205 protein-coding genes, 4 tRNA genes, 5 pseudogenes and 1 riboswitch (2 of these 215 only partly in view) are annotated in these 227,972 nt (G+C 72.5%); of the genes and pseudogenes, 122 read left to right on the forward strand and 92 right to left on the reverse strand.

Annotated features, from left to right (window positions below):
• Positions 1–50, reverse strand: partial view of a CCA tRNA nucleotidyltransferase gene (locus AB0K25_RS01710; protein WP_208565161.1) — the 5' end (the start) only. It extends 1,408 nt beyond the left edge of the window; the window shows 50 of its 1,458 coding nt (coding positions 1–50); it begins with the start codon at positions 48–50; its stop codon lies beyond the left edge, outside the window.
• Positions 51–175: 125 nt separating this feature from the next.
• Between AB0K25_RS01710 and murJ the strand changes: the two genes are divergently transcribed.
• From murJ to AB0K25_RS01745, 7 genes are all read left to right on the forward strand, one after another.
• Positions 176–1,927, forward strand: a complete 1,752-nt coding sequence (murJ, locus tag AB0K25_RS01715) for a murein biosynthesis integral membrane protein MurJ (RefSeq protein ID WP_357532674.1) — start codon at positions 176–178, stop codon at positions 1,925–1,927.
• Between the two features lie 448 nt (positions 1,928–2,375).
• Positions 2,376–3,971, forward strand: coding sequence for a protein kinase family protein (locus AB0K25_RS01720; RefSeq protein ID WP_219470485.1), 1,596 nt, complete (start codon positions 2,376–2,378; stop codon positions 3,969–3,971).
• 43 nt (positions 3,972–4,014) lie between these two features.
• Positions 4,015–4,812, forward strand: coding sequence for an RNA polymerase sigma factor SigM (gene sigM, locus AB0K25_RS01725; protein WP_219465383.1), 798 nt, complete (start codon positions 4,015–4,017; stop codon positions 4,810–4,812).
• On the forward strand, positions 4,809–5,801 hold the full coding sequence (locus AB0K25_RS01730) for a hypothetical protein (protein ID WP_219465384.1): 993 nt from the start codon (positions 4,809–4,811) through the stop codon (positions 5,799–5,801). The genes sigM and AB0K25_RS01730 overlap by 4 nt, the downstream gene beginning before the upstream one ends.
• A gap of 177 nt (positions 5,802–5,978) precedes the next feature.
• Complete coding sequence (gene trxB / locus AB0K25_RS01735) at positions 5,979–6,929, forward strand: thioredoxin-disulfide reductase (protein WP_357532680.1); 951 nt, start codon at positions 5,979–5,981, stop codon at positions 6,927–6,929.
• A 38-nt stretch (positions 6,930–6,967) separates the two neighbouring features.
• Positions 6,968–7,291, forward strand: a complete 324-nt coding sequence (gene trxA / locus AB0K25_RS01740) for a thioredoxin (protein ID WP_067310719.1) — start codon at positions 6,968–6,970, stop codon at positions 7,289–7,291.
• Positions 7,292–7,482: 191 nt separating this feature from the next.
• Positions 7,483–8,640 carry an N-acetylmuramoyl-L-alanine amidase gene (locus AB0K25_RS01745; protein WP_357532682.1) on the forward strand — a complete coding sequence of 386 codons (1,158 nt, stop codon included), beginning with the start codon at positions 7,483–7,485 and terminating at the stop codon, positions 8,638–8,640.
• Positions 8,641–8,681: 41 nt separating this feature from the next.
• On the opposite strand, the gene AB0K25_RS01750 is transcribed toward AB0K25_RS01745, so the two are convergent.
• Positions 8,682–9,350 carry a GNAT family N-acetyltransferase gene (locus AB0K25_RS01750; RefSeq protein ID WP_208565167.1) on the reverse strand — a complete coding sequence of 223 codons (669 nt, stop codon included), beginning with the start codon at positions 9,348–9,350 and terminating at the stop codon, positions 8,682–8,684.
• A 297-nt stretch (positions 9,351–9,647) separates the two neighbouring features.
• On the opposite strand from AB0K25_RS01750, the gene AB0K25_RS01755 reads away from it, so the two are divergent.
• Positions 9,648–10,955 (forward strand): PLP-dependent aminotransferase family protein, encoded by a 1,308-nt coding sequence (locus tag AB0K25_RS01755; protein ID WP_357018793.1) that lies wholly within the window; start codon positions 9,648–9,650, stop codon positions 10,953–10,955.
• A 37-nt stretch (positions 10,956–10,992) separates the two neighbouring features.
• Complete coding sequence (locus tag AB0K25_RS01760; protein WP_219470487.1) at positions 10,993–11,988, forward strand: D-alanine--D-alanine ligase; 996 nt, start codon at positions 10,993–10,995, stop codon at positions 11,986–11,988.
• A gap of 121 nt (positions 11,989–12,109) precedes the next feature.
• On the opposite strand, the gene AB0K25_RS01765 is transcribed toward AB0K25_RS01760, so the two are convergent.
• From AB0K25_RS01765 to rpmH, 9 genes are all read right to left on the reverse strand, one after another.
• On the reverse strand, positions 12,110–13,000 hold the full coding sequence (locus tag AB0K25_RS01765; protein WP_363818262.1) for a hypothetical protein: 891 nt from the start codon (positions 12,998–13,000) through the stop codon (positions 12,110–12,112).
• Positions 13,001–15,107: 2,107 nt separating this feature from the next.
• Positions 15,108–16,154: a ParB/RepB/Spo0J family partition protein gene (locus AB0K25_RS01770; RefSeq protein ID WP_219465387.1), complete on the reverse strand. Its 1,047-nt coding sequence runs from the start codon at positions 16,152–16,154 to the stop codon at positions 15,108–15,110.
• A 27-nt stretch (positions 16,155–16,181) separates the two neighbouring features.
• On the reverse strand, positions 16,182–17,537 hold the full coding sequence (locus AB0K25_RS01775; protein ID WP_363817797.1) for an AAA family ATPase: 1,356 nt from the start codon (positions 17,535–17,537) through the stop codon (positions 16,182–16,184).
• Between the two features lie 274 nt (positions 17,538–17,811).
• A complete protein-coding gene (gene rsmG / locus AB0K25_RS01780; RefSeq protein WP_363818265.1) occupies positions 17,812–18,513 on the reverse strand; it encodes a 16S rRNA (guanine(527)-N(7))-methyltransferase RsmG in 702 nt (233 codons plus the stop codon).
• Between the two features lie 190 nt (positions 18,514–18,703).
• Positions 18,704–19,282, reverse strand: coding sequence for a R3H domain-containing nucleic acid-binding protein (locus AB0K25_RS01785; protein ID WP_208565172.1), 579 nt, complete (start codon positions 19,280–19,282; stop codon positions 18,704–18,706).
• 215 nt (positions 19,283–19,497) lie between these two features.
• Positions 19,498–20,484 carry a membrane protein insertase YidC gene (gene yidC, locus AB0K25_RS01790; protein WP_219465389.1) on the reverse strand — a complete coding sequence of 329 codons (987 nt, stop codon included), beginning with the start codon at positions 20,482–20,484 and terminating at the stop codon, positions 19,498–19,500.
• A gap of 3 nt (positions 20,485–20,487) precedes the next feature.
• Entirely contained in the window at positions 20,488–20,727 is a 240-nt protein-coding gene (gene yidD, locus AB0K25_RS01795; RefSeq protein ID WP_204925644.1) for a membrane protein insertion efficiency factor YidD, read from the reverse strand.
• A 44-nt stretch (positions 20,728–20,771) separates the two neighbouring features.
• Complete coding sequence (gene rnpA, locus AB0K25_RS01800) at positions 20,772–21,203, reverse strand: ribonuclease P protein component (protein WP_219465390.1); 432 nt, start codon at positions 21,201–21,203, stop codon at positions 20,772–20,774.
• Positions 21,204–21,232: 29 nt separating this feature from the next.
• Positions 21,233–21,370, reverse strand: coding sequence for a 50S ribosomal protein L34 (gene rpmH, locus AB0K25_RS01805; protein WP_208565176.1), 138 nt, complete (start codon positions 21,368–21,370; stop codon positions 21,233–21,235).
• Positions 21,371–22,003: 633 nt separating this feature from the next.
• On the opposite strand from rpmH, the gene dnaA reads away from it, so the two are divergent.
• From dnaA to AB0K25_RS01830, 5 genes are all read left to right on the forward strand, one after another.
• Complete coding sequence (gene dnaA, locus AB0K25_RS01810) at positions 22,004–23,815, forward strand: chromosomal replication initiator protein DnaA (protein WP_357532688.1); 1,812 nt, start codon at positions 22,004–22,006, stop codon at positions 23,813–23,815.
• 784 nt (positions 23,816–24,599) lie between these two features.
• Positions 24,600–25,733 carry a DNA polymerase III subunit beta gene (dnaN, locus tag AB0K25_RS01815; protein ID WP_363817803.1) on the forward strand — a complete coding sequence of 378 codons (1,134 nt, stop codon included), beginning with the start codon at positions 24,600–24,602 and terminating at the stop codon, positions 25,731–25,733.
• Positions 25,734–25,774: 41 nt separating this feature from the next.
• Positions 25,775–26,647, forward strand: a complete 873-nt coding sequence (gene gnd, locus AB0K25_RS01820) for a phosphogluconate dehydrogenase (NAD(+)-dependent, decarboxylating) (protein WP_363817806.1) — start codon at positions 25,775–25,777, stop codon at positions 26,645–26,647.
• Between the two features lie 16 nt (positions 26,648–26,663).
• Complete coding sequence (recF, locus tag AB0K25_RS01825) at positions 26,664–27,797, forward strand: DNA replication/repair protein RecF (RefSeq protein ID WP_219465394.1); 1,134 nt, start codon at positions 26,664–26,666, stop codon at positions 27,795–27,797.
• A gap of 283 nt (positions 27,798–28,080) precedes the next feature.
• Positions 28,081–28,608, forward strand: coding sequence for a DciA family protein (locus AB0K25_RS01830; RefSeq protein WP_219465396.1), 528 nt, complete (start codon positions 28,081–28,083; stop codon positions 28,606–28,608).
• 10 nt (positions 28,609–28,618) lie between these two features.
• Here AB0K25_RS01830 and AB0K25_RS01835 read toward each other — a convergent pair whose 3' ends face one another.
• Positions 28,619–28,846, reverse strand: a complete 228-nt coding sequence (locus tag AB0K25_RS01835) for a hypothetical protein (protein ID WP_219465398.1) — start codon at positions 28,844–28,846, stop codon at positions 28,619–28,621.
• Positions 28,847–28,934: 88 nt separating this feature from the next.
• Here AB0K25_RS01835 and AB0K25_RS01840 point away from each other — a divergent pair, with 88 nt between their 5' ends.
• Positions 28,935–29,429: a MarR family transcriptional regulator gene (locus AB0K25_RS01840; RefSeq protein ID WP_208565182.1), complete on the forward strand. Its 495-nt coding sequence runs from the start codon at positions 28,935–28,937 to the stop codon at positions 29,427–29,429.
• Between the two features lie 52 nt (positions 29,430–29,481).
• Here AB0K25_RS01840 and AB0K25_RS01845 read toward each other — a convergent pair whose 3' ends face one another.
• Positions 29,482–30,066 (reverse strand): hypothetical protein, encoded by a 585-nt coding sequence (locus AB0K25_RS01845; RefSeq protein ID WP_219465400.1) that lies wholly within the window; start codon positions 30,064–30,066, stop codon positions 29,482–29,484.
• A 529-nt stretch (positions 30,067–30,595) separates the two neighbouring features.
• Between AB0K25_RS01845 and gyrB the strand changes: the two genes are divergently transcribed.
• The 6 genes from gyrB to AB0K25_RS01875 all read left to right on the forward strand — a co-directional run bounded on the left by gyrB (position 30,596) and on the right by AB0K25_RS01875 (position 38,010).
• On the forward strand, positions 30,596–32,542 hold the full coding sequence (gene gyrB / locus AB0K25_RS01850) for a DNA topoisomerase (ATP-hydrolyzing) subunit B (protein WP_219465402.1): 1,947 nt from the start codon (positions 30,596–30,598) through the stop codon (positions 32,540–32,542).
• A gap of 121 nt (positions 32,543–32,663) precedes the next feature.
• Positions 32,664–36,446, forward strand: coding sequence for an intein-containing DNA gyrase subunit A (gene gyrA / locus AB0K25_RS01855; protein ID WP_363817811.1), 3,783 nt, complete (start codon positions 32,664–32,666; stop codon positions 36,444–36,446).
• Positions 36,447–36,450: 4 nt separating this feature from the next.
• The gene (locus tag AB0K25_RS01860; protein ID WP_363817814.1) at positions 36,451–37,353 is read left to right on the forward strand and encodes a DUF3566 domain-containing protein; all 903 of its coding nucleotides are present in this window, start codon (positions 36,451–36,453) and stop codon (positions 37,351–37,353) included.
• Positions 37,354–37,640: 287 nt separating this feature from the next.
• Positions 37,641–37,714, forward strand: a tRNA-Ile gene (locus AB0K25_RS01865).
• Positions 37,715–37,763: 49 nt separating this feature from the next.
• Positions 37,764–37,892, forward strand: a complete 129-nt coding sequence (locus AB0K25_RS01870) for a DLW-39 family protein (protein ID WP_218108253.1) — start codon at positions 37,764–37,766, stop codon at positions 37,890–37,892.
• Positions 37,893–37,934: 42 nt separating this feature from the next.
• Positions 37,935–38,010 (forward strand) — tRNA-Ala (locus tag AB0K25_RS01875).
• A gap of 224 nt (positions 38,011–38,234) precedes the next feature.
• On the opposite strand, the gene AB0K25_RS01880 is transcribed toward AB0K25_RS01875, so the two are convergent.
• From AB0K25_RS01880 to AB0K25_RS01895, 4 genes are read right to left on the reverse strand one after another with little or no spacing between them, the layout of a single operon-like run.
• Positions 38,235–38,735, reverse strand: coding sequence for a hypothetical protein (locus AB0K25_RS01880; RefSeq protein ID WP_357532694.1), 501 nt, complete (start codon positions 38,733–38,735; stop codon positions 38,235–38,237).
• On the reverse strand, positions 38,732–39,322 hold the full coding sequence (locus AB0K25_RS01885; protein ID WP_357532696.1) for a CDP-alcohol phosphatidyltransferase family protein: 591 nt from the start codon (positions 39,320–39,322) through the stop codon (positions 38,732–38,734). Before AB0K25_RS01885 ends, AB0K25_RS01880 begins: the two co-directional genes overlap by 4 nt.
• Positions 39,319–39,543, reverse strand: a complete 225-nt coding sequence (locus AB0K25_RS01890) for a hypothetical protein (protein WP_219465406.1) — start codon at positions 39,541–39,543, stop codon at positions 39,319–39,321. Before AB0K25_RS01890 ends, AB0K25_RS01885 begins: the two co-directional genes overlap by 4 nt.
• Positions 39,544–39,885 (reverse strand): helix-turn-helix domain-containing protein, encoded by a 342-nt coding sequence (locus tag AB0K25_RS01895; RefSeq protein WP_219465407.1) that lies wholly within the window; start codon positions 39,883–39,885, stop codon positions 39,544–39,546. It lies immediately after the preceding gene.
• Between the two features lie 117 nt (positions 39,886–40,002).
• Between AB0K25_RS01895 and AB0K25_RS01900 the strand changes: the two genes are divergently transcribed.
• Entirely contained in the window at positions 40,003–40,338 is a 336-nt protein-coding gene (locus tag AB0K25_RS01900; RefSeq protein ID WP_363817819.1) for a DUF952 domain-containing protein, read from the forward strand.
• A gap of 237 nt (positions 40,339–40,575) precedes the next feature.
• Here the strand turns inward: AB0K25_RS01900 and AB0K25_RS01905 are convergent, their stop codons facing one another.
• Complete coding sequence (locus tag AB0K25_RS01905) at positions 40,576–41,337, reverse strand: HAD family hydrolase (protein ID WP_363817822.1); 762 nt, start codon at positions 41,335–41,337, stop codon at positions 40,576–40,578.
• 316 nt (positions 41,338–41,653) lie between these two features.
• On the opposite strand from AB0K25_RS01905, the gene AB0K25_RS01910 reads away from it, so the two are divergent.
• Complete coding sequence (locus AB0K25_RS01910) at positions 41,654–42,619, forward strand: L-threonylcarbamoyladenylate synthase (RefSeq protein ID WP_357533325.1); 966 nt, start codon at positions 41,654–41,656, stop codon at positions 42,617–42,619.
• 227 nt (positions 42,620–42,846) lie between these two features.
• Here AB0K25_RS01910 and AB0K25_RS01915 read toward each other — a convergent pair whose 3' ends face one another.
• Complete coding sequence (locus AB0K25_RS01915) at positions 42,847–47,250, reverse strand: HAD-IC family P-type ATPase (protein ID WP_363817825.1); 4,404 nt, start codon at positions 47,248–47,250, stop codon at positions 42,847–42,849.
• Positions 47,251–47,450: 200 nt separating this feature from the next.
• On the opposite strand from AB0K25_RS01915, the gene AB0K25_RS01920 reads away from it, so the two are divergent.
• The 6 genes from AB0K25_RS01920 to AB0K25_RS01945 all read left to right on the forward strand — a co-directional run bounded on the left by AB0K25_RS01920 (position 47,451) and on the right by AB0K25_RS01945 (position 51,672).
• A complete protein-coding gene (locus AB0K25_RS01920) occupies positions 47,451–47,711 on the forward strand; it encodes a hypothetical protein (protein WP_091249246.1) in 261 nt (86 codons plus the stop codon).
• 89 nt (positions 47,712–47,800) lie between these two features.
• Positions 47,801–49,171: an MFS transporter gene (locus AB0K25_RS01925; protein WP_357532702.1), complete on the forward strand. Its 1,371-nt coding sequence runs from the start codon at positions 47,801–47,803 to the stop codon at positions 49,169–49,171.
• Positions 49,172–49,221: 50 nt separating this feature from the next.
• A complete protein-coding gene (locus AB0K25_RS01930; protein ID WP_357532704.1) occupies positions 49,222–49,863 on the forward strand; it encodes a GAP family protein in 642 nt (213 codons plus the stop codon).
• 103 nt (positions 49,864–49,966) lie between these two features.
• Complete coding sequence (locus AB0K25_RS01935) at positions 49,967–50,773, forward strand: NAD(P)H-binding protein (protein WP_357532706.1); 807 nt, start codon at positions 49,967–49,969, stop codon at positions 50,771–50,773.
• 37 nt (positions 50,774–50,810) lie between these two features.
• Positions 50,811–51,005 (forward strand): hypothetical protein, encoded by a 195-nt coding sequence (locus AB0K25_RS01940; protein WP_208565192.1) that lies wholly within the window; start codon positions 50,811–50,813, stop codon positions 51,003–51,005.
• Positions 51,006–51,123: 118 nt separating this feature from the next.
• On the forward strand, positions 51,124–51,672 hold the full coding sequence (locus AB0K25_RS01945) for a YbaK/EbsC family protein (RefSeq protein WP_357016615.1): 549 nt from the start codon (positions 51,124–51,126) through the stop codon (positions 51,670–51,672).
• 124 nt (positions 51,673–51,796) lie between these two features.
• On the opposite strand, the gene AB0K25_RS01950 is transcribed toward AB0K25_RS01945, so the two are convergent.
• The 3 genes from AB0K25_RS01950 to AB0K25_RS01960 form a co-directional block, all read right to left on the reverse strand.
• Positions 51,797–52,429, reverse strand: coding sequence for a DsbA family oxidoreductase (locus AB0K25_RS01950; protein WP_357532708.1), 633 nt, complete (start codon positions 52,427–52,429; stop codon positions 51,797–51,799).
• A 20-nt stretch (positions 52,430–52,449) separates the two neighbouring features.
• Positions 52,450–52,875 (reverse strand): SufE family protein, encoded by a 426-nt coding sequence (locus tag AB0K25_RS01955; RefSeq protein WP_219465416.1) that lies wholly within the window; start codon positions 52,873–52,875, stop codon positions 52,450–52,452.
• A gap of 128 nt (positions 52,876–53,003) precedes the next feature.
• Positions 53,004–53,423 carry a CBS domain-containing protein gene (locus AB0K25_RS01960; protein WP_204958392.1) on the reverse strand — a complete coding sequence of 140 codons (420 nt, stop codon included), beginning with the start codon at positions 53,421–53,423 and terminating at the stop codon, positions 53,004–53,006.
• A 304-nt stretch (positions 53,424–53,727) separates the two neighbouring features.
• Between AB0K25_RS01960 and AB0K25_RS01965 the strand changes: the two genes are divergently transcribed.
• Positions 53,728–54,462: a class I SAM-dependent methyltransferase gene (locus AB0K25_RS01965; RefSeq protein ID WP_363817832.1), complete on the forward strand. Its 735-nt coding sequence runs from the start codon at positions 53,728–53,730 to the stop codon at positions 54,460–54,462.
• A 277-nt stretch (positions 54,463–54,739) separates the two neighbouring features.
• Here the strand turns inward: AB0K25_RS01965 and AB0K25_RS01970 are convergent, their stop codons facing one another.
• Both AB0K25_RS01970 and AB0K25_RS01975 read right to left on the reverse strand, forming a co-directional pair.
• Entirely contained in the window at positions 54,740–54,934 is a 195-nt protein-coding gene (locus AB0K25_RS01970; RefSeq protein WP_219465418.1) for a DUF397 domain-containing protein, read from the reverse strand.
• On the reverse strand, positions 54,925–55,728 hold the full coding sequence (locus tag AB0K25_RS01975; protein WP_219465419.1) for a helix-turn-helix transcriptional regulator: 804 nt from the start codon (positions 55,726–55,728) through the stop codon (positions 54,925–54,927). Before AB0K25_RS01975 ends, AB0K25_RS01970 begins: the two co-directional genes overlap by 10 nt.
• A 221-nt stretch (positions 55,729–55,949) precedes the next feature.
• Between AB0K25_RS01975 and AB0K25_RS01980 the strand changes: the two genes are divergently transcribed.
• From AB0K25_RS01980 to AB0K25_RS01995, 4 genes are all read left to right on the forward strand, one after another.
• On the forward strand, positions 55,950–56,294 hold the full coding sequence (locus AB0K25_RS01980) for a hypothetical protein (protein ID WP_208565200.1): 345 nt from the start codon (positions 55,950–55,952) through the stop codon (positions 56,292–56,294).
• A 141-nt stretch (positions 56,295–56,435) separates the two neighbouring features.
• Positions 56,436–57,206: an SGNH/GDSL hydrolase family protein gene (locus tag AB0K25_RS01985; RefSeq protein WP_219465420.1), complete on the forward strand. Its 771-nt coding sequence runs from the start codon at positions 56,436–56,438 to the stop codon at positions 57,204–57,206.
• Between the two features lie 2 nt (positions 57,207–57,208).
• The gene (locus AB0K25_RS01990) at positions 57,209–57,793 is read left to right on the forward strand and encodes a hypothetical protein (RefSeq protein WP_255597795.1); all 585 of its coding nucleotides are present in this window, start codon (positions 57,209–57,211) and stop codon (positions 57,791–57,793) included.
• A gap of 67 nt (positions 57,794–57,860) precedes the next feature.
• Positions 57,861–58,763, forward strand: coding sequence for a sulfurtransferase (locus tag AB0K25_RS01995; protein WP_219465422.1), 903 nt, complete (start codon positions 57,861–57,863; stop codon positions 58,761–58,763).
• A gap of 124 nt (positions 58,764–58,887) precedes the next feature.
• Here AB0K25_RS01995 and AB0K25_RS02000 read toward each other — a convergent pair whose 3' ends face one another.
• Positions 58,888–59,442 carry a TetR family transcriptional regulator gene (locus AB0K25_RS02000; RefSeq protein ID WP_219465423.1) on the reverse strand — a complete coding sequence of 185 codons (555 nt, stop codon included), beginning with the start codon at positions 59,440–59,442 and terminating at the stop codon, positions 58,888–58,890.
• 101 nt (positions 59,443–59,543) lie between these two features.
• Here AB0K25_RS02000 and AB0K25_RS02005 point away from each other — a divergent pair, with 101 nt between their 5' ends.
• A complete protein-coding gene (locus tag AB0K25_RS02005) occupies positions 59,544–60,722 on the forward strand; it encodes an FAD-dependent oxidoreductase (protein WP_363817839.1) in 1,179 nt (392 codons plus the stop codon).
• Between the two features lie 94 nt (positions 60,723–60,816).
• Complete coding sequence (locus AB0K25_RS02010; protein WP_219465425.1) at positions 60,817–62,448, forward strand: hypothetical protein; 1,632 nt, start codon at positions 60,817–60,819, stop codon at positions 62,446–62,448.
• Here the strand turns inward: AB0K25_RS02010 and AB0K25_RS02015 are convergent.
• Positions 62,420–62,842, reverse strand: a complete 423-nt coding sequence (locus AB0K25_RS02015) for a hypothetical protein (protein WP_219465426.1) — start codon at positions 62,840–62,842, stop codon at positions 62,420–62,422. The genes AB0K25_RS02010 and AB0K25_RS02015 overlap by 29 nt on opposite strands.
• Positions 62,843–62,991: 149 nt before the next feature.
• On the opposite strand from AB0K25_RS02015, the gene AB0K25_RS02020 reads away from it, so the two are divergent.
• On the forward strand, positions 62,992–63,606 hold the full coding sequence (locus tag AB0K25_RS02020; RefSeq protein ID WP_208565207.1) for a TetR/AcrR family transcriptional regulator: 615 nt from the start codon (positions 62,992–62,994) through the stop codon (positions 63,604–63,606).
• Positions 63,607–63,746: 140 nt separating this feature from the next.
• Complete coding sequence (locus AB0K25_RS02025) at positions 63,747–65,084, forward strand: biotin carboxylase N-terminal domain-containing protein (protein ID WP_219465427.1); 1,338 nt, start codon at positions 63,747–63,749, stop codon at positions 65,082–65,084.
• 35 nt (positions 65,085–65,119) lie between these two features.
• Here the strand turns inward: AB0K25_RS02025 and AB0K25_RS02030 are convergent, their stop codons facing one another.
• Positions 65,120–65,998 (reverse strand): hypothetical protein, encoded by an 879-nt coding sequence (locus AB0K25_RS02030; protein ID WP_357532722.1) that lies wholly within the window; start codon positions 65,996–65,998, stop codon positions 65,120–65,122.
• A gap of 470 nt (positions 65,999–66,468) precedes the next feature.
• On the opposite strand from AB0K25_RS02030, the gene AB0K25_RS02035 reads away from it, so the two are divergent.
• Both AB0K25_RS02035 and AB0K25_RS02040 read left to right on the forward strand, forming a co-directional pair.
• Entirely contained in the window at positions 66,469–66,603 is a 135-nt protein-coding gene (locus AB0K25_RS02035) for a hypothetical protein (RefSeq protein ID WP_255597796.1), read from the forward strand.
• A gap of 164 nt (positions 66,604–66,767) precedes the next feature.
• Entirely contained in the window at positions 66,768–67,676 is a 909-nt protein-coding gene (locus AB0K25_RS02040) for a hydroxymethylglutaryl-CoA lyase (RefSeq protein WP_219470496.1), read from the forward strand.
• A gap of 82 nt (positions 67,677–67,758) precedes the next feature.
• Here AB0K25_RS02040 and AB0K25_RS02045 read toward each other — a convergent pair whose 3' ends face one another.
• Positions 67,759–68,328, reverse strand: a complete 570-nt coding sequence (locus tag AB0K25_RS02045; protein ID WP_219465429.1) for a snapalysin family zinc-dependent metalloprotease — start codon at positions 68,326–68,328, stop codon at positions 67,759–67,761.
• Positions 68,329–68,533: 205 nt separating this feature from the next.
• Here AB0K25_RS02045 and AB0K25_RS02050 point away from each other — a divergent pair, with 205 nt between their 5' ends.
• The 3 genes from AB0K25_RS02050 (at position 68,534) to AB0K25_RS02060 (ending at position 74,132) form a co-directional block, all read left to right on the forward strand.
• Positions 68,534–70,066 (forward strand): acyl-CoA carboxylase subunit beta, encoded by a 1,533-nt coding sequence (locus AB0K25_RS02050; protein WP_219465431.1) that lies wholly within the window; start codon positions 68,534–68,536, stop codon positions 70,064–70,066.
• A 168-nt stretch (positions 70,067–70,234) separates the two neighbouring features.
• A complete protein-coding gene (locus tag AB0K25_RS02055) occupies positions 70,235–71,383 on the forward strand; it encodes an acyl-CoA dehydrogenase family protein (protein ID WP_357532725.1) in 1,149 nt (382 codons plus the stop codon).
• 124 nt (positions 71,384–71,507) lie between these two features.
• Positions 71,508–74,132: a helix-turn-helix domain-containing protein gene (locus AB0K25_RS02060; protein ID WP_219465434.1), complete on the forward strand. Its 2,625-nt coding sequence runs from the start codon at positions 71,508–71,510 to the stop codon at positions 74,130–74,132.
• 255 nt (positions 74,133–74,387) lie between these two features.
• Here the strand turns inward: AB0K25_RS02060 and AB0K25_RS02065 are convergent, their stop codons facing one another.
• Entirely contained in the window at positions 74,388–74,894 is a 507-nt protein-coding gene (locus AB0K25_RS02065; RefSeq protein ID WP_219465435.1) for a MarR family transcriptional regulator, read from the reverse strand.
• 101 nt (positions 74,895–74,995) lie between these two features.
• Here AB0K25_RS02065 and AB0K25_RS02070 point away from each other — a divergent pair, with 101 nt between their 5' ends.
• Both AB0K25_RS02070 and AB0K25_RS02075 read left to right on the forward strand, forming a co-directional pair.
• Entirely contained in the window at positions 74,996–75,574 is a 579-nt protein-coding gene (locus tag AB0K25_RS02070; protein WP_208565216.1) for a YceI family protein, read from the forward strand.
• Between the two features lie 237 nt (positions 75,575–75,811).
• Positions 75,812–77,290, forward strand: a complete 1,479-nt coding sequence (locus AB0K25_RS02075) for a glutamate--cysteine ligase (protein WP_219465436.1) — start codon at positions 75,812–75,814, stop codon at positions 77,288–77,290.
• A gap of 658 nt (positions 77,291–77,948) precedes the next feature.
• Here AB0K25_RS02075 and AB0K25_RS02080 read toward each other — a convergent pair.
• Positions 77,949–78,830 (reverse strand): annotated as a pseudogene (locus AB0K25_RS02080) (hypothetical protein); the annotation flags it as partial.
• Positions 78,831–78,942: 112 nt separating this feature from the next.
• Here AB0K25_RS02080 and AB0K25_RS02085 point away from each other — a divergent pair.
• Both AB0K25_RS02085 and AB0K25_RS02090 read left to right on the forward strand, forming a co-directional pair.
• Positions 78,943–79,620 carry a PASTA domain-containing protein gene (locus AB0K25_RS02085; RefSeq protein WP_363817848.1) on the forward strand — a complete coding sequence of 226 codons (678 nt, stop codon included), beginning with the start codon at positions 78,943–78,945 and terminating at the stop codon, positions 79,618–79,620.
• A gap of 142 nt (positions 79,621–79,762) precedes the next feature.
• Positions 79,763–80,497, forward strand: a complete 735-nt coding sequence (locus AB0K25_RS02090) for a PASTA domain-containing protein (RefSeq protein ID WP_219465439.1) — start codon at positions 79,763–79,765, stop codon at positions 80,495–80,497.
• 78 nt (positions 80,498–80,575) lie between these two features.
• Here the strand turns inward: AB0K25_RS02090 and AB0K25_RS02095 are convergent, their stop codons facing one another.
• Together AB0K25_RS02095 and AB0K25_RS02100 are read right to left on the reverse strand one after the other, a co-directional pair.
• On the reverse strand, positions 80,576–81,133 hold the full coding sequence (locus AB0K25_RS02095; protein WP_363818270.1) for a hypothetical protein: 558 nt from the start codon (positions 81,131–81,133) through the stop codon (positions 80,576–80,578).
• A 107-nt stretch (positions 81,134–81,240) separates the two neighbouring features.
• Complete coding sequence (locus AB0K25_RS02100; RefSeq protein WP_219465440.1) at positions 81,241–81,525, reverse strand: hypothetical protein; 285 nt, start codon at positions 81,523–81,525, stop codon at positions 81,241–81,243.
• 634 nt (positions 81,526–82,159) lie between these two features.
• On the opposite strand from AB0K25_RS02100, the gene AB0K25_RS02105 reads away from it, so the two are divergent.
• From AB0K25_RS02105 to AB0K25_RS02115, 3 genes are all read left to right on the forward strand, one after another.
• Positions 82,160–83,041 carry a helix-turn-helix transcriptional regulator gene (locus tag AB0K25_RS02105; RefSeq protein WP_219465443.1) on the forward strand — a complete coding sequence of 294 codons (882 nt, stop codon included), beginning with the start codon at positions 82,160–82,162 and terminating at the stop codon, positions 83,039–83,041.
• A complete protein-coding gene (locus AB0K25_RS02110; RefSeq protein ID WP_091253343.1) occupies positions 83,011–83,232 on the forward strand; it encodes a DUF397 domain-containing protein in 222 nt (73 codons plus the stop codon). The genes AB0K25_RS02105 and AB0K25_RS02110 overlap by 31 nt, the downstream gene beginning before the upstream one ends.
• Positions 83,233–83,386: 154 nt before the next feature.
• The gene (locus tag AB0K25_RS02115; RefSeq protein ID WP_219465444.1) at positions 83,387–83,782 is read left to right on the forward strand and encodes a hypothetical protein; all 396 of its coding nucleotides are present in this window, start codon (positions 83,387–83,389) and stop codon (positions 83,780–83,782) included.
• Here AB0K25_RS02115 and AB0K25_RS02120 read toward each other — a convergent pair.
• The 4 genes from AB0K25_RS02120 to AB0K25_RS02135 all read right to left on the reverse strand — a co-directional run bounded on the left by AB0K25_RS02120 (position 83,750) and on the right by AB0K25_RS02135 (position 86,603).
• Positions 83,750–84,370, reverse strand: coding sequence for a hypothetical protein (locus tag AB0K25_RS02120; RefSeq protein ID WP_255597800.1), 621 nt, complete (start codon positions 84,368–84,370; stop codon positions 83,750–83,752). The two genes, AB0K25_RS02115 and AB0K25_RS02120, sit on opposite strands and share 33 nt — an antisense overlap.
• 158 nt (positions 84,371–84,528) lie before the next feature.
• Complete coding sequence (locus tag AB0K25_RS02125; RefSeq protein ID WP_363817853.1) at positions 84,529–85,335, reverse strand: WecB/TagA/CpsF family glycosyltransferase; 807 nt, start codon at positions 85,333–85,335, stop codon at positions 84,529–84,531.
• Entirely contained in the window at positions 85,332–86,405 is a 1,074-nt protein-coding gene (locus AB0K25_RS02130) for an NAD-dependent epimerase/dehydratase family protein (protein WP_219465446.1), read from the reverse strand. The genes AB0K25_RS02125 and AB0K25_RS02130 overlap by 4 nt, the downstream gene beginning before the upstream one ends.
• A 112-nt stretch (positions 86,406–86,517) precedes the next feature.
• Positions 86,518–86,603 (reverse strand) — tRNA-Leu (locus tag AB0K25_RS02135).
• Between the two features lie 228 nt (positions 86,604–86,831).
• Here AB0K25_RS02135 and AB0K25_RS02140 point away from each other — a divergent pair.
• The 7 genes from AB0K25_RS02140 (at position 86,832) to pknB (ending at position 95,885) form a co-directional block, all read left to right on the forward strand.
• The gene (locus AB0K25_RS02140; RefSeq protein ID WP_208565226.1) at positions 86,832–87,629 is read left to right on the forward strand and encodes a DUF3662 and FHA domain-containing protein; all 798 of its coding nucleotides are present in this window, start codon (positions 86,832–86,834) and stop codon (positions 87,627–87,629) included.
• A gap of 6 nt (positions 87,630–87,635) precedes the next feature.
• A complete protein-coding gene (locus tag AB0K25_RS02145; protein WP_208565227.1) occupies positions 87,636–88,124 on the forward strand; it encodes an FHA domain-containing protein in 489 nt (162 codons plus the stop codon).
• Entirely contained in the window at positions 88,121–89,545 is a 1,425-nt protein-coding gene (locus AB0K25_RS02150; RefSeq protein WP_363817857.1) for a PP2C family serine/threonine-protein phosphatase, read from the forward strand. Before AB0K25_RS02145 ends, AB0K25_RS02150 begins: the two co-directional genes overlap by 4 nt.
• 92 nt (positions 89,546–89,637) lie before the next feature.
• The gene (locus tag AB0K25_RS02155; RefSeq protein WP_208565229.1) at positions 89,638–91,065 is read left to right on the forward strand and encodes an FtsW/RodA/SpoVE family cell cycle protein; all 1,428 of its coding nucleotides are present in this window, start codon (positions 89,638–89,640) and stop codon (positions 91,063–91,065) included.
• Positions 91,062–92,567 carry a penicillin-binding protein 2 gene (locus AB0K25_RS02160; protein ID WP_219465448.1) on the forward strand — a complete coding sequence of 502 codons (1,506 nt, stop codon included), beginning with the start codon at positions 91,062–91,064 and terminating at the stop codon, positions 92,565–92,567. The genes AB0K25_RS02155 and AB0K25_RS02160 overlap by 4 nt, the downstream gene beginning before the upstream one ends.
• 1 nt (position 92,568) lies before the next feature.
• A complete protein-coding gene (locus tag AB0K25_RS02165; RefSeq protein WP_219470500.1) occupies positions 92,569–94,080 on the forward strand; it encodes a serine/threonine-protein kinase in 1,512 nt (503 codons plus the stop codon).
• The gene (gene pknB, locus AB0K25_RS02170) at positions 94,077–95,885 is read left to right on the forward strand and encodes a Stk1 family PASTA domain-containing Ser/Thr kinase (RefSeq protein ID WP_363817860.1); all 1,809 of its coding nucleotides are present in this window, start codon (positions 94,077–94,079) and stop codon (positions 95,883–95,885) included. The genes AB0K25_RS02165 and pknB overlap by 4 nt, the downstream gene beginning before the upstream one ends.
• Before the next feature lie 118 nt (positions 95,886–96,003).
• On the opposite strand, the gene AB0K25_RS02175 is transcribed toward pknB, so the two are convergent.
• From AB0K25_RS02175 to AB0K25_RS02190, 4 genes and pseudogenes are all read right to left on the reverse strand, one after another.
• Positions 96,004–96,654, reverse strand: coding sequence for an aminodeoxychorismate/anthranilate synthase component II (locus AB0K25_RS02175; RefSeq protein ID WP_208565232.1), 651 nt, complete (start codon positions 96,652–96,654; stop codon positions 96,004–96,006).
• 4 nt (positions 96,655–96,658) lie between these two features.
• A complete protein-coding gene (locus AB0K25_RS02180; RefSeq protein WP_208565233.1) occupies positions 96,659–96,937 on the reverse strand; it encodes a hypothetical protein in 279 nt (92 codons plus the stop codon).
• A gap of 5 nt (positions 96,938–96,942) precedes the next feature.
• Positions 96,943–97,851: pseudogene (locus tag AB0K25_RS02185) on the reverse strand (class E sortase); the annotation flags it as partial.
• Between the two features lie 263 nt (positions 97,852–98,114).
• Positions 98,115–98,921 carry a DUF881 domain-containing protein gene (locus AB0K25_RS02190; RefSeq protein WP_208565235.1) on the reverse strand — a complete coding sequence of 269 codons (807 nt, stop codon included), beginning with the start codon at positions 98,919–98,921 and terminating at the stop codon, positions 98,115–98,117.
• A 229-nt stretch (positions 98,922–99,150) separates the two neighbouring features.
• Here AB0K25_RS02190 and AB0K25_RS02195 point away from each other — a divergent pair, with 229 nt between their 5' ends.
• Positions 99,151–99,414, forward strand: coding sequence for a cell division protein CrgA (locus AB0K25_RS02195; RefSeq protein ID WP_208565236.1), 264 nt, complete (start codon positions 99,151–99,153; stop codon positions 99,412–99,414).
• A 287-nt stretch (positions 99,415–99,701) separates the two neighbouring features.
• Complete coding sequence (locus AB0K25_RS02200) at positions 99,702–101,918, forward strand: (Fe-S)-binding protein (RefSeq protein ID WP_219465453.1); 2,217 nt, start codon at positions 99,702–99,704, stop codon at positions 101,916–101,918.
• A gap of 69 nt (positions 101,919–101,987) precedes the next feature.
• Here the strand turns inward: AB0K25_RS02200 and AB0K25_RS02205 are convergent, their stop codons facing one another.
• Entirely contained in the window at positions 101,988–102,668 is a 681-nt protein-coding gene (locus tag AB0K25_RS02205) for a GPP34 family phosphoprotein (RefSeq protein WP_255597803.1), read from the reverse strand.
• Between the two features lie 142 nt (positions 102,669–102,810).
• Between AB0K25_RS02205 and AB0K25_RS02210 the strand changes: the two genes are divergently transcribed.
• From AB0K25_RS02210 to AB0K25_RS02225, 4 genes are all read left to right on the forward strand, one after another.
• Positions 102,811–104,118, forward strand: coding sequence for a hemolysin family protein (locus AB0K25_RS02210; RefSeq protein WP_255598825.1), 1,308 nt, complete (start codon positions 102,811–102,813; stop codon positions 104,116–104,118).
• Entirely contained in the window at positions 104,111–105,115 is a 1,005-nt protein-coding gene (locus AB0K25_RS02215) for a hemolysin family protein (RefSeq protein WP_219465458.1), read from the forward strand. The genes AB0K25_RS02210 and AB0K25_RS02215 overlap by 8 nt, the downstream gene beginning before the upstream one ends.
• 177 nt (positions 105,116–105,292) lie before the next feature.
• Complete coding sequence (locus AB0K25_RS02220) at positions 105,293–106,291, forward strand: C40 family peptidase (protein WP_208565241.1); 999 nt, start codon at positions 105,293–105,295, stop codon at positions 106,289–106,291.
• A 156-nt stretch (positions 106,292–106,447) separates the two neighbouring features.
• Positions 106,448–106,584: riboswitch (cyclic di-AMP (ydaO/yuaA leader) on the forward strand.
• A 12-nt stretch (positions 106,585–106,596) separates the two neighbouring features.
• A complete protein-coding gene (locus tag AB0K25_RS02225) occupies positions 106,597–107,637 on the forward strand; it encodes an NlpC/P60 family protein (protein WP_357532738.1) in 1,041 nt (346 codons plus the stop codon).
• 51 nt (positions 107,638–107,688) lie between these two features.
• Here AB0K25_RS02225 and dcd read toward each other — a convergent pair whose 3' ends face one another.
• On the reverse strand, positions 107,689–108,267 hold the full coding sequence (gene dcd / locus AB0K25_RS02230) for a dCTP deaminase (RefSeq protein WP_208565243.1): 579 nt from the start codon (positions 108,265–108,267) through the stop codon (positions 107,689–107,691).
• 191 nt (positions 108,268–108,458) lie between these two features.
• Between dcd and AB0K25_RS02235 the strand changes: the two genes are divergently transcribed.
• The gene (locus tag AB0K25_RS02235; RefSeq protein ID WP_219465460.1) at positions 108,459–109,013 is read left to right on the forward strand and encodes a pyridoxamine 5'-phosphate oxidase family protein; all 555 of its coding nucleotides are present in this window, start codon (positions 108,459–108,461) and stop codon (positions 109,011–109,013) included.
• 69 nt (positions 109,014–109,082) lie between these two features.
• Here AB0K25_RS02235 and AB0K25_RS02240 read toward each other — a convergent pair whose 3' ends face one another.
• Entirely contained in the window at positions 109,083–110,117 is a 1,035-nt protein-coding gene (locus AB0K25_RS02240) for a zinc metalloprotease (protein WP_219465461.1), read from the reverse strand.
• Between the two features lie 234 nt (positions 110,118–110,351).
• On the opposite strand from AB0K25_RS02240, the gene AB0K25_RS02245 reads away from it, so the two are divergent.
• From AB0K25_RS02245 to AB0K25_RS02255, 3 genes are all read left to right on the forward strand, one after another.
• A tRNA-Gly gene (locus tag AB0K25_RS02245) sits at positions 110,352–110,425 on the forward strand.
• Positions 110,426–111,079: 654 nt separating this feature from the next.
• Positions 111,080–111,343 (forward strand): e9imm peptide, encoded by a 264-nt coding sequence (locus tag AB0K25_RS02250; RefSeq protein ID WP_219465474.1) that lies wholly within the window; start codon positions 111,080–111,082, stop codon positions 111,341–111,343.
• Between the two features lie 61 nt (positions 111,344–111,404).
• Positions 111,405–112,292, forward strand: coding sequence for an LLM class flavin-dependent oxidoreductase (locus AB0K25_RS02255; RefSeq protein ID WP_219465475.1), 888 nt, complete (start codon positions 111,405–111,407; stop codon positions 112,290–112,292).
• Between the two features lie 113 nt (positions 112,293–112,405).
• Here the strand turns inward: AB0K25_RS02255 and AB0K25_RS02260 are convergent, their stop codons facing one another.
• Positions 112,406–112,837, reverse strand: a complete 432-nt coding sequence (locus AB0K25_RS02260) for an ASCH domain-containing protein (RefSeq protein ID WP_219465476.1) — start codon at positions 112,835–112,837, stop codon at positions 112,406–112,408.
• Between the two features lie 164 nt (positions 112,838–113,001).
• The gene (locus AB0K25_RS02265; RefSeq protein WP_219465477.1) at positions 113,002–113,550 is read right to left on the reverse strand and encodes a phosphoribosyltransferase family protein; all 549 of its coding nucleotides are present in this window, start codon (positions 113,548–113,550) and stop codon (positions 113,002–113,004) included.
• Positions 113,551–113,769: 219 nt separating this feature from the next.
• Here AB0K25_RS02265 and AB0K25_RS02270 point away from each other — a divergent pair, with 219 nt between their 5' ends.
• The 4 genes from AB0K25_RS02270 to AB0K25_RS02285 all read left to right on the forward strand — a co-directional run bounded on the left by AB0K25_RS02270 (position 113,770) and on the right by AB0K25_RS02285 (position 118,156).
• Positions 113,770–114,414, forward strand: coding sequence for a septal ring lytic transglycosylase RlpA family protein (locus AB0K25_RS02270; RefSeq protein WP_363817873.1), 645 nt, complete (start codon positions 113,770–113,772; stop codon positions 114,412–114,414).
• Between the two features lie 87 nt (positions 114,415–114,501).
• A complete protein-coding gene (locus tag AB0K25_RS02275; RefSeq protein ID WP_219465479.1) occupies positions 114,502–115,629 on the forward strand; it encodes a PP2C family protein-serine/threonine phosphatase in 1,128 nt (375 codons plus the stop codon).
• Between the two features lie 117 nt (positions 115,630–115,746).
• The gene (locus tag AB0K25_RS02280) at positions 115,747–117,603 is read left to right on the forward strand and encodes an acyl-CoA dehydrogenase (protein ID WP_219470507.1); all 1,857 of its coding nucleotides are present in this window, start codon (positions 115,747–115,749) and stop codon (positions 117,601–117,603) included.
• Positions 117,604–117,886: 283 nt separating this feature from the next.
• Positions 117,887–118,156, forward strand: a complete 270-nt coding sequence (locus AB0K25_RS02285; protein ID WP_091253403.1) for a DUF6458 family protein — start codon at positions 117,887–117,889, stop codon at positions 118,154–118,156.
• An 89-nt stretch (positions 118,157–118,245) separates the two neighbouring features.
• Here the strand turns inward: AB0K25_RS02285 and AB0K25_RS02290 are convergent, their stop codons facing one another.
• Positions 118,246–118,782 carry a histidine phosphatase family protein gene (locus tag AB0K25_RS02290; protein ID WP_363817876.1) on the reverse strand — a complete coding sequence of 179 codons (537 nt, stop codon included), beginning with the start codon at positions 118,780–118,782 and terminating at the stop codon, positions 118,246–118,248.
• Positions 118,783–118,906: 124 nt separating this feature from the next.
• Here AB0K25_RS02290 and AB0K25_RS02295 point away from each other — a divergent pair, with 124 nt between their 5' ends.
• Positions 118,907–119,197 (forward strand): DUF6458 family protein, encoded by a 291-nt coding sequence (locus AB0K25_RS02295; protein WP_208565265.1) that lies wholly within the window; start codon positions 118,907–118,909, stop codon positions 119,195–119,197.
• Positions 119,198–119,326: 129 nt separating this feature from the next.
• Here the strand turns inward: AB0K25_RS02295 and AB0K25_RS02300 are convergent, their stop codons facing one another.
• Positions 119,327–120,004 (reverse strand): hemolysin III family protein, encoded by a 678-nt coding sequence (locus AB0K25_RS02300; protein ID WP_219465483.1) that lies wholly within the window; start codon positions 120,002–120,004, stop codon positions 119,327–119,329.
• A 107-nt stretch (positions 120,005–120,111) separates the two neighbouring features.
• On the opposite strand from AB0K25_RS02300, the gene AB0K25_RS02305 reads away from it, so the two are divergent.
• Genes AB0K25_RS02305 through AB0K25_RS02315 form a run of 3 tightly spaced genes read left to right on the forward strand, consistent with a single transcriptional unit; the run spans position 120,112 to position 122,459 of the window.
• Positions 120,112–120,723 carry an allophanate hydrolase subunit 1 gene (locus AB0K25_RS02305; protein WP_219465485.1) on the forward strand — a complete coding sequence of 204 codons (612 nt, stop codon included), beginning with the start codon at positions 120,112–120,114 and terminating at the stop codon, positions 120,721–120,723.
• Between the two features lie 31 nt (positions 120,724–120,754).
• Complete coding sequence (locus tag AB0K25_RS02310) at positions 120,755–121,726, forward strand: biotin-dependent carboxyltransferase family protein (protein WP_363817881.1); 972 nt, start codon at positions 120,755–120,757, stop codon at positions 121,724–121,726.
• Positions 121,710–122,459 (forward strand): 5-oxoprolinase subunit PxpA, encoded by a 750-nt coding sequence (locus AB0K25_RS02315; RefSeq protein WP_219465488.1) that lies wholly within the window; start codon positions 121,710–121,712, stop codon positions 122,457–122,459. The genes AB0K25_RS02310 and AB0K25_RS02315 overlap by 17 nt, the downstream gene beginning before the upstream one ends.
• A gap of 79 nt (positions 122,460–122,538) precedes the next feature.
• Here AB0K25_RS02315 and AB0K25_RS02320 read toward each other — a convergent pair whose 3' ends face one another.
• From AB0K25_RS02320 to AB0K25_RS02330, 3 genes are all read right to left on the reverse strand, one after another.
• Entirely contained in the window at positions 122,539–124,371 is a 1,833-nt protein-coding gene (locus AB0K25_RS02320) for an NHL domain-containing thioredoxin family protein (RefSeq protein ID WP_363817884.1), read from the reverse strand.
• A 68-nt stretch (positions 124,372–124,439) separates the two neighbouring features.
• A complete protein-coding gene (locus tag AB0K25_RS02325) occupies positions 124,440–124,694 on the reverse strand; it encodes a flavin reductase (RefSeq protein ID WP_357532755.1) in 255 nt (84 codons plus the stop codon).
• Positions 124,691–125,053 (reverse strand): hypothetical protein, encoded by a 363-nt coding sequence (locus AB0K25_RS02330; protein ID WP_357532757.1) that lies wholly within the window; start codon positions 125,051–125,053, stop codon positions 124,691–124,693. Before AB0K25_RS02330 ends, AB0K25_RS02325 begins: the two co-directional genes overlap by 4 nt.
• A gap of 430 nt (positions 125,054–125,483) precedes the next feature.
• Between AB0K25_RS02330 and AB0K25_RS02335 the strand changes: the two genes are divergently transcribed.
• Genes AB0K25_RS02335 through AB0K25_RS02345 form a run of 3 tightly spaced genes read left to right on the forward strand, consistent with a single transcriptional unit; the run spans position 125,484 to position 127,464 of the window.
• A complete protein-coding gene (locus AB0K25_RS02335; protein WP_357532759.1) occupies positions 125,484–126,281 on the forward strand; it encodes a helix-turn-helix transcriptional regulator in 798 nt (265 codons plus the stop codon).
• A complete protein-coding gene (locus tag AB0K25_RS02340; RefSeq protein WP_357532761.1) occupies positions 126,272–126,463 on the forward strand; it encodes a DUF397 domain-containing protein in 192 nt (63 codons plus the stop codon). Before AB0K25_RS02335 ends, AB0K25_RS02340 begins: the two co-directional genes overlap by 10 nt.
• 56 nt (positions 126,464–126,519) lie before the next feature.
• Positions 126,520–127,464, forward strand: a complete 945-nt coding sequence (locus AB0K25_RS02345; RefSeq protein ID WP_357532763.1) for an NAD-dependent epimerase/dehydratase family protein — start codon at positions 126,520–126,522, stop codon at positions 127,462–127,464.
• Between the two features lie 149 nt (positions 127,465–127,613).
• Here AB0K25_RS02345 and AB0K25_RS02350 read toward each other — a convergent pair whose 3' ends face one another.
• The 4 genes from AB0K25_RS02350 to AB0K25_RS02365 form a co-directional block, all read right to left on the reverse strand.
• Positions 127,614–131,909, reverse strand: a complete 4,296-nt coding sequence (locus AB0K25_RS02350) for a HEAT repeat domain-containing protein (protein ID WP_363817889.1) — start codon at positions 131,907–131,909, stop codon at positions 127,614–127,616.
• Positions 131,910–132,053: 144 nt separating this feature from the next.
• On the reverse strand, positions 132,054–132,407 hold the full coding sequence (locus AB0K25_RS02355; RefSeq protein WP_363817892.1) for a nitroreductase/quinone reductase family protein: 354 nt from the start codon (positions 132,405–132,407) through the stop codon (positions 132,054–132,056).
• 371 nt (positions 132,408–132,778) lie between these two features.
• On the reverse strand, positions 132,779–133,681 hold the full coding sequence (locus AB0K25_RS02360) for a hypothetical protein (protein WP_357532769.1): 903 nt from the start codon (positions 133,679–133,681) through the stop codon (positions 132,779–132,781).
• Between the two features lie 51 nt (positions 133,682–133,732).
• Positions 133,733–134,548, reverse strand: coding sequence for a hypothetical protein (locus AB0K25_RS02365; protein WP_357532771.1), 816 nt, complete (start codon positions 134,546–134,548; stop codon positions 133,733–133,735).
• A gap of 490 nt (positions 134,549–135,038) precedes the next feature.
• On the opposite strand from AB0K25_RS02365, the gene AB0K25_RS02370 reads away from it, so the two are divergent.
• Positions 135,039–135,875, forward strand: coding sequence for a DUF2690 domain-containing protein (locus AB0K25_RS02370; protein ID WP_363817896.1), 837 nt, complete (start codon positions 135,039–135,041; stop codon positions 135,873–135,875).
• A gap of 45 nt (positions 135,876–135,920) precedes the next feature.
• Here the strand turns inward: AB0K25_RS02370 and AB0K25_RS02375 are convergent, their stop codons facing one another.
• From AB0K25_RS02375 to pdhA, 6 genes are all read right to left on the reverse strand, one after another.
• Positions 135,921–136,133, reverse strand: coding sequence for a hypothetical protein (locus AB0K25_RS02375; protein WP_208565277.1), 213 nt, complete (start codon positions 136,131–136,133; stop codon positions 135,921–135,923).
• A gap of 111 nt (positions 136,134–136,244) precedes the next feature.
• Positions 136,245–139,121 carry a hypothetical protein gene (locus AB0K25_RS02380; RefSeq protein ID WP_363817899.1) on the reverse strand — a complete coding sequence of 959 codons (2,877 nt, stop codon included), beginning with the start codon at positions 139,119–139,121 and terminating at the stop codon, positions 136,245–136,247.
• A gap of 342 nt (positions 139,122–139,463) precedes the next feature.
• Positions 139,464–139,601 (reverse strand): hypothetical protein, encoded by a 138-nt coding sequence (locus tag AB0K25_RS02385; RefSeq protein ID WP_208565279.1) that lies wholly within the window; start codon positions 139,599–139,601, stop codon positions 139,464–139,466.
• Between the two features lie 220 nt (positions 139,602–139,821).
• Positions 139,822–141,318 carry a dihydrolipoamide acetyltransferase family protein gene (locus AB0K25_RS02390; protein WP_219470509.1) on the reverse strand — a complete coding sequence of 499 codons (1,497 nt, stop codon included), beginning with the start codon at positions 141,316–141,318 and terminating at the stop codon, positions 139,822–139,824.
• A 5-nt stretch (positions 141,319–141,323) separates the two neighbouring features.
• Positions 141,324–142,313: an alpha-ketoacid dehydrogenase subunit beta gene (locus tag AB0K25_RS02395; RefSeq protein WP_208565280.1), complete on the reverse strand. Its 990-nt coding sequence runs from the start codon at positions 142,311–142,313 to the stop codon at positions 141,324–141,326.
• Positions 142,313–143,491, reverse strand: coding sequence for a pyruvate dehydrogenase (acetyl-transferring) E1 component subunit alpha (gene pdhA / locus AB0K25_RS02400; RefSeq protein ID WP_363817904.1), 1,179 nt, complete (start codon positions 143,489–143,491; stop codon positions 142,313–142,315). Before pdhA ends, AB0K25_RS02395 begins: the two co-directional genes overlap by 1 nt.
• Before the next feature lie 562 nt (positions 143,492–144,053).
• Between pdhA and AB0K25_RS02405 the strand changes: the two genes are divergently transcribed.
• Together AB0K25_RS02405 and AB0K25_RS02410 are read left to right on the forward strand one after the other, a co-directional pair.
• Positions 144,054–145,067 (forward strand): hypothetical protein, encoded by a 1,014-nt coding sequence (locus AB0K25_RS02405; RefSeq protein WP_363817907.1) that lies wholly within the window; start codon positions 144,054–144,056, stop codon positions 145,065–145,067.
• A gap of 189 nt (positions 145,068–145,256) precedes the next feature.
• Positions 145,257–145,832, forward strand: coding sequence for a phosphatase PAP2 family protein (locus tag AB0K25_RS02410; RefSeq protein ID WP_363817910.1), 576 nt, complete (start codon positions 145,257–145,259; stop codon positions 145,830–145,832).
• 184 nt (positions 145,833–146,016) lie between these two features.
• Here the strand turns inward: AB0K25_RS02410 and AB0K25_RS02415 are convergent, their stop codons facing one another.
• Complete coding sequence (locus tag AB0K25_RS02415; protein WP_219465507.1) at positions 146,017–146,703, reverse strand: NUDIX domain-containing protein; 687 nt, start codon at positions 146,701–146,703, stop codon at positions 146,017–146,019.
• Between the two features lie 76 nt (positions 146,704–146,779).
• Between AB0K25_RS02415 and AB0K25_RS02420 the strand changes: the two genes are divergently transcribed.
• A complete protein-coding gene (locus AB0K25_RS02420) occupies positions 146,780–147,889 on the forward strand; it encodes an SPFH domain-containing protein (protein ID WP_357532782.1) in 1,110 nt (369 codons plus the stop codon).
• Positions 147,886–148,797 (forward strand): hypothetical protein, encoded by a 912-nt coding sequence (locus AB0K25_RS02425; protein ID WP_357532784.1) that lies wholly within the window; start codon positions 147,886–147,888, stop codon positions 148,795–148,797. Before AB0K25_RS02420 ends, AB0K25_RS02425 begins: the two co-directional genes overlap by 4 nt.
• Before the next feature lie 99 nt (positions 148,798–148,896).
• On the opposite strand, the gene AB0K25_RS02430 is transcribed toward AB0K25_RS02425, so the two are convergent.
• Genes AB0K25_RS02430 through AB0K25_RS02440 form a run of 3 tightly spaced genes read right to left on the reverse strand, consistent with a single transcriptional unit; the run spans position 148,897 to position 153,709 of the window.
• A complete protein-coding gene (locus AB0K25_RS02430; protein ID WP_219465514.1) occupies positions 148,897–150,123 on the reverse strand; it encodes a hypothetical protein in 1,227 nt (408 codons plus the stop codon).
• Between the two features lie 53 nt (positions 150,124–150,176).
• Positions 150,177–151,859, reverse strand: a complete 1,683-nt coding sequence (locus AB0K25_RS02435) for a GTPase (protein ID WP_363817915.1) — start codon at positions 151,857–151,859, stop codon at positions 150,177–150,179.
• Entirely contained in the window at positions 151,856–153,709 is a 1,854-nt protein-coding gene (locus AB0K25_RS02440) for an ABC transporter (RefSeq protein WP_357532789.1), read from the reverse strand. Before AB0K25_RS02440 ends, AB0K25_RS02435 begins: the two co-directional genes overlap by 4 nt.
• 208 nt (positions 153,710–153,917) lie before the next feature.
• Between AB0K25_RS02440 and dnaK the strand changes: the two genes are divergently transcribed.
• The 5 genes from dnaK (at position 153,918) to AB0K25_RS02465 (ending at position 158,663) form a co-directional block, all read left to right on the forward strand.
• Positions 153,918–155,795, forward strand: a complete 1,878-nt coding sequence (gene dnaK / locus AB0K25_RS02445) for a molecular chaperone DnaK (RefSeq protein ID WP_219465519.1) — start codon at positions 153,918–153,920, stop codon at positions 155,793–155,795.
• A 48-nt stretch (positions 155,796–155,843) separates the two neighbouring features.
• On the forward strand, positions 155,844–156,587 hold the full coding sequence (grpE, locus tag AB0K25_RS02450) for a nucleotide exchange factor GrpE (RefSeq protein ID WP_219465520.1): 744 nt from the start codon (positions 155,844–155,846) through the stop codon (positions 156,585–156,587).
• Positions 156,588–156,669: 82 nt separating this feature from the next.
• A complete protein-coding gene (dnaJ, locus tag AB0K25_RS02455) occupies positions 156,670–157,854 on the forward strand; it encodes a molecular chaperone DnaJ (RefSeq protein ID WP_219465523.1) in 1,185 nt (394 codons plus the stop codon).
• 29 nt (positions 157,855–157,883) lie between these two features.
• Positions 157,884–158,327: a MerR family transcriptional regulator gene (locus AB0K25_RS02460; RefSeq protein ID WP_219465524.1), complete on the forward strand. Its 444-nt coding sequence runs from the start codon at positions 157,884–157,886 to the stop codon at positions 158,325–158,327.
• Positions 158,328–158,453: 126 nt separating this feature from the next.
• The gene (locus AB0K25_RS02465) at positions 158,454–158,663 is read left to right on the forward strand and encodes a hypothetical protein (protein WP_219465525.1); all 210 of its coding nucleotides are present in this window, start codon (positions 158,454–158,456) and stop codon (positions 158,661–158,663) included.
• 76 nt (positions 158,664–158,739) lie between these two features.
• Here the strand turns inward: AB0K25_RS02465 and AB0K25_RS02470 are convergent, their stop codons facing one another.
• The 4 genes from AB0K25_RS02470 to AB0K25_RS02485 all read right to left on the reverse strand — a co-directional run bounded on the left by AB0K25_RS02470 (position 158,740) and on the right by AB0K25_RS02485 (position 161,416).
• Entirely contained in the window at positions 158,740–159,171 is a 432-nt protein-coding gene (locus tag AB0K25_RS02470; RefSeq protein ID WP_363817920.1) for a hypothetical protein, read from the reverse strand.
• A 173-nt stretch (positions 159,172–159,344) separates the two neighbouring features.
• A complete protein-coding gene (locus AB0K25_RS02475; protein ID WP_219465527.1) occupies positions 159,345–160,550 on the reverse strand; it encodes a cation:proton antiporter in 1,206 nt (401 codons plus the stop codon).
• A 5-nt stretch (positions 160,551–160,555) separates the two neighbouring features.
• Complete coding sequence (locus AB0K25_RS02480) at positions 160,556–161,056, reverse strand: TrkA C-terminal domain-containing protein (RefSeq protein ID WP_088641912.1); 501 nt, start codon at positions 161,054–161,056, stop codon at positions 160,556–160,558.
• Between the two features lie 129 nt (positions 161,057–161,185).
• Positions 161,186–161,416: a winged helix-turn-helix domain-containing protein gene (locus tag AB0K25_RS02485; protein WP_363817924.1), complete on the reverse strand. Its 231-nt coding sequence runs from the start codon at positions 161,414–161,416 to the stop codon at positions 161,186–161,188.
• A 542-nt stretch (positions 161,417–161,958) separates the two neighbouring features.
• Here AB0K25_RS02485 and AB0K25_RS02490 point away from each other — a divergent pair.
• The 16 genes and pseudogenes from AB0K25_RS02490 to AB0K25_RS02565 all read left to right on the forward strand — a co-directional run bounded on the left by AB0K25_RS02490 (position 161,959) and on the right by AB0K25_RS02565 (position 175,262).
• Positions 161,959–162,210: a hypothetical protein gene (locus tag AB0K25_RS02490; protein WP_363817927.1), complete on the forward strand. Its 252-nt coding sequence runs from the start codon at positions 161,959–161,961 to the stop codon at positions 162,208–162,210.
• Between the two features lie 191 nt (positions 162,211–162,401).
• Complete coding sequence (clpB, locus tag AB0K25_RS02495) at positions 162,402–164,993, forward strand: ATP-dependent chaperone ClpB (protein ID WP_219465531.1); 2,592 nt, start codon at positions 162,402–162,404, stop codon at positions 164,991–164,993.
• A gap of 361 nt (positions 164,994–165,354) precedes the next feature.
• Positions 165,355–165,759 (forward strand): hypothetical protein, encoded by a 405-nt coding sequence (locus AB0K25_RS02500; protein ID WP_219465533.1) that lies wholly within the window; start codon positions 165,355–165,357, stop codon positions 165,757–165,759.
• Positions 165,760–165,855: 96 nt separating this feature from the next.
• A complete protein-coding gene (locus AB0K25_RS02505; RefSeq protein ID WP_219465534.1) occupies positions 165,856–166,482 on the forward strand; it encodes a DUF4178 domain-containing protein in 627 nt (208 codons plus the stop codon).
• A 2-nt stretch (positions 166,483–166,484) separates the two neighbouring features.
• Positions 166,485–166,658: pseudogene (locus tag AB0K25_RS02510) on the forward strand (DUF2617 family protein); the annotation flags it as partial.
• A 177-nt stretch (positions 166,659–166,835) separates the two neighbouring features.
• A pseudogene (locus tag AB0K25_RS02515) lies at positions 166,836–167,192 on the forward strand (DUF2617 family protein); the annotation flags it as partial.
• Between the two features lie 114 nt (positions 167,193–167,306).
• Positions 167,307–167,732, forward strand: a complete 426-nt coding sequence (locus AB0K25_RS02520; RefSeq protein ID WP_208565302.1) for a DUF4247 domain-containing protein — start codon at positions 167,307–167,309, stop codon at positions 167,730–167,732.
• 40 nt (positions 167,733–167,772) lie between these two features.
• Positions 167,773–168,195, forward strand: a complete 423-nt coding sequence (locus tag AB0K25_RS02525; RefSeq protein ID WP_219465535.1) for a DUF350 domain-containing protein — start codon at positions 167,773–167,775, stop codon at positions 168,193–168,195.
• Positions 168,195–168,947: a hypothetical protein gene (locus tag AB0K25_RS02530; protein WP_357532798.1), complete on the forward strand. Its 753-nt coding sequence runs from the start codon at positions 168,195–168,197 to the stop codon at positions 168,945–168,947. Before AB0K25_RS02525 ends, AB0K25_RS02530 begins: the two co-directional genes overlap by 1 nt.
• Positions 168,944–170,521 carry a polyamine aminopropyltransferase gene (locus AB0K25_RS02535; RefSeq protein WP_363817933.1) on the forward strand — a complete coding sequence of 526 codons (1,578 nt, stop codon included), beginning with the start codon at positions 168,944–168,946 and terminating at the stop codon, positions 170,519–170,521. Before AB0K25_RS02530 ends, AB0K25_RS02535 begins: the two co-directional genes overlap by 4 nt.
• Positions 170,522–170,555: 34 nt before the next feature.
• Positions 170,556–171,539, forward strand: a complete 984-nt coding sequence (locus AB0K25_RS02540) for a hypothetical protein (protein WP_219470515.1) — start codon at positions 170,556–170,558, stop codon at positions 171,537–171,539.
• 153 nt (positions 171,540–171,692) lie between these two features.
• The gene (locus AB0K25_RS02545) at positions 171,693–172,571 is read left to right on the forward strand and encodes a hypothetical protein (protein WP_208565306.1); all 879 of its coding nucleotides are present in this window, start codon (positions 171,693–171,695) and stop codon (positions 172,569–172,571) included.
• 73 nt (positions 172,572–172,644) lie between these two features.
• Positions 172,645–173,301, forward strand: coding sequence for a hypothetical protein (locus AB0K25_RS02550; protein ID WP_363817936.1), 657 nt, complete (start codon positions 172,645–172,647; stop codon positions 173,299–173,301).
• A 9-nt stretch (positions 173,302–173,310) separates the two neighbouring features.
• Complete coding sequence (locus tag AB0K25_RS02555) at positions 173,311–174,120, forward strand: SDR family oxidoreductase (RefSeq protein ID WP_219465541.1); 810 nt, start codon at positions 173,311–173,313, stop codon at positions 174,118–174,120.
• 167 nt (positions 174,121–174,287) lie between these two features.
• The gene (gene pyrE / locus AB0K25_RS02560) at positions 174,288–174,827 is read left to right on the forward strand and encodes an orotate phosphoribosyltransferase (protein WP_091252187.1); all 540 of its coding nucleotides are present in this window, start codon (positions 174,288–174,290) and stop codon (positions 174,825–174,827) included.
• 57 nt (positions 174,828–174,884) lie between these two features.
• Positions 174,885–175,262 (forward strand): metalloregulator ArsR/SmtB family transcription factor, encoded by a 378-nt coding sequence (locus AB0K25_RS02565; protein WP_007454255.1) that lies wholly within the window; start codon positions 174,885–174,887, stop codon positions 175,260–175,262.
• 363 nt (positions 175,263–175,625) lie between these two features.
• Here AB0K25_RS02565 and AB0K25_RS02570 read toward each other — a convergent pair.
• The 7 genes and pseudogenes from AB0K25_RS02570 to AB0K25_RS02600 all read right to left on the reverse strand — a co-directional run.
• Positions 175,626–176,414 (reverse strand): annotated as a pseudogene (locus tag AB0K25_RS02570) (DedA family protein); the annotation flags it as partial.
• Positions 176,415–176,596: 182 nt separating this feature from the next.
• Positions 176,597–178,156 carry an LPXTG cell wall anchor domain-containing protein gene (locus AB0K25_RS02575; RefSeq protein WP_363817941.1) on the reverse strand — a complete coding sequence of 520 codons (1,560 nt, stop codon included), beginning with the start codon at positions 178,154–178,156 and terminating at the stop codon, positions 176,597–176,599.
• 253 nt (positions 178,157–178,409) lie between these two features.
• Positions 178,410–180,923: a polynucleotide kinase-phosphatase gene (locus tag AB0K25_RS02580; protein ID WP_363817944.1), complete on the reverse strand. Its 2,514-nt coding sequence runs from the start codon at positions 180,921–180,923 to the stop codon at positions 178,410–178,412.
• The gene (locus AB0K25_RS02585) at positions 180,920–182,359 is read right to left on the reverse strand and encodes a 3' terminal RNA ribose 2'-O-methyltransferase Hen1 (protein ID WP_363817947.1); all 1,440 of its coding nucleotides are present in this window, start codon (positions 182,357–182,359) and stop codon (positions 180,920–180,922) included. Before AB0K25_RS02585 ends, AB0K25_RS02580 begins: the two co-directional genes overlap by 4 nt.
• A gap of 265 nt (positions 182,360–182,624) precedes the next feature.
• The gene (locus tag AB0K25_RS02590; protein ID WP_363817950.1) at positions 182,625–184,223 is read right to left on the reverse strand and encodes an LPXTG cell wall anchor domain-containing protein; all 1,599 of its coding nucleotides are present in this window, start codon (positions 184,221–184,223) and stop codon (positions 182,625–182,627) included.
• Between the two features lie 199 nt (positions 184,224–184,422).
• Positions 184,423–185,970: an LPXTG cell wall anchor domain-containing protein gene (locus AB0K25_RS02595; RefSeq protein ID WP_219465548.1), complete on the reverse strand. Its 1,548-nt coding sequence runs from the start codon at positions 185,968–185,970 to the stop codon at positions 184,423–184,425.
• 103 nt (positions 185,971–186,073) lie between these two features.
• A complete protein-coding gene (locus AB0K25_RS02600) occupies positions 186,074–186,286 on the reverse strand; it encodes a hypothetical protein (protein WP_219465549.1) in 213 nt (70 codons plus the stop codon).
• Between the two features lie 124 nt (positions 186,287–186,410).
• Here AB0K25_RS02600 and AB0K25_RS02605 point away from each other — a divergent pair, with 124 nt between their 5' ends.
• Together AB0K25_RS02605 and fbaA are read left to right on the forward strand one after the other, a co-directional pair.
• Positions 186,411–186,794: a phage holin family protein gene (locus tag AB0K25_RS02605; protein WP_208565315.1), complete on the forward strand. Its 384-nt coding sequence runs from the start codon at positions 186,411–186,413 to the stop codon at positions 186,792–186,794.
• Positions 186,795–186,937: 143 nt separating this feature from the next.
• The gene (gene fbaA, locus AB0K25_RS02610) at positions 186,938–187,960 is read left to right on the forward strand and encodes a class II fructose-bisphosphate aldolase (RefSeq protein WP_208565316.1); all 1,023 of its coding nucleotides are present in this window, start codon (positions 186,938–186,940) and stop codon (positions 187,958–187,960) included.
• Between the two features lie 88 nt (positions 187,961–188,048).
• Here the strand turns inward: fbaA and AB0K25_RS02615 are convergent, their stop codons facing one another.
• A complete protein-coding gene (locus AB0K25_RS02615; protein WP_208565317.1) occupies positions 188,049–189,254 on the reverse strand; it encodes a hypothetical protein in 1,206 nt (401 codons plus the stop codon).
• Positions 189,255–189,650: 396 nt separating this feature from the next.
• On the opposite strand from AB0K25_RS02615, the gene AB0K25_RS02620 reads away from it, so the two are divergent.
• Positions 189,651–190,079, forward strand: coding sequence for a DUF3151 domain-containing protein (locus tag AB0K25_RS02620; RefSeq protein ID WP_219465550.1), 429 nt, complete (start codon positions 189,651–189,653; stop codon positions 190,077–190,079).
• 72 nt (positions 190,080–190,151) lie between these two features.
• Here AB0K25_RS02620 and AB0K25_RS02625 read toward each other — a convergent pair whose 3' ends face one another.
• The gene (locus AB0K25_RS02625) at positions 190,152–192,395 is read right to left on the reverse strand and encodes a chromosome partitioning protein (RefSeq protein WP_363817955.1); all 2,244 of its coding nucleotides are present in this window, start codon (positions 192,393–192,395) and stop codon (positions 190,152–190,154) included.
• Between the two features lie 76 nt (positions 192,396–192,471).
• The gene (locus AB0K25_RS02630) at positions 192,472–193,638 is read right to left on the reverse strand and encodes a hypothetical protein (RefSeq protein WP_363817958.1); all 1,167 of its coding nucleotides are present in this window, start codon (positions 193,636–193,638) and stop codon (positions 192,472–192,474) included.
• A gap of 123 nt (positions 193,639–193,761) precedes the next feature.
• Here AB0K25_RS02630 and AB0K25_RS02635 point away from each other — a divergent pair, with 123 nt between their 5' ends.
• The 3 genes from AB0K25_RS02635 to purD all read left to right on the forward strand — a co-directional run bounded on the left by AB0K25_RS02635 (position 193,762) and on the right by purD (position 197,771).
• Positions 193,762–195,051, forward strand: a complete 1,290-nt coding sequence (locus AB0K25_RS02635; protein ID WP_208565321.1) for an adenylosuccinate synthase — start codon at positions 193,762–193,764, stop codon at positions 195,049–195,051.
• Between the two features lie 196 nt (positions 195,052–195,247).
• Positions 195,248–196,192: a type IV toxin-antitoxin system AbiEi family antitoxin domain-containing protein gene (locus AB0K25_RS02640; protein ID WP_357532815.1), complete on the forward strand. Its 945-nt coding sequence runs from the start codon at positions 195,248–195,250 to the stop codon at positions 196,190–196,192.
• Positions 196,193–196,520: 328 nt separating this feature from the next.
• Positions 196,521–197,771, forward strand: coding sequence for a phosphoribosylamine--glycine ligase (gene purD / locus AB0K25_RS02645; RefSeq protein WP_219465558.1), 1,251 nt, complete (start codon positions 196,521–196,523; stop codon positions 197,769–197,771).
• A 234-nt stretch (positions 197,772–198,005) separates the two neighbouring features.
• Here the strand turns inward: purD and AB0K25_RS02650 are convergent, their stop codons facing one another.
• The 4 genes from AB0K25_RS02650 to AB0K25_RS02665 all read right to left on the reverse strand — a co-directional run bounded on the left by AB0K25_RS02650 (position 198,006) and on the right by AB0K25_RS02665 (position 202,779).
• Positions 198,006–199,196: a serine hydrolase domain-containing protein gene (locus AB0K25_RS02650; protein WP_363817962.1), complete on the reverse strand. Its 1,191-nt coding sequence runs from the start codon at positions 199,194–199,196 to the stop codon at positions 198,006–198,008.
• Between the two features lie 198 nt (positions 199,197–199,394).
• Complete coding sequence (locus AB0K25_RS02655) at positions 199,395–200,960, reverse strand: AMP-binding protein (protein WP_357532819.1); 1,566 nt, start codon at positions 200,958–200,960, stop codon at positions 199,395–199,397.
• A 149-nt stretch (positions 200,961–201,109) separates the two neighbouring features.
• Complete coding sequence (locus AB0K25_RS02660) at positions 201,110–202,324, reverse strand: acyl-CoA dehydrogenase family protein (protein ID WP_219465563.1); 1,215 nt, start codon at positions 202,322–202,324, stop codon at positions 201,110–201,112.
• Between the two features lie 2 nt (positions 202,325–202,326).
• On the reverse strand, positions 202,327–202,779 hold the full coding sequence (locus AB0K25_RS02665; RefSeq protein ID WP_208565327.1) for an SCP2 sterol-binding domain-containing protein: 453 nt from the start codon (positions 202,777–202,779) through the stop codon (positions 202,327–202,329).
• Positions 202,780–202,856: 77 nt separating this feature from the next.
• Here AB0K25_RS02665 and AB0K25_RS02670 point away from each other — a divergent pair, with 77 nt between their 5' ends.
• On the forward strand, positions 202,857–203,495 hold the full coding sequence (locus tag AB0K25_RS02670) for a TetR/AcrR family transcriptional regulator (protein ID WP_219465564.1): 639 nt from the start codon (positions 202,857–202,859) through the stop codon (positions 203,493–203,495).
• A gap of 159 nt (positions 203,496–203,654) precedes the next feature.
• On the opposite strand, the gene AB0K25_RS02675 is transcribed toward AB0K25_RS02670, so the two are convergent.
• The 7 genes from AB0K25_RS02675 to AB0K25_RS02705 all read right to left on the reverse strand — a co-directional run bounded on the left by AB0K25_RS02675 (position 203,655) and on the right by AB0K25_RS02705 (position 211,231).
• Positions 203,655–204,272, reverse strand: a complete 618-nt coding sequence (locus AB0K25_RS02675; protein WP_219465565.1) for a DedA family protein — start codon at positions 204,270–204,272, stop codon at positions 203,655–203,657.
• A 108-nt stretch (positions 204,273–204,380) separates the two neighbouring features.
• Positions 204,381–205,682: an adenylosuccinate synthetase gene (locus tag AB0K25_RS02680; RefSeq protein WP_363818276.1), complete on the reverse strand. Its 1,302-nt coding sequence runs from the start codon at positions 205,680–205,682 to the stop codon at positions 204,381–204,383.
• A gap of 80 nt (positions 205,683–205,762) precedes the next feature.
• On the reverse strand, positions 205,763–206,728 hold the full coding sequence (locus AB0K25_RS02685; protein WP_219465566.1) for a hypothetical protein: 966 nt from the start codon (positions 206,726–206,728) through the stop codon (positions 205,763–205,765).
• Between the two features lie 10 nt (positions 206,729–206,738).
• Positions 206,739–207,809: a serine/threonine protein kinase gene (locus tag AB0K25_RS02690; RefSeq protein WP_363817969.1), complete on the reverse strand. Its 1,071-nt coding sequence runs from the start codon at positions 207,807–207,809 to the stop codon at positions 206,739–206,741.
• Positions 207,806–208,558: an NUDIX domain-containing protein gene (locus AB0K25_RS02695; protein ID WP_208565336.1), complete on the reverse strand. Its 753-nt coding sequence runs from the start codon at positions 208,556–208,558 to the stop codon at positions 207,806–207,808. Before AB0K25_RS02695 ends, AB0K25_RS02690 begins: the two co-directional genes overlap by 4 nt.
• Before the next feature lie 82 nt (positions 208,559–208,640).
• Positions 208,641–209,720 (reverse strand): MaoC/PaaZ C-terminal domain-containing protein, encoded by a 1,080-nt coding sequence (locus tag AB0K25_RS02700; protein WP_357533333.1) that lies wholly within the window; start codon positions 209,718–209,720, stop codon positions 208,641–208,643.
• Positions 209,720–211,231 carry a 3-oxoacyl-ACP reductase gene (locus AB0K25_RS02705; RefSeq protein ID WP_363817972.1) on the reverse strand — a complete coding sequence of 504 codons (1,512 nt, stop codon included), beginning with the start codon at positions 211,229–211,231 and terminating at the stop codon, positions 209,720–209,722. The genes AB0K25_RS02700 and AB0K25_RS02705 overlap by 1 nt, the downstream gene beginning before the upstream one ends.
• A gap of 56 nt (positions 211,232–211,287) precedes the next feature.
• Here AB0K25_RS02705 and AB0K25_RS02710 point away from each other — a divergent pair, with 56 nt between their 5' ends.
• From AB0K25_RS02710 to purB, 3 genes are all read left to right on the forward strand, one after another.
• A complete protein-coding gene (locus tag AB0K25_RS02710) occupies positions 211,288–212,580 on the forward strand; it encodes an acetyl-CoA C-acetyltransferase (RefSeq protein WP_357532827.1) in 1,293 nt (430 codons plus the stop codon).
• Between the two features lie 154 nt (positions 212,581–212,734).
• Positions 212,735–213,352 (forward strand): hypothetical protein, encoded by a 618-nt coding sequence (locus AB0K25_RS02715; protein ID WP_363817975.1) that lies wholly within the window; start codon positions 212,735–212,737, stop codon positions 213,350–213,352.
• Positions 213,353–213,533: 181 nt separating this feature from the next.
• Complete coding sequence (gene purB / locus AB0K25_RS02720; protein WP_363817978.1) at positions 213,534–214,958, forward strand: adenylosuccinate lyase; 1,425 nt, start codon at positions 213,534–213,536, stop codon at positions 214,956–214,958.
• A 356-nt stretch (positions 214,959–215,314) separates the two neighbouring features.
• Here the strand turns inward: purB and AB0K25_RS02725 are convergent, their stop codons facing one another.
• Both AB0K25_RS02725 and AB0K25_RS02730 read right to left on the reverse strand, forming a co-directional pair.
• Positions 215,315–215,875, reverse strand: a complete 561-nt coding sequence (locus AB0K25_RS02725) for a YbjQ family protein (RefSeq protein WP_363818279.1) — start codon at positions 215,873–215,875, stop codon at positions 215,315–215,317.
• Positions 215,876–215,899: 24 nt separating this feature from the next.
• Positions 215,900–216,583, reverse strand: coding sequence for a DUF1986 domain-containing protein (locus AB0K25_RS02730; protein ID WP_219465576.1), 684 nt, complete (start codon positions 216,581–216,583; stop codon positions 215,900–215,902).
• A gap of 462 nt (positions 216,584–217,045) precedes the next feature.
• On the opposite strand from AB0K25_RS02730, the gene purS reads away from it, so the two are divergent.
• From purS to AB0K25_RS02750, 4 genes are all read left to right on the forward strand, one after another.
• On the forward strand, positions 217,046–217,306 hold the full coding sequence (purS, locus tag AB0K25_RS02735; RefSeq protein WP_208565347.1) for a phosphoribosylformylglycinamidine synthase subunit PurS: 261 nt from the start codon (positions 217,046–217,048) through the stop codon (positions 217,304–217,306).
• The gene (gene purQ, locus AB0K25_RS02740) at positions 217,303–217,986 is read left to right on the forward strand and encodes a phosphoribosylformylglycinamidine synthase subunit PurQ (protein ID WP_219465578.1); all 684 of its coding nucleotides are present in this window, start codon (positions 217,303–217,305) and stop codon (positions 217,984–217,986) included. The genes purS and purQ overlap by 4 nt, the downstream gene beginning before the upstream one ends.
• Positions 217,987–218,056: 70 nt before the next feature.
• Positions 218,057–220,915, forward strand: coding sequence for a phosphoribosylformylglycinamidine synthase subunit PurL (gene purL / locus AB0K25_RS02745; protein WP_363817983.1), 2,859 nt, complete (start codon positions 218,057–218,059; stop codon positions 220,913–220,915).
• A 4-nt stretch (positions 220,916–220,919) separates the two neighbouring features.
• Positions 220,920–221,675 carry a 2-phosphosulfolactate phosphatase gene (locus tag AB0K25_RS02750; RefSeq protein WP_363817986.1) on the forward strand — a complete coding sequence of 252 codons (756 nt, stop codon included), beginning with the start codon at positions 220,920–220,922 and terminating at the stop codon, positions 221,673–221,675.
• A gap of 229 nt (positions 221,676–221,904) precedes the next feature.
• Here AB0K25_RS02750 and AB0K25_RS02755 read toward each other — a convergent pair whose 3' ends face one another.
• The gene (locus AB0K25_RS02755; RefSeq protein ID WP_363817989.1) at positions 221,905–224,175 is read right to left on the reverse strand and encodes a carboxypeptidase regulatory-like domain-containing protein; all 2,271 of its coding nucleotides are present in this window, start codon (positions 224,173–224,175) and stop codon (positions 221,905–221,907) included.
• Positions 224,176–224,325: 150 nt separating this feature from the next.
• On the opposite strand from AB0K25_RS02755, the gene AB0K25_RS02760 reads away from it, so the two are divergent.
• The 4 genes from AB0K25_RS02760 to amcB all read left to right on the forward strand — a co-directional run.
• A complete protein-coding gene (locus AB0K25_RS02760; protein ID WP_363817992.1) occupies positions 224,326–224,679 on the forward strand; it encodes a sterol carrier family protein in 354 nt (117 codons plus the stop codon).
• A 167-nt stretch (positions 224,680–224,846) separates the two neighbouring features.
• Entirely contained in the window at positions 224,847–226,382 is a 1,536-nt protein-coding gene (purF, locus tag AB0K25_RS02765) for an amidophosphoribosyltransferase (RefSeq protein ID WP_204958527.1), read from the forward strand.
• 59 nt (positions 226,383–226,441) lie between these two features.
• Positions 226,442–227,596, forward strand: coding sequence for a phosphoribosylformylglycinamidine cyclo-ligase (gene purM, locus AB0K25_RS02770; protein ID WP_219465588.1), 1,155 nt, complete (start codon positions 226,442–226,444; stop codon positions 227,594–227,596).
• Between the two features lie 128 nt (positions 227,597–227,724).
• A protein-coding gene (gene amcB, locus AB0K25_RS02775; protein ID WP_219470523.1) for a cyclophane-forming radical SAM peptide maturase AmcB crosses the window boundary here: on the forward strand, positions 227,725–227,972 show its beginning. Its footprint extends 856 nt past the window's final position; 248 of the gene's 1,104 nt are visible here — the first part of the coding sequence; it begins with the start codon at positions 227,725–227,727; the stop codon falls past the right edge of the window.

Raw genomic sequence — 227,972 nt, forward strand, 5'->3', positions numbered from 1 at the left:
GTGGTCAGCTCACGGCGTTCGGCGGCGTGGGGTGTGGAGGCTTCGGACATGGGATCGCCAGCCTATCGGGCGGGGACGGGAACCGATCCGCCGGGCGCGGGTGTCGGGTCCGGGTTGACTATGGTCATGGCGTGCGGACCGGTACCGGCTCCGACGGATCCCCGGGAGGCTGGAGATGAGCGGCGGGCTCTACCGCAGCGCGAACGCCGCGCAGGGTGACGACGGGCTCCGGCCGTACGACGGGGCGACCTTCATCTCCGCCGAGCCGCTGAACCAGCCGGGGGTGGAGGCGACCGCGCCGCCGCAGGAGGTGGTCGCCGAGACCAGCGCCGCGGCGAACAGCGCGGTGATGGCGGTCGGCAGCCTGGTCAGCCGGGGCACCGGCTTCATCCGCAACCTGATGATCGGCGCCGCGCTGGGCAGCGCCGTCGGCGACGCGTTCACCACCGCCCAGTTCCTACCCAACCAGGTGTACGAGTTCCTGCTCGGCGGCGTGCTGACCAGCGTGCTGATCCCGGTGCTGGTACGCCGGCGCAAGGCCGACCCGGACCGGGGCGAGGCGTACGCCCAGCGACTGCTGACCCTCGCGGTGCTGGCCCTCGCGGTCACGGTCGTGCTGGCCCTGCTGCTGGCCTCGACCCTGACCACGCTCTACGCCGGCGGCAAGAACGCGGCGTACACGAGCCTGGTCACCAACCTGTCGTACCTGATGCTGCCGATGCTGTTCTTCACCGGCGTCAGCGCGTTGATCGCGGCGGTGCTGAACACCCGGGGGCACTTCGCCGCGCCGATGTGGGCGCCGATCCTCAACAACCTGGTCGTCATCGGCACCTTCGGCCTCTACATCGTGGTGTACGGCGCGCAGGCGCTGGGCCCGGAGGACATCGGCTGGGACCGGATCCTGCTGGTCGGCGGGGGCACCCTGCTCGGGGTGGCGGTGCAGGCGGCCGGGCTGCTGCCGGCGCTGCGCAAGGTGGGTTTCCGGTGGAAGCTGCGGTTCGACTTCCGGGAGTTGGGCCTGCGTGAGCTGGCCCGGCTCGGTGGCTGGATGTTCTGCTACGTCGCGGTCAACCAGCTCGGCCTGTTCGTGGTGGTCAACCTGCTCACCCGGGCCGCCGGTGGCGACGACAGCAACGCCGGCCTGCTGATCTACAACAACGTCTTCCTGTTGCTGATGATGGCGCACGGCATCATCGCCGTCTCGATCATCACGGCGCTGATGCCCCGGATGAGCGCCGCCGCCGCCGAGGGCCGGTTCGCCGACGTCACCGCCGATCTGTCCCGGGGCACCCGGATGGTGACGGCGGTGCTCGCCCCGATCGCGGTCTGTTACGCGGTGCTGGCCGGCCCGGTCTCCGTGGTGGTCTTCCGGTACGGCGCGTTCACCGGTGACAACGCGCTTGCCACCTCGCTGGTGCTGCTGGTCGCCGCGCTGGGCCTGGTGCCGTTCGCGATCAGCCAGCTGTTCACCTTCGCCTTCTACGCGTTGCCGGACACCCGCACCCCGGCGCTGGTCAACATCCCGGTGGTGATTCTGCGGGTGGCCGTGCAGATCGGGGTCTTCGTCACCTTCTCGGCCACCTTCGCGGCGGCCGGCATGATGCTCGGCAACGCCGTCTCGTACGTGGCGGCGGCGGTGCTCTCGGCGATGCTGCTGCGGCCCCGGGTGGGCCGGATCGGGCTGGGTCGGATCATGCGGACCGTGGGCAAGGTGCTGGTGGCGGCGCTCGGTGCGGCGCTGGTCGGCCTGCTGGTGGTCAACCTGCTCCCCGGTGACCCGGGCAACCTGAGCTGGACGGCGGCGGCGGTGCGGCTGGTCCTCGGCGGGGTGGTGATCGGCGGGACGTACCTGGGCCTGGCGATGGTGCTGCGGATCGGTGAGATCACCGAGGTGGTCGGGATGGTGCGCCGCCGGCTCGGCCGCTGATCCGCTGCCCGTACCGGGGCCGGGCGGACAGGGGACACGCAGGGTGAACGAGGATCACCAGCCTGGGGACACGCCTGTGGATAACTTGGTTAGTCCCCGCTCAGTCACCGTAAGGGCCTGTGGACAACCAACCGTACGGCTGAGCATGTGCGGCCGTTCGGGGGGAACCTGACGTACTGCCACCGGGTTGTCACCGGTGGGCCGGCCCGGGGGTCGGTGGCTTGCGGCCAGCGTCTAGATTGGCCAGTACATGTGCCAGCAACGCGGGCGAGAGTGGCGGTAACCGGACTAATCCCCTCATATGCGACGGCCCGTTGAGCGCGGCGGGAAGATGACATGTCGGGATGGCGGGCGGTCCGGGTAAGGTCGCTGTCGACGGACACGGCAGGTGGCCGACTCCCGCGTCGACGCCGCCGGCCGCTCCATCGACGGCGGATCGGGAAGCCACATGCCCAGCAGTTCGGGTCCATCGATCGACACGATCACCGAGGGAGGACGGGTGACCCAGGTCGGCGAGGGTCAGGAGGCGGAGGAAACCGCTCCTCCGGTCATGACCTTCGGTGCTCCCACAGCCGGTGAGATCCTCGCCGAGCGGTACGAGCTGGTCGAGCACATCAACAACGACAGCGCCGGGCGCCTGGTCTGGCGGGGCGTCGACGTCATCCTGCGCCGTCCCGTGGCCGTGGTGCTCCGCTACCCGGGAGGCGACTCCGCCACCGAGATGCTCCAGGCCGCCGTGGCGGCCAGCCGGGTCATCCACCCCAACCTGGTCGGCGTCTACGACGCCATCGACGAGGACGTCCGGGCCTACGTCGTCCGGGAGTGGGTCGACGGTCGGTCCCTGCGTGAGCTGGTCGCCGACGGCCCGTTGGATCCGGCCCGAGCCACCGCCATCGGCAACGCGGTCGCCAGCGCCATGGCCGCCGTGCACGCCACCGGAATGGTCCACGGCAACGTGCACCCCGGCACCGTGATGATCAGCGACGACGGCCGGGTGGTGCTGGCCGACGCCCGCACCGACGGCGACGACAGCCAGGAAGCCGACATCCGCGCGGTGGGCGGCATCCTCTACTTCGCCCTCACCGGGCACTGGCCGCACGCCGAGGCGCCGCTACGCGGTGCGACCGCCGGCCACGGCCGCGCCGCCATCCCGGACGCCGTCCGCGACGCCAGCGGCGCCATCGCCGCACCCCGGCAGGTCCGGGCCGGCGTGCCGGCGTACCTCGACGACCTGACCATGGACCTGCTCGACGCCGAGATCGCCCCGCCGTCGTCGGACGTGCTCTCGGCCGAGCTGGGCCGGCTCGACATCCCCGCCGAGGACCACTTCCTCGACCAGACCGGCACCATCCGGTTCACCGCCGACGGCGTCGAGGACCGCTCGCCGCTCGCCGCCGCAGGGGGTCGGAAGGTTGCCATCGGCATCGCCGGTCTGCTGGCGGTCGCCCTGATCGGCCTACTCATCGGCATCAACACGCTGGGTGGCGACGACGACCCGCAGACCGAGCCGGTGGCCCGCCCCTCCGCCAGCACCCCGGCCGGCGACGCCACCCCGGCCCCCGCCGTGCGCAAGCTGAACATCCAGGACATCCGGATCATCGACCCGGACAGCCGGCAACGCAACGAGCTGGGCGACGCCGAAAAGATGCTGGACGGCGACGAGGACAAGGGTTGGGAGACCGACACCTACTACTCGGCCAACTTCAGCAACTACAAGAAGGGCATGGGGGTCTGGATCGACCTCGGCGCCCTGCACACCGTCAAGTCGCTCACGGCCACCCTGTCGGACTCCGGCGTCTCCGCGGCGCTGTTCACCGGCACCGGCGACTTCCCGTCCAGCTCGCAGGGCGACAAGGACCTGGTCAAGGGATTCAAGACGCGGATCGGGCAGCCGTTCGAGCAGCACGACGGCACCAAGATGGCCTTCGACGGCTTCGACCCCGAGCAGAAATACCAGTACCTGCTCTTCTGGATCACCGAGCTGCCCTCCACCGAGCGGGGCTTCAAGCTGGGCGTCCAGGAGATCGCGGTCCAGGGATCGTGACCTGCCGGCCGCGACCCCGTCACCGCCTCCGCCGGGCGTGGTGATGGTCGGTCGCGGCGGGCACCCACCCGACCCGGCGACCGGCGGGCCGGCAGCGACCGGGGCACCGCAGCCCGAGGCCACCGACCTGGACCTGCTGCGTGCCCACGTCGCCGGTGACCGGGACGCCTTCACCGAACTCTTCCACCGGCACCGCGACCGGCTCTGGGCGGTGGCCCTGCGGACCACGGGTGACCGGGAGGAGGCGGCCGACGCCCTCCAGGACGCACTGCTGTCCGCCCACCGCGCCGCCGGCCGGTTCCGGGGCGACTCCGCCGTCACCACCTGGCTGCACCGGATCGTGGTCAACGCCTGCCTGGACCGGCTCCGCCGCCGGCAGGCCCACCCCACCGTCCCACTGCCCGACGGCAACCACACCGACGACGCCCGGGGCACCGGCGGCGTCGAGCCGGCGGCACCCGCCACCGACCACGACACCGCCCTGGTGGTACGCCAGGCGCTGGCCGGGTTGCCGGTCGAGCAGCGGGCCGCGCTGATCCTGGTGGACGTGCAGGGCTACCCGGTGGCCGAAGTCGCCCTGATCCTCGGGGTGGCCGAGGGCACGGTCAAGAGTCGCTGCGCCCGGGGCCGGGCCCGGCTCGCCCGGGTGCTCGGGCACCTGCGCGCAGGTGGGGACGAACCGTCGCCCCACCCGGCCGCCAGCTCAGCGACCACGCGGGGCGGGCACCTCCGGACGGGTCGGGACGTTTCCGACGTCACACCGGGGAACCGGCAGCCGACCGACGGCGTCCGATCGGGGTCGGGGCAGGCCCGGCGGGGCGCCATCCAGGAGGAGACGTGACGGGCCGGGAGTTCAGGGAGGTCGACCACGACCTGCTCGCCGACTATCTGGGCGGGGCACTGGACGGCACCCCGGAGCAGACCGTCGTCGCCCGACTCGTCGCCGAGGACCCGGCCTGGTCCGACGCGCACGACGTGCTGGCCCCCGCCCTGACCCGGGTGCACGACGAGCTGACGGGTTGGGGTGCCGCCGTACCGGAGATGCCCCTGGCCGTGGTGGAGCGGCTCACCGCCGTGCTCGCCGGTGCCGGCCCGGCCACCCCACCCACCGACGACACCGCCACACCCGACCGCGCCTACCCGCAGGTCGGCCCGGTGCCCACGCAACCGGGCGGGTCGCGTACCCCCGGCGGTCGGGCCGGGGCCGGACGCACCGATGCGTCGGGTCCCGGTCGGCGACGGCGCTGGGCGCGGCTCGCCGGGCCGGTCAGCCTCGCCGCGGTGTCGTTGGCCGCAGTGGGGTTCGGCGTGGCCCACCTGCTCGACGGCGCGGCCTCCCGGGACTCCCCCGCCACGACGATGGCCGGGCCGGCGCAGGACGGCGCGGAAAACGCGGGCCGGGGTTTCCGGTTCACCGGTGAGACCCAACGCAGCGGCATCGACTGGTCCCCGACGACGCTGCGCGGCACCACGGCCGCCCCACTGCCCCGCCCCGTCACCCCGCCGGGTCTCCAGTCCGCGGAGGGGCCCGACGTCACCACCCAGATCGACCCCACCACGCCGGAGAGCAAGCGACTCACCGAACCCGGTGGGCTCGACCGGCTGACCGGGCGGGCGGCGCTCGACGCCTGTCTCGCCGACATCGCCGCCGAGCACAACCGTGGGCCGGTCGCCGTCGAGGTGGTCGACTACGCCACCTTCAACGGCCTGCCTGCGGTGGTGGTCCGCTTCACCGATCCCAGCGGTGCACGGTGGGCGTGGGCGAGCGGTGCGGAGTGCGGTGTGCCGGGGTCCGGCGCGGACACCCGCTACCAGGCGCAGGTAGGGTGAGGACCCGGTCACCCCTCGTCCCGCATCGCGTGACGTGACCCACCGGACGACCGGTCCGGGAATCCCCGGTTCGTACGATGACGTTCTGCAAGTCAGCCGCCGACGTCGTTGAACCGTCGGCGCTCGGATCGACGTCGGTGCGCCGCCGATGTCGTACACACACATCGGGAGACGGCAGTGGACGAGGTCCGCAACCTGATCATCATCGGCTCCGGGCCGGCCGGCTACACGGCGGCGGTCTACGCCGCGCGCGCCAACCTGAAGCCACTCGTGATCGAGGGTGTGCAGTCCGGTGGTGCGTTGATGACCACGACCGAGGTGGAGAACTTCCCCGGTTTCGCCGACGGCATCCTCGGCCCCGAGCTGATGGACAACATGCGCAAGCAGGCCGAACGGTTCGGTGCGGAGTTCCTGACCGACGACGTCACCCGGGTCGAGCTGAAGGACACCGGCGACACCGGTTCCGACGCGGTGAGCACCGTGTGGGTCGGGCAGACCGCCTACCGGGCCAAGGCCGTCATCCTCTCCACCGGCTCGGCCTGGCGTCCGTTGGGCGTCCCGGGCGAGCAGGAATACCTGGGGCACGGCGTGTCGTCCTGCGCCACCTGTGACGGGTTCTTCTTCCGCAACCAGCACATCGTGGTGGTCGGCGGCGGTGACTCCGCGATGGAGGAGGCCAGCTTCCTCACCCGGTTCGCCGAGTCGGTCACCATCATCCACCGGCGCGACTCGTTCCGGGCCAGCAAGATCATGGCCGACCGCGCGCTGGGCAACGACAAGATCAGGGTGGAGTGGAACAGCACCGTCGAGGAGGTGCTCGGCGACGACGGCAAGGTGACCGGCGTCCGGGTCCGCAACGTGCACACCGGCGACGTCAAGGTGCTCGACGTGACCGGCGTCTTCGTGGCGATCGGCCACGACCCGCGCAGCGAACTCTTCCGCGACCAGGTCGAGGTGGACGACGAGGGTTACGTGAAGGTGCAGGCCCCGAGCACCCGCACCAGCGTGCCGGGTGTCTTCGCCGCCGGTGACGTGGTCGACCACACCTACCGGCAGGCGATCACCGCCGCCGGCACCGGCTGCGCCGCCGCCCTCGACGCCGAGCGGTTCATCGCCACCCTGAGCTGAACGACAGCAACACCAACAATCTGAGGAGGAGGGTCATAGTGGGAGCAACGAAGGTCGTCACCGACGCCAGCTTCACCGCCGACGTGCTGAAGTCCGACAAGCCGGTCCTGGTGGACTTCTGGGCCGAGTGGTGCGGCCCGTGCCGCAAGGTCTCGCCGCTACTGGAGGAGATCGCGGGCGAGATGGCCGGTCAGGTCACCATCGTCAAGCTCAACATCGACGAGAACCCGGAGACGGCCCGCGCCTACCGGATCATGTCGGTGCCGACCCTCACCATCTTCAAGAACGGCGAGCCGGTGCAGTCGATCGCGGGGGCCAAGCCGAAGGGCGAACTGGTCCGGCTGATCGAGTCGGCGCTGTAACACCTGCGCACCACCGGAACCCCGTACCCCCACCGGGTGCGGGGTTCCGGTCGTCCCGGCGCCACCTGACCTGCGCGAACCGCCGGCCGAACCAGACCGGTCACGGTACGCTCCGTAAGCGCTGGTCCTCCGGACGCACAGCGTGGCCGTCTGCGAAGGTGCCCGGCAGCCAACCTCTGAGGGGGTCCTGCGTGCGTCCGATCCGATCCGGTGACCGTGGACCGGCAGTGACCGAGATCCGTGCCGTCCTGACCGGCCTGGACCTCCTCGCCGCCACACCCGGTGACGAGTTCGACGTCGCCACCGAACGTGCCGTCCGGGCCTTCCAGCAGTCCCGTGGGCTCAGCGCCGACGGCCGGGTCGGCGCGGAGACCTGGCGGGCCCTGGACGCGGCCCGCTGGCGACTCGGGGCCCGCACCCTCTACCACGCGGTGCCCGAACCCCTCACCGGCGATGACGTCCGCTCCCTGCAGGAACGACTGCTGGAGATGGGGTACGACGTCGGGGGCGCCGACGCCGTCTACGGCGTACGCACCTCCAGGGCGGTGGCCCAGTTCCAACGTGAGGTCGGGTTGAAGCCCGACGGCTCCTGCGGCCCGTACACGATGGGTGCGCTGCGGCGGCTCGGCCGCAAGGTGGTCGGCGGACGCCCCCAGTGGCTGCGGGAGTCCGACGCCATCCGGCAGTCCGGCCCGACGCTGGTCGGGCGGACCGTGGTCATCGACCCGGGGCACGGCGGCACCGACCCGGGCGTGGTGGTGCCCGACGGTTCACTGCGCTGGACCGAGGCGGACCTGGTGCACGACCTGGCCAGCCGGCTGGAGGGGCGGCTCGCCGCAGCCGGGGTACGGGTGCAGCTGACCCGTGGCCCCTCCCCCCGCGACTGCCTGCCGGACGTCGACCGGGCGGAACTGGCCAACTCCCTCGGTGCCGACGTGTTCATCTCGCTGCACACCGACGGTCACGCCGACCCGGCCGCCGACGGGGTCGCCACATACCACTACGGCACCGACAACGGCGTCACCTCGGCCACCGGGGAACGACTCGCCGGGCTGGTGCAGCGGGAGATCGTGGCGCGGACCGGGCTGCGGGACTGCCGTACCCACGCCAAGGCGTGGGACCTGCTGCGACTGACCAGGATGCCGGCCGTCCGGGTCGAGGTGGGCTACCTGACCTCACCGCAGGACCGGTCCCGGCTGGTCGACCCCCGGTTCCGGGACCGGGTCGTCGAGGCGATCGTGGCCGCCGTACAACGGATGTTCTTCCCGGTCGAACGGGACGTGCCGACCGGCTCGATCGACGTCAGCGCCCTGCGGGCGGTGGTGACGGCCGGCGCGGTCCGCGACTGAACCCGGTGGTGCCGCCGGCTGGCGGGCGCAGGGCTCGCCGCTCAGCCGGCGCTGGACCGGGTCGCCGGGGCGGGGCGCACCGGCCGGAGCAGGCTCTCCGGGCTCATCGAGCCGAGCAGCTTCTCCAACGCGTACTCGACGTCGGACTTCCAGCTCAGCGCGGTGCGCAGCTCCAGGCGCAGGCGCGGGTAGCGGGGGTGCGGACGGACCGTCTTGAAGCCCACCGAGAGGAAGAAATCGGTCGGGGCGACGCAGGCCCGCACGGTGTCCTCCGGCTCGTCACCGAACTTCGCGTCACCGAACGCCTCGATCGCCTTGATGCCCCGCTTGGTCAGGTCCCGGGCGACACCCTGCACCAGCATCCGGCCCAGCCCACCGCCCGCGAACGCGGGCACCACACTGGCGGTCATCAGCAACGCGGCGTCCGCCGACACCGGCGAGGTCGGGAAGGCCATCGAGCGGGGCACGTAGGCCGGCGGCGCGTACAGCACGAAACCGGCGGGCATCCCGTCGACGTACGCCAGCTTGCCGCAGGAACCCCACTCCAGCAGCGTCTGGGAGACCCACGCTTCCTTCTCCAGCCCCGGGTCACCGTTGGCGCAGGCCCGCTCGGCGGAGACCGGGTCCAACTCCCAGTAGACGCACTGCCGGCACGGGCGAGGCAGGTCCTCCAGGGTGTCGAGGGTCAGACTGACCAGACGTCGCGACATCAGCGCATCCCCACACTCAGGCTCGGAGGCGAGACCAGCCCGCAGCGGCGGCACACCGGCTGCGTCCCCGACGAGCGATCGTACGCCGCCTGCCGACCGTACGGGAGGGGACGCGCGAATCGCCACCCGGGCCCGGGGACGGACGTCCGGGATGTGGACGGGGACCACATCGTGACCGACGACCGCCCCGCCGGGGATTACGATCGACCGACCGGCGTCCCCGCGCCGCCATGGTCGCCGGCACCGCGGGTACCCCAGCGGGCGGGAGCCCGACCGACACCCGATCGAGGTGATGTCATGACCGGCACGACGCTTGACGACTACACCGACCGGTACGCCCGGCGCGTCCGGGGCATGACCGCCTCGGAGATCCGGGCCCTCTTCGCGGTGGCCAGCCGGCCGGAGGTCGTCTCGCTCGCCGGTGGCGCACCCTACATCGCCGCGTTGCCGCTCGACGCGGTCGGCGAGATGCTCGGCAAGCTCGGCAGCGAGCTCGGCACCACCACCCTCCAGTACGGCATCGGCCAGGGCACCCTGGAGCTGCGCGAACGCATCTGCGAGGTGATGGCGGACTCCGGCATCGACGCCTCCTGCGGCGCCTCCCCCGACGACGTGGTGGTCACCGTCGGCGGTCAGCAGGCGCTCGACCTGGTGGCCCGGCTCTTCCTCGACCCGGGTGACGTGGTGCTCGCCGAAGGCCCGACCTACGTCGGCGCACTCGGGGTGTTCCAGGCCGCCCAGGCGCAGGTCGTCCACGTGCCGATGGACGACGACGGGCTGATCCCGGAGGCCCTGGAGGTGGCGATCGCCGACCAGGCCCGCGCCGGCCGGCGGGTGAAGTTCCTCTACACCATCCCCACCTACCAGAACCCGGCCGGCGTGACGCTGAGCGAGGAACGGCGGGAACGGGTGCTCGACATCTGCGAGCGCGCCGGCCTGCTGGTGGTCGAGGACGACCCGTACGGCCAGCTGGGTTTCGAGGGTGAGGCGCCCAGGCCGCTGCGGGCCCGCCGCCGCGACGGGGTGTTCTACCTGAGCACCTTCTCCAAGACCTTTGCCCCCGGGCTGCGGGTGGGTTGGATCCTGGCCCCGCACGCGGTCCGCGACAAACTGGTCATCGCCAGTGAGGCGCAGATCCTCTGCCCCAGCGCTTTCGCGCAGGCCGCCGTCACGACGTACCTGTCGACGATGCCGTGGCGCGAACAGCTCAAGGTCTACCGCGAGGTCTACCGGGAACGGCGTGACGCCCTGCTCGGCGCGCTGCACGACCTGATGCCGGAGGGCACCACCTGGACCAGGCCCACCGGTGGTCTCTTCGTCTGGGCCAGCCTGCCCGACGGGCTGGACGCCAAGGCGATGGTGCCACGTTCCATCGCCGCCCGGGTCGCCTACGTACCGGGCACCGGTTTCTATGCCGACGGCACCGGCACCGGCAACATGCGGCTCAACTTCTCCTTCCCCACCCCGGAGCGGATCCGGGAGGGGGTACGCCGGCTGGCCCGGGTCATGGAGCAGGAGATCGCCATGCGGCAGGTCTTCGGCCCGGTCGGACCGACCGGGAGCCGGCGGGGCGGGGCGGACGTCCCCGGCCCCGACTTGGCATGATGCCCGCATGGCTGCCATTCCCGTCGAGCGCACCGTCGTGACCGATTCCGCCGCCGCAGTTCCTGCGACCACCGGCTCCGCCGCCGACCTGCACATCCTGGTGCTGGCCGGTGGCCTGTCGTACGAGCGGGACGTCTCCCTGCGGTCCGGCCGGCGGGTCCTCGACGCGCTGCGCAGCGCCGGGGTGGAGGCGGAGCTACGGGACGCCGACGTGGCACTGCTGCCCGCGCTGGCCGCCGACCCGCCGGACGCCGTGGTGATCGCCCTGCACGGTGCGACCGGCGAGGACGGCTCGCTACGTGGGGTGCTCGACCTGTGCGACGTGCCCTACGTCGGCTGTGACGCGCGGGCCGCCCGGCTGGCCTGGGACAAACCGTCAGCCAAGGCGGTGCTGCGGGAGAACGGCATCCCCACCCCCGACTGGGTGGCCCTGCCGCACGACCGTTTCTCCGAGCTGGGCGCGGTGGCCGTGCTCGACCGCATCGTGCAACGGTTGGGGTTGCCGCTGATGGTCAAGCCCACGCAGGGCGGCTCGGGCCTGGGTGCCGCCGTGGTGCGGGATACCGCCGCCCTCCCGGCCGCGATGGTCGGTTGCTTCGCGTACGACTCGACGGCACTGGTCGAGCGGTACGTGCCCGGCATGGACGTGGCGGTGTCGGTGCTCGACCTGGGCGACGGGCCACAGGCGCTACCGCCGGTGGAGATCGTGCCCCGCAACGGCGTGTACGACTACGCCGCCCGCTACACCGCCGGCCGGACCACCTGGCACGCACCGGCCCGCCTCGACCCGGCGGTGGCCGGCGCGGTGGCCGAGGTGGCGTTGGCCGCCCACACCGCGCTCGGGCTGCGCGACCTCTCCCGGGTCGACCTAATCGTCGACGGGGACGGCCGACCCCACGTGCTGGAGGTCAACGTGTCGCCCGGCATGACGGAGACGTCGCTGCTGCCGTTGGCGATCCAGGCGGCCGGGCTGGACTTCGGTCAGGTCCTCGGCACACTGGTCGGCCGAACGGCAGCCCGCCGCCGCCCCTGATCCGCGCCCGCGCCGTCGGGCTTTCCTGCCGTCGGGTTGCCCGGACAGGGGTCGGTAGCCCTGCGGGTCGGGGTGGTCCCCGTGCGGCCGGGTCAGCGCCGGTCGGGGTCTGACGCGACAGTCACGCCGGGCCCGTAGTGGGCTTCGCCGCGCTGACGGCGCCGGTCCCGTCCGTACCGTCGACTGCCGTGCCTTCGGCCTCCGACGCGACCGTGTCGGTGTTTCCGGGCCCGGTACCGGGCCGGTCCGTTCCGCTGCCACCCGGGCCGGTGCCGGTTGCGGCGGCAGCCCGGTCGGCCGTGCCCTCCGGATCGGGACGGGCAGCCGTGTTGGCCCGTCCCGGACCGGCACCGTCAGCGGTGCCGTCGTCGTCAGCGCCGACGGTGCGGGTTTCCCTGCTTTCGGCGTCCTGGGTGCTGCGCGGATCGAGGACGAGGGCCGCGCTGTCGGGCCCGGTCCGCTCCGGGGCCGACGCGGTCGCACTCTCCACCGACGAGGTCTCGGTGTTGATTCCGGTCTCAGCTTCGGCCCCGGTCGAGCCTTCCGTCGGGACCGGGAGAGGGATCTCCTCCTCCGACTCGATCACGGAGACGGCGTCTCCCGCAGCCGCAGCCGCGGCTGCCTCGGCCGACGACTGCGCGGCGATGCTGGAGGGCGTCTGCCACTGGATCCGCGGCGGCTCGGCGAGGGGCCGGCCGCCGAACTCGGCGAGCCAGGCCGCGACATGTGCGAGGTTTTCCCGCCACTGGGATTCGGAGATGGGCGGCAGGATCGAGTCCCAGAGCGACAGGAAGGTGCCACGCAGCTGGAGTCGGCCGTACGGACGGGCCAGGAACCACATGTGCAGGTGGGCGGACCCGTCACCCCACCGGTTCACATGCACCCGGGCGACGCCGTCCAGCGAGCGGATGGCGCGTTCCAGTCGGACGGTCATCACCCCGAGTTCGGCAGCGAGCAGATTGGGCAGGTCGCCCAGGTCGAGATGCGAGCGCGACTCAAGGATCAGCACCATGGGCAGGCCGGTCGGACGGTCCATGGCCCGCACCCGCCACCGCTCACCCACCCAGATGTACGCGTCGTCGGGTGCTTTGCAGGCGATGCACTCCCGGAGCCCTTCGCCCTTACGGGGAGGCTCGACCGCCACCGGTTCGTCGAGGTGCTTGACGCGCAGCTCACCCTCGAAGGGAAACGACGGCCACTGGGTGAAGTCCGGAACTGGGGAGGCAGGGGTGTCGTGCACGACGCTGACCCTAACCGAGACCGGCACCGCTGTCCCTACCCCGAACGCCGCTGATCATGACGGGATTTCGGCCGATCGAAGCGGCTGACACCGGGGCGCGGAGGGGGCGACAGGTGGGTTGTCCACAGGCTGATGAGATCACCACCACACCCCGTCATCCACAGGCTGGGGATGGCTCTGACGCGCTGTTTCACGTGAAACGGGTAGTGCCTGTGGAAAACTTCTGTGGATAACTTTGGCGTTCGTCCACAGCACTGTTCACAGGGATGGCGTGCTCGACTCGTTCAACGATCGAAGGGCGGCTGTAGCTGTCGGCAGCTCCGGGCTTTTAGCCCGGACACCGGTCCTCTCGGCCATCCGATCGGTCCCGTGGGGGAGCGCCAGAGCACCGGCCGTGCTCCTGTCGCCAACTCCTCCTCATCCCCTGAGGGCACTCTCCACCTCCTGGACGCCCCATGGAGAGGCCCACTCGATCACAAGGGATACGGGAGACCCATGCCCTCGTCGACGCCATGGCGCTGCTCGCTCCCGACCACCGACCACCGCGATCGCCCGCTGAGATCACCATTCGCTGCTACCTGCGCCGCCGGAGCCGACTCCATGGCTACGCACGCGAGTCCGGCTTCGTGTGGAACGGCGAACCCCGCCCCGGGCACCTGGTGCGATCGCCGGTGGAGCGGCAGGCCGGTTTCACGTGAAACCGGCGCAGTGCCGACTGCTGAGTGGGCAGCTCCGACGCCTCCCCGCCGGTACCGCCCGCCGCCGCCATCGGACGGAAGGTTCGGCGGGGTGGAAGTTGGATCGCAACCGCACGGGCATGTTCCACGTGAAACCTGATCGAGGTCGTTGTTCCACGTGGAACAACGTCGTTTCGGTAGTGGCGTCCCGGAGGCCGACAGCAGCATCTCCCGCCGAGGGCGGACGGCCCGGGGGCTGGGGCCCGGAGGGCCTGGGGCGGAGGGCCTGAGGCGGAGGGCCGAGGGTCGGGGGCTGGAGTGCGGGAGGGGCCAAGGGGCCAAGGGGCCGGAAGGCGGAGGGGCCGGAAGGCCGGCGGGCGGGGGTCGCGCGACCCGTCCATGGCCGGAGGCGACCATGGTCGATGCCCGACCCGCAGCCGTGCCCGTCACGCCCGAAAATCCCACGGCACGGACCGCCCCCAGGACGACAGTCGGCCTCGCTCCCCAGCGCGCGGCCGTGGCTCCGCTTCGCGCAGCGGGCCGAGGCCCTCAGATCGACTGAGCCGTCACGTGAGCATCTCGGGTACCACCAGGACGGGGCGTCACCTTTCCAGTCGTCTCCGGCGTCCTGAGCGATCCGGTCCACCCATCACGGCAGCCGCCGGGCGGATCAGCAGACCGCTCCGCGGACGGCGGCTACTCCGCGAAGCCTCGGATGCCAGGTGGTCCGCGACCGCCGGCGCGCGGTCGGTTCCCGCCGGCGCGCGCGGTCGGGCGTGCGGTTCCCGGCCGACCGGTCGCCTTGGTGGACGGTTCCCGGCCGACCGGTCGCCTTGGTGGGCAGTTCCCGGCCGACCGGTCGACTGGTGGGCGGTTCCGCACGCGGTCGGCGGGTGGGACGCGACTGGCCTGCGGTCCACTCTGCGCTCCTGCGTTTCACGTGAAACGGGGGCGACGCTCGGCTCGATGGCGGCACCCGAGGAAATGTCGACCCGCAGGGGAGAAACCCGCCGACCCCGAGCAGAACGGCCGCCGGGCGGGAAGCCACGCCTCGGAGTCGGGTGGTGAAAGGGCGAGGGCCCGGCGTGGACGTGCTCTGCTGAGTGCAGCAGGTCCACCGCCCATACTGGCGGCAGGGCAGCACCACCAGAACGGCCGCGTACCCGTCTCGGGTACGCGGCCGGGGAACGGCGGGAAACGGATCAGTCCTCGGGCTCGGATTGGCCTTCCTCGCCGACCCCGATGATGCCGACGATCCGCTCCAGGTCGTCCACCGTGGCGAACTCGATCGTGATCTTTCCCTTGCTCCGACCGATGTCCACCTTCACCCGGGTGTCGAACCGGTCGGAGAGCCGGTCGGCCAGATCGGTCAACGCCGGGGCGTGCGCCTTGGACCGGCGCTTGGCTGCCGGGGTCTTCGCGGGGCCGTCGCTGAGCGTCAGTGCCACGATTTCCTCGGTAGCCCGGACCGAGAGCCCTTCGGCGACGATCCGCAGGGCCAACTGCTCCTGCGCCTCGGCCTCGTCGAGGCTGAGCAGCGCGCGGGCGTGGCCGGCCGACAACACACCGGCCGCCACCCGGCGCTGCACCTGCGGGGGAAGATTCAGCAGCCGGATCGTGTTCGAGATCTGTGGCCGGCTCCGCCCGATCCGCCGGGCCAACTCCTCGTGGGTCGCGCCGAACTCCTCCAGCAACTGCTGGTAGGCCGCAGCCTCTTCCAACGGGTTGAGGTTGGCCCGGTGGATGTTCTCCAGGAGCGCGTCCCGGAGCATGGCGTCGTCCTTCGTCTCCCGGACGATCGCGGGAATGCTCTCCCGACCGACCGCCTGGGCGGCACGCCAGCGCCGTTCACCCATGACGAGTTCGTACTTCTCGCTGTCCAGCTGCCGGACCACGATGGGCTGGAGGAAGCCGACCTCCTGGATGGAGGTCTTGAGTTCTTCCAGCGCCTCCTCGTCGAAGACGTGCCGGGGTTGCTTGGGGTTCGGCACGATCGCGTCGACGGAGATTTCGGCGAAGCGCGCACCGGGCACCGGGCTGAGTTGCGGCTCGTCGGGTGGCGGTGCGAGGGCCACCGGCGCGGGCATCGTCACGTCCAAGGCCACCGGATCGGTGGACGTCTCGGTCGCCGGCCGCGCCGGGTCGACCTCCACGGGCAGGGTCGCCGTGGTCGTGCTCTCCTGCACCGGCCCGGTCGGGATCAGCGCACCGAGCCCTCTACCCAGACCGCCCCGGGGACGGTTCTTCATACGACGCCTCCCAGCGACTCGTCCGCACTACGCATTCCGGCTCACCGGCTCCTTGGCACCGCGCTCGGCGATTTCCTGGGCAGCCTCGAAGTAACTCGTGGCTCCCCGCGATCCGGGATCGTAGGTCATCACGGACTGCCCATAGCTCGGGGCCTCCGACACCCGCACGTTGCGGGGGATGACGGCCTGGAGGACCTTGTCGCCGAAGTGGTTCCGGACGTCCTGCTCCACCGCGTCGGCCAGCCGGGTACGGCGGTCGTACATGGTGAGCAGGATCGTGGAGACCTCCAGCTTCGGGTTGAGGTGCTGGCGAACCAGGTTGATGTTGTTTATCAACTGGTTCAGCCCCTCCAGCGCGTAGTACTCGCACTGGATCGGGATCAGCACCTCCTGCGCGGCCACCAGGGCGTTGACCGTCAGCAGCCCGAGGGAGGGTGGGCAGTCGATGAAGACGTAGTCGAAGTGCCCCGGGTACGCCTCGATGGCCCGGTTGAGCCTGGACTCCCGGGCGACCACGGAGACCAGTTCGATCTCGGCGCCGGCCAGGTCGATGGTCGCCGGCACGCACCACAGGTTGGGGATGCCCTCGACCTCCTGGGCCACCTCCGCCAGCGGCACGCTGTCGATCAGGCAGTCATAGACGTCCGGCACCCCGGTGTGGTGCGGGACGTTCAACCCGGTGGAAGCGTTGCCCTGCGGGTCGAGGTCGACCACCAGCACCCGGTTGCCGTGCAGGGCCAGCGCCACCGCCAGGTTCACCGTGGTCGTGGTCTTGCCCACGCCGCCCTTCTGATTGGCAACGCACATCACCCGGGTCCGCTCAGGACGGGGCATGGTCACCTCGCCACTCGGATTAAGGATCTGCACGGCGCGCATCGCCTCCATAGCCAACGGTGGGTCATCCTCTTCGCGCGTCGGGGTTTCACGTGAAACGTACGCGGCGTCCGCCGAACCCACGGCGACGGGCCCGGGGACGAGCCCAGGAATGTCGAGGGCAGGCGTCGCGTCGGGCACCGCGTCGGGGTGGGGTTGGGTGGGCACCGATGGTGTATTGCCGTGCAGCGGAGCCGTGAACCGCGACGACGCCCCCGCGTTACGTCGTGCCGAGGGTGCTGCCCGGCCATCGGGAGCACGGGTGGGACCGCCGTCGGAGCCGGATCGGGCGGTAGGCGGCGGAACGTACGACTCGGGAGCCGGGCGTGCCGCACCCACCACCGGAGGCTCACGCCGCGATCCGGGAGTGCGCTCCGGCGGATGGATCGCCTGCTGCCCACCGGCAGTCCGGTCCTGATGGTCGGTTTCACGTGAAACAGGGCCCGCGTCCGAGCCCGATCCGTCGGGACGGTTCACCCGTGGATCGTCGTACCTGCCGTCGTCATGCACCTGTCATCCCTACCCGCTCCGGATGGTCGGTCCGCACCCCGTCTCGCTTGCCGTACGCGCTCGCACCGCGGAGCGTACGGCCCGGCGGGGGCGATCGGGACCCGGTGCGCCCGACATCCACCCGCCCCACACTATCGACGCGCGGTCAGCCTACGGGGGACGGGCGCGGCGGGTCCATCTTCGTTCTCCGGTGGCACCGCGTCCGCCGCGGATCGGTGCCACCGCACCGGGCACCCGGGGGCAGCGGGCACCGATCCGCGGCGACAGACAGGACTCAGCGGGCGCGCTTGCGGCCACCGCGAGCGCGCTTCGAGGCCACCTTGGCCCCCGGTGGTCGGACGACCCGCTCCCGCACGATCTCCACCACGGTGGTCGGCGGATCGAGGAGGCCGGTGCCGCACAGCTGCACCGCCGGCTCGCCGCCGCCCAGCTTCGCCACGGCCTCGGCATGCTCGGCGATCTCGTCCAGCGCGGACGACCCCTTGAGGGCGAGTAGCCGGCCGCCGCGAACCACCAGCGGCAGGCTCCAGGTGGCGAGGCGGTCCAACGGTGCCACCGCGCGGGCGGTCACCACGTCGGCGGTGAACGGGCCGACGCCGGACGCCCCGGTGGCTGCCTCGTCGGCCCGGCCCCGGAACACCCGGACCATCCTGGCCAGCCCGAGCCGCTCCACCGTCTCGACGAGGAACGAGGTACGCCGGGCCAGCGGCTCGACCAGGACGACGTTCAGGTCGGGACGGGCGATCGCCAGCACCAGCCCGGGCAGCCCGGCTCCGGAGCCGACGTCGATCACGCTGGCACCCTCGGGGATGCGCTCGGCGACGGCGGCGCAGTTGAGCAGGTGCCGGTCCCAGATCCGGGGTGCCTCCCGGGGGCCGATCAGACCACGCACCACACCGTCGGTGGCGAGCAGCTCGGCGTACCCGGCGGCCAGGTCGAGCCGGTCACCGAAGAGCGCCGTCGCGGCGGCGGCCAGCTCGGCCGGGAGGGTGGCGTCCTGGGCAGACGGGGCAGACGGGGCAGACGGGGCGGACGGGGCGGACGGGGCGGACGGGGCGGACGGGGCGGACGGGGCGGACGGGGCGGAAGGCTCGGACGGCGGCCCGGGCGGCGTGCCACCCGGGCCGGGACCGGCATCCGTCGTGAGGTCGTCGGGCGTCACCAGTTCAGTCCGCCGGCCGGACGACGATGCGCCGGGTCGGCTCGACACCCTCGGACTCGCTCTCCACCCCGCTCATCGCGTTGACCACGTCGTGCACGCACTTGCGCTCGAAGGCCGACATCGGCTCAAGCCGCACCGGCTCGCCGTGCTCCTTGACCTTTTCCACCGCGTTCTTGGCGACGGCGGCGAGTTCCTTGCGCCGGGTGGCCCGGTAGCCGCCCACGTCGAGCAGGAGCCGACTCGGCGAGCCGGTCTGGCGGAACACAGCCAGTCGGGCCAGCTCCTGGAGTGCCTCCAGGGTGGCGCCGCGTTGGCCGACCAGGTTCTGCAACCGGCCACCGACCACCTCGACGACCGGACGACCACCGGAGACCAGCTCGTCGATGTCGCCGTCGTAGTCGAGGATGTCGAGCAGCCCCTCGATGTAGTCGGCGGCGATCTCGCTCTGGGCGAACAGCTCGCCCTCGCCGGCTGACTTCTTCTCCTTGCCGCCGTCGGCGGGCTCACCCTCACCGGTAGCGGCGGTCGGGACGGTCTCCTCGTCGAGCGAGGCGTCCGCGCTGGGGATGCTGGTGTCGGTCACGGTGTCATCTCCGTACTAGCTCGGCCGGACCGTCGGGTCCGCTGGTCTCCCGGGCGACCGGCGGAAAGAGGCCGGTTCGGTCACGGGCACGTCTGGTACGGGCGGTCTCGCCCGCAACCGCGCAAGGCGCGGCGGTCCCGGTCCGGCGCCGACCGTGAGGCGGCTGCGCGGTGCCGGAGAGCCGCCGTCGGTCGTCCCGACGGCGGCCCGGTGGCTCAGCCCTGGCGCTTGGCCGGGCCCTTCTTGGGGTTGGCCGGCTTGGCACCCGGCTTCGGCCCGGCGACCTTCGGCGCGGCCGGCTTGGCGGGCGCCTGCGCGACCGGCTTGTTCCGGTTGAGGAAACCGCCGGTCTTGGCCGGCTGCACCGGACCGGAGCTGGTCGCCTTGTTGCCGGTGACCCCCTTGTTGGTCACCAGCGGCGGGAACTTGCGGAGCACCCACTGCTGCTGGCCGAGGGTGAACAGGTTGTTGGTGACCCAGTAGATGATCACGCCGATCGGGAAGATCGAGCCGGAGACGAGCAGGGAGAGCGGGATGCCGTAGAGCATCAGCCGCTGGATCATCCGCTGCTGCGGGTCCTCCGCCCAGCCGGTCTTGAGGATCATCTGACGGCTGGTCAGGTAGGTGGTGCCCATCATGACCAGGACCAGGATGCCGGCGATCACCTTCACGGTGGTGCCGTTGGCACCGAGCCGGGCCAGCTCGTCGGCGGTGGAGCCGAACTTGCCGGCGATCGGGGCGGTGAAGATCGTGGCGCTGGAGGCGCTGTCGAACTGCTCGGCGGTCCAGCCGTAGAGGCTCTTGGCCTCCTTGGCCGGGTCGAGCCGGCGCAGCACGTGGAAGAGACCCAGGAAGACCGGGATCTGGAGGAACATCGGAAGGCAGCCCATCAGCGGGTTGGCCTTTTCCTTCCGATAGAGCTCCATCATCTCCTTCTGGAGCGTCTCCCGGTCACCCTTGTGCTTCTCCTGGAGCTCCTTGACCTTCGGCTGGAGCGCCTGCATCGCCCGCTGGGACTTGATCTGCTTGACGAAGACCGGGAAGAGGATCACCCGGACGGTGACCACCAGGAAGACGATGGCGAGAATCCACGACCAGTTCGTGCCGAGCACCGTGCGGACCGGCACCCCGATGGCGTCCCACGCCGAGTGCCAGGTCAGCAGGATCCACGAGATCGCGTAGTAGATCCAGTCGAGACTCAATTCTCAGACTCCAGTCACGTCGGCGCGTCGGCGGCGGCCCGGCTCCGGAACCGGGTCGTGTCCACCAGGGTGGAAAGGGTGGCAGCGCGACAGCCGCCGGACCGTCAGGCCGGCCCCCCGGAGCGCGCCGTGACGGGTCACCGCCTCCAGGGCGTAGGCACTGCACGACGGGTAGAACCGGCAGCGGGCCGGCAACGCCGGGCTTATCCAACGACGGTACGCGATGATGGGACCACTGAGCATCCGGGCACCCATGCTCCGGCGTGCCGACACGGCGGGTCCGTTGCTCACCGCGACCGCCGCGCCCGAGGCGTCCGGGCGGCGGCGATCGCCGCGTCCAGGTCGCTGCCGAGCCGGGCATACGGCGTGCCGGCGGCGGGGGGCAGGGCGCGTACCACCAGGGTGCTGCCGGCCGGTAGCGCGTCCAGCCGCTCACGGACCAGGTGCCGCAGCCGGCGGCGAACCTTGTTGCGGACCACGGCGGGCCCGACGGCTTTGGACACGACGAAGCCGGCGCGGCTCGATCCGGAGATCAGCTCCGGGTCGGTGCTCCGCGCCGGCTCCGGCGAGGTTGTCCCGAGGGGTGTGGTCGCGGCGGATGTGGAGGCCACCGGCAGTGTCAGGTGGACGACGACGGCACCACGCCCGACGCGTCGACCACCACGGACGGCTGCGGCGAAGTCGCTGCTACGCCGCAGGCGCTGTGCGGCCGTCAGCACGACTGTCCACGTCCCCGGACCGGTCGGCCTCAGGCCGACAGGCGGTTACGGCCCTTGGCACGGCGGGTCGACAGAATGGCGCGGCCGGCACGGGTGCGCATGCGCAGCCGGAAGCCGTGGGTCTTCGCGCGCCGGCGGTTGTTCGGCTGGTAGGTGCGCTTGCTCACGTCAGGCTCTCCGTTTTCGTACGTCCCCGGCGCGGGTTCGCCCGGGGTCGTTTGGTGGACCAGACCACCTCGGTGGTGGCCTCCGATCGGTGCTGCCCGGCGGCGCGGAACCTCGGCGATGCGGGGCGACGACCACGGACAGCGAGCACCCATCACCCTAGCAGAGGGCGACAGAGCAGCCCCTCCAGCCTACGCAGGGGGGCAATGACCGTCAAACCACCCGGACCGGCGATCCGCTGGTCCGGTGTCCTGTCGAGCGGGTGTCCCGCCCGGGGTGGGAGCGGCGGTCGGGGTGGCGGCGGTTGATGGCGGCCCGTCGTCGCTGTTACCGTGCGCGTTTGCGGTCAGCTTCGGTTCCGGGTTGTGGTCGGAGGGCAAGACCGGACCCGGCAGTGAATCGTTCGGCACGGTGAACCCGCTTCAAACGCCCTCCCCGACAGGGGGGCAGGTCCGACCCGCGCCCGGCGGGCGGCCACAATCGGTCGGTACACACAGGCTGTGGATAACTTGTGGATGCCGGCCGGTCAGCCGTCCGGTGGGTGAGCGGTACCACCCGCGAACGCGGTGGCGGGCCCGGCACAACCGCTGGACCACAGCGGCGGTCGGGAGCAGAGGCGAGGGGGTGGCACGACGGTGGCCGGAACGATCGACCTTGCCGCGGTGTGGACCGCGGCGACGGACGAACTCGCCGACGAGATCATCTCCGCCCAGCAGCGGGCCTACCTCAGGCTGACCCGGTTGCGGGCGATCGTCGAGGACACCGCGCTGCTCTCCGTGCCGGACGCCTTCACCCGGGACGTCATCGAGTCGCGGCTGCGACCGGCCATCACCGAGGCGCTCACCCGACGGCTGGGCCGGCCGATACAGGTCGCGGTGACCGTGCGGATCGCCGAGGACGCCGCCGGACGGCCCGCCGGCACCGTCTACCGCAGCGGACCGGAGGCCGCCGTCGTGGCGGAGCCCGGTCCGGCCGTGGACGACTATCCGGGGTTCCGGCCGTCGGCCTACGACGAACCCGAACCGTCGTACCCCCGGGAGGCCGGGCCACCGCCGGAGCAGCCCGGGGTCCGGTCGCCCGCCGGGCAACCGGAGCCGGACGGCCACCGCCCGGCCCGGGTTCCGGCCAGCCGCGACGGTGGTCAGGACACGCTGTTCGGCGTCGGCTTCGCCGAACCGGCGCGGATGGACCGCCCCGCCCCCGAGCGGCGCGGTTTCGAGGAACGTCACCGCGCCGAGCCCGACACCGACCCGCGCGGCTACGAGCCCGCCTACCGGGACCAGGGGCGGCCGCCGCGTGACCAGCAGGGTCCGCGCGGCCCGGCCCGCGACGGCGTCACCGACAGCGGGCCCGGTCGGGCCGGCACCGACCACCGACCCGGTGGCGGTGACCGACGCCCCGGCGGTACGGAGGGCAGCGGCAACCGGCTCAACCCGAAGTACATGTTCGAGACGTTCGTCATCGGCTCGTCCAACCGGTTCGCCCACGCGGCGAGCGTCGCGGTGGCCGAGTCACCGGCCAAGGCGTACAACCCGCTGTTCATCTACGGCAGCTCGGGGCTGGGCAAGACGCACCTGCTGCACGCGATCGGGCACTACGCCCAGACGCTCGGCAACGCCCGCTCGGTCCGGTACGTCTCGACCGAGGAGTTCACCAACGACTTCATCAACTCCCTGCGGGACGACAAGACCAGTGCGTTCCAGCGCCGCTACCGCGACGTCGACATCCTGCTGATCGACGACATCCAGTTCCTGGAGAACCGTGAGCGGACCCAGGAGGAGTTCTTCCACACCTTCAACACCCTGCACAACGCCAACAAGCAGATCGTGATCACCTCCGACCGTTCGCCGAAGCAGCTGGCGACGTTGGAGGACCGGCTGCGGACCCGGTTCGAGTGGGGGCTGCTCGCCGACATCCAGCCGCCCGACCTGGAGACCCGGATCGCGATCCTGCAGAAGAAGGCCGCCCAGGAGCGGCTGTACGCCCCGCCGGACGTGCTGGAGTTCATCGCCTCCCGGGTGTCGAACTCGATCCGGGAACTGGAGGGGGCGCTGATCCGGGTCACCGCGTTCGCCAGCCTCACCCGGTCCACCGTCGAGCTGTCGTTGGCCGAGGAGGTGCTGCGGGACTTCATCCCCGACGGCGCCGGCCCGGAGATCACCGCCGACCAGATCATGGTTTCCACCTCGGAGTACTTCGGGGTGAGCCTGGAGGACCTGCGCGGGCATTCACGCTCCCGGGTGCTGGTCAACGCCCGTCAGGTGGCCATGTACCTGTGTCGGGAGCTGACCGACCTCTCACTGCCCCGGATCGGGCAGGCGTTCGGCGGCCGGGACCACACCACCGTCATGCACGCCGACCGGAAGATCCGCCAGCAGATGGCGGAGCGGCGCTCGCTCTACAACCAGATCGCCGAGCTGACCAACCGGATCAAGCAGAACACCTGAGACGTACGCCACTTTCCACCCGTCGTCGACGCCCGGCCGAGCATCTCGGCCGGGCGTCTTCGTGTCGGCGCACGGCCCCGGTGGTCCCGTCCGCCCCGGGTCGCCGGGGCGCGTCCTGTGGATGAGTCGTCACCTTCGTCCACAGGACGGCCCGGTTGTCCACACCCCCTGTTCCACAACCGGTGGATAACCACGCTCCGTCCCGAGCCGGTTACCCACAGACTGTGGATAAACCCTGGGGACGGTGCTGTGGACGGCTGGGGACAACCGGGTCGTCCTCCACAGCCGACGGTGGGCCTGTGGGCAACCTGTTGAAGGTTCTGGGGACGGGCCGGCTCCGGGCCGACGCCGTCGTCCACAGCACTGGGGGTAAACCCGGTGGATAACCGGTGGACAACCGGTGGACGACGGTGGACAACGGTGGGGACATCCGGTGCCTGTGGACGACCGACCGGGTTTTCCCCCCGGTTCTCCACAGCGAACCCACCGGTGGATAACGGGTCTGACCTGCGACGACGCGAGTTACCCACAGTTTGCACAGGTGCGATGAAGACGATGAGTTATCTCTTCTAAAGAATCAAAAACCAATCATCACCGTTGGACTTCCTGTGGATCGGGCCGCAGCACTGCCGTCGGCAGTCGCCCCGGCACCGGAAGCACGGGGTCGGGCGCACAGCCGATGCCCACGCGCCCTAAGGTGCGATGGGTACCCGCACGGTCGGGCGGGGCGGTGGGCAGCGGTCGGCATGAGAGAGTTGTCGCTGACGTCGACGCGGAGGCATTGATGAAGTTCCGAGTGGAGCGCGACGCGCTCGCCGAAGCGGTGGCGTGGACCGCGAAGAGCCTGCCCAGCCGGCCGTCCGTACCGGTGCTCGCCGGGGTGATGCTGCGGGTCACCGACGGCAACCTCCAGGTCTCCGGCTTCGACTACGAGGTCTCCAGCCAGGTGACCGTCGAGGTGCAGGGGGACGCCGACGGCGCCGCCCTGGTCTCCGGCCGGCTGCTCGCCGAGATCACCAAGGCGCTCCCGGCCAAGCCGGTCGACATCGCCGCCGTCGGTGCCCACCTGGAGCTGGTCTGTGGCAGCGCCCGGTTCACCCTGCCGACCATGCCGGTGGAGGACTACCCCGCCCTGCCGGAGATGCCGGAGAGCGCGGGCACCGTCGAGGCCGCCGCGTTCGCCGCCGCCGTCGCCCAAGTGGCCATCGCGGCCGGCCGGGACGAGACGCTGCCGATGATGACCGGCGTCCGGCTGGAACTGTCCGGTGGCACCCTGGCGATGCTCGCCACCGACCGCTACCGGCTCGCCCTGCGCGAGATGGAGTGGAGCCCGGACGACCCGGAGATCAGCATCAACGCCCTGGTGCCCGCCCGCACCCTGAACGACACCGCGAAGGCGCTCGGCCCGCTCGGCGGCCCGGTGACCATGGCGCTGTCCCAGGGCGCCGCCGGCGAGGGCATGATCGGCTTCTCCGGCGGCACCCGCCGGACCACCAGCCGGCTGCTCGACGGGGCCAACTACCCGCCGGTCCGCTCGCTCTTCCCGGCCACCAGCAACGCCGAGGCACGGGTCCCGGTCAGCACCCTGATCGAGGTGGTCAAGCGGGTCGCCCTGGTCGCCGAGCGGACCACCCCGGTGCTGCTCAGCTTCAGCAGCGACGGCCTGGTGGTCGAGGCCGGCGGCACCGAGGAGGCGCGGGCCAGTGAGGCGATGGAGGCCACCTTCACCGGCGAACCGTTGACCATCGGCTTCAACCCGCAGTACCTGATCGACGGCCTGGCCAACCTGGGGGCCCAGTACGCCCTGCTGCGGTTCGTCGACGCGTTCAAGCCGGCGGTGATTTCGCCCGCAGGCGAGGATGGCGAGGTCATCCCTGGGTACCGGTACCTCATCATGCCGATCCGCGTGTCCCGCTGACCGCGCACCGGCACCACCCAGACGCACGGAGGTAGGGGCAGATGCAGCTCGGCCTGGTAGGACTCGGCCGGATGGGCGGCAACATGCGCGAGCGGTTGCGCGCCGCCGGTCAGGAGATCGTCGGCTACGACCGCAACGCCGACCGCAGTGACGTCGCGAGCCTCGCCGAGCTGGCCGACAAGCTGGAGTCGCCCCGCGCGGTCTGGGTGATGGTCCCCGCCGCCGTCACCGACGCCACGATCGATGCGCTCGCCGAGGTGCTGGGCGACGGCGACATCATCATCGACGGCGGCAACTCGCGGTTCAGCGACGACGCCCCCCGGGCCGAACGGCTGGCCGCCCGCGGTATCGGCTACGTCGACGTCGGCGTCTCCGGCGGTGTCTGGGGCAACGTGAACGGCTACGCCCTGATGGTCGGCGGCGCGCAGGAGCACGTCGACCACCTGATGCCGATCTTCGAGGCGTTGAAGCCGGCCGGCGACCACGGCTTCGTGCACGCCGGTCCGGTCGGTGCCGGCCACTACGCCAAGATGGTGCACAACGGCATCGAGTACGGCCTGATGCACGCCTACGCCGAGGGTTTCGAGCTGCTGTCCGCCGCCGAGATGGTGACGAACGTGCCGGGCATCATCAAGTCGTGGCGGGAGGGGACCGTCGTGCAGTCCTGGCTGCTCGACCTGCTGGACCGGGCGTTGGACGAGGACCCGGACCTGGCCACCCTGACCGGCTACACCGACGACACCGGTGAGGGTCGCTGGACGGTCGACGAGGCGATCCGGTTGGCCGTCCCGCTGAACGTCATCACCGCCGCCCTGTTCGCCCGGTTCTCCTCCCGGCAGGACGACTCGCCCGCGATGAAGGCGGTCGCCGCGCTGCGCCAGCAGTTCGGCGGGCACGCCGTGCACAAGCGCTGAGCGGCATCCACAGGCTGTGTACGTCCGCCGGCTCGAACTGGTCGACTTCCGCTCGTACGAGCGGGTCGGCGTCGACCTGGAGCCGGGGCCGAACGTCCTGACCGGGGCGAACGGCGTCGGCAAGACCAACCTGGCGGAGGCGCTGGGCTACGTGGCGACCCTGGACTCGCACCGGGTCGCCACCGACGCCCCGCTGGTCCGGCTGGGCGCCACCTCGGCGGTGATCCGCTGCGCGGTGGTGCACGACGGCCGGGAACTCCTGATCGAGCTGGAGATCGTCCCCGGTAAGGCCAACCGGGCCCGGCTGGGGCGCTCCCCGGCCCGGCGGGCCCGGGACGTGATCGGCGCGTTGCGGCTGGTGCTGTTCGCCCCGGAGGACCTGGAACTCGTCCGGGGCGACCCGGCGGAACGCCGCCGCTACCTCGACGACCTGCTGGTGCTCCGGCAGCCCCGGTACGCGGGGGTGCGCGCCGACTACGAACGGGTGGTCAAGCAGCGCAACGCCCTGCTCCGCACGGCGTACCTGGCCCGTAAGACGGGCGGGTCGCGCGGCGGTGACCTGTCGACCCTGGCGGTCTGGGACGCCCACCTGGCGCAGCACGGGGCCGAGTTGCTCGCCGGCCGGCTGGAACTGGTCGCCGCGCTCACCCCGCACGTGGCGAAGGCGTACGACGCGGTGGCGGCGGGGGCGGGGGCGGCGGGGATCGCGTACCGGCCGTCGGTGGAGCTGACCGGGGTGGGCACCGACCGGCAGGTGCTGGCCGAGGCGTTGACCGCCGCGCTGGCGGAGTCCCGGTCGGCCGAGATCGAACGGGGCACCACCCTGGTCGGGCCGCACCGCGACGACCTGGTGCTCACCCTCGGCCCGCTGCCCGCCAAGGGGTACGCCAGCCACGGCGAGTCCTGGTCGTACGCGCTGGCCCTGCGGCTGGCCGGGTACGACCTGCTGCGCGCCGACGGGATCGAACCGGTGCTGGTGCTCGACGACGTCTTCGCCGAGCTGGACGCGGGTCGCCGGGAACGGCTGGCCGAACTGGTCGGTGGGGCCGGTCAGCTGCTGGTGACCTGTGCGGTGGACGACGACGTCCCGGTGGCCCTGCGCGGCGCCCGGTACGCGGTGGGCGACGGGACGGTCCGCCGTGTCGACTGAGCCGGAGCAACCCGCCGGGCCCCGGAAGGCGACCGGCGGCCAGGGGCGCACCGCCCCGGGCGGGGCACGCGGTGCGCGTACCGCCGGGGGGACCGGTGGGGGTGCGGACGGCGCGCGGGCCCGCTCGGCCGGAACCGGCGCGGACGCCGGTGCCGGTGGGGGTGCGGACGCCGCCTCCCGGGGCCGCACCGGGGCCGGTGGTGGACGGGCCGGTGGTGGTGCGGGCACCGCTGGACCGTCGGGTACCGGCTCGTCCGACGCCGGGGCGGGCGGTGGTGCCGGGGTGGCGGAGGCGGGTGCGGCGCAGGCGACCGGGCCGGAGCTGGCGCGGGCGGTGCTGGACGCGGCGAAGGCCCGGCGGGAGTCGGCGGCCCGTAACCGTCGCCCGGGGGTCACCGGTGCTGCCGACGGGGCCGGCCGGCGGCTGCGCGGCTATTCGGGGCCGGGGCCGGACCCGCGTGACCCGCAACCGCTTGGTGCGGTGCTGGAGCGGCTGATGAAGGCGCGCGGCTGGCAGCAACCGGCCGCCGAGGCGACCGTCTTCGGTGCCTGGGAGAAGGTCGTCGGGGCGGAGATCGCCCAGCACAGCCGCCCGGTCAAGCTGGAGGACGGCGAGTTGACCGTGGAGGCCCGGTCGACGGCGTGGGCCACCCAGCTGCGCTTGCTGGCCGGGTCGCTGCTCAAGCGGATCGCCGGGGAGGTCGGCCACAACGTGGTGCGCAAGCTGCACATCCACGGGCCGGCGGCACCGTCCTGGTCACGGGGGCCGCGTCGGGTACGCGGTCGGGGGCCGCGCGACACCTACGGCTGAGGCTCACCCCTCACCGCTCGGCGCGACGGGCCTCCCGCTCGGCGCGTTTGCGTTCCCGCTGCTCGCGGCTCCACTGCTTGCGTCGTTCCAGGTCGGCTTTCCAGGCGTCGCGGGCCTGGCGGGAGCCGCCCTGCACCGCGCCGGCCACCTCCGGCGGGCCGGCCAGGTTCTTGAAGGCCCAGGCGAGGAGTCGACCGCCCTCGCCCGGGGCCTTCGCCACCGGCTTGTCCTCGCTCATCGGCACCGACCCCCCTGCTGACGATTGGTGTACAAACCATTGGTACACCAATCGTTGGTAGCATCGCAACGGCGACGAGGAGGTGCACGTGGTGGACGGCCCACCCGACGGGGATCCGCTGGCGTTGGAGGAGCAGGTCTGCTTCGCGCTCTCCGTCGCCGCGCGCGGCGTCGTCGCGGTCTACCGGCCGCTCCTGGAACCGATGGGGCTGACCCACCCGCAATATCTGGTCATGCTGGCGCTCTGGCAGCACGCGCCGCTGTCGGTACGCGAGCTGAGCCGGCTGCTCCAGCTCGACCCCGGCACCCTGTCGCCACTGCTCAAGCGCCTGGAGGCGGCCGGCTACCTCCGCCGTGAGCGGGACCCCGCCGACGAACGCAGCCTCGCGGTCTCGCTCACCGGGAGCGGGCGGGCGCTGCGGGCCCGTGCCGAGCAGATCCCCCCGGCCGTCGTCGCCCGGCTCGGGTTGCCGCTGGCCGAACTACGCGACCTGCACGGCGCGCTGACCCGGGTGATCGCCGCCGCCAACGGCGCGGTGACGGCCGGGCCGCCACCTGCCGGGCCGGCGACGCCGGACAGCTAGCCGCCGCGCACCGCCCGGCCAGCCGGGGTCAGCCGCCACCGTGCGGGTGCGGTCAGGGCTGCGGGCCGGGCCGGCGACCGGGCTCGGCGTCGGCGTAGACCGCGAAGCCCCGGTCGGCGCAGCGCCGGTAGAAGGCGGCCAGGACGCCCAGCTCGGCACAGGTGAAGTCCCACTGCGGCGGGTCACCGTTCTCGTCGCGCAGCCGGTCGAGCCGGCTGCCCAGCCAGCGCAGCTGCTGCTCGGCGAGACGCCCGTCACCGAGCAGCGCGCGGAGCACGTCGCTGACCGACTCGAAGGTCACCGTCTCGCCGTGCGGCCGGTGCTGGACGACGAACTTCTCCACCCCGCCGGCGATCCAGGAGCAACCGTCCGGATCGATCACCGGGTCCTCGTCCTCGGCGGCGGCGTCGGTGGCGTAGAGCACATTCTCCAGCCCGAGGATCAGGTCGACCAGCTCGGTGTAGGCGGTGGCCCGGACCGTGCCGGTCTTGGCGATGTGCTCGGCGAGCGCGGCGGTCGGCGCGGAGATCCGGGGGATGTCCACGACCTCGCCGAAGTCGACGAACTCGGCCGGCGCGACCGGGTCGTAGAAGCGGCCGGTCCGCGGCCAGTGCACCGCGACATTGTCCAGCCCCATCTGGTGTCACCTTTCGAGAGCACGGGTCGGGTCGATCGGGTCCATCGTCCCGGTTGCGGGTGGAAAAGATCAAGACGGGCAACTTTGCCGCGCGCCGCAAAGCTACGGTACGGCCACCGTCGGACGCGACCCCCCGCCCGCCCGGCAGGGCGGCCGATTCCGTGGCGGCGGCCACGGAGGTGGGGCCGGGGCGTGTAGGGGGAGTCGCGGACAGCGAGATTCGGCCGGCTACGAGGGTCTCAGCCGCCTTCCAGGGGTGCCGAGTGGCGGTTCTGTCGTGTGCGCACAGTAAGATTGACGGTGAGACGACGACCTGACGCGGTGCGACGGACAGGGGCCCTCACCGGCCCTTGATCAACGTCCCGGGTCGGGTCTGGCCGATCGCGATCCGCGGGCAACCGCGGCGACCGGCGCGCACGATCCGCGACCGCCCTGCGGGGCCGCCGCCCGTGTGCGCCGACGTCGTGTCCTGTCCGCCGAACCCGCGCACCCGCGCCCCGGCGTGGGCGGTGCGAGAAAGTGGCCGAGGGTGGCAGCGCAGGACAAGCAGGAGTACGGCGCAGAGTCGATCACCGTCCTCGAAGGGCTGGAGGCGGTCCGCAAGCGGCCCGGCATGTACATCGGGTCCACCGGCGAGCGTGGCCTGCACCACCTGGTGTGGGAGGTCGTGGACAACGCGGTCGACGAGGCGCTCGCCGGTCACTGCGACACCATCGACGTGGTGCTGCTCGCCGACGGCGGGGTCCGGGTCACCGACAACGGCCGTGGCTTCCCGGTCGACCTGCACCCCAAGCTCAAGAAGCCGGGTGTCGAGGTCGCGCTGACCGTGCTGCACGCGGGCGGCAAGTTCGACGGCAAGGCGTACGCGGTCTCCGGCGGTCTGCACGGCGTCGGCGTCTCCGTGGTGAACGCCCTCTCCACCCGGATGGCCGTCGAGATCCACAAGTCCGGCTTCGTCTGGCGGCAGAAATACCACAACTCCAAGCCCGACGCGCTGGAGAAGGGCGAGACCACCGACCGCACCGGCTCGGCGGTCTCCTTCTGGCCGGACCCGGACGTCTTCGAGACGACCGACTTCGACTTCCAGACCATCTACCGCCGGCTCCAGGAGATGGCCTTCCTCAACCGGGCCCTCTCCATCCACCTGCTCGACGAGCGGGTCGCCGAGGGCGAGGAGGGCAAGCCCCGCGAGGTCACCTTCTACTACGAGGGCGGCATCGCGGACTTCGTCCGGCACCTCAACGCCTCCAAGAACCCGATGCACAAGACGGTGGTCGAGTTCGCCGCCGAAGAAGAAGGCATGTCGGTCGAGATCGCCATGCAGTGGAACGAGTCGTACGGCGAGTCGGTCTACACCTTCGCCAACACGATCAACACGCACGAGGGTGGCACCCACGAGGAGGGCTTCCGGGCCGCGCTGACCAGCGTGGTCAACCGCTACGGCGCGGACAAGAAGCTGCTCAAGGGCGACGAGAAGCTCTCCGGCGAGGACATCCGCGAGGGCCTTGCCGCGATCATCTCGGTCAAGCTGGCCAACCCGCAGTTCGAGGGCCAGACCAAGACCAAGCTGGGCAACACCCCGGTCAAGAGCTTCGTGCAGCGGGTCTGCAACGACCGGCTGGTCGACTGGTTCGACCGGAACCCGGCGGAGGCCAAGACGATCATCCAGAAGGCGTCCCAGGCGGCCCGGGCCCGGATCGCCGCCCAGCAGGCGCGCAAGCTGGCCCGGCGCAAGTCGCTGCTGGAGTCGGGCTCGATGCCGGGCAAGCTGGCCGACTGCCAGTCCACCGACCCGCGCGAGTCCGAGGTGTTCATCGTCGAGGGCGACTCGGCCGGCGGCTCGGCCAAGCAGGGGCGCGACCCGCGTACCCAGGCGATCCTGCCGATCCGCGGCAAGATCCTCAACGTGGAGAAGGCCCGGATCGACCGGGTGCTCAAGAACAACGAGGTCCAGGCGCTGATCACCGCGCTGGGCACCGGCATCCACGACGACTTCGACATGGAGAAGCTGCGGTACCACAAGGTGGTGCTGATGGCCGACGCCGACGTCGACGGCCAGCACATCCAGACCCTCCTGCTCACCCTGCTGTTCCGCTTCATGCGTCCGCTGGTCGAGCTGGGTCACGTCTACCTGGCCGCCCCGCCGCTCTACAAGATCAAGTGGAACAAGAAGGGCGACGACGCCCAGTACGCGTACTCCGACCGGGAACGTGACGGGCTGATCGCGCTGCGCCAGCAGAAGAAGCCCAACGCCAAGCCGGACGACATCCAGCGGTTCAAGGGTCTCGGCGAGATGAACTATCCCGAGCTGTGGGAGACCACGATGAACCCGGCCACCCGGACCCTGCGTCAGGTCACCCTCGACGACGCCGCCACCGCCGACGAGCTGTTCAGCGTGCTGATGGGTGAGGACGTCGAGGCCCGCCGCTCGTTCATCCAGCGCAACGCCAAGGACGTGCGGTTCCTCGACATCTGACGGGCCGGCCGACCGGTGCCGCACCGGTCGGCCGCCGTCCACCGGGTTATCCACAGCCTGGCCGGTTTCCACAGCGTTATCCACAGCACGAACACGACTCTGAGTCTGATAAGGGTTAACAGTGACCGATACTCCCGAGTCCACCCCGAACGAGCCGGAGACCCCCGAGACACCACTCGCGGCGGTCGTCCAGCACGACCGGATCGAGCCGGTCGGGCTCGAGGTCGAGATGCAGCGCTCGTACCTCGACTACGCGATGAGCGTGATCGTCGGGCGGGCACTGCCGGACGTCCGGGACGGGCTCAAGCCGGTCCACCGCAAGATCCTCTACGCCATGTACGACTCGGGTTACCGGCCGGACCGGGGCTACGTGAAGTGCTCCCGGGTCGTCGGCGACGTGATGGGGCAGTTCCACCCGCACGGCGACTCGGCCATCTATGACGCGCTGGTCCGGATGGCCCAGCCCTGGTCGCTGCGCTATCCGCTGGTCGACGGCAACGGCAACTTCGGTTCGCCTGGAAACGATCCGGCTGCGGCCATGAGGTACTGCGTAACCGCAGATGTCCGGATTCGCACCGCCGACGGTACCGTCCGGATCGGCGACATCGTGCCGGGCGCCGCGCCGAGCAGCGAGACCGATGTCGACCTCAAGGTCCGCGACCGCAACGGCGACCAGGTCCGGGCGTCGAAGTTCTTCCACTCCGGCGAGCACCCGACGCTACGGCTGCGCACCCGCGAGGGGTACGAGCTGACCGGCACCCACAACCACCCGGTGCTCTGCCTGGTGGACGTGGCCGGGGTGCCGACCCTGCTGTGGAAGCTGCTCGTCGAGATCTCCCCGGGTGACCGGGTGGTGCTCCAGCGGACGGTGCCGGACGAGATCGGCTACCCGATGCTGGAGCACGTCGAGGCGGCCGTACTCGCCGGTGCGTTCGTGTCGGAGGGCTGGGTCTCGGCGGCCCGCGCGGGCTTCAACAACGTGGACCGGGACTACTTCCTTCGCGTTGTCGCCGCCTACGACCTGGCCGTCGGTGGCCCCCGGTACGTCAGCGAGCGGGTGATCGCCTCGGGCAGCACCCTGCACGAGCTGGACGTCCAGAACCTCTCGGCGTTGCGCGCCAGTGTCCTCGGCGAGCTGGTCGGTGCGCGAAGCGCCGCGAAGTTCGTACCCGAGTTCGTCTGGCAGGGGCCGGCCGCGATCAAGCGGGCGTTCCTCCAGGCGCTCTTCGAGGGCGACGGGTCGTCCTCGCTGCTGCCGCGCAACACCATCCAGGTCTCGTACTCGACCCGCAGCGATCGGTTGGCCCGCGAGGTGCAGCAGTTGCTGCTGGAGTTCGGCGTGATCAGCCGGCAGACCCGGTACGACAACGGCGAGATCAAGGTCGTGGTGACCAACCGGCGCGACGCCCGGATCTTCGCCGCCCACGTCGGCTTCCTCGGCCGCAAGCAGGCCAAGCTGGAGTCCGAGCTGGCCTCGGTGCCGGCGAGCAGCACGGCGCTCTCCAGCGACCACGTGCCGCTGGTCGGTGACTTCATCCGCGAGCACGGCGCGCGGCGCTGGACCGAGCGGGACTGGCTGCGTCGGCACAACGTCGACCGGATCGAGCGTTGGGAGCGGGACCGCGACGAGATCGCCGCCCGGATCACCAACACCGAGGTGCTCGACGTGGTCGAGCCGTTGGTCGACGGGCGGTTCTACTACGCCGAGGTGGCCGAGGTCGCCGATGCGGGTGTGCAGCCGGTCTACAGCGTCCGGGTGGACACCGAGGACCACTCCTTCGTCTCCGACGGCTTCGTCAGCCACAACACCGAATGCAAGCTCGACCCGTTGGCGATGGAGATGCTGCGGGACATCGACGAGGACACCGTCGACCTGCAGGACAACTACGACGGCCGGGCCAAGGAGCCCACCATCCTGCCGTCGCGGATCCCCAACCTGCTGGTCAACGGCTCCGAGGGCATCGCGGTCGGGATGGCCACCAAGATCCCGCCGCACAACCTGCGCGAGATCGGCGCGGCGGTGCAGTGGTGCCTGGAGCACCCGGAGGCCGACGAGGCGACCACCCTCGAAGCACTGCTGGAGATCGTCAAGGGCCCGGACTTCCCGACCCACGGGCTGATCGTCGGTCAGTCCGCCATCCAGGACGCGTACCGGACCGGTCGCGGGTCCATCCGGATGCGCGCGGTGGTGGAGGTCGAGGAGGACAAGCGGGGTCGGCCGGCGCTGGTCGTCAGCGAGCTGCCCTACCAGGTCAACCCGGACAACCTGGCGGAGCGGATCGCCGAGCTGATCAAGGAGGGCAAGCTCGCCGGCATCGCCGACATCCGGGACGAGTCCTCCGGGCGTACCGGCATGCGGATCGTGCTGGTGCTCAAGCGCGACGCGGTCGCCAAGGTGGTGCTGAACAACCTCTACAAGCACACCCAACTCCAGGAGACCTTCGGCGCCAACATGCTGGCGCTGGTCGACGGGGTGCCGCGCACGCTCAACCTGGCCCAGTTCCTCCGCTACTACGTCGAGCACCAGATCGAGGTGATCCGGCGGCGGACCGCGTTCCGGTTGCGCAAGGCCGAGGAGCGGGCGCACATCCTGCGCGGTCTGTCCAAGGCGCTGGACGCGCTGGACGAGGTGATCGCCCTGATCCGGCGTTCGCCCACCGTCGACGACGCCCGGCAGGGCCTGATCCGGCTGCTGGAGATCGACGAGATCCAGGCGACCGCGATCCTGGACATGCAGCTGCGCCGGCTGGCCGCCCTGGAGCGGCAGCGGATCCTGGACGACCTGGCCAAGCTGGAAATCGAGATCGCCGACCTCAAGGACATCCTCGCCAAGCCGGAGCGACAGCGGAAGATCGTCTCCGAGGAGCTGAGCGAGATCGTCGCGAAGTGGGGCGACGAGCGGCGCACGAAGATCATCCCGTTCGACGGCGAGGTCTCGATGGAGGACCTCATCGCCCGCGAGGACGTGGTGGTCACCATCACCCGCACCGGGTACGCCAAGCGCACCAAGGTCGACCTCTACCGCTCCCAGCGCCGCGGCGGCAAGGGCGTGAGCGGCGCGACGCTGCGGCAGGACGACATCGTCAGCCACTTCTTCGTATGCTCCACACACGACTGGATTCTGTTCTTCACCAACAAGGGCCGCGTGTACCGGGCCAAGGCGTACGAGTTGCCCGAGGCCAGTAGGGTGGCCAAGGGCCAGCACGTGGCCAACCTGCTCGCCTTCCAGCCGGACGAGCAGATCGCGCAGATCATCGAAATCCCGAACTACCAGGTAGCCCCCTACCTGGTACTGGCCACGAGAAACGGCCTGGTGAAGAAGACCCGACTCGAGGAGTTCGACTCCAACCGGTCCGGCGGCGTCATCGCGATCAACCTGCGCGATGAGGACGAGCTGGTCGGTGCCGTCCTCGCGGCGCCGGAGCAGGACCTGCTGCTCGTTTCCAAGAAGGCTCAGGCGATCCGGTTCAACGCCTCCGACGAGGCGTTGCGCCCGATGGGCCGGGCCACCTCGGGTGTGATCGGCATGCGCTTCACCGACGACGACGTCCTACTGGCCATGGAGGTCGTCCGGGAGGGCCTGGACGTCCTGGTGGCCACGAACGGGGGATACGCGAAACGTACCCCCATCGAGGAATACCCCGTCCAGGGTCGGGGAGGTAAGGGCGTGTTGACTGCGAAGATCACCGAGCGCCGCGGTGGTCTGGTCGGCGCGGTCGTGATCGACCCGGACGACGAGCTGTTCGCGATCACCAGCAACGGCGGCGTCATCCGGACTCCGGTGAAGCCTGTACGCCGTACCCGTGACCGGAACACAATGGGGGTCAAGCTGATGGACCTCCCGGACGGCGTGACTATCGTGGCGATTGCTCGCAATGCCGACGAGCCTGACGAACAGGACTAGTTGAATGACGGAGACACAGGCGAAGTCGGGGAACAAGGGGACCTCGGCCACCCCGGTCGACGAGGAGGCCGCCAAGAGCGGCACAACCCCCGCCGGCCGCGCCGCCGTGGGCCGGGCGACCGTCCCCGCCGACGCGCCTGCCCCGAAGTTCACCCGGGCACCCGGCATGGCACCGCCGCCGGACAAGCCCGGTGAGGACTCGGGGACGACCGAGAAGCCCCAGCCGACGGGCACCGACGCGCCCTCCTCCGCCACCCAGCCGGTGGCCACTGCGGCCAGGTCGAGCAACACGACACAGCCGATCTCACTGGGGGCTGCCGCCTCCCCGTCCACGACCGGCACCCAGCCGAAGATCGGCGGCGGGTTCCGGCCGTCCCCGGACACCGGGCGTACCGGCGCGGGCGCGGGTAACGCCCGGCCGGCCAACGGTGGTGGGCTGCCTCCGGGCCTCGGTGGCCCGGCCGCCGTCGGTGCCGCCCGGGTGGGTGACGCGGTACGCGCCGCGCGTACCTCGGTCAGTTCCGCTGCCTCCCGGGGGCCGCGCCGCGCCCGGCTGAACCTCAAGCGGATCGACCCGTGGTCCGTGATGAAGTTCGCCTTCGCGGTCTCCGTCGTCCTGTTCATCGTGGTGGTCGTGGCGACCTCGGTGCTCTATCTCGCGCTGGACGCGATGGGTGTCTTCCAGAGCGTCAACGACAGCTTGACCGACCTGGTCAGCGCGAGCGGTGGGCAGGGCGCCGACGGTGGCTTCCAGATCACCGCCAAGGGCGTCATCCTCACCTCCGCCCTGATCGGGCTGGTCAACGTGGTGCTGTTCACCGCGCTGGCCACCCTCGGCGCGTTCGTCTACAACGTCTGTGCCGACCTGGTCGGCGGGATCGAGTTGACGCTCGCCGAACGCGACTGATTCGACCCGACGCCGGGGTGCCGCCTACCGCGGTCACCCCGGCGTCGTGCTTTCCCACCCACCCGCCCACCACCAGCCGTCCCCGCCCTCGCTCCTGGGGATGCGGCGGTGTGGGAGCCGCTCCGCTACCGCTGTGGCGGGGTTGGAGTGGAGCTCCGATCGCCCGACCGGGGTAAACGGCTCGCCCCGATCAGGGGTGGCCGGTACGGTCGGGAAGGCGCGGGAGCGTCGGCCACCCCGATTTGGGAGCGGACGATGCGATGGGTTAACCTTGCTCGTCGCTACGCGGGGCTATAGCTCAGTCGGTTAGAGCGCAGAGCTGATAACTCTGAGGTCGCTGGTTCGATTCCAGCTAGCCCCACCGCACACAGTTCCGGCGAGCAGTCGAGTCGAGCGCGAGGGGTCGCCCCATGTTCAAGAAGCTGCTGTTCCTGGTCGGCATCATCGGTGTCGCCGCCGTGGTGGCCAAGAAGGTCAAGGCTTCCAACGACGAGCGCGCCCTCTGGCACGAGGCGACCACCTCGCCCGACCTGCGCTGACCGGCCCGGCTCCGGCCAGCACCCGGCGGCCCGGCCCGCCCGGGGGCCCTAGCTCAACTGGCAGAGCACTGCCTTTGCAAGGCAGGGGTTAGGGGTTCGAGTCCCCTGGGCTCCACCAGCACCACCCTTGACCGAGCTTCTCGTCCCGTGAAGATCAACGGGCACCTGGTGGGCACAGATCAGGATTGATCTTGAGTCGTTCTGGAACCTGCCACCCGGTTTCCGGCGGCGCCGACCACGCCCTTCGGACGTTTTCGCTTCGTCACCGGTGCACCGCTGCCCGACCGGCGGCCGAGCCGCCAGTCCACGGCGGAGACGACCGTGGTGGGCCGGTCCGCGTGCTCAGTAACCGGCGAGCCGCGGCATCAGCGCGATCGCCACGAAGCGGATCGTGCGGCCCAGCAGGCACGTCGCCGCGAACGCGACCGGACGCAGGGGCGTGCGTCCCAGGTAGACGCTGGTGGCCAGTAACGGCGGAAACCCGGTGACCGCGCTGACCAACAGCATGCCGGTGGCCTGGCGGGGACGCTCCATCACCTCGACGAGTCGTGCGCCGGCCGCCTTCGGGCGCGCGAGCATCGTCCCCCACCGGCCCGGCGGTCTCGGTGTGCCGGGCGTGTGCCTGGTGAGTCGGCGTCGCAGCCAGGGTGAGTGGATCGCGCCGCGCGTACCGAGAAAGATCAGTAACTTTCCGGTGGTCTGACCGGCTGCGGCGGCGACGCCGAGCGCCACGGGCGGCGTGCCGGTCGTGGCCACCGCCGCCATCAGATAGGGCTCGGCCGGGGTGAACGGCAGGAACGCCGACAGCAGCCCGACGGCCGCAGCCGCCAGAACGGCGATCATGGCTGGGTGGACGGTGGGCTGACCGGCAGATTGGCGGCGGACACCAGCGAGACGACCTTCACCACGGCGACGCCGAGGGCGAAGGTGACGGCGACGGCGGCCGGCGCGAAGATCGCCAGCAGCACCACCGCGGCGGTGTTCAGCGCCTTCGCCGGCGGAGACCAGTTCCACCGGTAGATGCGCCGGTCGACGCAGCCGAAGTAGTTCGGGCTCAGCAGGGGCCAGCGCAGGAACATCAGGCTCAGCAGCTGATCGACGACCATGAACTGGACGAGGAACACCGCGATCGGCAGCGCGGTGTCGGGCCGCAGCACGACGAGTGCCGCAGCGCAGGCCGACGTGCAGGCCCGGTCGGCGACTATGTCGAAGACTGCGCCGGCGCGGGTCTCCTGCCCCAGGGTGCGGGCGGCGACACCGTCGAGGATGTCACCGATCCAGTAGACCAGGTAGGCGGCGACGAGCAGGTGGGCGTCGCGGTGGGTCAGCGCCGCCACCGCGAGCCCGAAGGAGCCGGCCGTGCGTACGGCGGTGACGGCGTTGGGGACGTTGACCAGAGTGACCGGCGGTGCGAGCCCGAGCGCCGTCATTCGGCGTCTTTGAGGATGCGTTGCAGGTCGACGGTCCGGCGGTGCAGATCGGCCAGTTGCGTGCTCATCTCGGCGAGCAGCCGAGACGTTTCGGCGGCCTGCTCGGCGTACTGCCGCTGCAGTTCGCTCGACACCTCGGTCCGCTTGCGGACGCCCGCATACCAGACGACGGAGATGAGTACGGCGGCGACGACGATCAGGAAGACCGAGGCGGCGTCCATCTAACTGGTTCCCTTCGGTGGGGAGTCGCCGTCTCCGGCGTTGCTCAGGGTCGCGGCGGCAGCCGCCACCACGTCGGGCGTGAGCTGGAGCGAGAACGGGGTGACCTCGTAGTACTTGAGCGCCTTGCCGTCATCGGACAACTCCAGGTGGGCGGTGACCAGGCCGGCCCGCTCCAATTTCTTGAGGTGCACCTGGAGCAGCGCACGGCTGATGCCCAGGTCGCGGGCGAGCTGTGAGACGTAGGAGCGGCCGCCGGTCAACGCGGCGAGCACGCGGAGTCGGTGCGGACTGGCCAACGTGGCGAGAATCTCGACCAGCCGATCGCCGGTCAAGTTTCCCATAGTTCATCTTGGCTCATGCCAACTATTATTTGCATGAGCCAAGGCGGGCTGTCAACCCCGGGGTGGGCTGCCGGGAGCGGTGGCTGCGGATCACTCCGACGTCTGCCACCCTGAGCTGTGCTGATTTACAAGATCCTGCTGCCCACCGAGTGGGCCGGATTCGAGGCCGCCGGCCGCTTCGACGGCTCGCCGCTCGACCACAGCAGCGGTTTCATCCACTGCTCCTCGCGTGAGCAGGTGGCCGCGACCGCGCTGCGGTTCTTCGCGCAGGAGCCGACGCTCGTGGTCGCCGCTCTCGACACCCGGCTGCTCGGTGCGGCGGTGCGCTGGGAGGACGCCCCCGACGGTGGGCCCTTCCCGCACGTCTACGCGGCACTGCCGATCGACGCCGTGGTCACCGTCCACCAGGTGGCGGGGGCGTCGTCGGTGGACGACGCGATACCGCAGGCCTAGCTTGGTGATCGGGCCACCGGAGCGTGGCTCCGGGCAGGGTCGGCAGCCAACCCGGTCGACCACCGTTGCACCCTGCGCCGCAACACTGCCCGACGGGCCGAGGTGGACCGACGGCGACCCGGTGGTGAAGCTCCTGCCACCGTTCGATGGCGACACCAGTCGATGGCGACGGCTGACCCCGCCAGAACGGGTGGTGCTCCCGGCCACCCGGCACCTCCACGATGCGGACGGACGTCCTCAGTCGACGGAGCTCCGGGCCTGACGCAACAGCGCGAGCAGACCGTGGCCGTCCTCGATCCGGGCGTCAGGGACGACGGCGGGGTGCGGGGGTTCCCGGTCGGTGCGCGGGGAACGCATCAGGATCGCCGCTCCCGCGCCGGCCCGGCGGGCACCCTCGACGTCCCGGCCGAGAGTGTCGCCGACGAACCAGCAGCGGTCGATCGGCACCCCGACGGCGTCTGCCGCCAGCAGCGCCAGTCGCGGGTTGGGCTTCCGGGGGCCAGCCTCGTCGCTGTAGAACTGGGCGGCGAACGAACCGGCGAGCCCGACAGCGGCGAGGAAGTCCCGGTGCGCGGCACCGCAGAGGGTGTTGCTCACCACGGCCAGCGGAAGGCCCGCCGCGGTGGCCGCCCGGAGCGCCTCGGGGATTCCCGGGCGCACCGCCCAGTCCGCCCGCCACGTCCAGGCGTACGACAGGGGGGTCGCCTCACGGTCGACGGCGTCGCGGGCCGGTCCGGGCCACGAGCCGGTGACGAACTCCGCCCAGACCCGGGAGTGGGACAGCTCCACCGGGTCGGCTGTCCGGCCCGCGCCGTCACGCCAGGCCGAGTAGCGTCGTGCGCCTTCGGTCAGGTCGGCGGCAATCTGCTGGTCCGCCACCGCGCCACCGACGAGCTGGGACAGCCGCCGGACAAGTCCCGGTGGGGCGGGTGGCTGCGGAGGCGCGTCGGCCAGGACGCCACCGAAGTCCAGCAGGAGGGCGCGCGGCGAGCGGAGCATGCCCGCAATTCTCCCCCGACGAGACCGAAGGCGCGGAACGGACCGATCGGCACCCGACCTCTAGCGGCGCGGCAACGGGGGCAGTCGTGACCGACCACGCGATCGCCGAGCTACGCGCCGCCGACATCGGCTGGGCGTAGAAGGAGACGACCTGCTGTCCGCCGGCGCGGAGCTGCGCGGTGACCCCACCCTGGCGCTCGCCTGCCGTCGCGGACGTCACCCGGGACGACCCTCGCGGGGACGACCGCCACCCGCACCGGGCCAGGCCGGGGCGGCAGGCTAGCGTCGGGGTGTGACCACTGGCGCTCCCCGTGTCCTGCCCGCCGCGCACGGCATCGCCGAGGCCGCCGAGGTGCTGCGGGCCGGCGGCCTGGTGGCCTTCCCCACCGAAACGGTCTACGGGCTCGGCGCGAACGCGCTGGACGCCCGGGCCGCGGCGCGGATCTTCGAAGCGAAGGCCCGGCCCAGCTTCGATCCACTGATCACCCACCTGGCTGACGCCACCGACCTGCCGGCGCTCGTCGGCGCGCTGCCCCCCACCGTCGCGGCGCTGGCCGAGCGGTTCTGGCCGGGACCGCTCACCCTGATCGTGGACCGGCCGGCCGTGATCCCGCCGATCGTCACCTCCGGTCTCGACACGATGGCCGTACGGGTGCCCGACGAGGCGTCCGCCCGCGCGTTGATCCGGGCCGCCGGAGTGCCCGTGGCCGCGCCGAGCGCCAACCGGTTCGGGCAGCTCAGCCCCACCCGCGCCGAACACGTCGTCCGAGGGCTCGGTGCGGCGGTCGACGTGGTGCTCGACGGCGGCCCCACCCGGTGCGGAATCGAGTCGACCATCGTGGACGCGCGCGGCCCCCACCCGGTGGTGCTGCGGCTCGGGGCGCTCGCCGTCGAGGAACTCGTCGCGACGGTCGGCCCGGTGACCGTCCGGCAGGGCAGCTCCGGGCAGCCGGTCGCCCCGGGTACATTGGCCGCGCACTACGCGCCGCGTACCCCGTTGCGGGTGGTGGCGGGCGCGGTGCCGGCACCGGCCGACGGGGTTCGACGGGGCTTCCTGGCCTTCCGGGAGGGCCCGGCGGCCGGCTACGCGGCGGTGGAGGTGCTGTCACCCACCGGTGACGTGACCGAGGCGGCCGCCCGGCTCTTCGACGCGCTGCACCGGCTGGACGCGGCCGGGGTGACCGAGATCCTCGCCGAACCGGCCCCCGACGAGGGGGTCGGCCGGGCGATCAACGACCGGTTGGGCCGCGCCGCCGCCACCTGGTCCCCACCCGCACCCTGACCCCGGGCACATCCCCACGGCCAGCCGCGCACAACAAGCATGTAGTGGTCATTCGGCTGGCGGCGAGCCGCGCAACAACAAGGAAGTAGTGGTCATTCGGCCGCAGGATGCCACTACATCATGGTTCGAGCACGATCTTGCGGTGGCGGGCAGCGGTGGCGGCGGCGGGCAGGAGGCGGGCGGTGGCGGGCGGCGGGCAGCGGTGGTGGCGGGCGGTGGCGGCGGGCTCAGCGGGTGGGCGGGCCCGGCAGGCGCTCCACCAGGCGGGTCAGCGCGCCGTTGGCGAAGGTCGCGCCGAGCGCCGAACCGGCGGCGATGCCCCAGCCCACCGGGCCGAGCGGGGTGCAGCCGAAGAACTGGCTCACCCCGGGGGTCTGCACCACGGCCGCGAGTACCCCGACCGAGGCGGCGGTCGACGCGAGCACCGTAGGGCTGGTGCCCCCGGCGAGGACGGTCTGCCCCAGTTGGGTGCCGACCAGCGAGACCAGGGCCACCGTGCCGGCCCGCCGTTCCCGGCCGGTCCACCGGGCCACCGTCCAGCCGGCGGTCGCCCCGAGGGTGGTTGCGGCGGCGCGGAGCCCGATCTCGCGGGTCATGGTGCCGCCGAGGGAGGCGTCCGGTCCTTCGCGGAGCAACCCGTCGGCGTGGTCGGCGTCGGGGGGCCGGACCGCGATGGCCAACGCGGGTGCCAGGTCGGTGAGCAGGTTGACCAGGAGCAACTGCCGGCCGTTGAGCGCCGACCGGCCGGTGACGGCGGCGCTGAGCACGCTGAACGCGATCTCCCCGAGGTTGCCGCCGACCAGGATGCTCAGCGCGTGGCGTACCGACGACCACATGGCCCGCCCCTCGACCAGGGTGGCGATGATGGTCTCCAACCGGTCGTCGGTGACCACCAGGTCGGCGGCGGCACGGGCGGCCGGGGTGCCCCGTTGGCCGAGGGCGATGCCCACGTCGGCCAGCCGGATCGCCGGGGCGTCGTTGGCGCCGTCACCGGTCATCGCCACGGTACGCCCGCACTTCTGCAACGCCTGGATGATCCGCACCTTGTGCGCCGGGGTGCACCGGGCCACCACGTCGGTACGGCCCAGCCGCTCACCCAGCGCCGCGTCGTCCAACTCGTCCAGCTCGGTGGCGGTGACCACCCGTTGGCCGTCGGTTTCCGGGCTGATGGCCGACGCGATCGCCTCGGCGGTGGCCGGATGGTCCCCGGTGATCATGATGGTGTGCACGCCGGCCTGCCGGATCCGGCGGACCGCCGGGGCGGCGCTCTCGCGTACCCCGTCGGCGAGGGCGAGGAAACCGACGAAGACCAGCCCGCGCACCTCGTCGTCGGTGACCGCCTCGGCACCGGCCCGGCACTCCGCCACGGCGAGGATCCGGTGACCCGCCCCGGCCCGGTCGGCGAGCGCGGTGTGCAGCCGGTCCCGGCGTGCGGCGTCCAGCGGCTCGTCCCGCCCGCCCGGCAGCCGCCACGCACCACAGCGGGGCAGCACCGTCTCCGGGGCACCCTTCACGCTGAGCAGCAGCCCATCGGTGGTCCGGCCGACGGTGGCGTGGTAACCCCGGGACGGCTCGAACGGCAACCCGCCGACCGCCGCCCAGCCGGACGCGCCGGTCTGCTCGGTCACCCCGGCCTGCCGTGCGCCGTACCGGACCGCCCGGTCGGTGTGCTGCGGCAACACCTGCGGATCGTCCGCGTACGGGGTGGCGCGTAGCCCGGCGGCGAGGACCCGGCGCAACCCGTCGTCGAGGCCGGGCAGATCGGCGAACCGGCCGTCGTCGCCGACCCCGGCGAGCAGCAGCCTGCCCTCGGTGAGGGTGCCGGTCTTGTCGAAGCAGAGCACGTCCACCCGGCCCAGCGCCTCGATGGTGCGCGGGTTGCGGACCAGCGCGCCGTGCTCGGCCAGTCGTCGCGCGGCGGCCAGCTGCGCCGCGCTGACCAGGAACGGCAGCCCCTCCGGCACCGACGCCACGGCCAGGTTCGCGGCGGTCGCCGCCGTCTGCCGCAGCGGTACGCCCCGCAGCAGCCCCGCCCCGGCCACCGCGATCGCCGACGCGGCGGCCAACGGGATCGCCGAGCGGGTGATGGTGCCGAGCCGGGCCTCCACACCGCTCTCCGGCGGGGACTGCCGGGCCAGCGCGAGACTCCGCCCGGACTCGGTCCGCGCACCGGTCGCCACCACCACGGCGGTGCCGTGTCCGGCGGCGATGGTGGTGCCCTCGTAGAGCATCGAGGCCCGGTCGGCCAGGGCGGTGGCGACCACCGGAGCGGCCCCCTTGGTCACCGGCAACGACTCGCCGGTCAGTGACGACTCGTCGGCCTCCAACCCGTCGGCGGTGAGCACCCGGCAGTCGGCCGGCACCGCGTCCCCCGGGCCGAGGGTCACCACGTCACCGGGGACCAGTTCCTCGGCGGCGGCCACCCGTTCGGCCCCGTCCCGCAGCACCCGTGCGGTGACCGCCGAGCGGGACAGCAGCTCGGCGAGCGCCCGGTCGGTGTTGCGTTGGTGCACCGCCCCGACCAGCGCCGATCCGCCGACCACGCCGCCGACCAGGGCCGCGTCGACCAGTGAGCCGAACGCGGCGGAGAGGACCGCGCCGGCGGCCAGCACCGGCGTGAGCGGGTTGGCCAGCTCGTCGACGAAGGCCCGGAACAGGCTGACGGGGCTGGCCGCCGCGTCCGGGTCGGCGCGGTGCCGGTGCTGCGCCTCGGCGTCGGTCAGCCCGTCCGGGGTGGTGTCGAGTTGGCGCAGCACGGCCGACACCGGCATCAGGTGCCAGGCGGTGGTGGCCGACTCCGGGGCCCCGGCCGGGTCGGGTAGCCGGCGGGCCCGCCACACGCCGTTGGCGAAGGCCAGCGCCGCCGCGCCGTTGACGGCGGCGAGGCTGCGGCCGGGCAGCTGCGGCACCGCGGCGGTGAACGCCCCCAACGCGCCGAGCCCGGTGCCGGCCATGGCGAGGCGGATGTTCTGCCCGGTCATCCGCCGGGCCACCCCGGCCGCCTCGATCAGCAGCACCGGAATCCGCAGGTCGGTGCCGACGAGCAGGTGGGCGCCCCACGGCGGCAGGTCCTCGGCAGCGGCCACCCCGAGCCCGCAGTCGGCTGCGGCAAGCGCCGTCCGGTCGCCGGAGACCAGCATCACCACCGCGCCGTCGCGTTGCAGGGCACGTACGGACTCGACGAGCCGGTCCCCACCGGGCAGCACCGCGTCGGCGAAGCCGTACCGCTGCGGGTCGTCGCCGGCGACCACCAGCCGCAGGCCGGCGTGCCGGGCGGCGGTGGGTAGCGCATCGACGCCGGGAGCCGGTTCGGGTGCGACCCGGACGACGGCGGTGAGGCTGCCGTGGTGGACGAGGCCGAGCAGCGGGCCGCCCGCCGTGCGCAGCCGTGCGCTGTCGGGGGTGTCCCCCGGGTCGACGGCGTCGAGGTCGGCCAGGGGGCCGAGCCGCCAACCGTCCGCCTCGTGGACGGCGTCGGGCTGCTCGGGGTCGAACAGGGCGAACGCCCGACCGGCCACCTCCCCGGTGTCGGTGCCGGGCAGCGGAGCCAGGTCGGCGAGGACACCACGGTCCGATCCGAGCACGGCCGCGTCCAGCACCACCGTGTCGATCCGGTCGAGTTCCCGCAGCACACTGCGGTCCATCGCGATCACGCCACGCCGGGCCAGCACCCGGCCGAGCTGGGCGGCGTACCCTTCGCGGCCACTGCCGGGGGCCTTGGGTAGCGCGGCGAGCCCCAGCGCGGCGGCCCGCTTCGGCCCGGCGACGGGCCACGCGGCGGCCCCGGCGGCGACACCGGTGGCGAGCATCGTCGAGATGTACCGTTCGACGGGGCCGTCGGGGCGGGGGCAGGGCCGCCGGACCCCGGGTGAGCGGGCCACGGCACGCTCCGGGTCGCCGGTCAGCCCCGGCTCGGCCCGGGTCCAGGCGGCGAGTTGGGCGCGCGCCTCACCCCACTGCACGATCCGCTGCGCGCCGTCGAGGACGATGCCGGCCCAACCACCGGTCAGGCCCTGCACGACCGCCTCGGCGAGCGGGAAGAGCACCTCGGCGCGTGGGTCGGCACGCAACCCCCGGCCGGCGAGGTCGTGCAGCCTGGGGTGCAGGTCGACGGCGGTGAGCAGGCCGGCCACCTCCCCCGGCACCGGGGTGAACGGCAGGATCCGGGTGGCGGCGGAGATGGTCAGGCCCAGCGCGTCGGAGGCGAGCGCACCGAGGGTCCGGGGGGTACGCGGCCCGTCCTCCGGCGGATGCGGGGGCGGGATCTCCGGGTCCGGCTCGTGCGGGCAGATCCGTTCGACCCGGGCCACCGTGTCGATCAGGTCGCGCAGTTTCGGTTTCGGTTCCCCGACGGCCACCACCACCCGGCCGGACGGGGCGTTCACCCGGGCCCAGGCCACCCCGGGGAGCCGTTGCAGCGCCGCCTCGACCTGCCGGGCCAGCCGGTCGCCGCCGTCCTGGCAGACGCCGTGCACCTCGATGTGGTGCCGGCCGTCGCGGGACCACACCCGGCGGCGGGTCAGCCCGGCCACCCGGGCCAGCCGTCCGACGGTACGGGACGCGCCGCCGAGCAGCGGGGGCACCGGCACCGACGGGAGGACCCGGCCGGCGACCCGGCCCAGCGTGGTCATCGAGGCGTACGGCCGATGCGTCGGCCCCGCCCACTGCCGCCGTACGCCATCGTGCCTCCCGCGTTCGTCAGGCGGCCTGGCTTCCCGGTAGGGCGTCCGTTATGCCCTCGGGGCGGGGGAAGTTCCCGCCGGTGGCGGGGCATGGACGGCGGTGCCGGTGGAATCCGGCTGACGACCCGACGAGTCGGCAGGAGGCCGGGATGAGCACGATCACGCGTCACCTCAGTGGCAGTCACGAGATGGTCCGCGCATACACCCGACGGGTGGAGGTGCCGATGCTGGGCGAGGTGGCGGTGCCCCCGCCCGACAAGATCGCCTACTACGCCGGGTTGGGGGTGCTCGCCGCGCTCCAGGTCATCGAGTGGCCGCTCGCCCTGGTGATCACCGCCGGTCACCTGCTCGCCGACCAGCACCTGTCGGGACTGGCCAAGGGGCTCGGGGAGGCCCTGGAGTCGGCGTGACGAGACCTGGCTCACCCTTGACCTGAACCAGGGTGCAGGTCGCAGGCTGGGTCCATGCCTGACGTACCGCCCCGGGCCGGGGTCCTTCGGTGACCGCCACCCTCGCCCCGGCGGCCCGCCTCTACGATCCCCGGCTGCGGGCCATGACGGTGGGCAGCGTCGCCCTGGTGTCCCTGCTCGCCTTCGAGGCGTTGGCGGTGGGCACCGCGATGCCCACGGTGGCCCGCGCGCTGGACGGGCTGGGCCTCTACGCGCTCGCCTTCGGCGGTTCGTTCGCCGCCGGGGTGCTGGCCATGGTGCTCTCCGGCATCTGGTGCGACGTCCGGGGACCACGCGCCCCGATGTGGGGCGGGGTGGGACTGTTCGTCGTCGGGTTACTCGTCGCCGGGAGCGCCGACGCGATGGGCACCCTGGTGGTCGGTCGGGCGGTGCAGGGCTTCGGGTCCGGGCTGCTCTCCGTCGCGCTGTACGTGGTGGTCGGGCAGGCGTACCCGGAGCAGCTGCGGCGGCGGGTCTTCGCGGCGTTCGCGGCGGCGTGGGTCATCCCTTCGCTGGTCGGGCCGGCGGTGGCCGGGTTGATCGTGGAACACCTGGGCTGGCGGTGGGTCTTCCTCGCGGTGCCGGTGGTGGCGTTGCCGGCGGTGCTGCTGGTCGAGTCGGGACTGCGCACGCTCGCCCGGCCGACGCCGGCCGGGCCACCGGCGGGCGCGGCGGCCCGGATCGGCTGGGCGGCCGGGGCGGGGGTGAGCGCCGCGCTGCTGCACCACGGGGGGCAGCAGCGCGGCGTGCCCGCCGTGATCCTGGTGGTGGTGGCCCTCACCGGCCTGGGGGTCTGCGCGCCCCGGCTGCTCCCGGCGGGGTTCCTGCGGGCCGCCCGGGGCCTGCCCACGGTGGTGGGGCTGCGCGGGTTGGCGGCGGCGGCGTTCGCCGGTGCGGAGGTGGTCATCCCGCTGATGCTGTCCCGGCAGCGGGGTTTCTCGCCGACCGCCGCCGGCCTGGTGCTGACCGTCGGCGCGCTGTCCTGGTCGGTGGGTTCCTGGCTCCAGGGGCGGCTGCCGCCGCCGCGCTCCTCGGCGACCCTGCCCCGGCTCGGCCTGGCCTGCGTGGCGGCGGGCACGGCCACGGTCACCCTGGCCGTGTGGCCGGCCGTGCCGGTGGCGGTCGGGGTGGCCGGGTGGGCGGTGGCGGGCCTGGGGATGGGTCTGGCGTACCCGTCGCTGTCGGTGTTGACCCTGGCCCTGTCGGCCCCCGACGAGCAGGGGCGCAACAGTTCGTCGTTGCAACTGGCCGACTCGCTGTTCACCGCCACGGTGCTGGCGTTGACCGGTGCGGTGCTCGCCGCCGGGACGACGCCCGGCCCGGCCGGCTACGCGGGGACGCTCGCCGTGGCGGTGGGCTGTGCCCTGCTCGGCGCGGTGCTCGCCGGCCGGGTGGTGCCGGGCCGGGTGCGGGCCGCCTGATCCCTCGAATCCCGCCTGGTCGACCGGGGTGACCGGGAGGATGGTGGGCGATGAACTTCCTGACGATCCTGCCGATGGCCGTGGTGATGGTGGCCGGTACGCAGTTGGTGGCGGCGGTCTTCCTCGCCTCCGGCGACCGGCCCCGCCGGGCGTCGCTGGGGTTCCTGGCCGGCGCGGCGATCGTGGTGGTTGCCGGGACGACCCTCGCCTGGCTGGTCTTCCGGGTCGTCAAGGGCGCAGCCGGCGGTGGTGGGGGTGGCCGCCGCCAGGTCGAGACGGTCATCGACTGGGTGGTGCTGGGGCTGCTGGTGGTGTTGGCGGTGGTGGTGTTCGTCCGGCGGCACTCCTCCGGCGAGCCGACGTGGATGGGTCACCTCCAGCACGCCGGATTCGGTTACGCGCTCCGGCTGGGCCTCCTGCTCTTCGTGGTGATGCCCTCCGACGACCTGACGATGGTGACGGTGGGGGCGACCGCCGCCCGGCACGGCCTGCCGTGGTGGCACCTGGTGCCGTTCATGCTGCTGACCCTGCTGTTGCTCGCCCTGCCGCTGCTGGCGTTGCTGCTGCTCGGTGCCCGGGCGGACCGGGTGCTGCCCCGGATGCGCGACTGGGCGGCCCAGCACTCGTGGATCATCAGCGAGGCGGTGGTGGTGTTCTTCCTCGCGTTGACCGTGGTCGACCTGCTCACCTGAGGGCCGGGACGCGCCGGGCCGGTCGGGGCGGTGTCACGTTCCGGGTGGTCGGTCCGTCAGCTGGTCGGCCGTCGGGTGCTCTTCCCGTCGGGTCGGTTCGTCGGTGGTCGTGGAGGGGGACGGGATGCGGGTGCTGGTGACGGGTGCCGGCGGGACGTTGGGGCGGGCGGTGCTGCCCCGGTTGCGTAGCGACGGCTTCACGGTACGGGCGACGAGCCGGCGGCCCCGGCACGATCCGACGACGGACTGGGTGGTCGCCGACCTGGCCACCGGGGCCGGGTTGGCCGAGGCGGTCGCCGGGGTGGACGCGGTGCTGCACCTGGCGTCCCGGCCGGGTGGCGGCGCCCCGACCCACCGGGTGGACGTGCTGGGCACCCGCCGGTTGGCCCTGGCCGCCGGTCACGCGGGCGTGGCCCATCTGCTGTACGTCTCGATCGTCGGCGTGGATCGGGTGCCGATCCCGTACTACCGGCAGAAGCTGGCGGCGGAGCAGGTGGTGGCGGCCGGGCCGGTGCCGTGGACGGTGCTGCGGGCCACCCAGTTCCCGGTGTTCCTGGACCGGCTGTTGCGGGCGGCGAGCCGGCTCGGGCCGGTGCTGGGGGATCCGGCGGTGCTGGCCCAGCCGGTCGACCAGCACGAGGTGGCCGCCCGGCTCGCGGAGCTGCTCGCCACCGGCCCGCTCGCCGGTGTGCAGGAGTACGGCGGCCCACAGGTCCTCCGCTTCGACGACGCGGTACGGGCCTGGCGGGTGGCCCGGGGGTCCCGTCGTCCGCTGCTGCCGGTGCGCCTGCCGGGGCGGCTGGGTCGGGAGTTGCGGGCGGGTGGGCTGACCACGAGCGCCGTCCCGACCGGCCGTCGGACCTGGGCCGATCACCTGGCCGACACGTACGGGCGACCCGACCGAAGATGAGCCGGACACGGGTTCACGTCCTGCCTACCGTGACGCCATGCTGGTCTTCGTCGTCACGGTGCTGCTCTACGTCTTCGGTCTGGTCTTCCTGTACGGGGTGATCCGCCTCGCCGTGCGGCACGGCATGGAGGATCTGGAGGCCCGCCGGCCACAGGCGCTGCGGGCCGGTCGGTCGGCGACGGCCGACGACCGGGCGTTCCTGCGGGAGAACTCCTTCCTGGGCGGCAACTGACCCGTCGCGCCCTCCCGCCGGCTGCCGCGCGTCGTCGTCTCCCGCGCACTGTGGGCGTGGCCCGATGCGTGGCCTGGTGGGGCGGCCTGTGGGGTGGGGTGCGAGGATCGCTGCCGTGATGGGAACGTTGCAGACCGAGCCCGCCCGGACCCGACCCGACCTGCTGGCCACGCCGGTGGCCGCCGCCCTGGCGCAGTGGTCGGCGGACGCGCCCGTCGACGTCGACGACATCCTGGTCGCACCGATCGACGCCACGCTGGCCGACACGGCTGCCTTCTGCGCCGCGTACGAGGTGGGGCTGGACGTGTCGGCGAACTGTGTGGTGATCGCCGGCAAGCGGGAGGGCGAGATCCGGTACGCGGCCTGCGTGGTGCTCGCCACCACCCGGGCCGACGTCAACGGGGTGGTCCGTCGGACGTTGGACGTCCGCAAGGCGAGCTTCGCTCCGATGGCCGACGCGGTGGAGGCGACCGGGATGGAGTACGGCGGGATCACCCCGATCGGGCTGCCGGAGTCCTGGCCGATCCTGGTCGACGCCCGGGTGATCGCCGCCCCGCACGTGATCATCGGCTCCGGCGTACGGCACAGCAAGATCGCCCTACCCGGGCCGGCGCTCGGCGCACTGCCGGGCGCGCGGGTGGTGGAGGGCCTGGCCCGCCCGGCCTAGCCAATTATCGGCTTCGATGTTGTTGCACGTGAAACATCGCGTCGGTCGATGCCGTCCCCGCCGGGCCGCCGGGGTGGCGTTGCTGCGGCCGGACTGGTCGGCACCCTCGCCGGGCGGTCGGATGTCAGGCGGCCGACTCCCGCTGGGTGACCTCGGTCAGGGCGGCGAGCAGGGTCTCCGGCTCCTGCGCCCCGGTGACGGCGTACTTGCCGGCGAGCACGAAGGTCGGCACACTGCTCACCCCGAGCTGGTGGGCGGCGGCCAGGTCGGCGGCCACCTCGCGGCGACCCACGTTCGAGGCCAGGTGTTCGCGCGTCTCGGTCCCGTCCAGCCCGACCGAGACGGCCAGCGCGGCCAGCGCCTCGGGCGAGCCGACGTCGACCCCGTCGGTGAAGTGCGCCCCGTAGAGCGCCTCGACCACGTCACCCGCCCGGCCGTGCCCGTCGGCGAAGCGGACCAACCGGTGCGCGTCGAAGGTGTTGGCGCTCACCGCCCGGTCGAAGTTCAGCGTCAGCCCCACCCCGGCGGCCACCTGGGTCACCTGGCCGGCCATCTGCTCGGCCCGCTCCCGGCCGCCGAACTTCGCGGCCAGCGCGTCCAGCAGCGGCTGCGGCGCGGTCACCGGCGTCGGGTCGAGCTGGAACGGCCGGTACCGGACGGTCACCTCGCCGTCGTACGACGCCAGGGCCTGTTCGAAGCGGCGCTTGCCGATGTAGCACCAGGGGCAGACCACGTCGGCGTAGATCTCGATCTCCATGACCGGAGACAACCCGCAGCTCAGCCGGCTTGTTCCCGAACCTGCCGCTTGAGTCGGGCCAGGATCGCGGTGCCGCCGCGCACCCGCAACGGGCTGATCACCTGGGCCAGGCCCATCCGCTGGTAGAGGTCGTCCGGCACGTCCAGCACCTGCGTGGCGCTCGCCCCGGCCAGCCCCTCGGCGAGGATGCCGGCGAAGGCCCGGGTGGTGGGCGCCTCCGGTGGGCAGTCGAACAGGGTGGTGACCGTGCGGTCCGGGTTGACCTCGGCGCGTAGGAAGAACGCGGTCTGACACTCGGGGACCTGCTCCAGGTCGTCGCGGTCCACCCCGGCCGGCAGCGGCGGGATCACGTCGGCGTACTCCAGCAGCATCTCCAGCACCACGTCGCGGGGGGCGTCGGCGAACTCCCCGACGATCTCGGCCAGCCTCGTCGGCATCTCGGACATCCCGCCAGGCTACCGCCGCACCCGGCGCGGGTCTGCCACCAGACTCCCGCACCGACCGTCTGCGGGCCGGAGGAAGCCGGGACGAGGCGGGCGACCACACCGCTCGTGGGTCGCCCGCGCCGGGCGGGTCAGTTGTTCGGTGCGCCCTCGCTGATGTCGGCCAGCGCCGAGCTGGGGTCGAGCTGCATCGCCAAGTCGCCCAGGGAGACGATGCCGACGAGCTTGCGCTCGTTGTCGCAGACGAGGATCCGGCGGATGTTGCGCTCACGCATCAACGCCACCGCCTCACCGGCCGTGGCGTGCTGTTCGATCATCACCACCTCCCGGGTGATGATCGAACCGATCGAGGTGCTGGCCGGGTCGCTGCACTCGGCGACCGCCCGTACCACGATGTCCCGGTCGGTCAGCAGGCCCGCCAGCGTAGAGCCGTCGGTGACCACCACGTCCCCGATGTCGGCCTCCTTCATCACCCTGGCCGCCTCGTCCAGGGTGGTCTCCGCCGACAGATAGACCACCTGCTTCGTCATCACGTCACTGACCCGGTACATGAGAGCCCTCCGCACAACAAACACCCTTGGACGATCCAACTTCGATACCCCGTGGCGCGTCCGTTACACCCCGTTGCCGCGAACCCGACGCAGAAGCTGGTCGACCAGCCCGTCCCAGGCGACCTCCTCGTGCGCGCCGGTCGCCCCGCCGCTTCGCGGTGATCAAGAGGTTTGCGTCAGGATTCCGGGGCGGGGTGACGCAAACCTCTTGATCACCGGGGCGGGGGTGGGGTGGGGGCGGGGGCGGGGTGGGGGCGGGGTAATTGGGTGGACTTGGTGTTTCGGGGCGGTGAGCATCGGGGGCATGCGGCAGGAGGAGATCTGGGATTGCGAGGCCGCCCGGCGGTATGACACGCCGGGTGAGGGGATGTTCGCCCCGGAGGTGCTGGGGTCGACGGTGGACCGGTTGGCCGCGCTCGCCGGTGACGGGGCGGCGCTGGAGTTCGCGATCGGGACCGGTCGGGTCGCCGTACCGCTCGCCGCCCGGGGGGTGACGGTCACCGGCATCGAGCTGTCCGCCCCGATGATCGCGCAGCTCCGCACCAAGGTGGACGCGCAGGCCATCCCGGTGGTCGCCGGCGACATGGCGACCACCGTCGCCCCCGGCGAGTTCTCCCTCGTCTACCTCGTCTACAACACGATCGCCAACCTGCTCACCCAGGCCGAGCAGGTGGCCTGCTTCCGCAACGCCGCCCGGCACCTCGCCCCCGGTGGCCGGTTCGTCATCGAACTGTGGGTGCCCGAACTGCGCAAACTCCCACCCGGGCAGCAGGCCGTCGTCTGGCACTCCGAACCCGGCTACGTCGGCCTGGACACCTACGACGTGCTGGCGCAGCACGTGGTGTCCCACCATTTCCGGTTCGGCGACGGCCGGCAGGCGGAACTGTTCCGTACCCCGCACCGCTACGTCTGGCCCGCGGAGCTGGACCTGATGGGGCAGCTCGCCGGGTTCACCCTGGAGAGCCGGCACGCCGACTGGACCGGCGGCGAGTTCACCGCCGAGTCCCGCTCCCACGTCTCCGTCTACCGTCTGCCCTAGCCGAGCCTGCGTCTGCATCTGGTCCGCACCCCGTCGGGTCTGCCGATCACCTGGACCCTGACCACGCCGAAGGTCGCCGAGCGGCAGGTTCCGACCGCGGTCCTGGATCACGATCCGGGCCTGGTCGCTGACCGTCCGGGCCTGAGGGGTGGCTGCCCGGGTCGCGCAACGCCGGCCTTCGGCGGTGGGTACCGTGTCTCGACGTCGCCGCGCCCGCACCGACCGTGGCCGCGCTGCCCGCATCGGGCCGGGTCAGCGGTGTCGGGGGCAGGCCGGGTCAGCGGGTGCCGACGCCGTTGCCGGTGGCGGCGACGAACGACCGCCAGGCCCGGCGGTCGAAGGTGAGGACGGGACCGGTCGGGTCCTTACTGTCGCGCACCCCGACGACGCCGGGCAGGTCGTCGGCGACCTCGACGCACTCACCGTTGCCGCTGCGGGTGGACTTGCGCCAGGTGGCACCGGTCAGCTCCATGACGTCATCACTTCCTTCATCAGCAGTGCCGACTGGTTGTGGGGCAGGGCCTCGCTGCGGACGCTCTCCCACCGTGCAATCAGGATAGTCAGCTCACCGTCCTTGTCGATCGTGGTGCCACTGAGCTGGTTCTCCAGATGGCCCACCCAACCGCTGTCGTTGCCGAGCGCCAGCGTGAACGGGCCGGCGAGACCCACGTGGGTGCTGACCTCGGCGGGTATCACGTGGATGCTGACGTTCGGCTGGTCGACGCACTCCAGCAGGTGGGCGATCTGCTGCACCATCAGGCCCCGGAAGCTCTCGTCCGCGCGCCGGAGCACCGCCTCCTCGACCACCGCGATCAGCTTCGGCGGCTGCGGACGACTGAGCACGCCCTGTCGGTCCAGCCGGACCGCGAGCCGCCGCTCCACCTCGTCGTCGCTGAGCATGTCGTCGGCCCGGATCACCGCACGGGCGTAGTTCTCCGTCTGCAACAGACCTGGGACGAGCGTCGGGTGGTAACACCAGAGCTGCTGTGCCTGGCGTTCGGCCTCCAGCCAGGGCCGGAACCAGTTCGGCTGCGAGTAGCGCTCGGCCAGCCTGAGCAGTGAGGTGAGCAGCCCGCCGGTCGTCAGGACCTCGTCCGCCCGCCTGAGGAACAGCCGGTCGAACGGCCGTTGGCCCAGCTCGATGGCGGAGATCTGCGAGCCGGAGAAGTGGACCAGCTTGCCGAACTCCTCCTGGCTCAGCTCCGCGTGCAGCCGCAGCCTGCGCAGTTGTGCCCGGATCAGGTCGGCGGTCGGTTCACTTTCCACACGTCCTCCACGGTTGTCCCGGCCGCCTCCCCGGTCCGACCGGGCGGCCCTCCCCGTCGACCCGACCTCGCCCAGGCCGGCGTCGATGCCTTCCGAGAGTAGTGGTGTCATCACCAGAATGTCACCAGTGGGTCGCCTTCCGTCCGGCCCGCTGCGGGGCCGCCCGTGACCCCCCGTGCAGGGGCGGCCCCATCCCCACCACCATCAGGAGGTCGAGACCGGTGAACTCCCGCCCCTTTCCGGTGCCCCGCCTCGGCCCGTACGCCGACCGGCCCCGCTCCCACCCGCCGGGCGGCCGGCCGCACCTGCCGCTGCGACCGCTGTGGGTGTGCCGGGCCTGCGGCGGCCCGTGGCCGTGCGCCGAGGCCCGGCTGCTGCTCCGCATCGAGTACGACGCACAGCCCGTAGACCTGGCCGTCTATCTGTCCGGGCTCTATCACGAGGCGAGCCACGACCTGTTCCGGCTGAACCCGCAGGACGGGCCGACACCGCGTGACCTGTTCGAGCGCTTCGTCGCCTGGGCCCCCTACCGCCGGCGACCGGCCACCCCGCCCCCGCCGGGCTGAGCGGTCCGGGGTGGACCGGGTGGCGGCCTGGGCGGGCTGCGGTCGATGACCTGCGCCACGTTGGGGCGGTGGGCGGCGGCAGGCGAAGGCCGGCCGGTGACAGACTGGTCGCCGCAGTCAACGAAAGCATGAGGGGGCGGCGTGCGCTGGCGGAGCTTCGTGGCGGTCGGGGACAGCTTCACCGAGGGCATGGACGACGCCTACCCGGACGGCACCTACCGGGGCTGGGCGGACCTGGTGGCGACCCGACTGGCCGCCGAGGCCGGGCCGGACTTCGGCTACGCGAACCTGGCCATCCGGGGCCGGCTCTTCCCGAGTGTCGTCGCCGAGCAGGTGCCCGCCGCGCTCGCCATGAAACCCGACCTGGTCAGCTTCGCGGCCGGCGGCAACGACGTGCTGCGCCGCACCTTCGACCCGGACGCGTTGGCGACCCGGTTCGACACGGTGGTGGGCCGGCTGCGGTCAGGTGGCGCCGACGTGATCCTCTTCCGGTTCGCCGACGTGCTCGCCCGGCTGCCCGGCCAGCGCCTCGTCTCACCCCGGATCGCGCTGGTCAACCGGCTCATCGGCGAGATCGCCGAGCGGCACGGCGCGATCCTGATCGACCTGTTCGCCGACGACACGTTCCGGCTCAACCCGACCCTCTGGAGCCCCGACCGGCTGCACCTGTCCGCCGCCGGGCACCGGCGGGTCGCCGGCCAGGTGCTGACCACGCTCGGGGTGGGCTGCGACGAGGAGTGGCTGATGGTGCCGGAACGCCCGGCCGCGACCCCATGGCTCGCCGCCCGCGCCGCCGACCTGAGCTGGGTCGGCCGGCACCTGGCCCCGTGGGTCACCCGTCGGCTCACCGGCCGGTCCTCCGGCGACACGGTCACCGCGAAGCGCCCGGTCCTCGGCCCGCTGGCCGACTGATCGTGCGCACCCTGCACACCGCCCCCCTGCTGCGCCTCACCCACGACGACGAGCCACCACCGGGCCGCCCGGTGCCGGGTGACGACGATGCGCCGTCGGACCGGGCGACATCGGGCGACGACCCGCCGTCGGGCCGGTCGGTGCCCGTCTCCGGCGGGCCGCCTGACCAGCCGGTGCCGGGTGACGGTGGGTTGCTGTCGGGCTGGGCGGTGCTGGTCGACGGTGCCCGGATCGAGGCGATCGGGCCGGTGGAGGAGCTGACGCAGGCGTACCCGATGGTGCGGATGCGGCGGTGGCCCGGGACCCTCGGGCCGGCGCTGGTGCACGACGGGCCGCTGCCACCGGCGGCCAGCCCGCGCGAGCGGGTGCACGCGCTGCTGCAATCGGGCGTCGGCGCGCTGCTCGCCGCGCACCTCACCGACCCGGCGGTACGCGCGGCGGCGGCCCGCAACGACGTCGCCGTCCTCGACGCGGTACGACCCCCCGCTCTCGCTGTCGGCGGCCGGGCCGATCTGGCCGTCTTCGCCGACGACGGCCGCTGCCTCGCCACCGTCGTCGCCGGCCGCCTGGTCCACCGCCGCGCCTGACCCCGCCGACGTCCTTCCGGGCCCAACGGGCGGTCGACGCCCCGGTTTCCGGCGTAACTTGGGGCTCATGTCTGTGCCGAGTGATCCGCATCCCCGCCTCCAGTCGTATGCCGACCCGCAGCGGCTGGTCACCACCGAATGGTTGGCCGAGCACCTCGGCGACGAGGGTCTCGTCGTGGTCGAATCCGACGAGGACGTGCTGCTCTATGACACCGGTCACCTCCCTGGTGCCGTCAAGGTCGACTGGCACACCGAGCTGAACGACCAGGTCACCCGGGACTACCTGGACGCGGAGAGCTTCGCCGAGCTGTGCGCGGCCAAGGGCATCGGCCGGGGCGACACGATCGTCTTCTACGGCGACAACTTCAACTGGTGGGCCGCGTACGCGCTGTGGGTGTTCACCCTGTTCGGTCATGCCGACGTCCGGCTGCTCGACGGTGGCCGGCAGAAGTGGATCGCCGAGGGGCGCGAGCTGACCCGGGACAAGGTGGCCCGGCCGCGTGCCGACTATCCGGTGCCGCAGCGCAACGACGCGCCGGTCCGGGCGTACCGGGAGCAGGTGATGGCGCACGTGGCGGCGGGCCGGCCGCTGGTCGACGTCCGTTCGCCGGGCGAGTACACCGGCGAGATGCTGCACATGCCGGACTACCCGCAGGAGGGTGCGCTGCGCGGCGGGCACATCCCGGGTGCGGTGAGCAAGCCGTGGAAGTCCGCCGCGAACGACGACGGCACCTTCAAGTCGGCCGACGAGCTGCGGGCCATCTACACCGACCAGCTCGGGTTGAGCCCGGCCGACGACGTGGTGGCGTACTGCCGGATCGGTGAACGGTCCAGCCACACCTGGTTCGTCCTGCACCACCTGTTGGGCTTCCCGCAGGTGCGCAACTACGACGGCTCGTGGACCGAGTGGGGCAACCTGGTCCGGGCCCCCGTGGTCCGGGGCGACCAGCCCGGCGGCCTGGCCGGCTGACCAGCCCACCCGCCGGCTTCGGTCGCGCCGGCTTCGGCCGCAACGGGGTGGATGGTGCGGTATTCCGGTCCCGGGACACCGCGACATCCGCCCCGTTGCGTCACGCCCGTCGGCGGGCCGGGGGTCAGGTGGGGGCGCGGAGGTAGCGGTGGACGGTGGGGGCCAGCCAGGTGACCAGGTCGGCCGACGGCATGTCGACGACCGGGGGCAGGCGCAGCACGTACCGGGTCAGCGCCAGGCCGAGCATCTGGCTGGCGACCAGACCGGCCCGCCGGGGCGCCTGCGCCGGATCGGGTACGACGGCGGCCACCGCCGCGCCGAGCTGGTCGGTGAAGACCGCCCGCATCCGGTCGGCCGCACCCTGGTTGGTGGCGGCGGTACGCAGCAGCGCGACCAGCGTCCCGTCGCCCTCCCAGCGGTCGAGGAAGTGCCGGACCAGCACCTCACCGAGCTGGTCGGTGGGCTGGTCGGTGAGGTCCGGCAGCCGCAGGTCGAACTCGGCAGCCGCCGCGAACAACCCCTCCTTGCTGCCGTAGTAGCGCATCACCATGGACGGGTCGATCCTGGCGTCGGCGGCGATGGCCCGGATGGTGGCCCGCTCGTACCCGTCGGCGGCGAACCGCTGCCGGGCTGCGGTCAGGATCGCGGCCCGGGTGGCGTCCGATCGGCGGGCGGTCATGTCCCCGACTCTATGCCAACAGGCGTTGACCTCCGGGGCTCACCCGGCCTACCTTTTGCCAACAAGTGTTGGCAAACGTTCGTTGGCAACGGAGGTGGGAGATGCTGCCCGCGCAGACCGACGTCCTGGTGGTGGGAGCCGGCCCGACCGGACTGACCGTCGCGGCCACCCTCGCCCGACAGGGCGTCGAGGTGACCGTGGTCGACCGGGCGTCCGCGCCGCCGGTAACCTCCCGGGCCGCCGTCGTGCACGCGTACACGCTGGAGGTGTTGGACCGGATCGGCGTCACCGTGCCGCTGGTGGCCCGAGGGCTGCGGGCGGCGCGCTTCACCGTGCGGGACCGCGACCGGGTGCTGCTCACCCTCGGCTTCGGGGACCTGCCGTCGAGGTACCCGTACGCGCTGCTGGTCTCCCAGTCGGTGACCGAGGCGGTGCTCACCGACCGGCTGGCCGCCCTCGGCGGGCAGGTGCTCCGGCCGTACCAGCTCACCGGCCTGGACCACGACGGTGAGGGGGTGGTCGCCGGCTTCGCCGACGGGACGAGCGTGCGGGCCCGCTGGGTGGTCGGCGCGGACGGCATGCACAGCACCGTGCGTGAACTGGCCGGCATCGGCTTCGGTGGGCCGGCCGACGCGGGCGAGTCGTTCCTGCTCGCCGATGTCCGGGTGAGCAGCGTGCTCCCCCGCGACGAGGTCGCGCTCTTCCTCGCCCGGCCGGGTCCGCTGGTCTGGGCACCCCTGCCGGACGGCGTGGTCCGGCTGGTCGCCGCCGTCGCCGACGCGCCCCGCGACCCGGACGCCGCCCGACTCCAGGCGCTCCTCGACGAACGCGGCCCGACCCGGCGGCCGGACCGGCTGACCGACGTGCTCTGGAGTTCCCGGTTCCGCGTCCACCACCGGATCGCCGACCACTACCGGCGCGGCCGGGTGCTGCTCGCCGGCGACGCCGCGCACGTGCACAGCCCGGCCGGCGGGCAGGGGATGAACCTCGGCATCTGCGACGCGGTCGTCCTCGGTGCCGCCCTCGGCGACGTCCTCGCCGGCCACCCCGACACTGTGCTGGACGACTACGCCGCCACCCGTCGGCCGCTCGCCGAGGAGGTCGTCGGCTTCGCCGCCCGGCTGACCCGGCTCGCCACCCTGCCGCCCGCCGGCCGTCCGCTGCGGGACCTGGCGTTGCGCGCGGTGTCCGGGGTGCCGCCGGTGCGCCGCCGGATCGCGCTGCGGCTCGCCGGCCTCCAGCAGCGCGCGACGACCCTCCGGCAGAGGGACGAGCGGTGAGCCGGTCGGCGGTAGTTCGGCGGTAAACCCGACACGCGGTCGTCGGGCAGGGGAACCTGCTAGGGGAGCCCCGGTTACCTGGTGAGGAGAGGGCGTGCGTAGACCGCGACCCCGCCTGCTGGCGCTGTGCGCCCTGGCCGCCGTGCCACCGGCGATCGAGGCGGTGCTGCTGGTCCACTTCGGCTTCGTCGCTGCCGAAGGGCTGTCCTCCCAGGTCACCGCCGTCTGGCCGTACGACACCTACCACGACCTGCGCTGGCTGTACGTCTACCACGACTCGTGGGCCGAGTTCCTGGTCGGGCTGCTGCTGCTGGTCGGGTTCCGCGGACTGCTCACCACCGGGCTGGTCGCGCTCGCCTGGCCCCCCGAGGTGGACCGGCCCGGCCTGCGCTGGCTGCTCGGGCGCAACCTCGGGCTGTCCGCGGTGGTCACCGTGCTGGTCGCCCCGTGGGCGCTGATCTCGGTGGCGGCCTCGGTGGTCGCGCTCTCCTGGGTGCTGCTCGCCTCGCTGCTGCCGATGTTCCTGCTGGCACCGTTCCTGCAACGGGCCGCCGTGGTCGGGCCGTGGTGGCGCGGCCTGCCGTCGATCTCGCTGGTGGGCTGGTCACTGCTGAACTTCGTGGTGATCACCGTGGCCAGCGCGCTGTGCTGGAGCGTCCCCGGCTGGTGGACGGTGCCGGTCGCCCTGCTCGCCGGGGCGGCCAACGGGCTGCTCTGGGAACGCACCGTGCACGTCGCCGTGCTGGCCCCCCGGGTGCGCTGGGCCCGGGTGCCGGTCACTCCGATCGCCGTCGCGCTGGCCCTCGCCGTCCCGCTGGCGATCCCGTTGCTGGTGCAGGTCGTCCCGGCCGGGGTGACGGTCGAGCAGGTGGTGCTCGGGCAGCGGCTCCCGGCCGACGTACGGCACGCGGTGATCGTCCTCGCCGGCCACGGCTCCGCCTACGACGGGACCCCGCCCGTCGATGCGAACGTGGAACGGTTCTCCTACCGGGGGCTGGGCGGTGACGGCCGCCCGCTGCCGTACCGGCCGGTGGACACCAACCGGTCGCTGGAGAGCGGTGCCGTCCTGCTGGAGACGCAGGTGGACCGGTTGCACCGGCGTACCGGCCGCCCGGTGGCCCTGATCGGGGAGAGCGAGGGGGCGTTGCTGGGCCGCACCTATCTCGCGCAGCGCCCGCACGCGGCGGTGGACACGCTGGTCATGTTCAGCCCGTTGATCAACGCCGGTCGTGCGTACTACCCGCCCGCCGGGGCGGCCCACGGGTGGGGAGTGGCCACCGGCTCGCAGTTGCGTGCCCTGCTCGGGGCGGTAGCGCTGTTAGGGGTCGCCGAGGCCGGCCCGGACGATCCGTTCATCAGGTCCCTGTTGGACAACGCGCCCTTCTACCGTAACCAGCTGATGTGCCCGGTGCCGGGCGTGCGGATGCTGGCCTTCCTGCCGACCACCACGGCCACCGAGGCACCTCCGGGCGACTACACCGGTATCCCGGTGTTCCAGATGCCCGGGGTGCACGGCGGACTGCTGGGCCGGTCACTGGTCCAGGACCGTCTGATCCACTTCCTCGCCGGGGTGCCGGAGAGCCGGATGCGTGGGGAGTACCCGCTGCTCCAGCAGCTCGGTGCGGGCTGGCAGGCGCCCCCGCTGGCGATCCGGATCAACCCGGCCTGGAACGACGTCCGGCAGCCGGACCCGTCCTTCACCGGGAAGGTCTGTCAGCCGTCCTGACCCGCGCGTCGTCCCGGTTGCCGCGCCGGTGCCGGACGACCAGCCGGAGGGCGGCCAGGACCAGCCCCACCACGATCAACGCCTCGATCGGGTGGTACGGCGCGAACAGCAGGTGGACGACGACGACCGCCGCGCCGACCACCAGGGCCGCCGTCGTCCACGGGCGTCGACCGAACGCGGTGGCCAGACCGGTGGCCACCAGCAGCACCCCGCTCGCCACGTGCAGCCAGGCCCAGTTGGTGAGGTCGTAGAAGACCAGTCCGTCGGCGTGTAGCGAGACGTAGACGTCGCCACTGTCGACGTCGCCGATCCCGGACAGCACGTCGAAGAGGCCCGCGCCGACCAGCAGGCCACCGGCGAGCAGCAGCGACCGGTCCGGCTGTCGTGTCGTCACCGCGCCCTCCCTCCCCTCCCAGGCTAGGGCTGGCGGGGCACGCCGTCCGGCGATCACCGGCGCTGCCCGTCGACCGGCCACTGTCCGCCTGGTGAACCCGCGGGTAACCGAGGGGCCCCGGTGTCCGGCCTGAGGTCTACGCTTGCCAGGTGACTGTGGGGCAGCAGGCTAGAGGCAGCGCAGGCAGCGCGGGCCGGCGCCGGTCGAGGCGCGACGAGATCCTGGAGATCGCGGTCGGGCTCTTCGCCGCCCGTGGCTACCACGGGGTCTCCATGGACGACATCGGTGCGGCGGCCGGGGTGACCGGCCCGGCCCTCTACCACCACTTCGCCGGCAAGGAGGCGATGCTGGCCGCCGCGCTGATCCCGGTCAGCGAGGGGCTGCTCGACGGCGGCCGGGACCGGGCCGCCGGCCGTCCCGGCGACCCGCGCGGTGCGCTGGAGTCGCTGATCGACTTCCACGTCGACTTCGCGCTGGCCAACCCGGCCGTGATCGCCCTGCACCTGCACGAGCTGGACCGCCTCCCGGACGAGCCGCGCCGCCGCATCCGCAAGCTCCAACGGTTGTACGTGGAGGAGTGGGTGACCGTGCTGACCGCACTGCACCCCGGGCTGCCCGACGGTGAGGCGCGGGTGCTGGCACACGCCGCGTTCGGCCTGATGAACTCCACCCCGTTCCTTGGCGGTGAGGTGGACCGGCGGCGTCGGGCGGCGCTGCTGCGGGCCGCCGCGCTGGCCGCCCTGCTGGCCGAGACCGACTCCTGACCGGAGCACCCCTCTCCTGCCCGGGCCACCCCCGACACTCCTGCCCGGGTCGTGGCCGACGGCCCGATCGTGGTTTCCTGGCATCCGTCCGCACCCCTGGACGTCGAGCAACCGTCCCCACCCTGGACGCTGGAGGAAACATGATCGAGTCGCTGTTGGTCGCCAACCGGGGCGAGATCGCCCGCCGGATCATCCGTACCGCGAAGCGGCTCGGCATCCGTGCGATCGCGGTGCACTCGGAGGCCGACGCGGACCTGCCGTTCGTGGTCGAGGCCGACGAGGCGGTGTGCGTGGGACCGGCGAACCCGGCCCAGAGCTACCGCAACGTGGAGGCGATCCTCGCCGCCGCCGAGTCCACCGGCGCGCAGGCGGTCCACCCCGGTTACGGCTTCCTGTCGGAGAACGCCGACTTCGCCCGTACCGTGCAGGCCCGTGGGTTGATCTGGGTCGGGCCCGGCGCGGACGCGATCACCGCGATGGGTGACAAGATCAACGCGCGGAACCTGATGGCGGCGGCCGGGGTGCCGGTCGCGCCCGGCACCACCGAACCGGCCGCCGACCTGGCAGCGGCGGTCGCCGCCGGCACGGAGATCGGCTACCCGGTGATGGTCAAGGCCGCCGCCGGTGGTGGCGGGATGGGCATGCAGGTGGCCGCCGACGAGGCCGAGCTGCGCACCGGGTACGACAAGGTCCGCGCGTTCGCCGAGCGGATGTTCGGCGACGGCTCGGTGCTGATCGAACGCTACTTTCCCCGGGTGCGTCACGTCGAGGTGCAGATCCTCGGCCTGGCCGACGGCCGGGTGGTGGCACTCGGCGAGCGGGAATGCTCGGTGCAGCGGCGCAACCAGAAGCTGGTCGAGGAGTCCCCCTCCCCGGCGGTGTCACCGGAGCTGCGGGCCCGGTTCCTGGCCGCCGCCGTGCGGGCCGGCGAGGCGGTCGGCTACCGCAACGCGGGCACCGTCGAGTGCCTGCTCGACCCCGCCACGCAGGAGTTCTTCTTCCTGGAGATGAACACCCGGCTCCAGGTGGAGCACCCGGTGACCGAGCTGGTCTACGGCCTCGACCTGGTCGAGGAGCAGCTGCGGGTGGCGGCCGGCCTGGCGCCGACCTTCGACCCGGACGCGCTGGCCCCGCGCGGGCACGCGATCGAGCTGCGGATCAACGCGGAGGACCCGTTGCGTTTCCTGCCCGGCCCCGGCGTCATCGGCACCTGGGTGGAGCCGACCGGTGCGGGGGTACGCGTCGACTCCGGCTACGTCGCCGGCAACACGGTCACCCCGTTCTACGACAGCCTGCTGGCCAAGCTCGTCGTCAGCGGGGCGGACCGGGCCGAGGCGATCGAGCGGGCCCGGACGGCGGTGGCCGACTTCGCGCTGGCCGGCCCGAAGAACAACCTGCCCTTCTTCACCGAGCTGTTGACCAACGAGGAGTTCGTCTCCGGCGACTACGACACGGGCATCGTCGGCCGGATGCGCTGACCGGCGGCGGGCCTGACCTGTCCGGCCCGGTCAGGTCAGGCCCGCCGGATGCCGCCCGGCGGGTACGGCAGGGGCGTCGGCCGGTGCGTCGGGGTGCCGACGACGTCGAGGCGGGGCGTCACCGGGTCGATCCGGGGTGCGCGGTGCCGGCCGGCCGGGGCGTCGTTGGTCGGGGCCGGGCCGGCGGGGAAGTGCCCCGGGTTGCGGTCCTTGCGGGCCAGCCCGTCGAGCAGGGCCGCCTCCCGTCCCGGCGGGTCCGCCGGGTGGTTGCCCCGATCGGGCAGCCGGTGCGGGTGACCCTTCGGGGCGGTCCGGTTCGCGGCCTTGAGGGTGGCGCGGAGCAGGTCGTTCTCGGCTTCCCGGGCGGCCAGCGTGCGCCGCAGCACGGCGTTCTCCGAGCGGAGCTGGGCGATGATCCGGCCGGCGTCGCCCGTGACGGCCGCCCCGTCGGGGGTGGTCGCCTGGTGCCCGGGGCGGTACGGTTCGGTCCGGGCGTCGGTCGGTCGGCGATCCGTCGGCGGCTCACCCCGGGCCGCCTCGTAGAGCCGCTCGAAACGGCTCAGGGTGGCCGCCCGGTCGGCAGCCGGGACGGTGCACTCGACCACCATCACCACGGTCTGCCACGGCGGGCCCTTCGTCTCGGTGGTGAAGTGCCGGGACAGCCGCTTGCGCCAGGTGTCCCGGTCCCGGCCCGGCCGGTTCCGGCAGATCCGTTCGGCCAGCCTGCTCCAGGTGTCGACCGTCCCGATCTCCGGGGCCCGTTCGACCAGGTCACGGACCGCCAGGGCGTACTCGGCCACCGCCGGCGACCCGTACCGGGCCGTGTAGCCGGCGGCCAGGTGCTCGCGTGGGACGAGCCAGTGCCGCTGGTGCCGGCCCCGGGCCGGGGACGGCGTGCTGGTGTGGGTGGCCATGGGCGGACCTTTCGTGCGGGGCTGTCTGACGCGGGAAGGTATTCGTACCCTCCATCCGCAAATCGTGAGCGTCCCGGCCTGTGTCCGTGGTCAGTTTCTGGCCGGGTGGTTGTCCGGGTAGCACCGGACGCCGTCCGGGTTGGACGGTCCCGGTCCCGAGCCGGCGGTCGGTGTCCCGTAAACGTCGTCGTACGGTCCACTTTGGCCGCCCACCCCGGGACTGCCCGGCCAGAACGGCGTACGGGCGTGGCCCGGCCCGTCGTTGGGCCCGTCGTGCGACCGGCTCCGCCGTCACACGCTCGCCGACAGTCGGCCGGCACACGCACGGTGGAGCCGGACACGTCACCCGGCGGTGGAGACGCCATCGCCGGTCAGGTGGCCTGGGAGCGGAGAACATGGGAAGCGGAAGACTGACCGACGGCGCGCGCCCGCGCCCCGACCGTCGTCGGCTGGGCCGGAGCCTGCGGTCGATGTCACTGTTCGTCGAGGGCGCGGTGGCGATGGCCCTGGTCCTGGGCCGGGAGGACGCGGCGGCCTCGGCGGGCGCGGTCGCGGCGGTGTTGCGCAGCGCCGCCGAGGTGGTGGAGGGGTCGTCGGGCCGGTGATCTCGGCCCGACAGCCGGGGTGGCGTGGCGGCGGTGGGCGGCGTGGTGGTTCCCTGGAGGGACCACCGGTCGTCCGGCGTCGCCGGTCGTCGTTCCCACGAGGGGCGGCGGCCCGGGACGACCCCCCGGCGACCCGATGTCACAGCGAGGTGACCATGAGTCAGATGCCAGCGGCGGTGTCGATCCGGGAGGTCGGGCCGCGCGACGGGCTCCAGAACGAGGAGCCGATCCCCACCGGGGCCAAGGTGCGGCTGCTCGACGCGCTCTCCGGCACCGGGGTCCGCCGGATCGAGGCGGTGTCGTTCGTGCACCCCAGGGCGATCCCGCAGATGGCCGACGCCGACGAGGTGTGGCGGCAGGCCGGGAAGGTCGACGGGGTGCGCTACTCGGCGCTGGTGCCCAACACCCGGGGTGCCGAGCGGGCCCTGGCCGCCGGTTTCACCGAGATCGAGGTGGTGGTCTCGGCCAGCGACACGCACAACCGGCGCAACGTCAACCGCTCCACCGACGAGTCGCTCGACGACATCGCCGAGCTGATCGACCTGCTGCACGGGGCGGGCGCGCGGGCCGAGGTGATCGTGGCGACCAGCTTCGGCTGCCCGTACGAGGGGGACGTCGACCCGGGGCGGGTCGCCGGGATCGTCGAGCGGGTGGTCCGCGACGGCGCCGACCGGGTCGCGTTCGGCGACACCACCGGCATGGGTACGCCCCGACGGGTCCGGGAGTTGGTCACCGCCGTCCGCGACCGGGAGCCGGACGTGCCGGTGCTGCTGCACTTCCACAACACCCGGGGCACCGCGCTGGCGAACCTGCTGACCGCCCTGGAGCTGGGGATCACCGAGTTCGACGCCAGCGTCGGTGGCCTGGGCGGCTGCCCGTACGCGCCGGGGGCGAGCGGGAACCTGGCGACCGAGGAGGCGGTGCACATGCTGCACGACATGGGCGTCGACACCGGCATCGACCTGGACGCGCTGATCGGGGTCGCCGAGTTGGCCGAGGAACTGCTCGGCAAGCGGCTGCCGTCGGGGGTGCTGCGGGCCGGTCCGCGTACCCGGCTGACCGCCCGGCCCTGACCGGGTCGGCCGGGACGGATCGGCCCGACGACGCGGGAGGGGCCGGCGTGGTGCCGGCCCCTCCGTCGGGTCGCTTCGCGGGTCAGCCCACGCTGAGCAGGCCCGGCCAGCTGTCCTTGAAGACCTGGCTGCCGGTGCTGCTGCGGCGGTCGTTGGCGCTGAGGGTGCCGGCGAACAGGCTGCTGACCCGGTTCGCCTCGGTGGTGCTCGGGTACGGGTTGGTGCAGCTGGTGCCGGCGCTGCCGCCCGACATCAGGATCGAGCAGTTGCCGTTGTAGTTGTCGGGCAGGCCGAGGATGTGCCCGATCTCGTGGGTCATGATGCGCAGCGGGCTGTACTGGGCGGCCTGCTGGGTGTCGATGTAGACCCGCCCGTTGCCGAGGCTGGTGCGCTGGGCGTACGAGCCGCCGCCGGTGATCTGGTAGATCCGCAGGTTGGTGCCGCAGTTCGCGGTGAGCGTCAGGTTGGTGGTGGCGTTGTTCCAGATCGAGGCGGCCTGGTTGGCGATGCCCGCGTAGCTGGGCGCCTGGCTGGTGTTGTAGCAGATGGTCATCGCGGCGGAGGCGGGCGCGGGGTTGGCGACCGTGAGGCCGAGGGTCGCCGTCGCCGTCGCCAGGGCGGCGACGGCGAGGCGCTTGATGCGTGAGTTCATGACTCACTCCAATCCGGAGGGGGTGTCTGGAGCGTAGTCACATCGATAGTTGAGTATCAATATCCAGAGCGGAAGTCGGTCGGGTGGTCGGGCGGGGGCCGGATGCGCTAGCCTAACGATCGTTCAGGCTGGTCGGCGCGTCCACGACGCCGACGGCGCGTGTGGCGGTCGGGCGCGTCCACGGGGCGCGGGCGAGGGGGTCGGCGTGACGCTCGACGGTGCGGCACTGGAGCAGCTGCGCAAGCGCGCCCGCTCCGGCGGGGCCGACAAATACCATGCGGCGAACGCCGGCAAGGGCAAGCTCTTCGCCCGGGAGCGGGTCGCCATCCTGGTCGACGAGGGCTCGTTCGTCGAGGACGGCCTCTATGCCAACGCGCTGGCCGAGGGGCTGCCCGCCGACGGCGTGGTCACCGGCACCGCCACCATCGACGGCCGGCCGGTCTGCCTGATGGCCAACGACTCCACGGTCAAGGCCGGCAGCTGGGGCGCGCGCACCGTCGAGAAGATCATCCGGATCATCGAGCGGGCCTACTCGACAGGCGTGCCGATGGTCTACCTGGTCGACTCGGCCGGCGCCCGGATCACCGACCAGGTCGACCTCTTCCCCGGCCCCCGCGGCGCCGGCAAGATCTTCTGGAACCAGGTCCGCGCCTCCGGGGCGATCCCGCAGGTCTGCGCGTTGTTCGGGCCGAGCGCCGCCGGTGGGGCGTACATCCCGGCGTTCTGCGACGTGGTGGCCATGGTCGAGGGCAACGCCAGCATGTACCTCGGCTCCGACCGGATGGTCGAGATGGTCACCGGGGAGAAGACCACCCTGGAAGCGATGGGTGGGGCCCGGGTGCACTGCGCCGAGTCCGGCGTCGGGCACTTCCTGTGCAAGACCGAGGCCGACGCGCTCGACGTGGTGCGGGACTACCTGTCCTACCTGCCGTCGAACTGGCAGCAGCAACCGCCGGCCGCGCCGGCCGTCGCCGCGCCCGCCAAGGCCGACCTGGCCGCGCTGGTGCCGGCCAGCGAGCGGCAGGCGTTCGACATGCGTCGGTACGTCAAGGGCCTGCTCGACGACGGCTCGTTCTTCGAGATCCAGGCACTCTGGGCCAGGGAGCTGACCATCGGGTTCGGCCGGCTGAACGGCGAGGTCGTCGGCGTGGTCGGCAACAACTCGATGTTCAAGGGCGGGGTGCTCTTCGTCGACTCGGCCGACAAGGCGACCCGGTTCGTGCAGCTCTGCGACGCGTTCAACGTGCCGCTGCTGTTCCTGAGCGACGTGCCCGGGTTCATGGTCGGCAGCGTGGTGGAGAAGCAGGGCATCATCCGGCACGGGGCCAAGATGATCACCGCGATCTCCGAGGCGACCGTACCCAAGATCTGTGTGGTGGTGCGCAAGGCGTACGGCGCGGGCCTGTACGCGATGGCCGGCCCCGGCTTCGAGCCGGACGCGACGATCGCCCTGCCCACCGCGAAGATCGCGGTGATGGGTGCCGAGGCGGCCGTCAACGCCGTCTACGCCAACAAGATCGCCGCGATCCCCGACGAGGCCGAGCGGGCCGCGTTCGTCGCCGCCAGGCGGGCCGAGTACGAGCGGGACATCGACGTGGTACGGCTCGCCAGTGAGCTGGTGATCGACACGATCGTCGAACCGCACGAGCTGCGCGCCGAACTGGTCCGCCGGTTCACCGCCGCCCGCAGCAAGGACCGGCACTTCTCCCGCCGCCGGCACGGTGTCACCCCGGTCTGACCGACCGCCGCCGGTGACCCGCCTGACCGGTCGGCACCGGACCGCCGCCCGGTCACTGCCCGCCGGGCCACCGCCACCACCGTCGACCGGGACCGACCGGTCGTCCAGCCGATCCGCCGTCCCCGGCGTCACGAGCGTCCGGGGGAGGCAGCCGCACAGGAGGAACCGATGGACTTCCGGCTCAGCGAGGAGCACGAGGCGCTGCGGGAGAGCGTGCGGGACTTCGCCCGCGACGCCGTCGCCCCGGTGATCGCCGAACACTACGAGCGGCACACCTTCCCGTACGAGATCGTCCGGCAGATGGGCAAGATGGGGCTGTTCGGTCTGCCCTTCCCCGAGGAGCACGGCGGCATGGGCGGCGACTACTTCGCGCTCTGCCTGGCCCTGGAGGAGCTGGCCCGGGTCGACTCCAGCGTGGCGATCACCCTGGAGGCGGCGGTCTCCCTCGGCGCGATGCCGATCCACCGGTTCGGCACCGACGAACAGAAGGCCCGGTGGCTGCCGAAGCTGCTCAGCGGCGAGGCACTCGCGGGATTCGGGCTCACCGAGCCGGGCACCGGCTCGGACGCGGGCGGCACCCAGACGCGGGCCGTCCTGGACGGCGACGAGTGGGTGATCAACGGGTCGAAGGCGTTCATCACCAACTCGGGCACCGACATCACCGCCCTGGTCACCGTCACCGCGGTCACCGGCACCAACCCGGACGGCTCGAAGGAGCTGTCCACCATCATCGTGCCGTCGGGGACCCCCGGCTTCACCGTCGCACCCGGGTACTCGAAGGTGGGGTGGAACGCCTCGGACACCCACGAGCTGACCTTCGACGACTGCCGGGTGCCGGCCGGGAACCTGCTCGGCGCGCGGGGTCGGGGCTTCGCCCAGTTCCTGCGGATCCTCGACGAGGGGCGGATCGCCATCGCAGCCCTGGCCGTCGGCCTCGCCCAGGGCTGCGTCGACGAGTCGGTGAAGTACGCGAAGGAGCGCCAGGCGTTCGGCCAGCCGATCGGCAACTACCAGGCCATCCAGTTCAAGATCGCCGACATGGAGCTGAAGGCGCACACCGCCCGGCTGGCCTACTACGACGCCGCCGCGCGGATGCTCGCCGGTGAGCCGTTCAAGCGGCAGGCGGCGATCGCCAAGCTGCACGCCAGCACCGTCGCGGTGGACAACGCCCGGGAGGCCACCCAGATCCACGGCGGCTACGGCTTCATGAACGAGTACCCGGTGGCCCGGTTCTGGCGGGACTCCAAGATCCTGGAGATCGGGGAGGGCACCTCCGAGGTGCAGCGGATGATCATCGCCCGCGACCTGGGCATGTGACCGTACCGCCCGGGCGGGTGGGGCACCGCGCGGCGACAGCGGTTTGTCGGGTATCCGCAGCCCTTCGTCAGTAGGCCGACGAAGGGCTGCCCGGCGTCGTATCCCGACCGTACCCTTCCTGCCCATGACCCCGGATCATGATCACTCGCCCGGCGTGGGTGGTCGTACCCCGATCGGGGAGCTGGTGCGGTCCCACCGCCTGGCCGCCGGTCTCACCCAGGTCGACCTGGCGCAGCGGGCCGGGGTCGGCGTGCGGACGGTCCGTGACCTGGAACGCGGCCGGTCGCACCGGCCGCAACGCACCACCACCGAGCTGATCGCCGGGGCGCTCGGCCTGACCGGCCAGGCGCGGGCCGGCTTCCTGGCCAGCGCCCGTGGCCAGGCCCTCCCCGCCCCGACCGCCCCGGGTGGCGGCGGCCCGCCGCACCGACCGGTCGTCGGCACCGTCCTGCGGGACCTCGACCTGCCGGGTACGCCGATGGCGCTCCCCCCGGCGGTCGAGCTGATCGGCCGGGAACGGGAGCTGACCGAGCTGACCGGGCTGCTCACCGGCGACGGCTGGCCCCCGGTGCTGAGCCTGGTCGGCCTGGCCGGGGTGGGCAAGACCGCGCTCGCCCTGGCCGTGGCGCACGCGGTGGCGCACGCCCACCCCGGCGGGGTGGCCGGCGTGCTGGTCGGCACCGGCTCCGACGGCAACGACGTGCTCTCCGCGGCCTGCGCGGTGCTCGGCGCGGCCCGGCTCGCCGAGTTGGCCGCCCGGCTCCGGGGCCGCCCGGCGCTGCTGCTGGTCGACGCGGTCGAGCGGGCCCCCGACCCGGTGGCCGAGGTGCTGCACCTGCTCGTCGCGGCGGTACCCACCCTGCGGGTGGTGGTGACCGGACGACACCCGGTCGGCCTCCCCGGTGAACTCGTCCGCCCGGTGGCCCCGCTGGAGGTGCCCCCGGCCGACGTGGTCGACCCGGACGAGCTGGCCCGCTGGCCGGCGGCGGCCCTGTTCACCACCCGACTGACCCGGGTCCGCCCCGAACCGCCCGGCCCCGACGAGCTGCCCGCCCTCACCGCGCTGGTGCGTCGGCTCGACGGCCTGCCGTTGGCGATCGAGCTGATGGCGGCCCGTGGGCGGATCCTCGACCTGCCCGAACTGCTCGACCGGTACGGCGACCGGGTGCTCGACCTGGCCGGCCCGGAACTCGGCGGGCGGGGTTGGGAGGCCGCGCCGTCGGGTCGGGCCGGCGAACCGGCCCGCACGACGGTGGCGGTGACCCTGCGGGAGGCGGTGGCCACCAGCTACCGGCTGCTCGACGACGGGGAACAGGCCGCCCTGCGTCGACTCTCGGTCTTCGCCAACCGGTGGTCGGTGGAGCTGGCCGAGGAACTGCTCGCCGACGACGTCGACCCGGATCCGGCGACGGTGGTCGATCCGGTGCCCCTGCTCGACCGGCTGGTCGAGTTGGGCCTGCTCAGCGTCCGGGGTGCCGGGTCGCTGCGGTTCCGCCTGCTCGACGCGGTCCGCGAGTACGCCGTCGAGCAGGCCGCTGGCCGGGGGGAGTTGACCGCCGTACGACGCCGGCACGCGGTGGTGATCACCCGGCTGGTGACCCGTACCGCGCCGGATCTGGTCGGCGCGCGACAGCCCACAGCCGCCCGCCGGCTCGACGAGGCGACCGGGGACATCGGCGCGGCACTGGCCCACGCCGCCGGGGACGACCCGGTCACCGCGCTGCGGTTGGCGGCCCGACTGACCCGCTGGTGGCGGATGCGGGGGCGGGACGTCAGCGGTCGGCAGTGGCTGCGGCGGCTGCTCGCGGACCCGCGTACCGCCGATGCCGATCCGGTCCTGCGGGCGTGGGCGCTGCTCGGGGTGGCCCGGCTCGCCGCCGAGCACGGCGCTGCGGCACAGGAACTGCCCGCCGCCCGCGCCGCGCTCGTGGTGCTCGCCGGCCGGGCCGACGTGGCCGGTGAACTGACGGCACGGATCGTGCTCGGCACCCTGCTGGTCGCCACCGGGGGCTACGACGAGGCGGCCGAACAGGCGCACGCGGTGCTGACCCTGGCCACCCGGCACGGCCGGACCCGGGACATGGCCGTCGCCCAGCACCATCTGACCTGGCACGAGATCCGCCTCGGTGACCTGCCGGCCGCCCGACGTCGACTTGCCGCGGTGGACCGGCTGGCGGCCCAGTGCGGGGAGCCCCGGCTGCGCCTGCTGGCCCGCGCCGACCTGGCCGAGGTGGCCCGGTTGGAGGGCCGGCACGGCGACGCGGTGGAGCAGGGTCGGCGGGTGGTCGCCGCGTTGGTCGGGGTGGGGGACCCGGGGCACCGACGGCGGGTGCTCGGCACGGTGGGCCTGGCGCTGGCCCGGTCTGGCCGGGTGGACGAGGCGGCCGAGGTCCTGGCCGAGCTGCGCTGCGACGGTCGTCCGGGGCCGTCCGGGACCCGGACGGCGGCGGAAGCGGGGACGGTGGTGGGTCGTCCGGCCGGGGGTGGGCCGGTCCGGGCGGAGGAGGGGGTGTGCGCGTTGATCGAGGGCACGGTGGCGCTGCACCGGGGGGACCGGGAGCTGGCTGCGGAGTGGTTCGCGGTGGCGGTCGCCGCCGGGGAGCTCGGTCAGGACCGACGGGACGTGATCGAGGCGCTGGTCGGGCTGGCCGCGAGCACCGGTTCCGCCGAGGTGCGGCAGCGGTTGGCGCAGGTGTGCCGGCGCAGCGGCATCCGGCTGCTGCCGGAGGAGGAGAACCTGCTGGCCTAGGTGCGGGAAAGCCCGTCGGTCGAGGCGCGGGAACGCCCGTCGGTCGAGGCGCGGGGGTGGCGCGAGCGAACAAGCCCCCTGGTCAAACCCCTCGCTCAATCGCTCGCGCCGGCACCCCCCGGTGCTCCCCCCGCGTGATGAAGGCTAGCCAGCCGGGACATCCGATTTGTGGGGATCGGCGAGTGTGCGTCCGGTGGGTCGAACGGGTTCTGCCGCTTTTTCTGCCGGTGGGTCGGCCGGGCCCCTGCCGGCGGGTCAGCAGGCGGACGTCGGCTCGTCGGTGGGTGCCTGGTCGGTGCTGCCGGCGGTCGCCCCCGGGTGGACGGCGTCGCGTACCCGGCGCAGCCCGTCCAGCATCGCGGCCAGGGTCTCGGGTTCGAGCTGGCCGGTGAACCACTGCTCGATGATCCGCAGGTGACCCGGCAGGGTCTCGTCCAGCCGCTGCATGCCGGCCGGCGTGACCACCGCGTACGAGCTGCGCCGGTCGGACGGGCAGGCGCGACGGCGCAGCAGCCCGTCGCGTTCCATCCGGTCCACCACCCGGGTGACGCCGCTGGTGGACAGGGAGGTCTGGGCGGCGAGGTCGGTCATCCGCAGCTGGTTGCCCGGGGAGCGGGCCAGGCGCATCAGCACCTCGAACTCGACTGCGGAGACGTCGTGTTCCTCGTACTGCGCGGTGAACCGGGCGGTGAGCCCGGCGTGCGCCTCGACCAGGAGGCCGACGGCGGTGATCCGGGGGTCGTCGAACACGTTTTCGTTCACCAGGCCATCCTAACAGTGCTTGACACGGGGAATATTGTTGCGGCTATAGTTGCTCAGGCAGTCGTTGGGCTACTAAACAATCTTCCCCGGAGGGCAGTTACATGACCAGCACCGAGTCGGTTACCCGCGACTGGGACGGCCTGACCATTCCCGCCGCCGGCACCTACCTGCTGGACGCCGCGCACAAGCGGGTGGGCTTCGTCGCCCGGCACATGATGGTCAGCAAGGTACGCGGCGAGTTCGCCGACGCGACCGCCACCATCACCGTCGCCGAGGACCCGTTGCAGTCCGCGGTCACCGCCACCATCCAGGCGGCCAGCATCAACACCGCCCAGGCGGACCGGGACGGCCACCTGCGCAGCCCCGAGTTCCTCGACGTCGAGCAGTTCCCGACGCTGGAGTACCGCAGCACCGCCGTGAAGTCCCACGACGGCAACGAGTTCGTCCTGCTCGGTGACCTGACCATCAAGGGTGTCACCCGTCAGGTCGAGCTGGAGGTCGAGTTCGAGGGCGTCGGCCGCACCCCGTTCGGCACCGACGTGTTCGGCTTCACCGCCAGCACCGAGATCGACCGTGAGGAATTCGGCCTGACCTGGAACGTCGCCCTGGAGACCGGTGGCGTGCTGGTCGGCAAGAAGATCAAGATCGAGATCGAGGGCGAGGCCATCCGGCAGGCCTGAGCCACCCCGTCCTCGCGCCCCCGCTCTCCACGAGCGGGGGCGCGACGCGTACGGGTGTGGATTGTCACTGACCGGCGACGGCGCTCCCGGTGCCGGGGCGACGGCGGCGGGGTAGAGAAGGCGGCAAGCGCATACCCGGTGGGCACTGGCCCCGGCGCGTGGGCGCTCTTACCGTTGTGGTTCACACTGCGCACCGGGACGCTCACCGTCCCGGGCGTCTCACGCCGGGAGGAAACAATGGGTAGGGACGTCGAGCAGGGCGCCTTCTCCCGGGAGGACCGGATCCGCTACCGGCAGAAGGTACGGCGGTGCCTGGACGTCTTCGCGTTGATGCTCGACGACTTCGGCTTCGACGCCGACCGGCCGATGACCGGCCTGGAGATCGAACTCAACCTGATGGACCCGGACGCCGAACCGGCGATGCGCAACGACGAGATCCTCGCCGCGATCGCCGACCCGCTCTTCCAGACCGAGCTGGGACAGTTCAACCTGGAGCTGAACGCGGCACCCCGGCTGATCGAGGGGGCCGGGTTCGCCAACTACGAGACCGACCTGCGCAGCAGCCTGGACCGGGCCGACGAGCGGGCGGCCAAGTCGGACGCCCGGATCGTCATGGTCGGCATCCTGCCCACCCTGACCGAGCAGCACCTGGTGGCCGACAACCTCTCCACCAACGAGCGCTACCGGGTGCTCAACGACCAGATCGTCGGTGCCCGGGGCGAGGACATCGAGCTGGACATCCGGGGGGTGGAGCAGCTCCGTACGCACACCGACTCGATCGTCCCCGAGGCCGCCTGCACCAGCCTCCAGTTCCACCTCCAGGTGGCCCCGGACAGCTTCGCCGACTATTGGAACGCCTCCCAGGCCATCGCCGGTGTCCAGGTCGCGGTGGGCGCGAACTCGCCGTTCCTCTACGGCCGCCAACTGTGGGCCGAGACCCGGATCGCGCTGTTCCAGCAGGCCACCGACACCCGCCCGGACGAGCTGAAGGCCCAGGGGGTACGCCCCCGGGTGTGGTTCGGTGAACGCTGGATCACCTCGATCTTCGACCTGTTCGAGGAGAACGTCAGGTACTTCCCACCACTGCTGCCGATCTGCGCCGACGAGGACCCGGTCGAGGTGCTGCACGGTGGCGGCGTCCCACAGCTGTCCGAGCTGCGGTTGCACAACGGCACCGTCTACCGCTGGAACCGCCCGGTGTACGACATCATGAACGGCCGTCCGCACCTGCGGGTGGAGAACCGGGTCCTGCCGGCCGGCCCGACCGTGGTCGACATGCTGGCCAACGCCGCCTTCTACTTCGGGTTGGCGCGCGGGCTGGCCGAGTCGGACCGGCCGATCTGGAGCCAGCTCACCTTCAGCTCCGCCGAGGAGAACTTCCACGCCGCCGCCCGACGGGGCATGGACGCGGTGCTGCACTGGCCCCGGCTCGGCGAGGTGCCGGTCACCAAGCTGGTCCTGGACACCCTGCTGCCGAAGGCGGCCGTCGGGTTGGACCGGTTCGGTGTCGCCCCCACCGAGCGGGACCGCCTGCTCGGCATCATCGAGCAGCGCTGCCGTACCGGCCGCAACGGCGCGGTCTGGCAGACCGAGACGGTGTGGGCCGCGCAACGGCACCGCAACCTGGACCGCGACGCCGCGCTGCACCACATGGCCAACCGGTACGCCGAGCTGCAACGCAGTAACGAGCCGGTGCACACCTGGCCGGTCGGCTGATCCCCTTTTCCCGCCTGCCCTTTTCCGCCCCGCCCCACCCCTTCCGGTGCCCCGACGAGTCGGAGGGCCGGGAGAGACGCGGGTCGGAGAGGGCCGGGAGAGACGCGAGCCGGGAGAGGGCCGGCATCCGGGAAGGTCAGGGGGTGCGGCGTCCGGGGCGGGGCCTGGGCACGCCGGGCGGGTCCGCCGGCAGGCTGGCCGGCGACCCGGTGTCCTGCTCCGGAGACCCACTGGCCGGCAACCCGCCGGTCGGAGACCCACCGGCTGGCAGCCCACCGGCCGGCGGAGCCGTCGGGGCGGCCCGACCCCGGCGGACCGGCCGGGCCCGTCCCACCGCCGAGGGCGTCGGCTCCCCGACCGGGGTGTCGGTCGGGGTGGCCGGGGGGTCCGCCGGGGCGGCCGTGGGATCGGCACGTGTGTCCGGGTCGACACGGGCGTCCGGGTTGGCCTGAGCGCCCACGTCGGTGCGGGCACCCACGTCGGCGCGGGCGTCCTGGTTGGCCCGCGCGTGCTGGTCCGCAGGGGCGTCCAGGTCCGCAGGGGCGTCCACGTCGGCGCGGGTGTCCGAATCGGACGGTGGGACCGGATGGGTGTCGGCCGGCCGGTCGTCCAGCTCGCCGGTGCGGGGGTGCGGTACGGATGCCGTCCGCGCGGCGGCACGCCGCTCGGCCCGCTGGGCGAGCGAGGCCACCAGCACCGACCCGGCCGCCCCGACGATGACCGCGTACGGCGCGACGAGGTGGGCCGAGACCTGGGCCGGCGAGATCGTGGCCAGCCGGGGGACGGCGAGGAAGTAGGCGACGGCGACGAGCAGCGGGCCGGCGGCACCGGAGACCACCGCACCGAGTCGCAGCTCCGCCCTACGGGCGGCCCGCCGGGCGGCCAACGCGCCGATCAGCAGCGCCGAGCCGAGGGCGAGCAACGCTCCTGGCCAGTAGAGGTGGTCCCGCAACCAGAAGCGGGGGCTGTCCTGGGCGATCTGCCAGATGCCGAGTTGGGCGCTGGTCAGCCCCCGTCCGGCGAGCACCCCGTCGACGACGGAGACCACGGCCAGCAACCAGAGCCAGCCGACGGTGGCGGTCACGTTCGTCGCCGCGGCCCGGGAGTGCAGCGTCCACACCGCCACCACCAGCCCGATGAGTACGCCGACCCCGGCGTATCCGGCCGCGACGGTCTGCGGCGAGAAGGTGTCCGGCACGGAGGCGGCCCGGGACGGCACCGCGACCAGCAGCACGGTGATCAACGCGCCGACCGCGCCCGCCACCGCGAGGGTGACCCGGTGCAGGGCACCGCCGGTCTCGACGTCCGTACCGCGTTCGTGCAGCCGCTGGGCGCAGACCGCCCCGCCGACGGTGGAGACGGCGGCGATCCAGGTCGCCCAGGCGAGACTGGCGAACCAGGACGGCTCGGTGGCCCCGACGTCGACCGGTGCCCAGTTGATGATGCCCAGGCCGTAGCCGAAGCCCAGTTGCGCGGCACCCACGCCGGCGGCGACGCCCACCGCCGTGAGCACCGATCCTCCCCAGCTCCGTCCCGCCATGCCGGGACTGTAGCGTCCCCTGGTCGGGGCGGCGAGTCGGACGAGCGGCGGAGCACGGCCGGTGACCGGTGGGCAGCGGCCGGTACCGTCTCGGGGACGAGGCGGGAGCGGCATGGACGACGAGTACACCGAACAGGACACTGCGGAACGCGACCGGCCCGGCCGGGGCAGGCTGCTGCTCGGCGGCACCCTGGCGACGGTGCTGCTGGCCGCCGTCGGTGGCACCGTCGGGTGGGTGCTGGCCGACCCCGGTACCCCCGACACGGGGGCCACCCCGGCGGCGGCGGGCCCCGGACCGGCGAGCCCGTCCGCCGCGCCGACCACCGCCCCGCCGACCACCGCGCGGGCCACGACGCCCCCGCCGCCCGCCGCGACCAAGGGTGGCCTGACCGTGCCCCGGCTGGTCGGTCTCGATTTCGAGAAGGCGCGCGACGAACTGCACGACCGCAAGCTCGGCTGGCGGCTGGTCTTCGGCACCGGCTCCGGGCGGACGGTGGTCCGTACCGTGCCCGCCCAGGACACCTCGGTCCGGCCGGGCACCACGGTGCGGGTCGAGGTCAGCGGGCCGGCCCCCGAGGTCGAGGTGCCGGACCTGGTCGGCGAGGACTGTTCGGACGCGGCCGACGAGCTGGGTGACGTCGGCCTGTTCCCCCGGTATCCGACCGGGAACCGGGGCGAGGTCACCGCCCAGGTGCCGGCGGCCGACGCGACCGCGCACTGGAACGACGCGGTGGCGATCTCCTGCGGTGACGGTCCGACGCCGACGGCCGAGGCGACGCCGACGGGGTAGGGGGCGGGTCGTCGCGTCCATCCCGGTGGATGGTGCCTCCGACCGTTACGTTGGGGGCCGAGGGCCACGACCGTCTGGCCGGCCGGGGACACCGACCCCGGGTCCGGGGCCTACCGCCCGCCAGGTGGCGAGAGGACGTGCGATGAGCGACGACCGCCAGGAGCCACCCGCCGACGACGCGACCCGCCCGCTGCCACCGGCACGACCGGGGGCCGGTGGGCCGCCCGACGCCACCGCCCGGCAGGAGCCGGTGGACGCGACCCGTCCGTTGCCGCCGGTCGGTGGCGGGCCGGCCGGTTCGCCGGTGTGGTCCGGGCGGGCCGGGGTGCCACCGCCGCGTCCGGACGAGCCCCGGGAGCCGGCCGAGTGGTACGGCGAGGATCAGCGCGGCCGGCGCTGGTGGACGCCGATCCTGCTGGGCGTCCTCGGGTTGCTGCTGCTCGGGCTCGTCGGAGCAGGGATCTGGCTGGCCCTGCGGGCGGTGGATTCCCCGTCGGACGAGACACCGACCCCACCGCCGACCGCCCCGACCACGACCGCCCCGACCCGTGCCCCGACGACGAGCGCGCCGACCACCGCAGCGCCGACGACTCCGCCGACCACCCCGCCGACGACCGGCCCCGCCGCCATCGCGGTGCCACCCCTGGTCGGGCTCTCCCAGGAGACCGCGGAGAACCTGCTGGGTCGACTCGGCCTGTCCTCCCGGGTGCAGACGCGGGAGTCGGACCGGCCGGCCGGCACCGTCCTGTCCACCGACCCGGGGCAGGGTGAACTGGTGTCGCCGGGGGACGAGGTGACCCTGGTGGTGGCCGCCGAGCCGACGGCGTCGCCGACCGGGGCCGGCACCGCCACGCCGACGGCCAGCCCCACCGGGTGACGGTTCCGCCGCCGGCCCGGGTCGACGTCCGTCGCCGCGCCACCCTGCCGTCTGGTGCCTACCGGGCCCGTCGGGGGCTCACCACATCCGGCGTCGGGTGCCCACCAGACCCAGACCGGCCAGGGAGATGGCCAGCCCGAGCAGACCGGAGTAGAAGAGCGACTGGGCGACGGTCTGCGGGTCGTCCGAGGGACGTCGGGGCTCGGTGAGCGTGGACGTGCCGCCGCCCACCCCCGACTGCGCGCCGTTCGGGTCGGCCATCGGTCCGGCGGCGGCGTCGGCCGGTCCGCCGGGGCCAGGGGCGGCCGGTTCGCGGGCGGCGGCGTCGGCCGGTCCGTCAGGGCCAGGGTCGGCCGGTTCGCGGGCGGCGGCGTCGGCCGGTGCGCCCGAACCTGTGTCGGCCGGTGCGGCGGAGCCGGGGTCGGTGGGCGCGGCGGTGTCGCCGGCCGGGAGGTCGCCCTGCCCGACCACGGTGATCTCGGGCGCCGGTACCGGCTCGGCGAGCCGGGTGGCCGATGTGGCCGGGTAGTGGGTCACCACCGCGACGGTGATGACCGCGCCGATCAGGGCGAGCAGTCCGAAGGCGTATCGGATACGGGACCTGTGGTGCCGCCGCGCGGCGGGCAGATTGACCATGGCCATCCCAGGTTCAGGGGCCGGAACGCGCGGGGTGGAGACGTTCGCCGGGGTGGGCGTACCGAGTCTATGGCGGCGGTACGCCCTCCGACCTGGTAATCGGGGAGTCAGCCCACCGCGATCGGTGCGCGGTTGACCGGCCGGCGCGAACGGGCGGGGTGCTGACGGGGCACGGTCGCCGCCCGGAGCTGGGTCAGTCCGGCCTGCTGGACGAAGATCGACCGGCGGCTGACGGCGTCTCCCGACGCGTTCAGCTGGTAGCCGTCAAGCCAGAGCCAACCGTCGTACGTCGGCCAGTCGAGCACCCGGATCACCCGGAAGGTGATCGGCCTGAGGAACTGCACGCTGGCGGCACGCGTCACGTGCAGAACGTCACCGGAGCGGGGAAGCACATGGGCTCCTGGGAGGGTATGGCCGGCGTCGCGGGCCGGCCGGTGCGGAACGGGGACGAGGTGCGGGTCCGGCGACGGGGTTGTGCCTCGCGGGCCGGTGCTCGATGTGGTGCTGGTCGGGCCGTACCCGCTGGTGGTGGATCGCCACCCGACCATCACCCGGCTGCTCACGGGTGTTACCGCTCCCACCGCCGCAGCCTCCGGGCGTGCAGCGGTGGGGTCATCAACCCGAGGCAGGTCTCGATGACACAACTGGTCCGGGGCGCCCGCCGGCCCGTCCGCTCCCCCGGTAATGATCACTCGGTGAGATCGGTCGAAAGCGGTGAGTTACTCGAACCATACGGACAGACTGCATCAGCGTCGTGCTAGATGCAAGTTGCACGTCGACTTTTGCCGATACGTGAGTGCGACACGTGAACCGGGCGCTTGATCACGCCGACTCCGGGGCGGCACACTGGACGCCGGTTCCGCCCGCCGCGGCCGGTCGGCGACCGGGCTCCACCCCTGCCGCGAACGATGCCCGCCGCCCACGGTCGCGCCCTTGGCGGTAATGGACGCGGGCGCGATCGACCGGAGGTAACCGGGTGGGCCCGAGGCACCAGCTTTCCCCGTCAACAGGACCCGGGGCGCCCCGATGAGCGAACGGCGGAGCCCGACCATCCGGCGTCGCCGGCTCGGGGCCGAGCTGCGCCGGCTGCGCGACGGTGCCGGGATCACCATAGAGGCGGTCGCCGAGCAGTTGGAGTGCTCCGCCTCCAAGGTCTCCCGGATCGAGACCGGTCACACCTCGGCGACCCCGCGTGACGTCCGGGACATGCTCCGCATCTACGGGGTGGTGGGCGCGGAGAGCGAAGAGCTGGTGCAGATCGCCCGCGAGGCGCGGCAGAAGGGCTGGTGGCACCCCTACAGCACGGTGCTCGTCGGGGCGTACGTCGGCCTGGAGGCGGCGGCCGGTTCCATCCGGGCGTACGAACAGCAGGTCGTGCCCGGTCTGCTGGAGACCGAGGAGTACGCCAGTGCGATGATCCAGGCGGCCCGTCCGGACATCTCTCCCGATCAGGTGCAACAACGGGTGCGTGTCCGATTGGGCCGTCAGTCGTTGTTGACCCAGGACGATCCGGTCGATCTGTGGGTGGTGCTCGATGAGGCGGTGTTGAGTCGGCCGGTGGGCGGCGACGCGGTGATGCGTGGTCAGCTCAGACGGCTGGTGGAGGTGGCCGAACTGCCGAACGTGACGCTGCAGATCCTGCCCTTCGAGGTGGGAGCGCACGCCGGCATGGACGGGACCTTCACGATTCTCGGTTTCCCCGACTCGGTTGATCCGGATGTCGTGTACGCGGAGAACGCCACGGGTGGGCTCTTCCTGGAGAAGAGCGACGAGCTACAGAAGTACAACTTCATCTTCGATCAGATTCAGGCAGCGGCCAGGCGACCGGAGGAGTCCATCGCACACATCGCAGAACTGGCAGAGGAGCCGTTGTGGAAATGGCGACCAAGAGGTTCCCCGAGGACCTGACGCAGGCGACCTGGTTCAAGAGCTCAAAAAGTGGGCCGAACTGTGACAACTGCGTCGAGGTAGCTTACGTGATCGGGGCGGTCGGGGTGCGGGACTCGAAGGACAAGACAGGTCCCGCCCTCGTATTCGCCCCCGGGGAATGGAACGCCTTCGTCGCCGACGCTCGGAACGGCGCGTTCGGCCAACACTGACCAACGCAGCGTGGCGTTGACCGCGGGTCGGTCGGGGGACACTCCCCGGCCGGCCCGTCGCCACTTGCGCCCCCGCATCGTTGAACCCCTCGGTACGGCGCTGGTCGATGACCCGCCACACGCGGCGGCAACCAAGCGAGGCAGGCGAGAGCACATGACGACGATCGGTTCAGAAAACCTCACCCACGGCCCGGGCCGGGTCGAGCGCTTCGGCGGCAAGTACCGCAGCGCCCGCCGCGACACGATGCTCACCGAGGTGGGCGCCGGCGACACCGACTTCGATGACGACGGTGTCCTCGCACCCGAGCAGGCCGGGCCACCGATGACGTCGCTCGACCCGAACCCGCTCGCCGAGCCGTCGTTTCCCAGGGACACCTGGGAAACGACGGCACCCGAGTCGATGATCGACCACCCGCTGCTGCGTGGCCTGCTGCTGGAGTTGCCGCCCAAGGGGAGCGTACCGCCGCCCGGCTGGCTGGACCGGTGGTTCGAGGCGACCCGGGCGATCTTGGAACTGCTATACGTGCAGGGAGCCGGCCGCAGCCGGTGAGGCGGGCAGGCCGACCAGCGCGGGTCCGGTGCCCGGCAGCGTCCGCTCCGTGAGCCGGTTGTGCCGCAGGCCGTGGCGTACCCCGATGGCGAGGACGGCCAACCCGCCGAAGGTGAGCGCGACCCCGGTGACCCCGTTGCCGGCACCCAGGTCCAGCCCGGCGGCGGTGAGCAGCCCCGGCACGGTGGCCAGCGCGGTCACCTGCACCGGTAGACCGACCAGCGGGTGCCCGGCGGCGGCCCGCAGACCGTACGGCGCGGGCGTCTCCGGCGCGGCGGCGAACGCGCCCGCGCCCGCCCGCAACCGGCGGACCCGGCGCACCGTGCAGACCGCCACCGCGAGCGCCGGCACCGCCACCAGTGGGAGCTGCCCGGCGGCCCGGTCGACCGGGGTGTCCCCACCGCTGACCGTGCCGGCGACCAGCACCGTCGCGGTCAGTGCGAGCCCGGCCACGGAGAGGGCGAGCAGCCATCCGGTACGCCGTCGCAGCGCGCGGGCCCGATCCAGCCGGGGGAGGCCGTCCGCCACGACGCCGGCGGCGAGCCAGACGGCGGCGATCGACAGCAACACGATGAGATGCCCATCCATGGACACAGCCTTGCCCACAACGGCGGGCGGCGAATCCGGGACGAGCCCCTGTTCCCACCCCGGAGCATCCCGTAGGGGTGGCCGTGTCCCGGCCGGTCGGCCCAGCGGCACGGAACCGACCGGGTCGTCGTCCCGGCCGGTCGTCCGCAGTGGACGGATCAGACCGCGAAGGTCGCCGGCCGTTCGGTGGCCGGGGCCGGCGGACGGGCCTGCCACAGGCCGGTCTTCTGGCCGGCGAGGCGGGTCAGGTAGGCGGGGTTGAGGATGACGTACCGCCGCCAGAGCCGCTTCGGCTCCAGGCCGAGCCGCCAGAACCACTCCAGGCCGGCCCGCTGCATCCACGGCGGCGGCTGCCGGAGCAGGCCGGCGTGGTAGTCGAAGGCCGCGCCGACGGCCATCAGCGGCATGTCCAGCAGGGGTCGCATCGCGTACGTGAAGACCTCCTGGCGGGGGCAGCCCAGGCCGACCAGGACCAACCGGGCACCGCTGGCCCGGATCCGGTCGGCGATCTCGACGTCCTCGCCGGGCTGCACCGCGCGGAACTTCGACGGCTCCACCCCGGCGATCTTGAGGGCCGGGAACATCCGCTCCAGCGCCGGGATCAGCTTCGCCAGGGTCTCCTCGGTCGAGCCGTACAGGTAGACCGGCAGGCCCTCGTCGGCGAAGCGGCGCAGCACGTGCAGGGTCAGCGTCGGGCCGTAGACCCGGTCGGCCAGGCCGGCGTGGTGCAGCAGGTTGAGCGCCCAGCGCACCGGCTGGCCGTCCGGGGTGACCACGTCGAAGGAGTTGAGCCGGGCGTTGTGCGCCGGGTCGAGCACCCCGGTCATCACCCCGTGCACGGCCAGCGCGGTCAGCGCCAACGGCCGGCGGTCCCGGGCCGCCGCGACGACCTGCTCGGTGGCCGAGGCGTAGTCGGTGGCGTCGACCAGGACGCCGAGGACGTTGCGCTTGCCCTGTGCGGTCATGCTCCCGGCACCCACTTGTCGACGTTGGCCTGGTAGATCTCCCGCATGATCATGGGTACGTCGTAGACCTGCTTCCAGCCCGGGTAGTCGGCCTGGAACGCCTCGTTCGAGCCGATCCACCACTTGTGGTCGCCGATCCGGTTCGCGTCGACGTACTCGGTGATCATCTCCTGGCCGGTGATCTCCTCGGCCAGGGCGAACGCCTCCCGGTTGGAGGTGTTGGAGTGCCGGCCGCCGCCGAGGTTGTAGACCGCCGCCGAGCGGGGCGCCCGGAAGAACGCCTCGAACGCCGACACCACGTCGGAGCTGTGGATGGCGTCGCGGACCTGCTTGCCCTGATAGCCGAAGATCTTGTAGGTGCGGCGCTCCATGTTGGCCCGCATCACGTACCCGAGGAAGCCGTGCAGCTCGGTCGCCGAGTGCGCCGGGCCGGTCAGCGTGCCACCCCGGAAACAGGCCGTGCGCATGTCGAAGTAGCGGCCGTACTCCTGCACCATCACGTCCGCGGCGACCTTGGAGGCCCCGAAGACCGAGTGCAGGCAGGCGTCGATCGACATGTCCTCGCGGATGCCCTGCTCGTACGGGTGGCCCGACTCGATCTCCCAGCGGGTCTCCTGCTCCACCAGCGGCAGGCTGTTGGGGCGGTCCCCGTAGACCTTGTTGGTCGAGCAGTGGATCACCGGCGCCTCGATGCAGTGCTCCCGCACGTTCTGCAGGACGTTGAGGGTGCCACCGGCGTTGACGTCGAAGTCGGTGAACGGGTCCCGTACCGCCCAGTCGTGCGACGGCTGGGCGGCGGTGTGGATCACCACGGCGATGTCCCGGCCGTACCGGGCGAAGAGCTTGCCGAGGGTGTCCCGGTCGCGGATGTCGATGCTGTGGTGCGCGTACGCCGACCCCAGCTCGTCGGTCAGCCGCCGGACGTTCCACGCGGTCGAGGCCTCGGCGCCGAAGAACTCCTGCCGCATGTCGTTGTCGATGCCGACCACGTCCAGACCGAGCCCGGCGAAGTGCCGGACCGCCTCGGAACCGATCAGACCGCCCGACCCGGTCACCAACGCGACACTCACACGACACCCCTGGTCAAAGGTAGGAGGCTGGAAAAACCACCGGAGCATAGCCTGACGTCCGGTACGCCCCGATACGAAGTGAGGGCCCCGCGACTGCGGAGCCCTCGTCTGGTGGTGGGGATGGGGGGAGTTGAACCCCCACGTCCTTTCGGACACACGGACCTGAACCGTGCGCGTCTGCCATTCCGCCACATCCCCGTGGCACGACCGTCGAACGCGGTAGTGCGCGTCGACTCCGCCGTCTCCGGCGGGCCGGCAACATGCTACCCGGTCCTGCGGTCTCGCCTCGACCGGTTACCGTTCCTGCGAGCGGTCACCCTTCGTGGCGGACGAAAGAGTAGCACGGGCCTGGGGGCCGCTCCGAACGGGCCGCCGCGCGGTGGCCGAGCGGCGCGCGAGCTGCGCGCGCGCCGTCCAGATACCATCATGTCCTCGGGACCCGAGGAGGAGCCGGTGAGCGTGCTGCAACGCTTCGAGAAGCGTCTGGAAGGCCTGGTCGAAGGGGCCTTCGCCAAGGTCTTCAAAGGGGTGGTCCACCCCGTGGAGATCCTCAACGCCATGCAGCGGGAGGCCGAGGCGCACAAGGCCATCCTCGCTGGTGGCCGCACCCTGGTGCCCAACCGCTACGTGATCGATCTCTCCCCGTACGACCACAGTCGGTTGGCGCCGTACGCCGCTGCGTTGGCCCAGGAGCTGGCCCAGTCTCAGGCGGAGTTCATCGGTGAGCAGGCGTGGACGGTCTACGGCGACGTGATCGTCGAGGTCGAGCGGGGCGAGGGGCTGGACACCGGCATGTTCCGGGTCACCGCTGAGGTCTACACCGGCGGCGAGGTCGCCCCGGTGTCCTCCCCGGGCGGCTACGACCCCGGCCCGCCGGCCTACCCGGCGTACGACCAGGGCGGCGGCTACGGCCCGCCGCCCGGCCACGGCGGTGGCGGCGCGCGCAACGTCCGGCTGGTCTCGGGCGACGGCCGCACCTATCCGTTGCAGATGGGCTCGACCGTGATCGGCCGGGGCGACCAGGCCAACCTGCGCCTGCCCGACGTCGGGATCTCCCGACGGCACGCCCGGCTGGACTTCGACGGCGGCCAGGTGGTGCTGACCGACCTCGGGTCCACCAACGGGACCATGGTCAACGGCCAGCGGGTCTCGGCGGTCGCCCTCAACCCGGGCGACATGATCCAGCTCGGCACCACGACGCTGACCTTCCGCGTGGACGGCTGACCCGCCTTGCCGGAACTCGTCATCACCGTCGCCCGGTTCGGGTTCCTCATCCTGCTGTGGATCTTCGTGTTCACGGTGGTGGGTGTCATCCGTCGGGATCTGTTCGCCGGTGCCCGGTCGGGCCGGCTGGTGGCCGCGCCGCGGGGGGTCGGCGCCTCGACCCAGCAGCAGGCGGCGAAACCGGCGAAGGCGAAGCGGGGCCGGGCGGCCCACCAGTTGGTGGTCACCGCCGGCCAGCTCGCCGGCACCCGGATCACCCTCGGCGAAGCGCAGATCACCATCGGTCGGGCCGAGGACTCCACCCTCGTCATCACCGACGACTACGCCTCCGCCCGGCACGCCCGGCTGGTGCCCCGGGACGGTCAGTGGTTCGTCGAGGATCTCGGCTCGACTAACGGCACGTACCTCGATCGCGCTAAGGTCACCGGACCAACCCCCGTCCCCCTCGGCGTGCCGATCCGTATCGGCCGCACCTCTCTCGAATTACGGCCATGACTCTGACCCTGCGCTATGCGGCCCACAGCGACCGCGGTCTGATCCGAGACGGAAACCAGGACTCCGTCTACGCCGGGCCGCGGCTCCTCGCCGTCGCCGACGGCATGGGCGGCATGGCCGCCGGTGACGTCGCCAGCAACATCGTCATCGGTGCCATGGCGCCGCTCGACGAGGACGTCCCGGGGGACGCGCTCGTCGACGCGCTGCGATCGGCCGTGGGCACCGCCAACCAGCAGCTCCGCGACACCGTGGACGCCAACCCGCAGCTGGAGGGGATGGGCACCACGCTCACCGCGACCCTCTTCTCGGGCAGCAAGCTCGGCATGGTCCACATCGGCGACTCGCGTGCCTACCTCCTGCGCAACGGCGAGTTCGCCCAGATCACCAAGGACGACACCTACGTCCAGATGCTCGTCGACGAGGGACGGATCAGCGCGGAGGAGGCGAGCAGCCACCCCCAGCGCTCGCTGCTCACCCGCGCCCTCGACGGCCGGGACATCGACCCGGAATACAGCGTCCGGCAGGTGCTGCCCGGGGACCGCTACCTGATCTGCAGCGACGGCCTCTCCGGTGTGGTGAGCGCGGAGACCATCGGCGACAGCCTCCGGGAGTACACCGACCCGCAGCAGTGCGTCGAGCGGCTGGTGCAGCTGGCCCTGCGCGGCGGCGGCCCGGACAACATCACCGTGATCATCGCGGACGCCACCGACCAGGACATCGTCGAGGCGAGCCCGATCGTCGGCGGGGCCGCCGCCCGGGACCGGGGGATGGCCACCGCGGCCGACGACTCCACCCCGGCGGCCCGCGCGTCGGCGCTGGCCGCCCCGCGACCGCCCGCCCCGGAGGAACCCGCCGCCAACCGGGACGACGACCCGGAGCGCCCCCGCCGGCCGCTGCGTACCGTGGCGATGCTGGCGGCCCTGCTGGTCATCCTCGGTGGTGGCCTCTTCGCCGGCTGGAGCTACACCCAGCGGCAGTATTACGTCGGGGCGACCGACAACGGGCAGCTCGCGGTCTTCCGGGGGGTCCCCGGCCAGGTCGCCGGCCTCGACCTGTCCAGCGTGAACTCGACCAGCCAGGCCAAGCTCGACGACCTGACCCTGGCCGCCCAGGAGCAGGTCAAGCAGGGCATCCAGGCCAAGAGCCGGCCGGACGCGCTGCGCCGGTTGGCCGAGCTGACCAGCGAGGACCCGGGCAACCCGAACCTGAAGCCGGTCTGCCCGCCGGTTCCCTCCCTCGTCACCGGCTCCCCGGTGCCGGCGAACTCAACGGTGCCGCCGAGCCCCGAGGCGACCAGCCCCGGCGCGACCGGCGTGCCGATCGTCACCGGCACCCCCACGCCGTCCACCACACCCGACGCCTCGGCCTCCGACGCGGTTCCGCCGGCCGGAGACCCGGCGGGCTGCCGGTCGCCCGAGTGACCGCCGGCTGAGATCCGAGGGACACCTTCTTGACCGCAGCGGCCCAGCCGGTAGTCTCGCCCGCCACGACGGGCGAGCGGCCCGGCGTACGTATGGCGCGGTCCCGGCGTAACGCCGAACTGTCCCTGCTGGCGCTGGCGATGGTGCTGGTGGCCGCGTACGGGGCGATCGTCGAGGCGAACCTGCTCGACACCGTCACCCGCGACTTCTGGATGCCGGCCGCCGCACTGGGGCTGGTCTTCTTCGGTATGCACCTGGTGATCAGGTGGTTGGCACCGTTCGCCGATCCTGCCCTGCTACCGGCGGTGGCCCTGCTCAACGGCATCGGGGTGGGCTTTCTGCGTCGCCTCGACCTGGGCAAGGCCGCTCCCGCCGACCGGGAGACGCTGGCCATCTTCGCCGGCACCGGTGGCCGCCAGCTGGCCTGGACGCTGGCCGCGGTGATCCTGGCCGCCGGGCTGCTGGTGGTGATGCGCGACCACCGGGCGGTCTCCCGGTACGCGTACACGCTGGGGTTGGCCGGCATCGTGCTGGTGATGATCCCGGCGGTGCTGCCCGGCCGGTTCTCCGAGATCAACGGCGCGAAGCTGTGGATCCGGGTCGGTGGGTTCAGCATCCAGCCCGGTGAGTTCGCCAAGCTCGCACTGCTTGTCTTCTTCGCCTACTACCTGGTCCGCAAGCGTGAGGTGCTGTCGCTGGCCAGTCGCCGCGTCCTCGGCATCGACTTCCCGCGTGGCCGGGATCTCGGCCCGGTGGTCGGGGTCTGGCTGATCAGCCTGCTGGTCCTGGTCTTCGAGAAGGACCTCGGCACGTCGCTGCTCTACTTCGGCATGTTCGTGGTGACGCTCTACATCGCCACCGAACGGGTCAGTTGGCTGCTGATCGGTCTCGTCCTCTTCTTCGGCGGCGCCTACCTCGCGTACGTGCTCGGTGGCACGGTAGGTGGGCCGTTCGCCAACTTCTACACCCGCGCGGAGATCTGGCTCGACCCGTTCGCCGAGCCGTACGACCGGGGTTACCAGCTGGTGCAGGGGCTGCTCGGCCTGGGCAGCGGTGGCCTGTTCGGGTCCGGGCCGGGTGCCGGGGAGCCGCTGGAGATCCCCGAGGTGCAGAACGACTTCATCTTCGCCGGCATCGGTGAGGAGATCGGCCTGTTCGGGTTGACCGCGCTGCTGGTGGTCTACCTGCTCGTCGTCGAGCGGGGGCTGCGGGCCGGGCTGGCGGTGCGGGACTCGTTCGGCAAGCTGGTCGCCGGTGGTCTCGCCTTCACCCTGGGGCTCCAGGTCTTCGTGATCGTCGGCGGGATCAGCAAGCTCATTCCGCTGACCGGTCAGACCACCCCGTTCCTGTCCGCAGGTGGCTCGTCGCTGATGGCGAACTGGCTGCTCATCGCGGTGCTGCTGCGTATCTCCGACGCCGCCCGGCGGCCGGTGGCCCAGGGTGGCGGCCCGGCGGCCCGGCCGGGTGGCGGCCCGCCGGAACAGCTGCACGGTGCTCCCACGGAGGTGATCCGCCCGTGAACGCGCCCCTGCGCCGCGTCGGCGTCGTCGTCATGGTCCTGTTCGGTCTGCTCTTCGCCAACCTGAACTGGATCCAGGCCTACAAGGCGGACGAATACCGCAACAGCGACTACAACGGCCGGGTCCAGGTGGCCGAGTACGAGCGCCGGCGGGGCAACATCGAGGCCGGCGGCACCGCCGTGGCCACCAGCAAGGAGACCGGCGGCAAGCTGAAGTTCCAGCGCAGCTACCCGGCGGGGACGAAGTACGCCCACGTGCTCGGCTACAAGCCGGTCAACCTGGGTGACACCGGCATCGAACGGCTGGAGAACGACTTCCTCGCCGGCACCAGCGACGCCCTGCTCGGCAACCGGATCAAGGACATGTTCACCGGCGACGAGAGCGGCGGCGGCAACGTGCTGCTGAGCATCTCGAAGCGGGCCCAGGACACCGCCTACGAACAGTTGCGCAACAACCGCAACGGGGTGAAGAAGGGCGCGGCCATCGCCATCGACCCGCGTACCGGTGCGGTGCAGGCGCTGGTCTCGATGCCCAGCTTCGACCCGAACCCGCTGGTCGACCACGACACCAACGTGGCCTCCGCGGCCTACAACAAGTACGAGCAGGACCCGGACGGCCCGCTGAAGAACCGGGCGCTGTCGGAGGTGCTGCCGCCCGGCTCCACCTTCAAGATCGTGATAGCCGCCGCCGCCCTGGAGAACGGGGTCGGCAAGGACACCGAGATCCCGGCCGGTCCCAGCTGGACCCCGCCGACCTCGGGCACGCCGATCCGCAACGCCGCCCCGTCGATCTGCCCGGAGGCGCAGGTCACCCTGATGGACGCGGTCACCGAGTCGTGCAACACCGGCTTCGCCCAGCTCGGCGTGAAGCTCGGCGCGGACACGGTGAAGGAGAAGGCCCGGCAGTTCGGCTTCGAGCAGGACGACCTCACCGTCGGGCAGCTCGGCGAGGGGGGCCTGCCGGTGGCGGCCAGCCGGACCGGCGACATGCAGAACCCCGACGGCGGCACCGACCCCGCCGCGCTGGCGCAGTCCTCGATCGGCCAGAACAACGTCCGGATGACCCCGCTCCAGGGGGCGCTGATCGCCGGTTCGGTCGCCAACAAGGGCCGGCAGATGCGTCCCTACCTGGTCAAGCAGCTCCTCGGGCCGGACCGCACCACCAGCTACTACAACGCCCAGCCCCGGGAGCTGCGCCAGCCGGTCAGCGGTCAGGTCGCCGACGACCTGCGGGACATGATGGTCAGCGTGGTCAAGAACGGCACCGGCAGCTCGGCGGACATCGACGGCTACACCGTCGGCGGCAAGACCGGCACCGCCCAGTCCGCCCCGGACCGGCCCGACCACGGCTGGTTCATCGGCTTCGCGCTGGACAAGAACGGCAACGCCGTCTCCGCGGTCTGCGTGGAGCTGGAGCAGGCCGGCAGCGGCGGCAGCGCCGAGGCGGCCCGGATCGGCGGCAAGATCATGCAGGCGGCCATCGCCGATGCGGGGGGCCGCTGACATGCTCAGCCCCGGGGTGCAGCTCGGCAACCGTTACCGTCTCGACGAGCGGATCGCCAGCGGCGGCATGGGCGACGTGTGGCGCGGCACCGACCAGGTGCTGGGCCGTACGGTCGCGGTGAAGAGCCTGCTCCCGGCGCTGCTCGACGAGCCCGGCTTCGCCGAACGGTTCCGGGGCGAGGCGCGCACCATGGCCACCATCAACCACCCCGGCGTGGTCGACGTCTACGACTTCGGCAGCGACCAGGAGATCGCCTTCCTGGTGATGGAGTACGTCGAGGGCGACGCCCTGTCGGCGACGCTCAGCCGGGTCGGCCGGCTCACCCCGGCCCGGACGATGGCGCTGCTCGCCCAGGCCGCCGACGCGTTGCACGCCGCCCACGAGAAGGGCATCGTGCACCGGGACGTCAAGCCGGGCAACCTGCTCGTCCGGCCCAACGGGACGCTGGTGCTGACCGACTTCGGCATCGCCCGGTCCGAGCTGGTCGGTCAGCTCACCGCCGCCGGATCGGTGCTCGGCACCGCCTCGTACATCTCCCCCGAGCAGGCCACCGGCGCGGTGGCCACCCCCGCCTCCGACGTGTACGCCCTCGGTGTCGTGGCCTACCAGTGCCTGGCCGGTCGGCGACCCTTCGAAGGCGACAACCCCCTCGAAATCGCCATGCGGCACGTCCGGGACACTCCCCGGGCCCTGCCCGGGGACATCCCGCCGCAGGTCAAGGCGATCGTGGAGCGGGCCATGGCCAAGGAGCCCGGCCACCGCTGGCCGAGCGCCGCCGCCCTGGCCGCCGTTGCCCGGCAGGCCAAGCAGGTCCTCTCCCAGCAGGCCCGAGCGGGGGGCGGACATCCCGGCCCGGTGTCCGGTGGTCCGGTCTCCGGTGGTCCGGTCTCGGGTGGCCCGGTCTCCGGGGCGGCGCCGGCCTCCCCCGCCGGCCCGATGGCCCGGGCCCAGGTGCCCGCCGTACCCCGGCAGCAGCCGGCGGCGCTGGCCCACCAGCACCGTCCGCCGGTCAGCGGGCAGGCCCGTCCGCCGGTCGGTGGGCAGTCCCGGCCACCCGTCAGCGGTCAGGCCAGGCCGCCGGTAGCCGCCCGGCACCCGCAGCCACCGGTGGCGCAGCAGCGCCCGCCGGTCCAGGCCACCCCGATGACCCGGCCCTATCCGCAGCAGCCCCGGGGCGCGGCGGCAGTCCCGTCGGCCCCGCTGCGTGTCGACCGACCCATGGGGTACGCCCGGCAGCCGCTCCCACCCCCGGCCCCGCCACAGCGTTCCCGGTCCGGCATGGTGACCCTGGCGATTCTGCTGGCGGTACTGGTGCTGGTCTGTTCCGGGGTGCTCGCCTACGCGGCGCGACAGCGGACCAGCGCCGGTGATCCCAGCGCGCCCCAGATGACGTCCGGCGCGCTGAGTGCCTTCGGACGCGACGATCCGGCCGGGACGTCGTACCGTCGGGTGGTACGGCTCGAACCGGGTGCCGGCGAGACGACGACGAGCGAAGGACGACGAACGCGATGACAGCCCAGGCCCGCCTGCTCGGTGGCAGGTACCAGGTCGGCGAGCTGCTCGGTTACGGTGGCATGGCCGAGGTGCACCGCGGCCGGGACCTCCGGCTCGGTCGGGACGTCGCGATCAAGATGCTCCGGACAGACCTGGCCAGGGACGCCACCTTCCAGATGCGGTTCCGCCGCGAGGCGCAGAACGCCGCCTCGCTGAACCACCCGGCGATCGTCGCCGTCTACGACACCGGCGAGGAGACCGCCCCGACCGGCGAGACCCTCCCGTTCATCGTGATGGAGTTCGTGAACGGGCGGACCCTCAAGGAGGTCCTCGGCGTCGAGGGGCGGCTCCAGCCGCGCCGGGCGTTGGAGATCTGCGCCGACATGTGCGCGGCCCTGGAGTTCAGCCACCGGCACGGGATCATCCACCGGGACATCAAGCCCGGCAACGTGATGCTGACCCAGACCGGTCAGGTCAAGGTGATGGACTTCGGCATCGCCCGTGCCCTGGCCAGCGGTGCCACCACGATGACCCAGACCAGCGCGGTGATCGGCACGGCCCAGTACCTCTCCCCGGAGCAGGCGCGCGGCGAGGCCGTCGACGCCCGCTCCGACGTGTACGCCGCCGGCTGCGTGCTGTTCGAGCTGGTCTGCGGTCATCCGCCGTTCGTCGGCGACAGCCCGGTCAGCGTGGCGTACCAGCACGTGCGGGAGGCCCCGCCGACGCCCAGCGACATCAACCCGGACGTGACCCCGGCGATCGACGCGATCGTGCTGAAGGCGCTGTCCAAGAACCCGCTCAACCGCTACCAGAGCGCCGGTGAGATGCGGGCCGACCTGCTCCGTGCCGCCGCCGGCCGGCCGGTGATGGCGACCCCGGTGATGAGCCAGGACGAGACCACCCCGATGGCGGCGGCTGCGGCCGGTTACCCGACGCAGATGGTCGGTCAGCAGACCCGGCACATCCCGGCCCGGGTCGGTGACCCGCAGCGGCGCAAGAGTTCCGCCTGGGTGATCGCGGCGTTCGCGGCGGTCGGGGTGCTGGCGGTGATCGCCCTGGTCGCGGCCCTGCTGATGAACGGCGACGAGACCAAGACGAGCCCGGTGCCCAACCTGGCGGGCAAGACGCAGGACGCCGCTTTCACCGAGATCCGTAACGCCGGTCTGGTGCCGGCGAGCGGTGACCAGGTCTTCGACAGCACCTGCAAGGTGGGTACGGTCGCCCGGCAGGACCCGCCGGCCGGCACCCCGCTGGCCGAGAACCGTCAGGTGACGGTGAACATCTGCGGCGGCAAGCCCGAGGTCAGCATCCCGACCGGCCTCAAGGGCAGCAAGGTCGACAGCGCGCAGGCTCGCCTGAAGGACGCGAAGTTCGTCGTCAACGTCGTGGAGAAGGACAGCGACGAGAACGAGGGCATCGTCCTCGACGTGTCCCCGCCTGAGGGGGAGAAGGTGCCGGAGAGCACCAAGGTGACCCTGACCGTCTCCCGGGGCAACGTCCGTGAGGTGCCGAACGTCAAGGACCTCAGCCAGGCGGAAGCCATCCGGGCCATCGAGAACGCCGGTTTCAGGGCCAACCCCGAACTCGGCTCGGAGGTGCCGGCGGACGAGGCCGGCAAGGTGCAGAGCCAGAACCCGAAGGCCGGCACCAAGAAGACGAAGGGGAGCACGGTCACCATCGTGGTGAGCGTGCCGGAGGTGACCGAGCCGCCGACCCCGCCGACCCCGACCACGCCGGTGCCGACCACCACACCGCCCGGTGACGGCACCGGGGGCGGGTTCCCGCTGCCGCCCACCCCGCCGTTCCGGGTCGAGGACCAGTGACCCGTACCCTGCGATGACGTTCAGGCCCGGTCCGGTTGGACCGGGCCTGGCTCTTTCCGGCGGTGACCGACCGGCACCGGTCGGCGCGTGCCCCGGCGCTCGGGCGGCGTCGGCCGTGTCAGTTGGTGGCGAAGGCGGCCCGGCGGCGGGCGTCGACCTCGGCGGCCAGCTCCGGGGCGCGTTCCAGGGCCTCCGGGTGACCGCAGGCGGCGACCCAGTTCGCCAGCATCAGGTGGCCGCCCTCGGTGAGCACCGACTCCGGGTGGAACTGCACCCCCTCGATCGGCAGGGTCCGGTGCCGCATCGCCATCACCACACCGGACTCCGTCCAGCCGGTGACCTCCAGCTCGTCGGGGAGCGTCTCGGGGAGCACCGCCAGCGAGTGGTAGCGGGTGGCGGTGAACGGGTCCGGCAGGCCGGCCAGCACCCCGACGGAGTGGTGCCGCACCTCGGAGGTCTTGCCGTGCAGCAGCTCCGGTGCCCGGGTGACGGTCCCGCCGAACGCCTCACCGATCGCCTGGTGGCCGAGGCAGACGCCGAAGATCGGCAGCTCCCCGGCGTACCGGCGGATGACGTCGAGGCAGATGCCGGCGCGGTCCGGGCTGCCCGGCCCCGGCGAGAGCAGGACGCCCGCCGCGCCGACCCGGCCGACCTCGGCGACGTCGATCTCGTCGTTGCGTCGGACCTCGCACTCCACCCCGAGCTGGCCCAGGTACTGCACGAGGTTGAACACGAAGGAGTCGTAGTTGTCGATCACGAGGACACGCATGGGCTCACTGGTCCGGAGAGGGGGCGGGTGGGGTGTTGTTGCGGTCGGTGTCGTACGGCAGGTCGTGCCCGTCGCCGGCCGGCGCGTCGGGATCGACGGCGGAGTCGCCGCCCGGGTTGCCGGAGTCCTGGGTCACCTGGACGTCGTCGAAGGGCAGCAGCGGCTCGGCCCAGGGGAAGATCACATACCAGAGCAGCGCCACCGTCGCGGTGGCGAGCAGCACCGATCCGATGAGCTTGCCGGGCAGCCCGAAGGGCAGCTTGCGCCAGATGAACGAGTACACCGTGGTCAGCCTCGCAGTTCCGGCGGTGGGCCCTCGGACTTGGGCTGCGCGCGGTCGAGCTCGGCGTGGACGATCAGCCGCTGGTAGTTGTCGAATTTGGGGTTGCAGGTGGTCAGGGTGAGCAGTTTGCGGGTGGCCTTCGCGTTCGGCTCGCCCGGCACCGGAGCGACGACCTCTACCTGGTCGGGGCGGACGATCCGGGTCTGGTAGACCTTGTAGACGTACCAGTCCTGCTTGCCCTCCAGCAGGATCGCGTCTCCGGTCTTCAGCTCGTCCAGCCGCCAGAAGGTGGCCCGGTTGCGGTGCCCGGCCACGGAGAAGTTGCCCACCTCGCCGGGGAGCGCGCTCTTCGGGTAGTGGCCGGGGGCGTACCGGATGTCCTCCTGGGTGACGCCCTCGACGACCACCCAGTTCTTGTCGAGGCTGGGGATGTAGAGCCCGGCGATGGGCTTGCCCTCGGCGGGGGCGACCTGCTTGGCCGGGGTGCTCGGGCTGACCGTCGGGTCGCCGGTCGGGCCCCACGCCTGTTCCAGTTGCTTGTTGAGTTTGCTCTGGTGGGCGTCGACGAGGGCGGACTTGCCCCAGATCTCGTACCCGGCGAACAGGAGCACCACCAGTCCGAAGGTGATCAGCACTTCGCCGCTGACCCGTACCCCGGTGCGCAGCCGTGAGCCGAAGCTGGGCCGGGTCAGCTCCGAGTAGACGCTCTTGTAGCCCTCCCCGGTCTGTTCCGGGCGCAGCTGCACGACCCGCTCACCCCGCCGGGGCGGGGGTGGTGGCGGGGCGGGCTCGCCGGAGCCGGGGTGTTCGGGGGCGGGCGGCACCGCCCCCATCAGGGCGGTGGAGTCCAGCGCCGGGTTGTTCGGTCGGGCCGGCACCACCGGCAGCAGCGCCGTGGCCGCCGGGTCCGCCGGGTGGTCCGGTCCCGGCCGGCCGCGCTCCACCGGCCCGTTCCCGGGTACGCCCCGACCGTGGCCCGTGCCGGGGGCGGGGCCGCCCGGCCAGGCGGGTGGCGGTTGGCGTGCCGGGAGCACGGGGGTGGGCCAGGGGCCGGTGGGTTCCGGGCGGGCCGGCTCGGTGCGGGTGGCGGCGGGCGGCGTGGACCGGTCGACCCTGGGGAGGAACGCGGTCGGCTCGTCGTGCTGGTCGCCGCCGTGCGGACCCCCGCCCTGCCGGGTCATCGCGGCACCGTCGCCGATCGCAGCGCCGTGGAGTCCTCGAACGCGGGCACGGTGACGGAGCCGACGTGCTCGGAGTAGCCGAGCTGGTAGTGGTCGACCGCCTGCTTGAACAACCCGACTCCCTGCGAGCCGGCGAGGGCCTGCTGGAGGGCAGCGGGATCGCCGATTGCTACGATCTTGAATGGTGGCGAGTACACCCGGCCGTGCAGCAGCAGGGTGTTACCGACGCAGCGTACCGCGCTGGTGGAGAGCACGCGGACGTTCATGATGGACATGGCCTCCGCGCCTCCGGCCCAGAGCGCGTTGACCACGGCCTGCACGTCACCCTGGTGGACGACGAGGTCGTCGTTGGTGGCGCCCTTGGGTAGGGTGCCGTCGTTGCGGCGGGGGGCGTCGTTCAACTCGACCGTCACCCCGGAGCCGGTGAGCGCGGTGAAGCCGGCCGCCTGTTGGAGGCCCTGGGCGCGGTCCCGCTGCTCCTTGATCGGTGCGTCGGTGTCGGCCAGGGTCTCGGTCTCGCCCTCCACGTCGGCGCGCAGCCGGGCGGCCCGCAGCTCGCTGGCGGCCACCTGCTCCCGGCGGTCCTCGATCAGCTGGGTGAGCTGGGGCCGGCGGTCCTCCCGCAGGGCGGTGCCGCCCGCCGTGGTCGCCGTGGTGGTGAAGAGCAGTCCGGCGGCGGCGGCGATCAGTGGCACGCCGATCGACCAGCCCGGTCGGCGCTGCCGGGGGCGGCGGGGCAGGAAGGCGGCGACCGCCCGGCGCATGGCCTTCTGCCAGGACGCCGCACCGGATGTGTACTCCACCCTGCGTTCCTCTCCCGTCGTCTGGTGACGCCCGTCACGGTGCGGATCGGGTCGTCGACGGCGCGTCGACCCGACCGAATCCGGTCACCGTGGGCACCGGATCGACCCCATTCATGGCCTGAACCGGCCTTCCGGACTACGCTAGCTGTCGAACATTATTGGCCATGGACCGTCGCCCCCGCGCCCGGTTGTCAGGCCGGACGAGGTCGTCACCCCTCTGGAGAGCGTCGTGCCCAAGTCTCAGGTCCGTAAGAAGAAGGTGTACACCCCGCCGACGGACGTCCGTCCGACGACGACCGCGGCGACGCGCAAGCCTAGCCCGGTGTGGCTGCCGGTGACCGCTGTCGCGTTGATCGTCGGCGGCATCGGCTGGCTGGTGGTCTACTACCTCTCCGAGCAGGAGTATCCGGTCGCCTCGTGGGGCTACTGGAACCTCGCGGTCGGTTTCGGCGCGATGGTGGGTTCCCTGGTGCTGCTCTCCCGCTGGCGTTGAGCCCGGCGCTGCGGCGCCCTCCACGACACGACCCAGGTCATCGCGTACGCCCCCAGCCCGGCGCTTCGGCGTCGGGCCCCCTATGGTGTCCGCAGGGCGGCGTGGCCTGGTGCGAGAAGATTCACGTTACCGTCGGGTAACTTTCGCGTAGGCTGCACCGCATGACCGAGCGGAGCGAGGTCGTCGACCGGTCCGGTCGGGGGTGCGGCGGCGGCAGGCCGGGCACCTCCTGAACCGGCCCCGGCCGCCGCGCCGCTCGCCAGGCAGCAGACCGGGAGGCCAACTCGATGGGCAGCGTCCAGATCGTCACCACGGTCCTCGCCGCCGCCATCACCGCGGTGGCGGTGTGGCTCGCGGTGCGTGCGGTGCGGAAGATGGTGGCCGTCATCCGGCTGGGGCAACCCGCGCCGGAGCGGTTCACCGACAAGGGCACCCGGGCGAAGACCATGCTGGTCGAGACGGCCGGCCACACCCGAATGCTCAGGTGGGGCGTGGTGGGGGCCGCGCACTGGTTCGTGATGGTCGGCTTCATCGTGCTGTCACTGCTCGTGCTGGAGGCGTACTTCGAGGTCGTCTCGTCGACCGGCGGGCTGCCGCTGATCGGTGGCCTCGCCGTGTACGGCCTGGTCACCGAGGTGATCGCGGTGCTCGGCACGGTCGGCATCGCAGTGCTGATCGCGATCCGGATCCGCAACCGGCCGACCCGGCCGGGTGGGCGCTCCCGGTTCACCGGCTCCACCATGTGGCAGGGCTACTTCGTCGAGGCGGTCGTCCTCGCCGTGCTGGTCATGGGGTTCGTGATCCGGGGCTTCAAGGTCGCCACCGACCACTTCGAGTACCCGCTCTGGGCCACCCCGGTCAGCCACGCCGTCGGCGCGCTGCTGCCCGCCTGGCCGGCCGGCGTGAGCATCGCCGCCCTCATCAAGATCGTCATCTCGATGACCTGGCTGATCGTCATCGCGCTGAACGTGACGATGGGCGTCGCCTGGCACCGCTTCCTGGCGTTCTTCAACATCTTCTTCAAGCGCGAGCCGGACCGGCCGGCCGGCTCCGGGCTCGGCCCGCTGCGGCCGATGACGAGCCAGGGCAAGCCGCTCGACTTCGAGGAGGCCGACCCCGAGAAGGACCAGTTCGGCGTCGCCCAGGTCGAGCAGTTCACCTGGAAGGGGCTGCTCGACTTCAGCACCTGCACCGAGTGCGGGCGCTGCCAGTCGCAGTGCCCGGCCTGGAACACCGGCAAGCCGCTGTCGCCCAAGCTGCTCGTGCTCAGCCTCCGCGACCACGCGTACGCCAAGGCGCCCTACCTGCTGGCCGGGGGCGGCAAGGACCTGACCGGCGAGGAGAAGGCCACCGCGGCGCAGCTCGCCCACCTCGACGTGCTCACCCTCGCCGAGGCCGACAAGCCGTTGATCGGTGACGCCGAGGCCGGCGGTGTGATCGACCCGGACGTGCTGTGGTCCTGCACCACCTGCGGGGCCTGCGTCGAGCAGTGCCCGGTCGACATCGAGCACGTCGACCACATCGTCGACATGCGGCGCTACCAGGTGCTGATCGAGTCGAGCTTCCCGTCCGAGGCCGGCGTCATGCTGCGCAACCTGGAGAACAAGGGCAACCCGTGGGGTGCCCCGCAGAACACCCGCGAGGACTGGACCAAGGGCCTGAGCTTCCCGGTGCCCCGGGTCGGCGAGGTCGACGACTTCGAGTACCTGTTCTGGGTCGGCTGCGCCGGGGCGTTCGAGGACCGGGCCAAGAAGACCACCCGCGCGGTCGCCACCCTGCTCAACGAGGCGGGCGTCTCCTTCGCCATCCTCGGTGAGGGCGAGACCTGCTCCGGTGACCCGGCCCGCCGGATCGGCAACGAGTTCGTCTTCCAGATGCTCGCCCAGCAGAACGTCGAGACCCTCAACGAGGCGTTCGAGGGCCGGGACAAGACCAAGCGCAAGATCGTCGCCACCTGCCCGCACTGCTTCAACACCCTCGGCAACGAGTACGGCCAGCTCGGTGGCGAGTTCGAGGTGGTCCACCACACCCAGCTCCTGGCCCACCTGGTCAGCACCGGCAAGCTCACCCCGGTGCAGCCGGTCGACGGCGGCGTCACCTACCACGACCCCTGCTACCTGGGCCGGCACAACCGGGTCTTCGCGGCGCCCCGGGAGGTGCTCGGCAGCGCCGTCAACGGCGGTGGCAGCGCCGACGGCACCCTGATCGAGATGCCCCGCAACAGCGAGCGCTCCTTCTGCTGCGGCGCCGGCGGCGCCCGGATGTGGATGGAGGAGAAGATCGGCAAGCGGATCAACGTGGACCGGGTCGAGGAGGCCATGTCCACCGGGGCGCGCACGGTCGCCGTCGGCTGCCCGTTCTGCTCGACGATGCTCAACGACGGGGTGAACGGCAAGGGCGCCGGCGAGCAGGTCGAGGTGGTCGACGTGGCCAGCGTGCTGCTGCGCTCGGTCAAGCCGGACACCGCGCCGGGCGAGAAGGAGACCGCGCCGACCGCCGGCTGAGGTCGTACCCCCGCCGGGGCGGACGCACGACGGCGGCGGCACCCACCGGTGCCGCCGCCGCAGCGGTCGTCAGGACGTCGTGGTGGTGATGATGGCGGCCGTGGTGGTCACCGTGGTCGCCATCATGATCGCGGCCTGGGTCTCCTCGATCGCCTTCTTCGTCGCCGCGGACGCCCAGTCCCCGTCGGCGATCTCCGTGGTGCGGGCCTTGAGCCGCTCCTTGGGCAGCTCCCGGAAGAGCTTGCGGTCCAGCCCCACCGCCCGGGTCAGGCCGAGCAGCGCGGCCGTCCGGGCCTCCACCGGGCCGTCGGCGAGCAGCGCGTCGAGCATCCGCTGCCGGGCCGCCGTCTCCGCCGTCGGCTCCGCGCCGGTCGGCGACGGATAGCGGGTACGCGGAAAGACCAGCAGCACCCGGTCGGAGTCCCGGCGCAGCACCCCCGTGTCGACCAGACCCGACAGCACCCGGTCGGGCAGCCCCTTGGCCAGCCGGCTGATCCAGTCCTTGGGTCGGCGACGCTTGCCGTCGGCGGCCACCCGGGCGAGGGCGTCGTCGAGCACCGGCCGGCCGACCGGAGTCGGGTCGGTCACCGCCAGCCGGTCGTCGGCCACCTCGACCCGACCGGCGAGGGCCAGCTCCAGCAGGACCGCCCCGGACAGCCCGTAGTCGAGGTGGGGCCGGCCGAGCCGGTTCACCCCGGTGTCGTCGTAGGCGAGCAGGACCAGTTCGTCGGCGAGGGTGAGTGGTGCCATGCCGTCCACGCTAACCCGGTGGCGCGAGTCCCGCCGCTGGGCCGATCCGACGACGCCGGTGACGGTGAGCCACGCCCCGGTGACTGCGGGACGCGGTCGTGAAACAATCACGCCCATCGACTCTCTGCTGCTCGGTACGCTGTTGCCCCTGGTCGGCTTCGTGCTGCTGACCGCCGGCAACGCGTTCTTCGTTGCGGCCGAGTTCGCCCTGGTCACCGTCGATCGGGCGGAGATCGACCGGCGGGCCGAGGCCGGCGACACCACCGCCGCCACCGTCCGTCGGGCGCTGCGCGAACTGTCCTTCCAGCTCTCCGGGGCGCAGCTCGGCATCACCCTCACCGCGCTGCTCACCGGCTACCTGGCCGAACCGGCCCTCGCCCGGCTGTTTGACCCGCTGCTGGCCCCGCTGGGCGGTGCGGACCGGTTCGGTCCGCTGCTCGCCCTGGCGTTGGCCACCCTGCTCTCGATGCTCTTCGGCGAGCTGGTGCCGAAGAACCTGGCGCTGGCCCGGCCGATGCCGGCAGCGCTGGCCACCGCCGGGCCGATGCGCGCCTTCTCGCGGGCCTTCGGCTGGCTGATCAGAGGGCTGAACAACTCGGCCAACCGGCTGGTCCGCCAGCTCGGGGTGGAGCCGCAGGAGGAGTTGGCCAGCGCCCGCTCCCCGGAGGAACTGGGCCTGCTCGCGGCCATCTCGGCCCGCGCCGGGGCGCTGCCACCGGACACCGCCATGCTGCTGCGGCGCACCATCCGCTTCGGCGACAAGCGGGCCGCCGAGGCGATGACCCCCCGGGTGGACGTGATCGCGCTGCGGGCCACCGCCACCGTCGCCGAGCTGCTCGACCTGTCCCGCCGGACCGGTCGGACCCGGTTCCCTGTCTACGAGGAGACCCTCGACCTGGTCACCGGGGTCGCGGCCGTACCCGACGCGCTCGGGGTGCCGCTGGCCGCGCGGGCCGGCACCACCGTCGCCTCGGTCGCCCGCGAGCCGGTGTACGTGCCGGAGAGCCTCGACCTCGACGGCGTGCTGGCGGCGTTGAAGGCCGCCGGGTCCGACCTGGCGATCGTGGTCGACGAGTACGGCGGCACCGACGGGGTGGTGACCGTCGAGGACCTGGTCGAGGAGCTGGTCGGGGAGATCGCCGACGAGTTCGACCCGGCCACGGTGGACGACGCCCACGACACCGGGCTGACCGTGCCGGGTGGGGAACGGACCGTCCTGGTCGACGGGGTGCTGCGGGAGGACGAACTGTACGAGCAGACCGGCTTCCGGCTCCCCGAGGGGCCGTACGAGACGCTGGCGGGGTTCCTGATGGCCCGGCTGGGGCACATCCCGCTGCCCGGCGAGACGACCGGGGCGGACGGTTACGAGTTCACCGTCGTCGAGGTGGAGCGGCACCGGATCGAACAGGTCCGGGTGGTTCGCCCCGAGGAGCCGCACGTCGATGACTGAGCTGCTGGTGGCGGTGGTGCTGCTGCTCGGCAACGCGTTCTTCGTGGGCAGCGAGTTCGCGTTGATCGCGTCCCGGCACACGGTGGTGGAGCCGTTGGCCGCGACCTCGAAGCGGGCCCGGTGGGCGTTGTCGGCGATGAACCAGATCCCGCTGATGATCGCCGGGGCGCAGCTCGGCATCACCGTCTGCTCGCTCGGGTTGGGCGCGATCGCCGAGCCGGCCCTGGCCCACCTGCTGGAGCCGGTGTTCCACGCGGTGCTGCTGCCGGCGGGCGCGGTGCACCCGGTCTCCTTCCTGATCGCCCTGGGCGTGGTGGTCTTCCTGCACACGGTGGTCGGCGAGATGGTGCCGAAGAACATCACCCTGGCCGGGCCGGAGCCGTCGGCGCTCTGGCTGGGGCCGGCGATGCTGGCGTTCTGCCTGGCCACCAAGCCGCTGCTGCTGGCGATGAAGTGGGCGGCCCGGCAGGTGCTGCGGCTGTGGGCGGTGGAGGCCGCCGACGCGGTCAAGACGGTCTTCACCGCCGAGGAGTTGGCCGGGCTGGTGGCCCAGGCCCGTACCGAGGGGCTGCTCGACGCCGAGGAGCACGCCCGGATCACCGGCGCGTTGGCGTTGCACGCCCGGACGGCGGCGGACGCGCTGCAGCCGTGGTCGACGGTGACCACGGTGGCCGAGGACGTCTCACCGGCCTCTCTGGAGGTGCTGGCGACCACCACCGGCCGGTCCCGCTTCCCGGTGGTGCAGCGTTCCACCCGCAGGGTGCTGGGCTTCGTGCACGTCAAGGACGTCCTGGGGTACGCCGGGGCGTCCCGTCGAGCGCCGGTGCCGGCCGAGGTCTACCGGCCGCTGGCCGTGGTGCCACCGGACCGTACGCTGGCCGATCTGCTGCTGGCGATGCGACGCGAGCGGCGGCACATGGTGCTGGTGAGCGACGGTCGCCGCCCCCTGGGTGTGGTCACGCTCGACGATGTATTGACAGCAATCGTTGGAAATTGAGCGAACACCCTTTGTGTGCAAGCGATTGCACTGATGTGATGGAGGGCCCACCCGCCTTGATTCCCCACCGGGACTCCCCCTAATGTTGCACCGGCCGCTGTGGGTCGTCTGCCTCCTTCTTCCCCTTAGCGAGGCGCCCGGCGGTCGGTTGCAAAGGAGTCGACGCCGGTGGCAACCATGCCCCCTCAACGTCACGTCCAGGGCCAGCCGCCCGCCCGGCCGGCAGTCCTTCGGCGGGTCGCCCGCCGCCTGCTCACCGTGGTCGCGGCGGTCGCCGTCGGTGCCGGGATGCTCGCTGTGCCGGCCCACGCCGCGCCGTCGCCCGAGGAGATCGAGGCGGCTCTCGACAAGCAGTGGGAGCAGCTCGAACCCACCATCGAGAACTACAACAAGGTCCGGGCGCAGCTGAAGGTCAACCGCAAGAAGTCGGCCGACCTGCAGAAGAAGATCGAGCCGTTGGCCCTGCAGAGCGAACTGGCCCTCGGCCGGGTGGGCGACCTCGCCTCCCGCTACTACAAGTCCGGGCCGTCGCAGGAGTTGAGCGCGCTGCTCACCACCAGCCGGCCGGGCACCCTCGCCGCGCAGCTGACCATTCTGGACCGGCTCGCCGCCGAGCAGCGGCGGGAGGTCGAGGCGGTGCTCGTGGTGCGCCGCAAGTACGACGCCGAGAAGCAGAAGCTCGACACGCTGATCGCCGCCGAGGTGCAGCAGGAGAAGGACCTCGCGGCCAAGAAGACCAAGATCAACGCCGAGATCAAGCGGCTCCAGGCGGCCATGCCGAAGACCACCGTCAAGGTGAACGGCTGCCCCACGATCAACGGGGTGGTCAGCTCCGCCGCCCGGACCGCGATCGCGACCGCCTGCGCGCAGGTCGGTGACCCGTACGTCTGGGGTGCCACCGGGCCGAACTCGTTCGACTGCTCCGGGCTCACCCAGTTCGCCTACAAGGCGGCCGGCATCTCGCTGACCCACTTCACCGGTGCCCAGTGGAACGAGGGCAAGGCCATCCCGCGCTCCGAGGCCCGCCCCGGCGACCTGGTGTTCTTCTTCAGCGACCTGCACCACGTCGGCCTCTATCTGGGCAACGACATGATGGTGCACGCACCCCGGACCGGTAAGCCGGTCCAGGTGACCAGCATCAACTACATGCCGGTGGCCGGCTTCCGCCGACCCTGACCAGCGCAGACGCCAACCCCCGGCCCGATGGGCCGGGGGTTGGCCCGTCTTCCGGTCACGGAGTGTGCCGGCCCGGCGGGTTGCGGATCGATAACGACCATCTCTACTCTGGTCAATCGTCGGTCGGCACCAGGTCCGCCCCACCCGGGGTGGCGTCGGCCGGCACCGCCGAGTCGCCTCCGGGCGAGCCGGGGACCCAGGTACGCCGGGGTGAATCCGCAACCACTGCGGTAGGGCGCTCCCTTCCCGCCCGAACCCGTCAGCTAACCCGGTAGGCGGTCGAGGAAGAAGGAGCCCGGAGCCCGGTGGCACACGATGCCCCGCGCCCACCGTCACGCCGGTCGACCCAGGTCGCCCGCGAGACGACGGTGCCGCGCCCACGTTGGTCCCGCTTCACCACCACCCTCGCCACCCTTGCCGCCGTCGCGGTCGCCCTGACCGGTGGCGCCACGGCAGCCCACGCCGACCCCTCGGTCGCCGAGATCGAACGACAGATCGACCAGGACTGGAACAAGCTCGAACCGATCATCGAGCAGCACAACGCCACCCGCACCGACCTCGCCGCCAAGCGTCGGCAGGCCGACGCGCTGGGCAAGCGGATCGCCCCGCTGCAACGGCGGGTGGACCAGGCGATGAACCAGGTCAGCGGCCTCGCCGTCCAGGCGTACAAGGGCGAGAACATGTCCACCGTCAATGCGCTGCTCGGCAGCCACAGCCCCAGCCAGGTGGTCGAGCAGTTGGGGTTGCTGGACCGGTTCGCCAGCCGCCAACAGCGCGAGGTGCGGACCGTCGCGGCACTGCGCGACGAACTCGCCGCGACCAAGGCGCCGTTGGACGAGATGGTCGCCCAGCTGACCCGTACCGAGGCCCAGTTGGCGGCGAAGAAGAAGCAGATCAACACCGAGATCGACAAATTGCAGAAGCTGCGGCTGAAGGTCTACGGCAACGGCGGCGGGGGATCACTGCGCCCGGCACCCTGCCCGGCCGGCTACCCCGGCGGCCCGTCCGGCACGGCCGTCAAGTTCGCCTGCGCCCAGATCGGCAAGCTGTACGTGTGGGGCGCGGCCGGCCCCAACAACTACGACTGCTCCGGGCTGACCATGGCCGCCTGGGCGAAGGCCGGGGTGTCGCTGCCGCACAACGCCCGGCAGCAGCGCCAGGTCACCGACCGGGTCAGCCGGGCCGACCTGCGCCCCGGCGACCTGGTCTTCTACTACTCCGACCTGCACCACGTCGGGATGTACGTCGGGGACGGCTGGGTCGTGCACGCCTCCCAGGCCGGCAAGCCGATCACGATGAAGCGGGTCGACGACGGGCCGGTCAACAGCTACGGCCGACCCGGCTGAGCCACGCGTCCGGGCCCCCTGACCCGGGGGGCCCGGCCCGGTGGGGTGTGGTCAGCGGGTGGGCCAGATGCGCCAGTTCTGCCAGGAGCGGCTCTGCGTCGGCCCGCGCTGGCCCTGGTAACGCGACCCGTACACCTCCGAGCCGTAGGGGTGCTCGGCCGGCGAGGAGAGCCGGAAGATGCAGAGCTGGCCGATCTTCATGCCCGGCCACAGGGTGATCGGCAGGTTGGCCACGTTCGACAGCTCCAGCGTGACGTGGCCGGAGAAGCCCGGATCGATGAAGCCGGCGGTCGAGTGGGTGAGCAGGCCCAGCCGGCCCAGGCTCGACTTGCCCTCCAGCCGGCCGGCGAGCTGGTCGCCGAGCGAGATGACCTCGAGCGTGGAGGCGAGCACGAACTCACCCGGGTGCAGCACGAACGGTTCGCCCGCCGGCACCTCGACCATCGACGTCAGGTCGTCCTGCTGCACGGCCGGGTCGATGTGGGTGTAGAGGTGGTTGTTGAAGACCCGGAACAGCTTGTCGAGGCGCACGTCGATGCTGGACGGCTGCACCAGACTCGGCTCGAACGGCTCCAGCGCCAGCGTGCCGGCCTTGATCTCGGAGACCAGGTCCCGGTCGGAGAGCAGCATCGGGCCACCCTATCGAGCACGCCAGTCCGCCCTGCCTACCGGGCCGTCCCGCCGGCCTCGTCGGCGCGTCGGCCGCCCCGACCCACCGGGCCGCCCGCGGTCGTCGTCGGCGGTGGCTGCGGGGCGGATGCCGGGCCCTTCCACCTGCGTGTCGGACTGATTTTCGAACGCCTGTTCGATAGGATGACGGCATGGCATCATGGTCCGCATTCGCCGCCGACGAGCCCCGACTCGCCGACGGGATCCGCCTTCTCCTCCAGCAGTACGGGCCGGGTTTCGGCTACCTGGCCACCGTCCGCGCCGACGGTGGTCCCCGGGTGCACCCGGTCTGCCCGCTGGTCACCGACGGCGGGCTCTTCTGCTTCGTCGTCGACTCACCCAAGCGACGCGACCTCGAACGTGACGGCCGCTACGCGCTCCACTCGTTCCCGGCGGAGGAGAGCGACGACGAGGCGTATCTCGCCGGTCGGGCCGAGCCGGTGGCCGATCCGGCCCGGGTGGCGCTGGTGGCTGCGATCGGTCGGGCCGCTCCCCAGGTCGACTGGCGGCTCTTCGAGTTCAGCGTGGACGTCGCCATGCTGACCCGGCGTGACCACGGCGGCCAGTTGCGTCCCGACGGCGGGCGTCCCGCCGTGCAGGTCTGGCTGGACCCGACAGCGGGCCGGCCGGGTGTCGCCGACCTGCCCGACCAGCGGCCGGCCCGGCGTGGTCGGCACGGGTTCGACACCCGGCGTACCGCCGCCTGACCCGGAAGACGACGGTGCCGGCCCCGTCCGGGAAGGACGGAGCCGGCACCGGTGCCTGCGGTGTGTCGGTCAGGCCGACGCGCGGTAGGCGGTCCAGGCGTTCACCATGCGGCTCGCCTGACCAGCGGTGAACTGGTACATGCACGAGTCGTAGGTGTAGTCCATGAAGTTGGTGATCGGGTCCTTGCCGGACGCGGTGCAGGTGTCCCGACCAGTCGGGCACTCGAAGGCCGGCTCACGCTCGGCCGGGGTGTCCGAGACGCCGTCGCCCGAGCCCGAGCAACCACCCTGGAAGGTGTGGTAGAGGTTCAGCCAGTGGCCGACCTCGTGGGTGCCGGTGTCACCCAGGTTGTAGTTGGTGGCGGTGCCACCCGGCAGCGACTCGCCGAGCACGACGACGCCGTCCATCACGTCCAGGGTGCGCTTGGGGAAGGTCGCCCAGCCGAGCAGGTCGTCGCTCAGCTCGCCCAGGTAGAAGTTGAGGGTGTTCTTGCCGCCGGTGCGCAGCTGGGTCTTCATCGCCCGCTCGGCCGAGGAGCCCTGCACGATCGGGTACCAGGACGCGTTGGTGACCCGGTTGATCTTCTGGAGCTGGAAGGTGAAGCCGGTGGCCGCGCCGCCGGTCGCACCGCTGTAAGCCTGGTTGAGCACGGTGATCTGCGAGTTGATCAGCGAGTCGGGGATGTTGCCCCCGGCCCGGGTGCTGTCCCGCTGGATCACGTGGACGACGACCGGGACGGTGATCGGGGCCAGCGCCACCGTCGTGCCCTCGCTCGAACCGGTGCGGATGCTGGACTTCGACCGCAGGGCGCTGTTGCGCAGGGCGGCAGCGAAGTCCGCCTCCCGCTCCTTGACCTGCGTGGCGGTCAGCTGGTTCGGGTCGTGCCGCTTGTGCGCGGCCTTGCTGCCGCCGCGAACGCGCGCGTCGGAGTGGACGTCCTCGTGGACGTCGGCCGGCTCCGCGCAGGAGGCGTTGTCGGGGGCTGCGGAGTATGCGGAAGCCGCAGGCACGACGCCCACCGCAGCAGTGCTCAGCAGCAGCGCGAAGGTCGTCGATGCGACGCCGGCGGCACGCCGGGTCAGCAGGTTGGGACGTAGTCCCATGGGCCCACCTCTTTCTGGCGGCGCGACAGGGGGTATGTCGCGCCGAGGTCGTGAACGTGGGGGTGACGTTACAACTGATCGACACGTTTGAGAACGTCCCTAAGCTGCTTCTGTGAAACATCTGACCGTTTCATTTCAGCAGGTGGTGGTCGATCGGCTACGGAAGGTGTCCGGCGGCGTGCGGGGGTGCCAGGGTGCGCGGGCGTGGTCACCTCAGGTACAGTGGTTCCGCTTGCGGGTGTAGTTCAATGGCAGAACATCAGCTTCCCAAGCTGACAGTGCGGGTTCGATTCCCGTCACCCGCTCCACCACGAAGGCCCTGACCAGGATGCGAATCCGAGTCGGGGCCTTCGATGTTCCAAGGTCAACCAGGGCGCACCGTGCCGATGGCGGGAGCATCAGCGGGCAGTACAGCACGACGCTACTCACCTGGCTCGGAAGCCAGCTGAGCACCGGCGCGGCCGACAGCGGGGTTGTCGCGGTAACAAGTCATGGCCTTGGGCCGGGGTAGCGGCTCCAGGTGCCGCCTGCGTTGGTGACTTGGCGGTTGCGACGAGAGTTACGACCCCGGTGACGTCGCCCAGGCGGCGACCCCGGCGACCTGAAGCCCACTCGATCGGCATGGCGGGGGAGCGGATACCCGTGCGCGTCCTTTAGACCTGATGACGTGAACGACTCACACCGACGGCCGAAGCGGTGTCGACGTCAGCACACTCCGCCGCCCGCCGCCCGCCGCCCGCCGCCCGCCGCCCGCCGCCCGCCGCCCGCCGCCCGTCACCCCCCGCCTGACCACCTGTCACGCCTCACTCGCCGCCTGATTCGTTGACGACATCAGCTCGAAAGGACGCGCCAGGACCACCCGACCCCGGGCCGACCTGGACGACAGCCCGGGGCGGAAACCTCGACACCTCCCCGTCGAGGATCATGTGGGGTGCCATCGACCCTGCTCCGAGGAGGTCACCGTGCCGGCGAAGCTGACCCGGGACGAGGCCGTCGCCCTCGTCGAGCGGATCATGCGGCTCGACTATGCCGACGACGGCGAGCTGAACGACTGGCTGGACAGACTCGCACGCGACCTCGTCTGTCCGGACGTCTCCGATCTGATCTTCACGACCACCCCGGAGCTGACGGCCACCGAGGTCGTCGACCGCGCGCTGGCCTACCGGCCGATCGTGCTGAAGGCGACCCCGTGGTCGGAGACCGAGGAGCAGACCCGGCCTGACTGACCCACGTGAGCGCGGGCACCCGGCACGGGAAGGGCCGGGGGCGGCGTCGGGACGTACCCTGGTGATCATGCGGATTGGCATCGTGATCCTTCCCGACCAGCGGTGGCCGGAGGCGCGTCGGCGCTGGCAGCAGGTGGACGCGTGGGGCTTCGACCACGCCTGGACGTACGACCACCTGGGTTGGCGGGATCTGGTCGACGGCCCGTGGTTCGACTCGATGTCGACGCTGACCGCCGCTGCCACGGTGACCGAACGGATCCTGCTCGGCACCCTGGTCGCCTCGCCCAACTTCCGGCATCCGGCGGCGTTCGCCCGGCAGGTCACCACCCTCGACGACATCTGCGGCGGGCGGCTGCTGCTGGGTCTCGGCGCGGGTGGGATCGGCTTCGACTCGGCGGTGCTGGGCGGGGAGACGCTGCCGCCCCGGCCGCGGGTGGACCGGTTCGGTGAGTTCACCGAGCTGCTGGACCTGATCCTGCGGGAGGACGGCACCACCTGGCGGGGTGACTGGTTCTCCGCCGTGGACGCCCGCAACAACCCCGGCTGCGTGCAGCAACCCCGGGTGCCGTTCGTGGTGGCCGCCAACGGGCCCCGGTCGATGCGGTTGGTCGCCCGGTTCGGTCAGGGCTGGGTCACCACCGGCACCGGCGAGGAGGAACTGACGGCCTGGTGGGGCGGGGTGGCGACGCTCTGCGCCCGGATGGACCGTACCCTCGACGAGGCCGGCCGCGACCCGGCCAGCCTGCCCCGGTACCTCTCCCTGGACTCGGCGCCGGTCTTCTCGCTGAGCAGCGCGGACTTTTTCGCCGAGCAGGTCGCGCGGGCGGCGGCGCTCGGCTTCACCGACGTGATCACGCACTGGCCCCGGGCCAGCAGCTGGTACGCGGGCGACGAGGCGGTGCTGGCGGACGTCGCCACCCGCCTGCTGCCGGAGCTGCGCACGCCCTGACAGGTCGCCGCACGCACTGCGGGGTGCCGCGGGCCCTGAGCGGCTGCACACTGAGGGACCCCGCACGCACCGGCAGGGGGCCGGACACTGACGGGGTGCCGCCCCGGCCCGGTTCAGGTGCCCAGGTCGCCGGTGCGTATCCCGCCGTCGCCGGCCGAGACCAGTCGGAACCGGATGCAGACGATCTCGGTGTCGTCGGTGACCGGGGTGCCGGCCCGGGCCCAGAAGCCGGCGTGCCCCGCCCGCCAGTCCTCGATCGAGCGGTCGCCCTCCCCCTCGGAGCGGGCGAAGTCCCAGGGGACCCGGGCGAAGGGGACGACGTCGATTCCAGTCACCTCGACCACTCCGACGAGCGCGTCCCGGTCGTCGACCAGGGCCAGCCGTTCACCGACGTGCTCCAACTCCTCGGCCTCGGCGGCGTACTCGGTGAGCAGGCCGGCGGTGGCCGTCTTGACCCCGGTGAGCACCAGCGTGTTGAGGGTGGTGCGCAGCTCACCGGGGGTGCCGAGGGCGAGCGTGCGGAGTCCGCCGATCCGTGGCCACATGCGGCCGAGGCTACCGGGGTGCCGCTGTCCCGTCGCCCGGCGCACCACCGGCGGTGGCGGTGGACTGGGTCGCCGGACAGGTCGCCCCGACCCTGGCCACGCCGACCGATCTGCTGGTCGCCAAGTCGCTCGGCACCCTGGCCGGGCTGACACGGGAGCGTGGGTCAGGGCAGGTCGGCGGGGGTGAGTAGCCCGCGTGCGCCCAGTTCGGCGGCGACCGGGTCGGGCAGGTCGACGACCACGGCGGCGACGCCGACCCAGTGTGCGCCCCGGGCGGCGCAGAGGTCCCGGACGGCCCGCACCTGGGCTCCGGTGGCGACCCAGTCGTCGACCATGAGCACCCGGTCGTCCGCGCCGAGCCGGTCGTCGCGTACCGCCAGGTCGACCTGCCGGCCCCGGAAGTCGGGTGGGCTCTGCGCCCAGGTCAGCGGGCCGGCGGGGAGTCGGCCGTCGCCGGGCTTGTGGGCCGGGACGAAGCCGACACCGAGGGCGGTCGCGGCGAGCGGCCCGAGCATCAACCCGGTCACCGCGGGGGCGACGACGACGGTCGGCCGGTCGGGGTGGAACGGCGCGACCAGGGCTGGTCCGAGCCCGGCCAGCACCTGCGGGTCCCGCCACCAGCCGGAGACGTCGCTGACCAGGTGGCTGCTGCCCGGCCCCGGGTCGACCCAGCGGAACAGCTCGACCAGGCGGGCGCGCAGCGCAGCGGTCATGGCCCCATCCTCGCGGTACGCGGCGCGGCGGTCATGACCCCATCCTCGGCGGTGAATGCCAGCGGTGGCATTCTGGCCCGTGCGGCCCACCGGCCGTCGGCTGATCGGTCACACGTATCACTGTAATTCCGGGCATACCACCATGATCACGTTGACTTCGGAAGTGCTTCTGTCGTTACGGTCCGAGCCGCTATGAAGGCCTACGAAAGGACCGAGCCGGTGGTTGGCAGGCACTCCCGTACCCGGATCTTCTCCTCGCCCGCCGGCATCGCGGCCACCGCCGCGCTCGGTGTCGCGCTCGCCGTCGGCGGCACCGTCGGCGCGGTGCAGCTGACGGCCGACGACGCGCCGGCCCCCGTGGTCGTGGACCCGGTCACCCCCGGCGTCGTCGGCACCACCGCCGCGCCGACCCCGAGCCTGAGTGCCAGCCCCACCGTCTCCCCGACCGCCAGCCCGTCGCCCACCGCCACGGCCAGCCCGAAGGCGACCCGGACCCAGGCCGCTTCCCGGAGCAAGCCGCGCACGCCCGAGCCCAAGCCGTCCGCCACCACGAAGAAGGCGGCCCCGAAGAGCAACGTCGTCGACAGCGGCTCGTGCGGCGCGTCCTTCTACGACGAGGGTCAGTTGACCGCCAACGGGGAGAACTTCGACCCGAGCGCGCTGACCGCCGCGCACAAGACCCTGCCGTTCAACACCAAGGTCCGGGTGACCAACCCGGCCAACGGCAAGTCCGTCACCGTGCGGATCAACGACCGTGGCCCGTTCGTCGACGGGCGCTGCATCGACCTGTCCCGGGCCGCCTTCGCCGCGATCGCCTCGGTCGACCTGGGTGAACTGACGGTCAGGTACGAGGTGCTGGGCTGACGGCGAACGGTGACACCAGCGGGACGGCCGGGTAGAACACCCTCAATCGTGGGGCTAGGTTCATTCTCCGGCCCGGTTCCATCAGGCATGCTGTCCCACGTACGTAAACATGCCTTCCAGTTGGGCCGAGGCCCACTGAGTCCCGGGTCCCGCGCCGGCGTCGGCGCGGCCGTCGGGCTGCTCGCGCTCGTCTCGGCGATCGAGTCGGCCGACGGCCGTGCGGTGCACTACGTCGCACTGATGACGGTGGCGCCGATCCTGGCCGCCGGGTTCGCCTCGTGGCGGGCGGTGGCCGGGGTGGGTTTCCTCGCGCTGCTGGTCGGGGCCGGGTTCGCGGTGGCCGATCCGGCGATGAAGCTGACCACTGCGGTGTCCCTGGTCGGGATCGCCTTCGCCACCGTGGTGGCGGCCAGTGTGGCGGCGGTCCGGCAGGGGCAGGTGGTGCGGATCGGCGAGCTGTCCCGGCTGGCCTCGGTGGCTCAGCAGGCCGTGCTGCGTCCGCTCGGCCCGCAGGTCGGGACCCTGGCGGTGGCGGCCCGGTACATCTCCCCCACGGCCACCGCCGAGATCGGCGGTGACCTGTACGAGGCGATAGACACCCCGTACGGCGTCCGGATGATCATCGGGGACGTGCGGGGCAAGGGGCTGGACGCGGTCCGGCTGGCCAGCATCGTGCTCGGCTCCTACCGGCACGTCGCCTATGAGCGGCCCGACCTGCGGGCGGTGGTGGCCGACCTGGACCGGGCGGTGGCCCGCAACGTGGGGGACGAGGACTTCGTCACCGCGGCCGTGGTCGAGGAGCGCGGCGGGACGCTGACCATCGTCAACTGCGGCCATCCGGCGCCGTTGCTGCTGCGTCGGGGCGCGGTGATCCCGCTGGAGCCGCCCGCGCCCGCGCCGCCGCTGGGTTTCATGCCGGTGGTCCGGCCCCGGGTGGAGCGGCTGGAGCCGGGCGACCGGCTGCTGCTGTTCACCGACGGTCTCGGTGAGGCACGCCGGGACGGCGAGTTCTTCCCGACCGCCGACCGGGCGTGGCGGCTGCTCGGCCACGGCACGGTCGGCGACGGTCTGGCCTCCCTGGAGACCGCGCTGGTCGAGTGGGTGCACGGGCGGCTCGACGACGACATCGCCCTGGTGCTGATGGAGTACACCGGGCCGCGTAGCGGGGTGACGGTGGCGGTGCCCTCGTGGGAGGTCGGCGCGGCGGAGAACTGACGCGCGCCGGGCTGTGATCGCCGTCACTTCGACGATCGGGTTGTCGCTGCCTACCGGTGAGTAATACAGTGGGGGTTACTGATCGGTAACACCTGTCCGGAAGCGGGGCCAGTGAGCATGACCCACTACAAGAGCAACCTTCGGGACCTTGAGTTCAACCTGTTCGAGGTCTTCGGGGCGGACCGGACGTTCGGCCAGGAGCCGTACACGGACCTGGACGTCGACACCGCCCGCAGCTTCCTCTCCGAGGTCGACCGCCTGGCCCGTGAGGACCTCGCGGCCAGCTACCAGGACAGCGACCGCAACCCACCGGTCTTCGACCCCGCGACGCACACCGCACCGCTGCCGGAGTCGTTCAAGAAGTCCTACCAGGCGTTCATGGACTCCGAGTTCTGGCGGCTGGACCTCCCCGAGTCCCTCGGCGGCAGCAGCGCCCCGCGCGCGCTCTGGTGGTCGCTCGCCGAGCTGGTGCTCGGCGCCAACGCGCCCGTCTGGATGTACGCCTCCGGCCCGTCCTTCGCGCACGTGCTGGAGGTCGAGGGCACCGACGAGCAGAAGAAGTGGGCCAAGCTCTTCATCGACCAGCAGTGGGCCTCCACCATGGTGCTCACCGAGCCGGACGCCGGCTCGGACGTCGGCGCCGGCCGGGCCCGTGCCGTCCGGCAGCCGGACGGCTCCTGGCACATCGAGGGCGTGAAGCGCTTCATCACCTCCGGCGAGCACGACCTGAGCGACAACATTGTCCACTACGTGCTGGCCCGTCCGGTCGGCGTCGAGGGCGTCGGCGGCCCGGGCACCAAGGGGCTGTCCCTGTTCGTCGTGCCGAAGTTCCACTTCGACGCCGAGACCGGCGAGCTGGGCGAGCGCAACGGCGTCTACGCCACCAACGTCGAGCACAAGATGGGCATCAAGGTCTCCAACACCTGCGAGCTGACCTTCGGCGAGCACGGCGTACCGGCCAAGGGTTGGCTGCTGGGCGAGAAGCACGACGGCATCCGGCAGATGTTCATGATCATCGAGTACGCCCGGATGATGGTCGGCACCAAGGCGATCGCCACTCTGTCCACCGGCTACCTCAACGCCCTGGAGTACGCGAAGAACCGGGTGCAGGGCGCCGACCTGACCCAGCAGGCCGACAAGGCCGCGCCCCGGGTCACCATCACCCACCACCCGGACGTGCGCCGTTCGCTGCTGATGCAGAAGTCGTACGCCGAGGGGCTGCGGGCGCTGGTCTGCTACACCGCCACCTGGCAGGACAAGATCGCGATCGCCGAGGCGGCCGGCGACGAACCGGCCACCAAGCTGGCCAGGCGGGTCAACGACCTGCTCCTGCCGCTGGTCAAGGGCGTCGGCTCCGAGCGGGCCTACGAGCTGCTCGGTCACGAGTCGCTCCAGACCTACGGTGGCTCCGGCTTCCTCCAGGACTACCCGCTGGAGCAGTACGTCCGGGACGCCAAGATCGACACCCTGTACGAGGGCACCACCGCGATCCAGAGCCTCGACCTGATCTTCCGGAAGATCGTCCGGGACAACGGCAGGGCGCTCACCTCGGTCGCCGGTGAGATCCAGGAGTTCATCAGCACCGAGGCCGGCAACGGGCAGCTCAAGGAGGAGCGGCAGGCGCTCGGTCGGGCGCTCGCCGAGATCCAGAACATCCTCGTCGTGCTGACCGGTTGGCTCGGTGAAGCCCAGGGCGGCGACACCCGCAGCCTCTACAAGGTCGGCCTGAGCAGCCGCCGCTTCCTGCTCGCCCTCGGTGACCTGGTCGTCGGGTGGCTGCTCCAGAAGCAGGCCGACGTGGCGCTGAAGGCGCTGGCCGGTGAGGTCTCCACCACCGACCAGGCGTTCTACACCGGCAAGGTGGCCGCCGCCCGGTTCTTCGCCCGTGAGGTGCTGCCCCGCATCGGCGCCGACCGCCGGATCATCGAAGGCGCCGACCTGGACATCATGGACATCCCCGAGGAGGCCTTCTGAACTGACCGCCGGTCCCGACCGGGTCGAGCCGGCCGGATTCGGCGGGTGACGCGCATGGGGCCGATGTGGCGGTGTCCGGGACGTCCGGACATCACCACATCGGCCCTTCTGCGTCGACCATGAGGATCGGGACAGCGCCACCCCTTGAGGCGTGCGGGAAGCGGTCGGGAGAGGGGCCAGATTTGCCGGGTGCGATCCCGGTAGGAGGGCTGCTGGGCGGGTAACCCGCGCGGACCACGTCAGGGCACGCCCAACGGCCACCGCACGGGGGAGTGCAGCGCACATGGGCATTGGTAGCGGCATCTTTCTCATCGCGCTCGGCGCGATCATGACGTTCGCCATCCGGGCCGACGTCTGGTGGATCAACCTGCGCGCCGTCGGCTGGGTCTTCATCCTGGCCGGCCTGGCCGTGCTGCTCACCACGCTCTGGTTCTGGCAGGACCGGCGCAAGCGGGCGCGCACGCTCATCGTGGAGGAGAACCGGCTCTCCCACCCGACCGCGATGATGCCGCCGCCGCCCGATCCGCCGCCGCCCACCGCACCCCCGTCCTGACCGTCCGCCCCGCTGGACGACACCGGCCGCTGACCGGCCGCGCGCAGGACGACGTCACCAGAGCCGGGCTGCCCGGCGGGTGGGTCGGGTCAGCCGCGGGCGGTGTGCCGGTCGACGACCGGGGTGTCGCCCGGTGTCAACTCCGCCCACGGGGCTGCCGCCCGGTGCACCACCAGACCGGTGGTACGCAACCCTTCCCGGTCGGCCCCTTCCGGGTCGAGGAGCACCGACAGCAGCGAGATGCCCGGGTTGTGGGCGACGAGCAGGACCGTGTGCGCCTCCGGCTCGACCATCCGCACCAGGTCGAGCAGGTCGTCCGGGTGCGCCTCGTACGCGGCGGCGGCGTACCGCACCACCGGTGCTGTCCCCGCCGGGCCACCCTCCGGCGGGACCCCGGTCATGCCCAGCGCCACGTCGTGCCAGGTCTGCCTGGTCCGGCGGGCCGCCGAGCAGATCACCACGTCGGGGAGGAGACCCTGCGCGGCCAGCCACGCCCCGGCGGCGGCGGCGTCGGCGTGCCCGCGTGCGGTCAGTCGCCGGTCGACGTCGGAGCCGCTCCCGGGCTGTTCGGCCTTGGCGTGCCGCAGCAGCACCAGTGTCCGTGTCTCGGCCTCGCCGTCCGTCATTCCCCCAGCTTGCCTGATTGACGCGAGTGTCGCCTGGGTATGTCAGTGGGGCCACTCGCTCATCGATGCCCTCGATGGCCGTGGCGGGTGGGTAACGCCAGCTGACAGCCAAGGAGGCGACGTCATGGGCATCGGTGCCAGCATCTTCCTCATCGCGGTGGGTGCGATCTTCGCGTTCGCCGTCGACGCCGATCTGGGATGGCTCAACCTCGACGTGGTGGGCTGGGTGCTGATGCTCGCCGGCCTCGTCGGGCTGCTGACCACCCTCTTCTTCTGGAACAGCCGTCGCCGGGCGGTGGTGACCACCGCCGTGCGTCAGGACCAGGTCGTCGCCGACCGGGTCGTGCCGGTGCAGGGCGGCCAGGTGGTACGCGAGGAGTACCGCGAGGCGCGCGGCCCGGGTTACCCGGTCTGACCGCACCGCACCACATGATCTCAGGGGCCCCGCAACGGCGCGGGGCCCCTGAACTGTTCCCTGCTCAGGCCGGCTCCGGCTTGCCGCGCGGCCGGCGCGACTGCCCCCGGACCGGCCGGAGACGGGTGATCAGGTGAAGAGGGCGAAGTAGATCGCGATGTGGTGACAGAGGGCGGCGAGCAGGGTGCAGGCGTGGAAGAACTCGTGGTGGCCGAAGACGGTGGGCCAGGGGTTGGGCCGCCGCAGCGCGTAGAAGACCGCGCCGATGCTGTACATCGCCCCACCGGCGGCGAGCAGCACCAGCACGGTGACCCCGCCCTGGCGCAGGATCTGCGGGAGGATCGCCACCGACACCCAGCCGAGGGCCAGGTAGAGCGGGGCGGAGACCCAGCGCGGAGCGTGCGGCCAGATCAGCTTGACGGCCACGCCGGCCAACGCCCCACCCCAGACCAGGCCGAGCATCAGGGTGGCCATCCGCCGGTCGAGCAGCAGCGCACAGAGCGGTGTGTAGGTGCCGGCGATGAACACGAAGATCATCGAGTGGTCCATCCGGCGCATGATCTGGTAGCCGCGCTCCGACCACACCCGGCGGTGGTAGAGGGCGCTGGTGCCGAAGAGGCCGCAGACGGTGACGCTGTAGATCAGGCAGCTGACCAGGGGCGCCCAGCCGGGACGGGTGGCCGCGACGGCGCAGAGCACGGTGCCGCAGACGAGCGCGACAAAGAACGCGTAGGTGTGCAGCCAGCCGCGCATCCGGGGCTTACCGATGTCGACAGGCTTGAGTCGAAGCGGTGCGGAGGTGGTCACGGAATCAGGTTACGGCACCGTAGGTTACTTCTAGGTAGTGCGACCCGTCACCAGACCTGTCGAGTCTAGCGACCCTGGACGGCACATCGATCGGGGAGTATGGCGGGATGCGCATCCGACCCGTGGGCCGGCACGCCCTCCTGCTCGACTGTGACGACCCCGGCCAGGTGGAACGGTGGCGGGCCGAGCTGTGGCGACGCCGCGCCGCCGGTGAGCTGGACGCCGCCGAGATCGTCCCGGCGGCCGGCACCGTCCTGCTCGACGGGGTGCCCGACCCGGAGTCGACGGCCACCCGGATCGCCGGCTGGACCCCCGACCCGGTCACCACCACAGCCGACGCCGGCACCGTCGACGTTCCCACCGTGTACGACGGTGAAGACCTGCCCCTGGTCGCCGCGCACTGGCGACTGACCGTGCCCCAGGTGGTGCAACGCCTGCGGGACACCGACTTCCGGGTGGCGTTCTGCGGCTTCGCCCCCGGCTTCGGCTACCTGACCGGCCTCCCCCCGCAGTACGCGGTGCCCCGGCTGCCCACCCCGCGCCCCCGGGTGCCCGCCGGCTCGGTGGCCCTGGCCGGCCCGTACGCGGGGATCTACCCGACCGCCTCGCCGGGTGGCTGGCTGCTGGTGGGGCGGACCACGCTCACCCTCTTCGACGTGGCCGCCGACCCACCGGCCACCCTCACCCCCGGCACCCGGGTCCGGCTGGTGACCGGGTGACCGGCGGTCCCCGACCCCGGCCGGTGCCGGCATGACCGGGACGAGTCGAGCGGAGCGGCCGGAGCAGCCAACCGGGCCGGCCGGGGGCGGGCCGACCGGGGGCGGGGCGATCGGGGTGCGCCGGGCGGAGCAGCCATCCGGGCCGACCCATGGGGTGATCGAGGTGCGCCGGGCGGGACCGCGTACCACCGTGCAGGATCTGGGGCGGCCCGGGTGGGCGCATCTCGGCGTACCCCGGTCGGGGGCGCTGGATCCGGCGGCGCTGGCGCTGGCGAACCGGCTGGTCGGCAACCCGGCGGACGCCGCCGGTCTGGAGTTGACCCTCGGCGGCGGTGAGCTGCGGCTGACCCGGGCCGGCACGGTCGCGGTGACCGGGGCCGACGTCGACGTCCGGGTCGACGGCCGCCCCGGCGACGTGGGCCGGCCGTTGGCGGTGCCGGCGGGGGCGGTGCTGCGGATCGGGTCGCCCCGGCACGGGCTGCGCAACTGGCTCGCGGTCGACGGGGGGATCGCCGTCGACCCGGTGCTCGGCAGCCGGTCCACCGACACCCTCTCCGGCCTCGGCCCACCCCCGGTCGGCGACGGCGACCGGCTCCCGCTCGGCCCGCCGGCCGGGCCACCCGCCCCGGTGGACTTCACCGTCGGCCGGCCGGTGCCGGACGAGCTGTGGCTGACCCTGCGCCCCGGCCCACGCGCCGACTGGTTCACCGCCGACGCGCTGGCGTCGCTGCTCGGCACGGCGTACACGGTGAGTCCGGTGAGTGACCGGGTCGGTGCGCGACTTGTCGGCGCGGCGCTGCCCCGCGCGGTGGCCGGGGAGCTGCCGAGTGAGGGCGTGGTGCTCGGCGCGGTGCAGGTGCCCGCCGACGGCCAGCCGTTGATCTTCCTGGCCGACCATCCGACCACCGGCGGGTACCCGGTGATCGGGGTGGTGGACGACGTGACCGGGCTCGCGCAGGCCCGACCGGGGACTACGGTGAGATTCCATGGACCTCAACGCTGACCTCGGCGAGGGATTCGGCATCTGGCGGCTCGGCGACGACGAGGCGCTGCTCGACCTGGTCACCTCCGCCAACGTAGCGTGCGGCTTCCACGGCGGCGACCCGTCGACCATGCGGCGGGTCTGCGCCGCCGCCGCCGAACGCGGCGTCGCCGTCGGCGCGCAGGTCGGCTACCGGGACCTGGCCGGCTTCGGCCGCCGGCACATCGCGTACGGCTTCGACGAGCTGCGCGACGACGTCACCTACCAGCTCGGGGCGCTCGACGCGTTCTGCCGACCGTCCCGCACCCGGGTCCGCTACCTCAAACCGCACGGCGCGCTCTACCACGCGGCGGCCACCGACGAGGTGCAGGCCGCCGCCCTGGTCGCGGCCGTGAGCGGGTGGGATCACGAACTGCCGATCCTCTGCGCGCCCGGCTCCACCCTCGCCCAGCTCGCCGTCGGCGCGGGCCTGCGGGCGGTCCCCGAAGGCTTCGCCGACCGGGGTTACCTGCCCAACGGGGCGCTGGTGCCGCGTACCGCGCCGGGCGCGCTGGTCACCGACCCGGAGGAGGTGGCCGTCCGGGCGGTCCGGATGGCCACCGAGCAGACGGTGGTGGCGGTCGACGGGACCGTCGTGCCCTGCCCGGTCGCCTCGATCTGCCTGCACGGGGACAGCCCCGGCGCGGTCGCCTCGGCCGCCCTGGTGCGGGCCGCGCTGATCGACGCCGGGGTCACCCTCACCCCGTTCGCCTGAGACCGTCCCCGGTCGCCTGCTGGCCCGGCGCGGGTCCGGTGCTCCCGCCCGCCCGGCGCGGTGCCGACCGGGCGGGCGCTCAGGTGTCCAGGCCGCGCAGCACCAGCGGGACCCGGGTCGCGCCGTCGTCGACGACCCGCACCGGGACGCCCCAGTCCTGACGGGTCAGGTGGCAGGCGGCGTGCTCGACGTCGGCGTCGCAGGTGGCGGCCTGGGCGGTCACCTGGAGCACCCCCTGCGGTACGGCCGGGTCGATCACCAGCCGGCGGGACAACTCGGTGCCGGTGCCGGCCCCCTCGACCAGCAGCTCCGGCGGTGAGGCCGAGACGACCAGCCGGGTCGACGGCCCGTACGTCTCGTCCAGCTTCTGTCCCGGCGCCGGCGTGAAGATCACGTCGAGGGTCACCTCGCCGGGCGCGACGTCCGTCGGTTTGCGTTCCAGCCGGTGCCGGGGACCGTCCACGGTGTCCGCCCCGGCGGCGGTCAACGCGCCCGGGGCGAGCCGGGTCAACCGGTGCGCGGCCGACTCCACCACCAGCACCCCGCCGTCGGCGGTGAGCACCAGGTCGCTCGGCTCGGCCAGCCCGTCGGCCACCGTGGCGACCTGGCCGGTCGCCGGGTCGAAGCGGCGTACCGCGCCGTTGTAGGTGTCGGCGATCAACACCGAGGAGTCAGGCAGCGCGCACACCCCCAGCGGATGCTGGAGCAACGCCCGGTCGGCCGGCCCGTCCACGTGCCCGAAGTCGAACAACCCCTGCCCGACGGCGGTGCCGAGCACGCCGTCCTGCACGAAACGGATCGCGCTGGTCTCGCTGTCGGCCACCCAGAGCCGGGTGCCGTCGGCGGAGACCGACAGGCCGGACGGCTGGGCCAGCCACGCCTCGGGCAGCGGGCCGTCGCGCAGCGCCTCGACGGTGGTGCCGGCCCACATGCCGGCGGTCCGCTTGATCGGGTCGAACCACCAGAGCTGGTGGATGCCGGCCATCGCCACGATGACCTTGTCGTCGTACCAGGCCAGGTCCCACGGGGAGGAGAGGTCGACGGAGCGCGCGTCGTGGGCGTGGTCGTCGACCGTGGAGCGCCACTGCCGGCCGGTGCCGGCGACCGTGGTCACCTCACCGGTGTCCAGGCGTACGCCGCGCAGCAGGTGGTTGACGGTGTCGGCGACCAGCAGGTCGTAGCCGGCGACCTCGGCGACGTGCGCGGGCAGCAGGCAGAGCCCCTGCGGCTCGGCGAAGCTCGCCGAGGGGGCCGGCCCGTCGACCCGGCCCCGCTCCCCGGAGCCGATCCGCCGGACCGGCGTCTCGCCGTCCGGGGCCAGCTCGACCAGGCTGTGCCGGGCCGAGTCGGAGACCAGCAGGTTCCCGCCGTCGAGCAACACGGCCTTGCCGGGGAAGCGCAGCGTCGTCTCCGGCGGCGTCGGCGGCACGTACGGCCCGTCGCCCCGGTGCAGGGTGCCCTTGGCCTCGTGGGTGGCGATCAGGTCGTCGACCAGCCGGATCAGCCCCTCGGCGTGTCCCTCGCCGGCCATCGTGGCGACCACGTAACCCTCCGGGTCGACCACCGCCAGGGTGGGCCACGCCTTCGCCGCGTACTGCTGCCACATGTCCAGGTCGGGGTCGTCGAGCACCGGGTGGTGCACGCCGTACCGCTCGACGGCGGCGGCCAGCGCGGCCGGGTCCTTCTCGTGCTCGAACTTCGGCGAGTGCACCCCGACGACGACCAGCACGTCGGCGTACTTCTCCTCCAACGGGCGCAACTCGTCGATGACGTGCAGGCAGTTGACACAGCAGAAGGTCCAAAAATCGAGAATCGAAATTTTGCCCCGCAGGTCGGCGAGCTTCAGCTCCCGCCCACCGGTGTTCAACCAGCCCCGACCCCGCAGCTCTGGTGCCCGTACCCGTGCGCTCATGTCCCCATCGTGCCGCACCGCCGGCCGGCGGGCCGCGCGAAGGGCGACCGGAGAGTCGTGGGCGACACTCAGCGGTCGGGTGGTCGAGCCCAGGACAGGAAACGGTCGGTGAGGTTGTTGGACCGGCCGCTGTCGAGCTGGGTGAGGTGGTCCTCCGCCTCCTGTTGCAGCGTCGACAGCAGGGCCAGCAGGCCCGGCCGGTCGTCGGCGAACGCGGCGAGCAGGATGAGCTTCGCCTCCCCGCACGGCCACGGGTTCGCGTCGAGGCGGCACAGCCAGATCGGGCGCAGCGGCCGGTGGGCGAGCCCGTCCAGCGGCGTCACGCCGACACCGCCGACCTGCGGGATGCGGTCGGCTTCTTCGCAGCCGACTTGGTGGTTGCCGGCTTCTTCGCTGCCGGGCTCGTCGCTGTCGGGGTTACCGCCGGTGGGGGTGCGGGCGTTCTGGCCGAGGGAGTAGGTGGGATCCAGCGCACCCCGGCGCGGCGGACGTACAGCTCCCGCCGCCGCCGGGCCAGGCCGTCCGGCCCCAGCTCGTACGCCTCGATCCAGGTCCAGCCGTCGTACGTGTGGCGGTCGGGCAGCTCGCGGATCATCCGTACCGTGATCGGCCGGACGAACTGGGGACTGGCCTCGCGGGTGAGGTGGATCAGGTCGCCGCCCCTCAGTCTCGGTTCTTTCATCGCCCCGGCCCCCGGTTCCGGCTCTCACTCCACCGGTCCGTCAACACGACGTTCGTCATCGGGCCCGGTCCCCGGTAGGGCGGGATGAACGGCCCGATCGGACCGGGGACGATCGGCGGCGCGGGCGGTGGTGGCGGTGGCGGTGGGGGTGGGCTTGGCTGGGGCTGTGGAGCGGGCTTCGGCTTGTCGTCCTTCGGCATGGGGCTCCCTTGTGTCGAGGTGGCGTCGGGCTGCCCCGGTGCTGCTTTCGGGGCAGCCCGACCACGAACGCAATCGCCGGGCCTCTCCTCCACCGATCGCGCCGTTCCTTCTTCCACCCTGGACTTCCGCCCCCTGGCTCCGGAATAGTGACCAAGTGATTGCGGAGCGCAGCGAGTCGTTACGAGCTGGCGAGGAATGCAGAGGATCGCCGTGGAAGGGTGTGGAAGCCATGGGAATCTCTCCGTCGGAGTACCTTCTTCGTGAATTGCGTCGACGCCGGGCGGCGGCCGGGCTGACGCAGACGCAGCTCGGCGAGCGAATTTTCTGCTCGGATTCCCAGGTGAGCGCTATCGAGACCGGGGTGAAGCCGCCGACCCTGCCCTACCTGGTGTCGGTGGACGAGGCGCTGGGTACAGAGGGCTACTTCACGACCCTGTGGGACGAGCTTGTCAAGAGCGATGCCGCTCCCGTGTGGCTGCGCGAATGGATCGAGATCGAGCGCGAGGCAACCGCGCTTCGCTGGTACGAGCACGCCTTCGTGCCTGGCCTCCTACAGACAGAGGGGTATGCCCGCGCCACCTTCCAGGCAGCCCGGGTGCCGACCTCGGAACTTGACCGGCGAGTTGCGGCCCGGCTCGAACGGCAAGCTGTCCTTGACCGTGATCCCGCGCCCCAACTCTTCGTCGTCCTGGACGAGGTCGTCCTCCGGCGAGCGTGCGGTGGGCCTGCCGTCATGGCCGAGCAGCTTGAGCACCTCGTGGCCTGTGCTGAGCAACCTCATATTCGGTTGCGCATCGTCCCGATGTCGGCTGGCATGTACTCGGGCCTGGCCGGGGCATTTATTCTCGCTGATCTTCCGGATGGCTCCCGGACCGGCTACGTCGACAATCAACTGGCGGCGCAAGTCATCGGGCAAGCTGACTTGATTGCTAGCCTTGGCGTGTCGTGGGACGCTATCCAAGGCGAAACCCTGCCGCTGCGTCCGACCCTGGACCTTCTCACGGAAGTAGCGAAGACATGGACATGACCGGTGCCAAGTGGCGGAAGTCGTCCCGCTCGTCCACCAATGGCGGCGCATGCATCGAGGTGGCCGAGAATTTGCTCAACACGGTCGGCGTACGAGACAGCAAGGACCCGAATGGCCCTGCTCTCGTCTTCGCCCCGGCGGCATGGCGAGCATTCGTCGGCCGACTCCCCGAGCGGATCTGATCGTTCCAGTGCCGTAATGCTCCGTGTGATCGAGCGTGGTCGGGGAAGGGGCTGACGTGTACGTACTGGTCACCGGTGGGTTGGGTTTCCTCGGGCACGCCGTCACCCTCGACCTGCTCGCCGCTGGCCACCGGGTCACGGTGCTGAGTCGGGGGCGTACCGACCGCAAGCCGGCACCGGGTGCCGACCTGGTGATCGGCGACGTCCGCGACCGTGCCGGGATCGCGGCGGTCGTCCGGACCGGGTCGTACGACGGTGTCGTGCACCTGGCCGCGCTCACCAGTGGACGCGATTCGCTGGCCGACCCGCTGACCTACTTCGACGTCAACGCCGCCGGGACGCTCCACCTGCTGATGGCATTGGATTCGGTACGCGGCCGGTCGGCCCCGTTGTCATTCGTGCTCGCCTCCACCAACATCGTGTACGGGTCACAGCGCAGCGGCACGCTGTCGGAAGACCTGGATGTGCACCCGGAGAGCCCGTACGGCGCGTCGAAGGTCGCGGCGGAACAGATGGTGGCCGGGTATGCCGCGACGGGTGCCGTCGGGGCGATCACCGTGCGCCCGTTCAACGTCGCCGGGGCGGTCGATGGGATCACCGACACCGACCCATCGCGGATCATCCCCAACGTCTTCCGCGCGATGACCGGCCAACTCGATCAAGTCAGTCTCAATGGCGACGGCTCGGCCGTCCGCGACTTCGTGCACGTCGCCGACGTCGCCACCGGCATCCGGCTCGCCCTCGGCGCCTGCACACTCGGGACCCATCACGCGGTCAACCTGGCCTCCGGCGTCGGGACGAGCATGGCCGGGGTGATCGCCGCCGCCGAACAGGCCACCGGTCGGTCGGTGACGGTGCGGCAGTTGCCCCCGAAGCCAGAGCCGTCTCATCTGGTGGGGGAGATCAGCCGGGCGCGTTCACTGCTGGGCTGGCAGCCGACCCGCTCCGACCTGACCCAGATGGTCACGGACAGTTGGGCGGCATGGCAGCGTCTCGGCTGACCCATTCGGGTGGACTAACGGAACTGGAATTCCTGCACCATTCCGCCCTTGCCCTTGCAATGCTCCGAACTGGGATTCCCTGCCCTTGCGTGACCTTAAGAGTATCCGCCACTTTGTCTTCTTGGAACATCACCACATTGCGATAGCTCTTAGAATCTAGGTTCATCTGGGCGATAAATATCTAGATCTATCTGTGCGCGTAGTGTCTCGTATGCGTAGTCCTGCCCAGTTCGAGATCGACTTCCGTGAGCCTTGTTCAGTGCTGGATCGTTGCAGGCTTTGGCCAACTCGAACCGTATTTCCGACACCAAATCTGGATGCTGTCGGGAAAGGAGAGAGAGTATTAGTCCTGCCTCTCGCCGCACCTCGTAACCCTCACTTTTGAATAGTGAAATCAGCTGCCGTCGTAGTTCCTGGGTGGGTAGGGCGCGACGTAGCGCTCTTACGGCTTCTGACCGTGCTGCCCAGGAATTGCTGGTGGTGGCGATGTTAATCAGGGTGTCCGTGACTGGTTCGGTCAGTGCCCCCGCTTCCTCCAGCGCCGAGACCGCATGCCTCCGAACATCTGGATCGGAGTCCGTGGTGGCGATGGCAACCAGTTTTGCGATTGTCGTTTCATCCAAATCGCCGCCTGCAGCCAGCGCTGAAGCCGCGCGTCCGCGTAAGTACGGGTCAGGATCGTTGGTGGCGATGGTGGCCAACGTGGCGGCCACCGTTGAAGTGATTGCGCCCAGATCCGCGAGCGCGGAGCCTGCCTGCACAAGAACGAATCGATCGGGATCGTTGATAGCGATATCGGTGAGCATGGCGATTACCGGACCGCCGGGTACCCCTCCTTTGACCAGTGCCGAAATCGCCTGTGCGCGTAGGTACGGATCGGGATCATTCGTGGCGATCGTGCAGAAGGTAGTGACTACATCATCGGTTACCCCTCCGCCTTCTGCCAACGCCAAAATCCCCTGTGTTCGTACGTCTGGGTCGGGATCGGTGTTGGCTATAGCGGTTAGTGTGGCGATGATTCTCTCAGTGAGAGTGACACCTTCCGTTAGCACTGTAATTGCCTGTATTCGCATGAACCGGTCAGGATTCTTGGTGGCGATGGTGATTAGTTCGGTGACGACCTCACCGGTCATCTCGCCAGCTTCTGCTAGTGCCATCCCTGCATGGGTGCGTAGGTCTGGCTCGGGATCGTTGACGGCGATCGCAATCAGCGCTCGGACGACTTTTTTGGTAAGTGTTGCAGTTTTTGTCAGCGCCGATACTGCTTCTTCCCGCACAAATCTATCGACGTCGTTGGTGGCAATTTCAATCAGCGTGTTCGTTATTGGTTCAGTGAGTGCAGTTTCTGTCAGCGCTAATACTGCTTGCACTCGGACGTCTGGGTCGGGATCACTGCTAGCCATCATGAGTAACGGTGCGGTAATTTCTTTGGCGAATCCTCGGGTAGATAACGCTGCGACTGCATGCTTCCGGACGTATGAATCGTGATCGGAGGTGGCGATGGTAGTTAAGGCGGTAATGATTGGTTTCGTCGGCGAGTGAGTTTCCAGCAGTGCCGAGACCGTCGTTGTCCGCACGAATCTGTCGGTGTCGTTGATAGCGATCTTTACTAGTGCGGCGGCGATTGCTTCGGTGAGTGGTTCGGCTTTTGTCAGTGCTGATATCGCCTTTATCCGCACGTCTGGGTGGGGGTCGTTGATGGCGACAGTAGTCAGCGTGTTACTGATTGCTTCAATAAGTGAATTTTCTGTCAGTGCCGATATCGCTTGTGCTCGGACGTCTGGATCGGTGTCGTTGGTGGCGATCCTGACTAGCGTGGCGGCGATTTTGTCGGTGAGTCGTTCGGTTTCTGCGAGTGCCGATATTGCCTTTTTTCGTACGTCTGGCCGGTGATCGTTGGCGGCTATTCCTGCTAGGGAAACTGCGGCCGATCCGGTCAGGTTTCCACATTTTGCCAGAGCTGAACCCGCTTCGATCTGCGTCGTGGGATCGAAGCTGTCAATGGCGATGGCGGCTAAGGCGGTAATTGTGGCGGTCGGGAGTGAGTCGGATCGGGCAGTGATGGCGGCCAGTTCACACCAGGGTAAGACGATGCCGTGGGGCAGCATAGCGGCCCGGCTATCGAGGGCGGCTCGAAATCGCCCCCCAGCCTTGGTGCCACCCAGTGCAGCCAATCGGTCACGTAAAGACTCACGATATGCGACGAAACGACATCGGCTGTGCTTCCTGTTTAGCCACTCGTCGACCGCCTGGTTGATCACCGCGTCGATGGTCGCGGTCTTGAGGGGCGTGTCGTCGGCCAGGACCCGGAGCATGAACAGGAAGTCCCGGCCCAGCAGTTCCTCGTACGGGCTCGGATTGCCTTCGGCCGGGTAGATCGCCTTCGCCACCACGTCGTCGATCTGTTCGACGTAGTCGGTGCCGATCAGACCGAGCGCGAGCAGGATCGGCTCCTCGTAGCGGGGGTCGTGCAGCCGGCGGCGGATCTCGGTGACCCGGTCGGTGGCCGAGCCGCGGAAGGCCAACGCCCGGCCGGCGTAGTACTCCTCGAAGGTCAGGTGGGCGAAGCCGTACCGACCGGGAGCACGCTCGACCAGCAGGCCGGTGTGCGTGTCGGCCTTGTCGACGAAGTCGGCCACCCCCAGCCCGGCCTCGGTGCGCAGCGGGTCGGCGGCCTCCAGCACGCGCGGATCCCACCCGACGCCCTGGTGCGCCGCCCACAGCGGGCCGAGCACTTCGAGTAGTTCGGCGCGGGTGGCCGCGCCCTCTGGGCGGTGCTCGTGCATCCACCAGCCCAGCTCGGTCAGCCACCGGGTCAGGATCCGCTCGTCGGGCAGGTCGGCCTCGGCAACCCCCTGGGCGCTGCGCCAGGTGCGCCCGAGCGCGTTGCACACCTCCACGTACGCCTCGACCCGGCGGTGCGGAAGCCGGCCGCTGGCCCGGTGCACCAGCACCAACGCGGTCAACAGCAGGGGGTTGGCGGCCAGCCGGCGTACCCCGGCGTTGGTCTTGAGGGCCTGTTCGATCGCGGCGGCCTCGCGCGCTCCGGCCAGCCGGGTCGCCTCGGCGGACCGGCCCGGGGTTTCGGCGCGCTCGACCTCGCGGCAGTAGACGTCGAGGAACCGGCTGATCGTCGGGTCGTCCATGTCCTGGAGCCGCACCGCGCGGAACGGCTCCGGCAGCGGGGCGGCCTGGTAGCCGGCGATCCGGCTGGTCACCACGAACCGGTTGCCCTGCCGTGCGTGGGCGGTCACGAAGTTGACCACCGCCGTGACCACGCCCCGGCGCAGCTCGGCCGAGGCGATCTCGTCCAGGCCGTCCATCAGCACCAGGCAGCGGCCGGCGTCGAGCTGGCGGCGCAGCAGGTCGGGCAGGCCCGGCAGGGTGCACTCCGCGCGGCGGAGCTGGCCGGGCAGGAACTCGCCGATGCCCACCTCCGCGAACCCCTGGCGGGCATACTCGCCGATGCGGAGGTAGATCGGGAACAGTGCGTCCCGGCCCTGAACCTGCTCGCCGTCGATGAGTGCTCGGGCGTGGGTCAGCGCCAGGTAGCGCAGCAGGGTGGTCTTGCCCGTTCCCGGATCGCCCAGGACCAGCAACTGGGCGGTGTCGCGGGCCGCGTCGAGCACCGGCTGCCTGGCCGGCTGTTCGGTCTCGGTGGCGAAGCGGTGGCCGTACTCCGTCTGCAACCGGTCGAGGGCGGTCTCGAAACCGGTGTGGTCCAGCGTCCCCTCGGCCACCTGGGCGGCCAGCCGCTCCCGCTCGCGCTCGAACCAGGCCCGCGCCCGGTCGCCGGGATTGCGGTCCCGCTGCCCCTGCAACCCGACGAACACCTCGCCCAACGGAAGCTGCACGGTGGTGTTCCGGACCACCCCCACGGTACGCAGGTAGCGGTGCTGGTCGATCAGCCAGCGCAGGTAGGCGATCCGGTCGTCATCGGTGGCGTCGACCGCGCCCAGGTGCTCGGCGATGCGGCTGGTCGCCTGGGCGGTCGACGCGGCATCGGAGCGGCCGAGCATCCCCTGGAGGGCCGTCTCGCGGCGTACCTCGGTGTCCAGCCCGTCGAGCAGGGCCTTGAACGCCGGCCGCAGCAGGCCGATCCGGTCGAACCGCTCGTCGTCGGAGGCGGCCGGGCCCAACGAGTCGACGGCCCGTTCCGCCAGCCGCACCGGCGAGGCCGGCACACCGGGGATGAGCACCTTTGCCAGCTCGGGAGTGCCCTCGTGCACCCAGAAACCGTCGTTGACGTCGAACTCGGCCAGCCGGTCGCCGTACGACCGGTTCAGCTCGGTGAGGGCGCGGCGCAACGCGCGCTCCAACGCCTTGCGTTCCGGGTCTCCCCACACGCGGGCCTTGATTTCCTTGGCGGCGGCGGTGCCGATCTCCTTGCCGAGCTGCGCCAGGATCGACTTTGCCAGCGCCGTGGCCAGCGCGACAGGGTCCATGGCCGGCAAGTGTAGGCGTCACCGACCACAAGGGAGGGTCGCATAGCCGACCGGCTCCCAGTCGGCACGCACGTCGATACCCGGCCGGACCGGGCATCGTGACCCGGACGTCGGTCGGGACGGTCGACGCGCCGGCCAGCCGCGTCAGCGGGACAGGTCGACGGTGACGGTGACCCGGCCCCGGTCGTCCCGGCGGGCCACCGCGTGCCCGGCCCGGTCGACCCCGTCGAGGTTCACAGAGATCGGGCCGCCCGCGCCCAGGAAGTTCCGCCACCACTGCTTGGCGTCGGGCATCGCGACCCGGATGACCACCGCGTCGCCGGTCTGTCGGTAGGCGACCGGCGTGCTGAACGTCCGCCCGGAACGGCGACCGGTGTAGGTGACCACGGTCAGGTGCCGCCGGAGGAACCGCCCCCAGCGGGGCGACGACCGCAGCGCCATGACCCGGGTGTTGAACGTCCGGGCGAACCCCGAGGGGAACGATCCTCGTTGACCCACCGGGCCTCCGTCGTCGATGTGAAAGCTCCACGCCGACCGTAACACCGACTGGCCGGTCCCGGGATCGTGAGTGAGAGCCGCGATTGCCGGCCGCCACGGGTCGGGGGGAGTGACACCGGCGTACACCGGTATGCCTGTCAGTCATATTTATGCCACTGAGGCATACCACTCGTGCGGGAACACCGTGGAGACGCGGCGCGCCCGGAGGGGCGAGGCGCGGGTCGCCGCCGCGTCCGGGAGGGCGGTGGGTCGCCGCCGCCGCGCCCGGAGGGGTGAGGCGTGGGTCGCCGTCGCCGCGCCGGAGGGGCAGCGGGCACGACGGAGCCGCGCGGGAGGGTCCGACCCTGCCCGCGCGGCCCCGGACGGGACGGTCAGCAGCGACCGACCATCGTCTTGACGTCGTAGGTGGTGTTGACCCAGGTGTCGGCCACGTAGCCGGTCACGCCCGTCGCCGGGTTGGTGATCCGGTCCCAGGTGGACGACGGCCAGTAGCCGCCGCTGACGTACTCGCCGAAGGTGTAGCAGGCGATCTTCACGGTGGCGCCGTAGTTGACGGAACCGGCGATGCCGTAGGTGGTGCCCGGCCCGGTGCGGATGTTGAGCGACGGGTTGGCCAGGATCGTGCCGGTGACGGCCGGCGGGTCGCCGGTGCCGCCGAGGCGGGCCACGGCGGCCTGCGCGGCAGACAGGTAGCCGGCGTACGCCCCGTTGTTGTACGTCGACCAGGGCTGCCAGTTGCTGCCGCCGCTGGAGATGTTGTAGGCGGCGTTGGCGTTGCACTGGGCGTTGTACGCGCAGCTGTCGGTGACGGTGGGGTGGTAACAGTTGTTGATCTGCCACAGCCCCCGGTCCAGCGAACCGTTGGAGCAACCGGAGGTGGGGCCGTTGCTGCCGACCGCCGACGGGTTGCAGGAGGACTCGGCCATCGCCACGGCCACGGCCGTGACCAGCGGGTTGTTCCGGAACCCGGCGGCGTACGCCACCTGGGCGCACAGGTCGATACCGACCGCGTTGACGCCCACCCGGTTCGCCTTCGCGCCGATGGCAGGGCCACCGACGCTGGCCGGCTTGGCCTGGTCGGCCGGGCGGGGTGCTGCCTTGGTCTGGTCGGCCGGGCGGGGGGCCGACGCGGCGTGGGCGGCCGGGCCGGTGGTGGCGGGTGCGGCGGTGGCGGGGGTGGGCATGGCGCTGACGCCGACGACGGCGACCAGCGTCAGGCCGAGGGCCAGGCGCAGGGCACGTCGGGCCGCGGGGGCGGCAAGGGGGAGACGCATCGTGATCCTTTCAGCGGACGACCGGGAGGGGAGCCGGGACGGGTGGGGGCGTCAGCGCCCGGTCCACTCCGGGTCGGCGTAGGACCAGCCGAGGTACGGCGCACCGGGCCAGGACTGCGAGACGCGGCGGACGGTGGCCGCCGAGGTGATGTAGTTGCCGTTGCCCTCGGAGAGCATCACGTGGCCGTAGTACCCGTTGATCGACGCGGCGGCGTAGAAGACCAGCGCGCCGGCCGGCGGGGTGCCCGTGGTGCGGATCATGCCGCGCGAGTACAGCGAGTTGTAGTGCACGATCGCCGACGCGTAGCCGCTGGCCGCCCGACCGTAGGCGTGCCCGACGAAGTTGTCGCACCAGCCGTCCCACTGGTGGTTGGAGTCACCCAGGTCCCCGTTGGTGTACGCCTGGCCGATCACCGACCGGGCCCAGGCCATGGCGCGGTCCTCGCGGGTGCCGGTGGGCGGCGGGGTGGTGGTGCACTCCGGCTCACCGGCCAGGTACTGGTTGAACCCCGGCGTGTTGGTGTAGTAGTCGCTGATCCAGCCGCTGGCCGGGGAGCTGATCCGGTGCCAGACGGTGTTGCCGGAGATGTTGCGCCCGCGTACCGCACACTCGGCGACGAACCCGGTGCCGTCACCCAGGAGCGCCACCGAGCCGGCGTTCGCGTCGTACGGGCTGGTGCGCACCATCAGGCCGGCGCCGCCCGTGCCGGCGACGCTGTAACCGGAGATGCCGGCGAACGACGGTGCGGCCGTGCCCACCAGGACCACCGCCGTGACGGCGCAGGCGGTGAGGATCCGACCCACGAGTCGCGGCAGTGCCCGGCGGGGCACTGCGCCTGTGGCATTCGTACCGTTCGGCTGGTACACGCGGTTCTCCTTGTCGAGAGTTCGGCACCGCCCCGGGATCGGCGCGGTGGGCCCGTCGGACGGTGACTCGCGCGGTCCGGTATCCCCGGGGTGAACGCGATTTCGAGCCGTTCGGATGCGTGCCGGGGCCGACACTCCCCGTGAGATCATATTCAGCGGCACCTATCCGGCGGGTGGCTGCTCCGGGGTCGATCCTGTCCTGACGCCCGCCTGTAAAGCACTGGCATGACGCACGTTGACACCAGGGTTTACACGCAGGGGAGGGCCCATGACGGGGCGAAGTGGACGACTTGACGGCCAGGTTCCCGCCGATGCCGGGGACCACGACGACAACGGCCGCAATCATGCGGGCGTTGCCCGGGACCACGACGGCGAGGGCGGCGGGCACGACGGCGAGGGCGGGGATCACGACGGCGAGAGCCGGTACCACGAATTCGTCGCTGACCTGGCCCGGCTTCGGCGCGAGGCCGGGCAACCTTCGCTCCGGAAGATGTCCGCGACCGCGCACTACTCGCACACCGCGCTGGCGGGTGTGCTGTCCGGGGCCCGCCTGCCGTCGCTGGAGCTGACCATGGCGTTCGTCCGGGCCTGCGGCGGTGACGAGGCGGCCTGGCGGGCCCGCTGGCACCGGGAGGCCGGCTCGGGGCCGCAGCAGCCCGGGCCGGAGCCGGCGGGGTTGCAGCCGGCGGGGTTGCAACAGCCGGGGTCGCAGCCGGCGACGGCAGAGTCACCGGGGGAGTCGACACCGCGACGGCCGGTGACGCGACGGCCGGCGGTGCCCCGGTGGGCGCTGACCGCGACGGCAGGGCTGACCGTGCTCCTCGCCGGCTCGATCGTGCCGCTGCTGGTCGACGCGCGCTCCCACCCGAACCGGCAGGCCGAGCGACCCGTGGACGCGTCGCTCCCGGCGCCCGCCGCCGCTCCTCCGACCGACGGGGCCGACCCGCAGGAGGAACGCTGCCAGGTCGACGCGGTCAGCGCGGAAACCGTCCCGGTCCCGGACCCCGACCCGAAACAGCCGCCCTACGGGAGCCTGACGCTGCGCTACTCGCCGCGCTGCCGGGCCGCCTGGCCGCTGTTCGTCTCCACCGAGCGGGTCCCGACCGGGTCGACCGTCCGGCTGTCGGCCACCCGCCCCTCCGACGGGGCGGTCACCCGGTTCGACTACCCGTTCATGGTCAAGCGTCAGGTGTACAGCGTGTTCGGCAACGTCCTGCGGACCACCCCGGGGTGCGTGTCCGTCACCGTCGACATCACCGCGGCGGACAACCGCAGCGTGCTGGCGAGCGCGCGGACCCCCTGCGTACGACCCGACGCCCGGACATGACACCGCCCTCCGCGCCGGGCGCGGAGGGCGGTGCTGGCTCGTCGGTCAGACGTGCTGGGTCTCGGTCGTCGAGGGGTGCAGCTCGGCGGTGGTCTCCGTGACGAACCGGCCGGTGCTCGCGCTGCGGTGGACCTCCTGGTCCCCGCCGCCACCGACCTGCTCGGTGGTGGTGTGCCGGGGGTCCCGCTCGGTGGTGCTCTCCTTGACGAACCGGCCGCTGCGAGCGCTGCGGTCGACCTCGTTCTCGTTGCCTGCCATGGGGGTTACCTCCTCGGGCCACGTCACTGTGCCCCATAGACTGCCCAGCCCACAGCGCCCGAAACACCGACGGCGGGGCACGGTCCACCGTGCCCCGCCGTCGGTACGCCGTTACTGGCCGGCCGGCTTCAGGCAGAGCACCCGGTCGACCCCGCCGCCCGGCAGCACCACGTGCGGCTGGGTCGGATCGGTGCACTTCTCCTTGGCGTCCACCTTGGACACCACCGTGAAGGCACCCGGCTCGTTGCAGCCCGCCGCACTCGCGTTCTCACCGGACTGCTTGACGCAGGAGCCGACGGCCGGGTTGAAGGGAGCCGGCCCGTCGTCCGAGCCGATCTTGCCGAGGAGCATCAGCAGGCCCAGCGGGACGGCCAGGATCAGCACCGCCACGATCAGCACCAGGGCGAGCACCCGCCCGTTGCGTACCTTCGGGGCGGGCTGCTCGGCCTTCTGCTCCGGCTCCGGGTCCGGCTTGAACGCGTCGAAACGCCCCTGCTCCGATTCCGCCGGCCAACTGGCGGTGCCGGGCTGCTGACCAGCCGGTGCGGACTGCTGACCGGCGGCCGGGAACTGCTGACCGGCGGGCGGGAACGGGGAGGCGTACCCGCCGTGCGCGGGGTCGTGCGCCGGGTGGCCGTACCCCGGCACGGGTGCGGCACCGGCCGGTGCGCCGCTGGTCGGGCCGGCACCGTACGGCTCGGCCGGCCGGTCCGTCGGCCCGTGCGGGCGGGTGCCGTTCATCGGTCGGTTGCTGCCGGCCGGGTCGGCGAAGGCCGGGATGCCGCCACCGAACGCGGGCGGGGCGGCCGGCGGCGCGGACGAGGGCGCGTCGGCACCGAAACCGTGCGCCCGGTCCTGATCGTCGAAGCGGGACCGCTCCGGACCGTCGAACCGGGTCCGGTCCTGGTCGTCGAAGCGGGGGCGTTCCGGCTCGTCGAACCGGGGCTGCTCGGCACCGTCGAACCGGCTGCGGTCCTGGTCGGCGAAGCGGGGGTCGTGCTCGGGCCGGTGGTCGTCGTGCTCCGGGGTCTCCTCCGCCGGCTCCGGGCGGGCCGGTCGCCCGTACACCCGGGGCTGCGGAACCGCCGGACCACCCGGACGGGCCACCTGGTCGCTGGGGGGGACGACCCGGCTGGCCATGGGTACCGAGGCGCTGGCGGAGGCCCGGCCGACAGCACCGGCCTCCCCGGCGTCGGCGGCCGGCACCGAGGCGCGACCGGCACCGGCGCTCTCGGCCTCGGGGGCGAGTCGCTGGGCGGGCAGTGCCGGACCGGCCGACAACTGCGGCTGCTCCGGCGCACCCCAGGCCGCTGCCTCACGGCCGTGCGGCGACTGCTCGGCGGGCCCACCGAACGCGGCCGGCGGGACGTAGTCGGCGGGCGGCGCGGCGGCCAGGCTCGCCCCGGGGACGCGCTGCTCCTGCGGCGGGAGCGGCACCGCGTTGGCCGGTGAGATGCCGGGGGCCGGCCCTGGCTGGTAGATCGGCTGGTCCTCGTTGCGTCGGGGCTCCCACGCCCCCTCGGCGGGCTGGCCGGCGGGCTCGGGGTGGCCCCACGCCTGCCCGGGCGCCCACGGCTCGGCGTCCGGCACGACCGGGCGCTCGACACCCGCCCGCTGTGGCGGGTGGTGGTCACCGGCGGCACCGCCCCAGGCGGGGGGGCCGTCGGGTGCGGCCACCGACGCGGACGCCCGCCCCGGCAACTCCGGGGGCGTCCAGGCCCCGGGCTCCGGGTGGTCCTCCCGGGAGGGTACGGCGGCGGCACCACGGGAGCCGGCCTGTGGTGCCGGCCACTCCTGGCCCGGTGCCGGGTCGTCCTGTTCGGTGCGGGGCGGGGCCCCGGCGGGCCAGGCGTCGAGGGCGGGCTGCTCGCGGCGGCCTTCCCAGCGGGCCGTGGCGGGCTCTTCCGGTGCCCCCCACGACGGCTGCCGGTCCTCCTGCGACCCGTTCGACCAGTCACCGGGACGACCGGTGTCGTCCGGTCCGGACCGGTTGGCGGACCAGCCGCCGGAGCGGGCCGGATCGTCCTCGGTGGACCAGCCCTCGGCACCCGGTGCGGTGCCCGGCGACGCGTGGCCGCCCGGGTGTCCACCGGTCTCCGGCTGCGGCCACCCCGCCTGGTTCGTGGGCTCCGGCTGGGCCGGTACGGGCACCGAGGCCCTACCGGCGGAGCGGTGCGCCTCGTCGGGGTGCGCCGGAGCACTGGTCGCCCAGCCGCCGGAGTTGCCCGGCGCGTCCTGCGGGTCGGCCGGCCAGCCACCCCGCGCCGGATCGGCCCCGGCCCGGTCCTCGGCCGGCCAGCCGTTACCCCGGGCGGCGTCGCCCGGCCAGCCGTTGGTGCCCGCTGCCTCGTCCCGCTGTGGCGCGGGCGCGGTACCCCAGCCGTTGGTGCCGGGGGCTGCTTCCTGCTGCGCGGCTTCCTGGCCCGCCCAGCCGGCGGGCGAGGTCGGGGCCGGATCGGCCGGAGTGGACCAGCCACCGCCCGCCGGCTTGTCGGGCTGCGGCACCCGGGCGGCACCCCGGGCACCGGCGTCGGACTGCGCCCAGGCCGGGGCGGGCTGCTCGGACTGTGCCCACGCGGGCTGCGGAGTGGACTCGGCGTTTCCGGCGGCCGGTGCGGGCGCGGTGGCCCAGGCGGGCTGCTCCGGCTGCCCGGCCCAGGCGGGCTGCGACGGACCGGCCGGCGGGGTCCACGCCTCGGTGGGCGGTGACTGCCGGGCCGGCGGGGCCCACGCCTCGGTGGGTTCGGACTGTTGCGGAGCCTGCGCGCCACCCCAGGCCGCCGGTGGGGCGGGGGGTGTCCAGGACGGACCGGTCGGGTTGGCCCGGCCGGTGGGGGGTGGCGGCGCCCAGCCGAGGTCGGGCGTGGCGGGGGTGCCGTACCCGGGGTCCTGCTGCGGCTGTCGGTCGCCGTACGGCACCGGTCCGCCGGAGCCCGGCGGCACCTCGTCCGGCTCCTGGCCGGGGCGGTGCTGGCCCTCGGACGTCATGGGTGCGCCTCCTCCATCACATGTCGGCCGCCGATGCCGTCCGTCCGGTCGGCCGTGTCGCCGGTGCCCGGCGGGTCGGCCGTGCGGGCTCCCCGCACGGTATCCGGTTCGCGCGCGCGGCACCCAGGGAGCACCGGCCGTCACTCCACGTCACCGGGCGGTGTCGATCGGCATCCATCGGGCGCGATCGGTGCCCAGGTCGGCGGTTGGCGACCGGAACCACCGTACCGGGCGTCATGGCGAGGGGGAATCCCGGTCTCAGGGGGTGCGGAACGCCGACGACCCGCCCGGGGCCCGGGCGGGTCGTCGATCTGGAGGAGGGGGAGAAAAGTCGGTGTGGCGTCAGCTCAGGTGACGCTGGGCGATCGCGAGGATCTCCTCGCGGACCGCGGGCGAGTTGGCGGAGCGCAGCGCGTGCTCGATGGCACGGGCCCGACGGGTGGCGTCACGACGGGTGCGGATTCGCTCGATCATGCTCATGGTGTCTTTCCTTCGGCTATTCGGTTGTCGGCCCCTTGATGACTCCATTGAACACCCACCGGCCGCCGATTGCCATCGATTATTAGGTGAGCTGCAACACGGGCCTAAGGATCGTAGGTCAGGGGGCGATATGGGCCACTGTTTCTTTCCCCAACGGCAACGGCCGGTGTGCCGAGTGTTCACCCTGGGCACACCGGCCGTGGCCGGAACGTCACCGGTCTCAGGTCCAGGCGAGCAACGCCGCCTCCGGGTCGGCGAGGAAGTCCCCGATGTCGCGCAGGAACTTCGAACCCAACTCGCCGTCGATGATCCGATGGTCGAAGGAGAGCCCCAGGGTGGTCACCTGGCGTGGCTTGACCTTGCCCTTGTGCACCCACGGCAGCTCGCGGACCGCACCGAAGGCCAGGATCGCCGACTCACCCGGAGGCAGGATCGGGGTGCCGGTGTCCACCCCGAACACCCCCACGTTGGTGATCGTCAGGGTGCCGCCGGACATGTCCGCCGGAGAGGTCCTCCCCGCCTTGGCCGTCTGCACCAGACCCGTCATCGCATCCGCCAGCTCACGCAGCGTGAGTCGACCGGCGTCCTTGATGTTCGGCACGATCAGGCCACGTTCGGTGGCCGCCGCGATACCGAGGTTGACGTACTCCTTGACGACGATCTCGTCACCGGCCCAGGTCGAGTTGACCATCGGGTGCCGCCGGACCGCCAGCAACACCGCCTTGGCGACCAGCAGCAACGGCGACACCCGGACGTCCCGCCACTCCCGCCGCCCGCGCAGCCGGTCCAGCGCCTTCATCGCCCGGGTCACGTCCACGGTCAGGAACTCCGTGACGTGCGGTGCGGTGAACGCCGAGCGGGACATGTTCTCGGCGGTGAGCCGACGTACCCCCTTGACCGGGATGCGCTGCTCGCGGTCCGCGCCGAAGCTCGCGGCCGAGGTGGCCGGCGACGTCGCCGCCAGCGGCTCGGCCACCGCCGTGCTCCCGTCCACCGCCCGCTGTACGTCCGCACGGGTGATCGACCCGAGCGGACCCGACCCGGTCACCGTGGCCAGGTCGACCCCGAGGTCCTTGGCGAACTTGCGCACCGGCGGCTTCGCCAGCACCGGGCCGGCGACCCGGCCGTTGCCGTTCACCGTCGGCGCGACCGGTGCCGCAGCGACCGGCGCCGCAGCCACCGGCGCGGCCGGAGCCGCCGTCGTGACCTGGGCCGGCTCGGTCGGCCGGGGGCTGGTGGCAGGTTGCCGGGGCGGGCCGTCCCTGCGCTGCCGACGCTTGGCCGGCGCGTTGCGCGGGCCGTAACCGACCAGCACGGCGGTACGCCCACCCGGGGCGACCCCACCGATCAGACCCGGCTCGACCATGCCCTCGGCGGGCGCGACCTGCACCGCCGCCAACGAAGCAGCCGACGGGGTGGGCAGGTCCGCCGACGCGGCGGCGGTCGTCGACTCCGGCACCGGCCCGGCACCCGGGTCGGTGTCGATCGCGATGATCGGGGTGCCGACCTCGACCGTGCTCCCCTCCGGGTGGAAGATCGACCGCACCTCACCGGCCCACTTCGCCGGGATCTCCACAGCCGCCTTGGCCGTCTCCACCTCGACGATCGGCTGGTTCAGCTCGATGACGTCGCCCACCTTGACCAGCCAGGCGAGGATCTCCCCCTCGGTCAGACCCTCACCCAGGTCGGGCAGGTTGAACTCCTTGATCCGGGACATCGCGCTCACCAGCCGAAGGTGCGGTCGACGGCGTCGAGCACCCGGTCGAGGTCGGGCAGGTACTCCTCCTCCACCCGGCTCGCCGGGTAGGGGGTGTCGAAACCGGTGACCCGCAGCACCGGCGACTCCAGGGAGTAGAAACACTCCTCGGTGACCCGGGCCGCGATCTCCGAGCCCAGCCCCAGGTTGCCCGGGGCCTCGTGGACGACCACGCACCGGCCGGTGCGCCGCACCGACTCGTAGACAGCGGTCAGGTCCAGCGGCGAGAGCGTACGCAGGTCGACGACCTCCAGCTCCCGGCCGTCCTCGGCGGCGGCGGTCGCCGCGTCCAGCGCGGTACGCACCATCGGGCCGTACGCCAACACGGTCGCGTCGGTGCCCGGCCGCACCACCCGGGCGGAGTGCAGCGGGTACGCCCCGGACAACGGGGCGTCCAGGTCGACCGGACCCTTCTCCCAGTAGCGCCGCTTCGGCTCCAGGAAGACGATCGGGTCGTCCGAGGCGATCGCCTGCTGGATCATCACGTACGCGTCCTGCGGATTGGCGCAGGTCACCACCTTCAGCCCGGCGGTGTGCGCGAAGTACGCCTCTGGCGACTCGGAGTGGTGCTCCACCGCGCCGATGCCCCCGCCGTAGGGGATCCGGATCACCATCGGGATGGTGACCTTGCCCTGCGAGCGGTAGTGCATCTTGGCCACCTGCGACACGATCTGGTCGTACGCCGGGTAGACGAAGCCGTCGAACTGGATCTCGCAGATCGGCCGGAAACCCCTGATGGCCAGGCCGACGGCGGTGCCGATGATGCCGGACTCGGCCAGCGGGGTGTCGATCACCCGCTGGTCGCCGAAGTCCTTCTGCAACCCGTCGGTGATCCGGAAGACGCCGCCGAGCTTGCCGACGTCCTCGCCCATGATGACGACCTTCGGGTCGTTCTCCAGGGCCCGACGCAGACCGGTGTTGAGGGCCTTGCCGAGGGTGAGCGTCTCCGTGGCCATCAGTGCGCGCTCCCCTCGAACGACTCCAGGTAGGTGCTGAACCGGGCCCGCTGGGCGTCCAACTCGGGCGAGCCGTGCGGGTAGACGTGGTCGAACATCGACACCGGGGCCGGGTCGGGCAGTTCGAGCACCCGTTCGCGCAGGTGCACCGCCTCGGCGCGGGCCTGCTCGTCGATCTCGGCGAAGAACGCGTCGTCGGCGATCTGCTGCTTGTCGAGGAACGCCTTCATCCGGGCGATCGGGTCCTTGGCCTGCCAGGCCTCGACCTCACTGGCGATCCGGTAACGGGTCGGGTCGTCCGAGGTGGTGTGCGCGCCCATCCGGTAGGTGTACGCCTCGATCAGGCTGGGGCCCTGGCCGAGCCGGGCGTTGTCCAGCGCATGCCGGGTCACCGCGTACGACGCGAGCACGTCGTTGCCGTCGACCCGGACACCGGGGAAGCCGAAACCGCCGGCCCGCCGGTAGAGCGGCACCCGGGTCTGGCGTTCCAGCGGCTCGGAGATGGCGTACTGGTTGTTCTGGCAGAAGAAGACCAGCGGGGCGTTGAAGACGCTGGCCCAGACGAACGCCTCGTTGACGTCGCCCTGACTGGTGGCGCCGTCGCCGAAGTAGGCGATCACCGCCTCGCCGTCCTCGGTGCCGGTCTTGCCGTCCATGTGGACGCCCATGGCGTACCCGGTCGCGTGCAGGGTCTGCGCCCCGATGACGATCGTGTACATGTTGAACTTGAACTCGTTCGGGTCCCAGCCGCCCTGGTCGACGCCACGGAACAGGCCGAGCGGCATGATCGGGTCGATGCCCCGGCAGTAGAGGACGCCGTGCTCCCGGTAGGTCGGGAACGCCATGTCCTGGCTGCGCAGCGCCCGTCCGGAGCCGACCTGGGCCGCCTCCTGACCGAGCAGCGAGGCCCACAGGCCCAGCTCGCCCTGCCGCTGCAACGCGGTCGCCTCGGCGTCGAGCTTGCGGACCAGCACGAGGTCGCGGTAGAGGCCGCGGTACTCCTCGTCGGTGAAGTCGACGCGGTACTCGGTGCCGTCCGGGCCGGTCGCGCTCTCGATCCGCTCCCCGGTGGGGGTGAGCAGCTGTACGAGTTCCGGCTCAGCGGTCGCGGCGGCTCGCCGGGACCGGGGTGCGGCTCGCCGGCCGCGGCTGGAGACCGCAGGGTCGCCCTTTGCCATCCGTCTCTCCCTGTCGTGTCTGTGCCCGAGCCGGGGGGTCACCCGTCCGCGCACAACGTGCGCCGGCCCGGCTGTTGCCGGACTGGTTCCTGGCGGCCGTGCCTAGCCCCGGTGGGGGTTGCCGCACGACCTGAGCCGGATCCATGGGTCGAACCCGGTTCGGGAGCGTCGGCGAGCAGCCATGCCTGCCACGGGGTACGCGGAGGTGCGGCTGCGTTGCCGTCGTGCCTGAATGATTGCAGAGGAGGTGAGCGGCCCCACAGTATGGCCCTCCCGCCGGTGACGACATGTCCGCTTGGTGACCCGTGGACTTTTTTGTCGCCGTGCCGCGCCTGCGCCGGCCGGGCCTGCGCCTGCGCCCGCGCGGGCCGCGCCGATGTCGGGCGATCGTCGCCGGACCGGCCGGGTGACGGACTTTTTGTGTGTCGACACGCTGTGGTGCCTGGTGAACTGGGCGTCACTGGGTCAAGCTGACCGGTATTGGTGGGCGTTTGGCGCATAATGTCCGTTCTGATCCGTGCTGCCCACCGGCGAACACGTCCAGGTCGACGAGGGAGTTGCGGTGTCCGAGCCAGGTGACGGTCCTCCGGTCCCCCTCCTCGGCCGGCACCGGGCCGGCGGCGGCAGCTACCGGCGGATGATCGGCGTCCACCGGGCACCCGGCGTCGGTGCGCCGCACCGGGGCTACCTGTTCACCGTCGCCCTGCTCGCCGGGGCCGCCTCGATGCCGGTGCTCGCCGCGATCAGCGCCGGCTCGGCCACCGTGGGCAGCACCGCGTTGCCGGACGACGGCACCCCGTTCCTGCCCACCCCGTCGGTCGGGCCGGTCGTCGTCCCGGTGCCCGCCACCGGTCAACCGGCCCGCCCACCGGCCACCGCCCCGGCACCGCCCGCCACCGCCCCGGCTCCCGCCACCACCGGCCCCGTCCACCGTCGGGCTGTGCCCGCCGCCACGCCCCGGCCGATCCGCCGGACGTCGGCACCCAACGCGCCGTCCCATCCCACCCCCACCCCCCACCCGACCCCCACCGCCACACCCCACCCCACGCCGAGCCCGAGTCCGGACCCGGACCCGGACGTCGAGCCGACCGCCACCCTCTCCGAGCCACCGCCGGACCCGTCGCCGACCTCGGCACCCTCCGACACCGCCACGCCCACCTCCGCACCCCCGCCCACCCCCACCCCCGCACCCACGTCGACCCCGGAGCCCGCCCCGACGCCCGGGTCCACGTCGCCCCCCGCGTCCACCCCGACGCCAGGCCAGACCGCCACCCCCGAGCCCCGACCCACCTTCACGGTCACGCTGGTCCCCACCGCGCGGCCCCGACCCACCGCGACGGCGATCCCGGCCGGCACGACCCACCCCACGCGTCCACGGTCGCAGACCCGTCCCGTACCGCGCGTCGGACCAACCGCCGGTCGCCCGTCGATCCCGGTCGCCCGCCCGTCGGCCACCCCGGTCCCCGCACCGCAGGCACCCGCCGTACCCGTGTCGCAGACCTCCGCCGGGTCCGCGTCGACCCTCCACGACACCACCGACCCGGACGGTACGGTGACGAACGAAGCCGCAGGCTGAGCCGCGGCGGCCCGGATGCCGTCGGTCGACCCGTCGACCACTGCGGTGTGCCGGATCGGGCACCACGGATGCGGGGGCGGAACGCTGACTACGCGCGACGAGGGCGGCGACCGGGCCGCCCCCGACCTGGCCGACCCTGCTCCGTTCGGAGGGTCACCTGCCGCTGCCGAGCCGGTCGGGTCGGGGGCGGTGGCGACCCGGGTGGCCCGGCTGGTGACCGAGGTGACCGCGCCGGCCGTGCTGGTCACCGCGCTGACCGTGGTGATCGGCTGGCACGGTGCGGGTGGGGCGCGCGGACTGGCCTGGGGGCTGCTCGCCACGGTCTTCGCCGCCGGTATCCCGTTCGCGTACATCCTGGGTGGGGTGCGGCGGGGTCGACTCACCGATCATCACATCGGTCGCCGCGAGCAGCGTCGGGTGCCGTTGCTGCTCGGGCTCGCCTCGGCGGCCACCGGGCTGGCCCTGCTCGCGGCGCTCGGTGCACCGCGCCCGGTGCTGGCCCTGGTCGCGGCCGGGGTGGTCGGCCTGGTGGTCGCGGTGGCGGTCAGTCACTGGTGGAAGATGTCCATCCACTCGGCGGTGGCCGCCGGCACGCTGGTGGTGCTGGTGCTCACCTTCGGCCCCCGGTTGCTGCCAGCCGTGCCGCTGCTCGCCCTGGTCGGCTGGTCCCGGGTGCGGCTGCGCGACCACACGGTCGCGCAGGTCGTGGTGGGCGCGCTGGTCGGCGGCCTGGTGGCCGGGCTGGCCTACGCGCCGCTCTCCTGAGCCCTCGTGCCGAGCCGGCAGCCCGGGCGGCGCCCCAGACCGGGCGCAGCGCCCGGCGACCGGTGCCGGTGGGACGGGTGCCGGTTGGACCGGTGCCGGATGGTCGGTCCGGGCGGTGACGAGGTCCGGGCGGTGACCCGGTCGGGGCGGTGACCCGGTCGGGGCGTCGGGCCCGGCGGGCGGTTCAGGGTTCGGGGCGGAGCATGGGTGGGTGGAGCCGGGTGGCCGGGCCCCGGCGGAACAGTTGGGCAGGTCGCCCCCGGTCGCCCTCGGTGGCCCGGCCGGCGGGGCTGACGAAGCCGGGGGTGCCGGTGACCTTGCGGTGGAAGTTGCGCGGGTCCAGCCGGGTGCCCCAGACCGTCTCGTAGACGGCCCGCAGCTGGGCCACGGTGAATTCGGGCGGGCAGAAGGCGCTGGCCAGCGGGGTGTACTCCAGCTTCGCGCGGGCCCGTTCCAGGCCGTCGGCGACGATCCGGTCGTGGTCGAAGGCGAGCTGGCCGGGGGTGAGCCGGTCGACCGGCACCCACTCCGCCGAGGCGGCGTCCGAGCCGGCCACCGGGGTGGGCAGGTCGGGCAGCAGGGCCAGCCAGGCGACGGTGACCACCCGTCCGCGCGGGTCGCGGTCCGGCCGGCCGTACGTGCCGAGCTGCTCCAGGTGGCCGGCCGGCTCGGGGAGCCCGGTCTCCTCGGTCAGCTCCCGGACGGCGGCGTCGGGCAGATCCTCGTCGATGCCGACGAAGCCGCCGGGCAGCGCCCACCGGCCCTCGTCCGGCGGGATGCCCCGGCGGACCAGCAGCAGGTGCAGCGCGTCGGCGCGCACGGTGAGGACCACCAGGTCCACCGTCACGGCGAAGGGCGGGTAGTCGGTCATCTCTTTATCACCACCTTGACGATAACCTATCAGAGTGGTTATCGTCGGGTAGACGAAAAAGAGGAAGGTGTGAGACATGGCCGACGTGACGAGGCGACTCTTCCTGCGCCACCTGCGCGGGACACCGACCAACTGGGTGCGGCTGCACGTCGACGGGCGGGTCCGGCGGGAAGGGACCGGCCAGTCGTTCTGGTACCGACCGCTGACCGCCGTGCTGAGCGAGGTGCCGGTCGACGACCGGGAGCTGCCGCTGCTCTTCCACGCGCGTACCGGCGACTTCGCCGACATCACCGTCCAGGCCACCGTGACCTACCGGGTGGCCGACCCGACGCTGGCCGCCGCCCGGCTCGACTTCTCGATCGACCCGCGCACCGGTAAGGCCCGGTCCCGACCGCTCGACCAGGTGGCCACCCTGCTGGCCGAGCTGGCCCAGCAGCCCGCCCTGGACCTGCTCGCCCGGGTTCCGCTGGCCGAGGCGCTGACCACGATCGCACCCATCCGGGAGGCGGTCTCCGCAGCGCTCGACACCGAGCCCCGGCTCGCCGACATCGGGGTGGCCGTGGTCAGCGCCCGGGTGGTCGCCGTCCGGCCCGAACCCGAGCTGGAACGCGCCCTGCAGACCCCCACCCGGGAGGCCGTGCAGGTGCAGGCCGACCGGGCCACCTACGCCCGCCGGGCCCAGGCCGTCGAGCAGGAACGCGGCATCGCCGAGAACGAACTCCAGAACAAGATCGAGCTGGCCCGCCGGGAACAGCAGCTCGTCGAGCAGCACGGCGCGAACACCCGCCGCCGGGTCGAACTCGACGCCGCCGCCGAGCTGGCCACCGCCCAGGGCAAGGCGGAGCGGGAACAGGTCGCCAACGCCGCCGCCGCCGAACGGGCCCGGGTGTCCGCCACCGCCGAGGCGGACAAGGAACGGCTGCTCGCCGCCGGTGCCGCCGACAAGGAACGGGTGCTCGCCGTGGCCAAAGCCGAGACGGTACGCGCCGTCGGCGCCGCCGAGGCCGAGGCGGAGGCGGCGAAGCTGGCCACGTACGCCACCCTGCCGCCCGGGGTGCTGCAAGCCCTCACCGTCCGGGAACTCGCCGGCCAGCTCCCGCCGATCGGTCAGCTCACCGTCACCCCGGACCTGCTGGCCGACCTGCTCGGCCGGCTCACCGGCCCGACCGGGACGGTGGACCGGTGAGCGGCACACTGACCCCCCGGGTGGTGGTGGTCCGCCGCCGCAGCGAGCTGGAGGAGTTGCTCGCCCGGCACGGCACCCGGGCGGCGGCCCAGTGGTACCTGCGCGCCCGGGGCCGGGACCTGGCCGAGGTGGTGGACCGGCACGAGGCCCTCCAGGCGGCGCTGACCGCCGTCGGGGCCGCCGTGCCGGCCGACTGGCGGCGTGGCACGGTCGACCGGGACGACCTGCCCCGGTTCCTGTTCGGCCCGGAGGACGTGATCGTCGCGGTCGGCCCGGACGGTCTCGTCGCCAACGTGGCGAAGTACCTCACCGGGCAACCCGTCGTCGGCGTCGACCCGGAACCGGGCCGCAACGCCGGGGTGCTGGTCCGCTGCACCGGCGACCAGGTGGCCGCCCTGCTGCCGGCGGTGGCCGCCGGGACCGCGCCGCTGCGCCACCGGGCCATGGTCCGGGCCACCCTCGACGACGGACAGGAACTCGTCGGCCTCAACGAGGTGTACGTCGGGCACGCCTCCCACCAGTCGGCCCGCTACCTGCTCGACGTCGGCGGGGACGGCCGGCCCCGGCGGGAACGGCAGTCGTCCTCCGGGGTGGTCGTCGGCACCGGCACCGGGGCCACCGGCTGGTGCGCCTCGATCGCCCGGGACCGGTCGGCAGCCGTCCCGCCGCCCGCCCCTCAGGAGCCGGCCCTGTGCTGGTACGTGCGGGAGGCGTGGCCCTCACCGGTCACCGGGGTCGAGCTGGTCGCCGGCCGACTCGACGGCACCGACGCGCTGGAGCTGACCGCCGAGTCCGACGGTCTGGTGGCGTTCGCCGACGGGCTGGAGGCCGACCGGCTGACCCTGCGGTGGGGCCAGCGGGTACGCCTCGACGTCGCCCCGGGCCGGCTGGCCCTGGTCGAGCCGTAGACCGGCCGGGGACGTCACGGGGCCACCCCGGCGCGTCGCCGGCCACCGCGTCGTCGGGTGGTCAGCGCGTCGCCAGGCCCGCAGCGCGTCGTCGGACGGTCAGGGGGTGTCGTCCCCCAGCCGTTGCCGGTTGGCCTCGATCCAGGCGTCCAGGGCGACCGGGTCGTCGGGGTCGATGCCGTCAGCCATCAGCTGGGCCACCGCCGCCGTCGCCGGGCTGCGCCGCTCGCCTGTTGAATAGAGCCGGGCGAACTCCGGCACCAACTCCTCGATCGCCTCGTCGGTCTGGGTGCCGGCCCGTTCGGGCAGCCCCCGCCGCCGGGCCGCGAACGCCGCCCAGGCCCGCAGCACCCGGGGCAGCAACGCCGCGTCGTCCATGTCCAGCACGGCCCGCCGGTGCACCCAGTCGAGCAGGAACAACCCGGCCACCGCCGGGCTCCAGCGCAACGGGTCGGCGTCCGGGAAGCTCGCCGAGTGGTCGAAGAGCAGCCCCAGGCAGAAGTGCAGCGAGGCCAGCTCGGCGTCGCTGTCGAGGGTGTTCAGCCCGTGGCGGGCCGCCTCGGGGGAGGACAGGAAAGCCCGGACCAGCGTGGTGCGCTCGTCGGCGCTGAGCGGCTGCGCGTCCCAGCCGGTGGTGCCGGCGCTCGGCTCGGGCAGCACCGCCAGCCGTGCCCCGACCAACGCCCGGTCGGTGGCGAGCGAACCCTCGGCGGGCAGGTCACCCAGGTCGTCGGTGATCGTCAGGTGACGACCCACCTCGCCGTGCATCCGGGCCGGGTCCTCCTCCCGGAACCATGTCAGGTCGTCGTCGGCGCACATCTGCCGGACCTGCTCCAGGATCCGTTCGGCCGGCCCGCCGACGAAGACGTCCTTGGTGATGCCGATGTTGTGGTCGACCAGTGCCACCAGGGCGTGCTCCGGGCCGCCCGACTCGTCGTCGTAGGCGAAGGTGGCCAGGTAGGAGGTCTGGTCGCCGTACACGTCGCCGTACGACCAGGTGCCGGTGAGATGGACTCGGCCGAGCTGACCGGCCCAGGCCGGGGCCTGCGCGCCGGGGCGGACCTTCGCCGCGCCCTCGGCATCGGGCACCAGCGCGGCGAAGACCTGACGGATGGTGGTGGCGGCGGCCGTCCGGCGGCGGGAGGTGGCGGCGAGGAAACCGGAGACGAATTCCCGGACCGCCGTTTCCCGGTCGGTCTCGGCGATCGCGTAGACGCTGCCCAGCAGCGCCGTGCCGAGCATCTCGGCGTCGAGCGCGCAGTCCAGCCTGGTCACGTCGCGGGCCGCGGAGAGCACCGCGTCGTAGGGGGTCTTTGGCGTGGCCATGGCACGACCCTACGCCGCCGCGCAGCCCCGGACACCTGTGCCGGCGGCGGCGTTCACCGGGTGGCGTCCTGCCAGGCGCAGCGGGCGAGGGCGTACCGGTCGAGGAGGGCCCGGACGGGGATGAGGACGTACTCCGCGCCGACCCGGGCGACCGCCTCGGTGAGCCGCTGCTCGGCCCGCTGTCGGGCCCGTCGGGCCGCCCAGCGGATCACCGGCCGGGTCACCGCGGCCACCAGCAGACCGGCGAGCAGCCCACCGAGCAGGAGCACAGTCGGCAACGGTGCCTCCCCCACCCGGGGATAGTCCAGCGCCGGCAGACCCAGGGCACGCAGCGCGTAGCCGAGCACCAGCCAGCCGAGCCCGGCCACGGCGGCGAGGGTGACCAGCCACTGGAGGGCACCGACCAGCCGCCACCAGAACGGCCGGCGGTCCATGCCCAGGTCGGTGCCGGCGACCGCGCCGTCCAGCGCGTCCGGCAGGTCGCCCAGCCGGGACCGGGCGGCGGCGGTCACCGCGGCCGGCCAGGGTGCCGGGAGTTTCTCGCCGGACCGGTCGCCGACGGCGCGGATGGCCAGCCCGAGGGCGGACTGCTGAGCGGCTGTCGGGTCGGGCACGGAGGTGGCAGCGAGCACGGGCTCCGCCGGGCGCTGCGGATCGGTGGTCGGGCCGGGCAGGTGCAGCCGGTGCAGCGGGTCGGGGCGCAGTTTGCGCCAGCCGCGTACCAACGGCCAGCCGGTGGCCCCGCCGGCCCGGTGCCGGTACGCCCCCTCGACCGCGGCGGCCACCGCCGGCACCCCGGCCGACTCGGCCAACGCCCGGTCCAGGGCGCGGACCGTCGCGGCGTCCGGGACGTGCCCCGGGGCTTCGACGGCGACCAGTTCGCCCAGGGACGCCGCCACCGTGTCGGCGTCGCCGGAGAGCCGGCGCAGCGCGGCCTGCCGGTCCGACACCGCCCGTTCCAGCGCCTCCCGCAGCCCGGTCATCCCGTCCGGCTCGACCGCCGTGGTGGCCAGCAGCGGCACCCCGTCGAGCCCGTCGACGTCGAGCAGCCGGCGCAGGTCGGCCAGCACCCGGGGCAGCTCGGCCGGGGGCAGCCGGTCGGCCTGGTTGAGCACCACCACCGTCACGTCCCGGTGCCGGTGGAACTCGCGCAGGTAGCTGTTGTGGATCACCCGGTCGGCGTACTTCTGCGGGTCGACCACCCAGACCACCAGGTCGACCAGGCCGAGCAGCCGGTCCACCTCCAGTCGGTGGGACCGCTGCACCGAGTCGAAGTCGGGCAGGTCGAGCAGGATCAGCCCGTGCAGGGCCGACTCGTCGTCGCCGTCGAGCGCGCTCTCCCGGACGAACCGGTGCCGGGGCAGCACCCCGACCCAGTCGAGCAGCCGGTTGCCGCCGTCCAGCGGCCCCCAGACGCAGGCGTGCGCGACACCGGTGGTGGGCCGGCGCACCCCGACCGGGGAGAGTTCCATCCCGGCCAGGGAGTTGAACAGGCTGGACTTGCCGCTGCCGGTGGCGCCGGCCAACGCCACGACGGTGTGGTCCCGGGACAGCGACAACCGGGTGCCGGCCCGCTCGACCAGGGTGTGCGCGCCGACCAGCCGGGTGTCGGGCACCTCGCCGTCGACCGCGTCGAGGAACCGGCGGATCGCGTCGAGGCGGGCCACCAGCGCGTCGGCGTCGACCCGCTGGTCACCCCGGAGCGCCTCGCGCATCCGACCGACGATGTTGGTCACCGGGTGCCGTCCTCGGAGGTCGGGGTCGGGATCGGTAGGGCCTGGCCGGTCTGGCCGGCGAGGCCGCTGTGGTGCCGGGCCAGCTCGACCCGGCCGCCGGCCCGGCGCAGCGCCGCGCCGACCTCCGCACCGGGTCGGGCCCCGTCGGTGCGGGCCAGGTAGCGGGCCGCCTCCTCGTCCAGCAGCGCGCGGACCCGTTCCAGCAGGTCACCCCGGGCCTTCGCGGCGAGGGTACGCACCGCCTGGTCGCCGAAGATCGCCTGGAGTACGGCCTGCGCGGCGACGGTGGTGCCGGCCCCGGTGGCCACCTCCAGCCCGGTCGGGATGAACGCGGTGGAGGCGAAGACGGCGATCATCACGGCCAGCCCGGTGGCGTTGACCGCGTACGCGGCCGTCCGGGCCACGAACCGCCGGTCGCCGCCCTCCTCCCGCACCAGCTCCAGCACCCCGCGCTGCCAGTCCCGGACCAGCCGCTCGGCCCGCTCGGGCAGGTCGGCCGACGGGTGCGCCAGCGGCGGGTCGAGTAGCGCGGCCCCGGCCGGGTTCGCCTTCCAGGCGGTGTACGCGTTCTCCGCCGCCTCGGAGGCGACCCCGCGCAGCAGGGTGACCAACTGTGACTCGATGGCGTTGCGCAGGTCGGTGGCGGGGGTGGCGGGCCGGCCGGTTACCGCGGCGACGACCCGGTCGCGCAGCCGGCCGATCCGGGCCTCCAGCGTCCGGAAGAACTCGCCGGTGCCGACGAACTCCTGCCAGCGGGCGAGGACCTCGCCGCGGAGCAGCCGGCCGTCCTTCAGCCCTTCGGCCACGGTCCGGTGCGCGCCCTGGTAGGCGGCCCGGACCCGGTCGTCGAGGGCGTCGGCGGCGACCATCTGCTCGTCGGCCGCGTCGGCGAGCATCTCCACCGTCGGGTGCAGTGAGGCGAGTGCGCCGTCGAGGGTCTGCCGGACCACGGCGGCCCGGGCCTCGGCGTCGGCGGCGAGCCGGGCGAACCAGGTGCCCAGCGGTGCGGTGACCCGGTCGGGCAGCAGGCCCTGGCCGTCGACCCAGGTCTCCGGCAGGACGAACAGCGGTGCCGCGCCCAACTCCTGGGCGGCGAGCATCTCGGACAGGTGGGCGGCGATCTCGTCGGCGGCCTCGGGGGGCACCCGGTCCAGCACCATGGCGATCGCGGCACCCCGGGAGCGGGCGGTACGCAGCAGCTCCCACGGGACGGCGTCGGCGTACCGGGCGGCGGTGGTGACGAAGAGCCAGAGATCGGCGGCGGCGAGCAGTTGGCCGGCGAGGGCCCGGTTGGCGTCGACCACCGAGTCGATGTCGGGGGCGTCGAGGAAGGCCAGCCCCGGGGGGAGCGCGGGCGCGGTGACCAGGTGCAGGGTGCCCGGATCCTCGCTGGGTTCGTTGGTGCGGGTCAGGCCGGGCAGCAGCTCACCCTGGCGGAACCAGGCGGCGTCGGCGGGGTTGCAGACCAGCACCGGGGAGCGGGTGGTGGGGCGGAGCACGCCGGCGGCGCTCACCCGGGCCTGGACCAGGCTGTTGACCAGGGTCGACTTGCCCGCGCCGGTGGAGCCGCCGACGACCACGAGCAGCGGGGCGTCGAGCCGGGCCAGCCGGGGCAGCAGGTAGTCGTCGAGCTGGTCGGTCAGCGCCCGGCCGGTGTGCCGGGCCGGCTCGGCCGAGGGCAGCGCGAGCGGAAACCGGGCCGCGCCGATCGCGGCCCGCAGGCCGGTGAGGGCGGCGGGCAGGCCGTCTCCGGTGGGGCCGGGCGGCGTCTCGTCGGTCTCCGACGGCCCGGTGCGGGCGGCGACGGTGGGCGCGCCGGACCGGGTGGCGGGATCGCCGTGCGTCGTCACCGCTAAAGCGTGCCCGACCGATGCAACAGAGACAACCGGAGGGTAGTAACGGTCGGGTTGCGTCGGGTCGGCTCAAGTCGACTTGCGCTTTGGCGATCGCGTGGCACTATTGAGTCAAGTTCACTCAACTTGTGGTGTGGTCGCTGCGGGCGGCCCTCCCGGGCAGGCCCTCCGACCTGCCCACCCGTAACGAAGCGAGGAAGCGAAGATGGCACGTGCGGTCGGTATCGACCTCGGCACGACGAACTCCTGCGTCAGCGTTCTCGAGGGCGGTGAGCCCACCGTCATCGCCAACGCTGAAGGCTCGCGGACGACCCCGTCGATCGTCGCGTTCGCCCGTAACGGCGAGGTGCTCGTCGGTGAGGTCGCGAAGCGCCAGGCGGTGACCAACCCGGACCGGACCATCCGCTCGGTCAAGCGGGAGATCGGCACCAACTGGACCGTCGACATCGACGGCAAGAAGTACACCCCGCAGGAGATCTCGGCGCGCACGCTGATGAAGCTCAAGCGGGACGCCGAGGCGTACCTGGGTGAGCAGATCACCGACGCGGTGATCACCGTTCCCGCCTACTTCAACGACGGGCAGCGGCAGTCCACCAAGGAGGCCGGTGAGATCGCCGGCTTCAACGTGCTGCGGATCGTCAACGAGCCGACCGCGGCGGCCCTGGCGTACGGGCTGGACAAGGGCTCCAAGGAGCAGACCGTCCTCGTCTTCGACCTGGGCGGCGGCACCTTCGACGTGTCCCTGCTGGAACTGGCCGAGGGCGTCGTCGAGGTCAAGTCGACCAGCGGTGACAACCAGCTCGGCGGTGACGACTGGGACCAGCGGATCATCGACCACCTGGTGAAGACGTTCCGCGGCGAGCACGGCATCGACCTGGGCCAGGACAAGATGGCCCTCCAGCGGCTCCGCGAGGCGGCCGAGAAGGCCAAGATCGAGCTGTCGGCGGCCACTACCACCAACATCAACCTGCCGTACATCACCGCCGGCGCGGCCGGCCCGCTGCACCTGGACGTGACGCTCAGCCGCGCCGAGTTCCAGCGGATGACGCAGGACCTGCTGGACCGCTGCAAGGGCCCGTTCGAGCAGGCCGTGAAGGACGCCGGCATCAAGATCTCCGACGTCGAGCACGTGATCCTGGTCGGCGGCTCCACCCGGATGCCGGCCGTCACCGACCTGGTCAAGCAGCTCACCGGTCGCGACCCCAACAAGGGCGTCAACCCGGACGAGGTCGTCGCCGTCGGCGCGGCCCTGCAGGCTGGCGTGCTCAAGGGTGAGGTCAAGGACGTCCTGCTGCTCGACGTGACCCCGCTGAGCCTGGGCATCGAGACCAAGGGCGGCATCTTCACCAAGCTCATCGAGCGCAACACCACCATCCCGACCAGGCGCTCCGAGGTCTTCACCACGGCCGACGACAACCAGCCGTCGGTGCTGATCCAGGTGTTCCAGGGCGAGCGCGAGATCGCGGCGTACAACAAGAAGCTCGGCACCTTCGAGCTGACCGGCCTCCCGCCGGCGCCGCGTGGCGTGCCGCAGGTCGAGGTCGCCTTCGACATCGACGCCAACGGCATCGTCAACGTGCACGCCAAGGACCTGGGCACCGGCAAGGAACAGAAGATGACGATCACCGGCGGCTCCTCGCTGCCGAAGGACGACATCGAGCGGATGCGCCGCGACGCCGAAGAGCACGCCGACGACGACAAGCGTCGCCGCGAGGAGGCGGAGGCCCGCAACGTGGCCGAGGCGCTCCAGTGGCAGACCGAGAAGTTCCTCGCCGAGAGCGGCGACAAGCTGCCGACGGAGAACCGGGAGCAGCTCAACGAGGCCCTCGGCGAGCTGCGCGGCGCGCTCGGCGGTCAGGACATCGAGAAGATCAAGGCGGCCCACGAGCGGCTCGCCCAGGTCTCCCAGCAGGCCGGTTCGCTGCTCTACGCGCAGCAGGCCGAGCAGGGGGAGCAGCCGGGCGCGGCAGGTCCGGGCGCGGGCGCCGGTGCCGGCGCGGGTGCCGGTGCCGCCGGGGCCCCGAAGGCGGGCGGCCCGGACGACGTGGTCGACGCGGAGATCGTGGACGAGGACAAGAAGTGACGGTCCGTGCCGGACACGAACTCACCGCACAGGGATCGAGGTAGTCGTATGACGGAGAAGCCACGAGTCGCCGACCCGGGCGCCTCCGGGTCGACGCCGGGTGGCTCCGAGCCCGCCGACGACGGGCCGCGGGTCGTCATCCGGAACAACCGCAAGCTGGGCAGGACCGAGGAGCCGCCCGCCGCCGCCGACGCCGGGGCGGACGCCCCGGCCGAGGGGCTGGTCGAGGAGGCCGAGGTGATGGTCGACGAGATCGAGGCCGAGGCGACCGCGCTCGACGGGCCGGCACCGACCGGTCCGCCGGTGGTGGACGCCCCCGCGCAGCCGGTCGACGACAGCCCGACCGGCTCGCCGCTCGGCGCCGAGCTGGAAGCCCTCCGGGCCGAGCTGGACGAACGGACCCGGGACCTGCAACGGGTGTCGGCGGAGTACGCCAACTACCGCAAGCGGGTGGACCGGGACCGGGGCGTGGTCCAGGAGCAGGCGACCGGCTCGGTGCTCGCCGCGCTGCTGCCCATCCTGGACGACCTGGACCGGGCCCGGGAGCACGGCGACCTGGTGGGGCCGTTCGGCACGGTGGCCGAGCAGCTCACCACGGCGCTGGGCAAGTTCGGCCTGACCCCCTTCGGCGAGAAGGGCGATCCGTTCGACCCGACCCGGCACGAGGCGGTCGCGCACCAGACCTCGCCGGACGTGGACGAGCCCACCTGTGTCCAGGTGATGCGCCGGGGCTACCTGCTCGGTGAGCGGCTGCTGCGGCCGGCCATGGTCGCGGTCGCCGACCCGCAATAGTGCACGGCCATCCGGTCGCCCCGCCCACCCTCACCCGGTGGGCGGGGCGACCGGGCCACATCTCACGGAAGGGGGTGGACCGGTGAGTTCCAAGGACTGGATCGAGAAGGACTTCTACGCCACGTTGGGCGTGGAGAAGTCCGCCTCCTCAGACGAGATCAAGAAGTCGTACCGGAAACTGGCCCGGGAATCGCACCCGGACCACAACCCCGGTGACCCGAAAGCCGAGGAGCGGTTCAAGGGCGTCTCCGAGGCGTACGCGGTGCTCGGCGACGACACCAAGCGCCGCGAGTACGACGAGATGCGCTCGCTGTTCGGCTCGGGCGCGTTCCGTCGGGGCGCGCCCGGCACGGGTCAGCCCGGCGGTGCCCCGTTCGACGTCTCCGACCTGTTCGGCGGCGGTGGCGGGGACACCCGGTTCGGTGGTGGCGGCTTCACCGACCTGTTCAGCTCGATCTTCTCCGGCGGTGGTGCCGGTGGTGCCGGTCCGACGCGGGCACGTGGCCCGGCCCGGGGCCGGGACGTGGAGACCGAGGTGGCCCTCGACTTCGGGGACGCGGTGCGTGGTGTCACCCTGCCGTTGACGCTGCGCGCGCCCGGGGTCTGCGACACCTGCCACGGCAACGGCGCGAAGCCCGGCACCCAGCCGACCGCCTGCCCGGTCTGCCACGGCGCCGGGGTGACCACCCGGGACCAGGGGTCGTTCAGCTTCTCCGAGCCGTGCCGCAACTGCCAGGGCGTCGGCACGGTCGTCGAGGAGAAGTGCCCCGAGTGCCACGGCACCGGCGGGGTCACCAAGACCCGCACGTTGAACGTCCGCTTTCCCGCCGGGGTGGCCGACGGGCAGCGGATCAGGTTGGCCGGGCGGGGCGAGCCGGGTCAGCGGGGTGGGCCGGCGGGCGACCTGTTCGTCCAGGTGAAGGTCCGCCCGGACGACCTGTTCGGGCGTACCGGTGACGACCTGACGCTGGCCGTGCCGATCACCTTCGCCGAGGCGGTGCTCGGCACCGACCTGCGGGTGCCCACGCTGGACGGCGCGGTGACCCTGCGCGTGCCGCCGGGGACCCCGTCCGGTCGGGTGCTGCGGGCCCGGGGCAAGGGTGTGGTGCGTCGCGACGGTCAGGCCGGTGACCTGCTGGTCACGTTGGACGTGGTGGTGCCGGCGACGGTGTCGGACGAAGCCCGGGCGGCGCTGGAGTCGTTCGCCGACGCGACGCCGCCGGCGGCCCGGGAACATCTCGACGCGCGGGTGCGTCGGGTCGGTTGACCGGTTGACGGGTGCGGAGGTGAGTGGAGATGTCGGACGGGTTCGTCGGTTCGGGTGACGCCGCCTACGAGGCCAAGGTGCTGATGATCTCGGTCGCGGCACGGATGGCGGGAATGCACCCGCAGACGTTGCGTCAGTACGACCGGCTCGGCCTGGTGCAGGCCGGTCGGGCGGCCGGTGGCGGGCGACGCTACAGCGTGCGGGACGTGGTCCTGCTGCGTGAGGTCCAGCGGCTCAGCCAGGACGAGGGTGTCAACCTGGCCGGGGTGAAACGGATCATCGGGCTGGAACGCCTGGTGGAGCAGGCCCAGCAGCGGGTGGCCCGACTGGAGGCGGAGCTGGACGCCGCCTACCGCCGGATCGCCGAGCTGGAGACGCTGGCCAGCGGTTTCTCCCGGGGTGACCTGGTGCCGACCAGTCGCACCTCCACGGCGCTGGTGGTCTGGCGTCCCCGCCGCACCCCCGACCGCTGACCCTGGCCCGGCCCGCCGGGTCGGCGGTGGTCTGCGGTCGGGGTTTTCCGGCGGTGGGTGGTCGTTCCGGCTAGCCTGTTGTCAGGTCCAACCAGGTCAATTCGGACTCCGACGGCGGGGGGAACCGTGGCGGAATCGGCGAAGAAAGTGGCCCGGCAGGCGGAGGAGCGGCTCAACAAGGTGGCCGAGAACGTCCGGGAGAAGTTCGACCGGGTCACCGAGGGCAAGTTCTCCGACACGGTGAAGAACGGCAGGTTCGCCGAAGGGGCCGACCCCGGGGCGGACCGGGAGCGGACCGGGGAGAAACGCCGCAACCAGGGCGGATCGGCACGCTGACGATCCGTCGACGTGCGGGCCGGGACCCACGGGGGGTCCCGGCCCGTTCGCCGTCCGGCTGCGGGTGCGCCGCCGGTCAGCCGAGCCGGCGGTTGTCCCGGACCAGGCCGCCCTCGCACCAGTCGTGGTAGGTGAAGAGTTCCTGCCGGGCCAGCAGCGCCCGACTGTTGTACGCCCAGTTGCGCATCAACTCGTCGCCGTCGCGCTCGGCCTGCTCCACCAGTTTGCGGAAGCGACGCTTGGGGTGGGCGCGGAAGTTCGTCCGGATGCCGTCGGCCGCGTAGATGTAGAGGCAGTGCAGGGCGAAGCGGCGCGCGGGGCAGGCCGGGTCCAACGCCAACTCGAACAGGGTGAGCACCAGGTGGTCGCCGGAGACCAGCAGGTCCCAGTCTTGTGGCAGCGAGGTCAGCGGCACCGAGTCCGGCTGGTACGCCCAGGCCCGTAGCTCCCCCGGCGACGGGTCGACGGGGTTGGCGAAGCCGTGGAACGGCGGATCCTGCACGCTCACCGGCAACCTTCCGCTCACATCCACGGGGTGCCTCCGTCCGCCCGCGGGACCCTGTCCTGCTGGGGCGCAACGCTAGCCGCCGCTGCCCGGCCGGCGGAAGACCCCGCCGGGAGCAATTCGGCAACGGAGGCCCTGGCCAGGCCACCTGTGTGAGGGGCCTGGCCAGGCGGTTCTCAGTCCGTGGCGGGTACCGGCTGGGGCTGTCGGGCGGCGATCCGTCGACGCAGCCTCTGCTTGAACCAGCGCATGTCGGGCAGGCGGGCGAGCATCGGACCGGTGATCACGGTGATCAGCACGTACGCCGTGGCGAGCGCCGCCAGTTTGGGTTCGACGGTGCCGGCGGCGACGGCCAGACCGGCGATGACGATGGAGAACTCGCCGCGCGGCATCAACGCGAAGCCGGCCCGCCAACGGCCCGGTTCGGCGATGCCGGCCCGGCGGGCCGCCAGGTAGCCGGTGAGCAGCTTGGTCCCCATGGTGACCACGGCCAGCACGATCGCGGGCAGCAGCACCGGCGGCATGTCCCGGGGGTCGGTGACCAGGCCGAAGAAGACGAAGAAGACCGCGGCGAAGAGGTCCCGCAGCGGGGAGAGCAGTTCGGTGGCGTGGTGCGCCACCGGCCCGGACAGGGCGATGCCGACCAGGAACGCCCCGACGGCGGCGGAGACCTGGAGCCGGGCGGCGATGCCGGCGACCAGCAGGGTCAGGCCGAGCACCCCGAGCAGCAACGCCTCCGGGTCCTTCGCCGACAGGGCGGCGGAGATCAGGTGGCCGAAGCGGATGGCGACGACCAGCACGATCACCACGGTGAACACCGCGACACCCAGCGCGATCCCACCCTTGACCAGGCCCACGCCGGCCAGCAGCGCGGTCACCAGCGGCAGGTAGAGCGCCATCGCCAGGTCCTCGATGACCAGCACGGAGAGGATGACCGGGGTTTCCCGGTTACCGACCCGGCCGAGGTCGCCGAGCACCTTGGCGATCACCCCGGACGACGAGATCCAGGTGATGCCGCCGAGCACCACGGCGGCCACCCAGCCCCAGCCGAGCAGCAACGCGAAGCCGAAACCGGGCAGGGCGTTGAGCGCCGCGTCGATCAGGCCGGCCGGGGCCGCCGAGCGCAGGTTGCCGACCAGCTCGTTGGCGCTGTATTCCAGGCCGAGCATGACCAGCAGCAGGATGACGCCGATCTCGGCGCCGACGGCGAAGAACTCCTCGCTCGCGGCCAGCGGGAGCAGGCCACCGTGCCCGAAGGCGAGCCCGGCGAGCAGGTAGAGGGGGATGGGGGAGACGCCGAACCGGCGGCTGAGCCGGCCGAGCAGCCCGAGCAGAAGCAGGAGCGCGCCGACCTCGATGAGCAGTGTGGTGGTTTCGTGCATACGCCTCAGCCGTCCGGGTCACTGTCGGCGAGGATGGCTGTCACCCCGTCGAGACCCTGCCGGGTCCCGACCACGACCACCACGTCACCGGCCGCGAAGCGGAAGGTGGGATCGGGCGAGACGTTGACCTCGCCCTGCCGGAGCACCGCCACGATGGAGGCGCTGGTGCGGGTACGTGCCTTGGTGTCACCGAGCCGCTTGTTGACGTACTTCGACCCGGCCGGGATGGCGATCTGCTCGGTGAGCAGCCCGGCCGCCTGCTCGCGCAGGCCGGAGAGCTGACCCAGCATCAGCGACGCGCCGAGGATGTCGGCCAACGCCTCGGCCTCGTCGTCGGTCAGCGGGATGTCATGCTGGCAGGAGTCGGGATCGTCCGGGTCGTAGAGGACCAGGTCGCGGCGGCCATTGCGGTGGGAGACCACACCGAGCCGGCGACCGGACTCCGTCATCAGATCATGACGTACGCCGATTCCGGGTAGGGCGGTCTGTTCGACACGTACTCGCACGGACGCGAGGCTATACCCTGCGCCCAAGCTGGGCCCGTTGGACGTCTGTGCTGCTGGCGAGCACTTTCCGGCAGGCACCGGCTGTGCTCGCCGGCTCGCCGGTCGGTAACCGCGACCCGCGCTGCGGGATCAAGGGGTGGTTCTGCGCGGTGTGACGTAGGTTCCCTTGCCCTGATGACCTTCGATGAGGCCCTCCGCCTGAAGGATCAGCAGTGCGGAGCGCACGGGCTCGGCGGAAACCTCGTAGTGCGCGATCAACTCACGCAGGGACGGCAACTTGTCGCCTGGCGTGTACTCGCCGGAGGCGATCTTGTCGCGGATGTCCTGGGCGATGCGCTGACGGTCGGAAACTCGGGGCATGGCGGCAACTCCTGGTAGGCCCCAAGATCCTCCCATGGCAGCACACGGCCCGCCAAGACTTCGCGTGCTTTGCATGGTGAGTGGTTGTCTTCCAATGCTTTGCATTGTATGTTGCTTCGGCGGGGCCATCAGCGGAAAGCCTGGTAGGCAAACCGGCCTCCGGTTGGCATCCGTGGGCTGGCACGACTGGGCCAGAAGATGCGTCAGTCGTGCCAGCCCTGAGATCGACATGGGCCGCGTCGGCGGCGTCCATGCGAAAGCGGCCCTGTCGTCGTACTGCCGAAGTGGGCTGCGACGGCAGGGCGGGCAGCCCGGCCGAACCGGCAGCGCGGCCGGGCTGCCCTTCCAGCACCGCGACACCGAGCCGTCCAGCGAAGGAGCGCCATGGGGTACGAGTCGCCGCACCCACCGTCGAAGCTCGACCTTGGTCAACTCAGGTGGGGCGATATTGCGGTGTCCGAGCCATCGCTATACCGCCATTGGGCCGATACTGCTTCGGCCCGCCCGGGGTGGCGTGAGCCGGGTCGGGCGGGTGGGGAGGCATGACCGGGCGGTATGTCGTACACCTGCCGGTGGTCGCTGCGGACCTGGCGCGGGCCAAGATGCTCGCCCGGACGGCGGCCCGCTCGCTGGCCTTCCTCGCCCACGTCGACCCCGGCGAGACCACCGTCTCCGCCGAGGATGATCAGGGGGTACGCCACCGGGTCTTCTGCGACAACCGGCTGGACAGTGGTCGGCGGTGCGTGCTCCGGGCCGACCACGAGACCCCCTGCGCCGCCCGCCTGCCCCGCTGACTCCTGAGCGGAGGTGGGCGAGGCGGGGTGGAGTGCGGCAGGGTGCGGTGGGTCAACTGAGGTGGGCCGGAGTTCGTCGGCCGACCTCGAACGAGAGTTTGTGACGCGAGTCACATAGCGAGAGTTGAGCGGAATAGGCTCAACTCTGGTGGTGTCTCTTACTAGTGGACACGCCGATCCCGGGGGAGCCCATGAACACGGAACGACTCACCACCAAGAGCCGCGAAACCATCACCGGTGCCGTCGCGCTGGCCAACCAGCGTGGTCACGCCACCGTGGAACCCTGGCACCTGCTGTCGGCACTGCTCGACACCGACGGTTCCACCGCTGCCGGCCTGCTGCGCGCCGCGGGTGCCGACCCCGCCGAGCTGCGCCGGGTCGCCCAGCGCGCGGTCGACGCGCTGCCCGCAGCCCGTGGGTCCAGCATCGCCGAGCCCACCCTCGCCCGCGAGTTCGTCAACGCCATCGGGGCCGCCGAGCAGATCGCCCGGCCGCTCGGCGACGAGTACACCTCCACCGAGCACCTGCTGGCCGGTCTGGCCCGGGTGGGTGGCGCGGTGTCCAACGCGCTGAAGTCGGCTGGGGCCACCGAGGAGAACCTGGTCGCCGCGTTCCCGACGGTGCGGGGCGGGGACCGGCGGGTCACCACCGCCGACCCGGAGCAGACCTACCAGGCGCTGACCAAGTACGGCGTCGACCTCACCGCGAGCGCCCGCGACGGCAAGATCGACCCGGTGATCGGCCGGGATTCGGAGATCCGCCGGGTGATCCAGGTGCTCTCCCGGCGTACCAAGAACAACCCGGTGCTGATCGGCGAGCCCGGCGTCGGTAAGACCGCGATCGTCGAGGGCCTGGCCCAGCGGATCGTGGCCGGCGACGTGCCCGAGTCGCTGCGCGACAAGAAGCTGGTCTCGCTCGACCTCGGCGCGATGGTCGCCGGGGCGCAGTACCGGGGGCAGTTCGAGGAACGGCTCAAGTCCGTCCTGGAGGAGATCAAGAACTCCAACGGGCAAGTCATCACCTTCCTCGACGAGCTGCACACCGTGGTCGGCGCGGGCAAGGGCGAGGGCTCGATGGACGCCGGCAACATGCTCAAGCCGATGCTGGCGCGCGGCGAGCTGCGGATGGTCGGCGCGACCACCCTCGACGAGTACCGCGAGCACATCGAGAAGGACCCGGCGCTGGAGCGTCGGTTCCAGCCGGTGCTGGTCGGCGAGCCCACCATCGAGGACACCATCGGCATCCTGCGCGGCCTCAAGGAACGCTACGAGGTGCACCACGGCGTCCGGATCACCGACGCCGCCCTGGTCGCCGCCGCGTCGCTGTCCGACCGGTACATCACCGACCGGTTCCTGCCCGACAAGGCGATCGACCTGGTCGACGAGTCCGCGTCCCGGCTCCGGATGGAGATCGACTCCCGGCCGGTCGAGGTGGACGAGATCGAACGGGCGGTCCGCCGGCTGGAGATCGAGGAGATGGCGCTGGCCAAGGAGCCCGACGCCGCCTCCGCCGAGCGGCTGGAGCGGCTGCGTAAGGAGCTGGCCGACAAGCGCGAGCAGCTCACCGCCCTGTCCGAGCGCTGGCAGACCGAGAAGAGCCACATCACCAAGCTCTCCACCGCCAAGGAGGAGCTGGAACGCCTCGGCGGCGAGGCCGAACGGGCCGAACGCGACGGCGAGCTGGAACGCGCCGCCGAGCTGCGCTACGGCCGCATCCCGGCGCTCAAGGCCGACCTGGCGCGGGCCGAGGAGGAACTCGCCCGGCTCCAGGCCGACGGCGCGATGCTCAAGGAGGAGGTCGGCGCGGACGACATCGCCTCCGTCGTCGCCTCCTGGACGGGCATCCCGGCCGGCCGGCTGCTGGAGGGCGAGACCGCCAAGCTGCTGCGGATGGAGGAGTCGCTGGGCGGCCGGGTCGTCGGCCAGGCCGAGGCCGTCGGTGCCGTCTCCGACGCGGTACGCCGGGCGCGGGCCGGCGTCGCCGACCCGGACCGCCCCACCGGCAGCTTCCTGTTCCTCGGCCCCACCGGCGTCGGCAAGACCGAGCTGGCCAAGGCGCTCGCCGAGTTCCTCTTCGACGACGAGCGGGCCATGGTCCGCATCGACATGAGCGAGTACGGCGAGAAGCACTCCGTCGCCCGCCTGGTCGGTGCCCCGCCCGGCTACGTCGGCTACGAGGAGGGCGGGCAGCTCACCGAGGCGGTGCGCCGCCGCCCCTACTCGGTGATCCTGCTGGACGAGGTGGAGAAGGCCCACCCGGACGTCTTCGACATCCTGCTCCAGGTGCTCGACGACGGTCGGCTCACGGACGGTCAGGGTCGTACCGTCGACTTCCGCAACGCGATCCTGATCCTCACCTCCAACCTGGGGTCGTCGGTGATCAGCGACCTGACGCTCGCCGAGGAGCAGCGCCGGGAGGGGGTGCTCGCGGTGGTCCGCTCGCACTTCAAGCCGGAGTTCCTCAACCGGCTCGACGACATCGTGGTCTTCGCCGCGCTGCGCGGGGACGACCTGCGGTCGATCGTCGACATCCAGCTCACCCGGCTGCGTCGGCGCCTCGGCGACCGCCGGCTGGCGTTGGACGTCAGCGACGCCGCCCGGACCTGGCTCGCCGAGCACGGGTACGACCCGATCTACGGTGCCCGCCCGCTGCGCCGCCTGGTCCAGTCGGCCATCGGCGACCAGCTCGCCAAGGCCCTGCTGGGTGGCGTGATCCGGGACGGCGACACGGTACGGGTCGACCTGTCCGACGACAAGAACGCCCTCACCGTCACCTCCACCTGACCCCCGCCCCCGCCGCCCCTCCCCCTCCCGCCCTCCCTCCCGCCCCGGTGATCAAGAGGTTTACGTCACGAGAGCGCTTTCCCTCGACGTAAACCTCTTGATCACCCCCCGCCCCGGCCTTCCTGCGCCGGTGATCAAGAGGTTTACGTCACTGGGAGCGCTCTCTGGTGACGCAAACCTCTTGATCACCGCGGGCGGGTGAGAGCTGCGTGCGGTTGGGCGGAGGCTGAGTGCGGTTGGCGAGAGCTGAGTGCGGTTGGGCGGAGGTTGAGTGGGGGCGGGGTGGGTCGAGTGGGGGGTGGGGCGGGTTGGGTGGGGGTGGGGTGGGTGGTCAGGGGTGGGGCGGGGAAAGGAGAGGGGCATGTTCGGGATGCGGAAGAAGAGCGGCGACCCGGAGCTGGACGCCGCCGTGCGGGAACTCGCCGGGGCGGACACTGTCGCCTTTGGCGGGGTGGGGTTCGCCGGCACGCTGCTGCCGGTGACCGAGGCGTACCGACGGGTGGGGGAAGCGTTCGCGCAGCGCCCCCGGCAGGCCCGTGAGCAGGTCGACTGGCTGCTGCGGCACGGCTCGCCGGCCGGCCGGGCGTACGCGGCGACGCTGTTGGAGGGGGTCGATCCGGCGGCGGCCCGGGATGCCTGGGCGGCCCTACGCGGCATCGACGACGAGTTCACCACCTTTGCCGGCTGCACGATGGGCAGCACCACGCTGGGCGGGTACGCGGCGGACCGGCTGGCTGGTCAGCACACCGACGATGACACTCGGTAGCTGACTGTTTACTCAGGATTCGCTGAGTTTCCCCAGGTGCGCGGGGTGCGCGGGGTTGTTACCGTCTCCGCCGATGCACTTGGGGAGGTGGTCGGGGTGAACGGTTCGGTCGCGTACGTCGTGGCAACGTTGGGATGTCTGATCGGGGTCGCCGGGATCGTGGTGGCGGCGGTGGCTTTCAGCCGGAGTCGGAAACCGAACCGGCCGACACCGGCGAAGGACCCGTTCCGCGACACCGACTCCGACGCGCTGCGCGGGGACCCCCGCAAGCTCAAGCCCGGCGACATCGTCGAGATCCGTGGGGTGTCCTACGCGGTTCGTGGCTCGGTGCACCTGGTCGAGGGCGGCTGGAGCTGGGCCGAGCACCTGCTGGACACCGTCGAGGGCGACAAGCGCTGGCTCTCCGTCGAGGAGGACCCGGACCTGGAGCTGGTGCTCTGGACGGCCGAGCCGGCCGCCACGATCACCCCGGGCGCACCCACCCTCGACTTCGCCGGCCGCCGCTACTCCTGGGAGGAGTCCGGCCAGGCCCGCTATTCGGCCACCGGCAGCACCGGCCTCGACCCGTACGGCACCGTCCGCTACCAGGACTACCGGGGCCAGGGCGGCGAGCGGCTCTCCTTCGAGGCGTACGGGGACGCCGGCTGGGAGGTGGGCCGGGGCGAGCGGCTGCACCGCGCGGACGTGATGGTGTACCCGCAGTCCGGCCCGGGGGGGTCCTGATCGTGCTGGTCAGCCTGGACACCCCGTACGTCGACACCTGCGCCGCCGACCTGAGCCTGGCGCTCGGTGGCCCGGAACGCCCCGCCCTGCACATCCGTGACGTGACCCTGCCCGGCGGCGTACGGCTGCGGCTGCGCCTGCTCGGCGCGTCCCACCAGGTCGTCCTCACCACCCCGACCGGGTTCACCACCCCGGCCGCTTCGACCGGGCTCGCCGACGCGGACATCCCGACCGGGCTCGGCACCCCGGCCGCTCCGACCGGGCTCGGCACCCCGGCGGCTTCGACCGGGCTCGCCGACGCCGACACCTCGACCGGGTGGGCCGACGCGACGGGTCCGGCAGCGGCGGGTGGGCTGGTCGAGACGGTCGCCTGCCTGCCCGGTCGGCCCCCGCACCTGCCCGGCGACCTGCACGACGAGGCGGGTGGCTACCGGTTCACCGCGACCGTGCTGCGCCCCGCCGAGGGGGAGCTGCACACCCGGATCGCCGCGCTCCGCGCCGACCTGGCCGACGACCCGTACGCCCTGGTCGGGGTCTTTCCGGGGGACCCGGACGCGGTCACCGCGCTGGCCGTACGCCCCGACGCGCCGGACGGCACGGTGGGCTGGCGCACCTGGCACGCGTACCCCCAGACCAACGAACTGGTCCTGACCGAGACGGTGGTGGACCTTCTGCGAGCCCCGCAGTCGCGAACGGAGGAGGCACCGTGAGCGCGAGGAGTGAGCCGGTTCTGCGAGCCCCGCAGTCGCGAACGGAGGAGGCACCGTGAGCGCGAGGAGTGAGCCGGTTCTGCGAGCCCCGCAGTCGCGAACGAAGGAGACACCGTGACGTACCGACGTTGGTTCGTGGTGGGGGTGGCGTTCGCGGTCGTCGGCGCGCTGGTCGCCGCCTTCGCGATCTTCTACGGCAACTTCTCGCCCCGGGGCTACATCGAGGACCGCTACACCCGGGCGGCGGCCCGGGACATCGGGCGGGACGCCGTCGCGTACACCTCGAACCGGACCCCGAGCCAGGTGGCGGACGACGTCACCGGTGCCTGGAAGCCGGCCGACCAGTACGTCGACGGCAGCGGCGTCTACCTGCGCTACGACGACGACTCGTTGGTGATCCTGCCGATCGCCGCCGGCTCGCTGATCCTGCTGGAGCGGATGCGCACCGCCTACCCGCGTTACCACTCGACGGTGGGCAGCCACTGGGGTTGGGGTCGGGGCAGCACCGTGCGTGGTGGCGGCCCCGGCTCCGGCAAGTGACGCGTATCGATCCCGACCGAACGAACCCCTGGAGCACGCTGTGCAGAACCTGGTCACCGACCTGCTGGTCACCCTCGCCTACGGGGTGGTCGGTGTCGTCCTGATGGCCGTCGGCTACGTGCTGGTGGACGTGGCCACCCCGGGCAAGCTCCACGAGCTTATCTGGACCGAACGCAACCGTAACGCCGCGCTGCTGCTCACCTCGAACCTGGCCGGCGTCGGCATCATCGTGGTGGCCGCGATCGCCGCCAGTGAGGACGACTTCCTGCTCGGCCTGGTCGGTTCCGCCGCGTACGGGATCGTCGGCCTGGTCATCATGGCCCTGGCGTTCGTGCTGCTCGACGCGTTGACCCCGGGCAAGCTGGGCACGCTGCTGGTCGACCAGCAGCCGCACCCGGCGGTCTGGGTGTCGGCGATGGTGCACCTCGCCACCGGCGCGATCATCGCCGCCGCCATCAGCTGATGACCACGGCGAAGCAGCCGGCGAAGCCGAAACAGAACGCGGGTGCCTGGGTCGTCTGGATCGTCCTCGGCCTGGTCGTGGTGGTCTGCGTGGGCAGTAGCCTATTCAACCGGGACTCCGGCGGCACCGACGTCCCCGCCCCGGCGGCCGACGAGCGCGCCGACACCGTGCCGCTGCTCGCCCAGGCGACCGCCAGCCAGGGCATCTGCTACGGCTGGCGGCTGGAGGAGTCGTTCCTCTCGCCGGTGAGCGTCGGCTCCAACCTGGGTGACGGGGTGGCGGTGGAGGAGGACGACCGCTGCCCGCGCTGGGTGCAGGTCCGCGCCCGGATCACCTACACCGCGGAGAGCAGCGAGAGCAGCGACTCGGCGACCATCACCGTGACCGGCTCGGGCGACTTCTCCCGGGCCGACCTCTACGCCGTGCAGACCGGTCTGACCCGGTTCGGCCTGCACGAGGACGTCTTCGTGGACGACCCGGGCTGGGCGATCTGCCGCGCCGCCGTGGCTTTGCCGCTGCTGGTCGCCGAGACGGGTGCGGCACCACCGGCGGCCACCCCGACCGCCGACCCCGGCGCGGTGGCGGCCCCGCTGCCGGACACCGGCAGCGACTTCTGGCGGGACCGCTGGGGTACGGTGCTGGCCGCCGCCGGCCTGCTGCTGGTCGCCGTCCTGTTGATCACCGTCGGGTTCGTCCAGCGCGGCCGGCAGCGGGCGGCGACGCCGGCCGGGCGTTTCCGGGGGGCGCGGTGACCACGGTCGACGACACTCCGGCGGTCCGGCCGCGCTGGCGGTGGGCCCGCGCGTCGGTGCTGCTCGCGGTCTTCGTCTGCGCCGCCTGCGGCCTGGTGTACGAGTTGGCCCTGGTCGCGCTCGGCAGCTACCTGATCGGCGACACGGTCGGGCAGGCGTCGATCGTGCTCGGCGTGATGGTCTTCGCGATGGGGATCGGGGCGCTGGTCGCCAAGCCGTTGCAGCCCCGGGCCGCCGCCGCGTTCGCGGTGATCGAGCTGACCCTGGCCCTGCTCGGCGGCCTGTCGGTGCTCGGCCTCTACGCCGCGTTCGCCTGGCTCGACCTGTACGGCCCGGCGCTGGTCGGCACCGCGTTCGTGCTGGGTCTGCTGATCGGCGCGGAGATCCCGCTGCTGATGGTGATGCTGCAACGCATCCGGGAGCAGGCCGCCGGCAGCGCGGTCGCCGACCTGTTCGCCGCCGACTACGTCGGCGCGCTGCTCGGCGGGCTCGCCTTCCCGTTCCTGCTGATCCCGGTCTTCGGTCAGCTCAAGGGCGCGTTGGTGGTCGGCGCGGTGAACGCGGTGGCCGGCCTGGCCCTGGTCTGCACGGTGTTCCGCGCCGAGCTGAGCCGCCGGGCCCGGCTCGTGCTGGGCGCCGGCTCCGTGGTGGTCGCCCTCTGCCTGGGGTACGCCTGGGTCACCGCCGCCGACTTCGAGGTGACCAGCCGTCAGCAGCTCTACCGCGACCCGGTGGTGCACGCCGAACGCTCCCGCTACCAGGAGATCGTGCTGACCCGGTCGGTTCGCGAGGTCGGCCACTCCGTCACCGACCTGCGGCTGTTCCTCAACGGCGATCTCCAGTTCAGCTCGATCGACGAATATCGCTACCACGAGGCGCTGGTGCACCCGGCGATGCGTGGCCCGCGCGGTGAGGTGCTGGTCCTCGGTGCCGGCGACGGTCTCGCGGTCCGCGAGATCCTGCGCTATCCGGACGTGCGCCGGGTGACCGTGGTCGACCTCGACCCGGCGGTGGTGGCGCTGGCCCGCTCCGAGCCGCAGCTGCGCGCGCTCAACGGCGGTTCCCTCGACGACCCCCGGGTCCGGGTGCTCAACACCGACGCCTTCGGCTGGTTGCGGACCGCCGGCGAACGCTTCGACGTGGTCGTCGCCGACCTGCCCGACCCGGACGAGACGGCCACCGCCAAGCTCTACACCGTCGAGTTCTACGCCCTGATCCGTTCGGTGCTCGCCGAGGGCGCCCGGCTGGTGGTGCAGTCCGGGTCGCCGTACTTCGCGCCCCGGTCGTACTGGTCGATCGAGGCGTCGGTACGCGAGGCGGGCTTCGCCACCGTGCCGTACCACGTCGACGTGCCGTCGTTCGGTGACTGGGGGTTCGTGCTCGCCGCGCCGGGCGGGACCCCGCCGCCCCTGGAGTTACCGGCCGACGCGCCCCGGCTGCGTTTCCTCGACCCGGGGGTGCTGCGGGCGGCGGCGGCCTTCCCCGCCGACCGGGGCCGCCTGGACGTGCCCTCCTCCACCCTGTTGCGGCCCAGGGTGCTCGACTACGCCCGCAGCGAGTGGCGCGGCTACTAGCCTCGGACTGATGTCACCGTCGCTGCGCCGCCGGCTGCCACCGCGTGCGGTGGACGCTGCGGCGTACCTGCAGGCGTTCGTGCTGTCCGGGGTGGCGACGGTGCTGGTCACCCGGGCGTTCCTGCACGCCACCGGCTACCCGCAGCTCGGCGGCGGCGGCCTGCACATCGCGCACGTGCTCTGGGGTGGCCTGCTGATGACCGTCGGCCTGGGCGTCGCGCTGATCTTCCTCGGTGGGGCCGCCCGGATGGCCGGCGCGGTGCTCGCCGGGGTTGGTTTCGGGCTGTTCATCGACGAGGTCGGCAAGTTCGTCACCGCCGGCACCGACTACTTCTACCGGCCGGCCGCCGGGATCATCTACGCCGTGTTCGCCCTGCTGGTGGTGATCACCCAGGCGCTGCGCGAACGGATCCGGCTGACCCCCGGCGAACGGGTGGCGAACGCGTTGGACGTGATCGTCGGCGGGGTCGGCCGGGGGTTGACCGACCGGCGCAGGGTGGCCACCCTGCGGCTGGTCCGGGGTGCCGGCCCGGAGGTCGAGTCGGCGGTCTCCGCGCTGCTGGACGTGGTGCCGCGCCGGGAACCACCGCCACGGCGGTTCTGGCAGCCCTGGGTGGCCCGGCTGCGCGGCGCGCTGCTCCGGCTGACCGCCCAGCGTTGGGTGGTCCTGCTGGTGGTGGCCTACCTGGTCATCGAGCCGGTGGCGACGGTGGTGGCGGTCACCACCGAGGGGGTGACCGGCGAGCTGGACCAGCTCGGCGAGTGGGGCGCGGTGCTCGGGGTGTCGGCCTCGGCGGTGGTCGCCGGGGTGCTGAGCATCCGCGCCGCGTTCCTGCTCCGCAACGACCGGCGGGCCGCGTTCCGGCTGTTCAAGCTGGCCCTCCTGGTCGACCTGCTGTTCGGGCAGATCTTCAACTTCACGGTCAACCAGTTCGGCGCGGTGACCGGGCTGGCGGTGGACCTGCTCCTGCTCGGTGTGGTGACCGCCGAACACCGCCGGTTGGTACGCGAGTCGTGACCCGGGGAAGCGCCCGCCTGATCCGCTTCGGTCGCGGCCCCGCGCCCGGCCGATGGATGATTCGGCAGGTCGATCATCGGGTACGGCTCCGTCGTAGCCGGTACGACGGGACTGCGGACGTTACCGTGGTGCGGTGATCTAGGAAGGAGAATCATGGTCGATTCCCACAGCACGCCCGCCCGGACCCGTCCGGGTCTGGTGACGCTCTCCAGCTATCTGCTGATGTTCTTTGCGGCGCTCCAACTGATCGGGCTGATCCTCACCCTCGCGATCAGCGGCAAGCTCCGCCAGGCGTTCGAGGACGCGTTCGAGGGGACCGCGAGCGAGGTCGAGGGGCTCGGCACCGCCGTCGTGGTCTTCGCCGTCGCCGCGTCCGCCATTCTGCTGCTGATCGCGCTGGCCCTCGTCGTCCTGGCGATCTTCAACAACCGGGGCAAGAACGGCAGCCGGATCGCCACCTGGGTGGTCGGCGGCATCATGGTCTGCTGCGTCGGTGGTGGACTGGTCAACGGTTCCGCCGGTTTCAGCGGTTCCGCCGGCTCCGGCTCCGGCAACGCGCCGAGCGCCGAGGAGTTGGAGCGCAGCATGAACGCCGTGCTGCCCTCCTGGTACAACCCGGTCAGCACCCTGCTCGGCGTGCTCAGCCTGTTGGCCCTGCTGGCGGCGCTGATCCTGCTCGCCCTGCCGAAGTCCAACGAGTTCTTCCGCAAGCCCAAGGGCGGCTGGGAGCCGCCGGTTCCCGGTGCCGCCTACCCGGCCACCCCGGGCTACCCGGCCACCCCCGGTTACCCGGCCACCCCGGGTTACCCGGCGACGCCGGACTACCCGCAGCCCGGCACCCCCGGCCAGCCCGGTGCCCCCGGACCGTCGTCGACCCCGGGTCAGCCCGGCCCGTCGGCGTCCACCCCGGGCGTGCCGGATCAGCCGCAGCCGTCCGACGGCCAGTCCTGGCAGCCGCCGTCGGGTGGGGAGCCGGACCGGCCCGCCGGAGGCAGCGGCCCGGACGACCCGCAACGCCCCGCCGGCAGCTGACGGGCGCGTAACAGCGACACCGACGATTCCCTCCGAGTAGGTTGCACACCGACGCCTACCGGAGGGAATCGTCGTGTCGTACCCGGATCAGGTGCCGGCCCGCCGGCCGGTCGTCGTCACCACGGCGGCGGCGCTGCTCGGGCTGATGGCGCTCGCCGCCGGGGTCTACGCCGTGACCACCCTGCTCGCCCTGGGCGGCACCGTCGACCGGTTCCGGGTGGCCGCCGCCGACACCGCCGCCGACCCGGGCGACGTCGACGGCGTGGTCCGACTGCTGCGGCTCGGCACGGTCGGCGCGGCGGTGCTGACGGTGCTGGTGGGGCTGCTGCTGGTCGGCCTCGCCGGTGGGCTGCTCGCCCGTCGTCGGGCGGCCCGGATCGGCGTCTGGGTGGTCTGCGGGCTGGGCCTGCTCACCGGTGGGTGCGCGCTCGCGGCGCTGGTCGGCCAGCGGGTCAGGCCGCTGCGGCTGGGCAGCGGGGACCAGGGCGTCGCCGACCTGTTCGGCACCCTCGACGACGCCTACCCGTCCTGGTGGGTGCCGGTGAACGCGGGGGTTTCGGTGGGCCAGGCCCTCGGCTACCTTGTGGTGGCCGTGCTGCTGGTGCTGCCGGCGGCGAGCACCTGGTTCGCCACCCGCCGCCCGATGGGCCCCGGCTCCGGGCCGCCCCCGTTCACCCCGGCGTCCGAGCCTGACCCCGGTGCCGTTCCGCCGGTGCCGCCGCCCCGTTGAGGAGCAACCGTGACCGCCGACCGACCGGCTCCGGGCCGCCGCGCGCTGATCACCGGTGCCACCGCCGGCATCGGTGAGTCGTTCGCCCGCCAACTCGCCGCCGAGGGCTGGGACCTGATCCTGGTGGCCCGGGACGCCACCCGGCTCGACGCGACCGCCGCCGAACTGACCGGCCGGTACGGCAACCAGGTCCAGGTCGTACCGGCCGATCTGTCCACCGACGACGGTTGCGCCCGGGTGGAACGGCGACTGACCACGGGCGACCCGGTGCACCTGTTGGTCAACAATGCCGGGCTCAGCCTCAGTCGGCCGTTTCTGCGTTCCACCGTCGCCGACGAGACCCAATTGCTCCGGTTGAATGTGCACGCGGTACTCCGGCTCACTCTCGCCGCGCTCGGGCCAATGATCGAACGCGGCGATGGGGCAGTGATAAATGTCTCTTCGGTTGCCGGGTTCGGCCCGGTGATGCCGGGCTCCACCTATCCAGCCAGCAAGGCATGGGTCACCAGCTTCAGCGAGTCGATCGGGCAATCCACCCGGGTGGCGGGCGTGCACGTGATGGCGCTCTGCCCCGGCTACACCCGCACCGGCTATCACGAGCGCACCGGCATCGACATGTCCGGCATGCCACGGTGGATCTGGCTGCGGGCCGACGACGTGGTCGCCGAAGCCCTGCGTGACCTGCGGAAAGGCAAAACGGTCAGCGTGCCGGACTGGAAGTACAAGCTGGCCGTCGCGAGCCTTCGACACGTACCGCGGCGGTTGTTGCGGGGTGCCTTCCGGGACCGGCGGGGGCAGCTCGATCCGGCCGGGGAGTGAGCGGGCGTCGGCGCGGTACGGCGCGCGGGCCGCCCGCTGTCCTGCGACAACTCTGCCCGTGCGATCGCGCAGCGTAGCCGTCCATCGCCAGTCATCGGTCGATCGGGTGACCGATCCGGGTGGGCCGCACACACGACCCACAGACTTGCGCAGTACCCTCTATCGGCATGGGGGACCACGACGACCTGCGTAAATTCATCACTGACCTGGCTGTGGTCCATGGCCGGGTCGTGCTCTCCTCGGGGCGGGAGGCGGAGTGGTACGTCGATCTGCGTCGCGTGACTCTCCATCACCGGGCCGCTCCCCTGGTCGGTCGGGTGATGCGGGAGCTGACCGCCGACTGGAATTACGACGCGGTCGGTGGGTTGACCCTGGGTGCCGATCCGATCGGCATCTCGATGTTGCACGCCGCCGCGGAGACCGATCGACCCCTGGACGCCTTCGTGGTCCGCAAGGCCGGCAAGGCGCATGGTCTCCAACGGCGGATCGAGGGTCCTGAGGTGGCCGGCCGGCGGGTACTGGCGGTGGAGGACACCTCGACGACGGGCGGCAGCGTGTTGACGGCCGTCGAAGCACTACGCGAGGCCGGGGCGGAGGTCGTGGGCGTGGCGGTTATCGTCGATCGTGGCGCCAGCGACGTCGTACGCGCCGCCGGACTGCCGTATCGGGCGGCCTTTACGTTGGCTGACCTCGGCCTTGTGGCGTGAAAATTTGCCGATTCGGATCTGCTGATATGCAGGCGGATCGATGCTGCTGGTGGAAGGATGGAATACGTGGGAACTGCGTTGGCTGAAATGACCATGCCTCAGATCTCGCCGCTTGCCGGCGAGCCGATCGAACGTGCCGACGCCGAGCGGCTGGCGGGGGTCCTCAAGGCCCTCGCCGACCCCGCTCGGCTGCGGCTGCTCAGCCTGATCCAGTCGGCGCCCGAGGGCGAAGCGTGCGTGTGTGACCTCACCGCGCCGCTCGGCCTCTCGCAGCCGACGGTCAGCCACCACCTCCGCATCCTCACCGAGGCCGGCTTGCTGGAGCGGGAGAAGCGTGGTGTGTGGGCCTACTACCGGCTGGTGCCGTCGGCGATCGCTACGATCGCCGACCTCCTCACGCCGCCGCGCAAGCGGGCCACCAAGAAGGCCCGCTGACTGCACCCGTCGCCCCCACCAGGGGGTGACGTCCGATGGCGTACCAGGGGTGGCGTCATCGGGTGGTGACGGTTCTCCGTCACCGGTCAGTTTGCTGATCCACCACCGTGCCCGCGGTGGCGTACGCGTATGCAACGGCCGGTCCTCTCCCCGAGGGCCGGCCGTTCGTCGTCCCGGCGTTCAGCGGTCCTGACCGTGCTCCGGGTACCGCCCACCGTCCTGCGGCGGCTGGGGCTGACCGTAGGTCTGCGGCGGGAACTGCTGGTCGCGGCCGTGCGGCTGGCCGGGCTGCCCACCGCCGTAGGGCTGCTGCTGCGTTTCACCGTGCTGCTGCCCGTGCTGCTGCGTTTCACCGTGCCGCTGCCCGTGGTGCGGGTGGTGGTGCTCGACGGCGTCCCGGACGGCCTCGACCGCCCCCACCGCGCTCGCGGCGGCGACCACCGCGACGGCCTCACCGCGTCGACGGGCCTTACGGTCGCGCAGGAACTCGAAGAAGATCGGCAGCACCGAGATCAGGATGATCAGCGCGACCACCGGCAGGATGTACCGGTCGATCTTGTCGCCGATGGCGTTGTAGATCTGGTCGGCGAGCAGGTAGCCGATCAGCAGGATGCCGTCGACCCAGAGGATCGCCCCGACGACGTTCCACAGGAGGAACTGCTTCGCCGGCATGCCGAGCGCACCCGCCACCGGGTTGAGGAACGTCCGCACGATCGGGATGAACCGGGCCAGCACCACGGCCTTGGCCGGGCCGAACTTCTGGAAGTAGAACTCCGCCTTCTCCACGTACTCCTTCTTGAAGAGTCGGGAGTTGGGGCGCTCGAACATCCGGCGGCCGTAGCGGGCCCCGAGCCAGTGCCCGAGCTGGGCCCCGACGATCGCGCAGATCGGCCCACCGATCAGCAGCCCGACCAGGGAGAGCCGGGTGCCGTCGCCGAACATCGCATCGGCCACCGGCGAGGCGGCGACCCCGGCCAGGAAGAGCAGCGAGTCGCCGGGGAAGAAGAACCCCACCAGCAGACCGGTCTCGGCGAAGAGGATCACCCACACGCCGACCAGTCCGAAGGTCTGGAGCAGATCCTTGGGGTCGAGCGGATTCAGCGCGACCGTCTCGGCGACCACCCGCGTCTTCTCACCTGTGTCCACGGCCACACACCATACCGAGCCCGCGAAGCGTCGGTCGCGGCACGCGCCCCTTCGACCGTGATCTCACCCCGGGCCCGCCCGGACGGGCCGCGACGCGGCCCCACCCAGGCCACGACGCGCCCGGGTCGGGCCACGACGCACACCCGCCCAGACCACCCGCGTCTGCTCAGGCCACGACGTGCGCCCGCTCAGGCCACGAAGTGCGACCGGCGGCGGCGGGCCGCCAGGTAGCTGCCGACCCCGGCCACCAGCAACAGACCACCGACGGTGGCCACCAGGCCGGTCGGGGAGCCGGTGATCGGCAACGAGCCGTCGTCGCCACCCTGACCACCCGAGGCGGGATTCACCAGGATCTTCGCGGTGTCGTTGCTCGGGTCGAGGTCCTTCGCGCCCACCGGGCCGTTGCTCAGCTCGACCTTGCCCGTCAGGGCGCCCGCCCGATCGATGCGGAACGAGAACGGCAGGGCGACCTTCCCACCCTTGCGGATGACGTCGTACTGGTAGCAGAGGTAGGCGCGGGCACCCGGCCGGCCGCCCTCCTCGTCCTGGATGTCGGCGTCGAGGCAGTTCTTGGGTGCCTTGACGGCGGTGACACCCTTCGGCACGGTCATCGTGACGACCGTGTAGAAGTCGCGACCGCCGTTGGACGACGAGGCCGGTCCCCGGTTGGTGTAACCGATCTTGACCGGCACGGTCTCGCCCACCCTGGCGGTGATCCGCACCTCGTCTGCCGCCAGGTCGGCCCGCTGGTTGCCGGTGACGGTCAACTCGACGGCGGTTTCGTTGTCGGTCGGCCTGACGTCGGTCTGTGCTGCCCGGGACGTGCCGCCGGGCAGGCGGGTACCGGTCGACTCCAGCCGCAGCACACCGCCGGTCCCCTGCTGGTCGAGCGTGTAGCTGGGCTGCGCGTCCGCCCAGTCCTGCGCGGTGAACCAGGTGGCGGTGCCGGGCTGGATGTTCGGCGCCGAGACGTCACGGGGCACGGTGACACCGAAGCCGCCGTCGACCCGGAGTGCCCGGCCCGGCGCGATCTCATCGTCGAAGGTGCAGGCGAACAGGTTCGGCGTGAAATGCACCAACCCACCCTTGCTGCCGTAACGGCAGTTCTGGTAGCGCTTCGACGGGGTGAGCCCGTACGCGGCCGAGACGAGGAGCACCACGCCCCGCGCGGTCTCCTTCCCCCGGTTGCCGACCGACAGGCTCATCGGCACCGTGGCACCGGGACCGCCGGTCAGCGTGACTGCGGGACCCGCCACCAGGTCGACCCCCTCGCCGATGAGAACGGTCGAGGCGGTGGTGCTCGTACCCGTCTGAGGGCTGGTCACGGTGATCCGGATGCGGCCCTCCTGACCCACCTCGGCCCCGGGGCGCGGCAGCACCGGGATCAGCAGCAGGTTCGACCTGTCGTTGTCGATGGCCGAGCAGGTCAGGACGGTGCCCTTGCGGGTGCAGGCACGGCTTGAGGGATTGCGTACGTCGGCGAAGGCCTCGACGGCGCCGAAGTCCACGGTGGCGGTGTACTCAAGCGGGAGCCGGTCGCCCAGCACGTTGAGGGACACGTCCTTGCCCGGACCGCCCGGGGCGAGGGTGATGTTGTTGGCGTAGGTGGTGAACCCGGCCACCGTGCCCACATCGGGGGAAGCTCCGGGGCTGGCGGGGGCGGCCGGGGCCGGAGCGGCGGAGGCGACGACGCACACGCCCACCACACCGAGTCCGGCCAGCCAACGACGCGTCGCGTGCTTGCGCATCAGTGGATCCTGTCCTGAGGAAGGGCTGGGGCGGTTGTCGCAGCCTACGGAATCAGTCCCGGTCGGGCCGCCCCGCGACGACGGGTGTCGGCGGAATGGACCGAACGGTCGTCGACTCCACCCAACGACCCGACCCACCCTGCGACCCGCCCTCTGCCCGACCCGACCCCCTGCCCGACCCGCCCTCTGCCCGACCCGACCCCCGGGCTGTCCGCCCTGGGCCGGGTTCGCTCACCCGGCCCGGGGCGGGCGGTCAGAGGCGTGGGTCGACCGGCTCCGACTCGCAGGCGAGGATCGCGAAGACCAGCGCGTGCCGACGCCACAGCGGGACGTCGGCGGCGTACCCGTCCAGGGCGGCCAGGCCGAGCGCGTGCTCGCGCAGCGCCAGCCCCCGCTTACGGCCCAGCGAGCGGCGACGCAACGCGGCGAGCTGGTCGGGAGCGGTGTAACCGGGGCCGTAGATGATCCGCAGGTACTCCCGGCCCCGGCACTTGATCCCCGGCTGCAGCAGCGAACCGCGTGCCGACCGGGCCGCCGGACCGGCGTACGGCTTGACCACCATCCCCTCGCCACCGGCCCCGGTCAGCGCCGACCACCACTCGGTGGCCGTCGCCACCGCCGCCTCGTCGGCCAGCTCCACCACCTGCCGTCGGGTCGGCGTGAAGAACTCCGGGTCGGCCGCGCAGAGCCGGTCGGCCAACGCCAGGTGCCAGCCGTGGTCCCGGTCGGTGAAGGTCACCGTCGCCCCGGCCAGCACCGCGAACGGCGCCAGGGTCACCCCGCGCAGCCCTTCGGTGGGGGCCACGTACGCCCGGTAGGCCGCCGAGTAACCCTCGATCTCCGCCCGGCGGGCCGCCATCCGGTCCCGCAGCGCGTCCACCGGCAACCCGCGGGCGCTCGCGGCCTCCAGCGCGGCCAACGCCGCCGGCACCGCCGCCCGGCCGGCCGCCCCGACCCCGGCATACTGCTCGCGGATCAGCCCGCCCGCCTTCGCCGACCAGGGCAGCAGCTCACAGTCCAGCAGCAGCCGGTCGGTGCCCAACTCGTCCCACAGCCCGGCCGTGCCGACCGCCGCCCGGACCCGGTCCAGCAGCTCCCCGTCCCACGGCGGGCCGAAGAACGGCCGGCCGGTGCGGGTGTGCACCACCCCGCCGCCGAACGGACCCGGTTCCCGTTCGACCAGCACCACCGCCCGGGAACCCATGTGCTTCTCCTCGCACACCACCCGCTGCACGCCGGCCGACCGGTAGTCGTCGAACGCCTGCGCCGGGTGTTCCAGGAACCCTGGCACGGTCGACGTCGAGCAGGGTGCCATCGTCGGCGGCAACCAGACCAACCGGCCCGGGTCCACCGCGAACCGGCTCATCACCTCCAGCGCGGCGGCGGCGTTCTCCGCCGGCACGGTCAGCGTGCCGTAGGCGTGCTCCAGGTGCCGCCGCCCGGTCACGTCGGCCAGGTCGAGCACCGTGTCCGGGCGGGTCGGGGTGCTGACCAGCGGCCGGGCCGGGGCGTACCACTCCCGCTGGGCGTCGACCGAGACCAGCTCCCGTTCCGGGTAGCGCAGCGCGGTGAGCTTCCCGCCGAAGACGCAACCGGTGTCCACGCAGATCGTGTTGTTGACCCATTCCGGCGTCGGGGTCGGGGTGTGCCCGTACACGACCGTGGCCGCACCCCGGTAGTCGCGCGCCCACGGGTAGCGCACCGGCAGGCCGTACTCGTCGACCTCGCCGGTGGTCTCGCCCCAGAGCGCGAACGAACGGACCCGGCCCGACGCGCGGCCGTGGTAGGCCTCCTTCAGGCCGGCGTGCGCCACCACCAGCCGGCCGCCGTCCAGCACGAAGTGGCTGACCAGGCCGTCGATGAAGGTCGCCACTCCGGCCACGAACGCCGGGTCCTCGGCGTCGAGCTGCGCCATCGTCTCGGCCAGGCCGTGGGTGAGCTTGACGTCCTGGCCACGCAGCTTGCGCAGCAGCTTGTGCTCGTGGTTGCCCGGCACGCAGATCGCGTGCCCGGCCGCCACCATGCCCATCACCAGGCGCAGCACGCCGGGGGAGTCCGGGCCGCGGTCCACCAGGTCACCCACGAAGACGGCGGTACGACCAGCCGGGGGCACCGCGTCCACCGGGCGACCCGCGTCGTCGCGGTGCAGCAGGTAACCCAGCCGCGTCAACAACGACTCCAGCTCCGCCCGGCACCCGTGCACGTCACCGACGACGTCGAACGGCCCGGTCAGCTCCCGCCGGTCGTTGAACAGCTTCTCCAGCCGGATCCGCGCGGCGTCGATCTCCTCGACCCCGCGCAGCACGTGCACTGTGCGGAACCCCTCCCGGGCCAACTGCCCGGACGACCGGCGCAGGTCACGTTGCATCCGGGCCAGCACCTGCCGGCCGTGCGTGCGGTCGGTGCGGGCCCGGGTCCGTTCCCAGGCCAGCGCCTCCGGCACGTCCAGCACGATCGCCACCGGCAGCACGTCGTGCTCCCGGGCCACCGCCACCAGCCCGGCGCGGGCGTGCGGCTGGAGGTTCGTCGCGTCGACCACGGTGAGCCGGCCCCGCCGCAGCCGCACCCCCGCCACGTGGTGCAGTGCCCCGAACGCGTCGGCGGAGGCGGACTGGTCGTTCTCGTCGTCGGCGACCATCGCCCGGAACGCGTCCGAGGCGAGCACCTGACTGGGCGCGAAGTGCCGGGCGGCGAAGGTGGACTTGCCCGAGCCGGAGACACCGACCAACGCCACCAGGGCCAGCTCGGGAATGTCGAGAGTGGTCATCGGGTCGCCTCCTGGCTGCCCACGGCGGTGAGGACGGCGAGCTGGGTGGGGTGGCCCAGCTCGGGGTCGTGGTCGCCGACCCCGCTGATCGTGGCCGTGTAGCCGTGCGCGGCGGCCACCCGGTCGACCCACGCCGCGAACTCGGCACGGGTCCACTCGAACCGGTGGTCGGGGTGCCGGAACCGACCCGCCGGCAGCCCCTCGTACCGCACGTTGTAGTCCGCGTTGGGGGTGGTCACCACGACCGTGCCCGGCCGGGCGTGACCCAGGACGGCATCCTCCAACGCGGGCAGCCGGGCCGGGTCCAGGTGCTCGACGACCTCCATCAGCACCGCCGCGTCATAGCCGCGCAACCGGTCGTCCCGGTAGGTCAACGCCGACTGCCACAGCCGGACCCGGTCCTGCTGCCGCTGGGGCAGCCGGTCCAGCCGCAGCCGACGGGCGGCCACGGTCAGCGCCTGGGGAGCGACGTCCACGCCCACCACCTCGGTGTAACGCCGGTCGGCGAGCAACGCGGTGAGCAGCGCACCGCCGCCACACCCCAGGTCCACCACCCGGCTCGCGCCGCTGGCCGCCAGCGCGGCGAGCACCGCCTCGCGCCGCCGCACCGCCAGGGACGCCCGCCCAGGGTCGGCGTCCGCCGGGCCGGTGGCCTCGTCGACACTGTCGTCCGGCACGGGTACGTCGGCCAGCCGCAACTCGGCCAGCCGGGCCATCGCCTGCCCGGCCAACGCCCGCCGGTGCGCCAGGTAACGCCGGGTGATCAACACCCGGTCCGGGTGGTCGGCCAACCAGCCCGCCCCGGCCCGCAGCAGCTTGTCGATCTCGTCCGGGGCGACCCAGTAGTGCTTGGCGTCGTCCAGCACCGGCAGCAGGACGTACAGGTGGTTGAGGGCGTCGGCGAGGCGGACCGTGCCGGTCAGGCAGAGGTCGACGTACCGGCTGTCACCCCATTCGGGGTGCTGTTCGTCGAGCGGGAGCGGGGCTGCGGTGACCGTCCAGCCGAGCGGGGCGAACAGGCGTACCGCCAGCTCCGCACCGCCCCGGCAACGCAGCACCGGCACCCGGATGCTCAGCGGGATCGCCGTGCCGGCCAGCTCCGGGCGGTCCCGGGACACCCCGCGCAGCGCGGAGCGGAACACCGTGGACAGCGCGGAGGACAGCAGGCTCGACGCGGCGTAGGCACGGTCGTTGACGTACTGCCCGAGGGTGAAACTCTCGGGGGTGGACGCCGCCCGCCGCCGCCCCACCCCGAGGCGCTGCGGATCGACCTCGACCAGCAGGGCGGCCGTGCACCGCTGCTCCGTCGCCTCCGGGTAGAACACGTGCGCGGTGCCCGCCGGCAGGTCGAACTCCTGCACCCGGTCGGGGTGCTTGACCAGTAGGAAACCGAGATCCGTCGCCGGCCGGTGGGTGGTGGTCAGGGTGAGCAGCACGCGCCCATGATCCCAGCGTGGCCGATCCGGCGTCGTCCTCATTTCCCCCGGGGCCGCAGCTCCCCGGGGCCGCAGCTCTCCGGGGCCGCAGCTGTCCGGGGCCGCAGCTCTCCGGGGCCGCAGCTCCCCGGGGCCGCAGCGGTCCGGGTGCGCGGGCGGCGAGGCGCAACGCCCGGCGGTCCGGCCCGGTCGGGTGCGCGGGCGGTGGAACGCGACGCCCCGCCGACCCGGGCGGGTCGACGGGGCGTCGAAGGTGCAGCGGAGATCAGGCCACGAAGCGGGTCCGGTGGCGGCGGGCCACCAGGTAGCCGGCGGCACCGGCGACGAGCAGCAGTGCGCCGACCCCACCGACCAGGGCCGTCGAGCTGCCGGTGATCGGGAGCGGGCCACCGTCACCGGCGCCCGCGCCCCCGTCACCCCCGCCGGGGCCGTCCGTGCCGCCGTCGGGGCCGGTCGCGTTGACGAGCAGCTTCGTGACGTCGTTGGCCGCGTTGGTGTCCTCGGTGAACCCGTCGCACGCGCACTTGGCGTTGATCGTCACGGTGCCTGCGGCGTCCGGGACCACCTTGTCGATCCGCAGGTCGAACGAGAAGGTCTGCTTCTCGTTCACGGCGAGGTAGGTGTCCGGGAGGCAGCGGTACGCCTTGGCGCCGGGCGTGCCGGCCTCCGACCAGTCCGCGTCGCCATCGTTGAAGGGCATGCAGGTGTCGGGCACCTCGACGGCGGTGGTGCCGGTCGGCACGACGACGTCCACCTTCGTGACGGGGGTGCCGCTACGGCTGAAGTCCAGCGACGCCGGTCCGTCGTTACGGACGCCGATGGTGGCATTGACCACCTCACCGGCCTTGCCCTTCACCGAGCTGCCGATCGCGGCCAGGTCCGTCCCGTTCTTACCGGTGGCCTTGACCACCACGCTGGACCAGTTGTTGTAGGGGTCGGTGTCGGACTGGAGACCCCGGCGGTTGCCGCCCTTGCCCAGGCTGAGTTCACCGCCGTCACCGGGCTTGCCGATCGAGATGTCCAGATGCGCCAGGTACGTCGTGAAGTCCTCGAACTCCGCCACCGTCATCCAGTTGTGGTAGCCGTAGCTGCGGCCCGGGGCGTAGGCGTCCTTGCCGAGCAGGTACGGGGCGTCAGCGGTCCAGCTCTCACCGGGAGCCGCGACGAGGTCGGTGAAGCTGCACGTGCGTAGCTGGTCACCCTCGTAGGTGCAGTTGCTGTACTTCTTGCCGGGGCGGATGGCCCGGTCGTGGTCGAAGACCGCCACGGCACCCTTGACGGTGCTCTGCCCGACGTTCTGCACCGTCAGCGGGGCGGTGAAACTCCCACCGGGGGCCGTGGACCGCGTCACCTCGGTGCCGCCGGCGAGGTCGACACCCTCCCCGACCCGGACCTTGGCGGTGTGGCTGGCCGACTTGGCACCGTCCGCGCTGACCGTCACCTTGAGGTCGCCGCTGTCGCCGTCCTGGGCGTCGGCGGTCGGTGCGATGACGACGTTGAAGTAGCCGCCGATGCCCCACTCATCGAGCTCGACCTCGAACGGGTCGGTGCAGACCAGGACGCCCTGCTGCGGCGAGGTGCAGTCACCGCTGCCCACGCTCTCCGGCTTGACCGTCACCTTTGCGCTGAGCCCGGCGAAGTCGTAGCGCACGCTCAGGCCGCGCAGGACGGCCGGCACGGAGCTGTGCAGCGTGGGCGAGTTCGTCTTGCCTTCGGAGCCGAGTGCGACGGTCGTGTCATCGAAGTAGATGCCAAGATTGACCTTTGCGCTCTCGGCCGACGCCGGGGTGGCCGAGGCGGCGACGAATGCTCCGGCCACGCTCAGCCCGGCGAGCCAGCGCCGGGTCGAGTGCTTGAGCATCATGGATTTCCTCCCGTGGGTGAGCAGCGAAGCCTGCGAATCCTATGGATCTCGCGCTTCCCGTGCTGCCCGTGCTGCCGCGCGGGTCCAGAGATGGGCCGAACGGCCGGCTGAACCGACACAACGGCCGGGTCGGGTCCGTGGACGGTTGCGGCGACCCGCCGGACCGGGTCGCCGACGGGACTCGGATGGTGGAGGAGGATCAGGCGACGAAGCGGGTCCTGTGACGGCGGGCCACCAGGTAGCCGCCGAGGCCGGCAATGAGCAGCCCCCCACCCAGCGCGGCGAGAGATGCGGCGGCGCTGCCGGTGATCGGCAGTGAACCGTCCCCGTCCGGTTCCCCACCGGCACTGCCGTCGGCGGCCGGCAGGAACACGATCTCCGCCCGGTCGTTGCGGTGATCGGTGTCACCGTCGAGGGCGGTGGTCACCGCCCCGGCGGTCCGTCGGGTCAGCCGGTCGACGCGCAGCGTCAATGCGTAGGAGAAGGTCTCCCCGGCATCGGCGAAGTCCCCGGGACCACCGCACCCGTAGGACCGGGCACCGGGCTCGCCTATGTCGCCACCGTTCCACTTCCCGTCGGTGACCGGGTAGCAATCCCAGACGATGTCGACCACCGTCAGGCCGTCCGGGATGTCGACCTGCACCAGGGGTTGTTCCCGCCACGTCTCCACGGTCGTCGGCCCCAGGTTGCGGAAGCCGATCGTCATCTTCACCCGGTCACCGACCCGCACCCGGGCCTCGTCGCCCACGGCGGCGGCGTCCGCCGTCCGGTCGCCGGTGATGGTCACCCGGACGTCGGTCCAGCTGTTCCGGACGGCGGGATCGGTCCGTGCCGCGGACGGTTGGGCGACCAGGCGCAGCTCGATGCCGTTGCCGGGAGTGTCGGGCGGTTTCGGGGCGGTCGGATCGTTCTCGACCAGCGCCCAGTCGTCGGTGGTCCACCACTGGAGCCGGTTGGTCAGCACCAGGCCGCTGCGGGCGATCCGGTTCACCCTGAACGGCAGCGGATCCGAGAGGCGGTAGGTGACGCCCGGTTCGAGTTCCGTGTCGAAACGGCAGACGAGCGGGGTGCCCTCCCTCCACCGGCAGTTGCGGAAGTTGTCGCGGTACGTCAACAGCCAGTCCGGATCCATGGTGAGCACGACACCGCGTTGGGGTCCGGGGCCGGCGTTGCGCACGGTGCCGGTGACGTCGAGCAGGTCGCCGGGTTCGACGCTCAGCTCCGCCTTCGGTGCGGTCTGCAGGTCGACCCCCTCGACGACGGTCACCGTGGTGGTCCGGGTGCCGCTGGCCGCGGACGACGTCACGTCGAAGCGAAGCTCGACCCGGGTGTCCAACGGCGCGTCGGACCGGGCGTCGATCTGGAAGAACAGGGTGGGAAACTCGTTCGACATGGCCGCCTTGCCTTTTTTGGCGGTGCAGCGCAGGTGCCTGTCGGGCTGGGCGCAACTCCAGCCGTCGCCCGAGGTGGTGAGGCGGCCGACCTTGTCTAGCTCGGACAGGTCCAGGCCGAGGTGGAAAGGCTCGCCCTCGGCAAGGTAGGTGATGTCGATGCGGACCTGACCCGAGGTGCCGTGCCCGGGGGCGACCAGCAGGTCCCGCGATTCGATCTTCACCGCGCCGGCTGCGGCCGGCGCGGCGGCGGAGACGAACGCGCCAACGGCCAGGGCGGGGGTGGCGGCCGTGCCGACGAACACGCCGACGGCGACGAATGTGGCGAACCAGCGCCGTAGGTGGTGCCGAAGCATGAGGACTACCTCCCGGCGGGTGACGGAAAGTGCTTAGCCTCTCACGCAGGTCACACTCCGCGTTGCCCCGCCACGCCGGGACGACGTCGGTCGGCCCGCACCGTCAGCGGTAGTCGTCCTCGTCGGCGGTGACCACCCGGGCCTGCTCCATCGCGTCCCAGTCGTCGACCTCCAGGCCCCGGTGCGGCTCCGCGTCGGTCTCGTCCGGACCGACCACGGCGGCCTGCTCGACCGCGTCGGCCGGCTCGGCCTCCAGGTCGCGTTCCTGCGGGTCGAGGTGGTCGCTCGGGGTGAAGTCCTCGTGGGGCTGACCCATCGTCCCTCCCTGGTGCCGGCGGCCTGTCCACCCCACCGTACGGGCTGGTGGCGCAGGTCGCCCGGTGGGCGCGGGAACGCGGGAACGTCCCACCGGGGACGTCGGGTGGTGTCAGGATGGGTCGGTGGGCTTCCTGATCCGACTGGTGATCACGGCGATCGCGCTGTGGGTCACCACGCTGATCGTGCCCGGGGTCGACGTCACCGGGCGCAACGGCGCGAACACCGCGCTCACCCTGCTGGTGGTGGCGCTGATCTTCGGCGTCGTCAACGCGGTCCTCAAGCCGGTGATCAAGGTGGTCGGCTGCGTGTTCTACCTGCTCACCCTCGGGTTGTTCGCGCTGGTGGTGAACGCCCTGCTGTTCATGCTGACCGATTGGCTCGCGCGCGCCCTCGACCTGCCGTTCCGGGTGGACGGTTTCTGGGCCGCCTTCTGGGGGGCCATCGTGATGGCCGTGGTGACCTGGTTGATCAGTGTCGCCGTACCGGACCGGTGGGAGCGCCGGTGAGCCGACCGGTGGACGGCCACCGGGGCGGTGGTGCCCGCCGTCGCCTCCTGCGGGATACTGCCGACGGTGGACAGCGCGGTCCGGCGCACCGATGGAAGTCAGCGGCCAGCGCGGCCGAGAGCGGTAAGTAAGGAGCTTTTCACATGCCCATCGCTTCCCCCGAGGCTTACGCGGAGATGCTGGACCGGGCCAAGGCCGGCCGGTACGCGTACCCCGCGATCAACGTGACCTCGTCGCAGACCCTGAACGCGGCGCTGAAGGGCTTCGCCGACGCGGAGAGCGACGGCATCATCCAGGTCTCCACCGGTGGTGCCGAGTACCTGTCCGGCCCGTCCGTCAAGGACATGGTGACCGGCGCCGTGGCGTTCGCCGCGTACGCGCACGAGGTGGCCAAGAAGTACCCGGTCAACATCGCGCTGCACACCGACCACTGCCCGAAGGACAAGCTGGACGGTTTCGTCCGGCCGCTGATGGCCATCTCCCAGGAGCGGGTGAAGGGCGGCCAGGAGCCGCTGTTCCAGTCGCACATGTGGGACGGCTCGGCCGTGCCGGTGGCGGAGAACCTGCAGATCGCCGCCCAGCTCCTCGACGAGGCCGCCAAGGGCAAGATCGTCCTGGAGATCGAGGTCGGCGTCGTCGGTGGCGAGGAGGACGGCGTCGAGAACGCCATCAACGACAAGCTCTACACCACCGTCGAGGACGGCCTGGCCATGGTCGAGGCGCTCGGCCTGGGTGAGAAGGGCCGCTACATGGCGGCGCTGACCTTCGGCAACGTGCACGGCGTCTACAAGCCGGGCAACGTCAAGCTCCGGCCGGAGATCCTCAACCAGATCCAGGAGGCGGTCGGCGCCAAGTACGGCAAGGACAAGCCGCTCAGCCTGGTCTTCCACGGCGGCTCCGGCTCGCTGCTGGAGGAGATCCGGGAGGCGCTCGACTACGGCGTGGTGAAGATGAACATCGACACCGACACCCAGTACGCGTTCACCCGGCCGGTCGCGGACCACATGCTCCGCAACTACGACGGCGTCCTCAAGATCGACGGCGAGGTCGGCAACAAGAAGCAGTACGACCCGCGTACCTGGGGCAAGCTGGCCGAGGCCGGTCTCGCCGCCCGGGTCATCGAGGCGTGCGAGCACCTGCGTTCCACCGGCACCCGGATGAAGTGACCCTGACGTACCCCGTCGACGGCCGGCTCCCCCACGGGAGCCGGCCGTCGCCGTCGGAGCCCGGCCACGACGGTGGCCGGGACGGCCGTCAGCCGGTCGCGGTGAGCACCCGGACGGCCTCGTGGACGTCGTCGGTGAGGTGGATGCTGGCGGACAGGTCACCGGCCGGCGACCCGGCGAACAGCGGGCGCAGCAGCGACTCGATCGGCAACTCCCGGGTCCAGTACGCCTGGTCGAGGAAGACGTACGCCCCGCTCGCGCCGTCCGTGCCGTAGTACGTCTTCGTCGCCGCCTGGAACACCTCCTGCACGGTGCCGGCCCGGCCGGGCGCGAAGACGATCCCGCCCCGGGCCAGCCGCAGGATGGTGTCCTCCCGGATGGCGTTGGAGAAGTACTTGGCGATCCGCCCGGCGAACAGGTTCGCCGGCTCGTGGCCGTACAACCAGGTGGGGATGGCCAGCCCGCCGGAGCGGGCCCAGTCCAGGCCGGGGCCGCGCTGCTGCGGCACGGTGGCGACGTAACGGTCCCGCACCGCCAGCGCGGCGGCCGTGTACCGGTCGTGATCGGTGAAGTCGGGGGCCACCGCCAGCAGGTCGATCGCGGTGTCCAACTCCCGCGCCGGCCAGGCCGCCAGGAACGCGCCCAGGTTGGCCGCCTCCATCACCCCGGGGCCGCCGCCGGTCACCACCAGCCGGTCGGCCCGCGCCAGCTCCCAGCCCAGCACCGCCGCCATCCGGTACGGCACACTGCCGCGCGGCACCGCGTGCCCACCCATCACCCCCACCACCGACTGCGGCCCGTGGGTGGCGAGCCAGGTCCGGGTCGCGTCGGCCAGGGCGTTGTCCACCCCGTGGTCGTGCAACCGCTGCCCGAGCGCCTCCTTCACGTCGGGCAGGGCGCCACCGTGGGCGCGGAAGTGCTCGTAGACCCGGGTGTCGTACATCCCGGCGAACCCGCCGTCGGCGAACCCCTCGGCCAGGTCGGTCGGGGTGTACAGGTGGGCCGGCTGGGTCGGGTAGGGCAGGCCGGAGAAGGGCGGCACCACGTTCGCCCCGCGCCGGACCAGGTCGGCCCCGACCTCCCGGCCGGCGAACCGGCAACCCACGAAGAGGGTCCCGGTCACCTCCGTGGCGGTCAGGTCCGGAACCGGATCGAGGTCGAGGCGCAGCCCCTGCACGGTCAACCCGGCGAGGCTGCCGGCGACCAGGTGCCTGTCGAACTCGGCCCGGGTCTCGATCTCGTCATGACTGGTGTCGTGCGGCGCGATGACGTCCGCAGGAGGTGGGGTCGGCACCCCGCCATCCTGCCCCCACCCCGCCACCCCCGCGCGGCGGCCGGGGCCGGCATCCGGCGGGCCGGGGCACCCGCCGCGCGGCGGCCGGGGCACCGACGACAGGAGCCCGGCGACCGAGGTCGCCGGGCTCCTGCGTAACCGGGTCCTGGGGAGGCTCCGGACCAATAGTTGTAGTGGAAAATATCTTCGTGCGGCATGGGCCGCAGGGCCGACCGGCGGGACCGCTGGGGTGGATCGTCCGAGCCGCGCGGGTCGCCGGTACGACCGCAGGGCCGGTACGGTTGGCCGAGGGTTCACCCGACGGGGTCCCGGGCGTGACGTAGACCTCCACCGTTCAGCCACCGTATGCGTCCGACCCCCTCGCGCGGTGCAGGGCGAAGCGGGTTGAATGGGGCGATGCAGAACCTGTTGCCTGAGCCTCCGGCCACCCTCCTGCCCGCGCACGACGACGCGGACGCCGCGCTGGCCACCGCCGCCGAGCACGGCACCGACGAGGCGTATGCCGAGGTCGCGGCCCGCTTTCCCACCCACAGCGCGGCCTGGGCGGCCCTGGCCACCCGTGCCCTCGACGGCGGTCAGGTGATCGCCGCGTACGCGTACGCCCGCACCGGCTACCACCGTGGCCTGGACCAGTTGCGGCGCAGCGGCTGGAAGGGGCACGGCCCGGTCCCGTGGTCGCACGCCCCGAACCAGGGCTTCCTGCGCTGCCTCTACGTCCTGTCCCGGGCCGCCGGGGAGATCGGCGAGGCGGACGAGGCCGCCCGGTGCGCCCAGTTCCTCCGCGACTGCGACCCGGCGGCCGGGGACGCCCTCGCCGGCGCCTGACCGTCCGGTCGACGCCGGCCCGCCCCGGACGGTCCGTTCGGGGTGGGCCGGTGCCGACGGTCGCGGGGCCGCTCAGAGCCCCTCGGCCACCGCTGCGGCGATCTTCAGCCAGGCGTCCCGGGTGGCCGAGGAGAGCCCGCCGTACCGGATCGGCTCACCGGTGTCGATCAGCCGCTCGTACGGTGCGAGCAGCACCGCCCTGGTCCGGGCGGCGAAGTGTTCCTGGATGGCCGGCAGGTCGATCTCCTTGCGCGACGGCGGCATCGACACCACCGTCACCGCCTGCCGGACGAGCCGGTGCCGGCCGCTCTGTTCCAGGTGGTCGAGCATCCGGGCGGCCGTCTCCGCCGAGTCGTTCCGGGCCGACATGGTGACCACCAACTGGTCGGTGGCGTCCATCGCGGCCTGCCAGTTCTGCGCCCGGACGTTGTTCCCGGTGTCCACGAAGATCAGCTTGTAGAACCGGCTCACCACCTCGCGGATCTCGGCGAACGCCGCCGCCGTCAGCATCTCGCCCCCGGTGGCCGACTCGTCCGAGGCGAGCACGTCGAACATCCCCTCGCCCTGCGAGCGGACGTACTGCGACAGGTCCCCGATCCGGCCGTGCGGCCCCTGGAATTGCCCGAGGTCACGCAGCATGTCCCGGACCGTCCGGGAGTGGAAGTCCTGCTGCGCCCGCATCCCCAGGGTGCCCTGGGTCTCGTTGTTGTCCCAGGCCAGCACGTAACCGCCGCGCTTCTGCCCGAAGGTCATGGCGAGCAGCAGGATGGCCACCGTCTTCCCGGCGCCGCCCTTGGGGTTGACCACGGTCACCTGGCGCAGCCCGCCGAAGTTGCGGCGCACCATCTCGATGTCCCGCTTCACCTCCTGCTCGTGCTGCCCCGGTGGGAGTTTCACCAGGCCGATCCGGTTGACCACGGCCCGTACGCCCATCGTGGCGATCGGTTCGGCCGGCCGGATCTGCCGACGGCGGGCGAAGTCCTCGGCGGTCGGCGCGATCCCGCTGTCCGGTGACCAGCCCAGCTCCGGGTAGCCCGCCGGGTCGGGATAGGCCGCCGGGGGCCCGGCGGCCGGTGCCGTCCCGGCCGGCGGGGGCTGCTCCGGCCACGACGACCGGTGCCACCCGCCGGGCACCTGCGGTCCGGGCAGCAGACCGGATTCCCCGGGACCCGTCACCCCGGGCCGGATCGGTCCGGGAGTTGCGGGTCCGGTCGGCCCGGGGCCGTGGGCGGCGGGTCCGGGGCCGTGGGCGGCGGGTCCGGGGCCGTGGGCGGCGGGTCCGGGAGTTGCGGGTCCGGTCGACCCTTGGCCGTGGGTGGCCGGTCCGGGCGTGGCCGGCGCGGAGGCGATCGGGTCGAGCGCGCCCGGACCGGCCTCCTCCGCCGCGTGGCGCTCCGGCCCGAGGCGTTCCGGGCCGGGATAGGTCGGGCCGGGATGGGGCGGGCTGAGGTGCTCCTGGCCGGGATAGGTCGGACTGAGGTGCTCCGGCTCGGGGAAGGTCGGGCTGAGGTGCTCCGGGTCGGGGTGGGCCGGATCGGATGCGGCGGTGTGGCCGGGTCCGGGTCCGGTGGGGCCGAAATCCGCGTCGGGGGCGGTGGGCCTCGGCGGCGGTCCGGCAGCGGTCGGGGCCGACTCCTCGACGCCGACCGCGAGTCGCTGGGGCGGCAGCGCCCAGGGCGACTCGCCTCGGCCTGCGGGCTGGGCCGGCACCGCCGCCACGACTGCCGCCGCCTCCGGTCCGGGCTCCTGGACCGGGGCGGATCTCGGCCGCTGGAGGGGCCCGAACCTGCCGAGATTCCACTCGGTCGGGTCAGTGCCGTGCGCCACGACGGTCGCGTTACGCGCCGGGGACGGCGGGGCGGGGTGGGGTGGGCCGTCGGGCGGGTCCGTGGGCGCCGACGGAGCTGCCCCCCGGGCCGGGCCGGGCGGCGGCACCGGTGGGCCGGCGAGCGACGGGTCCAGCGAGAAGGGCAGGTCGATGTCCACCCGCCCGGCCCGGCCCGTCGCCGCCCGCCCGGGTGGGTCGTCGTACCCCGGGGGGTCGTCGTACCTCGGGGGGAGGGCGGGGGTGGGGGTCGGTTCCGGGTGGGCGGGCGTCCAACCGTCACCGGGTGGGGCCCAACCACCGTCGGCCGGCGTCGGAGTCACCTCCGCCGCGAGCGACGGGTACGCCGTCGGCGGAAAGACCGGCGGGGGTTCACCGGCCCAGTGCGGCACCGGTTCGGTCGGGTCGGGCGGCCAGAGCGGTTCGATGTCCCGCTCCGGCACCGGCGGCTGGCCGGGCAGTCCTGCCCGGTCGGCGTTGTCGTCCACCACGGCTCCTCCCCATTCCTCCCGCCGAGGATAGGCCGTCCCGTTGCCGTCACGCCGGGTGACGGACGCGGGTGGGTGGTCAGCCCGTGAAGACCGCCCAGGCCCCAGGCTCGGTCCACCAGGAACGCTTCCGGCTCAACTCGCCCTCGACCCCGTCGTCGAGGAACGGCACCCGTTCGTCACGGGGGATCACGGCCACCGCCCGGCCCCGGGCCCGACGTACCTCGTAGCGGATCTTCTTCTTCCTACCCAACGTGGAGCGGGTCGGCACGGGAACGGCCACCGCGACCTCCACCAGACCGTCGGTCGGGTCGCCGGCGGTGAGCAGCGGCAGCGAGTCGAGGGTGGCGTACCCGCCGGCGTTGCCGATCGCGCAGGCCAGGATCGGGTCCGCGCCGTCGGTGAGCACCGCGTCGTCCACCTCGACCCGACCACGCCAGTGCAGCGGCCGGCCCGAGTCGTCGGCCGCGCCGAGCAACGCGCCGTCCAGGGTCACCGAACCGCCGTCGTTGCGCAGCAGGTCGAGCCGGCGTACCCCGCCGTCGAGCACGGCCGCCGCCACCGCCGCCGGGTCCCGGGGCAGGCCGAGCTGCGCGGCCAGATCCCGGTGCGGGCCACCCCGGGCCGGATCGAGCGGGAGTACGCCGATCGGCGGCAGATCAGGCACCGTACGGTTGCCGGCCAACTCGGCGGGGCGACGGCTCGGCGGTGGGGCGTACCGGCGGACCAGGCGGCGCACGACGGCGCGCAACTGGGCGTCGGTGGCGGTGGCGACGACCAGCCGGACCTTGCTGTCCGGGTCGGGCCAGGTGAGGCCGTCGGGGCGGGCCGGGGCGTCCAGCCGGGCCAGCACCTCGTCGACCTCGGCGTCGGAACGGGCGACGACCGTCTCCACCCGGGCACCCCGGGCGGTCAACGCGTCCGCACAGGCCAGCACCGGCACCCGGGGCGTCTCGCAGCGCCCCTGCTCCGTCCCGTGCCCACCGGCCCCGGTCTGCTCGTGCCCACCGGCCCCGGTCTGCTCGTGCCCACCGGCCCCGGTCTGCTCGTGCCCACCGGCCCCGGTCTGCTCGTGCCCACCGGTCGGACGGCCCGTGGGGGTCTGCCCGGCGGTCGGGTCGGTCCGTTCTCCGGCCGGTTGCCCGGCGGCCTGCGGAGCACCGCCGCAGCAGCCGTCGCCGCTGCCGCAGCCCCCACCGGGAGCGTCCCGCTCCGAGCCGAGGGTGAGCAGCACCACGTCGTACAAACCGGGCCTCCTGACCTTCGACGCGAACCCCTGCTGGCCACGCCGTTCCTACTTGTTAGCCTGACACCCCGGGCTCGCCAACCGGTCGCCACCTGGCACCCGAGCCTTCTGGAGGCGGAAAAGATGCCAGCGATCGTGCTCATCGGTGCTCAGTGGGGCGACGAGGGCAAGGGCAAGGTTACCGACCTGCTGGGTGAGCGGGTCGACTACGTCGTGCGCTACTCCGGCGGCAACAACGCCGGCCACACCGTGATCACCCCGGACGGGCAGAAGTACGCGCTGCACCTGATGCCGTCAGGTGCGCTCTCCCCGAGCGCCATGATCGTCATCGGCAACGGGGTGGTGGTCGATCCGAAGGTGCTGCTCGCCGAGATCGACGGGCTTGCCGAGCGCGGGGTGGACGTGTCCCGGCTGAGGATCTCCGGCGACGCGCACCTGATCATGCCGCACCACCGGGCGCTGGACCGGGTGGTGGAGCGCTACCTCGGGTCCGCCCGGATCGGCACCACCGGGCGCGGCATCGGCCCGGCCTACGGCGACAAGGTCGCCCGGATGGGCATCCGGCTCCAGGACCTGCTCGACCCGGGCATCCTGCGCAAGAAGCTGGAACTCGCGCTGCGTGAGAAGAACCAGCTGCTGTTCAAGGTCTACAACCGCAAGGCGATCGACGTCGAGGAGACCGTCGAGGAGTACCTGCGGTACGCGGAGCGGCTGCGGCCGTACATCGCCGAGACCCGGGTGATGCTCTGGGACGCCCTCGACCGGGGCGAGACGGTGCTGCTGGAGGGTGCCCAGGCCACCATGCTCGACATGGACCACGGCACGTACCCCTTCGTCACCTCGTCGAACCCGACGGCCGGTGGGGCGTGCGTGGGTGCGGGCATCCCGCCGACCGCGATCACCGGGGTCATCGCGGTGAGCAAGGCGTACACCACCCGGGTGGGGTCCGGTCCGTTCCCGACCGAGCTGTTCGACGACAACGGCCAGCACCTGCGCAAGGTCGGCCACGAATACGGCACCACCACCGGCCGGGAACGCCGCTGCGGCTGGTTCGACGCCGTCGTCGCCCGGTACTCCTGCCGCCTCAACGGCGTCACCGACCTGGTGATCACCAAGCTGGACGTGCTCACCGGCCTGCCCAAGGTCCCGCTCTGCATCGGGTACGAGATCAACGGCGAACGCTTCGACGACATGCCGATGACCCAGACCGACTTCCACCACGCCACCCCCATCTACGAAGAGCACGACGGTTGGTGGGAGGACATCAGCAAGGCCCGCACCGAGGACGAGCTGCCGGACAACGCCCGCCGCTACATCGCCCGCATCGAGGAACTCACCGGCACCCGCGTCAGCGTGGTGGGCGTGGGCCCCGGCCGCGAGGAAAACGTCGTCCGCCACCCCCTCCTCCCCTAACCCCGCCCCTCCCTCCCTCCCCCGCCCTCCCCCCGTCGCGGTCCTGCTCTGCCCCCGGTGATCAAGAGGTTTGCGTCACGGATTCGCCTTTCGTTGACGTAAAGCTCTTGATCACCTGTGGAAACCCGGGGGTTGTCCACAGGTTTATCCACAGGGGTGGAAGTGGGGGTGGGTGGGGCGTGAGGGTGGCGGGGTGATGCCGCTCGAAACTCTCCGTCGGATCGCCCTCAGGCAGGACGGGATGGTCACCACGACGCAGGCCCTCGCGGCCGGGCTGACCCGGGACCATGTCCGGCAGCTCTGCCGCTCCGGCCGGTGGACGCGCCTGTCCCGTGGTTGTTACGCACCCACCGGGCGGCCACCGGACGCGGTCGCCCGGCGGGCCCGCATCCGGGCGGCAGTGACGAGCCTCGGCCCTGACGCCTTCGCCGTCCTCGACAGCGCCCTCCTGCTGCACGACATCGCCGGGCCACGCCGACCCGCGGTCCACGTCTCGGTGCCGGTGGACCGACCCCGACCGCAACGGCACACCGACCCCACGCTCGTCGTCCACCAGTTCACTGTGGCCCCGGGCGACCTCGCCGAGGTGGATGGCATCCTCACGACCTCGCCGTTGCGCACCGTGACGGACATGATTCTCCGGCTCGACCGGTACCCGGCGGTGTCCGTGCTCGACTCGGCACTGAACCGCGGACTCGTCACCCCGGAGGACCTGGCCAGCGCACCGACGCTCATCCGGGGCCGGCGAGGTGCCCCGGCGGCCCGCAGTCACCTCGCCGAGGTGGACGGACGCGCCCAGTCACCACTGGAGACCTGGTCACGCTTGCGTTGCGTGGACGGTGGAGTCCCGCCCGACACCCTGCAACAGGAGGTCCGGGACGAGGACGGGCACCTGCTCGGCATCGGTGACCTCGGCTGGCGGGCCGCGCGGCTGATCGCCGAGGCCGACGGTGCCGCCCCGCACGGCACCCCCGAGGCACTCTTCGCCGACCGTCGTCGACAGAACCGTCTGATCAACGCGGGGTGGCGGATCCTCCGCTTCACCTGGTCCGACGCGCTCCGCCCGGACTACATTCCCCACACCGTCCGCCAGGCCATGTCCCTCACCCGCACCCCGCCCCACCCCGAATCCCCACACTGACCCCGTCCCACACCGGATTCCACCCACCCCGCCGGGCCCCCACCCCACCCCGCTGCCCTCACCCGGCCCCACCCGCCCTAGCCGGTGATCAAGAGGTTTGCGTCAGCCGATCAAGAGGTTTGCGTCAAAGTTGATCTCCAATCTGACGCAAACCTCTTGATCACCGGGGCGAGGCGGGGGTGAGGTGGCGGCGAGGCGGGGGTGAGGTGGGGGCCGGGGTGGGGGCGAGGCGGGGGTGAGGTGGAGGCGGGGCGGGGCGGGGGCGGGAGTGGGGCGGGTGGGGGCGAGGCACGGTGGGGTGGGGGTGGGGTGGGTAGGATTCGTCGCCGTGCGCGTACTTCTTCTGGGTGGTGGCGGGCGGGAGCATGCGCTCGCGCTGGGGTTGGTCGAGGATCCGGCGGTCGAGGTCCTGTTCGCGGCACCCGGTAACCCGGGGATCGCGGGTGTGGCGGAGCTGCGGCAGGTCGATGCCGTCGATCCCGCCGCGGTGGCCGGGTTGGCGGTGGAGGTCGGTGCCGACCTGGTGGTGATCGGGCCGGAGGCCCCGCTTGTCGCCGGGGTGGCCGACGCGGTACGCGCCAAGGGCGTCCCCGTGTTCGGTCCGTCGGCCGAGGCGGCCCGGCTGGAGGGTTCCAAGACCTTCGCCAAGGAGATCATGACGGCGGCCGGGGTGCCGACCGCCCGCGCGTACACCTGCACGGATGCGGAGAGCGTCGGGCGGGCGCTGGACGAGTTCGGCACGCCGTACGTGGTGAAGGACGACGGGCTGGCCGCCGGCAAGGGCGTGGTGGTCACCGACGACCGGGACGTCGCGTTGCGGCACGCGCAGGAGTGCGGCCGGGTGGTGATCGAGGAGTACCTGTCCGGGCCCGAGGTCTCCCTGTTCGTGGTGACCGACGGTGAGGCGGCCCTGCCGTTGTTGCCGGCGCAGGATTTCAAGCGGGTCGGCGACGGCGATGCCGGTCCGAACACCGGCGGCATGGGGGCGTACGCGCCGCTGCCGTGGGCACCGCCGGGCCTGGTCGACGAGGTGCTGGCCGACGTGGTCCACCCGACGCTTGCCGAGATGCGCCGCCGGGGCACCCCGTTCGCCGGTCTGCTCTATGTCGGGTTGGCGCTGACCGCCGCCGGCCCCCGGGTGATCGAGTTCAATGCCCGCTTCGGTGACCCGGAGACCCAGGTGGTGCTGGCGTTGCTGCAGACCCCGCTCGGTGGGCTACTGCACGCCGCCGCGACGGGCACGCTGGCCGCGCACCCGCCGCTGCGGTGGCGCGACGGTGCGGCCGTCACCGTGGTGGTGGCCGCCGAGGGTTACCCGGCGACCCCACGTACCGGTGACGTGATCACCGGTGCCGACCACCCGGGCGTCATTCACGCCGGCACCGCCCGCCGGGCCGCCGACGGCGCGTTGGTCTCCGCCGGCGGCCGAGTCCTCTGCGGTACGGCCACCGGCCCGGACCTGACCGCCGCCCGCGATGCCGCCTACGCCCTGGTACGCGGCATCGAGTTGGCCGGCTCGCACCACCGCAACGACATCGCCGCCACCGCGATCGACGGCCGGATCACCGTCCCGGACTGACCACAGCCGGGGCGGCTGCCCCAGCGCCCGCCCGACGCCGGGCGCGATGGATCGTGCCCGGGCCAGCGGTCGGATCACTCTCCCGAGGCCGACCGCCACCGCGATCGACGGCCCGGGGAGCCGCCTGGGCCGGTGGACTCCGGGCGGGGCCGACCCGTTCCCGGGCCGGCGACCAGTTCACCGTCCCGGCGACGGACCCGTCGCTGGCCGGGTCGTGCCCCGTCGGGTCGGCGGTCAGAGCAGGGACAGGGCGGCGGCGATGACCCGTTGGGCGGTGGCGCTGAGTTCCTCGCCCTTGGCGTCGGTGCTGGTGATCGAGTATTCCACCCGGAAGCGGCCGTCCCGGGTGGAGGCGGTCCCGGCGAGGTAGCCGTACCGGGAGCCGGTCTTGATCCACAGGGTTTCGCCGTCGGGCAGCGGGAACGCGGTGAGCCCGGCGCTGTAGCGGGCCGGCCCACCGCTCACGTCCGGCACTCCGGGCAGGGTGAACATCGTGCTGAGCTGGGCCGCCGGCACCACCCGACCGGCGAAGAGCGCGGTGAGGAAGGTGTCCAGGTCGGTGAGACTGGAGATGATGTTGCCGGCGGCCGGGGTGAAGGTCTGGCTCCAGGTGGTGACGTCCACCAGTTCCGTCCGGCCGTCCCGGTCGACTGCCTGGTAGCCGTGGGCGTGCGGGCCCCGGAGGCGGGGGTCGTCGCCCGGTGCGTAGGTGTCGCGCAGGCCGAGCGGTCGGGCGATGCGCCGGTCCAGTTCCGTCGCGTACGGGTGGCCGGTGACCTTCTCGATGAGCAGCCCGGCGACGATGTAGCCCATGTTGGTGTAGTGCTGCCTCGTGCCGGGGTCGAACTCGCGGGGGTTGTCGAGGCCGAGCCGGACCAGCTGTTGCGGGGTCCACCTGTCGTACCGGTGGGCGAGTTGCCACTCGATGTCGTCCGGCACGCTGGGGCTGGGTAGGCCGCTGGTGTGGTCGAGCAGCTGCCGGACGTTGACCGTCGGGTAGTCGGCGGGGAGCAGCCCTGGCAGGAGCCGCTGCACCGACGCGTCGAGGTCGAGCCGGCGTTCGGCCACGAGTTGCAGCACCATGGCCGCGGTGAAGGTCTTGGTGACGCTGCCGACCCGGAACCGGGCGTGTGGCGGTACGGGTTGCTGGCTGCGCAGGTCCCGTACGCCGGTGGTGCCGGTCCAGCAGCCGTCCGGCGTGGTGATCCTGACCTGGGCGCTGGTGGCGTCGGCGTCGGGCAGTCCGGCTATCGCCTGCCGGACGGGGGTCGGGTCGAGGGTGCCGGGCCGGCAGCCTGGAGCTGCGCGCCGGTCACCGACGGTGGAGGTGGGAGCGGCGAAGGCGAGCGTCCCGGGTGCCGTGACGCCGAGCAGGGCGCCGAGCGTGGTGGCGACGAGGACCGTACGCCGATTCATGATCTTCATGGTGTCGAGCCTGCCGGTCACGGGGAGCGACGGCATCGGGGACAGCCCCCCACGGCACCCGGATCGTCGGCTCGGGGAGACCACCCCGGGGCCGACGGCCCGCCGAGCGTCCACCGTGCCCGTGCCCGTGCCCGGAACCCGCCCGGCACCCAGGTCGACCCTGCCCGCAGACCGTCGCCCGACGAGGTCAGGGACAGGTCAGCCGTAGTAGCGGCGGAGTTCCCGGGTGAGCACCTTGCCGGTGGCGTTGCGCGGCAGGTACTTCACGAAGATCACATCCCGGGGTACGGAGAACCGGGCCAGGTAGTGCCGGACGTACTCGCGTACCGCCTCGGGGTCGAGGGTCTCGCCGGGGTGCAGGGCGAGGAACGCGGCGAGCCGTTGCCCGTACTCCGGATCGGGTACGCCGAGCACGGCGGCCTCGCGGACCTGCGGCAGCCGGGCGAGCAGGTCCTCCAACTCGGACGGGAACACGTTCTCCCCACCGGAGACGATCATGTCGTCGGCCCGGCCGTCGACGAAGACCAGCCCGTCGGCGTTGACCCGGCCGAGGTCGCCGGTGTCGAGCAGCCCGTCGTGGGTCTCCCGGCGGGCCCCCGAGGTGTAGCCCTCGAACAGCATCTCGTTGCCGACGAAGATCCGGCCGACCCGCCCGGCCGGCACCGGCTTCCCGTCGTCGCCGAGGATCTCCAGTCGGGTGCCGTGCGGGGGGCGACCGGCGGTGGTGGGGGCCTGGCGCAGCTCGGCGGGGCCGGCGATGGCGGCCCAGGAGACCTCCGTCGAGCCGTACAGGTTGTAGAGGACGTCGCCGTAGGTGTCCATGAACCGGGTGGTGAGGTTGCCGGGCAGCGCCGAGCCGCTGACCGCGACCACCTTCAGCGCCGGCCGGGGCTCCGGTGGCGGCACGTCGAGCAGGCGTTGCAGCATCACCGGTACGGCGAACAGCGCCTGGCACCGGTGGGTCACGAGCGCGTCCAGCGTGGCGGCCGGGTCGAACCGGCGGTGCAGCACGATGGTGGCGCGCAGCGCGAAGGCGACCTGGAGTGCCGCGTACCCCCAGGTGTGGAAGATCGGGGCGGCGATCAGCACGGTGTCGTGGGTGTGCAGCGGGATGCGGTCGATGATGGACACCAGCGGGCCGAAGCCGGTCGGGACGGGCCGGCGGGCACCCTTGGGTGTGCCGGTGGTGCCGGAGGTCAGCACGATGGTCCGGCCGTCGTGGGCGGGCGGGGTGAGCCGGTCGGCGGGGAGCGCGGCGGCGATCAGGGCGTCGAGGCCGGCTTCGTCGACCCGGTGCACCTCGGCGGGGACGCCGAGGACCCGCTCGGCGAACTCGGTGTCGTGCACCAGCAGCCGCAGCCGTTGCTCCTCGGCGACGGTGGCGAGTTGCGCGGCGGACAGTCCGCTGTTGACCAGCACCGCGTCGGCGCCGAGCAGGGTGGCCGCGACGATGCCCTCGATGAGCCCGTGGTGGTTGCGGCACAGCAACCCGACCCGGTCCCCGGCCTGTACGCCGAGCACGCTGCGCATCGACCGGGCCAGTCGTTCGGCCCGGTCGAGTAGTTCCCGGTAGGTGAGTTCGTGGCCGTGCTCGTCGACGACGGCGACCCGGCCCGGGTCGCGGGCGGCGGCCTGCCGTAGTTCGCCGGCCATGCCCCAGCCCCACTGGCGCAGCGCGGCGAGTTGCGAGGCGACCCGGACGGGGTGCCCGGGGGTGAGCAGTCCCCGCCTGGTCAGTGTGGCCACGATGAACGGCAGGTCCATCCGGCGACCTCCTTCGGGGTACGACGTGGGGCCGGCCGGGGCCCTCACCAGGGATTCCTTTCCGATCATGCGTCGTCGCCGGCCGACCGCCCAGTCGACGTCGCCCATGGTGGACGGGCGGTGACGGGGCGGTCGACCGGTGGCGACGGTCAGCGGATCTGGACGCCGGAGATGGCGCGGGAGATGACCAGCCGTTGGATCTCGGAGGTGCCCTCGAAGATGGTGTAGATCTTGGCGTCCCGGTACCAGCGTTCGACCGGGTGGTCGCGCAGGAAGCCCGCCCCGCCGAGGAGCTGCACGGCCCGGTCGGTCACCGAGACGGCCACCTCACCCGCCTTGAGTTTGGACATCGAGCCTTCGCCAGCGGTGAACGGCCGGTTGTTGCGGCCCATCCAGGAGGCCCGCCAGACCAGCAGTCGGGCGGCGTCGATCTCCATCTTCATGTCGGCCAGGGCGAACGCGACGGCCTGGTTGGCGATGATCGGCCGGCCGAACTGGACCCGGTCCTTGGCGTAGTCGAGGGCGTACTCGTAGGCGGCGCGGGCGACGCCGAGCGCCTGCGCGCCGACGGTCGGCCGGGACAGCTCGAAGGTGCGCATCGCGGCCTGGCCGCTGGCCCGCTGGCCGGACCGGGCCCGCGCCAGCCGTTCGTCCAGCGCGTCCTTCCCGCCGAGCAGGCAGCGCCCGGGCACCCGGACGTCGTCGAGGAAGACGTCGGCGGTGTGCGAGGCGCGCAGGCCCAGTTTCTTGAGCTTGCGGGTCGCGTGCAGCCCGGCCGTCCCCGGCGGTACGACGAACGCGGCCTGCCCACGGGAGCCCAGTTCGGGGTCGACGGAGGCGGTGACCACGTGCACCCCGGCGATCCCGCCGTTGGTGGCGTACGCCTTCTGCCCGGTCAGCACCCACTCGTCGGTGGCCTCGTCGTAGACGGCTCTGCTGCGCATGGCGGAGACGTCGGAGCCGGCCTCCGGTTCGGTGGTGCAGAACGCGGCGACGGCGGGGGCGTCGACGGTGCCGAAGCACTGCGGCACCCATTCGACCATCTGGTCGGGGGTGCCGGTGCCGTAGATGGCGGCGACGGCGAGCGAACTGCCGAAGAGGCTCAGCCCGATGCCGGCGTCGCCCCAGAAGAGTTCCTCACTGGCGATCGGCAGGGACAGCCCGGTGGGGTCGGCCCAGCAGGTGGCGAGGAACTCGAAGCCGTACAGGCCGATCTTCGCCGCCTCCTGGATGATCGGCCAGGGGGTCTCCTCCCGGGCGTCCCACTCGGCGGCGGCCGGGCGCACGACCTCGGCGGCGAAGCCGTGCACCCAGTCCCGCAGATCCCGCTGTTCCTCGTTCAGGTCGAGCGAGAACTCGGCCATCGTCAGGCCTTGGGGATGTCGAACAGGTTGGCGATGTTGGCGGCCAGGCCCAGGTCGCCCTTGGCCTTCAGCTTGCCGGTCATGAACATCATCACCGGGTTGGCCCCACCGGAGACGATCCTCAGGAACTCGACCGGGCCCATGGTGAGGGCGAGCTTGGGGTCGTGCTGCGGCGGCTCGTTGACGGTGCAGGTGCCGTCGGCGATGACGATCTCGTAGGTGTCGGTGCCACCGTCGGGCCGGCCGGTGATGTTCCAGTGGATGACGGCGCTGGTGGTGCCGGCGCGGTCGGCGCGGAAAATCTGCGGCATCCGACCGAAGACCTCGCTGAGCACCTTGCCGCGCAGGTCGCCGGACATCACCTCGGCGATCTTGTCGTCCGGGGTGGACTTGACCAGCTGGGCGAACTCCTTGGGGCCGAAGTTGGCGAAGTTGGCCGGGTCGAAGTCAGTCATGGGAGTGGCACCTCTCGGGGCGGACGATTTTGGTTACTCAAGCGTAACCTTACGCACGAGTAGGTATGCTCGCAAGAGTGTCCAGCACACCCAGCTTCAAGCGCCTCCCCCGGGCCGTACGCGAGCAGCAGATGCTCGACGCGGCCGTCAAGGTCTTCTCCCGACGCGGCTTCCACGCCGCCAGCATGGACGAGATCGCCGAGGACGCGGGCATCTCCAAGCCGATGGTCTACGCCTACCTCGGCACCAAGGAGGAGCTGTTCATCGCCTGCCTGCACCGGGAGACCGCCCGGATGATGCTGGCCATCGCGGGGGCCGCCGCCCCCGACCTCCCGCCCGACCAGCGGCTCTGGCGTGGGCTGCGGGCCTTCTTCGGCTTCGTCGGGGCGCACCGCGACGGCTGGGCGGTGCTCTACCGGCAGGCCCGGGGCTCCCAACCGTTCGCCACCGAACTGGCCGCGATGCGCGCCCGGCTGGTCGAGGTGGTCGCCGGGATGCTCGACCACGCGTTGCGCGCCCGGGGCCGGGAGGTCGCCGCGACCGAGCTGGAGGTCGTCGCGTACGCCCTGGTCGGCGCGAGCGAGTCGCTTGCCGACTGGCTGGCCGACCACCCCGAGGCCGAGCCGGAGAAGACCGCCACCCAGATGATGAACGTCGCCTGGCTCGGTGCGGCCCAACTCCTCGACGGCGTCACCTGGCGGCCCCCGACGGACTGACCGCCCCACCCGCCCCACCCGCCGACCCCGGACGCCCGGACCTCGGGACCGATCACACCACCCGCCGGCCCCGGACGCCCGGACGCCCGGACCGACCGCGTCACCCGCCGGCCCCGGGCCGGTGCGTGGCTCGTTCCCGGCCCCACCTGGCCGGACTGGTCAGTGGTGGCCGGCGGCGCGGCGGCGGGCCCGCAGACGCCACCAGCGGGCCAGCTCCAACAACCCGGTCACGGCCAGCGAGAGGCCGACACCGACGAGCAGCCCCCGGACCGGATCGCGTTCGAAGGCCAGCCCGCCGAAATAGCCGAGCAGCCCGCAGTACAGGCTCCAGATGACGGCGGCGACGGCGTCGAAGACCAGGAACCGGGGGAGCGGATACCGGACGGCACCCATGGTCAGGGTGACGGCGGTCCGGCCGCCGGGGACGAAGCGGGAGGTGGTGAGGATCGAGCCACCCCGCCGGTCCACCGCCCGCCGGGCCCAGTCCGAGCCGCTCCGGCGGCGGCTGCCGTCGGGCAGCCGGGCCAGCCGGTGTGCGCCGCCGCCCCGACCGATGCCGTACGAGACGTGGTCGCCGCTGAGCGCGCCGAGGGCCGCCACCGCGATCACGGCGGTGAGGTTCGGCTCGCCGCTGGCCGCGAACACCCCGGCGGTGATCAGGACGGTCTCGCCGGGCACCGCCGGGAAGAAGGCGTCGACCGCGGTCACCACGAAGATCACCAGGTACACCCAGGGTGAGGTGACGGTGTGGTGGAGCAGGTCGAGCACCGACTGCATGCCCTCATGCTCGACGCTGCGCCGCCGGCCCGGGGCCGAGTCGCCGGATCAGGGCCGCGGGGCCGGGGCGGAGTCGCCGGGTCAGGGCCGCCGGGCCGGGGCGGTGGATCAGGTCTTCTGCGGGACCTGGTCGCTGGTCGGGGCCGGGAGCGGCTCGCCGGACGGCGGGGTGTGCTCCCGCTTGTCGGCGGCGGTGGGACCGTGCGAGGTGAGCACCACCGGGGCGGCCAGCGCCCCGGCCACCGCCGCCGGCCAGTCGGTGGGCGTGGGGTCGTACACCGGGCGGGTCCGCAGCAGGCGGGCGGTGAGGGCCGCCTGCCGGTCCAGGTCGCCGGGCGGGCCGGGGTGCAGCCGGTCGACGTCCTCGTAGCGGCGGCAGAGCCGCAGCGCGGGACGGGCGGAATCGGTGCGGGCCGGGTCGGGGTGGGTCAGGTCGAGGTGGGTGAGGGCGAGGCCGTCCACCCCACCGGCCACGTCCAGGGCGTACCGGTGGGCGACGGCGTCGAAGTGGCCGAAGCGGAACCGGCCCTGCCACGGGTTGGTCGGGTTGTGCGGATCGGTCAACGGCAGGGTCCGGTCCTCGGTGACCAGCGGACCGGGCCCGTGCCGGGTGGTGACCGTCCGCACCACCCCCAGCCGGTACGCCGACCCGGCCGCCCCCGCCTCGGCGAGCAGCGCCTCGGCGTTGGCGAAGGTGGTGGTGCTCCACGTGGTGTACGGGTGGAAGCCGTGCCACTCGTCCAGCAGCACCCCCTGTGCCCCCTCGAAGACGCAGGTCCCCGCCCGCAGCACCCCGGCCAGGTACGACCGGTCGACGATCGCCACCCGGTCGGCGAAGCCGGTGAACGCGGGCAGGCAGTCCGCCACCGGTGGGGCGTCCAGCGGGCCGAGTTCGGCGGTCAGCCGGTCCCGCAGCACGGTGAGCCGGCGGCGCAGCAGTTCCGGGTCCCGGCAGTCGGCCACCCGGGGCGCCTCGTCGGGGTGGGCGAGCCCGTACCGGACGGACTCGCCCACCCCCAGCCCGCAGGAGCCGTGCCGGGCGGCCCCCCGGGCGATCTCCCGGAGCCGGTTGGCGGCCCGGTGGTACGGCGTGGCCAGCAACGCCTCCCCGTCGACGGTGAGCCGGTCGAGGGCGTCGGGTACCCCGACCGAGGCGAGGTGGTCGGCCTCGGCGGCCAGCGCCAGCGGGTCCACCACCTGCTGCCGGGCCAGGTGGGTGCGAACCCCCGGGTGGAACGTCCCCGCCCCGAACTGGGCGAACGTGTGGTGCCGGCCGTCGGGCAGCACCACGTTGTGGGCGGCCTGCGCACCCCCGTTGAACCGCACCACGGTGTGCACGTGGCGGGTCGCGCAGAGCCAGTCCACGACGGTGCCCTTGCCGGCGTCGCCGTAACCGAGATCGACCACGATCACGTGCCGGCCCGGTCCGGTCCCGTCCGGTCCCGTCGGGCCCGGACCGGGCCGCCGGGTCGCGGGGGCGGGGACGTCGGTCACAGCCGGGTCACCCCACCGGCGTGGCGCGACCCGGTCGGGGCCGGCAGCGTGGAGACCTCGGTACGCCGGCCGCCGGCCAGCGGGGCCAGCGCCTTCGACACCGTGCCGCCCGCGGTGGAGCCGGCCCGGTCGAGGTCCCGCAGCCCCTCGTCGAGGTCGATGGCCTGCTCGCCGAGGCCGACGGTGAGCGCGATGGTCTCGCAGACCGCGTCCAGGTCGTCGAGGACGACGGCGCGCTGCCCGAGCAGGTCCCGCCAGAAGTCGAGCACCTTGGCGTTGCCGGCGTAGTGGCTGCCGGCGGGGAGCAGGTAGTAGGTGTCCCAGCGGCGGGTCACCTCGTCGAGGATCTGCCGCAGCGGCACGTCCTCGCCGAGGTCGTCGCCGATCAGCCGGCGCACCTCCCGCCGGCTCACCCGGGGGTACGCCAGCTCGTCGCCGATGATGAACAGGTAGCCGCGCCGCCCGCGCTTCTCCCAACTGTCGGTGACCGTGTGCCGGGCCATGAAGTACATCGCCAGCTCGTACGACTCGGTCATCTGACCGCCGCCGCCGCCCTCCAGCACGATCCGGCCGAGGTCGGCGTCCATCCGGTTGTCCGACTCGAACTGCCCCACCTGCAACGGCACCCGGTCGCAGGTGGCGTCGCCGATCGCGCCGAACATCACCTGCGGGTCGCGGGCGTAGCCCTGGCGCAGCAGCAGCCCGAGCAGCTGCGGCAGCTTGGCCTGGAGGGTACGGGGCACGTGCCCCATCGAGCCGGTCACGTCGAACAGCACCGCGATGGGTGTCGACTGCGGGTGCTCGGCGTTGTCGCGGCTCTCCCGCAGGGCGTCGCGCGGGTCGAGCGCCGGGTGCACGGTGCGGGCCCCGCTGTCGCTGTAGGAGAACGCGCTGGTGCCCTTCTTCTTCCGGTAGCGGTCGGCGGCGTCGTACACGTCGGTGGACCAGATTCCGCTGCCCATGGCAGCCTCCCTAGGGGTTGAGGGTGAACGGTCGGAAGGTGCGCGGCCCGTAGAGCCGGTCGAGCACCTCGTCGAGTTCGCCCAGCAGTCGCCAGGCGTCGTCGGGTCGGGCGGCCAGCGCCGGGCGGCGGCAGCCGTCGGCGAAGGCGCGTAGTTCACGGGGGGCACGGTCGCCCATCAGCCAGCTCATGCACGCCGCGGCCATCGCCAGGTCGGTGCCGGGGCCGGCGGGCCGCCGCGCGGTGACCTCCGGCGGGTACCAGTCCTCGTGCCCGGGGACCAGCGCCGGGACGGTGCCGCCGTCGACGGCGGAGAAGCACCAGTCGACGAGCACCACGCCGTGCGCGTCCGGCTCGATCAGCAGGTGCCGGGGGAGCACCGCGCCGTGCACCACGCCGGCCCGGTGGGCCAGGCCGAGGGCGACCAGCAGCCGCCGCCACATCCAGGCCGCGTCCCGGGCGTCCAACCCGTCGGGGTACGCCCGGCGTACCGCGTCGAGGTCGTGCAGCCCGGGTACGGCGGCGAGCACGGTGATCCGGCGTTCGGCCCCGCTGGCGGCGTCCCGGTGCCGGAAGGTGTCGACCAGCCGGGGCACGTACGGCAGGTGGCGCGGGTCGCCGCGTTCCTCGATCTGCCGCAGGGCGTGCGCCTCGCGGGCCAGCAGGTCGTTGTCGGCCGGGTCGCGGGGCAGCTTGAGCAGGCGGTCGGCCCCCACGTCGTAGAGGTCGGCGAGGTCACCGACGTGGGCGAGCGCCCCGAGCCGGTATCCCCCCAGCACGACGGTGGCCGGGTCGGTGGCGGCGCGGCCGTCCGGTGCCTGTCGGCCGGCGGTGGCCGTCGGGTCGCCGGGGGTGCCGGTCGGGTCGCCGGGTGCCGGGGTCCGGGTGGCCTGCCAGCGGGTGGTGACCTGGATGAACGCGTCGGTGGCGGCGGCGCGTACCTGATGGTCGAGCGCGCCCAGCCGGTCGGGGTGCAGGGCCGCGACCAGCTCGCGGTAGCGCTGCGCCGGGGTGTCGACGCCGAACAGGTCGGCGTCGGTGCGGGCCGCCGCGACCAGCCGGATCGCCTCGTCGGTCCTCACCGGACGGTCTCCTCCCGGGCGGGGCGCAGCAGCGCCGGGTGCAGCAGCCGGGCGTCGCCGGCCCGGTAGAGCCGGGCCCGGGGACCGCCCCGGGCGCCGCCGCGTTCGGTGTTGCCGCCGGTGCTCTCGACGAAGCCGGGGACGGAGAGCACCTTGCGGTGGAAGTTGCCGGCGTGCAGCGGGTGCCCCCAGACCGTCTCGTAGACGCCGCGCAGCTCGGCGATGGTGAACTCGGGGCCGAGGAAGCGGGTGGCCAGCGGGGTGTATTCGAGCTTGGAGCGGGCCCGTTCCAGCCCGTCGTCGACGATCCGGGCGTGGTCGAAGGCGAGCTGCCGGCTGGGCAGGGCGGTGACCGGCAGCCACCCGGCCTCGTCGGCGTCGCTGTCGGCGACCGGGTCGGGCAGGTCGGGGGCGAAGGCGAGGTGGGCGACGGAGACGATCCGCATCCGGGGGTCCCGGTCGGGGGCGCCGTAGCTGGCGAGTTGTTCCAGGTGGACCCGGCGCAGCCGGTCGCCACCGAGGCCGGTCTCTTCGGCGAGTTCGCGGCGGGCCCCGGTGGTGAGGTCCTCGTCGGGCTGGACGAAGCCGCCGGGTAGCGCCCAGTGCCCCTGGTAGGGGGGTTGGCCACGCCGGATCAGCAGCAGGTGCAGCGCGCCCTCGCGGATGGTCAGCGCCACCACGTCCACGGTGATCGCGGTCGAGGGGTAGGCGCTGGGGTCGTATCCGGCGAGGAAGTCCTGCTCGTTCACGGCGTCCCTCTCGGGTTGAGAATTACTCGATCTGAGAACAACTTAGCTCACGAAACGGCGGTGGGCAACCGCCGTGCGTCGTTCAGCGGACGGTGCCCACCAGGTGGGGGCGTCCGGTCCGGGTGTCGTGCAGGGCGAAGTCCCAGCCCGGGGCGGCGCTGAACGCCACCGTCGACGGCAGCGGCACCGGCAGCTTGAACCCCACCTCCACGGTGTACGCCTCCGGTAGCCGGCTCTCCAGGGCCGCCAGGCAGCGCGCCTTGCTCCACATGCCGTGCGCGATCGGCCGGGCGAACCCGAACAGCCGGGCCCCCAACCGGGAGGTGTGGATCGGGTTGTGGTCCCCGGAGATCCGGGCGTACTCCGTACCGACGCGGGGGGTGAGCCGCCAGTGCGCGGTGGCGGCCGGCGGCGCGGGGCGCCCACCCGGGTCGCGCCCGGCACCCCCGCCGGCCCCGCGCTCCCGACCGAGGTACGTCGACACCCCGCGCCACACCTCCTCGCCACCGACCGAGCCGACCAGGACGACGTCGACCTGCCGCCCCCGGGCATGCGGCCGGAGATTCTCGGCGTACGCGACGAAGTCCCACGGTTCGTCGGCCCGGACCGGGCGGTGCACGGTGATCCGGTTGCCCACGTGCACCACCCCGGCCAGCGGGAACGGGAACTCCGGCAGGGTCATCAACCGCAACGCCAGCGGGAACCCCAGCACGTGCGGGTAGGTCGCCGGCAGCGTGTCGGCCAGCCGGAAACCGCAGACCCGGTCGTACCCGGCGAGGTGGGCCCGGTCGACGGTGACCCCGGCGACGGCCAACTCGACCGGGGGCGCGGCGTCCGGCCGGCGGGACCTGCCGATGCCGGGCAGCGCGTCGCGCAACGCCCGCCGGTAGAGCACGCCCGGCCTGGGCAGACCGGGCAACTCCACCCGGGCCCGCCCGGCCCGCGCCGCCAGGTCCCCGTCGGCGTGCCCCGTGGTCGGACCCCCGGTGGCGTACGCCGACAGGTCGTGGGTCTCGTCGACGCTGCGGTCGGGTCCCGGGCCGGCGGTGCGGGCGGCGGCCAGCGCGGCCGGTGAGATGACCTCCGTCGGCCCCTCGATCAGGTCGCCGACCGACAGTTCGCCGTCGCCGGACTCCTCGGGTCGGTTGCTGCGCCGCGCCATCACGCCCCCAGCAGACTCTGGCCGCAGACCCGGACCACGTTGCCGCTGACCGCGCCCGAGGCCGGCCAGGCCAGCCAGCCGATCGTCTCGGCGACGTCCACCGGCAGGCCGCCCTGGGCCAGGCTGTTCATCCGGCGACCCGCCTCCCGGACCACCAGCGGAATACGGGCGGTCAGCCGGGTCTCGATGAAGCCGGGGGCGACCGCGTTGACGCTGATCCCCCGTCCGGCCAGTACCGGGGCGAGCGAGTCGACCAGGCCGATCACCCCGGCCTTGCTGGTCGCGTAGTTGGTCTGGCCCCGGTTGCCGGCGATCCCGGCGATCGACGAGACGGCGACCAGCCGGCCGCCCTCGGGGATCAACTCCCGTTCCAACAGCACGTCGTTGATCCGTTCCTGACTGGAGAGGTTGACGTCGAGCACCGCGTCCCACCGGTCGGCGTCCATCCGACCCAGCGTCTTGTCGCGGGTGATGCCGGCATTGTGCACCACCACGTCGACCCGTCCGTGCCGCTCGGCCAGGTGGTCGGCGAGCCGGGTGGGGGCGTCCGCCGTGGTGAGATCGAGCTGTACGGCGGTGCCGCCGATCTCGTTGACGACCGCCGCGAGGGCGTCCCCGGCCGCCGGGACGTCCAGCGCGACGACCTGCGCGCCGTCGCGGGCGAGCACCCGGGCGACCGCCGCGCCGATGCCCCTGGCCGCGCCGGTGACCAGCACCACCTGCCCGGCCAGCGGCCGGTTCCAGTCCGCCGGTACGACGGCCGGCCCGGTGCCGACCCGCACCACCTGCCCCGAGACGTACGCGGAGCGGCCGGAGAGCAGGAACCGCAGGGTCGCCTCCAGGCTGGTCGGGGTGCCTGCGTCACCGGTCGCGGTGACGTGGACCAGTTGCGCGGTGACGCCCCGACCGAACTCCTTGCCGATGCTGCGGGTCAGCCCCTCCAGGGCCCGCTGGGCGGTGGCCTCCCGGGGCGAGCCGCACTCGGCCGGCGGGGTGCCCAGCACGATCACCCGACCGCTGGGCAGCACCGCACGGGCCTGCGGGTGGAAGAAGTCGTAGAGCTGGCGAAGGCCGGTGGAGTCGGTGATGCCGGTGGCGTCGTAGACCAGGGCCCCGAACCGGGCGGACGTCCCGCCCCCGGCCGGTGCGCCGCCGTTCCCCGCCCGCTCGTCCCGGCCGGCCGCTTCGGTGGGTCCGTCGGCTGCGGCGGCGGCGTCGTGCCCGGCGGTCGGCCCGTCGGGTGCGGCGGAGTCGTCGTGCCCGGCGGTGGGTGGCGTGGTGCCGGTGCCGGTGCCGGTGCCGGTGCGCACGTCGACCCCGGCGGCGGTGAGGATGGCGGCGACCGGGTCGGCGAGTCGGCCGCCGGTGGCCGCGCCGAGCAGGACCGGGCCGGGCAGCAGTGGGTCGCCGGGGCTGTGCCGGCGCAGTCGCGGTGGATCGGGCAGCCCGAGGCGCTTGACCAGCGCGCGGCCGGCCCCCGATTGGACGAAGCTCGCGTACCTGTCGGTCATGGGCGTAGCCTACTGGCCAGTAGGTTGTGGGCAAGTCCTGAAACGGAGGCGGGATCGTGCAGAGCATCCGGCGGGTCGCGGTCATCGGCGGCAACCGCATCCCCTTCGCCCGGTCCAACTCCCGGTACGCCAGCGCGTCCAACGCGGACCTGCTCGGCGCGGCGCTGGACGGGCTGATCGCCCGGTTCGGACTGGCCGGGCAACGGGTCGGTGAGGTGGTCGCCGGGGCGGTCCTCAAGCACTCGAAGGACTTCAACCTGACCCGCGAGGTGGTACTCGGCTCGAAACTCGACCCGCACACCCCCGCGTACGACATCCAGCAGGCCTGCGGCACCGGCCTGGAGGCGGCCATCCTGGTCGCCAACAAGATCGCCCTCGGGCAGCTCGACGTGGGCATCGCCGGTGGCGTCGACACCACCTCCGACGCGCCGCTGGCGATCAACGAGGACATGCGCCGCACCCTGCTGAAACTCAACAGCGCCCGGACCCTCGGCGAGCGGTTGAAGATCGCCGCGAAGCTCCGCCCGCACCAGCCGTTCAAACCGGAGCTGCCGCGCAACGCCGAGCCCCGCACCGGGCTGTCGATGGGCGAGCACGCCGCCCGGACGGCGCTGCGCTGGCAGATCGACCGGCAGGCCCAGGACGAGTTGGCGCTGCGCTCGCACCAGCGCCTCGCCGCCGCGTACGACAGGGGGTTCTTCGACGACCTGATGACGCCCTACCTGGGGCTGACCCGGGACCAGAACCTCCGCCCCGACACCAGCCTGGACAAGCTCGGCGCCCTCCGGCCGGTCTTCGGCACCCGGGGCCCGGACGCCGAACAGGCCACCATGACCGCCGGCAACTCGTCCCCGCTGACCGACGGGGCGTCCACCGTGCTGCTCGCCTCCGAGCAGTGGGCGCGTGAGCACCAACTGCCCGTGCTGGCCTGGTTCTCCTGGTCGGAGACGGCGGCGGTGGACTTCGTGCACGGCGACGAGGGGCTGCTGATGGCCCCCGCGTACGCGGTGCCCCGGATGCTGGACCGGGCCGGGCTGACCCTCCAGGACTTCGACTTCTACGAGATCCACGAGGCGTTCGCGTCGCAGGTGCTGGCCACCCTGGCGGCCTGGGAGTCGCCGGAGTTCGGCAAGGACCGGCTGGGGCGGGACACCCCGCTGGGCGCGATCGACCGGGACCGGCTCAACGTCACCGGCTCGTCGCTGGCCGCCGGGCACCCGTTCGCCGCCACCGGTGGCCGGATCGTGGCGACGCTGGCGAAGTTGCTCGCCGAGAAGGGCGGCGGCCGGGGGCTGATCTCGATCTGCGCGGCCGGCGGGCAGGGCGTCACCGCCATCCTGGAGCGCTGAGCCCGCTGCTGAGCTCACGCCACCACCCCAATCCCTGACCGCCTGCGGTGACCTGCTGAGTGTTCGCGCAGTTCGGGGCGGTGTTGCCGAGGCTTCCTACCGTGGTGTCAGCCCGCCCTGACGTCATGGTGGCGGCGCCCCGTCGAGGAGTGTCATGCCCGGTCGTGCCCTGCTGCGTACCGCTGCCGTTGCTTTTGCCGTCGTGCTCGCCGCCGGCGGTTGTGCCGCCACCACGACGGGTTCCGAGGGGTCCCCGGCGATCGGGGCGGCCGGCGGCCCGGCGGGGCCGGGCCACGCGAGGGCCGGCTCCGCCGACACCGGCACGGTCACCGACGGCGGGGCCCCGGGCGTCGCGGTCGGGGGTGCCGGCCCCACCGCCGCTCCCACCGCCAGCCCTTCGACCGGCGGTGGTGGGGACAGCGGCGGTGCCAAGTCCGGTACGAAGGCGAGCGGCCCCACCATCAGCTACTTCCGGGTCACCGACAAGCCGCGCTGCCCGGCCGGCACCACGGTCAACCCGATCGCCGGCGGCGGGGTGCTGATGGAGTGGCGGGTCGGCAACGTGACCTCGGTGGCCCTGTCGGTCGACGGCCCCGGCATCTACCGCGACGACTACCCGTCGGCCGGCAGCGAGGAGTTCACCTTTCCCTGCTCGGGCCGGGAGGGCGACATCCAGCGGCACACCTACACGTTGACGGCGCGCAACGCGCACGGCACGCAGACGAAGACCATCGTGGTCACCGCCCCGGTGCACGACATCCCGAAGGTCTGACCCGGGCCGCCGCTGATCACGCACCGACGGCAACCCCGCTGCACCGCAGGGAATACCTGGCACACGTACTCAGACGGGGGTGACCGGTCGCCGGCTTCACGCGGACACCGGGTGGCACGCGACCGCCGCCCTGGTCGGCCCGACCAGGGCGGCGGTCGTCGGGTAGGAGACAATGAGGTACGTGACGACGATCCCGAACGTGCTCGCCCACCGGTACGCCTCACCCGAACTGGTCGCCCTCTGGTCCCCGCAGGAGAAGGTCCGGATGGAGCGGCGACTCTGGCTCGCCGTGCTCCGCGCCCAGCGGGACCTCGGCGTGGCGGTCCCCGACGGCGTGGTCGAGGCGTACGAGCGGGTGGTCGACCAGGTCGACCTGGCCTCGATCGCCGAGCGGGAGCGGGTCACCCGGCACGACGTGAAGGCCCGGATCGAGGAGTTCAGCGCGCTCGCCGGGCACGAGCACGTGCACAAGGGGATGACCTCCCGGGACCTCACCGAGAACGTCGAGCAGCTCCAGGTGCGCGCCTCGCTGGAGCTGATCCGCGACCGGGTGGTCGCCGCGCTGGCCCGGCTGGCCTGGCTGGCCCACGAGCACTCCGGCCTGGTGCTGACCGGCCGTTCGCACAACGTCGCCGCGCAGGCCACCACCCTGGGCAAGCGCTTCGCCTCGGCCGCGGAGGAACTGCTCATCGCGTACGAGCGGCTGGAAGACCTGATCGAGCGGTACCCGCTGCGTGGCATCAAGGGTCCGGTGGGCACCGCCGCCGACCAGCTCGACCTCTTCGACGGGGACGCGGAGAAGGTCGCCGAGCTGGAGCGTCGGGTCGCCGGTCACCTCGGTTTCGCCCGGGTGCTGGACAGCGTCGGGCAGGTCTACCCGCGTTCGCTGGACTTCGACGTGCTGTCCGCCCTGGCGCAGGTGGCTGCCGCGCCGTCGTCGCTGGCCACCACGATCCGGCTGATGGTCGGTCAGGAGCTGGCCACCGAGGGCTTCAAGCCGGGTCAGGTCGGCTCCAGCGCGATGCCGCACAAGATGAACACCCGTTCGTCGGAGCGGGTGAACGGCTTCGCGGTGATCATCCGGGGCTACCTGTCGATGGTCGGCGAGCTGGCCGGCGACCAGTGGAACGAGGGGGACGTCTCCTGCTCGGTGGTCCGCCGGGTGGCCCTGCCGGACGCTTTCTTCGCCGCCGACGGGTTGTTCCAGACCTTCCTCACCGTGCTCGACGAGTTCGGGGCGTACCCGGCGGTGATCAGCCGGGAGCTGGAGCGCTTCCTGCCCTTCCTGGCCACCACCAAGATCCTGGTCGCGGCGGTGCGCCGGGGCGTCGGCCGGGAGGTCGCCCACGAGGTGATCAAGGAGCACGCGGTCGCGGTCGCCCTCGCCATGCGGGAGAAGGGCGCCCCGGAGAACGACCTGTTCGACCGGCTGGCCGCCGATTCCCGCCTCGGCCTCACCCACAGCGAGATCGACACCCTGGTCGCCGACCCCGCCACCTTCACCGGTGCCGCCCAGGCCCAGGTGGATGCGATCACCCGCCGCATCACCACGGTCGTCACCGCCCACCCCGAAGCCGCCACCTACTCCCCACCCCCCATCCTCTAACCCCCTCCCCGCCTTCCCCACCCACCCACCCTCCCCGCCCGCCCTGCCCGGTGATCAAGAGCTTTGCGTCACCAACGAAGATCAACCAGCCCCAAACCTCTTGATCACGCCCCGCACGCGTGGCCGGGCATCGGCTCACCCCCGTGATCAAGAGGTTTACGTCAGCCGTGGAGATCAACCAGCCCCAAACCTCTTGATCACGCTCTCCGGGCCTGGCCAGGCGTCGGCTCTCCCCGGTGATCAAGAGGTTTGCGTTACTAATAGAGATCGAATTGGCGTAAACCTCTTGATCACCGGGGCCGAGGGGGGCGGGGCCAGGGGGGCGGGGCCAAGGGGGGTGGGGAGTTGGGGGTGGGTTAGGGGGTGGGGGTTTCGGGGGCGGAGGTGAGGTTGGGGGCGCTCGCCGGTTCGGCGATGCCGCCGGGGGCTTCGGTGAAGCCGGGGTCGTGGGCGGTCGCGGCGGCGATGAGGGGCTGGTCGTGCGGCATCACGTCGGGGACCTTGGGTGCCACGATCACCGCGGTGCCGTAGGCGCAGATCTCCATCCACATCTCGCCGCAGTCGCGGCTGTCGAAGCGCATTCCCACCACGGCGTTCGCGCCGATGCGCAGGGCCTCCTCGCCGAGCCGGGCCACCGAGTCGGTACGCCAGCGGGTGAGGTTGTCCGGGGCCATCGGGTCGTACGCGCCGCCGCGCAGGTTCTTGACCCCCTCGCGGTACGGGTTCCGGGTCCGCGCCATCGACGACACCACTTCGCCGAGGATCTGGCGGATCTCGTAGCCGGGCAGTTGATCCGTCGTCACGACCAGCACGGTTCCGATGCTGTCAGTAGTCGCAGAGCGTCGGAGCGTGCCGTGTGTGGCTGGTCGGATGCTGCAAAACGAGGCGGCGCGGACGGCCGGCACGCGACCGGCCATCCGCACCGCGCGGGGTGGTAACCGTCAGACACCGGCCGTCGAGGTGATCCAGGCCCGGTTGTACGCGACGCTGCCGTAGTTCTGGATGCTGGACCCGTCGGCGGTGGAGGCGACGCCGACCTGCCTGCCGTCGTAGAACTGCGGGCCGCCGGAGTCGCCGCGCCACGCGTTGCCGTTGACCCGGGTGCTGCGGATCGCCTGGCCGCCGTACGCGTCGCTGGCGTTGGTGCTGGTCACCCGCACCGAGGCGGTCTTGAGCTGGCTGGACGCCCCGCAGCCGCTGTAGCAGGTCATGCCCCAGCCGTAGATGGTGTTGGTGGAGCCGACGGGCGGGTTGCTGCCGGCCAGGCTGACCGGGGTGTTGGTGACGGTGCTGGCGAGCCGCAGCAGGGCGAGGTCGTTGCGGGTGTAGGAGGCGCTGACCGTACGGGTGGTGCCGCCGGAGGCGTAGTAGACGCTGCCGACCCGGACGGACATGGTGCCGCTGACGCAGTGCCGGGCGGTGAGTACCCACTGGGCGGCGATGACGCTGCCGGAGCAGGTGAACGACCCGTTGCTGAAGACGGCGGCGGCCCAGGGGGCGGAGGAGACGGTGCTGCCGCCGATGATCGGCTGTGGGCCGGCCGGGGCGGCGGTGGCCCCGGAGGCGGCGACGAGGACACCGGCGAGGGCGGTGGTCAGCACCGCGAGCGTGGAGCGGAGGCGCATGTCGGGGGGCTCCTTCGGGTCGGGCCCGGGATCGCCGGGCCGGGTCGGCCGCCGGGGCGGGGGTGGCCCGCCGGTACGGCGACCATGCATCGACACTTGGCGATATAGGTTAGGGGTGACCCGGCTCGTTCACAAGATTCTGATCTGGATCGGTCGATGTGACAGAGCTGACCCGCGACGCGCTCGTCCCTGTTTGTCGGATACCGGTCGCAAATCTGGCGTTGGACCACGTATTGCCTGCTCAGGACGGGTGTGTGGAGGCGGCGCGTCGACAATCGGCAACAAAACCGCATCAGAGCGGCAACGAACGGATCTCGGCCGCCCGTCCGGACGACCGGTAACGTCGATCACTGCCTGAACTGCGCCCGGCCGGTGCGTCCGGACCGGAATCTGCCAGGTACGCTGGCCTCGCTCGCCCGTAGTGGGCCGGCACCCAACTGCGTACACAGTCAGGAGTGCCCAGTGCCTCGCGTCGTCGTCGACGTCATGCTCAAGCCCGAGATCCTCGATCCTCAGGGCCAGGCCGTCGCAAACGCGCTGCCGCGGCTCGGCGTCAGTGACGTCGCCTCCGTCCGGATCGGCAGGCGGATCGAGATCGAGTTCACCGGCGAACCGGACCTGGACCGGGCCCGGGAGATCGCCGACAAGCTGCTCGCCAACCCTGTCATCGAGGACTTCACGGTCCGGGTCGAGGCCGACGAGACCGCGGACGCGCACTCGTGACCGCCCGGGTCGGAGTGGTGACCTTCCCCGGCTCGCTGGACGACGGGGACGCCGCCCGCGCCGTGCGGATCGCCGGCGCGGAGCCGGTCCGGCTCTGGCACGGTGACCCGGAGCTGCACGGGGTGGACGCCGTCGTCCTCCCGGGTGGCTTCTCCTACGGCGACTACCTGCGTTGCGGGGCCATCGCCCGGTTCGCCCCGGTGATGGAGACCCTGGTCGACGCCGCCCGGGGCGGCCTGCCGGTGCTCGGCATCTGCAACGGCTTCCAGATCCTCTGCGAGGCCCACCTGCTGCCCGGCGCGCTCACCCGCAACCAGCACCTGCACTTCCGCAACCGGGACCAGGTCCTCCGGGTCGAGTCGGTCGGCACCGCCTGGACGAACACCTTCCAGTCCGGCCAGGAGATCCTCATCCCGGTCAAGAACGGCGAGGGCTGCTACGTCGCGGACACCGCCACCCTCGACGCACTGGAGGCCGAGGGGCGGGTCGTCGCCCGTTACGTCGGCGGTAACCCGAACGGTTCGCAGCGGGACATCGCCGCGATCACCAACGCTGCCGGCAACGTGGTCGGCATCATGCCCCATCCGGAGCACGCGGTCGAGGCGCTCACCGGCCCCTCGCTGGACGGCCTCGGCTTCTTCACCTCCGTGCTCAAGCACCTGGTGGGGACGCCGGCGTGACGGTGCGCGGCGGGAACATCGGTCGGCTCCACCGCCCCACGGGCGGGTACGAGCGCAGCGAGGAGAGGTCATGACCACCCACCAGGACCCGGCCGTTCGGGCAGCCGCGGGCTCCGGCCCGGCGGAGCCGCACGCGGCTGTCGCGCCCCCGGCCGGCACAGCCGCAGCCGGCCGGCACAGCGGTCCGACACCGGCCATCGACTGGACGGACGGCGTGGACACCGTGCAGCGGGCCACCACCACCGGCGACGAGCTCCAGCCGTACGCCGAGCTGGGCCTGCGCGACGACGAGTACGACCGGATCCGGCACATCCTCGGCCGCCGCCCCACCCAGGCCGAGCTGGCCATGTACTCGATCATGTGGAGCGAGCACTGCTCCTACAAGTCGAGCAAGGTGCACCTGCGCCAGTTCGGTGAGAAGGCCCCGCCGAGCGACCGGCTGCTCGCCGGCATCGGGGAGAACGCGGGCGTCGTCCGGGTCTCCGACACGCTGGCCGTCACCTTCAAGGTCGAGTCGCACAACCACCCGAGCTTCGTCGAGCCCTACCAGGGCGCGGCGACCGGCGTCGGCGGCATCGTCCGGGACATCCTGGCGATGGGCGCCCGCCCGGTCGCGGTGATGGACCCGCTGCGGTTCGGCGCGGCCGACCACCCGGACACCGCCCGGGTGCTGCCCGGCGTGGTCGCCGGCGTCGGCGGTTACGGCAACTGCCTCGGCCTGCCCAACATCGGCGGCGAGCTGGTCTTCGACCCCTGCTACCAGGGCAACCCGCTGCTCAACGCGCTCTGCCTGGGCGTGCTGCCGGTCGACCGGTTGCAGAAGAAGGACGCCGCCGGCCCCGGCAACATCGTGGTGCTGCTCGGCGCGAAGACCGGCCGGGACGGCATCGGCGGCGTGTCGGTGCTGGCCAGCGCCACCTTCGACGAGGGCAGCGAGCAGCGCCGCCCGTCGGTGCAGGTCGGTGACCCGTTCATCGAGAAGCTGCTGATCGAGGCGTGCCTGGAGCTGTACGACGCCGAACTGGTCGTCGGCATCCAGGATCTCGGCGGCGCGGGCCTGACCTGCGCGCTCACCGAGACCGCCGCGTCGGCCGGCACCGGGATGCGGGTCTGGCTGGAGCGGGTCCCGCTGCGCGAGCCGTCGATGGAGCCGCACGAGATCCTGGCCAGCGAGTCCCAGGAGCGGATGCTGCTGGTCGTCACCCCGGACAAGCTGGAGTCGGTGCTCAAGACCGCCGAGAAGTGGGGCGTGCTCGCCACCGCGATCGGCGAGGTCACCGCCCCCGCTCCCGACGGCCGGCCGGGCCGGCTGCTGGTCACCTGGAACGACCACGTGGTGGTCGACGTGCCGCCGGGCTCGCTGGTCGACGACGGTCCGGTCTACGCCCGCCCGATGCGGGAGCCGGCCGACCTGATCCTGCTCCAGGCCGACCGGGCCGAGACGCTGCCCCGGCCGAGCACCCCGGAGGCGCTGCGGGAGACCCTGCTGCGCATGATCGCCTCGCCGAACCTGGCCGACAAGACCTGGGTCACCGAGCAGTACGACAGGTACGTGCTGGGCAACACCGTGCTGGCCCAGCCCGAGGACTCCGGCGTGATCCGGATCGACGAGCAGAGCGGCCTCGGGGTCGCCCTCTCCGTCGACGGCAACGGCCGCTACGCCCGCCTGAACCCGTACCAGGGGACGAAGCTGGCGCTCGCCGAGGCGTACCGGAACGTGGCGGTGACCGGTGCGAAGCCGATCGCCGTGACCAACTGCCTCAACTTCGGCTCGCCGGAGGACCCGGGCGTGATGTGGCAGTTCGCCGAGGCCGTCCGTGGCCTGGCCGACGGCTGCCTGGAGCTGGGCATCCCGGTGACCGGCGGCAACGTCAGCTTCTACAACCAGACCGGTGCCGCCGCGATCCACCCGACCCCGGTGGTCGGTGTGCTCGGGGTGCTGGACAACGTGGCCGACCGGGTGCCGATGGGCTTCGTCCCGCGTACCGGCGGCGACCACGACCAGTTGTTCCTGCTGGGCGACACGCACGTGGAGCTGTCCGGCTCGGAGTGGGCCTGGGTGACGCACGAGCACCTGGGCGGGATGCCGCCGCAGGTCGACCTGGGCCGGGAGCGTCAGCTCGCCGAGCTGATGGCCGAGGCCGCCCGGGTGGGTCACCTCAGCTCCGCACACGACCTCTCCGACGGCGGTCTCGCCCAGAGCCTGGTGGAGTCCTGCCTGCGTCGGGGGGTCGGGGCCCGGATCGGGGTGCCGGAGCGCTTCGCCGACGGTTCGCTGCCGTTCGTCTTCCTCTTCAGCGAGTCCGCCGGCCGGGTGCTGGTGACCGTCCCGCGCGGGCACGAGAAGGCGTTCACCGCCCTCTGCGACGAGCGGGCCGTGCCGTGGGAGCAGATCGGCGTGACCGACCCGGCGAGCGGCGCCCTGGACGTGCACGGCCAGTTCCGGATCGGTCTGGACGAGCTGCGGGCCGCGCACACCGCGACCCTGCCCCGGCTCTTCGGCGGGCCGGAAGCGGCCCAGGTGCAGGTCGAGGCGGTCCGGACGGGCACCACCACGATCGCGCCGGCCACCGCCGGGCAGCCGGTGGACGTGCCGGACCGGCAGCAGCCGGCGGACGCGGACGACCCGGCCGGCGAGGTCGTGGCCGCCCCGACGACCGCCGCGCCGGTCTCGGGTGGCCCGGTGCCGGGTGGTCCGGAGACCGGGACCGCGCCGGACGCCTCCGCTGACTCCACGCCGGCACCGGACGCCCCGACGGGCACCACCCCGGCGGACGCCCCCTCCGGGGCGGACGACGCGCCGACGGCCGGTGGACAGGGCACCGACGTACCGACGGCGGGGTCCACCCCGCAGGCCGGCGCGGACGACGCCGCAGCCTCCGGGGCCGGTGACGGCGACGGGCAGCGTCCGACGCCCGACCAGCGCTGAGGCGGTGGCCTCGGTCGTCCACGCCCAGCCCGGATCGGGTGCCCGGTTCGACTGGGGGCTGACCGGGGCGGCGGAACTCGGCCGGGTCTGCGCGGCACTGGTGGTGGTGGACGTGCTGTCGTTCACCACCGCCGTCGAGGTGGCGGTGGCCCGGGGGATGCGGGTCCACCCGTTCCCCTGGGGCGAGCAGGCAGCCGACTACGCGGTGCGGGTCGGCGCGGTGGCCGCGGTGGGTCGCCGGCAGACGAACGCGGAGCACCCGTGGTCGCTCTCCCCGGCGGCCCTGATCAGCGCACCGCTCGTCGCCGACCTGGTGCTGCCGTCACCGAACGGTTCCGCGATCAGCGCCGCCGCCAGTGCCACCGGGCGGCCGGTGGTCGCTGCCTGCCTGCGCAACGCCCGCGCCGTCGGGCATTGGCTGCTCCGCCACGGGTACGGCGGGACGGACGCACCGGTGGGGGTGGTGGCCGCGGGTGAACGCTGGCCGGACGGCACGCTGCGCCCCTCGGTGGAGGATCAGTTGGGCGCGGCCAGCGTGCTGGACGCGATCTCCGGGGTGCCCGGGGGACTCTCGGTGGAGGCGGCGGTGACGCTCGCCGCCCTGGCCAGCACCCCCGACATACCGGCGGCGGTACGCGGGTGCGTCTCCGGTCGGGAGTTGATCGAGGCGGGTTTCGCCGGTGACGTCGAGGTCGCCGTGCAACGGGACGTCTCGACCGTGGTGCCGGTGCTCCGCCAGGGTGTCTTCTCAGCCGGCTGAAGCGGCCCGGTGTCTTCTCACCCGGCTGAAGCGGCCCCGGCCGGCCCGGACCGGCCCGCTGCCGGTGGCTACCCCGCCGCGACCCCCGGGCCGGAGGCGGCGGTCGACCTGGGCTGTCGGGCGTTCCCGGCCTGACCGTTGGTCGCCCGGGTGTGGGTAAGCGCGACTGCGGGCCGCCCGGTGTGTCGGGCGGCCCGCAGTCGTCGGTGTCGTCGGTGTCGTCGGTGGGTCAGTCGTCCAACCAGTCGAGGCGGCGTCCGCCGCGCTCCGGAGCAGCCGGCCCGTCCGGCCGGGCCCGTCCGGCCGGGGGCTGGTCGCGGCCGGCCGAGGGCTGGTCGCCGTAGTATCCACCCTGCTGCTGGTCGTAACCCTGCTGGTCGTACCCGCCGGTGCGCTGCGGCGGCGGCTCCTGACCGTATCCGCCCGGTGACTGCTCGGCACCGTAACCACCGGTCTGGCCGTACCCGCCCTGCGGGGAGCCGTAGCCGGGTTGCTGGTCGTAGCCCGGGCCCTGCTGGTCGTACCCGGTGGGCTGGTCGTAACCACCCTGGTGGGCACCACCACGCTGCTCGTAGCCGCCGTGCTGACCGCCGCCACGAGGGTCGTAGCCGCCCTGGTGGGCACCCCCGGCGGGCTGGTCGTAGCCGCTCTGGTGGCCCCCGGTGGGCTGGTCGTACCCGCCGTGCTGGCCGCCGTAGCCCTGGGCCGGACCGGAGTCGTAGCCGGCCTGCTGGCCGTAGCCGCCGCCGGGGTAACCGCCGGTCGGCTCCCCGCCGCGGCCGTAGCCGCCCTGCTCGGGCTGGCCGTAACCGGCCGCGCCGGACTGGCCGTAGGCGTCCGGCTCCGGCTGGTAGGTGCTGGTCGGGTAGGGGTCCGCCGCCGGGGCGTACGAGGTGCTGTCGCCGGTGTACCGGCCGGTGGGCTCGTCGTAGCGGTCGCCGCCGTAACCGCCGGCCTGCTCCTGCGCCGGATAGCCGGCGGCACCGGCCGTCGCGCCGTAGTCGCGACCGCCGTAGCCACCGCCCGAGGCGGGGGCGTCGCGGTAACCGCCGCCGGAGGCGGGGGCGTTGCCGTAGCCGGCGCCCGAGGCCGGGGCGTTGCCGTAGCCGGCGCCGGAGGCGGGCGCGTTGCCGTAGCCACCAGCCGGTGCGGGCGACGCACCGTAGGCACCCGCCGCGCCGGCAGCTCCTGCCGCACCGGCTGCGCCGTAGCCGCCACCGGAGGCGGGCGCGTTGCCGTAACCGCCCGGCTGGCCGTAGCCGGCCTGGCCGGCGGGCTCCTCGCCGTAGCCGCCGGCACCGGCCCAGTTGTCCTGCGGTGCGCCGTAGGGCTGCGGCGGCGCAGCGTACGGGTCCGGCGGGACGTCGTCGACGACCGGTCGTTGCAGCATCGTCGGCGCGTCGCTCAGCGCGGAACTGCCGACCATCGTCGGGTCGGGGCCGGCACCGACCCGGTTGACGACCCGGGTCTGGTCGTCGGTGCCGCGTGGGCTGCGGGGACCGGGGACGCCGCCCGCCGCTCCGGCACCGGCCGGACCGTCGCCGTCGTCGGCGTTCTTGCGGCGGATCCAGAGCAGCACGATGGTGCCGACACCGGCCGCCACCAGCAGGCCGCCGAGCAGGATGATCAGGAAGGAGCCGAATCCGCTGTCGTCGTCCTGGGACGCCGCCTGCTGCTGCCCACCGGTCGGTTCGGTGGTCTCCTCGGCGGTGGTCTCCCCGGTCGTCTCGTCCGTCGGCGTCGCCTCAGCCGTGGTCGACGGGGTGGCGCTCGGGCTCACCTCGACCTTCAGGGCCAGGCTGATCCGCTGGTTGCTCAGGCTCTGCCCGGCCCCCGCGCTGATCGGCTTGGTGGCGACGATGCCGTCCTTGCTGGCACCGAGGACCATCGAGCCGGGCGCGATCGGGTTCGCACTGGACCCGGTGATCCGGAAGTTGCCGCTGCCGTCGCTGGTGGTGTTGAACTGCTTGCCGGTGGAATCCTCCAGGCCCACCACCGCGTTGGGCACCGCGTCTCCGGTGGCCGTCACGACCACCTTGCCGGAGATCGACTTGACCGTCGGCTTGTCCTGCGGCGCGGTGGTCTGCGGCGCGGCCTTGGCCACCAGGGTCACGGTCGTGCTGGCCGAGTTCTCGGCACCGTTGGCGTCGACGGCCTTGACGGTGATGGTGGCGGAGCCGTTCGACGCGTCGTCGGCGAGGCTGAAGGTGGCGCTGGACCCGCCGCTCTGGTCGACCTTGGTGCGACCGCAACCGTCCACGCAGCGGAGCTTGCCGTTGCTGGAGGTGACAGAGACGTCGACCGGGGAGTCGTCACCCACGGTGAGCGAGTAGTTGACCCGGGTGGACTTCCCGGCCTCGACGGAGCTCGGGGACGCCGACACGTTGGTGACGCTCGGAGCGGCGAAAGCGGGTGTGGCGGGGACGGTGAGCAGGGCGCCGGCCACCAGCGCTACGACCACACCGGCCCGCTGCGTCCAGGCACGTCGGTGTGTTGACACGTCAACCGCCTTCCGGTCTGACCTCCCCGGCGGGGGCCGGGGATCATCACGGTACGAATACGCCGTCGGCAACTATGCCTTGTCTGACCGGATCGGCGCGACCCAGGGGCCAGCGTGGCATCCGAGAGTCAGGGGTCGTATCGTCCCGTCGTGTCCTCTCCGCACATTAAGTCCGCCGCGGTGCTGGCGGCGCTGACGGCGCTCGATGAGGGGCGTACGCCCGAACGACCGGTGTATCGGGAGGCGGTCCGTACCCTTCTGACCGTCCTCGCGGAGCGTGCCCCCGGCCGATCGGTGGAGGTGCGTGTCCCACCTTACGGTGCAGTTCAGTGCGTAGCGGGTCCGCGACACACGCGGGGCACCCCGCCGAACGTGGTGGAGATGGTGCCGGACACCTGGTTGGCGCTCGCTACCGGTCGGTTGTCGTGGGCGCAGGCGGTCACGGACGGTCGCGTACAGGTGAGCGGAAACCGGGCGGACCTCGCCGACCATCTGCCGCTCTAGCTGCACCGTTAGGCGCGAGCGGGTGACTGGGTGGAGGGGGATCGTGACTTTCTGTATTGACTCGTGTTCGCGTACACTGTCAGGCGACGACAGTGGTCCAGGGCCGAAAGGCGCGGAGCAGCCCCCGGCTCCGCCAGGCCAGTCCAGACCAGCATGAGGGAGCGGCAGTGCCCCGAGGCGATGGCCGGCTGAGCCACGACCTTGACCCCCAGCGACCCGGCCCCCAGGACGCCTGTGGCGTCTTCGGCGTCTGGGCCCCGGGTGAAGAGGTTGCCAATCTCACCTATTTCGGTCTGTACGCCCTCCAGCACCGCGGCCAGGAGGCCGCCGGCATCGCGGTGAGCGACGGATCGGGTGTGGTGGTCTACAAGGACCTGGGTCTGGTGGCCCAGGTGTTCGACGAGCCGACGCTGAAGAGCCTGCGGGGCCATCTGGCGATCGGGCATGCGCGTTACTCCACCACCGGTGGCTCGACCTGGGAAAATGCCCAGCCGACGATCCGTTCGACCACCTCGGGCACCACGATCGCCCTGGCGCACAACGGCAACCTGGTCAACACCGCCGAGTTGCAGAAGGAGGTCGCCGAGCGCGGCCTGCTCGACGACGGGGCCACCAACGACACCTCACTGGTGACCATGCTGCTGGCCAGCCGCCCCGACCTGTCGGTGGAGGCCGCCGCGCTGGAGGTGCTGCCGCAGTTGCGCGGCGCGTTCAGCTTCGTCTTCATGGACGAGTCGACCCTCTACGCGGCCCGTGACCCGCACGGCGTCCGCCCGCTGGTGCTCGGCCGGTTGGAACGCGGCTGGGTGGTGGCCAGCGAGACCGCCGCGCTGGACATCGTCGGCGCGAGCGTGGTGCGCGAGGTCGAGCCGGGTGAGCTGATCGCGATCGACGAGGAGGGGCTGCGCTCCAGCCGGTTCGCCGCGCCGGAGCCCAAGGGCTGCCTCTTCGAGTACGTCTACATCGCCCGCCCGGACGCCACCATCGCCGGCCGCAACGTGCACGCCGCCCGGGTGCAGATCGGCCGGCAACTCGCCAAGGAGCACCCGGTCGAGGCGGACCTGGTGATCCCGGTGCCCGAGTCGGGCACGCCGGCCGCCATCGGTTACGCCGAGGCGTCCGGCATCACCTACGGCGCCGGCCTGATGAAGAACCCGTACGTCGGGCGTACCTTCATCCAGCCGTCGCAGACCCTGCGTCAGCTCGGCGTACGACTCAAGCTGAACCCGCTGCGGGAGAACGTGCGGGGCAAGCGGCTGGTCGTGGTCGACGACTCGATCGTGCGCGGCAACACCCAGCGGGCGATCGTGCGGATGCTCCGCGAGGCGGGTGCGCTGGAGGTCCACGTCCGGATCTCCTCCCCGCCGGTGAACTGGCCGTGCTTCTACGGCATCGACTTCGCCACCCGGGCCGAACTGCTGGCCAACGGGCTGGACAACGAGGGCATCCGGCGGTCGATCGGCGCCGACACCCTCGGTTACGTCTCGCTCCCCGGTCTCATCGCCGCGACCGAACAACCCCGCAGCCGGCTCTGCCGGGCCTGCTTCGACGGGGAGTACCCGATCGACCTGCCGGCCGGGAACCTGATCGGCAAGCACGTGCTCGAAGGGGTGGGCCGGCGGGTCGCCGACGCCCCTGACGCTCCGGAGCACCACACACCGCTCGTCGCCACTCCGGGCGGCGCGACCGCCCACCGCCCGTAGTACACCGGGGCCGTCCGGCCACCGTCGGCGCGGCACCGAGAACCACAAAGGGGAGAACCGTGACCTACGTGTCCGAGCGCAGCGGCGCAGGAAGTAGCCCGAGCGGCGCCGGTGGCGACCGCCAGCCCTGGACGGCGGGCACCAGCCGCACCAGCCGCAAACGCTCGGTCTCGTACGCCGACGCCGGGGTGTCGATCGAGGCGGGCGACCGGGCGGTGGAGCTGCTCAAGTCCAAGGTGAGGGAGACCCGGCGGCCGGAGGTCATGGGTGACCTGGGCGGCTTCGCGGGTCTGTTCCGGCTGGACACCAAGAAGTACAAGAACCCGATCCTGGCGTCCTCCACGGACGGCGTGGGCACCAAGCTGGTCATCGCCCAGCAGCTCGACATCCACGACACGATCGGCATCGACCTGGTCGCGATGGTCGTGGACGACCTGGTGGCCTGCGGGGCCGAGCCGCTGTTCCTGCTCGACTACATCGCCACCGGCGAGGTCGTGCCGGACCGGGTCGCGGAGATCGGCGCGGGCATCGCCGACGGCTGCCGGTACGCCGGCTGCGCGCTGCTCGGTGGCGAGACCGCCGAGCACCCGGGGGTGCTGCGTCCCGACGAGTACGACGTCTCCGCCACCGGGGTCGGTGTGGTCGAGGAGAGCGAGATCCTCAGCCCGGACCGGGTCGAGGTGGGCGACGTGGTGATCGCGATGCGTTCGTCCGGGCTGCACTCCAACGGCTACTCGCTGGTGCGGCACGTGCTGCTCGGGGCGGGCCGGATGCGGTTGGACGTGGTGATCGACGACTTCGGTCGGCAGCGCACCCTGGGCGAGGAGCTGCTCACCCCGACCAAGATCTACGCGCAGGACTGCCTGAAGCTGATCACCGAGGCGGAGGTGCGTTCGATCGCCCACGTCACCGGCGGCGGCATCCCCGGCAACCTGGTCCGGGTGCTGCCCGAGCACGTCGACGCGGTGGTCAACCGGGCCACCTGGAAGCCGCAGCCGATCTTCGACCTGATCCAGTCCAAGGGCCGGATCGAGGACCCGGAGATGGAGTCGACGTTCAACATGGGCGTCGGCATGTTCGCCATCGTCTCCGCCGAGGACGCCGACCGTGCGCTGGCCACCCTGGCCGGCCGGGGGGTGGACGCCTGGCAGGCCGGCGAGATCATCGAGGGCACCGGCAACGTCCAGATGATCGGCCAGCACACCCGGGGCTGATCGTCGGGGTTGATCGGACGGGCACTGGTCGGGGGTTCACCCGAGCGGCCGTCGCCGCCTAGCCTGAAGGACACTTCGGGCAAGCGGGAGGAGGGTCGATGACTGCTCGGGCCCCGGCCGTGACGGGTATGCGGGGCGTCGCGACGATCCCGTCGTACGTGGTGATGCAGCCGACGACGCTGTGCAACCTCGACTGTGCGTACTGCTATCTGCCGCACCGGGCGGTCGACCGGCGGATGCCGGTGGCGGTGGCCGAGGCGGTGGCTGCCGCGGTGGCCCCCTGGGCGGCGCAGGGCCGGTTCTCGGTGGTCTGGCACGGCGGGGAGCCGCTCGCCGCCGGGCGGGAGCATCTGGCCGCGCTGATCGCCCCGTTCCC

The organism is Micromonospora sp. NPDC049257 (assembly GCF_040678915.1).
Classification (GTDB): domain Bacteria; phylum Actinomycetota; class Actinomycetes; order Mycobacteriales; family Micromonosporaceae; genus Micromonospora; species Micromonospora antibiotica.

Coding starts and splice junctions, on each gene's coding strand:
- murJ (WP_357532674.1), top strand. CDS start 176: ATGAGCGGCGGGCTCTACCGCAGCGCGAACGCCGCGCAGGGTGACGAC.
- AB0K25_RS01720 (WP_219470485.1), top strand. CDS start 2,376: ATGCCCAGCAGTTCGGGTCCATCGATCGACACGATCACCGAGGGAGGA.
- sigM (WP_219465383.1), top strand. CDS start 4,015: ATGGTCGGTCGCGGCGGGCACCCACCCGACCCGGCGACCGGCGGGCCG.
- AB0K25_RS01750 (WP_208565167.1), bottom strand. CDS start 9,350: ATGTCGCGACGTCTGGTCAGTCTGACCCTCGACACCCTGGAGGACCTG.
- AB0K25_RS01755 (WP_357018793.1), top strand. CDS start 9,648: ATGACCGGCACGACGCTTGACGACTACACCGACCGGTACGCCCGGCGC.
- AB0K25_RS01765 (WP_363818262.1), bottom strand. CDS start 13,000: ATGGTGCTGATCCTTGAGTCGCGCTCGCATCTCGACCTGGGCGACCTG.
- AB0K25_RS01770 (WP_219465387.1), bottom strand. CDS start 16,154: ATGAAGAACCGTCCCCGGGGCGGTCTGGGTAGAGGGCTCGGTGCGCTG.
- yidD (WP_204925644.1), bottom strand. CDS start 20,727: ATGCTCAGTGGTCCCATCATCGCGTACCGTCGTTGGATAAGCCCGGCG.
- dnaN (WP_363817803.1), top strand. CDS start 24,600: ATGAAGTTCCGAGTGGAGCGCGACGCGCTCGCCGAAGCGGTGGCGTGG.
- gnd (WP_363817806.1), top strand. CDS start 25,775: ATGCAGCTCGGCCTGGTAGGACTCGGCCGGATGGGCGGCAACATGCGC.
- AB0K25_RS01835 (WP_219465398.1), bottom strand. CDS start 28,846: ATGAGCGAGGACAAGCCGGTGGCGAAGGCCCCGGGCGAGGGCGGTCGA.
- AB0K25_RS01845 (WP_219465400.1), bottom strand. CDS start 30,066: ATGGGGCTGGACAATGTCGCGGTGCACTGGCCGCGGACCGGCCGCTTC.
- AB0K25_RS01860 (WP_363817814.1), top strand. CDS start 36,451: ATGACGGAGACACAGGCGAAGTCGGGGAACAAGGGGACCTCGGCCACC.
- AB0K25_RS01870 (WP_218108253.1), top strand. CDS start 37,764: ATGTTCAAGAAGCTGCTGTTCCTGGTCGGCATCATCGGTGTCGCCGCC.
- AB0K25_RS01880 (WP_357532694.1), bottom strand. CDS start 38,735: ATGATCGCCGTTCTGGCGGCTGCGGCCGTCGGGCTGCTGTCGGCGTTC.
- AB0K25_RS01885 (WP_357532696.1), bottom strand. CDS start 39,322: ATGACGGCGCTCGGGCTCGCACCGCCGGTCACTCTGGTCAACGTCCCC.
- AB0K25_RS01890 (WP_219465406.1), bottom strand. CDS start 39,543: ATGGACGCCGCCTCGGTCTTCCTGATCGTCGTCGCCGCCGTACTCATC.
- AB0K25_RS01895 (WP_219465407.1), bottom strand. CDS start 39,885: ATGGGAAACTTGACCGGCGATCGGCTGGTCGAGATTCTCGCCACGTTG.
- AB0K25_RS01905 (WP_363817822.1), bottom strand. CDS start 41,337: ATGCTCCGCTCGCCGCGCGCCCTCCTGCTGGACTTCGGTGGCGTCCTG.
- AB0K25_RS01915 (WP_363817825.1), bottom strand. CDS start 47,250: ATGACCACGCTGGGCCGGGTCGCCGGCCGGGTCCTCCCGTCGGTGCCG.
- AB0K25_RS01920 (WP_091249246.1), top strand. CDS start 47,451: ATGAGCACGATCACGCGTCACCTCAGTGGCAGTCACGAGATGGTCCGC.
- AB0K25_RS01930 (WP_357532704.1), top strand. CDS start 49,222: ATGAACTTCCTGACGATCCTGCCGATGGCCGTGGTGATGGTGGCCGGT.
- AB0K25_RS01940 (WP_208565192.1), top strand. CDS start 50,811: ATGCTGGTCTTCGTCGTCACGGTGCTGCTCTACGTCTTCGGTCTGGTC.
- AB0K25_RS01945 (WP_357016615.1), top strand. CDS start 51,124: ATGGGAACGTTGCAGACCGAGCCCGCCCGGACCCGACCCGACCTGCTG.
- AB0K25_RS01950 (WP_357532708.1), bottom strand. CDS start 52,429: ATGGAGATCGAGATCTACGCCGACGTGGTCTGCCCCTGGTGCTACATC.
- AB0K25_RS01955 (WP_219465416.1), bottom strand. CDS start 52,875: ATGTCCGAGATGCCGACGAGGCTGGCCGAGATCGTCGGGGAGTTCGCC.
- AB0K25_RS01960 (WP_204958392.1), bottom strand. CDS start 53,423: ATGTACCGGGTCAGTGACGTGATGACGAAGCAGGTGGTCTATCTGTCG.
- AB0K25_RS01965 (WP_363817832.1), top strand. CDS start 53,728: ATGCGGCAGGAGGAGATCTGGGATTGCGAGGCCGCCCGGCGGTATGAC.
- AB0K25_RS01970 (WP_219465418.1), bottom strand. CDS start 54,934: ATGGAGCTGACCGGTGCCACCTGGCGCAAGTCCACCCGCAGCGGCAAC.
- AB0K25_RS01995 (WP_219465422.1), top strand. CDS start 57,861: ATGTCTGTGCCGAGTGATCCGCATCCCCGCCTCCAGTCGTATGCCGAC.
- AB0K25_RS02000 (WP_219465423.1), bottom strand. CDS start 59,442: ATGACCGCCCGCCGATCGGACGCCACCCGGGCCGCGATCCTGACCGCA.
- AB0K25_RS02005 (WP_363817839.1), top strand. CDS start 59,544: ATGCTGCCCGCGCAGACCGACGTCCTGGTGGTGGGAGCCGGCCCGACC.
- AB0K25_RS02025 (WP_219465427.1), top strand. CDS start 63,747: ATGATCGAGTCGCTGTTGGTCGCCAACCGGGGCGAGATCGCCCGCCGG.
- AB0K25_RS02030 (WP_357532722.1), bottom strand. CDS start 65,998: ATGGCCACCCACACCAGCACGCCGTCCCCGGCCCGGGGCCGGCACCAG.
- AB0K25_RS02035 (WP_255597796.1), top strand. CDS start 66,469: ATGTCACTGTTCGTCGAGGGCGCGGTGGCGATGGCCCTGGTCCTGGGC.
- AB0K25_RS02040 (WP_219470496.1), top strand. CDS start 66,768: ATGCCAGCGGCGGTGTCGATCCGGGAGGTCGGGCCGCGCGACGGGCTC.
- AB0K25_RS02045 (WP_219465429.1), bottom strand. CDS start 68,328: ATGAACTCACGCATCAAGCGCCTCGCCGTCGCCGCCCTGGCGACGGCG.
- AB0K25_RS02055 (WP_357532725.1), top strand. CDS start 70,235: ATGGACTTCCGGCTCAGCGAGGAGCACGAGGCGCTGCGGGAGAGCGTG.
- AB0K25_RS02060 (WP_219465434.1), top strand. CDS start 71,508: ATGACCCCGGATCATGATCACTCGCCCGGCGTGGGTGGTCGTACCCCG.
- AB0K25_RS02070 (WP_208565216.1), top strand. CDS start 74,996: ATGACCAGCACCGAGTCGGTTACCCGCGACTGGGACGGCCTGACCATT.
- AB0K25_RS02075 (WP_219465436.1), top strand. CDS start 75,812: ATGGGTAGGGACGTCGAGCAGGGCGCCTTCTCCCGGGAGGACCGGATC.
- AB0K25_RS02085 (WP_363817848.1), top strand. CDS start 78,943: ATGGACGACGAGTACACCGAACAGGACACTGCGGAACGCGACCGGCCC.
- AB0K25_RS02090 (WP_219465439.1), top strand. CDS start 79,763: ATGAGCGACGACCGCCAGGAGCCACCCGCCGACGACGCGACCCGCCCG.
- AB0K25_RS02095 (WP_363818270.1), bottom strand. CDS start 81,133: ATGGTCAATCTGCCCGCCGCGCGGCGGCACCACAGGTCCCGTATCCGA.
- AB0K25_RS02105 (WP_219465443.1), top strand. CDS start 82,160: ATGAGCGAACGGCGGAGCCCGACCATCCGGCGTCGCCGGCTCGGGGCC.
- AB0K25_RS02110 (WP_091253343.1), top strand. CDS start 83,011: ATGGCGACCAAGAGGTTCCCCGAGGACCTGACGCAGGCGACCTGGTTC.
- AB0K25_RS02115 (WP_219465444.1), top strand. CDS start 83,387: ATGACGACGATCGGTTCAGAAAACCTCACCCACGGCCCGGGCCGGGTC.
- AB0K25_RS02120 (WP_255597800.1), bottom strand. CDS start 84,370: ATGGATGGGCATCTCATCGTGTTGCTGTCGATCGCCGCCGTCTGGCTC.
- AB0K25_RS02125 (WP_363817853.1), bottom strand. CDS start 85,335: ATGACCGCACAGGGCAAGCGCAACGTCCTCGGCGTCCTGGTCGACGCC.
- AB0K25_RS02140 (WP_208565226.1), top strand. CDS start 86,832: ATGTCCTCGGGACCCGAGGAGGAGCCGGTGAGCGTGCTGCAACGCTTC.
- AB0K25_RS02150 (WP_363817857.1), top strand. CDS start 88,121: ATGACTCTGACCCTGCGCTATGCGGCCCACAGCGACCGCGGTCTGATC.
- AB0K25_RS02155 (WP_208565229.1), top strand. CDS start 89,638: ATGGCGCGGTCCCGGCGTAACGCCGAACTGTCCCTGCTGGCGCTGGCG.
- AB0K25_RS02165 (WP_219470500.1), top strand. CDS start 92,569: ATGCTCAGCCCCGGGGTGCAGCTCGGCAACCGTTACCGTCTCGACGAG.
- pknB (WP_363817860.1), top strand. CDS start 94,077: ATGACAGCCCAGGCCCGCCTGCTCGGTGGCAGGTACCAGGTCGGCGAG.
- AB0K25_RS02175 (WP_208565232.1), bottom strand. CDS start 96,654: ATGCGTGTCCTCGTGATCGACAACTACGACTCCTTCGTGTTCAACCTC.
- AB0K25_RS02200 (WP_219465453.1), top strand. CDS start 99,702: ATGGGCAGCGTCCAGATCGTCACCACGGTCCTCGCCGCCGCCATCACC.
- AB0K25_RS02205 (WP_255597803.1), bottom strand. CDS start 102,668: ATGGCACCACTCACCCTCGCCGACGAACTGGTCCTGCTCGCCTACGAC.
- AB0K25_RS02215 (WP_219465458.1), top strand. CDS start 104,111: ATGACTGAGCTGCTGGTGGCGGTGGTGCTGCTGCTCGGCAACGCGTTC.
- AB0K25_RS02220 (WP_208565241.1), top strand. CDS start 105,293: ATGCCCCCTCAACGTCACGTCCAGGGCCAGCCGCCCGCCCGGCCGGCA.
- dcd (WP_208565243.1), bottom strand. CDS start 108,267: ATGCTGCTCTCCGACCGGGACCTGGTCTCCGAGATCAAGGCCGGCACG.
- AB0K25_RS02235 (WP_219465460.1), top strand. CDS start 108,459: ATGGCATCATGGTCCGCATTCGCCGCCGACGAGCCCCGACTCGCCGAC.
- AB0K25_RS02240 (WP_219465461.1), bottom strand. CDS start 110,117: ATGGGACTACGTCCCAACCTGCTGACCCGGCGTGCCGCCGGCGTCGCA.
- AB0K25_RS02260 (WP_219465476.1), bottom strand. CDS start 112,837: ATGTGGCCACGGATCGGCGGACTCCGCACGCTCGCCCTCGGCACCCCC.
- AB0K25_RS02265 (WP_219465477.1), bottom strand. CDS start 113,550: ATGACCGCTGCGCTGCGCGCCCGCCTGGTCGAGCTGTTCCGCTGGGTC.
- AB0K25_RS02275 (WP_219465479.1), top strand. CDS start 114,502: ATGCTGTCCCACGTACGTAAACATGCCTTCCAGTTGGGCCGAGGCCCA.
- AB0K25_RS02280 (WP_219470507.1), top strand. CDS start 115,747: ATGACCCACTACAAGAGCAACCTTCGGGACCTTGAGTTCAACCTGTTC.
- AB0K25_RS02285 (WP_091253403.1), top strand. CDS start 117,887: ATGGGCATTGGTAGCGGCATCTTTCTCATCGCGCTCGGCGCGATCATG.
- AB0K25_RS02290 (WP_363817876.1), bottom strand. CDS start 118,782: ATGACGGACGGCGAGGCCGAGACACGGACACTGGTGCTGCTGCGGCAC.
- AB0K25_RS02295 (WP_208565265.1), top strand. CDS start 118,907: ATGGGCATCGGTGCCAGCATCTTCCTCATCGCGGTGGGTGCGATCTTC.
- AB0K25_RS02305 (WP_219465485.1), top strand. CDS start 120,112: ATGCGCATCCGACCCGTGGGCCGGCACGCCCTCCTGCTCGACTGTGAC.
- AB0K25_RS02310 (WP_363817881.1), top strand. CDS start 120,755: ATGACCGGGACGAGTCGAGCGGAGCGGCCGGAGCAGCCAACCGGGCCG.
- AB0K25_RS02315 (WP_219465488.1), top strand. CDS start 121,710: ATGGACCTCAACGCTGACCTCGGCGAGGGATTCGGCATCTGGCGGCTC.
- AB0K25_RS02320 (WP_363817884.1), bottom strand. CDS start 124,371: ATGAGCGCACGGGTACGGGCACCAGAGCTGCGGGGTCGGGGCTGGTTG.
- AB0K25_RS02330 (WP_357532757.1), bottom strand. CDS start 125,053: ATGAAAGAACCGAGACTGAGGGGCGGCGACCTGATCCACCTCACCCGC.
- AB0K25_RS02335 (WP_357532759.1), top strand. CDS start 125,484: ATGGGAATCTCTCCGTCGGAGTACCTTCTTCGTGAATTGCGTCGACGC.
- AB0K25_RS02340 (WP_357532761.1), top strand. CDS start 126,272: ATGGACATGACCGGTGCCAAGTGGCGGAAGTCGTCCCGCTCGTCCACC.
- AB0K25_RS02350 (WP_363817889.1), bottom strand. CDS start 131,909: ATGGACCCTGTCGCGCTGGCCACGGCGCTGGCAAAGTCGATCCTGGCG.
- AB0K25_RS02360 (WP_357532769.1), bottom strand. CDS start 133,681: ATGCGTCTCCCCCTTGCCGCCCCCGCGGCCCGACGTGCCCTGCGCCTG.
- AB0K25_RS02370 (WP_363817896.1), top strand. CDS start 135,039: ATGTCCGCGACCGCGCACTACTCGCACACCGCGCTGGCGGGTGTGCTG.
- AB0K25_RS02375 (WP_208565277.1), bottom strand. CDS start 136,133: ATGGCAGGCAACGAGAACGAGGTCGACCGCAGCGCTCGCAGCGGCCGG.
- AB0K25_RS02380 (WP_363817899.1), bottom strand. CDS start 139,121: ATGACGTCCGAGGGCCAGCACCGCCCCGGCCAGGAGCCGGACGAGGTG.
- AB0K25_RS02385 (WP_208565279.1), bottom strand. CDS start 139,601: ATGAGCATGATCGAGCGAATCCGCACCCGTCGTGACGCCACCCGTCGG.
- AB0K25_RS02390 (WP_219470509.1), bottom strand. CDS start 141,318: ATGTCCCGGATCAAGGAGTTCAACCTGCCCGACCTGGGTGAGGGTCTG.
- AB0K25_RS02395 (WP_208565280.1), bottom strand. CDS start 142,313: ATGGCCACGGAGACGCTCACCCTCGGCAAGGCCCTCAACACCGGTCTG.
- pdhA (WP_363817904.1), bottom strand. CDS start 143,491: ATGGCAAAGGGCGACCCTGCGGTCTCCAGCCGCGGCCGGCGAGCCGCA.
- AB0K25_RS02415 (WP_219465507.1), bottom strand. CDS start 146,703: ATGACCGACTACCCGCCCTTCGCCGTGACGGTGGACCTGGTGGTCCTC.
- AB0K25_RS02420 (WP_357532782.1), top strand. CDS start 146,780: ATGGCCGACGTGACGAGGCGACTCTTCCTGCGCCACCTGCGCGGGACA.
- AB0K25_RS02430 (WP_219465514.1), bottom strand. CDS start 150,123: ATGGCCACGCCAAAGACCCCCTACGACGCGGTGCTCTCCGCGGCCCGC.
- dnaK (WP_219465519.1), top strand. CDS start 153,918: ATGGCACGTGCGGTCGGTATCGACCTCGGCACGACGAACTCCTGCGTC.
- grpE (WP_219465520.1), top strand. CDS start 155,844: ATGACGGAGAAGCCACGAGTCGCCGACCCGGGCGCCTCCGGGTCGACG.
- AB0K25_RS02460 (WP_219465524.1), top strand. CDS start 157,884: ATGTCGGACGGGTTCGTCGGTTCGGGTGACGCCGCCTACGAGGCCAAG.
- AB0K25_RS02475 (WP_219465527.1), bottom strand. CDS start 160,550: ATGCACGAAACCACCACACTGCTCATCGAGGTCGGCGCGCTCCTGCTT.
- AB0K25_RS02485 (WP_363817924.1), bottom strand. CDS start 161,416: ATGCCCCGAGTTTCCGACCGTCAGCGCATCGCCCAGGACATCCGCGAC.
- AB0K25_RS02490 (WP_363817927.1), top strand. CDS start 161,959: ATGACCGGGCGGTATGTCGTACACCTGCCGGTGGTCGCTGCGGACCTG.
- clpB (WP_219465531.1), top strand. CDS start 162,402: ATGAACACGGAACGACTCACCACCAAGAGCCGCGAAACCATCACCGGT.
- AB0K25_RS02500 (WP_219465533.1), top strand. CDS start 165,355: ATGTTCGGGATGCGGAAGAAGAGCGGCGACCCGGAGCTGGACGCCGCC.
- AB0K25_RS02530 (WP_357532798.1), top strand. CDS start 168,195: ATGACCACGGCGAAGCAGCCGGCGAAGCCGAAACAGAACGCGGGTGCC.
- AB0K25_RS02545 (WP_208565306.1), top strand. CDS start 171,693: ATGGTCGATTCCCACAGCACGCCCGCCCGGACCCGTCCGGGTCTGGTG.
- pyrE (WP_091252187.1), top strand. CDS start 174,288: ATGGGGGACCACGACGACCTGCGTAAATTCATCACTGACCTGGCTGTG.
- AB0K25_RS02565 (WP_007454255.1), top strand. CDS start 174,885: ATGGAATACGTGGGAACTGCGTTGGCTGAAATGACCATGCCTCAGATC.
- AB0K25_RS02575 (WP_363817941.1), bottom strand. CDS start 178,156: ATGCGCAAGCACGCGACGCGTCGTTGGCTGGCCGGACTCGGTGTGGTG.
- AB0K25_RS02580 (WP_363817944.1), bottom strand. CDS start 180,923: ATGACCACTCTCGACATTCCCGAGCTGGCCCTGGTGGCGTTGGTCGGT.
- AB0K25_RS02590 (WP_363817950.1), bottom strand. CDS start 184,223: ATGATGCTCAAGCACTCGACCCGGCGCTGGCTCGCCGGGCTGAGCGTG.
- AB0K25_RS02595 (WP_219465548.1), bottom strand. CDS start 185,970: ATGCTTCGGCACCACCTACGGCGCTGGTTCGCCACATTCGTCGCCGTC.
- AB0K25_RS02600 (WP_219465549.1), bottom strand. CDS start 186,286: ATGGGTCAGCCCCACGAGGACTTCACCCCGAGCGACCACCTCGACCCG.
- fbaA (WP_208565316.1), top strand. CDS start 186,938: ATGCCCATCGCTTCCCCCGAGGCTTACGCGGAGATGCTGGACCGGGCC.
- AB0K25_RS02620 (WP_219465550.1), top strand. CDS start 189,651: ATGCAGAACCTGTTGCCTGAGCCTCCGGCCACCCTCCTGCCCGCGCAC.
- AB0K25_RS02635 (WP_208565321.1), top strand. CDS start 193,762: ATGCCAGCGATCGTGCTCATCGGTGCTCAGTGGGGCGACGAGGGCAAG.
- AB0K25_RS02640 (WP_357532815.1), top strand. CDS start 195,248: ATGCCGCTCGAAACTCTCCGTCGGATCGCCCTCAGGCAGGACGGGATG.
- AB0K25_RS02650 (WP_363817962.1), bottom strand. CDS start 199,196: ATGAAGATCATGAATCGGCGTACGGTCCTCGTCGCCACCACGCTCGGC.
- AB0K25_RS02655 (WP_357532819.1), bottom strand. CDS start 200,960: ATGGACCTGCCGTTCATCGTGGCCACACTGACCAGGCGGGGACTGCTC.
- AB0K25_RS02660 (WP_219465563.1), bottom strand. CDS start 202,324: ATGGCCGAGTTCTCGCTCGACCTGAACGAGGAACAGCGGGATCTGCGG.
- AB0K25_RS02665 (WP_208565327.1), bottom strand. CDS start 202,779: ATGACTGACTTCGACCCGGCCAACTTCGCCAACTTCGGCCCCAAGGAG.
- AB0K25_RS02675 (WP_219465565.1), bottom strand. CDS start 204,272: ATGCAGTCGGTGCTCGACCTGCTCCACCACACCGTCACCTCACCCTGG.
- AB0K25_RS02685 (WP_219465566.1), bottom strand. CDS start 206,728: ATGGGCAGCGGAATCTGGTCCACCGACGTGTACGACGCCGCCGACCGC.
- AB0K25_RS02700 (WP_357533333.1), bottom strand. CDS start 209,720: ATGGCGCGGCGCAGCAACCGACCCGAGGAGTCCGGCGACGGCGAACTG.
- AB0K25_RS02705 (WP_363817972.1), bottom strand. CDS start 211,231: ATGACCGACAGGTACGCGAGCTTCGTCCAATCGGGGGCCGGCCGCGCG.
- AB0K25_RS02715 (WP_363817975.1), top strand. CDS start 212,735: ATGCCCGGTCGTGCCCTGCTGCGTACCGCTGCCGTTGCTTTTGCCGTC.
- AB0K25_RS02725 (WP_363818279.1), bottom strand. CDS start 215,875: ATGGCCGGTCGCGTGCCGGCCGTCCGCGCCGCCTCGTTTTGCAGCATC.
- AB0K25_RS02730 (WP_219465576.1), bottom strand. CDS start 216,583: ATGCGCCTCCGCTCCACGCTCGCGGTGCTGACCACCGCCCTCGCCGGT.
- purL (WP_363817983.1), top strand. CDS start 218,057: ATGACCACCCACCAGGACCCGGCCGTTCGGGCAGCCGCGGGCTCCGGC.